Source organism: Rathayibacter sp. PhB1 (genome assembly GCF_004362935.1).
Classification (GTDB): domain Bacteria; phylum Actinomycetota; class Actinomycetes; order Actinomycetales; family Microbacteriaceae; genus Rathayibacter; species Rathayibacter festucae.
The window spans coordinates 114,311-336,994 of record NZ_SNYD01000003.1 but is presented as its reverse complement, the minus strand read 5'-3'; the positions used below and the strand labels follow the sequence as shown (position 1 = coordinate 336,994).

The following is a 222,684-nucleotide window of genomic DNA, read 5'->3' as shown; positions in this document are numbered from 1 at the left end:
CTTCATGCTGGTCGAGTAGCCCCGCAGGGGCGTATCGAGACCCGCCGTCATCAGCAGTGCGTGTCTGCAGACTCGCCGTCCGACGGTGGTGGATCTCGATACGCCCGCTGCGCGGGCTACTCGATCAGCATGCATCGCCACGCGCAGCAGGCCGTGGGCCCTTTTCATGCTGGTCGAGTAGCCCCGCAGGGGCGTATCGAGACCCGCCGTCATCAGCAGTGCGTGTCTGCAGACTCGCCGTCCGACGGTGGTGGATCTCGATACGCCCGCTGCGCGGGCTACTCGATCAGCATGGATTGCGTCCGCGTGTGTGCCCGCAGGCCCTGCTCATGCTGGTCGAGTAGCCCCGCAGGGGCGTATCGAGACCCCGCGCCCCGCTCACCGCAGCGGCCGCAGGAACTCCCGCACGTCCGCGACCAGCCGCTCCGGCTCCTCGAGCGCCGCGAAGTGCCCGCCGCGCTCGGGCACGTCCGTCCAGCGCACGATCGTGTGCGCGTCCTCGACGAAGCGCCGGATGCCGATGTCGTGCGCGAAGCAGAGCACCGCGGTCGGCACGCCCGAGTTCGCCGGCGGCGCACCCCAGTCGCCGCCCTGCGCGTAGCCGACGGACGCGGCCGAGCCCGCCGTCGCTGTGAACCAGTAGAGCGAGGCGTTCCCGAGCAGCAGATCGAGGCCCACGATCTCCTCGGCCGGGGTCTCCGCCGGATGCGTCCAGGCCTGGAACTTGTCCAGCATCCAGGCCAGCTGCGCGACGGGGGAGTCGCCGAGCAGCTCGCCGACGAGTCCCGGCCGGGTCGACTGGAGGGCGATGTAGCCGTACTCCTCCGTCATGAACTCGCGGGTCCGCCGCAGCCGGTCCTGCTCCAGCTCCGTGAGCGTCGCGGCCGTCTCGTCGTCGACGTCCGTCGCGAAGCCGAGCGTGCCGTTCACGTGCACGCCGATCACCCGCTCCGGCGCCACCCGCGCGACCTCGGGGGAGATGCTCGCGCCGAGGTCGCCGCCCTGCACGGCGAAGCGGTCGTACCCGAGCCGGTCCATCAGCGTCAGCCACGCCTCGGCGATCCGCCGCGTCGTCCAGTCGTCCGAGGCCAGCGGCGAGGAGAAGCCGAAGCCGGGGATCGACGGGATCACGACGTCGAAGGCGTCCGCCGCCTCGCCGCCGTGCGCGACCGGATCGGTCAGCGGACCGATCAGTCCGAGGAACTCGAGGAAGGACCCCGGCCAGCCGTGCGTCAGCAGCAGTGGGACGGCACCCGGCACGGCGGACCGCACGTGCGCGAAGTGGATCGCCTGCCCGTCGATCACCGTGCGGAACTGCGGCACCTCGTTCAGCCGCTCCTGGTACCGCGCCCAGTCGAACTCCGCCCAGGCCGACGCGAGCCGGCGGAGGACGCCGGTCGGCACGCCGGTGTCCCAGCCGTCGCCGGGCAGCGGCGCAGGGAACCGCGCGGCCCGGAGCCGGCGGCGGAGGTCGTCGACGTCGCTCTCGGCGATGTCGATGCGGAAGGGGGACACGCTCTCTGCTTCGCTCATGCACCCAGCCTGCCGACGAAGGCGGACAGCAGCCGTCCTGAATGGCGAAGCACCTCGGCCTTCATGCTGGTCGAGCAGCCCCGCAGGGGCGTATCGAGACCCACCCCTCTGCGCAGTGCGTGCCTGCAGACCGGTCTTCTGACGGTGGTGGATCTCGATACGCCCGCTGCGCGGGCTACTCGATCAGCATGCATACCGTCCGCAGGGGGGGCTTCATGCTGGTCGAGTAGCCCCGCAGGGGCGTATCGAGACCCACGATCTTCAGCAGTGGTGCTGCATGCGGGTGGATCTCGATACGCCCGCTGCGCGGGCTACTCGATCAGCATGAATTGCCGCCCGCCGCTCCCCAGGTCGCCCCCCGCCGCACCCGCCCGCCCGCACCGGTGCCCCCGCAGGGCATCCCTCGCCGTGCTCCCGCGCCGTAGCGTGACAGGCATGACGAACGACCCCGAGGCGCGCGACTTCCTGACCTCCCGCCGGGCCCGGCTGACCCCCGAGCAGGTCGAGCTGCCCGCCGGCGGCAACCGCCGGGTGCCGGGCCTGCGCCGCAGCGAGGTGGCCCAGCTGGCCGGCGTGAGCATCGAGTACTACTCGCGGCTCGAGCGCGGCGACCTGCGCGGCGCGTCCGAGTCGGTGCTGACCGCGCTCGCCGACGCCCTGCGCCTCGACCGCGCCGAGCGCGAGCACCTCTTCGACCTCGCCCGCACCGCCGAGCGCTCGCCGCTGCGCTCCCGCCGGCGCGCGCCCGCCGCCGTCCGCCCGAGCATGCGGCTCGCGGTCGAGTCGATCACCTCGGCCCCCGCCTTCGTCCGCAACGGCCGGCTCGACGTCCTGGTCGAGAACGACCTGTTCCGCGCGCTCTACGCCGACCTCTACGCGCTCCCGGAGCGCCCGGTCAACCTCGCCCGCTTCGCCTTCCTGCAGCGCGAGCTCGCGGAGGCGTTCTACCCGGTCTGGAGCACCGCCGCCGACATCACCGTCGGCATCCTCCGCACCGAGGCCGGCCGCGCCCCGCACGACGCCGAGCTCCAGGCCCTCGTCGGCGAGCTGTCCACCCGGAGCGACGAGTTCCGCACCCGCTGGGGCGCCCACGAGGTGCGCCACCACGCCAGCGGCAGCAAGTTCTTCCACCACCCGATCGTCGGCGACCTGCACCTCAGCTACGAGGCCTTCGAGCCGCTCGGCGACCCCGGTCTCGACTTCCTCATCTACAGCGCCGAGCCGGGCTCGCCGAGCGACGACGCCCTGAAGCTGCTCGCGAGCTGGTCGGCGACGCAGAGCGCCGACGCCCCCGCCGCGCACCCCGCCTCCGCCAACAGGACCGCCGAGTGAACCGCCGCACCACCCTCCTCTTCGCGATCGCGGGCGGCGTCGCCGTCGGCAACCTCTACTGGGCCCAGCCGCTGCTCGACTTCCTCGCCACCGACCTCGGCACGAGCACCGGATCCGCGGGCTGGCTCGTCACCGCGACGCAGCTCGGCTACGCCCTCGGCGTGCTCCTCTTCGTCCCGCTCGGCGACGTGCTCGACCGCCGCGTCCTCGTCCCCGCCGCGATGCTCTGCGCCTCCCTCGCCCTCCTCGCCTGCGCGCTCGCGCCGACCTTCGCCGTGCTCGTCGCCACCCTCGCCCTCGTCGGCCTGACCACCGTCGCCGGCCAGATCCTCGCCCCTCTCGCGGGCGACCTCGCCGACGACGCCACCCGCGGCAGGGTCGTCGGCACCGTCGTCTCGGGGATCCTGACCGGCATCCTCGTCTCGCGGACGATCAGCGGCCTCATCGCCCAGGCCGCCGGCTGGCGCACCGTCTACGTCGTCGCGGCGGTCGCGGGCGTCGTGCTCGCGGTCCTGCTCGCCCGAGCGATCCCGTCGCTCCCGCCGCGGACCCGCCTGCGCTACCCGGCCCTGATCGCCTCCGTCTTCGCGATCGTCCGGCGCGAGCGCTCGGTGCGCTGGAGCCTCGCCCTCGGCGGCACGTCCTTCGCCGTCTTCACGATGTTCTGGACGTCGCTGACCTTCCTGCTCAGCGCCCCGCCGTTCTCCTTCGACGTCGGCACGATCGGCCTCTTCGGCCTGATCGGCCTCGCCGGCGCGATCGCAGCCCAGCGCGCCGGGCACCTGCACGACCGCGGTCTGGCGCTCCCGGCGATCGGCGTCGCCTGGGCAGCTGTGCTGCTGTCCTTCGTGATCGCGGGCGTCGGAGGCGGCTCGATCGTCGCGGTTATCGTCGCGATCCTGGTGCTCGACGTCGCGATCCAGGGCCACAACATCCTGGTCCAGTCGCGGATGTTCCAGGTCGACCCGTCCGCGCGCAGCCGCCTCAACACCGCGTTCGTCACGACCAACTTCGTCTGCGGCGCGCTCGGCTCGGCCCTCGCATCCTTCCTCTGGACCCACGGCGGCTGGGGCGCGGTCTGCATCGCCGGCGCCGTGCTGAGCGGCTTCGCGCTCACGGTCTGGCTGCTCGGCCGCCGCTCGGCCCTGGTGCTCCCCGCGGCGCAGCCGGTGGTCTGAGCGCGGCGACCGCTGGGCGCTCAGGTGTCGGACCTCTCAGCTCAGCCGGGACGCTCCAGCCAGCCGGAAGGGCTCGCCAGGAGCGAGCACGTGCACCCGCTCCGGATGCGACACCGCGCGCAGCACGTCGGCCGGGTCGCCGTTGAACGGCGCGAAGTCCGGCGAGTCCACCGAGCCCCAGTGGTGCAGCACCAGCTGCGACGTCGGGTGCGCGTCCGCCATCTCGATCGCGCCCTCGAAGGTGAAGTGCCACTCGCTGTCCGAGAAGTCGAAGAGCATCACGTCGGGGCTCGGCCCGGTCAGGTGGTGCTCGCGGATCAGCCGCGAGTCGCCGGGCGCCCAGACCGTGCCGTCCGGCGTCTCGAGCCAGAAGCCGCAGGCGTCCTCCTCCTCGAAGAAGCGCTGCCCCGGCTCGGGGAACGCGTTCTGCCAGGCGTGGTCGGCCGGGGTCAGCCGGACGCCGACGCCGCCGACCTCGAACGCGTCGTCGATCCCGTGCCCGTGGGCCGGCAGCCCCTCGGCCGTCATCTCCGAGGCGACGTAGCGCGTCGAGTGGAACGCGGTGGTCACCGGCGCGAGCTGCCGGCAGGTCGGCCGGCTGAAGTGGTCGTTGTCGCTGTGGGTCACCAGCACCGCGTCCAGGCGCGGCACGGCGGCGGCGGCGATCGGGAAGTCGATCAGCACCGGCATGTCGAAGCCGCCGAGCAGCGGATCGATCATCAGCGACGTGCCGCGCGAGGTGAGCAGGAACCCGGCCATGCCGAGCCAGCGCAGCGTCGTGCCGCCGTCGTCCTCGAACGCCTCGTCGCCGAAGAAGCGGGTCGGCCCCGCCACCGCCTGGCGGCGCTCGTCGTCCTGCGCGTTCGTCATCGTCGTCTCCGCTCGTCGAGGTCGTTCCGGAACCACCCTACGAGCGGCTCCGAGACGGAGCGGCGCGTGCTGCGGCGCGTGCTCATTCCGCGAAGACGCGCTTCGCGACGTCGATCGCCGAGAGCGCCTTGGGCCAGCCGGCGTAGAAGGCGAGGTGGGTGAACGCCTCGACGATCTCGGCCTCGGTCAGCCCGTTGTCGCGGCCGATGCGGATGTGCGCGTCGAGCTGCACCGTGCTCCCGCCGGTGAGCAGCGAGGAGAGCGTGAGCAGGCTGCGGTCGCGCTTGGCGAGCTCGGGGCGCTCCCAGACGTCGCCGAAGAGCACGTCCTCGGTGAGCTGGACGATCTTCGGAGCGAGGTCGCCGATGGAGGCGCGGAGCGGGCTGGGGGTGGTCTCGGGCACGGGGTCTCCTCGGGGTTGGGGGAAGGGGGATCCCGACCACTCCACACCGCTGTCCCCGCGCGAGCGAGGCCCTGCCGGAACGTGTACCGCCAGGGCCTGTCCCGCGCTCCGACCCCGGCCTAGCGTGGCGACGGAGGCGGACGCCCGGCCCGCCGCCACCGCGGAAGAAGGACTCTGATGAACATCGAACCGACGACCCCCACCGCCAAGAACCCGCCCGAGCAGTTCGCCGGCGACGTCTGGCTCGACACCATCGTCGTGCCGCACGACGCCGACCAGCGCACCACGATGGCCCGGGTGCGCTTCGCCCCCGGCGCCCGCACCGCCTGGCACTCGCACGCCCGCGGCCAGTACCTGCACGTGACCTCGGGCGTCGCCCGCTTCGGCGGCCGCGACGGCACGGTCCTCGAGGTGCACGCCGGCCAGACCCTCTACACCCCGCCCGGCGAGGAGCACTGGCACGCCTCCGCGCCCGGCGTCTTCATGGAGCACCTCGCCGTGCTCGAGGCTGCCGACGACCCGTCGACGACCACGGCCTGGGCCGAGCACATCACTGACGCGGACTACGAGGGCAGCGGAGCCGAGGGCCGCTGACGGACGCAGAACATCAGCTGAGACGCCTGGTCATCGCCCATCGGCGATGAGCCGCACGTTCAGCTGACGTTCTGCAGCGGCAGGACCCGGGGGTGCTACTCGTACCGCAGCGACTGCACCGGATCCGCCCGTGCCGCCCGCGCGGCCGGCAGCGTCCCCGCCACGAACGCGATCACCATCACCACGAGCACCACCGTCAGGATCGACACCGGGTCGAACGCGATCAGGGTCAGCCCCGGCAGGTCCGAGAGCAGCGAGCCCGAGAGCACCCCGCTCAGCCCGGTCCCCGCCGCCACCGCCAGCAGCGCGCCGATCGCGCTGCCGAGGAAGCCGATGAACGCCGCCTCGATGCTGAAGAGCGCGAACACGCGTCCGCTGCCCATGCCCATCGCCTTCATCAGGCCGATCTCGCGGGTCCGCTCCTGCACGCTCATCAGCAGCGTGTTGACGATGCCGAAGCTCGCCGCCAGCAGCGCGATCACCGCGAAGGCGTTGAGCACCAGCACGATCCCGTCGACGACGGACTTGATCGTGCCCAGCTGGTCCGCGACCGTGGTGCCGGTGTAGCCGGCGTCCGCGAGGCGGTCCTTGAGCGCGGTGACCTGCTCGTCGTCCGCCGCCGCGTCGAAGCGCACGCTCGCCTGGGCGAAGCGGTCGACCTGGTCCGCCGGCACGCCGGTGCTCTGCGTCGTGAACAGCGCGTCGGTGAGCGCGTCGTTCGTGACGAGGCCCCCGCCCGCTCCCGCGATGCTCTCCTCCGCGACGCCGACGATCGTCGCCTCGACCACGTGCGGCGTCCGCTGCGCATCGGTGATGCCGATCGACACGGTCGTCCCGACGGCCGCCGCGTCGTCCGCGAAGCCGAGCGGCTCGACGTAGGACACCGGCAGCACCGCCTGGAGCTGCGTCGACGCGTCGTCGAGGCCGGCCCCCGCGGCGAGCTGGACGGTCTGCCCCTCCACGAGGCTGCCGATCCCGATCACGTACTTCGGTCCGTCGCCGGCCGCCACGTAGTCGGCCGAGATCGACTTCACCGCCTGCACGTCGAGCACGCCCTCGACTCCGGCGAGCGTCTCGAGGTCGGCCGGGGTCAGCGCGACGACGGTCTGCCCGGGAGGCCCCGCCGCCCCGCTCGCGACCGCGTCGGGGTCGTACTCGACCGGCCCGGAGCCCAGGCCCGTCGCCGACTCCGAGGTCTTCGACACGGTCATCACGTCCGAGGCGCCGACCCCGTCGACCGTGTCGTCGATGTAGGCGTTGATGCCGGTGCCGAGCCCGTTGGTGAGGGTCAGGGTGAACGCGCCGACGAAGATCGCGAGGATCGTCAGGAGCGTGCGCGTCCGGGAGCGGAAGGTGTTGGCGATCGCGGTCCCGATCAGGTCGACGGCCTTCATGCGGCCACCGCCGCGGAGTCCTCGACCAGCAGGCCGTCGCGGATCATCAGGCGCCGGTCGCAGCGCGCGGCCAGCTCCTCGTCGTGGGTGACCACGATCAGGGTGATGCCGTTCTCGCGGTTGAGCGCGAAGAGGATGTCCTCGACCACTCCGCCGGTCGTCGTGTCCAGGTTGCCGGTCGGCTCGTCCGCGAACAGGATGCGCGGGTTGTTGACGAGCGCGCGGGCGATGACCGTCCGCTGCTTCTGCCCGCCGGAGAGGTCGACGGCCCTGCTGCCGGCCTTGTCGTCGAGCTCGAGCTGGGCCAGCGCGGCGAGGCCGCGCCGCTTGCGCTCCGCCCGGCCGATCCCGGCGATCTTCATCGGCAGCACCACGTTGTCGAGCACTGAGGCGTTCGGCGTGAGGAAGAACTGCTGGAACACGAAGCCGAAGGTGCGGTTGCGGGTGACGTCGAGCCGGCGCCCCTTGAGCGTGCTGGTGTCCACTCCCTCGAGCTCGACCACGCCGGTGCTGGGGGCGTCGAGCAGCGCGAGCAGGTGCATCAGGGTCGACTTGCCCGAGCCGCTCTTGCCGACGATGGCGACGCTCTCGCCCTCCTGGATGTCGAAGCTCACGCCCTTCAGCGCCTCGAAGCGGTTCTGGCCTCGGCCGTACGACCTGCGGACGTCTCTCACCGAGATGATGGGCGTGCTCATGGGACTCCCTCCGCCGCCCGGCGGGTTCCGGGGCGGCCACTCCAGCCTGGGCGGCGCCGCCCGATCGCGCGTCCCTCGCAGGGTGTCCCCGCCGTACCGCGGTCGCGGTAGGCGGAGCACCACGGCGGGGTGACGCCGCGGCGCGCGCACTCCGCCAGGATGTGGGGATGACGCCGCGGATGCAGGCCCACCCGCGGCTGCGGTCGTGGCTCGGCGACGCCCTCGCGGCCGCGATCATCGTCGCCGCGGCGTTCGCGCCGTTCCAGGGGTCCGCTCAGCGGCCGTCGGGCCTGCTCGAGTTCGCGATCGTGCTCGCGCCGGCGGTCCTGCTGCCGCTGCGGCGGCGCCGGCCGATCCCGGTGCTCGCGGCGATCGTCGCGCTGTCCGCCGCCGCGGCGGTCCTCGGCCTGCTCGCGCCGGGGGTCGTCCTCGCGACGGCGATCGCGATGTTCGCGGTGACGAACCGCAGCTCCCGCCGGGTCGGTCTCGTCGTGACCGGGGTCACGGTGGTCGCGGTGGTGCTCCTGAGCGTCGTCGGCGCGGCGGTGAGCCCCCTCGACGCCCGGGCGGTGCAGTACGCCGTCACGGTGCTCTTCGCGGCGGCCGCCGGCGACGCCACGCGCTCGCGCCGCGAGTACATCGTCGCGGTGACCGAGCGGGCGGAGCGGGCCGAGCAGACCCGGGAGTCGGAGGCGCGGCGCCGCGTCAGCGAGGAGCGGCTGCGCATCGCCCGCGACCTGCACGACGCCGTCGCGCACCAGATCTCGGTGATCAGCCTCAACGCCGGGGTGGCGAGCTCCGCCCTCGACTCCCGGCCCGAGAAGGCGCGCGAGGCGCTGAGCACGATCCGCAGCGCGGCCCGCTCGGTCCTGGGCGAGATCGGCGACCTCCTCGAGGTCCTCCGCACCGACGAGGCGGCCGGCACGGCGCCGCAGCCCGGCCTCGACCGGCTCGACGAGCTCGTCCGCCGCTTCGGCGAGGACGGCCTGCAGGTCACCGTCCGCACCGAGGGTGCGCTCGACCGCGTCCAGGGGGCGGTCGATCTCGTCGCCTACCGCGTGGTCCAGGAGGCGCTCACCAACGCCCACAAGCACGGCGCCGAGCATCGCGCGCACGTCCTCGTCGCGGTGGCGGACGACCGCGTCGAGATCGTCGTGGCGAACCCGGTCGCGGCCGTCGCGGGTCCGGACCCCGAGCGCGGCAGCGGGCACGGGCTGCTCGGCCTCCGGGAGCGCGTGGCCTCCGTCCGCGGCACGGTGGTGACGGGAGCGACACCGGGCGGCTACCGGGTGGCGGCGTCGCTGCCGCTGCCGCAGGCGGCGGTCGGGCCGTCGGCGTCGCTCCCGCAGACACCTTCGACCCCGCCGACGCCGACCCCGACCCCAGAGGAGGACCCGCGATGACCACCGTCCTCGTCGTCGACGACCAGCCCCTGATCCGCCAGGCCGTCACCGACATCCTGAGCGGCGAGAGCGGCATCGAGGTCGTCGGCGAGGCGCGCACCGGCCGCGAGGCGGTCGAGCTGGCGACCCGCCTGCACCCCGACGTCGTCCTGATGGACATCCGCATGCCCGAGCTCGACGGCATCGGCGCCACCGCCCTGATCTGCGCCGACCCGGAGCTGGCGGCGACGAAGGTCCTCATCCTCACGACCTTCGAGGAGGACGAGTACCTGATCGCCGCCCTGCGCGCGGGCGCCGGGGGCTTCCTCGGCAAGGGCGCCGAGCCGGAGGAGATCGCCGCCGCCGTCCGCGCCGTGCACGCGGGCGACAGCCTGCTCTCGCCCGCCGCGACCCGCAGCCTGATCACCCGCTACGTCCTCGCGCCCCAGGCCTCGCCGCCGCTCGTCGAGCCGCCGGAGTTCGCCCAGCTCACCGACCGCGAGCGCGAGGTCCTCCTGCTCGTCGCGCGCGGCCGCTCCAACCAGGAGATCGCGGACGACCTCGTCATCTCCCCGCACACCGCCAAGACCCACGTCAACCGCATCATGTCCAAGCTCTCGGCCCACGACCGCGCCCAGCTCGTGATCGCCGCCTACGAGAGCGGCCTGCTGACCCCCGGCGCGTGATCCCCTTCGCGCCGGAGGCGTCGATTTCGCGGACCGTTCTGAGAGCGTGACGGAGCTCGTCACTACGCTGGCGGCCGTGACCGACCGATCGACTCCCGCCCGCCACGAGCGCCGCATCGCGCGCATGGTGATGCGCATCGGAGAGAGGACGGAGCGGTATGCGACGTATCTCGCGGGCGGACTGGCCGGAGCGAGCACTCTCCTCGGAATGCTGGTCGGCTTCGACGCTCGTCTGCTCCTCCCGACCGGCGTGCTCCTGGTCGCAGCCGGCGTCCTCGTCGTGGCTCACGATCGATGGTTGACGTCCCGAGCGCTGCAGCGCGAGCTCGACATCGCGGCGGACAGGGTGGCGGTCGAGGCATCCTCCACTGCGGAGCTCGAAGCCCTCGCAGAGCGGCACTCGGTCGTGGCCGATGCGTTCGCGGAGATCGCCTCTGCCGCTGCAGACATGGCCGACATGAGCAAGCGAGAACGGGCGCGGGCGTTCGAGCGCCTGGTGAAGCAGTCGGTCGACGCGATCGCCTATCTCCTGCACGGCGACATCCCGGGCGTGCGCGCCGTCGTCTACCAGGTGGACAGCGCGGGGACGCTCCTGGAACCGGTCGACAAGGCGTCCAACGGGTACCGGCAGCCTCCCTCGCCTTTCGTCGCCGGCACTGTCCGCGGCGATACGGCGTTCGAGATCCTCCGGTCCGGCAGATCCCTGTTCGTCGACGACATCACCACCGCACCGGGCGACTGGGCGGAGTCGGGGAACGGCTACAACACGTTCATCACCACCCCGATCGTCACGCCGACCGGTGCGTTCGGCCTCGTCACCGTCGACGCGCCCCTCACAGACACCCTCACCGAGGAGGACGAGAACGATCTGCGCCTCATCGCCGGGATCCTCGCCGTCGTGTTCGCCGAGCACCGCCGACGCACCCCCGGCCGAAGCGCCGTGGATCCTTCTCGATCAGTGGATCCGACCGTAAACTCGACGTCATGACGATCACGGACCCTGGAAAAGTGGAGCTGTCGGAGCCCCGCCGCGACGGGCTGCGCGATCTGACCGACGTCGCCGTCCGCCAGCAGATCCTCGACGAGGCGCGTCGTGACGCCCAGCGCTCCGTCGCCCGCACGCGCCGCGGCCGTCGGGCGGCAGCCCAGAGCGGCCGCTGACGCGCTCGCGTCCGTCAGGGACCAGGCCGTCTTCGATCCGCTGGCGGAAGCCCTGCTGAGGTGGTCCTCCCTCGCCGGCTGCAGAGGAGGAGCACGATCAGCCGACGTCGTGCGGTGACGACGGCGCGCGCTACTGCACCGGGCCGGCGATGCGGGGGAGGAGGCGCTGGATGGCCGTCGCGGCGGCGCCGCGGGCCCACTCGATCAGGCCGCCGTCGTCGACCAGCAGCGTGGGCGCGTCGGCGTCCGGATCGCGGACGGCCGCGATCGCCGCGTCCACCAGCGCCGACTGCTCCGAGTAGAGCGCCACGCCCTCGCCGGCCAGGATCACCGTGTCGGCCATCGCCAGGTTCGCGATCGCCGAGATCATCGTGCCGAGCGCCCGGGCCGAGTCCTCGAGGATCCGCGCGGCGGCCTGGTCGCCCTCGCGCGCCAGCGCGAAGCCCTCGGCCAGCGTCAGCTCGCGCCCGGTCGCCACGTAGAGCTGCCGCGTCAGCGACGGCAGCGTCAGCATCGCCGTCGAGCAGCCGCGGTGCCCCGCCTCGCAGACCGGCCCGCCCGGGTCGAGCGGGAAGTGGCCGCCGAGCCCGAGGCCCGCGGCCGGCGGCGCGACGACGCGGTCGTGCACCACGAGTCCGTAGCCGACGCCCGCGCCCATCGTCAGGACCGCGAAGTGCGAGAGCCCGCGCCCGCGCCCGAACCAGTGCTCGGCCGCGGTGAGCGCGACGACGTCGTTCTCCAGCGCCACCGGCAGCCCGAGCTCCGCCGACAGCGGCCCGGCGAGGTCGACGTCGCGCCAGCGGAGGAACGGCGCGCGCCGTACCCGCCCCGCCGCGTCCACGCTTCCGCCGATCGTCACGCCCAGCCCGGCGAAGGCGGAGGCCCCGCCCAGCTCCTCGACCACGGCGACGACCGCGGCGATCACCTCCCGCGGCGAGGTCCCCGGCAGCGTCCGGACCAGCCCGCGCTCGGTCTGCGCCCGCAGATCGGTGCGGACGGCGAGCACCTCGGTGCCGGTGATCTTGACGCCCGCGAAGCGCAGCGCCTCCGGGCGGATGTCGAGCGGGCGGGCCGGCCGGCCGACCCCCGCGCTCTGCTCGGCGCCCTCCACGAAGAGGCCGCTCTCGAGGAAGGGGCGGGTGAGCCGGGTGAGGCTGGCGGGGGAGAGGCCGAGCCGCCGGCCGAGGTCCGCGCGCGAGATCGGCCCGTGGATGAGCACTTCGCGGGCCAGGAGCTCCGCCGAGGTGCCGGCGCCGTCCTCCGCCGCGACGGTGTCCGTCATCGCCATGCTGCCGCCCTTCTTTCCGTTCCGACACGAAGCTACTCGACCGCCACCCCGCGAACGGGTCTCATCGACCACATCCGCCCTCTTGACAGCCCTATTACTTCTGCCGTAGAACTAACGCATGCAGCGCAGCACCGCACCGACGAGCACCCCCGAGTCCCTCGGATCCGCCGCCGACCGCGTCCTCCACCTCCGCAGCGGAGGAACGAGCGTGGTCGTCGACGCCCGCACCGCCGCCTTCCCGGCGATCGTGCACTGGGGCGCCGACCTCGGCCATCTTTCCGCCGCTGAACTATCGGCGCTCGCCGCGGCCGCCGTGCCGCAGCGCGTCTCCGGCGGCCTCGACGCCCCGGCCCCGTTCGGCCTCGTCGCCGTCGAGGCGGACGGCTGGCAGCACGCGCCGACCCTCGAGGGCACGCACGAGCGCGAGACCGCGAGCGAGCGCTTCGTCGTCGAGAGCCTCGAGAGCCTCGGCGCCGCCCTCCGCGTCGTCGCCGTCGGCGCCCGCCTGCGCGTCACGATCGACGTCGAGGTCGACGGCTCCGGACTGCTCACCCAGCGCGCCCGCGTCGAGAACCTCGACGAGCGCCCCTTCCGCCTCGAGCGCCTCGACCTCGGCTTCCCCCTCCCCGCGACCGCCCGCGAGATCCTGGACACCACCGGCCACCACCTCCGCGAGCGCCACCCCCAGCGCCGCCCGCTCACCATCGGCGAGCACACCCGCAGCACGCGCCGCGGGCGTCCCGGCGCCGACGCGACGCTCCTCCTCGCCGTCGGCACTCCGGGCTTCGGCTGGGAGCGCGGGCTCGTGCACGGCGTGCACCTCGGCTGGAGCGGCAACGCCGCGATCCGCGCCGAGCGCACCGTCGAGGGCGTCTCGCTGGTCGCGACCGGCGAGCTGCTCCGCCCCGCCGAGATCGAGCTCGCGCAGGGCGAGAGCTACGAGACGCCGGTCGCCTACGGCTCCTGGGGCGACGGGCTGAACGCCCTGCAGGCCCGGTTCCACGCGTCGCTCCGGACCCGCGCGCAGCACCCCGTCACTCCGCGGCCCGTCACCCTCAACACCTGGGAGGCCGTCTACTTCGACCACGACCTCGCCGGCCTCACCGCGCTCGCCGAGAGCGCCGCGCGGATCGGAGTGGAGCGGTTCGTGCTCGACGACGGCTGGTTCCTCGGCCGGCGCGACGACACGACCAGCCTCGGCGACTGGACCGTCGACCCGGACGTCTGGCCGCGCGGCCTCTCGCCGATCATCGAGGCGGTCACCGGCCTGGGGATGCAGTTCGGCCTCTGGGTCGAGCCCGAGATGATCAGCCCCGACTCCGAGCTCGCCCGCGCGCATCCGGAGTGGATCCTCGGCCCGGCCGGCCACCTCCCGCACTCGGCGCGCCAGCAGCAGGTCCTCGACCTCTCCCAGCGCGGCGCGTACGAGCACGTGCTCGCCGCCCTCGACGCGCTGGTGACGGAGTACCCGATCGCGTACCTCAAGTGGGACCACAACCGCGACCTGATCGAGGCGGTCTCGCCCGCCACCGGCCGCGCGGCCGTGCACGAGAACGTCCTCGCGCTCTACCGGCTGCTCGACGAGCTCCGCGCCCGGCACCCCGGCCTCGAGATCGAGTCCTGCGCGTCCGGCGGCTCCCGCGTCGACCTCGGCATCCTCGCCCGCACCGACCGCATCTGGACCAGCGACTGCAACGACCCGCTCGAGCGGCAGACCATCCAGCCGTACACGCAGCTGGTCGTCCCGCCCGAGCTGATGGGGCAGCACATCGGCCCGCCGCAGGCGCACTCCACCCAGCGCACGCACTCGCTCGCGTTCCGCGCCGGCACCGCGCTGACCGGCCACCTCGGCATCGAGTGGGACGTCTCGGCCCTCGAGCCCGCCGTGGAGGAGGAGCTGACCCGCTGGGTCGCCTTCCACCGCGAGCACCGCGACCTGCTGCACAGCGGCACCGTCGTCCGCGCCGACCTCGCCGACGACGCGGCCTCGCTCTCCGGAGTCGTCGCCGCCGACCGCGCGTCCGCCCTCTTCGTCCTCGCCCAGCTCCGCACGGGGGAGAGCTACCCGCCCGGGCGGCTCACTCTCCCGGGACTCGATCCCGACACCGCCTACGCCGTCCGACTCGCCCCGGTGTCCGCACCGCTCGGCGGGCCCGGCCAGTCGCCCCTCGACTGGACCCTGCACGACACCGTCCTCACCGGCCGCGTCCTCGCGACGGTCGGCCTGCAGACCCCCGTCCTGAACCCGGAGTCCCTCGTCGTCCTGACCGCCACCGCCGTCGAGTAGCCCACGCCGCTCGAGCGGCCCGTTCCGCTCCTTGCTGATCGAGCAGCCCGCTCCGCGGGCCGCCTTCGCCGACCGAGCAGCCCGCGCAGCGGGCGTATCGAGATCCACCGTCCTGCAGGCGCGTGATCTCGATACGCCGCTCCGCGGCTACTCGACCAGCAAGGTTCCCGCCCCGCGTTCCCCCTCTTGCTGATCGAGTAGCCCGCTCTGCGGGCGTATCGAGATCCACCGTCCTGCAGACGCGCGGTCTCGATACGCCACTTCGTCTCGAGATCCACCGTCCTGCAGTCCCTCACCCCCCCCCCGCGCAAGGAGGCGCCCCACCCATGACCCCTCGCCACGTCCCCCCGCCCGGCGCCCTGTCCCGGCGCCTCTTCCTCTCGGCCGCCGCGTCCGCCGCCTCGATCGCCGCCCTCGCCTCCTGCGCCTCGCCCGGCGCGGAGAGCGGCGTCACCACGCTCGACTTCTTCCAGTTCAAGGCCGAGGCCGTCGAGGACTTCGCCCGGATCATCGCGCAGTTCGAGGCCGCCAACCCCGACATCCGCGTGATCGCCAACAACGTCCCCGACCCGGACACCGCCCTGCGCACGCTGCTCGTGAAGGACAAGATCCCCGACGTCCTCACCCTCAACGGCTCCGGCTACTACGCCGATCTCGCCAAGGCCGGCGTCTTCCACGACTTCACCGGCGACGAGCTCGTCGAGCGGGTGAATCCGGCGGCGCTCGAGATCATCGACGCCCTCGGCAGCTTCAACGGCGAGGAGATCAACGCCCTCGCCTTCGCCAACAACGCCGACGGCATCCTCTACAACCGCACGATCTTCGCCGACAACGGCATCGAGGTCCCGACCACCTGGGACGAGCTGATCGCCGTCTGCGACACCCTCGTCGCCGCGGGCGTCACCCCGTTCTACGGCGCGCTGCTCGACAACTGGACCGGCGCCCCGGCCTTCAACGCCCTGGCCGGCCAGCTGCAGCCGGAGGGCTTCTTCGACGCGATGCGCGCCGAGGGAGCCGACCTCGGCCCCGACTCGCCCGTCTCGTTCTCCAAGGATTACGCGCTGGCGATGGAGCGCCTCGGGCAGCTCTTCTCCTACACCCAGGAGGGCTCCTTCGGCCGCGGCTACGACGACGGCAACCAGGCCTTCGCAGCCGGCGAGGCCGCGATGTACCCGCAGGGCATCTGGGCGATCAACCCGGTCCGCACCAACAACCCCGACATCGACCTCGGCGTCTTCCCCTACCCCGTGCTCGACGACCCCGCCGACACGCAGGTCACCTCCGGAGTCGACGTCGCCGTAGCGATCGGCCGCGGCACCCCGAAGCTGGAGGCCGCCCGCCGCTTCGTCGCCTTCCTGCTCGACCCCGCCGTGGTCGAGCCCTACGTGCAGAGCCAGGCCGCCTTCTCGCCGCTCGTCGGCGCCGCCCCCAACAGCGACCCGACCCTCGCCGAGCTGCAGCCCTACTTCGAGCAGGGCCGCCTGATCGGCTTCGTCGACCACCAGATCCCCGCGAGCATCCCGCTCAACCCCACCCTCCAGGCGTTCCTCGCCAGTGGAGACGCGGACGCCGCGCTCCGCACCCTCGACAGTGAGTGGCGCAAGGTCGCGGCACGCACGACCCGGAAGTGAGCAGGACATGACCACGACCACGACGGCGGCGCCCCAGACGCCGGCCACCACGCCTCCGGTCGCCCCGCGCAAGCGGACCCTCGGCCGCACCTCGAAGACGTTCTACTGGATGACGGTCCCCGCCGTCCTGCTCTTCTTCGTCCTGCACACCGTGCCGGTCCTCACCGGCATCTTCTTCAGCTTCACGAACTACGCCGGCTACGGCTCGTGGGACCTGATCGGCTTCTCCAACTACCTGGCCCTGCTCCAGGACGACCGGGTGTGGAAGGCCTACGGCTTCACCTTCGGCTTCGCGATCGTGGCGACCGTCCTCGTCAATGTGATCTCGCTCGGGATCGCCATCGCCCTGAACGCGAAGATCAAGTTCCAGACCGCCTTCCGCGGGATCTACTTCATCCCCTACGTGCTCTCGACCCTGGTCATCGGCTACGTCTTCCAGTACCTCTTCGCGAACTCGCTCCCGCAGATCGTCGGAGCGATACCGGTGCTCGGCGAGAACATCCTCGCGAACGCCGACTGGGCCTGGGTCGCGATCGTGATCCTGGCGGTCTGGCAGGCCTCGGCCTTCTCGATCATCATCTACCTCGCCGGCCTGCAGACCATTCCGGGGGAGCTCTACGAGGCGACCTCGCTCGACGGGGCGACGCCCTGGCGGCAGTTCACCTCGATCACCTTCCCGCTGATCGCCTCCTTCTTCACGATCAACATGGTCCTGTCGATGAAGAACTTCCTCCAGGTCTTCGACCACATCGTCGCCCTCACCAACGGCGGGCCGGGCACCTCCACCGAGTCGATCACGCTGCTGATCTACCGCGGCGGCTTCCAGGGCGGCGAGTACGCCTATCAGACGGCCAACGCCGTCCTCTACTTCCTCATCATCATCGTGGTCTCGCTGATCCAGTTCCGAGTCCTCAGCCGCAGAGAGGCGTCCTTCTGATGACCGCGACCATCACCCCCACCACCGCCATCGCCCTCGGCGAGCCGCAGGACGGCAAGCGCCCGCGCCGCCCCTCCCGCGACTCCTACAGGATCAACTGGTGGGCCACCGCGCTCATCGCCGTCTGCTCGCTGACGATCCTGCTGCCGCTCTACTTCGCCGTCGTCACGGCGCTGAAGACCCCGGACCAGCTCGGCGGCACCGGCTTCGAGCTGCCGACCTCGATCTCCTGGGAGAACTTCGCCACCGCCTGGGAGGCGACCCGCTTCCCGCAGGCGTTCGTCAACACCGCGCTGATCACAGTGGGCGCGGTCGCGCTGACGCTCTTCTCGAACTCGATGGTCGCCTACGCCGTCGCCCGCAATCTCGACAAGCCGTTCTTCAAGGGCGTCTACTTCTACCTGCTCGCCGCGGTCTTCGTGCCGTTCCCGATCATCATGCTGCCGGTGGTGAAGGAGACGGCACTGCTGGGCCTGGACAACCAGGTCGGGCTGATCCTGCTCTACGCCGTCTTCGGCCTCTCGATCAACACCTTCATCTACACGGCCTTCATCCGCTCGATCCCGATCGAGCTCGAGGAGGCGGCCCGCACCGACGGCGCCTCGACCTGGCGCACCTACTGGCAGATCATCTTCCCGCTGCTCGGACCGATGAACGCGACCGTCGGCATCCTCACCTGCGTCTGGGCCTGGAACGACTTCATCCTGCCGCTGGTGGTGCTCTCCGACCCGTCGGCCCGCACGCTGCCGCTCGCGGAGTACGTCTTCCAGGGGCAGTTCAACACCAACTACACCGTCGCCTTCGCCTCGTACCTCATGGCGATGGCCCCGCTGCTGATCGTCTACCTCTTCGCCCAGCGCTGGGTCGTCAGCGGCGTGATGCGCGGCTCGATCAAGTAGCGCACCCAGCGCCCGACCTTCGAGAAATCTCACTTCCATGCTGGTCGAGTAGCCCCGAAGGGGCGTATCGAGACCCGCCGTCGTCCGGTGGGTGGATCTCGATACGCCCGCTCCGCGGGCTACTCGATCACCATGAAGGGCCGCTGCGCGGGCTCTTCCATCGCTAGGAAGGGCCGCTTCGCGGGCTGTTCCTACAGCGGGCACCGCGGCCTCCATGCTGGTCGAGTAGCCCCGGAGGGGCGTATCGAGACCCGCCGTCGTCCGGTGGGTGGATCTCGATACGCCCGCTCCGCGGGCTACTCGATCACCATGAAGGGCCGCTGCGCGGGCTCTTCCATCGCCAGGAAGGGCCGCTTCGCGGGCTGTTCATATGGCGGGCACCGCGGCCTCCATGCTGGTCGAGTAGCCCCGGAAGGGCGTATCGAGACCCGCCGTCATTCGGTGCCCGGATCTCGATACGCCCTCTGCGAGGGCTACTCGATCAGCATTAATCGGACTCGGGGCAACCATGCTGGTCGAGTAGCCCCGGAGGGGCGTATCGAGACCCGCCGTCGTCCGGTGCGTGGATCTCGATACGCCCTCTGCGAGGGCTACTCGATCAGCATGCAAGACCGGGACCGGACCCGGGCCGCATGATCGCCCCGATCCGTCGCCACCGCCAGCACCCCGGCGAATCCCGCGCACCCCCACCGCATGTCGGACCCGCGGCGTAGCGTTGCAGAGGTGATGCGCCCCCAGATCAGCACCCTCGGCCAGCTGCGCGCCTCCGGGCATGCGCAGAAGACCCTCCGCACCGAGATCCGCGACAACCTCCTCGACGCCCTCCGCGAGGGCCGCGACCCCTGGCCCGGCCTGCACGGCTTCCAGGACACCGTCATCCCCCAGGTCGAGCGGGCGGTGATCGCCGGGCACGACATCGTGCTGCTCGGCGAGCGCGGCCAGGGCAAGACCCGCCTCCTCCGCACGCTCAACGGCCTGCTCGACGAGTGGACGCCCGTCATCGAGGGCTCCGAGCTCGGCGAGCACCCCTACGAGCCGATCACCTCGATCAGCAGGCGCCGGGCGCAGGAGCTCGGCGACGAGCTGCCCGTCGCCTGGCGCAGCCGCGAGGAGCGCTACGTCGAGAAGCTGGCCACGCCGGACACGAGCGTCGCCGACCTCATCGGTGACGTCGACCCGATGAAGGTGGCCGAGGGCCGCAGCCTCGGCGACCCGGAGACCATCCACTTCGGCCTCATCCCGCGCAGCCACCGCGGCATCGTCGCGATCAACGAGCTGCCCGACCTCGCCGAGCGCATCCAGGTCGCGATGCTCAACGTGATGGAGGAGCGCGACATCCAGATCCGCGGCTACGTGATGCGGCTCCCGCTCGACGTCCTCGTCGTCGCCAGCGCCAACCCCGAGGACTACACGAACCGCGGCCGGATCATCACCCCGCTGAAGGACCGCTTCGGGGCCGAGATCCGCACCCACTACCCGACCGCGCTCGTCGACGAGGTCGCCGTGATCCGCCAGGAGGCCGACCTCGTCGCCACCGTCCCGGACGCGCTGATCGAGATCCTCGCCCGCTTCACCCGGGCCCTGCGCGAGTCGTCCTCCGTCGACCAGCGCAGCGGAGTGAGCGCCCGTTTCGCCATCGCCGGCGCCGAGACCATCGCCGCCGCCGCGCTGCACCGGGCCACCCGCCGCGGTGAGGAGGAGGCGGTCGCCCGCCCGATCGACCTCGAGACCGCGGTCGACGTCCTCGGCGGCAAGATCGAGTTCGAGTCGGGCGAGGAGGGCCGCGAGGACGAGATCCTCGACCACCTCCTCCGCCAGGCCACCGCCGAGACGGTCCGCGCGCACCTCCGGGGACTCGACCTCACCCCGCTCGTCACCGCCGTCGAGAACGGCGCGATGATCACCACCGGCGAGCAGGTGACGGCCGAGGAGTTCCTCGCGGCCCTGCCCGTCCTCGGCGAGTCGACCCTCTACGACGACATCGCCGACCGCCTCGAGGCCGTCGGCGCCGGCCGTCGCGCGGGCGCCGTCGAGCTCGCGCTCGAGGGCCTCTACCTCTCCCGCAAGCTCAGCAAGGAGACGGGCGGGGGCGAGGCCGTCTATGGCTGAGCCGCTGGTCATCGGCCTCCCGCTGCCCGCCGGACTTCCGCTGCCCGGAGGGCCCGCAAGTGCCTAGGGGCAACCGCCGGCTCGGGCGCGACGCCCGCTACTCCCGCTACGACGGCGGTCCCGATCCGCTCGCCCCGCCCGTCGACCTGGCCGAGGCGCTCGACGCCATCGGCGAGGACGTCATGGCCGGCACCTCGCCCGAGCGCGCCATGCGCGAGTTCCTCCGCCGCGGCGGCCGCGACGGCCAGGGCCTCGACGACCTCGCCGCCCGCGTCGCCGAGCGCCGGCGCGAGCTGACGCAGAAGCACGGACTCGACGGCACCCTCCGCGAGGTCCGCGAGCTGCTCGACCGCGCCGTCCTCGCCGAGCGCAAGCAGCTCGCCCGCGACACGCAGATGGACGACGGCGACCGCGCCCTCGCCGAGATCCAGCTCGACAGCCTGCCGCCCTCGCCCGCCGCCGCGGTCTCCGAGCTCTCGGACTACCGCTGGCAGAGCCCGGAGGCGCGCGCCGACTTCGAGAAGATCAAGGAGCTGCTCGGCGCCGAGATGCTCGAGCAGCGCTTCGAGGGCATGAAGCAGGCCCTCGAGAACGCGAGTGACGAGGACCGCGCGGCGATCGACGCGATGCTCCGCGACCTCAACCAGCTCCTCGAGGCGCACGCCCGCGGCGAGGACACCCCCGAGCAGTTCGACGCGTTCATGGCGCAGCACGGCGAGTACTTCCCCGAGCGGCCCGAGACCGTCGACGAGCTGATCGACGCCCTGGCCGCCCGCGCCGCCGCGGCCCAGCGGATGCGCAACTCGATGACCCAGCAGCAGCGCGACGAGCTCGACGCCCTCGCCCAGCAGGCCTTCGGCACCCCCGAGCTGATGCAGTCGCTCGGTCAGCTGGACGAGACCCTGCGGGGCCTGCGCCCCGGCGAGGACTGGGGCGGCTCCGAGCGGATGGACGGCGAGCAGGGCCTCGGCCTCGGCGACGGCACCGGCGTCTTCCAGGAGCTCGCCGACCTCGACGCGCTCGCCGACCAGCTCGCGCAGCCGCACGAGCGCTCGAACCTCGACGACCTCGACCTCGACCTGCTCGCCCGCCGCCTCGGCGACGACGCGGCGGTCGACGCGCAGACCCTCAAGCGCCTCGAGAAGGCGCTGCGCGACTCCGGCACCCTGCGCCGCGGCTCGGACGGCGCGCTCACCCTCACTCCGAAGGCCATGCGCCAGCTCGGCAAGGCGCTGCTGCGCGACATCGCGGACACGCTCTCCGGCCGGCAGGGCGCGCGCGACGTGCGCCGGGCGGGCGCGGCGGGCGAGCGCTCCGGCGCGACCCGGCAGTGGGAGTTCGGCGACACCGAGGCCTGGGACGTCACCCGCACCCTCACCAACGCGCTGACCAGGACCGCGGGCGACGGCCGGGAGACCGGCTCGGGCGTCCGGATCGAGATCGGCGACGTCGAGGTGCAGGAGACGGAGGCGCGGACCCAGGCCTGCGTCGCCCTCCTCGTCGACACGTCGTTCTCGATGGCGATGGACGGCCGCTGGGTGCCGATGAAGCGCACCGCGCTCGCCCTGCACACCCTGATCTCGAGCCGGTTCCGCGGCGACGAGCTGCAGCTGATCGCGTTCGGCCGTCAGGCCGAGGTGATGGACGTCGAGCAGCTCGTCGGCCTCGACGCGGAGTGGGAGAAGGGCACGAACCTGCACCACGCCCTGCTGCTCGCCAACCGGCACTTCCGCAAGCACCCGAGTGCGCAGCCGGTCCTGCTGATCGTCACCGACGGCGAGCCGACCGCGCACCTCGAGCCGGACGGGCAGATCTACTTCGACTACCCGCCGGACCCGGTGACCGTCGCCGTCTCCGTCCGCGAGCTCGACGCCTCCACCCGCCTCGGCGCGCACACCACGTTCTTCCGGCTGGGCGACGACCCGGGGCTCGCCCGCTTCATCGACTCGCTGGCCCGCCGCGTCGGCGGCTCGGTCGTGAACCCGGAGGCGGACGACCTCGGCGCGGCCGTCGTGTCGTCGTACCTCGGTGCGCGCGGGGCGGCTCCCGGCGGACGCCCGCCCGGTGACGAGCTGTTCGGCCGCGGCTGGGGCTTCTAGCGCGTCGGGTGTCCGGTCGCCCGGTGCTCCCGGGCGCCCGGATCGCCGTCCGCGGCTAGAACAGCGGCCACGGCACGGCGGGCATGCTGCCGCGCGGTGCCGGGAAGCGGCCGGAGGAGCGGAGCCGGTCGCAGCGCTTGGCGAACGTCGCGATCTCCTCGTCCAGCAGCAGCTCGGACAGCGCCGCGCCGAGCGGCCCGTCGATCGCCGAGCGCAGCCGCTGCAGCGCCGCGAGCTCGTCGCCGGTCAGCGGTTCGCCGACCCAGCCCCAGAGCACCGTCCGCAGCTTGTGCTCCACGTGGAAGGTCAGCCCGTGGTCGACGCCGTAGCGGTGGCCGCCCGGCATCTCGAGCACGTGGCCGCCCTTGCGGTCCGCGTTGTTGACCACGACGTCGAAGACGGCCATCCGCCGCAGCGCCGCCGAGTCCTCGTGCACGAGCGAGATGTCGCGGTCCTCGGCGTCGCTGCCGTCGAGGACGTGCCGCCAGCCCTCGGGCACCGCGTCCGCGGGCACCAGGTCGACGGCGTCCTGCTCCGGATCGATGTCCTGCCAGAGCTGCACCATGCCGACGCCCAGCGGACCCTCGCGGAGCCAGGTGCGCGGCACGACGTTCCAGCCCAGCGCCTCGGAGGCGAGGTACGCCGAGACCTCGCGGCCCGCGAGCTGCCCGTCCGGGAAGTCCCAGAGCGGCTTCTCCCCGGCGACCGGCTTGTAGACGACGGAGGTGCCGCCGATGCTGCCGAGGAACGTCGCGTTCGAGGCGACCGTGATCCGGCCGGTCAGCTCCAGCTCGCCGCTCTGCAGCTCGGAGTCGGCGGGCAGCTCGATGGCCGGCTGCTCGGCGCTCTGCTGCTCGTGCTCGGCGGACGGCTCGGACGCGTCGGTCATGTCAGCGGGCAGTCGTGCCCGTCGGGGTCCATCGGCTCACCGCAACGCGGGCAGAGCGGACGGCCGGCACCGACGATCTCGAGCGTGCGCCTGGCGAAGGCACGGGCGGTGCCGACCGGGATGCGCACCTGCAGCATCTCGTCGGGCAGCGTGGGGGAGTCGTCGATGCTGAGGTCGTCCTCGTCGTCGCCCTCGACCACGGGGTAGGCCTCGATGACGACCTGCGCCGTCGACGGGTCCCAGCCGAGGCTGAGGCTGCCGACGCGGAACTCGGCCGCGACCGGCTGGTCGAGCGGCTCGTTGTCGACGAGCTCGGGAGGCGTGCCGGGCGGCACGCTCGCCGGGTTGCCCTCGGCGGACATCAGCTGGTCGAGGATCTCGTCGATCTTCTCCGCGAGCAGCGCCGACTGCTGCTTCTCCAGCCCGACGCTGACGACGCGCGGCCCGGTCCGGGCCTGCAGGTAGAAGGAGCGGGAGCCGGGGGAGCCGATCGTCCCCACGACCACGCGGTCCGGCCAGTCGAATCCGTGCACGATGGGCATGCCCCCAGTCTACGAGCGCCCGCCTGACCCGCCCCTGCACGCGAAGGAGACGCCCTTGCGGGCGCCGCCCCTTCGCACTGATCGAGCAGCGAAGCCGTTCCGCGTCTCGGTGGTGAGGGAGAGGACGCGCGGCGCCCCTTCCATGCTGGTCGAGTAGCCCCGCAGGGGCGTATTTCATGCTGGTCGAGTAGCCCCGCAGGGGCGTATCTCATGCTGGTCGAGTAGCCCCGCAGGGGCGTATCGAGACCCTCCACCGTCAGCAGGGCGGTTCTGCAGACCCGCGTCCTGACAGTGGTGGATCTGCTGGGAAGAGACGCCCGCGGAACATGCTGGTCGAGCAGCCCCGCAGGGGCGTATTTCATGCTGGTCAAGTAGCCCCGCAGGGGCCTATCTTCATGCTGGTCGAGTAGCCCCGCAGGGGCGTATCGAGACCCACCACCGTCAGCAGGGCGGTTCTGCAGACTCGCGTTCTGACGGTGGTGGATCTCGATACGCCCGCTCCGCGGGCTACTCGATCAGCATGGGTTTCTTCACATATCAGGTGATCTCTCCTGGGAGATCCACCCCCGCACACCATCAGCTGAGAGTGGTGTCCCTCCCCCACAGCCGAGGCCCACCCCTCTCAGCTGATGTTCCGCCCCGCTACTCGTGCCCCGCCCCGCCGCCGACCGGCGCCTCGGCCTCGGCCGGCGCCGGCGCCCGCAGCCAGCCCAGGTCGCCGGCCTCCGTGTTCATCGCGATCACGTCCGGCCGCCCCGCGCCGTAGCGGATGATCGACACCGACGCCGGCCCGACCGACAGCCGCTGGAAGAGATCGAGGTGCATGCCGAGCGCGTCGGCGAGCACCGCCTTGATGATGTCGCCGTGGCTGACCGCCGCCCACACCGCGTTCGCCCCGTGCTCCGCCGCGACCGCCGCGTCGTGCCGCCGGATCGCGGCGACCGAGCGCGCCTGCATCCCCGCGAGCCCCTCACCCCCGGGGAACACCGCCGCCGACGGCTGATTCTGCACGACCGACCACATCGGCTCCTTCGCGAGGTCCCGGAGCGAGCGCCCCTGCCACTCGCCGTAGTCGCACTCGGTGATCCCCTTCTCGATCGGCGTCGCCGGCGAGCCGTCCTGCCGCTCGAGCAGGTACCGCGCCGTCTGCCGGCAGCGCTCGAGCGGACTCGACACGACCGCGGCGAGCGGGACCGCGGCCAGCCGCTCCCCGGTGCGCGCGGCCTGCGTGCGCCCGACGTCGTCGAGCCGGACCCCGGCGGTGTGTCCGGCGAGGATCCCGGCGGTGTTGGCCGTGGTGCGCCCGTGACGGACGAGGAGGAGCGTGGGCATGCGGCTCAGCCTAGACACGCCCCCTCCGCCCCTCCTCCGCGCGGCCCGCCCCACCTCCGGCTCGCCATCCCACCTCCGGCTCGCCGAATCCGCCGATCCCCGCGAGCCGGAGTCGATTCGACGTGCCGGAGGTGCCGAGCCCTGACCTCCGGCTCGCGATCTCACCTCCGGCTCGCGATTCCACCTCCGGCTCGCGGAATCCACTGGTTCGAGCGAGCCGAGCGCGTTCCGACGAGCCGGAGGTCCTCACGAGCCACCTCCGGCTCGCAAGTCGATCCCGGGCACGCAGAACTCGTCGTCTCCCGCGAGCCGAAGCCGAATCGACGAGCCGAGCGCATCGATCCCACCTCCGGCTCGTGGTCCTACCTCCGGCTCGCGATTCCACCTCCGGCTCGCGGAATCCGCCGATTCCCGCGAGCCGAGCGCGTTCCGACGAGCCGAAGGCCCCCGCGAACCCACCTCCGGCTCGTGATCCCATCTCCGGCTCGCGGATTCGACGAATTCCCGCGAGCCGGAGTCGAATCGACGAGCCGGAGGTGCCGAGCCCTGACCTCCGGCTCGCGGTTCCACTTCCGACTCGCGGAATACGCCCGCTCGAGCGAGCCGAGCGTGCTTCGACGAGCCCGAGGTCCTCCGCCCGGCGGCCCCGCCCGCTCCTCCCCGCGACTGATGCCGCGCGGCCCGCCCCTCGCTACCGTGGAGGAGCGGCCGCCCACCGCGGCCCCGAGGACACATGCACCGAAGGGACTCCCATGGACGGGACGAACGGCACGACGCCGACCGGCACCCCGCAGCACGCGACCGACTCCCCGCAGGACGGCGTCGATCGGCACGACCCGACCGCGGCCGTCGCGAGCCCGAGCACCGCGACTCCGGCCCCCGCCTGGGCCGCCCCCGACGCCACCGGCCGCCAGGACGAGATCGCCCTCCGCATCCGCGGCCTCCGCAAGCGCTTCGGCGACAAGGAGGCCGTCGCCGGCATCGACCTCGACGTGCCGGCCGGCTCCTTCTTCGGCCTCGTCGGCCCCAACGGCGCCGGCAAGACGACCACCCTCTCGATGGCGACCGCCCTGCTCCGCCCCGACGCGGGCACCGTCACCATCCACGACGTCGACGTCTGGCAGGACACCCTCGAGGCCAAGCGGCTGATCGGCGTGCTCGCCGACGGCGTCAAGCTCTTCGACCGCCTCACCGGCCTGCAGCTGATCACCTACTACGGCCTGCTCTGCGGCATCGACCGCCCGACCGTCCTCGAGCGCGCCGACGACCTGCTCGCCCTGCTCGGCCTCGACCCCGCCGACCGCACCCTCGTCGTCGACTACTCCGCCGGCATGACCAAGAAGATCGCGCTCGCCTGCGCCCTGGTCCGCGCCCCGCGGCTGCTGGTGCTCGACGAGCCCTTCGAGTCCGTCGACCCGGTCTCGGCCGCGAACATCCGCGACATCCTCACCGGCTACGTCGCCTCCGGCGGCACCGTCATCGTCTCCAGCCACTCCATGGACCTCGTCGAGCGGATGTGCGACCGCGTCGCGGTCATCGCCGACGGCCGGGTCCTCGCCGCCGGGACGCTCGAGGAGGTCCGCGCCGGATCCAGCCTCGAGGAGCGCTTCGTCGACCTCGTCGGCGGCCGCACCCACCAGGAGGGCCCGGCATGGTTGCGCATCTCCTGAGGCTGCGCCTGCTGCTGCTGCGCAACACGCTCACCCGCAACGTCTGGCAGCTGATCGGCGTGATCTTCGGCGGGCTCTACGCGGTCGGCGTGCTCGGCCTGGTGGTCGTCGGGCTGATCGCGCTCGGCGCCTCCGACCCGGCGTTCGCGAACGTCGCCCTGATCCTCGGCGGCTCCGCGCTGCTGCTGGGCTGGGTGCTCGGCCCGATCTTCGTCTCCGGCTCGGACCAGAGCCTGGACCTGCCGACCCTGGCGACCTTCCCGATCCCGCTCCGGACGCTGATGCTCGGCCTCGCCGCCGCGGGCCTCGCGGGCTTCCCCGGGATCGTCACCTCGCTGGGCGCACTCGTCTCCGCGGCGGCCTGGTGGAGCAACCCCGTCGGCATCCTGCCCGGCCTCGTCTCGGCGGTCATCGGCGTCGCGACCTGCGTGGTCGCCTCGCGCCTCATCGGCGCCCTCACCACGGGCCTCGGCTCGAGCCGCCGCTACCGCGAGGTGATCGGCGGCGTCGTCCTGGTCGTCGTGATCCTGCTCGGACCGCTGTTCATCGGACTCACCACCGTGATCAGCGACGGCCTCGACACGCTCCCCGTCGTCGCCTCCGCCCTCGGCTGGTCACCGCTCGGCGCGATCTGGGGCGTCCCCGGCGCGATCGTCGCGGGGGAGTGGGCGGTCGCCCTCGGCCGCTTCGCGATCGGCGTCGCCACACTCGCCGCCGTCGTCTGGCTCTGGGCCCGGGCGCTGCGGCACGCGCTGGCCGAGCCCGCCGCGTCCTCCTCGCAGGCCGCCTCGGGCGCGCAGGGCATCGGTCTCCTCGGCCGCTTCCCCGGCACCCCGACCGGCGCGATCGCCGCGCGCGCCCTCGGCTACTGGTGGCGCGACCCGCGCTACAGCCGCGGACTGCTGGTGATCCCCGCGGTGGTCGTGCTGGCCGTCTTCTACAGCGCGCTGCAGGGCGGCGGCTCGATGCTGGTCGTCCTCTCCTCCCTCTTCATCGCGCTGATCTTCGGCGTGACCCTCTGCGCCGACGTCTCCTACGACGGCACCGCCTGGGCCGCGCACGTCAGCTCCGGAGTCGCCGGCTCGGCCGACCGCGCCGGCCGCGTCATCGCCGCCGGCCTCATCGGCGTGCCGGCCGTGCTGATCGTCACCGTCGGCACCTGCCTCTACGCGGGTCGGCCGGAGTCGATCCCCGCCGTCCTCGGCATGGCGCTCGCTCTGGTGCTCAGCGGCTTCGGCGTCTCGAGCGTCGCGTCCGCGCTCGTCGTCTACCCCGTGCCCGCCCCCGGCGACAGCCCGCTGAAGACGCCGCCCGGCTCCGGGATGATCTCGAGCGTCGTGATGCTCGGCAGCATGGGTGCGACTGTGGTGCTGTCGCTGCCCTCGCTGATCCTCGGCACGATCTCGCTGGTCGGCGGCAGCCTCGGCTTCGGTCTCGGCGCGCTCGCCGCCGCTGTGGTACTCGGCGCCGTGCTCGCCCTCGTCGGCGTCCGCGTCGGCGGCCGCATCCTCGATCGCCGCGCCCCGGAGCTGCTGTCCGCCCTGGTGACCATCGGCTGACGCGCGCGCCCCGTCGCCGCCCACCCCGTCCCCACTCCCCGTCCCTTCCACCCCTCTCCCCACTCTCCAAAAGTTGCGGTAGTCGCGCCCGACTACCGCAACTTCTGGAGAGTCGCGCGGCCCTCCGCGCTCCGGCGCGGGCGGGGACGTGTCGACTACGCGAAGGTTGCGGTAGCCGCCGTCGACTACCGCAACTTCTGGAGGGTCGCGCGGCCGCGCGGGTACGGACCACCCCTCTCACCTCTTCCGCCCTCCGGAAGTCGTCGTACTCGTGCGCCCAGTACGACGACTTCCGATCACCCGCCGACCTTCCGCGGCCCGCGCGCCGTGATTCGGTCGAGTGCGCGAAAGCTGCGGTACTCGGCGTCGACTACCGCAACTTGTGGAGAGTCGCGCGTCCGCGGGCACGGACGGACGGCCGCGGCCTTCCCGCCCTCCAGAAGCTGTCGTACTCGCGCGCCCAGTACGACGACTTCTGCGCACCCGCCGACCTCCCGAGGCCTGCGCGCTGCGAGTCGGTCGAGTACGCGAAAGTTGCGGTACTCGCCGCCGACTATCGCAACTTCTGGAGGGTCGCGAAGCCCGGCGGGAGCCCGGGACCGCGGGGACGCGTCGAGTACGCGGTAGTTGCGGTACTCGGCGTCGACTACCGCAACTTCTAGAGGGTCGCGCGGACGCGCGGGCGCGGACCGGGCGAGGGGCCGAGCGAGGCCCGGTCGGCGCGGCAGGATGGGGGCATGCGCAGCCTCGAAGTCCTCCTCGACCCGGAGTCGGAGGCCCGGATCCGCGGCCAGTGGGAGGCGCTCGAGGCGGCCGGCATCCCGAGCCTCGCGCTGCACACCTCCGCCAGCAACCGCCCGCACCTCACCCTCCTCGCCGGCCCCGAGCTGACCCCGCCGCCGCCCGGCGCGCTCGGCGAGCTCCCGGTGACCGTCGAGCTCGGCGCCGTGCTGCTGTTCCCGCACGCCGGCCGCTTCGTGCTGGCCTGGGGAGCCGTCCGCTCGCCCGCCTTCGACGCCCTGCACGCCCGCGCGACCGAGCTGATGCCCGGCGCCGTGCCCACCTCGCTGCCCGAGTCCTGGACCCCGCACATCAGCGTCTCCCGCCGCCTCCGCGCCGAGCAGCTCGCCCAGGCCGTCCCCCTCCTCGGCGAGCCCTTCCCCGTCGGCCTCGCGAGCATCCGCTTCTGGGACGGCGACACCAAGACCATCACCGACCTCTGACCCCGCCGCCTTCACGTCGGCCCGCCTCTCCTCCACCCGCCTCCGGCTCGTGATTCCGCTTCCGGCTCGCGGAATCGACCGGTTTCTGCGTGCCCGAGGTGTTCCCGCGCGCCGGAGGTCCGTCGGCTGCATCTCCGGCTCGTGATCCCGGCTCCGGCTCGTGGATCCGGCTGGATCCCGCGTGCCAGGGATGTCTCCGCGAGCCGAGGAACCTGCCGTTGATGTCTGGCTCGTGGTTCCGGCTCCGGCTCGTGGATTCGGTCGGTTTCTGCGTGCCCGAGGTGATTCCGCGAGCCGGAGGGGCTTTCCCGCACGGCCGGCTCGCGATTCCACCTTCGGCTCGTGAGATCGGCGGATTCCGGCGAGCCGGGGATCGTCCCGCGAGCCGGAGGCACTCCGGCCGCGGCCACTCCGCCGCGCCCGCCCCTCCTCCCCAGCCCCGCACCTGCCGCGACCCTCCCCAGAACGCCGCTCGCCCGGGGCCGCGTCGGAGGCGGCGGGTAGAGTTCCACGGGTGACCGAGCCGACCGCGACCGCCCTCTCGACCGCCGAGCGCCCCACCGCGGACGCCCCGGCCGGCTCCTCCGCCGAGGCCCAGGAGATCCTCGAGCGGGTCTTCGGCTACGGCTCGTTCCGCGGCGAGCAGCAGGCCATCGTCGAGCAGGTCATCGGCGGCGGCGACGCGGTCGTGCTGATGCCCACGGGCGGCGGCAAGTCGCTCTGCTACCAGATCCCCTCGATCGTCCGGCCCGGCACCGGCGTCGTCGTCTCGCCGCTGATCGCCCTGATGCAGGACCAGGTCGACGCCCTGCGCGCGAACGGCGTCCGCGCCGAGTTCCTCAACTCCACCCAGGACATGGGCGAGCGCCAGCGCGTCGAGCGCGCCTACCTCGACGGCGAGCTCGACCTCCTCTACGTCGCCCCCGAGCGCCTCGGCAACGAGGGCACCAAGCAGTTCCTCGCCCGCGGTCGCATCGCCCTGTTCGCCATCGACGAGGCGCACTGCGTGAGCCAGTGGGGCCACGACTTCCGCCCCGACTACCTCGCCCTCGGCGAGCTGGCCGAGCGCTGGCCCGACGTCCCGCGCATCGCCCTCACCGCGACCGCCACCGAGGCGACCCACCGCGAGATCACCACCCGCCTGCACCTCGGTGCGGCCCGCCACTTCATCTCCAGCTTCGACCGCCCCAACATCCAGTACCGGATCGTCAACAAGGTCGAGCCGCGCAAGCAGCTGATCGACTTCCTCAAGCGCGAGCACGCCGACGACGCGGGCATCGTCTACGCGCTCTCCCGCAAGAGCGTGGAGGCGACGGCCGAGGCCCTGCGCGCCGCCGGCTTCGACGCGGTCGCGTACCACGCGGGTCTCGACGCCCGGGTCCGGGCCGCCGCGCAGTCGCGCTTCCTCCGCGAGGAGGGCGTCATCGTCTGCGCCACCATCGCCTTCGGCATGGGCATCGACAAGCCGGACGTCCGCTTCGTGGCGCACATCGACCTGCCGAAGTCGGTCGAGGGCTACTACCAGGAGACGGGTCGCGCCGGTCGCGACGGCCTGCCCTCCACCGCCTGGCTCGCCTACGGCCTGCAGGACGTCGTCCAGCAGCGCCGGATGATCGACGAGTCCCCGGGCGACCTCGCGCACCGGCGGCGGATGTCCGCGCACCTCGACGCGATGCTGGCCCTCTCCGAGACGGTGCAGTGCCGCCGGATGAACCTCCTCGCCTACTTCGGCCAGGAGAGCACCCCCTGCGGCAACTGCGACACCTGCCTCGAGCCGCCCGCCTCGTGGGACGGCACGGTCGCCGCGCAGAAGTTCCTCTCGACGGTGGTCCGGCTCAAGCGCGAGCGCAACCAGCAGTTCGGCGCCGGCCACATCATCGACATCCTCCGCGGCAAGACCACCCCGCGGACGACCCAGCACAAGCACGACTCGATCGCGACCTGGGGGATCGGCGCCGACCTCAGCGACACCCAGTGGCGCGGAGTCGCCCGCCAGCTCCTCGCGCAGAGCCTGCTCGGCGTGAACGACGACGGCTTCGGGACGCTCGTGCTGACCCCCGAGTCGGCCTCGGTGCTGAGCGGCGAGCGCAAGGTCGAGCTGCGGCAGGAGCCCGAGCGCCCCCCACGCTCGAGCGGCTCGTCGCGCTCCGGCCGCTCCACCGTGTCCGACCTCTCGGCCGAGGCGCAGCCCCTGTTCGAGCGGCTCCGGGAGTGGCGCGTCGCCCAGGCCCGCGCGCAGTCGGTCCCGGCCTACGTCGTCTTCAACGACGCGACGCTCCGCGAGATCGCCACGGTCGAGCCGACCACGATCGACGCCCTCAGCGTCATCGGCGGCGTCGGCCAGAAGAAGCTGATCACCTACGGCGCGGCGGTGCTCGCCGTCGTCGCCGGCGAGACTCCCGTGATCGCCGAGCCCGACGAGAACCAGGAGGCGGCCCCCGCGAGGCGTCAGCCCGCGGCGCGGTCGACGGCCGGCCGGTCGTCCGGCGCCCGCCCGTCCTTCGGCGGCGAGCGGTCGGGCCCGCCGGTCTCCTCCGCCCCGCCGGAGGACGACTGGGTCCCGCCGGAGGAGCCCGACGAGGACCCCGGCTGGGACACCTACTGAGCCCGCGGCGGCGCTGAGCCCGAGGCGACGCTGATCTCGTGAGCGGCTGACCTCGCGGCGCCGACCCCGCGTCGTCGCCGGCTCCGCGATGCCCTCCCGCGGCGACGCTCCATCGGCTGCCGGGCCGAGCCTCGCCGCTCAGCTCCCGGCGCCGGTCGACACCATCCAGCCGCCGAGCACGGTGCAGCCGAAGGACAGGGCGAGTCCCGCGATCGGCACCCAGAACGCGATCCGCCGCACCACCAGCAGCACGATCGAGACGGCGATCGCCGCGAGGAACGGGACCCACACTCCGCCCGCGGCGACGAGCACGCCCCAGCCGATCAGGCCGGTGTCGCAGTCGTTCCCGCCCATGCAGGAGTCGCTCGCCATCGCGAAGAACAGGCCGAAGTAGGACAGCAGCAGCGTCGCCCCGAGCGCGCACAGGATCAGCACCATCGTCAGCACGAGGTCCCATACCCGCACCGGGCGCCGCGACCGGTCGAGGGACGGGGCGGCACCCGCCCGCGCCGACTCCAGCGCCTGCACCGACTCCATCGAGGTGGGCGGCCGCCAGTCCGGCCGGCTCTCGCGGCGGGGCGGCGGGGGCGGAGGCAGCTGCGGCTCGCTCATGCCCCGAGCCTAGCCACGCCCCTCCCGCCACCCCAGGGCCCCCGCATGCTGGTCGAGTAGCCGCCGCAGGCGGCGTATCGAGACCACCCGCCTCCATGCTGGTCGAGTAGCCGCCGCAGGCGGCGTATCGAGACCCACCGCCGTCAGCAGACCGGGTCTGCAGACCAGCCGCTCGACGACAGTGGATCTCGATACGCCCGCTCCGCGGGCTACTCGATCAGCATGATTCGGCGCACATGTCTGCTTCCATGCTGGTCGAGCAGCCCCGCAGGGGCGTATCGAGACCCACCCGCTTCCATGCTGGTCGAGCAGCCCCGCAGTGGCGTCCCCGCATGCTGGTCGAGTAGCCCCGCAGGGGCGTATCGAGACCCACCCCCGTCAGCAGGCCACGTCCGCAGACCCGAGCCCCACCACCAGTGGATCCGCGTCCCGCCCCGCTGGCCGGTTCCGACAACCCGCCCCCGCTCGCTCCCGCCGCCCTTTGTGGCCGCGCGACGGAACGTTTCCGCGATCCGCCGACCCGACCTACCGTGCAGGAGCACCGCCTCCCGACGCACTGCAGCGACGGGATCGACCGCTCGATCCTCCGCTCCGGCCGATCGCGAGCGGTCCGAGCCGAAGACGGTCGAAGGGATCCTCCTCATGAGCACCACAGCGCCCCGCCCCCACTCCGCCGCCGACGCCGCCGACCGCGCCGGATCGCGCTCCCGGGTCCGCCGCTCCCGCTCCGGCCCGATCACCCCGCCGCCGCCCGTGGACGTCCTCGGCAGCGAGGTCGACGCCCGGCTCGACGAGGACGGCGCCCCCGGCGTCGACGTGGCAGCCCTCGGCGAGCTGCTGCTCGGCGAGTGGCGCGAGCAGCGCCTCGCGACCCGCGCCCTCACCTCCCGCCCCGAGCTGCACCGGACCGACGGCCTGCCGATGGCCGAGCACCGCGCCCGGGTCACCCAGCAGATGAGCATCCTCGCGGCGGAGGGCGGCGTGCACCGCGCCTTCCCGGTCGCGCTCGGCGGCGACGCCGACCACGGCGGCAACATCGCCGGTTTCGAGGAGCTGGTCACCGCCGACCCGTCGCTGCAGATCAAGTCGGGCGTGCAGTGGGGGCTCTTCGGCGCCGCCGTCCTGCACCTCGGCACGCAGCCGCACCACGAGAAGTGGCTGCCCGGCATCATGAGCCTCGAGATCCCCGGCGCGTTCGCGATGACCGAGACCGGGCACGGCTCCGACGTCGCCTCGATCGCGACCTCGGCGACCTTCGACGAGGAGGCCGGCGACTTCGTCCTGACCACCCCGTTCCGCGCCGCCTGGAAGGACTACCTCGGCAACGCCGCCGTCGACGGCCGGGCCGCCGTCGTCTTCGCGCAGCTCGTCACCCGCGGCGTGAACCACGGTGTGCACGCGTTCTACGTGCCGATCCGCGACGAGGAGGGCGCGTTCCTCCCCGGCGTCGGCGGCGAGGACGACGGCCTCAAGGGCGGGCTGAACGGCATCGACAACGGCCGCCTGCACTTCGACCACGTCCGCGTGCCGCGCGAGAACCTGCTCAACCGCTACGGCGACGTCGCGGCCGACGGCAGCTACTCCTCGCCGATCGCGAGCCCGGGCCGCCGCTTCTTCACCATGCTCGGCACGCTTGTGCAGGGCCGCGTCTCCCTCGACGGCGCCTCCGTCGCCGCGTCGAAGATCGCGCTGACGATCGCGATCACCTACGGCGACCAGCGCCGGCAGTTCACCGGCGGCGGCGACCGTGAGGAGGTGCTGCTCGACTATCAGCGGCACCAGCGCCGACTGCTGCCGCGCCTGGCGACGACCTACGCGGCGGGCTTCGCGCACGACAGGCTGCTGCGCGCCTTCGACGACGTCTTCTCCGGCAGGAACGACACCGACGAGTCGCGGCAGGACCTCGAGACGCTCGCCGCGGGTCTCAAGGCGCTGTCCACCTGGCACGCCCTCGACACCCTGCAGGAGGCGCGCGAGGCCTGCGGCGGCGCCGGCTTCCTCGCCGAGAACCGGCTGACCCAGCTCCGCGCCGACCTCGACGTCTACGCGACGTTCGAGGGCGACAACACCGTGCTGCTGCAGCTCGTCGCCAAGCGACTGCTGACCGACGTCGGCCGCCGCTTCAAGAACGCGCAGCCGGGGGAGCTGGCGCGCTACGCGGTCGGCCAGGTCGCCGGAGCGACGGTCAACAACTCCGGACTGCGGCGGCTCGCGCAGGTCGTCGCCGACCGCGGCTCGACCGCCCGCTCCGTCGGCCAGCTCCGCGACGAGCAGCGCGAGCTGCTGACGGACCGCGTCGAGAGCATGGTCTCGGGAGTCGCGTCCCGCCTGCGCTCGGCGTCGAAGCTGCCCGCCGACGAGGCCGCCCGCCTCTTCAACGCGCACCAGAGCGAGCTGATCGAGGCGGCGCGCGCGCACGCCGAGCTGCTGCAGTGGGAGGCGTTCACCGAGGCGCTCGCCACCATCGAGGACGACGGGACGCGGACGGTGCTGACCTGGCTCCGCGACCTGTTCGGCCTCGAGCTGATCGAGAAGCACCTCGCCTGGTACCTGCTGCACGGCCGGCTCTCGTCGCAGCGGGCGCTCGCGGTGACCTCCTACATCGACCGCCTGCTCGCCCGGCTGCGCCCGCACGCCGGCGACCTGGTCGCCGCGTTCGGCTACCGCCCCGAGCACATCCGCGCGTCGATCGCGAGCGGCGCCGAGGCGACCCGCCAGGAGGAGGCGCACGCCTGGTACGAGACCGCCCGCGCGGACGGCACCCTCCCCACCCCCGAGAAGTCGCCCAAGCGCTGACCCCCTCCGCGAGATGCCACTTGTGCACGCGACACGCCGTGAGAAGCGTGCACAAGTGGCATCTCGCGGCCTGCGTCAGCGCCCCAGGAAGGCCAGGGCGGCGTCGCGCTCGGCGCGCAGCTCGAGGACGGACTCGTCGATCTTGGCGCGCGAGTGGGCGTCGATCTCCAGGCCCGGGATGATGCGCCACTCGCCGTCGACGGAGCGGACGGGGAACGAGGAGATCAGGCCCTCCTCCACACCGTAGGATCCGTCCGACTCGACCGCCGCGGAGGTCCACTCGGTGCCGGTGACCCAGTCGTGCACGTGGTCGATCGCGGCGGACGCGGCCGAGGCGGCGGACGAGGCTCCGCGCACCTCGATGATCTCGGCGCCGCGCTTGGCGACCCGCGGCTCGAACTCCTCGTGCAGCCAGGCGGTGTCGACCAGGTCGGCGACGGGCCGGCCGTCGACGACCGCGTGGCTGACGTCCGGGTACTGCGAGGCGGAGTGGTTGCCCCAGATCGTGACGCCCGAGATCGCGTCGACCGGAGCATCGAGCTTCGCGGCGAGCTGCGCGACGGCGCGGTTGTGGTCGAGCCGGGTCATCGCGGTGAAGCGCCCGGCCGGGATGTCCGGGGCGCTCGCGCGGGCGATCCAGGCGTTGGTGTTGGCCGGGTTGCCGACCACGAGCACGCGGATGTCGTCGGCCGCGTGCTCGTTCAGCGCGGCGCCCTGCGGACCGAAGATGCCGGCGTTCGCCGCGAGGAGGTCCGCGCGCTCCATGCCTGCCGAGCGCGGGCGGGCGCCGACGAGCAGGGCGACGCTCGCGCCGTCGAACGCGGCGGCCGGGTCGTCGGTGACCTCGATGCCGCGCAGCAGCGGGAACGCGCCGTCCTGCAGCTCGAGCGCGGTGCCGGCCGCGGAGCGCAGGCCGGCGGGGATCTCTAGGAGGCTCAGCCGGACCGGGACGTCGGGCCCGAGGAGCTGCCCGGAGGCGATGCGGAACAGGAGCGCGTAGCCGATCGCGCCCCCCGCTCCGGTGACGGCGACGGTGACGGGGCTGCGCTGCATGCTCATGCGGCCGACGGTAGTCCGGCCGCCTGCGCGCCGCATCGGAAGCGGAGTCTCGACACCCTCTGCGCGCTGCTCGACCCGCGCGAGGAGCGGCTGTCGCCGCGCTCTCCTCTCGTGCCCGTGCCTGCTCGTCGAGGAGCCGCGCAGCGGTCCATCGCGCGGCGAAGCCGCTTCGCGTCTGGTGGTGAGGGAGAGGATGCCGCCTCGCCCCGTTCCATGCTGGTCGAGTAGCCCCGCAGGGGCGTATCGAGACCCACCGCCGTCGGCAGGTCGGCTCTGCAGACTCCCGTTCCGACGCTGGTGGATCTCGATACGCCCGCTGCGCGGGCTACTCGATCAGCAAAGTGGAGACCCCACCCCTTCGAGCCTTGACCGTTAGACCTCTAACAATTAGTGTTCTGAGCATGCAGGAACCCCGCGACCGCCCCACCTCCGGACTCGAGCTCGTCCGCTGGCTGGCGTGGGCGCAGCGCAAGGCCGGCGAGGACTGGATCCGCGCCCGCGAGCTCAGCCACGAGCAGGCCTTCGTCCTCGGCTACCTCGCGCAGACGCCCGGCGTCATCCAGCGCGAGATCGCCGAGGTCAGCCGGACGAGCCCCGCGAGTGTCACGAGCCTCCTGCAGGGGCTCGAGCGCCGCGGCCTCGTCGAGCGGCGCACCGAGGGAGGCGACGACCGCCGCAAGCGCGTCTACGCGACTCCCGCGGGCGCCGAGCTCATCGCCGGGTTCGAGGAGGCCATGCTCGCCGCCGACGAGACCCTCCTGGCACCCCTCGACCCCGAGGAGCGCGCCACCCTCCAGGCGCTCCTGACCAAGATCACCGCGGTCCTCCCGCCCCCCACCCGCTAGGCGCTCGGGCGCTCCGCCCCCGCCTCCCGTTCCGCCCTGCTCGCGCGCCACTCCCTCGCGCGCCTCCTCACCGCGCCCTCCGCGGTGCCCCGACCGCGCCCTCCTCGGCGCGCCTCCCTCCTCGCGCCGTGCCGACGACCCTCGGCGCGCGCTCGACCCTGCCCGGAAGAAGCCCGCCCATGTCCAGCACCGACACCCCCACCGACACCACCCCCACCGACACCCCCACCTCGCGCCCCGCCGCCCCCGCCACCGACCGCTGGTACCTCTCCTCCGCCCCGATCGTCCGCGCCCTCGTGCACCTCTGCGTGCCGATGGCCGCCGCGATGATCGTCTCCGCCGTCTACAGCGTCATCAACGCCGGCGTCGTCGGCTCGCTGCACGACGCGACCCTGCTCGCCGCGATCACCCTCGGCTCCCCGCTGCTCGGGCTGGTGATGGCCGTCGGCGGAGTCTTCGGCGTCGGCGGCAGCGCCCTCATCTCGCGCCTGCTCGGCGCCTCCGAGCGCGACCCCGAGAAGGCGGGCGAGATCAAGCACGTCGCCTCCTTCGCGCTCTGGGGCTCGATCCTCACCGGCGCCGTCCTCGGCGGCCTCGGCCTGCTCCTCCTCGGTCCGCTGGTCGCCCTCCTCGGCGCCGACTCCACCACGGCCGCCGCGACCGGCGCCTTCACAGCGGTCACCCTCGCCTTCGTGCCGGTGCTCGCCGCCTCCTTCTGCCTCGAGCAGCTGGTGCGGGCGGAGGGCGCGGCCCGCCAGGTCATGATCGGCCTGCTCCTCTCGACCGTCGCGAACCTCCTCCTCGACGTCCTCTTCATCCTGGTGCTGCACCTCGGCGTCGCCGGGGCGGCGCTCGCCGTGGGCCTCGCCAACCTGCTCGTCGTCGGCTACTTCGCCCTCTGGCTCCAGCGCCGGAGCGAGCACATCGACCTCTCGCCGCGCTGGTTCACACTGCGCGCGAGCCTGCTGAAGCCCGTCTTCGGCGTCGGCGCCGGCGAGCTGCTGCAGTCGGGCTTCCTGATCGTGACCGCGCTCGTGCTCAACAACCTCGCCGCGGCCTACGGCGACGGACCGCTCGCGGCCATGGGCGTCGCGGTCCGCATCGCCCAGGTCCCCGAGTTCCTGGTGATGGGCATCACCCTCGGCGTCCTGCCGCTGCTCGCCTACTCCTACGGCAAGGGCGACCGCGAGCGCCTGCGCTCCGCCCTCCGCGGCGCCGGTGTCGCGGTCGGGACGATCACCGTGCTCGCGGCCGCCGCCCTCTGGCTGCTGCACGAGCCGGTGCTCGCGATCTTCGCCGACGACCCCGCGGTGCTGACCCTCGGCGCGATCGTGCTCGCGGCGCAGCTGGTGGCGATGATCGCCAACGGTTTCGCGGGCCTGCTGACCTCGCTGTTCCAGGCCACCGGCCGCGCTCTCGCGGCGACCACCATGTCGCTCACCCAGGGCGTCCTCTTCGTCCCGGTCGTGCTGCTCGGGAACCTCTGGTTCGGACTCGGCGGCATCATCTGGGCGCTGACCGCCACCGAGGTGCTCGTCCTCGTCGCCGGGGCCGCGCTCTGGCTCGCCTCCCGCCGCGCCATCGATCGCGGCCTGGCCGAGGGCGACGCCGAGCGCGCCGAGGCGGTGCTCGAGCAGGCCTGACGCCGACCCGGATGCGCAACCCCCGCGCGCATCCGGGGCCGGGCCGCATGAAATCGCTTCCCCCGACCCTGATCGTCAGTAGTGTGCGGCCCATGCGCACTCTGTACCCCGAGATCGAGCCCTTCCACACCGGGATGCTCGACGTCGGCGACGGCCACGAGATCTACTGGGAGGCCTCGGGCAACCCCGAGGGCAAGCCCGTCGTCTTCCTGCACGGCGGACCGGGCGCCGGCGCCTCGGCCACCCACCGCCGCCTCTTCGACCCGGAGAAGTACCGGATCGTGCTCCTCGACCAGCGGATGTGCGGCCGCTCCACCCCGCACGCGAGCGAGCCGGACGCCGATCTCTCGACCAACACCACCTGGTACCTGGTCTCCGATCTCGAGAAGCTCCGCGAGCACCTCGACATCGAGCGCTGGCAGGTCTTCGGCGGCTCCTGGGGCTCCACGCTGGCCCTCGCGTACGCCGAGTCGCACCCCGAGCGGGTCACCGAGATCGTCCTCCGCGGGATCTTCACCCTGCGCCGGGCCGAGCTCGAGTGGTTCTACGAGGGCGGCGCCGCCGCGGTCTACCCGGACCTCTGGGAGGGCTACACCTCGGTGATCCCGGCGGGCACGAGCGGCAGTCTGATCGAGGCCTACTACCGGCTGCTGCACGACGCCGATCCGGCCGTGCACGGCCCCGCCGGCGTCGCCTGGACCACCTGGGAGTCCTCGACCATCACGCTCCTGCAGAAGCCGGAGATGATCGAGGCCTGGTCCGACCCCGCCTTCGCCCTGGCCTTCGCGCGGATCGAGAACCACTACTTCGTCCACAAGGGCTGGCTGGAGGAGGGGCAGCTGATCCGCGACGTCGGCGTGCTGCGCGGCATCCCGGCCGTCATCGTCCAGGGCCGCTACGACATGTGCACGCCCGCGTTCACCGCGTGGGATCTGTACCGGGCCTGGCCCGAGGCGGACTTCCACCTGATCCCGGACGCCGGGCACGCGTTCGACGAGCCGGGCATCCTCGACGCCCTGATCGAGGCGACCGACCGCTTCGCCTCCTGAGCCGATCGGCGGCCCCGTCCCGCCCGGCCGGCGGGGCGGACTAGCCTGGGCGGATGCGCGCGGACGACGACAAGGGGATGGACGGCTGGCCCACGGGCCGCCTCCTCGCCACCGCGTCCCGGATGGTCGAGCACGCCTGGCACGGCGCGCTCGCCGAGATCGGCCTCACCCACGCGGGCCTGGTCGTGCTGCACCTGCTGCAGGCCGGGCCGGCCGCGCAGAAGGAGCTCGCCGCCTCCGCCCACGTCGAGGTGCAGACCATGTCGCGCACGATCGAGCGGCTGGAGCGCGAGGGGCACGTCTCCCGCGTGAGCGACTCCGCCGACCGCCGCCGGCAGCTGGTGTCGCTGACCGACAAGGGCCGCGAGGCCTGGCAGCGTGCGCACGGGCTCGAGGTCGACATGCTGCCCGGGACCCTCGATCACGGTCCGCTGCGCGAGGCGCTGCTCGACATCATCCGCGACGCCAGCGAGTCGCGCTGGGGCTGATCCGCCTGATCCGCCCGAGCCGTCCGGGCCGTCCGCAACCCCGGGCAGCGTGTCCTCGGTCGGCGCTAGTTTGACCGCATGACCTTCAACGACGACTCCCAGCTCAGCGGTGGCAAGGTCCGCCGGCGCGGCCGCACCACCGGCATCGCGGTCGGCGGCGGCGCGGTGGGCGTCGTCGTCCTCGCCCTGCTCTCGCAGCTGCTCGGGGTGAACCTGTCCGGATTGGGCGAGCTCGTCGGCGGAGGGGGATCGTCACCCGAGCAGGTGACCAGCACGGCCGTCGCCTGCGACAGCGGCGCCGATGCCAACGCCGAGGTCGACTGCCGGCTCGAGGGAGCGGCGGAGTCGCTCGACCGCTACTGGGCCGCTGAGGCGGGATCCGTGGGAGCGACCTACACGACGACCGGCGGCGTGATCGTCTTCGAGGACCAGACCAGCACCGGCTGCGGCAACGCCACCGCCGCGGTGGGCCCGTTCTACTGCCCGCCGGACCAGACGATCTACCTCGACACCGACTTCTTCGACGAGCTGCGCACCCGCTTCGACACCTCGGGCGGCTCGCTCGCGCAGATGTACATCCTGGCTCACGAGTGGGGCCACCACATCCAGAGCCTGACCGGCGCGATGGAGTCGGCCGACCGCAGCGGCACCGGCCCCGACTCCGACTCCGTGCGCCTCGAGCTGCAGGCCGACTGCTACGCCGGCGCCTGGGTCGGCGACGCCTCGACGGTGCCCGACGAGACCGGGACCCCCTACCTGAAGCCCGTGACGCAGGAGCAGTACCGCGACGCCCTGAGCGCCGCCGCGGCCGTCGGCGACGACCGCATCCAGGAGCAGGCGACCGGCACCGTCGACCCCGAGGGCTGGACCCACGGCTCCGCCGAGCAGCGCCAGCGCTGGTTCCAGGCCGGCTTCGACGCCGACGCCACCGCCTGCGACACCTTCGCCGTCGCGGGCTCCGCCCTCTGACCCCACCCCGGAGCGGCCCCGCGTTCATGCTGGTCGAGCAGCCGCGCAGCGGCCCCTGCATGCTGGTCGAGTAGCCGCGCAGCGGCGTATCGAGACCCACCGTCTCAGACACGGTGGATCTCGATACGGCCGCTCCGCGCCCTACTCGATCAGCATGAATCGGCGTAGAGCCGAATCCATGCTGGCCGACCGCGCAGCGGTCCCTTGCATGCTGGTCGAGCAGCCGAGCAGCGGCGTATCGAGACCCGGCGTGCAGGACACGGTGGCTCTCGATACGGTCGCTCCGCGCCCTACTCGATCAGCATGGACTGCCTGCTGGTCGGGCAGTCGCGCAGCGGCCCCTGCATGCTGGTCGAGTAGCCGCGCAGCGGCGTATCGAGACCCGCCCCCTCAGCTCACCGAGTCGCTCGGCTCCTCCATGTACCACTCCGTGAAGGAGCACGCCCGCCCGTCCTCCGCGAAGCGGATGACCCACAGATTCAGGTACGTGCGGTCCGACGGGTAGATGGTCCGCGCCTCCACCACCGCCGTGGTCTCCGTCAGCGCGACGAGCCCCCACGCGAACGTCGGGTCGTCCGGCTCGCTCTCCGCGACCCACCACTCCACGATCGCCTCCCGCGGAGTGATCGCCTCCGCGTACGGCGCCGTGAAGTACTCCGCGCCCTCGGTGAAGAGCGCCGCCACATCCGCGGGGTCGTCCGTCGCCCAGGCCTTCTCGTAGCCGGCGATCCAGCTCTCGATCTCGATCATGCGCCCATCCTCGTCCCGCCCGCGGCAGCCCGGTAGAGCGATCGGGAAGGTTTCCGAGCATCGGTCGGTTCGGCTCAGAGGCCCGGCGATGCAAAGCTGAGCAATACGACCCGCCCTGCAGGACGCCGGACCTCCGGCGCCCCGCTCCTGCACGCCGCCGACACGAAGGACCGCAGTGCCCGACTCCGACAGACGCTCGCTCACCCGCTCGCCCAGCCCCCGCCTGATCACCGCCGTCCTCGCCTTCGCGGGGATGAGCGCCTCGTTCATGCAGACGCTGGTCGTCCCGATCCAGTCGGAGCTGCCCACCCTGCTCGGCGCCGACCGGAGCGAGACCGCCTGGGTGATCACCGCGACCCTGCTCAGCGCCTGCATCCTCACCCCGGTCTCCGGCCGTCTCGGCGACCTCTACGGCAAGCGCCGGATGGCCCTCGCCGCGCTCGTCGTCCTCGTGCTCGGCTCGATCGTCTGCGCCTTCGCGGACGACGTCTGGACGCTCGTGGTCGGCCGCGCCCTCCAGGGTGCGGTGATGGGCGTCATCCCGCTCGGCATCTCGATCCTCCGCGACACCCTGCACCGCGACCGCCTGCCTGGCGCGATCGCCCTCGTCAGCGCCACGCTCGGCATCGGCGGCGCGCTCGGCCTGCCGCTCAGCGCCCTGGTCGCCGAGAACCTCGACTGGCACGTGCTGTTCTGGATGTCCGCCGGGCTCGGCGTGCTCGACATCGTCCTCGTGCTCCTCGTCATCCCGGTCTCGACCCTGCGCTCGCCCGGCCGCTTCGACGTCGTCGGCACGATCGGCCTCGCGATCGGCCTCAGCGGCATCCTGATCGCCGTCTCCCGCGGCAACGACGCGGGCTGGACGAGCCCCGGCATCCTCGGCTCGGGCCTCGGCGGCGTCGCGGTCCTGCTGATCTGGGGCTGGTACGAGCTGCGCCAGGAGAGCCCGCTCGTCGACCTCCGGGTCGCCGCCCGCCCGGCGGTGCTGTTCACCAACCTCGCCTCGGTGGCCGTCGGCTTCGCCTTCTTCGGCGCCCAGATCACCCTGCCGCAGCGCCTCGAGCTGCCGGCCGCGTCCGGCGTCGGCTTCGGCCTCAGCCTCATCGTGGCGAGCCTGGTCCTGGCGCCCTCGGGCCTCGCGATGATGGCGACCTCGCCGCTCGCCGCTCGGCTCTCGGCGCAGTCCGGACCGCGTCTGGTGCTGGTCTCGGGAGCGGCGCTGATCGCTGTCTCCTACCTGCTGATCCTCCCGTTCGGCGCGGAGGTCTGGCAGATCCTCGTGATCAACGCGCTGATCGGCGTCGGCCTCGGCCTCGCCTACGCCGCGATGCCGACCCTGATCATGCACGCGGTGCCGGCCTCCGAGACCGCGGCGGCGAACGGCCTGAACTCGCTGATGCGCACCCTCGGCACGACGCTGTCGTCCGCGGTCACCGCGGCGGTCCTGGCGCAGCTGACCGTCTCGGTGGGCGCCGTCGACCTGCCGAGCTCGGAGGCGTTCGAGACGACGTTCGTCATCGGCGCGATCGGCGCGGTGGTCGCCGTGGTGCTCGGGCTGCTGATCCCGAAGGTGTCCCGCCCGGAGGTGCGTCCGGCGCTGCCCTGACCGGTGCTCCCGGCCGGCGCCGCGCAGCCCGCCGCGCTCACTCCTCGTCGAGGAGCAGCCGCTCGATCTGCAGCTCGCGCAGGCGCACGGTCGCCAGCTGGTTCTCGCGCGCGGCGATCGCGAGCCGGCAGAGCAGCACGGCGAGCACGAGCACGATCACGACGACCGCGATGGCCGCGACGATGTAGAGGATGCCGAAGACGTTCAGAGCGGAGAACATCCTCCGACGCTAGCCAGCGGGGCTCGCGCGGATCGTCCCCCGCAGGACGGAGCCGGGACTCCTCGGAACCCCGATGGCGCTTCACATCCGGGCCCGAGGTGCCCGCGCGTAGGGTGACTCCCCGTGGAACCCCGATCTCCCGACCGCGCGGCGCCCGCCGTCCCCCCGCTGAGCGACGAGGTCGCGCAGGCGCTCGACGCCGGCACGGTCGCCGAGATCCGCGCCCTCCGCGACGACTTCGCGCGGTTCATGCTGCAGTACAAGTTCGGCATGGACGAGATCGTCACGAAGGTGACGATCCTGCAGGAGGAGTTCCGCGAGATGCGGGAGTACAACCCGATCGAGCACGTGTCGAGCCGGCTGAAGTCGGCCGACAGCCTGATCGAGAAGATCGAGCGCAAGGGCTGCGACACCTCCTTCGAGGGCATCGCCGCCGCCGTCACCGACATCGCGGGCGTCCGGATCACCTGCAGCTTCGTCTCCGACGTCTACCGCGTCTTCGACATGCTCACCTCGCAGGCCGACGTCCGCGTCCTCGAGGTGAAGGACTACATCGCCACTCCGAAGGAGAACGGCTACAAGAGCCTGCACGCGATCGTCGAGGTGCCGGTGTTCCTCTCGGGAGGCTCGGTCGACGTCTGCGTCGAGGTCCAGTTCCGCACCATCGCGATGGACTTCTGGGCCAGCCTCGAGCACAAGATCTACTACAAGTACGACCGCCAGGTCCCGCAGCAGCTGCTCGACGGCCTGTCCGACGCCGCGCGCACCGCCGCCGCCCTCGACGCCGACATGGAGCGCCTGCACCGTCAGGTCCGCGGCGAGCTCCCCCTCGACCCGATCCTCCGCATCCTCGACGTCTGACCCGCAAGACCCTTCATGCTGATCGAGTAGCCCGCGCAGCGGGCGTATCGAGATCCGCCGTCCCCAGCACGCCGGGTCTCGATACGCCGCTCCGCGGCTACTCGACCACCATGGAACTCATGCTGATCGAGCCGCTCGCCTGGCGGGGCGCCCTGCATGCCGAGCGATCAGCTCGCCTGGCGGGGCGCCCTGCATGCCGAGCGATCAGCTCGCCTGGCGGGGCGCCCTGCATGCTGATCGAGTAGCCCGCGCAGCGGGCGTATCGAGATCCACCGTCCCCAGCACGCCGTATCGAGATCCGCCGTCGCCGGGGCTACCCCAGCGCCGTCACCAGCACCAGCAGCAGCACCGCGGACCCGTTCAGCGTCGCGTGCGACACGATCGCCGCGCCGAGCCGCCCGGTCACCGTGGAGATCCAGCCGTGCGCCAGCCCGGCGATCACCGTCGTCGTCCCCAGCGTGACCACCGTCGCCGGGTTCACCATCTGGTGCCCGTGCAGCAGCGCGAAGACCAGCGTCGACGCGATCACGCTGAACACCGCCGCCCAGACGCGCCGTCCGCGGGTCGGCGGTGCCGCATCGCCCTTCGTCCGCAGCATCCGGTTGCGGACCGCCCGCATGACGACCCCGCGGCAGAGGATCTCCTCGACGATCGGAGCGACCAGCACCGGGATCATCACGGAGCTCAGCACGAACCACAGCGGGTCGGGATCGAGCTCGAGGTTGCTCTCCGCGTCGCCCAGCAGCGGCGAGAACACGATCAGCACCGCGACGATCGCGATCCGCACGCCGATGCCCAGCCCGATGCCGATCGGCACGTCGATCCAGCGGAACCGCAGCCCGTAGTCCGCGGCGAGCGACCCCAGCCCGCGGAGCTTCGACGCGGCGAACGGGATGACGAGCGCGACCAGATAGCTGGCGAACGACCCCGCGAACACGAGCCCGGGGGAGTAGGGCAGCACCCCGAAGCCGAACAGCACGATCAGCAGCGCGAGCGGCAGCACGATCCCGGCGATCGTCAGCGCCGCCGTCGGCAGTCCCCAGCGCACCCGCGGATCCGGCAGATAGAGGAGAGAGGAGTACGGAGCGTCGACCGACGGCTGCGGCTCGGGCGGCGGCGCCCAGGCGAAGGCGGGCCCACCGTGCGGCGGCGCGGCGGCGACGGCAGGCTGCTCAGGGGCGACGGTCGACGGATCGGGCGGCGGAAAGGCGGCGGGATTCATGGCCCGCCCAGGCTACGCAGCCCAGCTGAGCGCCCGGAGCGCACCTCGGGCTCGCAGAACCACGTCCGGCTCGCAGGATCGAGCCGTTCTCGCGAGCCGAGGCCGATTCGACGAGCCCAGCAGCCGCTCTCGAACTCTGCTGCGCGAGATCCGTCGTACTCCTGCATCGAGGACGACGACGTCTGCGGAGTGAGGCGCGGCCCGACCGGTGGGGCTCGGGAACGACCCGTCAACGGAAGAAACCCCCGCCATGTAGAAGCTAGGCGAGGGTTTCCGTGGCTCCGACGGGCGTCGATCCCGTGACCTCACGATTTTCAGTCGTGCGCTCTACCAACTGAGCTACAGAGCCGTTGCAGCCGAGGATGTCCGAGGACATCGATGCCGCGAGGAGACGAACGAGTCGTCTCCTGGAAAAGGCCCTTCCTCTCGGAAGGGCCTCTCTGCGACCCTGACGGGACTTGAACCCGCGACCTCCGCCGTGACAGGGCGGCACGCTAACCAGCTGCGCTACAGGGCCTCGTTGCGAAGACAAGCATACTGCCTTCGAGGCTGTTCGATTTTCACATCCCGTCCGTCTCCGGCCGTTCTGCGGTGGTGCACTTCTCTTGCGGTGGTAACCCTCATCCGTGACCCCAACGGGATTCGAACCCGTGCTGCCGCCGTGAAAGGGCGGTGTCCTAGGCCACTAAACGATGGGGCCGGAAGCTCGCCGGGGCGACCCTGCGGCCGACCCACCATGACTACCGACACGCAAGCATAGGGACAGCCGGCCGGATATGCAAAACCGGCCCTCGAGGGGCGCCAGTCGCGGGTCGGCCGCCGGACGTCGATGCGCGCCTGTGCCCCGGACGGGCGACGCCGATTCCTAGGCGTACGGGGAGGGCTTGACTAGTGTGGGTCGGAATCGCCACTTCCTCGCGACGGAGCCGCACCGCCGCCGGGGGAGTAGTCCGTCTCCAGCACCGAGGTCCCATGATCCACTCTTCGCGCCGAAACCGCCCCGCACGCCGCTCGGGCGCGCCGCGGATCGGCCGTCTCCGCGGAACCGCCCTCGTCTCGGCCGCGGTGGCCCTGGTCGCGGGTCTGCTGGTCGCCACTCCCGCGCAGGCGGTCGAGTACCCCAGCTGGGCCGACGTCGAGGCGGCGAAGGGCAACACCCAGGCGGCGGCCGCGCAGGTGGACAGCATCCTCTCGCTGATCGACGGCCTGCAGAGCGAGGTCGCGGCGGCGCAGCAGGTCGCCGAGCAGCGCGGCGAGGAGTACTTCGCGGCTCAGCAGGACTTCGACGACGCCTCGGATCGGGCGACCGAGCTCGAGGCCAAGGCCACCGCCAGTGCCGACCAGGCCGACGCCGCGACGCAGCAGGCGGGCCTCCTGGCCGCTCAGCTCTACCGCACCACCGGCACCGACCTCTCGGTCAACATCTTCCTCGACGGCGAGGGCGGCAAGGCCGACGACCTCCTCGGCCGCATCGGCAACATGACGAAGCTCGTCGAGCGCTCCAACGCCATCTACGAGCAGGCCAGCACCACCAAGAACACCGCCGAGTCGCTCGGCGACCAGGCGAAGGTCGCGCAGGCCGAGCGGGAGAAGCTCCGCGTCGCCGCCGAGGCGAAGCTCGCCGAGGCCACGGCCGCGCAGGCCGCCTCGGAGGCCGCGCTCACCGAGCAGCAGAACCAGAGCATCGTGCTCGAGCAGCAGCTGGCCGCGCTCCGCGACACCGAGTCGACGACCGTCGCCGAGTACGAGGCCGGGGTCGCGGCGCGCGAGGCCGAGCGCCAGCGCATCCTCGCCGAGCAGGAGGCCGCCCGTCAGGCGCAGGCCGAGCTCGCCCGCCAGCAGGCGGCGGCCGCCCGAGAGGCCGCGGCTGCCGCGGCGGCAGCGGCTCCCTCCCGCGGATCCGGCGGCGGCGGTGGCTACAGCGCCCCGGTCGCCCCGTCCCCGGGCGGCGGCTCGACCGTGGTCAGCGACTCCGGCTGGGTGCGTCCCGCCGCAGGCCGCATCACCGGCACCTTCGGGCCGCGCGGCAGCCTCTCCACCGGCGGCGGCTCGACCAGCTCCTACCACCGCGGCACCGACATCGCCGGCGGCTGCGGCATTCCGATCCTCGCGGCGCACAGCGGCACGGTGACCTACGCCGGCTGGTTCGGCACCTATGGCAACTGGATCGAAATCAGCAACGGCGACGGCATCAGCACCGGCTACGCGCACATCATGCCCGGCGGCATCTACGTCAGCGTCGGCCAGCGGGTCGAGGCGGGCCAGCAGATCGCCGCCGTCGGCACCACCGGCGCCTCCACCGGCTGCCACCTGCACTACGAGACCCGCGTCAACGGCACCGCCGTGGACGCTCAGCCCTTCATGGCCGCACGAGGAGTCACACTTGGTTGACGCGCAGAAGACCGCCCGCAGCTTCACCCCCGCCCCGCGTGAGCGGGCCTGGAAGGGCCGTCTTCCGCTGGCGGTCTCGGCCGCCTTCGCGGTGACCGCCGTCACGGCGTCGCTCGGCATCGTGCCGGCCCAGGCGGACGACCCGTCGTACCCCTCGTGGGACGACGTGCAGAACGCGAAGACCGACGAGGCCAGCAAGCAGGCCGAGATCGACTCGATCACCGCGCTGATCGGCGGGCTGCAGACCTCGGTCGACGACGCGTCGCTCGTCGCGATGAAGAAGGCGGAGGCCTGGCGTCAGGCCCAGGAGGCGCTCGACGCCGCGGCCGCCGCCGTCACCGAGCTCGAGGACCGCGCGAACGCGGCGGCGTCGACGGCGCACACGTCGCAGATGCGTGCCGGCCTCCTCGCCGCGCACCTCTCCCGCTCCGCCGGCGGCGACCTCTCGATGAGCCTCGTCGCGAAGGGCCAGGACGCGGGTGACCTGCTGTACCAGCTCGGCGCCATGTCGCAGCTCTCCGAGCAGTCGCAGCGCGTCTACGCCGACGCCCTCGCCGACAAGCAGACCGCGGAGTCGCTCGCCGAGCAGGCCGACGTGGCCGTCGTCGAGCACCAGAAGCTGTCCGACGCCGCGGACGAGGCTCGCACGGGCGCAGACGCCGCCGCCGCCTCCGCCCGGAGCGCTCTCGCGGCCCAGGAGGCGAAGTCCGAGGAGCTCATCGCGCAGCTTGCGCTGCTCAAGGACTCCACCGTCGAGATCGAGACCGCGTTCCTCGCCGGCGAGCAGGAGCGCAAGGCCGCTGCGGCCGCTGCCGCCGCCGCCGCGAAGGCCGAGGCCGACGCTGCCGCCGCCCAGCCGGCCGCGCAGCCGTCGTCCGGATCCTCGTCGGGAGGGTCCTCGTCGTCGGGAGGGTCCTCGTCGACGGCGCCCCGCCCCGCGGCGCCGGCCGCGAGCCAGCCCGCGGCGCCGGTCCCGAACCAGCCGGTCGTCGAGCAGCCCGCCGCCCAGCCCGCCCCGCAGCAGCCGGTCGCTCCGGCTGCCCCTGCGCAGCAGCCCGCGCCGCTCCCGGCGCCCGCCGCCCCGCAGCCCGCACCGGCGCCGGTGCAGAACCCCGCGCCGCAGCAGAACCAGGTCGAGACCGCGATCTCCTACGCGATGGCGCAGCTCGGCGAGCGCTACGTGCTCGGCGGCATGGGTCCGGACGTCTGGGACTGCTCGGGTCTGACCAAGCAGTCGTACGCGAGCGCCGGCGAGTACATCGGCACCCACTCCGCGACGAACCAGTACAACACCATGGCGAACGAGGGCAAGCTCGTCCCCTACAGCCAGCGTCAGCGCGGCGACCTGCTCTTCTGGTCCGACTCGCCAGGCGACTACTACCACGTGGCGATCTATCTCGGCGACGGCCAGATGATCGAGGCGCCGAACCCCAACTCGCCGGTGCGCGTGCACTCCATCTGGGGCACCCCGACCGGCATGGTCGGCCGCCCGACCGCGTAGCCACCGCTCAGGCGGCGCCGCCCGAAGACACGAGAACCCGCCCCCTCGAGGCGCCGGCAGCAGCCGGTCGACTCGAGTGGGCGGGTTCCGTCGTCCGGAGACCCGTGAGGGTCAGTGGCCCTCTTCGGCCAGCTTCTTGATGCCGTCCTGGACGATCTGCTCCGCCTCGGCGGCGTCGCCCCAGGCCTCGACCTTGACCCACTTGTTGGGCTCGAGGTCCTTGTAGCGCTCGAAGAAGTGCTTGATCTCGTTCTTGGTCTGCTCCGGGACGTCCGAGATGTCCTGGATGTGCTGCCAGCGCGGGTCCTTCGCGGGGACCACGATCACCTTGGCGTCGGAGCCGGCCTCGTCGCTCATGTTGAGCACGCCGACCGGGCGGACGGAGACGCCCACGCCCGGGAAGACGGGGTACTCGAGCAGCACCAGCGCGTCGACGGGGTCGCCGTCGAGGCCGAGGGTGTTCTCGAAGTAGCCGTAGTCCGTCGGGTAGACGAAGGAGGTGAAGAGCACGCGGTCGAGGTAGACGCGACCGGTCTCGTGGTCGACCTCGTACTTGTTGCGGCTGCCCTTGGGGATCTCTACGACGACGTCGTATGCGGCCATGTTCGCTCCTTGAGTCGGTGGCGCCGCGGGCGGCGCATCGGCGGGTCGGACCGGCCGGGGGAGTGCGCGCGGACGCGCGCGCTCGCAGGCCGGATCGCTGGCCTAACGTTACTTGATGTGCCCGATCGCCCCCGCCTGACTCCCGCCGTCGCCGACATCCGGCGCGCGGTGCGCGCGAGCCTCGACGAGCTCGACCCGGGGGCCCTGGTGCTCGTCGCGCTGAGCGGCGGAGCCGACTCGCTGGCCCTCGCGGCGGCGGTCGCCTTCGAGGCCGAGCGCGGCGGTCGGCGGGCCGGCGCCGTGATCGTCGACCACGGTCTCCAGGACGGCTCGGCGGAGGTCGCGCGACGCGCGGCGCAGCATGCGCACACCCTCGGTCTCGCCCCCGTGCTGCGCGAGGTCGTGTCGGTGCTGCCGGGCGGAGACGGTCCGGAGGCGGCGGCGCGCACGGCGAGGTACCGCGCCTTCGACGACGCGGTCGAGGCGACGGGTGCCGCGGCGGTCCTCCTCGCGCACACCCTCGACGACCAGGCCGAGACGGTGCTCCTCGGGCTGGCCCGGGGCGCGGGCGCCGCGAGTCTGCACGGCATGGCGGCGGTGAGCGGGGTGCTGCGGCGCCCTCTGCTCGGGATCCGCCGCGCGAGCACCGTGGCGGCCTGCGCCGACGCCGGCCTCGAGCCGTGGAGCGATCCGCACAACGACGACCCGCGCTACACCCGCGTCCGCGTCCGCCGCTCGGTGCTGCCGGTGCTCGAGGACGAGCTCGGCCCCGGAGTCGCCGAGGCGCTCGCCCGCACGGCCGACCAGCTCCGCGAGGACGGCGACGCTCTCGACGCGATGGCGCTGGACTGGGCGCTCGAGCTCGTCGGCCAGAACGACGAGGGCCACGTCACGGTCGATGCGCGCGGCCTGGCCGCCGACCCGCCGGCGCTCCGCCAGCGCATCATCCGCCTCGTCGTGCAGAACGAGTTCGGCGTCGCCCTCTCCCGCGCCCAGACCCTCGCCGTCGCCGCCCTCGTCACCGATTGGCACGGCCAGAAGGGCGTCGACCTGCCGGGCGTCCGCGCCACCCGGGTGTCCGCAACTCTCGTCTTCGCCCCCGTGTGATCTCCCCTCCGCGAGATGCCACTTGTGCACGCGACACGCCGTGGAAGGCGTGCACAAGTGGCATCTCGCGGAGGGGGGCAGGGCGCCGCCGCCCGTAGAGTGGCCGGGTGGAAGCAGCCGACATCGCCGACGACATCACCGAGGTCCTCTTCACCGAGGCCGAGATCCACGAGCGGATCCGCGACCTGGCCCGCGCCATCGAGCGCGACTACGCCGGCGAGAACCTGCTCATCGTGGGGGTGCTCCGCGGCGCCGTCATGGTGATGGCGGACCTCGCCCGCGAGCTCAAGCTCGACATCGTGATGGACTGGATGGCCGTCTCCTCCTACGGCAGCAGCACGAAGTCCTCCGGCGTGGTGCGGATCCTCAAGGACCTCGACACCGACATCACCGACCGCAAGGTGCTGATCGTCGAGGACATCATCGACTCCGGCCTCACGCTCTCCTGGCTGCAGGGCAATCTGCGCAGCCGCGGCGCGGAGTCCGTCGAGATCTGCGCGCTCTTCCGCAAGCCCCGCGCCGCCAAGGTCGAGGTCGACGTCGCCTACGTGGGCTTCGACATCCCGAACGACTTCGTCATCGGCTACGGCCTCGACTACGCCGAGCGCTACCGCAACCTCCGCGATGTCGCGATCCTCGCTCCCCACGTCTACGCCTGACCGGCCCGGGGCCGACGCCCGCGCGGACGCGGCGCAGTCGAGCCTCGAGCGGCTCTTCGCGGTGCCGGTGCTCGGCTACCACACGAGCTATCCGACGTCGCTGCGCGCGGATCTCGAGTTCGACTACTGGTGGCTCGCGCACGCGATCGACGCCGCCGTCGACGCGTTCGAGCGCACCGGAGACACCGAGCACCTCGAGCGCGCTTCGCGGATCCACCGCGCCGTCCGGCTCCGCAACGGCGGCCGGCTGGTCAACGGCTACTTCGACGACATGATGTGGCTCGGCGGCGCGCTGGCCCGCCTCGGCGAGGCGACGGGGGAGGGGCGCTGGCTCGACCGCGCGGACCGGCTCTGGCGCTTCGCGGTCGCGCGCGGCTGGAACCTCCGGCACGGCGCGAGCCTCGCCTGGCGCCGCCGCCAGCTCGACTACAAGAACGCGCCCGCGAACGGGCCGTTCGCGATCCTCGGTGCGCGGCTGGAGCGGCTCCGCCCCGACGGCCGCGAGGAGCTGGCCCGCGCCGCCTTCGACTGGCTGCACGTGCGCCTGCGCGACGACGACACCGGCTTCGTCGCCGACGGCATCGGCCGCGAGGGCGGCTCGGCCCGCGACGACTGGGCGTTCAGCTACAACCACGGCGTCTACATCGGCGCGGCGCTCGCACTGCACCGGCTGCGCCCGGATGCACGGCTGCTCGCGCACGCCTCCCGGACCGCCGACGACCTGCTCACACGCCTCGCAACCGACGGCGTCTTCGTCGACCAGGGTGCGGGCGACGGCGCGCTCTTCGGCGGCATCGCCTACCGGCACCTGGTCGACCTCGCGACGGCGGACGGGGTCGACGCCGCGTCCGCCGCGCGGATCCGCCGCTTCGTCACCGGCAGCGTCGACGCCCTCTGGCGCTCGAGCGAGCGCGGCGGGATCCTGCTCGCCGGTCCGCGCTGGGACGCCCCGCCGACCCTGCCCGCGACGCTCTCGGCCGAGCTCGGCGCGGTCCTCGCGACGGAGGCGGCGGCGACCCTCGAGCGGCGCACGGTGCGGGAGCCGGCGCCCGGCACAGCAGACTGAGAGCGTGAGAGCCCCTTCCGCGAGATCCACGGCCGCGCGACCCGTGGTCGCCGTCGTCATCAATCCGAGCAAGTTCGACGACGTCGGCGCCGCGCAGGACGTGGTCGCTACGGTCGCCCGCCGCGCCGGCTGGCGCGAGCCGCTCTGGTTCGAGACCAGCGTCGACGACTCCGGAGCCGGAGCCGCGGGGGGCGCGCTGGAGTCGGGCGCCGACCTCGTCTGCGCGATGGGCGGCGACGGCACCGTGCGCGCGGTCGCCTCGGTGCTGCGCGGCACGTCCGTTCCCTACGGACTGCTGCCCAGCGGCACCGGCAACCTGCTCGCCCGCAACCTCGGGATCCCGCTCGGCGCGCTCGCCGACGCGGTCGAGATCGCGCTGCTCGGGCAGGACCGGGCGATCGACGTCGGCACGGCGACCTTCGACGACGGCGAGGAGCGCGTCTTCATGGTGATGGGCGGCGTGGGCCTGGACGCCGAGATCATGGACAAGACCGACGACGAGCTGAAGAAGCGCGTCGGCTGGGGCGCCTACGTCGCAGCGGGCGCCGAGGTGATGTTCAAGGCCGGCTTCGAGGTGACGCTGACGATCGACGGGAAGCCGGAGCCGCCGACCCGCACGCTGATGGTGCTGGCCTGCAACTGCAGCTCGGTCGTGGCGAACATCGAGCTCGCCGCCGGCGCGGTCCTCGACGACGGCGACCTCGAGCTGGTGCTGCTGCGCCGCCGCTTCGGCCTCGCCCTCGACGTCGCGACCGGCAACCGCAACGGCCTCGCATCGCTGCACCAGTGGCCGGGGCGCGAGTTCTCCTTCTCGCTCGACCAGCCCGTGCTCGCCGAGCTCGACGGCGACCCGATCGGCCGCACCACGAGCGGCCGCTTCAGCGTCGACCCCGGCGCACTCCTCGTCCGCCTGCCCGTGCCGACCCCGAAGAGCCCGGGCCTCACCCCGCACGACACCCTTGTGATCGACACCACCGAGATCGCGACGATCCTCGCCGACGACCCCGACGGAGCCTGAGACCCGCCCGCCGGCCGCGGTCGATCCACTCGGGAGAGACGCCCGCCGACATGCTGGTCGAGTAGCCCCTTAGGGGCGTATCGAGACCCGGCGTCGTCAGCAGGGAGGTCTGCAGACTTCCCTCCTGGCCACGGTGGATCTCGATACGCCCGCTGCGCGGGCTACTCGATCAGCATGCAGTAGGAGTGCTGCTGTCTCCCTCTCATGCTGGTCGAGTAGCCCCGGAGCGGCGTATCGAGACCCGGCGTCGTCAGCAGAGAGGTCTGCAGACTCGACGTCCTGTGCCGGTGGATCTCGATGCGCCCGCTGCGCGGGCTACTCGCTGCGCATGCAGGCGACGCGGGCCGCCGGATCAGCATGTCCGGGCCGAGGTCCGCGCCGTCCCATACTGGTCGAGTAGCCCCGGAGGGGCGTATCGAGACCCGGCGTCGTCAGCAGGGATGTCTGCAGACTCGTCTTCTGACGCTGGTGGATCTCGATACGCCCGCTGCGCGGGCTACTCGATCAGCATGAAGGGGTGCTCCTCGATCGGCATGCAGGCGGCGCGCACTGCTCGCTCGACCGGAGGACTACCTCCGACTCCTTTACGGATGTAATGTATGTTACGAACGTAAAGGAGACACCATGGCCGACCCCCGCCTCGCCCGCTCGCGCGAGCAGTTGATCGCCGCGATCACGGTCGCGCTCGATCACCCCGGCGACGACCAGCCGTCGATCACCGACCTGTGCTCCGCCGCCCGCGTCAGCCGGCCGACGTTCTACCAGCACTTCGGCGACGTGCCCTCGCTGGTCGAGGCCGCCGCGCTCGAGCGGATGCACGCGCTGTTCGCCGCCGTCGTGCCGCCCTCGCCGCAGGACGACTGGGAGACCGCGGTGCCCCGCGTCGTCCGCGGCCTGCTCTCGGGGCTGCTCGAGCACGCCGACTTCTACCGCCGCGCGCTGAGCGGTGGCACCGCCCGCTCCGTCCAGGAGTCGGTCGTCGCCTTCCTCGCCCAGCGGCTGCTCGCCTTCTCGCCGCTGGCCGCGCAGGAGGCGGGCGATCGCGCCCGGGTCGAGCGCTTCGCCGTCTTCCTCGCCGCCGGGACCGTCTGGCTCGTCGTCGGCTGGCTGCTCGACGGCGACGACCGCCGCCCGGTCGCCTCCGCCTCGGCCGAGATCGCCGAGCTCCTCGTCACCGGAGTCGCATCGCCGCGGCTCACCGCCCCCGCCACCGACTCCTCGAAGTAGAAGGACCATGCCCGCCTCCGCCGCCCGCCGCTCACCCCGGCTCCTCCACCGTCTGCGCTCCGTCTCCCCGCGCCTCGTCGTCGTCTTCTCCGCGATCGCGCTCATCCCGCTGATCTACGCGGGCCTGCTGACCTCGGCGAACCTCGACCCGACCCACCACCTCGACTCGGTCCCCGCGGCGGTCGTGAACGAGGACACCGGCGCGACCGCCGCCGACGGCTCGGCCCTGGCGCTCGGCGACGCGCTGACCGACGAGCTGACGACGAGCACCTCCGCGTCGAACTTCGACTGGACGCGGACCGACGCCGACGAGGCCGCGAGCGAGCTCGCCTCCGGAGCCGTCTACGCAGTGCTGACCGTGCCGGCCGGCTTCTCGGCCGACGTCGCCTCCGTCGGCGGGGACGACCCCTCGGCGGCGACCGCGGCCCGGCTGTCGATCGCGACGAACGACGGCGCCAACCTGATCGTCGGCAACATCGCCGCGACGATCGGCAGCACGGTCACGCAGACCCTCGAGAAGCAGGTCGGCGAGGAGTACCTGAAAAACGTCTACGTCGGCTTCACGGACCTGCACGACAGCCTCGAGCAGGCCGCCGACGGCGCGACGCAGCTCGCCGACGGCGCGGCCACCGCGTCGAGCGGCTCGGACGAGCTCGTCGTCGGCCTCGAGCAGCTGCAGGACGGCACCGCGCAGCTCGCCACCGGGGCGGATTCGCTCCGCGCCGGGGCCGACTCCGCTGCGGACGGAGCGGCGACCCTCTCCTCCGGGCTTCAGCAGCTCGCCGACGGGACGGCCGCACTGCCGTCGTCCGCCGCCGCGCTGAACACCGGAGCGCAGTCGGTCGCCACGGGTGCGCAGTCGCTCGACGGTGGAGCCGCGGACCTGGCGACCGGAGCGGCGACCCTCGCCGACGGCACCGCCGCTCTGTCCTCCGGAGCGGCGACAGCCGCGACCGGCGCGCAGTCCCTCGCCGAGGGCGCCTCCTCCGTCTCCGACGGCGCGACGGCGGCGCTCGCCGGTGCCGGGACGCTGCGCGACGGCTCGGCGGCCCTTGCCGCGAGCACTCCCGCCCTGGCCACCGGAGCGGCGACGGTCGACACCGGCCTCCGGTCGCTGATCGCGGGCTACGGCACCCTCACCGACACCGAGCGCCTCGCCCTCCTCACGCAGCTCGAGTCGGGAGCCGCCGGAGTCTCGGCCGGAGCGACCGCCGCGGACCAGGGCGCGCAGACCCTCGCCGCCGGGTCCTCGGCGCTCGTCGGCGACTCCTCGGGCGGGCTGACCGCACTCGCCGCGGGCGCCGCCTCCGCGTCCTCCGGAGCCGCCGACCTCACGACCGGTGTGCAGTCGCTCGCCTCCGGAGCCGCGTCTGCCGACTCCGGCGCGCAATCGCTCAGCACCGGGGCGCAGTCCCTCGCGACCGGCGCCGCCTCCCTCGACTCCGGAGCGGCGCAGGTCGCCGCCGGCACCGGCACCCTCGCCGGCAGCGTCGGCCCGCTGACGACCGGCCTCGACTCCGCCGCGAGCGGGGCCGGCGCGCTCGCCTCGGGCACAGCCTCGCTCGCCTCCGGCTCCGACGCCCTCGCCACCGGTGCCGACTCCGCCGCGCAGGGCAGCGCGGACGCCGCGACCGGCGCGGGCAGCCTCGCCTCGGGGGTCGACTCCCTCGCCTCCGGTTCCGAGACGCTGTCCGGGAAGCTGGCCGACGGGGCCGCCGACGTCCCGTCCTACACGGCGGACCAGGCGGACGCGCTCAGCGCCGTCGCCGCGGCCCCCGTCGCGCTCGACACAGAGCGCCTGAACCGCGTGCCCGAGTACGGCTCCGGACTCGCTCCGTACTTCATGGCTCTCGCGCTCTGGGTCGGCGCCCTCGCCTTCTACCTGATGAGCGCGCCGCTGAGCGAGCGCCTGCTCGCCGCCCGCCGGCCCGCCTGGGTGATCGCGTTGCGCAGCTACCTCCCCGGCGCGCTGATGGCGGTGGCGCAGGGCGTGCTCGCCGCGCTGGTGATCCGCTTCGGCGTCGGCGTCGAGATGGCGCAGCTCCCGGCGCTGATGGGGATCGCGGTCCTCACCAGCCTGACCTTCGTCGCGATCAACCAGGCGCTGATCGCCCTGCTCGACGCGCCCGGCCGCTTCCTCGCGCTGCTGCTGATCGTGCTCCAGCTCTCCTCGGCCGGCGGCACCTACCCGATCGAGACGGCGCCCGCCTTCTTCCAGGCCGTGCACGGGGTGCTGCCGCTGACCTACACGGTCGAGGCGTTCCGCTCCCTGATCGCGGGCGGCAGCATCGGCGTCGCGAACGCCGTGCTGGTGCTCTCGCTCTGGCTGCTCGGCGCCCTCGCCGTCACCGTGCTGGCCGCCGCCCGCCGCCGCCGCGGCCTGACCCCGGCGCTGCGCGACCCGGAGCCCCTCCTCGAGACGGCGTGACCGGAGGGGCCCAGCATGGGTGCCCGCGCACGCCTCATGCTGGTCGAGTAGCCCCGGAGGGGCGTATCGAGACCCGCCGTCACCAGCAGGGCGGGTCTGCAGACTCGACTTCTGACGCTGGTGGATCTCGATACGCCCGCTCCGCGGGCTACTCGATCAGCAAGGAGCGGACCCGCTGCGCGGGCTGCTCGATCAGCAGGCGGGCAGCGTCCGGAGCCCGTCCCGCGCGCCGGGCACCCGCCGCCCCGCGCCCAGCCCGCGCTTCCTCCGCCCAGGGCGAACGCGTGGCGCGCGCTCAGAGAGCGGGAGGTAGCCTGACACTCACATTTCCTCGTCAGAAAGGTGCCGGGCCTGCGCCCGCAACATTCATGAACGTCAAGCGCATCTTCCGGGGTCCCATTCTCTACGTCGTCCTCGCGATCGTGGCGGTCTGGATCGGCTCCTCGCTGATCACGATGTCGGGCTTCCGGCAGATCAGCACGCAGGAGGGGCTCCAGCTCCTCTCCGACGGCAAGGTCGACTCCGCGAAGATCGTCGACGGCGAGCAGCGCGTCGACCTGACCCTCGCGCAGGACGACGGCGACAACGGCAAGCAGGTGCAGTTCTACTACGTGGCACCGCGCGGCGCCGAGGTCGTGGACGCGGTCACCACCGCCGCCCCGTCCGACGGCTACGACGACGAGGTCCCGCAGACCAACTGGTTCCTCTCCGCTCTCGGCTTCCTCCTCCCGATCCTCCTGATCGGCGCGTTCTTCTGGCTGATGCTCTCGGGCATGCAGGGCGGCGGCAACCGCGTCATGCAGTTCGGCAAGTCGAAGGCGAAGCTCGTCTCGAAGGAGTCGCCCAAGGTCACGTTCGGCGACGTCGCCGGCGCCGACGAGGCGATCGAGGAGCTGCACGAGATCAAGGAGTTCCTCAAGGAGCCCGCCAAGTTCCAGGCCGTCGGCGCGCGGATCCCGAAGGGCGTCCTGCTCTACGGCCCTCCCGGCACCGGCAAGACCCTGCTGGCCCGCGCCGTCGCGGGTGAGGCGGGCGTCCCCTTCTACTCGATCTCCGGCTCCGACTTCGTCGAGATGTTCGTCGGCGTCGGCGCGAGCCGCGTCCGCGACCTGTTCCAGCAGGCCAAGGAGAACTCGCCGGCCATCATCTTCGTCGACGAGATCGACGCCGTCGGCCGCCACCGCGGCGCCGGCATGGGCGGCGGCCACGACGAGCGCGAGCAGACCCTCAACCAGCTCCTGGTCGAGATGGACGGCTTCGACGTCAAGACCAACGTCATCCTGATCGCGGCGACCAACCGCCCCGACATCCTCGACCCCGCGCTGCTGCGCCCGGGCCGCTTCGACCGCCAGATCGGCGTCGACGCCCCGGACATGCTCGGCCGCAAGAAGATCCTCGAGGTGCACGGCCGCGGCAAGCCGCTGGCCGGCGGAGTCGACCTCGAGGTCGTCGCCCGCAAGACCCCGGGCTTCACCGGCGCCGACCTCGCGAACGTCCTCAACGAGGCCGCGCTGCTCACCGCCCGCTCCAACGCGCAGCTGATCGACAACCGCGCGCTCGACGAGGCGATCGACCGCGTCATCGCCGGGCCGCAGCGCCGCACGCGCGTCATGCGCGACAAGGAGAAGCTGATCACGGCGTACCACGAGGGCGGCCACGCCCTCGCCGCCGCGGCGATGCGCCACACCGACCCCGTCACCAAGGTCACGATCCTCCCGCGCGGCCGAGCCCTCGGCTACACGATGGTCCTGCCGCTCGAGGACAAGTACTCGACCACCCGCAACGAGCTGCTCGACCAGCTCGCCTACGCCATGGGCGGCCGTGTCGCAGAGGAGATCGTCTTCCACGACCCGACCACCGGCGCCTCGAACGACATCGAGAAGGCGACCTCGATCGCCCGCAAGATGGTCACCGAGTTCGGCATGTCCTCGAACGTGGGCGCCGTGAAGCTCGGCTCCTCCTCGGGCGAGATGTTCCTCGGCCGCGACATGGGCCACCAGCGCGACTACTCCGAGCAGGTCGCCGAGCGCGTCGACCTCGAGACCCGGCAGCTGATCGAGCAGGCGCACGACGAGGCCTGGCAGGTCATCAACGCCAACCGCGACATCCTCGACCGCCTCGCCGCCGACCTCCTCGAGAAGGAGACGCTCGACCACGACCAGCTGGCCGAGATCTTCAAGGACGTCCGCAAGATCGACGAGCGCCCGCAGTGGCTCTCGAGCGACAAGCGCCCGCTCTCCGACCTCCCGCCGATCGCCATGCCGCCGGCCAAGGCGCCGATCGACGCCGGCGCCACCGACGGCACGGTCGTCTCGGAGAGCTCCGAGCCTGCCGCCCCGCAGCGGCCGCCGCTGATCAACCCGCGCCCGACGACGGCGTAGCAGCACCGTGCCGGTCGACAGGGCGCGCATCGAGGCCGCCGTCGCCGAGCTCCTCGCGGCCATCGGGGAGGACCCGGGCCGCGAGGGGCTCTCGACGACCCCGCAGCGCTTCGCCGACTCCTACGAGGAGTTCTTCGGCGAGTTCGACCTCGACCCGGCCTCGCACCTCGCCGAGACCTTCGCGGTCGTCGAGGAGGGGGAGCAGCCGCCCGCCACGCAGACCGTGGTCGTCCGCGATCTCGCGTTCCGCTCCGTCTGCGAGCACCACCTGCTGCCCTTCGCCGGCGTCGCGCACATCGCATACCGCGCGGGCGAGCGCGTCGTCGGCCTCGGCAAGCTCCCGCGGGTCGTCGAGACCGTCGCGTCCCGGCCGCAGCTGCAGGAGCGGCTCACCGAGCAGATCGCGGACGTGCTCGACGCCGGCCTCTCGCCCGAGGGCGTCCTGGTCGTCGTCGACGCCGAGCACGGCTGCGTGCGGCTGCGCGGCGCGCGCCAGAGGGCCAGCTCGACCGTCACCGTCGCCGCCCGCGGCACCCTCGCCGACCCCGCCGCGCGCGCCGAGATCATCGCGCTGATCGGCGCCGCCCGGGAGGCCTGACGTGGGCCTCGCCGTCACCGATCTCGCACCCGGCCACCGTGCCGCGCTCCTCGGGATCCTCAATGTCACCCCCGACTCCTTCAGCGACGGCGGTCGCTGGCTGTCCGTCGACGACGCGGTCGAGCACGGACTCGGGATGACCCGCTCGTCCGGCGACGGCCCCGCAGCCTTCGGTGCCGACCTCGTCGACGTCGGCGGGGAGTCGACCCGCCCCGGTGCCGCGCGCGTCGACGCCGCGGCCGAGCAGGGGCGGGTGCTGCCCGTCGTCCGCGCGCTCGCGGCCGAGGGCGTCCGGGTCAGCATCGACACCATGAGCGCCGCGACCGCGGAGGCCGCACTCGACGCGGGCGCGGTCGTCGTCAACGACGTCTCCGGCGGGCTCGCCGACCCGGCGATGCTCCCGCTGGTCGCGGAGCGCGGAGCGGTCTACATCGCGATGCACTGGCGCGGTCACAGCGCCGGCATGACGGAGCTCGCCTCCTACGCCGACGTGGTCGCCGAGGTGCGCTCCGAGCTGGAGCGCCGCGTGGACGCCGCCCGCGCGGCGGGGATCCGGGACGAGCACCTGATCCTCGACCCCGGACTCGGCTTCGCGAAGGACGGCGGCCACGACTGGGCGCTGCTCGCGCACCTCGACGCGATCGTGTCGCTCGGCCTGCCGGTGCTGGTCGGCCACTCGCGCAAGCGCTTCCTCGCCCCGTTCGCACCGGCCGGCTCGACCGCGGCCGACCGCGACGACGTGACGGCGCTGCTGAGCCTCGCCGCCGTCGACCGCGGCGCCTGGGGCGTCCGGGTGCACGACGTCCGCTCGAGCGCCCGCGCCCTCGCGCTCGGCGCCCGCCTCCAGGAGGAGCTCCCGTGACCGACCCCGCCGCCCGCTCCGCCGCCACTCCGCCGACGCTCGACGCCGCCGCGCTCGCGCTGCGCGACTCGATCACCCTCACGGGCCTGCGGGTGCGCGCGCACCACGGGGTCTTCGACTTCGAGCGCGAGAACGGCCAGGACTTCGTCATCGACGCCACGGTCTGGCTCGACCTCGCTCCCGCGGCGAGCGGCGACGCGCTGGCCGAGACGGTGCACTACGGCGAGCTGGCGATCGCTCTCGCCGACGCCGTCACCCGCGACCCGGTCGACCTGATCGAGACCGTCGCCGAGCGCCTGGCCGCGGTCGCGCTGAGCTTCGCCGCTGCCGAGGTGGTGCGGATCACCGTGCACAAGCCCGACGCGCCCATCCCGCTGCCGTTCGACGACGTCGCGGTGCAGATCACCCGGGTCCGCCCGTGAGGCCGCGGCAGCAGCGGCTGCTGCCCGAGCGCCGCGTCGTCCTCGCCCTCGGCAGCAACCTGGGCGACCGGCTCGCGCAGCTGGAGGCCGCCGTCTGCGCGCTCGCGACGACCCCCGGGCTGCGCCTCGACGCGGTCTCGAAGGTGGTTGAGTCGCCGGCCTGGAAGCTCGACGGCGCCGACGAGGACGCGCCCGCCTACTTCAACGCGGTGGTGATCGGATCGACGACGCTCGAGCCCGACGACCTGCTCGCCGCCACCGCCGCGATCGAGAGCGCCGGCGGCCGGATCCGCGGCGACGGCGAGGAGCGCTGGGGCGACCGCACGCTCGACATCGACCTGATCGCGGTCGGCGGGGTCGTCCGCGACGACGCGCACCTCACGCTCCCGCACCCCCGCGCCGGTGAGCGCGCCTTCGTGCTCGAGCCGTGGCTCGACGTCGAGCCGCACGCCGTCCTGCAGGGGCGCGGCCCGATCGCCGAGCTGCGCGCCCGCGCGACGGACCGGGTGACCGACCGGCCCGAGGCGATAGCGTGGCGGCGCCCGCGAACCTCCGAGACCGCCCCCGCCCCCGGCCGCACCGACCCCGAGAGCAGCACTCCGTGAAGCGCACCCGCATCAGCTCCCTGCTCGGCCTGGCCCTCGTCGGCGCCGTCGCCGGCTTCCTGATCGACCTGGCCATCGCCTCCGCGGGGCGCCCGGTGCTGATCCCGCCGCTCACCGTCCCCCTCACGCTCGTGGTGGTCGCGGCGCTCGTGATCGGCTTCGCGATCCCGATCCACCGGGCGACCAAGGGGACGCTCCGCCGCCCCATCGACCCGTTCCGCGCGATGCGCGTCGTCGTGCTGGCGAAGGCGTCGAGTCTCGTCGGTGCCCTGCTGCTCGGGGCCTCCGGCGGGGTGCTCGTCTACCTGCTGAGCCGGCCCGTGGTGCCTTCGCTAGGCTCCGTGTGGCAGGACGTGGCCGCCATCGTCGGCGCGATCGTCCTGCTGGTGGCCGGTCTGGTCGCCGAGCACCTGTGCACCATCCCGCCGACCGACGACGACGACCCCGCTGTCGGCGAGGTGAACCACGCCTGACGCCGACGCCCGCTCGGACGCAGGCAGGGAGGACGTCATCATGGCCGACGACCAGGAGGCGACCCCCGCGGCCGCTCCGGAGCCGCTGAGCCCGGAGCCGCTGAACCCGGAGCCGCTGAGCCGGCGTGAGGCGCGGAGCCGCGAGGCGGCGCTCGAGCAGGAGCGCGAGTCGGTCCGGCCCGTGCGAGACGCGGTTCAGCCGGAGCCGGACGCGGTTCAGTCCGAGCGTGACGCGGTCCGGCCGGAGGGCGTCCGGCTCGACTCCGCCGGAACCGAGCGCGCGACCGGTGGGCGCCTCGACCTGGCCGGTCCGTGGCGGCGCGTGTCGCCGAAGTACGTGGCCGTCGAGGTCGTCTCGGCCGTCGTCTCCAGTGTGGTGCTCCTCGCCGTGCCGACCTTCCTGCTGCTGATCGGCGTCGACTGGGCCTGGATCCTCGTCGTCGCGGCGGCGATCCTCGCCGTCACGCTGCTGATCGTCGCCCCCCGCCGCGCTCGCGCGTACGGCTACCGGCTGCGCGAGGACGACCTGCTCTTCCGCCGCGGCATCATGTTCCAGCGCTTCGTCTCGGTGCCCTACGGCCGCATGCAGCTGATCGACGTCAACCGCGGCCCGCTCGCCCGCGCGCTCGGCCTGGCCGACCTGCGCTTCGTGACCGCCGCCGCGGCGACCGGAGTCAGCATCCCCGGGCTCGTCGACGGCGACGCCGAGGAACTGCGCGATCGGCTCGTCGAGCTGGCGGAGTCGCGCCGGGCCGGCCTGTGAGCGAGGCTCCTGCTGCCGTCCGCGGCATCGAGACCGACCTCGCCGACGGCGAGTGGCACCGCCTGCACCCGGCGACGCCCGTGCTCAAGGGCGGGATCGGCCTGCTGGTGGTCCTCGGCATCCTGATCACCAACCTCCGCGAGCGCCTGCTCGAGCTCTTCCTCCCCGGCCCGGGCGACTACGAGAGCGGCGACCCGGTCGACGCCCTGATCGATCGCGGGCTGATCGGCTGGGCGCTGCTCGCCGTGGCGGCCGGTCTCGCCGTCGCCGTGTTCGCCTTCTGGCTGTCCTGGCGGATGCACACCTTCCGCATCACCGACGAGATCGTCGAGGTGCGCTCGGGAGTGCTGTTCCGCACCAACCGGCGCGCGCGGCTCGACCGCATCCAGGGCATCGCCGTGCAGCGCCCGCTCTTCGCCCGGCTGTTCGGCGCGGCCAAGCTCGAGGTCAGCGTCGCCGGGCAGGACGCGAACGTGCAGCTCTCCTACCTCGGCTCGCGGCTGGTCGACGCGCTGCGGCGCGACATCCTGCGGCTGGCGTCGGGGGTGCGCGAGCGGGAGGCCGTCGCGGGGGAGGCGCCGGCCGGCGGCTTCCTCGCCCGCCGGCTGGAGGAGTTCGCCGAGCCGGAGGAGCAGGCGCCGCCCGAGTCGGTCGTCTCCATCCCGCCCGGGCGGCTGCTCGGCTCCCTGGTGTTCAGCGGCTTCACCGTCTTCCTGGTGGTGGCGATCGTGGCCGTCGTGCTCACCTCGGTCTACGGCTCGCCCTACGTGCTGATCGCGATCCTGCCCGGCCTGATCGGCTCCGGCAGCTACTACATCCGCCAGTTCGTCCGCTCGCTGCGCTACTCGATCGCCGCGACGCCGGACGGCGTGCGCGTCGGCTACGGCGTGCTCTCGACCAGCAGCGACACCCTGCCGCCCGGCCGGATCCACGCGGTGGAGATCACCCAGCCGCTGCTCTGGCGGCCGTTCGGCTGGTGGCAGGTGAAGATCGACCGGGCCGGCCACGCGGCCTCGCGCGGTGCGAACGGCGAGCCGAACACCACGATCCTCCCGGTCGGCGACCTCGCCGCCGTCGAGCGCGTGCTCGCGCTGCTGCTGCCCGGCGACGACGAGGGCGCCGAGGCGACCCCGGTCGGCGACGCGCTGCGCCGCCGGGACGCCCCCGGCTTCACCAGCGCGCCCCGCTCGGCGATGCTCCTCCGGCCCTTCTCCTGGCGGCGCACCGGCTTCCGGCTGGCGGAGGACGTCGTGGTCCTGCGCAGCGGAGCCGTCTGGCGCCGCGTCACGGTCGTCCCGCTCGCGCGGATGCAGAGCGTCGGTGTGCAGCAGGGGCCACTGCAGCGGATGCTTGGGCTGGCCTCGGCGCGCGTGCACACGGTCGCCGGCCCGGTCACGCCGCTGGTGCCGGTGATGAGCGTCGCCGACGGGCTCGCCTTCTTCGAGCGCGTGGGCCGGGCGGGCACCGCCGCGGCCGAGCGCGACGCCAGCCACCACTGGGGGCGGCGCCCGGCCGCCGCTCCGACGCCCCGCGACGCGTGGGCCGCACCCGAGGGGGACCCGTATGCCTGACACCCGCCGCGACGGACGCCTCGGCGTCGGGATCATCGGGGCCGGCCCGGTCGGCCCGGTGCTCGGTGCCGCGCTCGCCAACGCCGGGCACGCCGTGGTCGGCGTCGCCACGACGAGCGACGCCGGTCGCGAGCGCGTCGACGCCCTGCTGCCCGGCGCTCCGGTGCTCGCGATCCCCGATCTCGTCGAGCGGAGCGAGCTGGTGATCATCGCCGTCCCCGGCGCCGAGATCGCGGCCCTCGTGGCGGGACTCGCCGCGACCGGCGCCTGGCAGCCCGGGCAGCTCGTGCTGCACACCGCGGCGGAGCACGGCTTCGGCGTGCTCGCGCCCGCCCTGGCGTCGGGCGTCATCCCGCTCGCGGTGCACCCGGCGATGACGTTCACCGGCACCAGCCTCGACCTGGCGCGCCTCGCCGAGACCTACTTCGCCGTGACCGCGCCCGGCCCGGTGCTGCCGATCGCACAGGCCCTCGTCGTCGAGATGGGCGGCGAGCCGGTGACCGTCGCGGAGGCGGACCGCCCCGCCTACGCCGAGGCCGTCTCCACTGCCACCACCTTCTCGACCGCCATCGTCGAGCAGGCCGCCGGCCTCCTCGCCGGCATCGGCGTCGACAAGCCCGGCTTCTTCCTCTCCAGCCTCGTCCGCTCCTCCGTCGACGACGCCCTCCGCCGCGCGGCCGGCTGACGCCGCCCTCCCATGCCGGTGGATCTCGATACGCCCGCTGCGCGGGCTACTCGATCAGCATGAAAGGCGCCCGCTGCGCGGGGTACTCGAGCAGCGCTGCAAGCGCCCCCTCATGCTGGTCGAGTAGCGCTGCAGGTGCGTATCGAGACCCGGCGTCATCAGCAGTGCGGGTCTGCAGACTCCTGCTCTGACGCTGGTGGATCTCGATACGCCCGCTGCGCGGGCTACTCGATCAGCATGGAGGGTGCCCGCTGCGCGGGCTACTCGATCAGCATGGAGGGTGCCCGCTGCGCGGGCTGCTCGATCAGCAAGAACGGCGCCGGAGGCGCGCCTCATGCTGGTCGAGTAGCGCCGCAGGTGCGTATCGAGACCCGCCGTCATCAGCAGGGCGGGTCTGCAGACTCGTGCTCTGACGCTGGTGGATCTCGATACGCCCGCTGCGCGGGCTACTCGATCAGCATGATGGGTGCCCGCTGCGCGGGCTACTCGATCAGCATGGAGGGTGCCCGCTGCGCGGGCTGCTCGATCAGCAAGAACGGCGCCGGAGGCGCGCCCCATGCTGGTCGAGTAGCGCCGGAGGCGCGTATCGAGACCCGCCGTCATCAGCAGTGCGGGTCTGCAGACTCCTGCTCTGACGCTGGCGGATCTCGATACGCCCGCTGCGCGGGCTACTCGATCAGCATGGGGTGCCCGCTGCGCGGGCTACTCGATCAGCATGGGGGGCGGCCGCTGCGCGGGCTCCTCGATCACCGGACTCCGCCTCGCCGGTAGGGTTCTCGGGTGATCAGCACCATCGAACGCATCGGCGAGCTCCGGGAGACCCTGCGGGAGGCGCGGCGTGGCGGGGCGCGGATCGCCCTCGTGCCGACCATGGGCGCGCTGCACGACGGGCACCTCGCGCTGGTCGACCGGGCGCGGGAGATCGCGGATGTCGTCGTCGTCTCGATCTTCGTGAATCCGCTGCAGTTCGGCCCGAACGAGGACCTCGACCGCTACCCGCGCGACCTCGCGGCCGACGTCGCCCTGCTCGAGGAGCGCGGCGTCGCGCACGTCTTCGCGCCGAGCGTCGCCGAGATGTACCCTGACGGCCCCTCCTCCACCCGCGTCGTCGCCGGGAAGGTCGGCTCGCTCTACGAGGGCCGCTCGCGCCCCGGCCACTTCGACGGCATGCTGACCGTCGTCTCGAAGCTCCTGCACATCGTGCAGCCGGACGTCGCGATGTTCGGGCAGAAGGACGCGCAGCAGCTCTTCCTCGTCCGCCGGATGGTCCGCGACCTCGATCTGCCCGTCGCGATCGAGGGCGTGGACACCGTCCGCGAGGACGACGGCCTCGCGCTCTCCAGCCGCAACCGCTACCTCGACGCCCGCGAGCGCCGCGCCGCCCGGACGATCCCGCTCCTGCTCGAGGCCGCCGCCTCCGCCGCCGACCGCGGGATCGACGCCGTGATCGCCGCCGCGCAGTCCGCCTCGATGGGCGAGCCGCTGGTTAAGCTGGACTACCTCGTCGTCGCGAACCCGGCGACGCTCCTGCCGGTCGACGACGACCACCGCGGCCCGGCCCTCGTGCTCGTCGCCGCGGTCGTCGGCTCCACCCGGCTCCTCGACAACGGCCCGATCCTGCTCGCCTGATCGCGCCCGCCGCCTCCAACCGAAAGCACCCGCGTTCTGACATGGTCGACACCCCCGGCGCCCCCGTGCCCCCGTCCGAGCCCACGCCCGAGGAGGCCTCCGAGCAGAAGGCCGTGCGCCTGGCCAAGCGCGAGCGCCTGATCGAGCTGGCCGGAGACGACCTCGGCGGCGGCGCCTACCCGGTCTCCGTCGCCGTCACCGACACCATCGCCGCGGTGCGCGCGCGCCACGAGGGCATCGAGCCGGACGTCAAGACCGGCGAGCGGGTCGGCCTGGCCGGCCGCGTCGTCTTCCAGCGCAACACCGGCAAGCTCTGCTTCGCGACGCTGCAGGCCGGCGACGGCTCGCGGATCCAGGCGATGGTCTCGCTCGGCGACGTCGGCGAGGAGTCGCTGGCGAGCTGGAAGGAGCTCGTCGACCTGGGCGACCACCTCTTCGTCGCCGGCGAGGTGCTCTCCAGCAAGCGCGGCGAGCTCTCGGTCTGGGTGTCGGAGTGGAGCGTCGCGGCCAAGGCGATCCTCCCGCTGCCGAACCTGCACAACGAGCTCGGCGACGAGACCCGGATGCGCCAGCGCTACCTCGACCTGATCGTGCGCCCGCAGGCCCGCGAGACCGTCATCGCCCGATCGACCGTGAACGCGTCCCTCCGGAGGACGTTCGTCGACCACGGCTTCCTCGAGGTCGAGACCCCGATGCTCCAGGTGATGCACGGCGGCGCCTCGGCCCGCCCCTTCGCCACGCACTCGAACGCCTTCGACACCGAGCTCTACCTCCGCATCGCGCCCGAGCTCTACCTCAAGCGCGCCGTCGTCGGCGGCATCGACCGCGTCTTCGAGATCAACCGCAACTTCCGCAACGAGGGCGCCGATTCGACGCACTCGCCCGAGTTCGCGATGCTCGAGGCGTACCAGGCCTACGGCGACTACTCGAGCATCGCCGACCTCACCCAGGAGCTGATCCAGAACGCGGCGCTCGCCGTGGCCGGCTCCCACGTGGTCACCTGGGCCGACGGCACCGAGTACGACCTCGGCGGCGAGTGGGACCGCATCTCGATGTACGAGAGCCTCTCGCTGGCCGCCGGCATCGCGATCACCCCGCAGACCCCGCTGGTCGAGCTCGAGACGCTCGCCGCGCGCGAGGGCGTCGAGGTGCACGTGCCCACCCACGGCAAGTACGTCGAGGAGCTCTGGGAGCACTTCGTCAAGGGCGGCCTCGTCCGGCCCACCTTCGTCATGGACTTCCCGGTCGACACCTCGCCGCTGGTGCGCGCGCACCGCAGCATCCCGGGCGTCGTCGAGAAGTGGGACCTCTACGTCCGCGGCTTCGAGCTGGCCACCGGCTACTCCGAGCTGATCGACCCGGTCGTCCAGCGCGAGCGCTTCGTCGAGCAGGCGCTCCAGGCCGCGGCCGGCGACGACGAGGCGATGCGCCTCGACGAGGACTTCCTCCGCGCGCTCGAGCACGGCATGCCGCCGACCGGCGGCATGGGCATGGGCATCGACCGGCTGCTGATGGCCGTCACCGGTCTCGGGATCCGCGAGACCATCCTCTTCCCGCTGGTCAAGTAGGTTCGAGGCGTGGTCAGGGCATCCAGCATCGTCGCGACGGTCGTCGCCGGCGTCCTCACCCTCGCGCAGTTCGGCGTGGGCGCGGCGGTCGCCGGCTCGGTGCTCGTCGACTCCGCCGATGTCGGCCGTGCGCTGGCGGATCAGCGGGCCGCCGAGTCGTTCACCCCCGACGGCACGATCACCGGTTTCGCGGACCGCACCGCGATGTCCACCCGCGGCCGCGCCCTCTACTTCGCCTCGAACCCCTCGGTCGAGCCGACGGCCGGCTTCAACGCGCTCTGCGGCTACGGCGCCTCCGACGAGATCGTGCTCGGCTGCTACACCGGCAGCGACATCTACATCTCCGACGTCGAGAACCCCGACCTCGACGGGATCCGCGACGTGACCGCCGCGCACGAGATGCTGCACGCCGCGTGGGTCCGGATGGACGCCGCCGAGCAGGCCGAGGTCGGCGCGCAGCTCGAGGCGGCCTACGCCGCCCTGCCGCAGGACGGCCCGATCGCCGAGCGCCTGGAGCTCTACCGCACCGGAGGCCTGGGCGAGCGCGTCAACGAGCTGCACTCGATCCTCGGTACCGAGGTCGCCGACCTGCCGCCCGCGCTGGAGGCGCACTACGCCGAGTACTTCGCCGACCGCTCGATCGTGGTCGGCCTGAACGCCCAGTACGAGGCGGTCTTCACCGACCTCGAGGACCGCATCACCGAGCTGGTCGGCCGCATCGACGCGATGTACGCAGACCTCACCGCGCGCATCGACGCCAACAACGCCGAGTACGACGCGCTGAACGCCGAGATCGACTCCTTCAACGCCCGGGCGGACAGCGGCGACTTCGCCTCGGACGCCGCCTTCGACGCCGAGCGGGCCGACCTGCTCGCGCGGGGCGAGGCGATCGACGCCACCCGTGCCGCGATCGACGCGGACATCGCGGTCTACGACGGCCTTCGAACCGAGCTCGAGGGGCTGAACGCCGACGCGTCGGCCCTCAACCAGTCGATCGAGAGCAGCTGAGCCGCTCCGGGCGGCCGAAGGACCGGTCCGTCCGGCCCCGTTCGCTGAGCGGCCGCTCCGGGCCCGCTCCCGGCCGGGCCGGGTAGGATCGCCCCATGGACTGGGAGCTGTGGAATCAAGGACTGTGGGCACTCGTGCCGACCGTCACCATCGGGCTCCTCTTCTGGTTCATCATGCGCGCGCTCATCCGCTCGGACCGCAACGAGCGCCGCGCCTACGACCGCATCGAGGCGCAGGAGCGGGCCCGCCGAGGTCTGCCCCCGCGCGACGCGGCGTAGAGCCCGGCGTGAACACTCCCGACTGGTCGCTGGTCCTCGCGGTCGGCGCGATCGTCGTGGAGCTCGTCGTCCGCGTGATCGCGGTCATCGTCGTCCCGCGCAACCGCCGCCCGACCACCGGCCTCGCCTGGCTGATGGCGATCTTCCTGATCCCCTACGTCGGCATCCTGCTCTTCCTCTTCATCGGCAGCTACCGGCTCCCGCGCAAGCGCCGGCGCAAGCAGGAGGAGATCAACCGCTTCATCCTGGAGTCGACCGAGGGCATCGACCGGGTCGCCCGCAACCACCCCTGGCCGCTCTGGCTCGAGTCCGTCGTCACCCTCAACCGCAACCTCGGCGCGATGCCCCTCGTCGGCGGCAACGACGCCCGCCTGCAGGGCGGCTACGAGCAGACCATCCGCGCGATGGCCGACGAGATCGACCGCGCCCGCCGCTACGTGCACTGCGAGTTCTACATCCTCGCCGCCGACGCGACGACCGCCCCGTTCTTCGACGCGCTCGACCGCGCCGTCGCCCGCGGCGTGACGGTGCGGATCCTGCTGGACCACATCGCCTCCATCCGCGTGCCCGGCTACTACACCGGGACGCACCGCCGCCTACGGGCGCTGGAGCGGGCCGGTGCGCGCTGGTCGTACATGCTGCCCGTGCGCCCGTGGCTCGGCCAGTACCAGCGCCCGGACCTCCGCAACCACCGCAAGCTGCTGATCGTGGACGGCAACGCGGCGTTCATGGGCTCGCAGAACGTCGTCGACTCGAGCTACAACAAGCGCGGCAACATCCGCCGCGGCCTGCACTGGCACGACCTGATGGTGCGCCTCGAGGGCCCGGTGGTGCAGGGCATCAACGCCATCTTCATCACCGACTGGTACAGCGAGACGGACGAGCTGCTCCTGCGCGAGTCCGAGCCGATGGAGGCGCTGCAGCAGCGCGACACCATCGACTGCCAGGTGGTGCCGAGCGGTCCGGGCTTCGACGGCGAGAACAACCTCCGGCTCTTCCTCGCGCTGCTCTACTCGGCGCAGAAGTCGATCATCATCACGAGCCCGTACTTCGTCCCGGACGAGGCGATGCTCTACGCGATCACGACCGCGACCCGCCGCGGCGTGCACGTCGAGCTCTTCGTCTCCGAGATCGGCGACCAGGCCGTCGTCTACCACGCGCAGCGCTCCTACTACGAGACCCTGCTCACCGCCGGCGTGCGGATCTGGATGTACCGGAAGCCCACCATCCTGCACGCGAAGCACTTCACCATCGACGACGACGTCGCCGTGATCGGCTCGAGCAACATGGACATGCGCTCCTTCACCCTCAACCTGGAGGTGTCGCTGATGGTGCGCGGCGCCGATTTCGTCGAGGACCTGCGCGAGGTGCAGCAGGACTACCGGGAGCACTCCCGCGAGCTGACGCTGCGCGAGTGGCGCCAGCAGCCGCTGCGCTCGACGATCCTCGACAATCTGGCGCGGCTCACCTCGGCCCTCCAATAGGGGTGGATCGAGGTTCGCTCAGGAATGGCGAGACTCTCTCACTTCTTGTTACGCTCCGAAGGCGAACGTTCCTCGACGTCCGCTCCTCTTCGATCGGAGTCGCCACCGTGATCCCTCGTCCCTCACATCTGAACCCGCTCTGCGTCCCGCTGAGCGCCGGCGCGCGCGCCGTGCGGCTCCGGGGCTCAGCGGGCGCCTCGGCGCTGCGCCGCACGGTCGACGTCTCCGTCCCGACGTCGGCCGGCTTCCGGATGGACCTCGCCATCGCCGCGACCGAGCGCGTCCGCGTGATCCACGTCGTCTCGACGGCGTTCGCCGTCCGCTGGCCCGGAACGAGCGCGGTCGACGGGTCCTCCGTCTTCCTCCTGCCGATGGACGGCGTCCTCGCCGTCGACACGACGTCCGGCCTGCTCGAGGTCGAGGAGGGCGGGCTCGCCCTCTCCACGGAGGATCCGGTCGTCATCCGCACCTCCCGCCCGGCCCGCTTCCTCGTGCTCTGCGCCGACAACGGCGTCTCGGAGCGCCGCCGCACCGACCCGGTCCGGCTCGTCCCCGCCACCTCGACGACGGCCACCGCGCGGACGATGCTGCGGGCTTTCCTGGCCGAGCTCGACCCGGAGAACCCGGTGCAGGCCGAGTACCTCGAGGGCACCGTCCTGCGCCTCGCCCGGCTGCTCGGCTCGGAGCGGGAGGAGGGCTCGCGCGAGCGCCTGGGCCTGCACGACATGGTCGAGGCCGCCCTGCAGGTGATCCAGGCCGACTACAGCGACCCGACGCTCGACCCGAGCACGGTGGCGCGGCGCTGCCGGGTCAGCCTGCGGACGCTGCAGCGCGCGGTGGCCGACGAGCGCGGCTCGACCCTGCGCCGGCTCATCTCCGACGTCCGCACCGAGAACGCGCTGCGCCTGGTCGGCACGCCGGAGTCGAGCATCCTCCCGCTCAGCGACATCGCCCGGCGCTCCGGCTTCTCGTCGCCCGAGCGGCTGCGGCGCGCGATCGCGACCGAGACGGGGCTGTCCCCGAGCGAGTACCGGCGCCGTCTGAACGGCGAGGACCTCGCCGCGGGCTGAGCCGGCCCTCGCCCGCTGCGCCGCCGATCCTCGCCCGCCCTCGTCGCTTGCGGGTGACGACGACTCGCGCAAGGCCCTGTGCTGTCCGAGGCGCCCGGCGTAGCGTCGGAGCGTCCTCAGCACGGTGGGCCGTCGGTCCTTCCGGGGCCGGCACTTCAGAAGGGAACGTCATGGCGGCGAGCAGAACGACGCGCATCCTCATCCTCGGCGGCGGCTACGTCGGCCTCTACACGGCCTGGGGCCTCGAGAAGCTCCGGGGAGCGACGCCGATCGACGTCACGGTCGTCGAGCCGAACCCCTACATGACCTACCAGCCGCTCCTCCCCGAGGTGGCCGGCGGGCACGTCCAGCCGCGCCACGTCACGGTACCGCTGGTGCAGGCGCTGAAGCGCACCCGCATCGTCCGCGGCGCGATCACCGGCGTCAGCCTGGCCGAGCGCTCGGCGACGGTCGCGGCGATGGACGGCACCAGCCGCACGCTGCCCTTCGACCACGTCGTCTTCGCACTCGGCGCGGTGACCCGCACCTTCCCGACACCCGGTCTCGCCGAGCACGCCATCGGCTTCAAGACGGTCGAGGAGGCGGCGCACCTGCGCGACCGCGTCATCGAGAACATCGCGAAGGCCGCGCTGACCACCGATCCGACCGAGCGCCGGCGCCTGCTCACCTTCGTCTTCGTCGGCGGCGGCTACACCGGGGTCGAGGCGCTCAGCGAGCTGCTCGACCTCAGCCGCCGCACCCTCGCCGCGCAGCCCTCGCTGTCGATGGGCGACGTCACCTGGCACCTCGTCGAGGCGCTCGACCGGGTCGCGCCCGAGGTCGGCCCGGAGCTCTCGGTCTGGACGCTCGACCACCTCCGCGAGCGCGGCGTGCACGTGCACCTGAAGACGACGATGCCCTCCTGCGAGGACGGCGTGGTCGAGCTCTCCAGCGGCGAGCGGATCCCTGCCGCGACGATCGTGTGGACCGCGGGCGTGAAGCCCAACCCGATCCTCGACGCGACCGATGCGCCCCGCGGGCCGAAGGGCCACGTGATGGCCGACGCGCGCCTCCGGGTGATCACCGAGGACGGCGAGCCCGTCGGCTCGGCCTGGGCGGCCGGCGACGGCGCGCAGGTGCCCGACCTCACCGCCGCGAAGCAGCCCGCGTACTACCCGCCGAACGCCCAGAACGCCGTCCGCCAGGCCAAGCTGCTGGCGCGCAACATCATCGCCGACATCACCGGCGGCCCGGTCGAGGAGTACCGGCACGTGTCCGTCGGCACGGTCGCCGAGTACGGGATCGGCAAGGGCGCGGGGGTCATCAAGGGCGTGAAGCTCCGCGGAGTGCCCGCCTGGCTCGCGCACCGGGCGTACCACGGGGCGGCCATGCCGACGTTCGACCGCAAGTGGCGCATCATCGCCGGCTGGGTCGTCGACGCGGTCTCGCGCCGTGACCTGTCGCCGATGAGTGCGCTGCAGGATCCGCGCCGCGCGTTCCGCGAGACCGCCGAGGCGACCGACCGCGAGGCGGCGGAGAAGCGAGCGGCGAAGGAGAAGGAGAAGGCGGCCGAGGCCGCCTGAGCCTAGCCTCCTGATCCGGGCCGGCGCCGGCGCGCTCAGGCGCGTCGGCGCGGCTTCAGCCGGACGGTCGGCAGGGTCGGCGCCGGCAGTGCCCGCCCCGGGTAGTCCGCGACCGTGCCGAACGGCCCGTCGGCGTCGCCGCCCGCGATGACGTCGCTCTGCCAGCGCTCGCGCGCGGCGGCGACATCGTCGTGGCTGCGGCCGACGAAGTTCCACCACATCACCAGCTGGTCGGGGAACGGCTCGCCGCCGATCAGGACGACCCGGGCGCCCTCGTCCCCGGCCGTCAGCACCAGCACGTCGCGGCCCGGAGCGAGGTAGCCGAGGTCGGAGCGGGGGACGTCGACGCCGTCCACCTCGAGCGGGCCGGCGTCGACCAGCACGCCGTGCTCCCACGCCGCCTCGAGCGGGATCTCGACGCGGGCGCCCGGCTCGAGGTCGAGCTGAGCGGCGACGAGCGGGGTGAACACGCTCGCGGGCACGGAGGCGCCGAGCAGCTCGCCGACGAAGACCTGCGCCGTCGCACCGGGCAGCTCCACCCGGACGCCGCGGTGGTGCTCGAAGAACGGCTCGCCCAGGCGCGCCTCCTCGGGCAGCGCGACCCAGAGCTGCACACCGTGCAGGACGGGCTCGGCGCCGGTGGAGACCTCGGAGTGCGAGATGCCCCGCCCGGCGGTCATCAGGTTGAGCTCGCCCGGCCGCACCAGCTGGTGGCTCCCGACGCTGTCGCGGTGGTCGATCTCGCCCTCGAAGAGCCAGCTGACCGTCTGCAGCCCGGTGTGCGGGTGCGGCGGGACGTCCATTCCCGCCTCCTCGCCGAGGTGCACCGGACCATAGTGGTCGGCGAAGCACCAGGCGCCGATCGTGGAGCGCGAGCGCTGGGGGAGGGTGCGCCGCACCTCGATCGCGCGGGGGCCGCCGAGCGGCACCAGGCGCGCCTCGAGGATCTCGACCGCAGGGGCCTCGACGGCGGGAGCCTCGACGGCGGTGCTGCGGGCGGAGGGCACCGGGTGCTCCTCCGGGTGCTTCTCGAGGTCGCTCATCCCCGAAGTGTATGCCTCTGCATGGAGTTTCGGCGGCTGCTCACGGAACGCTGCAGGCGGGCTCCGCCGCGTCCGGATCGACCGGGGCGGCGGCGGCGGCGGGCGCCTCGAGGGGAGCGTCCGCCGGCGGCACCTCGATCGTCGCGGCGTCCTCCTCGCCGGTCCCGGCGATCGCCTCGGCGACGGTCCGGTGGACCAGATCGATGTCGGGCTGCTCGGGCAGGGTCAGCGGCAGGCCGAGCTCGACGCGCAGGAGGGGGTGCTCGCGGGCCGAGACGGCGAGCCGGGCGAGGGCCGGCAGCGACTCGGCCGGGAGACTCGTCGAGACGTTCTCGCCGCCGGCTCGGGCGATCGCCTGGAAGCGCGTCAGAACCGTCAGCGGGTCGGCCTGGCGGAACAGCGCGGCCTGCAGGCAGCCCTGCCGCTCGGACCGGTCGGCGTCGGAGGTGTTCACCCGCGACCGGGCGAACCAGAGCGCCTCGCTGCCGTCGAGGTGCTGGAGTCCCGCCTCGATCGGCGGACCGTACTCGACGGGTCGCCCGCTGCCGTCGTCGGGCACGCCCGCCTGGAGGACCGGGCGGCCGACCACGACCGAGACGCCGCCCAGCGCGTCGATGAGCTCGACGAAGCCGGTCATCCGGATCGACACCGTCGCCTGCACGGGCAGCCCCGTGTAGCCGCTGACCGCCTCCCGCACGGCGTCCGCGCCCGGGTCCGCGCTGCCGGGGTAGAGCTCCGGGTGCTCGAGCCCGTACTGGTAGGTGTGGTTGACGCCGCAGCCGGCGAGGCAGCGGGTCCCCTCGGGCAGGGCCGCCGCCAGCGCCGAGCCGGGCGGGTAGAGGAAGTTGGCGGCGGTGCGCGGGACGCCGAGCAGCACGCTGCGCCCCGTCACGGCGTCGACGCTGACGACGGTGAGGGAGTCGGGCAGGAGGACCTGGTCGCGCAGGGGGTCGTCGTCGAGGCCCATCAGCAGGATCGTGTAGCGGCCGTCGACGGGCTCCAGGCCGCGTCCGGAGGCCGAGACCGCCGTCAGCAGGCGGTGCTGCGCGGCGACGGTCGAGACCCACCAGGTCGTCGCCCCGAGGGGCGCGAGCACGGCCAGCGCGGTGACGAGCGCGAGGGCCGCCCGCGGCACCGCGGTGCGCCGGGCGAGCAGGGCGGCGGCGATCGGGCCGGAGATCCAGAGCAGGCCGATCAGCGCGCCGAACGCGCCGAGCAGCAGCAGGACGCGGGTGTCGGTCGCGGCCCCGACGAGTGCTGCCGGGTCGGAGACCGCGGTCCAGGCGCCGAGGGCGATGCCCAGCACGACGAGCACGGCGAGGCCGGCGCGGACGGCGGCCGCACGCGGTCGGCCGAGCATCCGGTGCCCGAGTCCGGGCAGCACGGAGGAGGCGAGCACCGCCAGCAGCGCTCGCCTCGTCGTGCCGGGAGCGGGCGGGCGGCTCGGCCCGCCGTCCGCTCCCGCATGGCGCGTCAGGCTCTCGCGCGCCGACGGCGCGCCACGACGAGTCCGGCTCCGCCCGCCAGGAGGAGGGCCGAGCCCAGCAGTGCGGTGGCCCCGCCCTCGAGGCCGGTCTCGGCCAGGCGGGGTCCGCCCGGCTTCGATCCGGTGCTCGAGGCAGGTGCCGCGGCGACGGGGGTGGCGGACGGGGTGGTCGGCTCGGTGGTGCCCACGGGCTCGGAGCCCGCGGCGGCGCCGCCGTCGAGGGTGGCGCTCGCGAGCACGCGACCGTAGTCGTCCATCAGGGCGAGGGTGTGCGGCTCGGTCGTGTACTCGGCGCCGATGGTGGTGGTCACGGCGCCGCCGGTGATCGCGGAGGTGCCGATCGTGGTCGGCTCGGAGTAGATCACGGTGCTGGTGGCCAGGCCGTCGAGATCGCCCTCGGTCGCCCAGTACAGGTCCGAGAAGGTCAGGTCGAAGCTCTCGCCCACCAGGTAGCTCGAGGGCGCGACCGACGCGTCGGTGAAGTCGGCGAGGTAGATCTCGAAGTTCTCGAGGGCCGGCGGCGTGACGGAGGGGACGTCGCCGTCGACGACCGCGGTCCCCGCCGCCGGGTCGACGTCGTACGCGATCTCCTCATTGCGGTAGATCGCCGCGGTCGCGGCGGGCTCCGGGAGCTCGAGCCCGACCTCGGGCGAGCTCGGGCTGAAGAAGTACAGGTTGACCGGGCCGGCGAAGTTGTGGACGAGGGCGTCACCCTCCGAATCGAGCGACGCCTTCTTGAGGACCCACTCGCCGCGGCTCCCTCGGGCGCCGACCGGCAGCTGCGCCTGGACGAAGACGTCGTAGCCGGCGTACTCGGGGCCGGCGTCGATCGAGATGCCGCCGCCGTTGAAGAGGATCGCGTCCTGCCAGTCCAGCGGGTCGTAGGGCGTGTCGGCCGAGGCCGGCGCGGCGACGGTCAGGGCGAGGCCCACGGCGGCCGTCGCGGCGAGAGCGCAGCCGAGAAGCGGGCGGAGCGGGCGGAGCGGGCGGGTCGAGCGGTTCATGCGGTGTGTCCCCCGGTGGTGGCGACCGTCGTCGTCGAGGTCGTCGGCTCACTCTCGGGGGGCGGAGCGCCCGCGCGCAAGCCCTTCGAGACGGCCGTCGCCGAATCGGGACATCGTGTTCGAGCGGGCCGGACCCGCTCCAGGACGCGAGGCGCCCGACGGTGCGAGCAGAGAGCGACGAACGGGCGGGCGGCCCGCCGTGCCGAGGCACGACGGGCCGCCCGCCCGATCGATCGTCAGGCGCTCGCGCGGCGGCGTCGTGCCAGGACGAGTCCGCCGAGTCCCGCGGCGAGCAGGCCGCTCGCCAGCAGGGCGATCGAGCCGGCCTCGACGCCGGTCTCCGCCAGGTGCGCGCCGGGCTTCGCGCCCGGCTTCGATCCGCTGTTCGAGACCGGGGCCACGGCCACCGGCGTCGCAGTCGCGGTCGGGGTCGCCGTCGGCTCGGCCTCGGGAGCGGCGGCGCCGCCGTCGAGCGTCGCGGCCGACAGCACGCGGCCGTAGCCGTCCAGCAGCGCGACCGTGTGCGGGTCGGTGGTGTACTCGGCGCCGATCGTGGTGGTCACCGACCCGCCGGCGATCGTCGAGGTGCCGATGGTGGTCGGCTCCGAGTAGACGACCGTGCTGGTCGACTGGCCGTCCAGGTCGCCGGGCGCCGCCCAGTAGAGCTCGGAGAAGGTGAGATCGAACGCCTCGTCGACCGTGTAGCTCGACGGCTGGACGGTCGCGAGCGTGAGCGGGGTGCCGTACGTCTGCAGGTCGGCCAGCGCGGGCGCCACGACCGTCGGGACGGCCCCGTCGACGACGGCGGTGCCGGCCTCGGGGTCGACGTCGTACTCGATCTCGCCGCCGCGGTAGATGGCCGCCGTCGCGTCGGGCTCGGGCAGCTCGAGTCCGGGTTGCACGGCACTCGGGCTGAAGAAGTAGAGGTTCGTCGGTCCGGCGAAGTTGACGACGCGGGCGGTGCCCTCGGCGTCGAGCGACGCCTTGCGGATGTTCCAGACCCCTCCGCCCTCGTAGCCCTCGACGGTGCGCGGGATCTGCGACTGCACGAACACGTCGTAGCCGGCGTACTCGGGACCTGCGTCGACGGTGATCCCGCCTCCGTTGTACTCGAAGATCTCCTCGCCCTCGACCTCGGCGGCCGAGGCGGGCGTCGCCGCCAGCAGCGCGAGGCCGAGTGCGGCGGCGGTGGCGGCGACGGTGCCGCGGGCGAAGGGTGGTGCGAGTCGTGTCATGTGGTGCTGGTCCCCCAGGTGATCGAGGCTCTCGGTGGTGAGTGCGCTGAGTCACGATCCCGCACGGGAGACCCCGTCGCATCCGCCGGGAGGCGGACGTGTCGCGGGGCGTCGGCGCCGCCGCACGGCCGCTCTCGGGCACCCGTCTCACGCCCAGGGCGAACAGGGGGTCCGACCGGGGGGAGCGCTGGTTACAGTCGAGCTATCGGAGCCCACCCCTGCGGGTTCTGTAGGGAGTGACAGCATGTTCGAGAGATTCACCGATCGCGCACGGCGCGTCGTCGTCCTGGCCCAAGAAGAGGCCAAGATGCTCAATCACAACTACATCGGGACCGAGCACATCCTGCTCGGCCTGATCCACGAGGGCGAGGGAGTGGCCGCCAAGGCGCTCGAGTCCCTCGGCATCTCGCTCGACGCGGTGCGCGAGCAGGTCCAGGACATCATCGGCCAGGGGCAGCAGCAGCCCACCGGCCACATCCCCTTCACGCCGCGTGCGAAGAAGGTCCTCGAGCTGTCCCTGCGCGAAGCGCTGCAGCTCGGCCACAACTACATCGGGACCGAGCACATCCTGCTCGGCCTCATCCGCGAGGGCGAGGGCGTCGCCGCACAGGTGCTCGTCAAGCTGGGCGCCGACCTCAACCGGGTGCGCCAGCAGGTCATCCAGCTCCTCTCGGGCTACCAGGGCAAGGAGCAGGTCGCCGTGGGCGGTGAGCAGCAGCAGCCTCAGGGCGGCTCGCAGATCCTCGACCAGTTCGGACGCAACCTCACGCAGGCGGCGCGCGACAACAAGCTCGACCCGGTCATCGGGCGCGAGAAGGAGATCGAGCGGGTCATGCAGATCCTCTCCCGCCGCTCCAAGAACAACCCCGTCCTGATCGGCGAGCCCGGCGTCGGCAAGACCGCCGTCGTCGAGGGCCTCGCCCAGGCGATCGTGCGCGGCGACGTGCCCGAGACGCTCAAGGACAAGCAGCTCTACACGCTCGACCTCGGCTCGCTCATCGCCGGCTCCCGCTACCGCGGTGACTTCGAGGAGCGCCTCAAGAAGGTGACGAAGGAGATCCGCACCCGCGGCGACATCATCACCTTCATCGACGAGATCCACACCCTCGTCGGCGCAGGGGCCGCGGAGGGCGCGATCGACGCCGCCTCGATCCTCAAGCCGCTGCTCGCCCGCGGCGAGCTGCAGACCATCGGCGCGACCACGCTCGACGAGTACCGCAAGCACTTCGAGAAGGACGCCGCGCTCGAGCGCCGCTTCCAGCCGATCCAGGTCGCGGAGCCGTCGCTGCCCCACACCATCAACATCCTCAAGGGCCTGCGCGACCGCTACGAGGCGCACCACAAGGTGTCCATCACCGACGGTGCCATCGTCTCGGCCGCCAACCTCGCGGACCGCTACATCAGCGACCGCTTCCTCCCCGACAAGGCCATCGACCTGATCGACGAGGCCGGCGCCCGCCTGCGCCTCTCGATCCTCTCGGCCCCGCCGGAGTTGCGCGAGTTCGACGACAAGATCGCCGTCGTCCGCACCGCGAAGGAGGCCGCGATCGAGGACCAGGACTTCGAGAAGGCCGCGTCGCTCCGCGACGAGGAGAAGCAGCTGCTCGGTGAGCGCCTGCGCCTGGAGAAGAAGTGGAAGTCGGGCGACGTCAAGGCGACCGGTGTCGTCGACGAGGGCCTGATCGCCGAGGTCCTCGCCCAGGCGACCGGCATCCCGGTCTTCAAGCTGACCGAGGAGGAGTCCTCGCGGCTCGTCTTCATGGAGAAGGCGCTGCACCAGCGCGTCATCGGCCAGGAGGAGGCCATCGCGGCCCTCTCGCGGACCATCCGCCGCACCCGCGCCGGCCTCAAGGACCCCAAGCGCCCCTCGGGATCGTTCATCTTCGCCGGCCCCACCGGTGTCGGAAAGACCGAGCTCGCCAAGGCGCTCGCCGAGTTCCTCTTCGACGACGAGAACGCGATGATCTCGCTCGACATGTCGGAGTACGGCGAGAAGCACACCGTCTCGCGGCTGTTCGGCGCCCCTCCCGGGTTCGTCGGCTTCGAGGAGGGCGGCCAGCTCACCGAGAAGGTCCGCCGGAAGCCCTTCAGCGTGGTCCTCTTCGACGAGATCGAGAAGGCCCACCCCGACATCTTCAACTCGCTCCTCCAGATCCTCGAGGAGGGTCGTCTGACCGACGGCCAGGGGCGCGTCGTCGACTTCAAGAACACCGTCATCATCATGACCACCAACCTCGGTGCGCGTGACATCGCCGGTGGTCCCGTCGGGTTCCAGATCGAGGGCGAGAACGCCACCGGCTACGACCGCATGCGCGGCAAGGTCAACGAGGAGCTGAAGAAGCACTTCAAGCCCGAGTTCCTCAACCGCGTGGACGACGTCATCGTCTTCCCGCAGCTGTCGAAGCCCGAGCTGCTCCAGATCGTCGACCTGTTCATCGGCCGCCTCGGCGACCGCCTGCTGGACCGCGACATGACGGTGGAGCTGACGCAGTCGGCCAAGGAGCGGCTGATCGAGGTCGGGTTCGACCCGGCCCTCGGCGCCCGCCCGCTGCGCCGCGCGATCCAGCGCGAGATCGAGGACCAGCTGTCCGAGCAGATCCTGCACGGCCAGCTCGGTGCCGGAGACCACGTGCACGTGGACTTCGCGGAGGGCAAGTTCGTCTTCACGACGACGCCGCGCCTGATCTCGATCAGCGCCGGTGCGACGGCGGGAGCGGCGACCGCCGGCCCGGCGACGCCCGATCTGATGGCGTAGCACCCGCACAGCACGACAGCGAGCCCGTTCCTCCTCGCGGAGGGACGGGCTCGTCGTCGTTCGGCCGTACGCTTGTCGGATGGCCGATTGGAAGTACCCGGTGCGCCGCGCGCGCACGAGCGACGTCCCCTTCATCCAGGAGCTCAGCGAGCCGCTCGTCAACGAGCGCATCCTCCTCGGCAAGGACCGCGTGGTGCTCTACGGCGCCGTGCAGGAGTTCCGGATCGCGGAGTCGGGCGACGGCACCGCCATCGGCTGCGGCGCGCTGCACGTGATGTGGGACGACATCGCGGAGGTGCGCACCCTCGCCGTCGCGAAGGACTGGCTCGGCCGGGGCGTGGGCCACCACATCCTGGAGCGCCTGGAGAACGACGCGCGCGAGCTCGGGCTGAAGCGCCTGTTCTGCCTGACCTTCGAGGTCGGCTTCTTCGAGCGCCACGGCTACGCGCCGATCGGCGAGAAGGTCGTCGACCCCGAGGTGTACGCCGAGCTGCTGCGCTCTCCTGATGAGGGCGTGGCCGAGTTCCTCGACCTCGCCCGGGTGAAGCCGAACACGCTCGGCAACACCCGCATGCTCAAGACGCTCTGAGCGCTCGCGCGTCGTAGCCTGTGTCGGTGACTCCGCCTCCCCGCCGCCTGCCCTCCCGGGTCTACCGGCGGCGCAGGGCCGGCCTGATCCTCGCGCTCCTGGTGATCATCGCCGGGATCGCCGCGCTGGTCTCGCTGCAGCCGTGGGCGGGCGCACGCGGGATGGCCGAGAGCGCGAGCCCGACGGCCTCGGCGCTGCCGACGCTCTACCCCTCCACCGCGCCGGAGGGCTCGCCGCCCGCCGACGCCGCCGCCTGCACCTCCGACACCGTCGCGGTCACGGCCGTCACCGATGCGACGAGCTACGGGCCCGATGAGGCGCCGCAGCTCTCGCTGTCGCTCGCGAACATCTCGAGCACCGACTGCGTGATCGACGCCGGGACGAGCGGGCAGGTCTTCACGATCACCAGCGGGTCCGACCCGGTCTGGACCTCGACCGACTGCCAGACGAACGGGTCCTCCCTGGAGATCCTGCTCCAGGCCGGCACCTCGGTCACGGGCAGCGCGATCACCTGGGACCGCACCCGCTCCTCGCCGGACACCTGCTCCGGTGGGCGCGAGGCGGTCGAGGGGGGCGGCGCGGCGTACAACCTCTCGGTCTCGGTCGCGGGGATCCCGTCGGGGTCGACGACGCAGTTCCTGCTGCAGTAGTCCGTCCCGCCTGTCGCCCTTCAGGGGGAGGTGGCGCGGAACACGCGCGCGTACGCTCACGGACATGATGAGGACGCTCCGCCGGCTCCTGTCCGCGATCACGCCGAGGGGGCGGGGCTCCGGAGCGCGCGGATCCGGGCTGTCCGCGGGAGCGGCGGGGATGCTGCTCGCGGCCGCGCTGGCGGGGGCGCCCACGGCGGCGGCCGTGCCACTGCCGGCGGTCCACGCGGGCGAGCCGGTCGCCGCCGCTGCCGTCGCCGCAGCCGCCGCCGGCGGAACAGCACGCGGCGTCGACGACTTCCGCTTCTCCCGCTACGCCGTCGACTACGACCTCGGCCGCGACGCCGAGGGGCGCTCGACGCTGACGACGGTCGAGACCTTCGTCGCCGAGTTCCCCGAGGACCAGAACCGCGGGATGCAGCGGGCGATCCCGCTCCAGTACCAGGGCTACCCGACCGGCGTGGACCTGGTGTCGGTGACGGACGAGACGGGGCGGGCCCGGCCCGTCGACACCGAGACCGAGGACGGGATCCTCCTCGTGACGAGCGCCGCGGACGGCTTCGTCAGCGGCAGCCAGACCTACGTCTTCACCTACACCCAGCACGACGTGACGCTGCCCGGCTCCGGCACGAGGAGCGGCGAGGACGAGTTCTACTGGGACGCGAACGGCACGCAGTGGCGGCAGCCCTTCGACCGCTACGACGTCCGGATCCGGCTCACCGGCGGCCTGGCCGAGGCGGCGACCGGGACCGCGTCCTGCTACCGCGGCGCGGCCGGCTCCACCGACGGCTGCTCGATCGGCCGCGACGGCGCCGTGGTGACCGCGAGCGGGACCGACCTGGCGGCGTACGAGAACGTGACGGTCGCGGTCGGATTCGCGCCGGGGACCTTCACGCCGCGCGACGACGGCTACTTCGCCTCGGGCTGGGCCTGGGTGCAGCTGGCGTCGATGCTCGTGCTGCTCGGCGTGCTCGTCGCGGCGATCCGACGGCGTGCCACGGTGCTGCGCGATGCTCCGGGGCGCCCGACGGTGATCGCCGAGTACGAGCCGCCCGCGCAGGGGCTCTTCCTCTCCGCGGCGCTGCGCGGGCGGTCCTCGCGTGCTCCGGCCGCGGCGCTGCTCGACGCGGCGGTCCGCGGGCTGGTCCGGGTCGAGGAGAAGGACTCGGGGAGGAAGCCCGGCTTCCTCCTCCGCGTGCTCGATCCGGCGACGGCCGCGCCGCGACGGGCCGGGCGACCGCGCGTCGTCCCTCCCGTCGACCGGGAGTTCTTCGACATCGCGTTCGGGCCCTCGCCCGCGCCGGGGGCCGTCCGCGACCTGAGCGGGAAGGACAAGGAGTTCGGGAAGGCGGTGTCGTCCTTCCAGACGGTGATGTCCGCGCGGGTCGTGGAGGAGGGACTGCGGCGCTCCGGGACGGTGCGCGGCTCCGTGCTCCTGGTCGTTCTCGCGGTGGTCGCCGTCGTCGGCGTCGTGCTGGCCGGGGCGCTCCTGCTCGGGGCGGCGCTCGGCGGGGCGCTGCCGATCGTGCTGCTCCTCTCCGCGCTCGTCGTGGGGGCGCTGGTCTGCGTCCTGCTCGCGAAGGTGCCGCTGACCGCGACCGGCGCGGAGCTGCGCGACCACCTGAAGGGTCTCGAGCTGTACCTGCGGCTGGCGGAGGCGGACCGGTTCGCGATGCTGCAGTCGCCCCGCGGCGCCGACCGGCGCAGCGTCGGTCCGGTCGAGGTCGTCGAGGTGACCGAGCGGCTGCTGCCGTGGGCGGTGCTCCTCGGGCTGGAGAAGGAATGGTCGGCAGCACTCGCGACCGCCTACGAGCAGACGGGCGAGAGCCCGGTCTGGTACTCGGGGACGACAGGGTTCCACGCCGCGGCGTTCGCGGGGAGCATCTCCTCGTTCTCCTCGTCCGCGTCGAGCTTCGTCGGCTCCTCGTCGAGCTCGTCGAGCGGCGGCGCGGGCGGTGGCGGCAGCTCCGGCGGTGGCGGGGGCGGCGGCGGAGGCGGCGGGGTCTAGCCCGTCCGGCTGCGCGCGGCCCGTCTCGACCTGCTCTCGGCGCGGCGGTCGGCGCGGAGCCGGCTCTTCGCGGCCGCGTAGTCGCGGGAGCTGCGGCTCGAGAGGGCGAGCAGCACGAGGATGTCGAAGGCGACGCTGCCGAGGTTGGTCTGCAGGCTGATCGCCGCGCCGCCCTGGAGCACCGCGGCGAAGGCGGTGATCGTGCTGAGCAGGCTGGAGGAGAGGGCGAGCAGGCGGGCCGTCCCGGAGCCGCGGAGCACGAGCGCGCCGAGGAGCAGCCAGAGGAGCGTCGCCGCCCCGAGGAGCGCCGCCGCGATCGGCCGGGTCGAGGCCTCGTCGAGCGTGGACCCGCCCGCGGTGGCGGTGCCGCCGTCGAGCCAGGTCAGGTCGTCGAGCGAGGCGGCGCCGGCGAGCAGCAGCACGGCCTGGAGCGCGTACGCGAGACCGCGGGCGACGAGCATCAGGGCGCCGACGTGCGTGGTGACGGGCCGGCGGAGGACCGTCGCGGACGAGGTGCCGAGCGCACCGGCCAGCTCGGTGGCGGCGACGGGGGCGATCGCGTCGCGCTCGGCGGCCCCGGACGGCAGGGGGATGGCGCGGAGGTCGACGACCGGCAGATCGCCGTCGGTGACGATGGAGTCGCCGCCGCCGTTCCGGGAGTGGTAGCCGGTGGAGAAGTCCTGGATGACGTCGACCGTCACCTCGGGGTGGTGCTCGCGGAGGCTCGCCACGATGTGGTCGCGCTCCTGGTCGGTGTCGGGGGAGATCTTGTGCGTGACCTGGAGGGTGAAGAGCGAGAGTCCGACGCTGCGGTCGAAGGTGCCGGCGGCGACCCACTCGACGGGGAATCCGCCGGGCAGGAACCAGTTCTCGGGGCAGCGCCAGAAGCGCACGTGGTGGCGCTTGCCCGGGTTGCCGGCGACCTCCTGCTGGAACGCGACGTCCTGCTGCCGCCCGAACACGAAGAGCGGCGAGACGGGGGCGCGGTGGTAGCTGCGGCGGGTGAGCGTGGCGGTGATGATCCGCCGGCTGCTGCGCACCGTGACCTCGTCGGCGCGGGTCCAGCCGGAGGAGGTCATCGCGTGGACGAGCTGCGCGTCGCTGCCCTGGAAGGCGAGGTTGACCGGGTCGCCGAGCAGGCCGTCGCTGGTGCGCGCGCGCCCGATGAAGTAGTCGGGCACGTAGAGACGGGTGAGGATCCGGTGCAGCCGCGGCAGCACGAGGTAGGCGACCAGGACCCAGACGGCGACGTAGAAGCCGATCTGGGCCCAGCCGGAGCGGACGCCGTCGGTGACGAGGACGACGGCGAGGAGGGTCGCGGCGACGCCGCCGAGGACGAAGAAGGCCTGGTCGAGCAGCGCGGGGATCGGGAAGCGGCGGCGGCGGACCGCCGGTGCGGAGGCGGGGGCGGAGCCTCCGTCCGTGGCGGGCCGGTCCTGGTCGGTGCCGGTCCGCTCGGTGTCGCTGCTCACGGCGTCAGCCTAGGGCGGCGGTCCGGCGCGGGGGCCGTCAGCCGACGGGGATGCGGGTCGGCACGGGCACGAGGGCGTGGGTGATCGCGCTCGAGAGGGTGAAGGCGCTCGAGTCCAGGTGGGAGGGGTGGCCGAGCCGGGTGGCCTCGTTGGCGCGCTGCTTCGCGCCGGACGCCGGACGGATGTCTCCGGAGAGACTGATCTCGCCGAAGGCCGCGATGCCGGGGCGCAGCGGCGTGTAGGCGTGGGCCGAGGCGATTGCGACGGCGATGGCGAGGTCGGCGGCCGGCTCCATCAGCTTCACGCCGCCGACCGTCGAGACGTAGACGTCGCAGCGGCGGAGCGGGATGCCGGCCTGGCGCTCGAGCACCGCGAGGATCATCGCGACGCGGGAGGCGTCCACGCCGTTGGTCACCCGGCGCGGGTGGTCGCCGTCGTTCGCGATGACGAGGGCCTGGATCTCGACGGGCAGGGCGCGTCGCCCCTCCATCGCGACGGTGACGCAGATGCCCGGGGTGGGGAAGCGGGTGCGGCTGAGGAAGAGGCCGCTGGGGTCGGGGATCTCGGCGATGCCCTCCGCGGTCATCTCGAAGCAGCCGACCTCGTCGGTGGGGCCGAAGCGGTTCTTGAGCGAGCGGACGAAGCGCAGCGCCGTCTGGCGGTCGCCCTCGAAGTGGCAGACGACGTCGACGAGGTGCTCGAGCAGGCGCGGGCCGGCGATCGAGCCGTCCTTGGTGACGTGGCCGACGAGGACGAGGGGGAGCGCGCGCTCCTTGCAGACGCGGATCAGCGTCGAGGCGACCTCGCGGACCTGGCTCGGACCGCCGGGCAGGCCGTCCACCGTGTCGCTCGCGACGGTCTGCACCGAGTCGACGATCAGGAGGTCCGGGCGGACCTCGTCGATCTGGCCGAGGACGGTGGCGAGGTCGGTCTCGGCGGCGAGGAAGAGGCTGTCGTGCATGGCGCCGGTGCGCTCGGCGCGCATGCGGACCTGGGCGGCGGACTCCTCCGCGCTGACGTAGAGGACGCGCTGGCCCTCGGCGGCGGCGCGCGAGGCGACCTCGAGCAGCAGCGTCGACTTGCCGACGCCGGGCTCACCGGAGAGGAGGACGACCGCCCCGTTGACGATGCCGCCGCCGAGCACGCGGTCGAGCTCGCCGACACCGGTGGGCCGGTGGGCGGCGGAGGTGGTCTCGATCTGCGTGATCGGCTTGGCCAGCCGCGCCGCGGTGGGGGCGACAGCGGCGACCGCGCGGACCAGGCCGGTGCGCTCGGTGCTCTCGATCACGGAGCCCCACTGCTGGCACTCGCCGCAGCGGCCGACCCACTTCGCGGTCGTCCAGCCGCACTCGGAGCAGCGGTAGGCGGCGGTGCGCGTCTTCGAGGAGGCCATGGGGTCCTTCCGGGCCGGGGGGAGTGCGGGGCAGTGGTGGAGCGAGGGAGCGCCGGCGACGCTACGGCCGGCCTCCGACATCGGAGCGCTCCTTCGAACGTGTCTTCGACGATAGCGGGCACCGCCGACACCGGGACGCGCCGCGCCCGGACTGTGGACACCCGGCCGGACGTCCCGGTGGGGAGGAGTCCTGGCAGCACCAGAGCGGCGCACGGGCGGTGTCGGTCGTCTGCGGGAGACTGGGCCCATGACCTCGACGGTGCACACGCTCAAGTCCGGCCGCGCGCTCGGAGTCGCCTGGTCCGGCCCGGAGGGCGCCGAGCACGTCGTCGTGCTCGTGCACCCCGCACCCGGCGCCGCCGGACTCGACCCCGACCCCGCGGCCACCGCCCGCCACGGCGTGCGGCTGCTCTCGTTCGACCGCCCCGGCTACGGCGCCTCGGAGCTGCTGACCGACGTCGATCCCGCCGGCGCCGGTGCCGGGGCGAGCCCGGAGCAGGCCGCCGCCGACATCGCCGAGTACCTCGCCACCGCGGGCATCGCCTCCGTCACCGCGGCCGGCTGGTCGGCGGGCGGCCGCGTCGCCCTCGCCCTCTCGGCCAACTACCCGGGCCTGGTCGGGCGCGTCGCCGTCCTCGGCACTCCCGCGCCGGACGACGCCGTGCCGTGGGTCGGCGAGCAGAACCGGGCGATGCTCGAGCAGCTGCGCGAGCTGCCGGTGGACGAGGCGGTCCGCTCCCTCGCCGCCGCGCTCGACACGGCGTTCGGCCCGTCACCTGCCCCCGAGTCGCTGCTCGGCGTGCTCGGAGGGGACGCCGCCGACGAGGACGTGCTCGAGGCGCCCGGGGTCCGCGAGCGGCTCCTGGCGATGCTCGAGCGCGCCGTCGCCCAGGGCAACCTCGGCCAGGCCGCGGACATCGTCGGCTACACCCTCCAGGAGTGGGGCTTCGCGGTCGAGACGGTCGACGCCCCGGCGCTGCTCCTCTACGGCGGCGAGGACGCGACGGTCGGCCGCCAGCACGGCGAGTGGTACGCCGCCCGCCTGCCCGACTCGCGCCTCGAGGTCGTGCCCGGCCGAGGTCACCTGCTCGCCGTCTCCGAGTGGGAGCGCGTGCTCGCCTTCCTCCTGCCCGAGCCCGCCTGACGCCTCGGCGACGGCCGCACGCCCGCGCTCGGCCGCGGTTCCCGCGCCGATTGGCGGGATTCCGGAGCCTCGCGTACACTCGTCCTCGGTACCGTGTCCGAGCGGCCGAAGGAGCATGTCTCGAAAACATGTGTGGGCTTGCGTCCACCGTGGGTTCAAATCCCACCGGTACCGCCAGTCAGAACCCCCGAGTCAGCGAGAGCCGACCGGGGGTTCTGTCGTTCTTGGCCCGCGCGTCACCGTCGGCGGAGGCGGATGGTGACAGCTGTCAAGCTCTCGAGGACGGGGCCGGTCACGTGGAGCGACAGAGGAAACGCGCCTCTCGTACCCCCGGTGCCTGAGCTGCCTAGGCTCTCGGTCGATGACACAGCGAGAGCTCCTTCTCGCCCGGCGGAGGACGTAGGTTTGCCAGATGACACCGACAGCTCGAGCAGCGATGAGGGGCCTGACCCATGGCGCATTCGTGGGAATGACGGGCGACAGACGGCGCCTGGGCGAGATGAAGAAGGCGCTTGGTCACCCGACGCCGACCGAGGTCTCATCGATCGAACGATCGACGCCGAGATCGAAGAAGAATCTGAACGCTCCGGCACGGTAGAGGCGATCGCTCGGAGCCGATCGTTTCGAGGTCCTCTCCCTCCGGTTGCGATGATCGAAGGATACGAGCGCGTCGTTCCGGGCAGCGCCGAGAAGATCGTCGATGCGCATGTCGCCAATGAACATGCTCGCGCGGGAGCGCTGACTCGGCTCACCAGGGCGGAATCCGTCGGTGTGGTCGTCGGAGCGATCGGTTCGCAGCTCCTCGCCATCGGAGGCCTCGCGGCCGGTGTCGTGCTCATCGTGCAGGGCTTCCCAGCGGAGTCATTGCTCGGCTTCGTCCCTGCGGTGATCAGCTCTGGTGCGCTCGTCGTCTCAGCGGTGAGGGGTAGCAAGGTCGACTAGGCCGGCGACCTGAGTCGGCATCCACCGCGGCGGGCCCGATCAATACCGCCAGTCAGACCCCCGAGTCAGCGCGAGCCGACCGGGGGTCCTTCGTTCCCGCGAGCGTCGCTCAGAGGGCACCCGGGGACGACGATCCGTCTGCGGACGTGGGTGACCCCCGTCCGAGGCTCCTGATCGGAGTGGCGTGGATCGGACTGGAGATGGTTGCGCTGCCATGCTACGTTCGGCGGAGTGATGTTGACGTGGACATCCGTGCAGGGGACACGCCGATCGAGCGCCGCGGCACGAGCACCACAGGTACGAGGAGGTACCCATGACGATGGACAGGAGAGGGCTTCTCGCCCTCGCGGGCACGGCGGCGCTCACGGGCGCGGTCACGGCGGTCGCCGGGTCGGGCGCCGCACCCGCGCACGCCGCCACCGGCACGGCGGTCGTCGACCCGGCGCAGCGCGGACCGGTGTGGGAGGGCTTCGGCACAGCGCTCTGCTGGTTCGCGCACCGCATCGGCGGCACGCAGACGGTGCGCGACACCTACGCCGATCTGCTCTTCGACCGTGACAAGGGTCTCGGGCTGAACATCGTCCGCTACAACATCGGCGGCGGCGAGAACCCGGCCTACCCCGGGCACATGGATCTGCGCGCCCGCATCCCCGGCTACCTCGCGTCCGCCTCGGCGGCCTACGACTGGTCGGCCGACCCGAATCAGCGCTGGTTCCTCCAGGCCGCCAAGTCGCGGATCCCGGCCAGCGACTTCCTCGCCGAGTCCTTCGCCAACTCGCCGCCCTGGTGGATGACGATCTCGGGCAGCGTCACCGGGGGCAGGAACGCCGCCGAGAACCTGCGCCCCGACAGCTACGAGGCCTTCGCCCGCTACCTCGTGACGGTCAACGAGCGCTTCCGCACGACCTGGGGTGTGCCCTTCCGCACCCTCTCGCCGGTCAACGAGCCGAGCGCCGCCTACTGGACCTTCGGCAACCGCCAGGAGGGCAACCGGATGCTCCCGGCGAACCAGGCGACCATGCTCAGGGCCCTGGCGGACGAGCTCGCGCGGCAGGGCTCGCCGACGCGGATCGCGGCGTCGGAGGAGACGAGCATCGACGTCGGCCGCGACACGGTGAACAGCTGGTCCGCGCAGACCCGCGCCCTCGTCGGGCAGTACAACGTGCACAGCTACGAGGGCTCCGACCGGACCGGCTTCAAGACCGCCGCTCGCGGCACGCGGATCTGGGACTCCGAGCACGGCAACGGCGACGCCAGCGGATCGACGCTCTCGCAGAACATCCTCTGGGACGTGAAGTGGCTCGGCGCGAGTGCGTTCGCCTACTGGCAGGCCGTCGACTCCGGTGGCTGGGGGATGCTCGACACCGACCTCAACAACGCCTCCGCGGACCTGTCGAGCTACACCCGGAACAAGAAGTTCTGGGCGATGGCGCAGTGGAGCCGCTACGTCCGCCGCGGCTATCGGGTGATCGGCGTGAGCGACAACGACACCGTCGCCTTCCACGACGAGGCCGGCCGGCGCGTCGTCCTCGTCACGGTGAACACCACCTCGACGCCGGCGACGGTCACCTACGATCTCAGCCGCTTCGCTCCCGCCACCGCGACCGCCTCGGGGGTGCGCACCGGCGCGTCCGAGGACCTCGCGGCGCTGCCCCCGGCCGCGCTCGCCGGCAACCGATTCACGGCATCCGCTCCGGCGATGTCGACCACCACGTGGGTCGTCCCCTCGATGACCCTCAACTAGAAGGAGAGTTTCAATGACGAAACGACGAGGACGGATCCGGCTGGCGCTCATGGCGCTCGCCACGGCGGCGCTGGTCGCGGTCACGGGCCTGGCGCCCGCGACGGCGGCGCCGCAGACCGTCACGAACGGCACGCAGTTCCTCACCACCCAGGGCCAGCCGATCCACGGGCACGGCGCCGGGCTGCTCAAGGTGGGGCAGTACTACTACTGGGTCGGTCAGAGCACCGACGCGGACAACCGGTTCATCTCGGTCCCGCTCTACCGCTCCACCGACTTCAAGAACTGGGAGTTCCGCGGCGACATCCTGACCAGGAACTCCTCGCCGGACCTGAACGTCTCGACGATCGAGCGGCCGAAGCTGGTCTACAACGCGGCGACGCAGAAGTACGTGCTCTGGATGCACTGGGAGAACGGACGGGACTACACGCAGGGCCGGGTCGCGGTCGCGACCTCGAGCACGATCGACGGCTCCTACGCCTACCAGGGCAGCTTCCGGCCGCAGGGCTACGAGTCGCGCGACATGACGGTGTACCAGGACGACGACGGCTCGGCGTACCTCTTCTCGTCGACGGCCATCCCCACGACGAACGCGTCGACGGCGATCTTCAAGCTCAACGCGTCGTACACGAACGTCGAGTCGTTCCAGGGCCTGCACTGGGAGAACCAGTCCCGCGAGGCGCCGACGATCTTCAAGCGCAACGGCGTCTACTTCGCGCTCTCGTCCGGGACCACCGGCTGGAGCCCGAACCAGAACAAGTACTCCACGGCCACGAAGATCACCGGGCCGTGGTCGACGCCGACCGACTTCGGCGGGCCGACCGGCAACCGCTCGCAGCCGACCTACGTCGCGACCATCAGCGGCAGCGCCGGCACGTCCTATCTCTACATGGGCGACCGCTGGGCGGGCGCCAACAACGGAGCGGTCAACGACTCCAGCTACGTCTGGCAGCCGCTGCAGTTCCCGTCGAACACCTCGGTCGCCATGCCGGAGGTGGACGGGGTCGTCATCGACACCGCGGCGGGAACGGTGAACGCCGCCCCGGCGCTGCCCCGGTCGACGATCAAGTCGGCCTCGAGCGGACTCTGCGTGAACGTCGCGGACGACTCGACCGCGACCGGCTCGAAGGTGGTCCAGTGGACCTGCGGCAACGGGTCGAACGCCGTGTTCGCCCGGGCGTCGGCCGGTGGCTACGTGCAGTTCCAGACGCAGCACAGCGGGCTCTGCCTCGCGCAGTCGGGGAGCTCGGGTTCCGGTGGCGCGCTGGTGCAGGCGCCCTGCACGTCCGGACAGACGGCGCAGTGGCAGGTGAGCGGTCAGACGATCGTCAACCGCGCGAGCGGCGCCTGCCTCGACGTGCCCGACGAGAGCACGACCGCGGGTCGTCAGCTCGGGACCTGGTCCTGCAACGGAGGCAACCACCAGAAGTGGAGCTTCGTCGCCTAGCTGAGGCGTGAGGGTCGCGCGGTGGGGGGAAACCGCCGCGCGACTCCGCGCCTCGTGCGGGGGCGGGCGAGCCCATCGGGTCCGGCGCCCGCCGACCCCCGCCGTGGAACCCCCGGTCAGCGCGAGCCGACCGGGGGTTCCGTCGTGCCCGGGTGAGGGAGAGTGCAGTGGTCCCGGAGGGGCCCGTCATGCTGGTCGAGTAGCCCTGGTGGGTCCCTCCATGCTGGTCGAGTAGCCCCGGAGGGTCTCTCCATGCTGGTCGAGTAGCCCCGGAGGGGCGTATCGAGACCCACCGTCCTCAGCAGCACGGGTCTGCGGACTCGACTCTCGGCGGGGGTGGATCTCGATACGCCCGCTGCGCGGGCTACTCGATCAGCATGGATGCGACCCTGCCCTGCGCGGCCGCTCAGCATGGCTGCCGCCTTGTCCGCGCGGGCTACTCGATCAGCATGTACGCCGTCTGCTGTCTGCTGTCTGCTGTCTGCTGTCTGCTGTCTGCTGTCCGGCGTTCAGCCTCCGGGTGTCGGGCGGGTGGTGCGGGAGGCGATCGCGTGGGACAGGAGGGTGGCGGCCACGCCGACGGCGACGCCGATCGCGGTCTCGAGGGCGCGGTCGCGCAGGAGGACGAACTCGTCGGTGTGGTGGGCGAGCTCGACCATCAGGATCGCGAGCGGAGTGATCAGGGCGAGGGTCAAGCCGTAGTTGCGGCCGACGACGAGCTCGGCGAGCATCTGCAGCAGCACGACGACGCCGATCGTGGCGAGCGGGGACAGCGGCAGGGCGAGCAGCGCGGCGGCGATCGCGACGCCGACGACGGTGCCGAGCATCCGGTGGCCGGCGCGGACGAGGCGGGCGGTCGCGTCGGCGCCCGAGACGGCGGCGACGGCCGACACCATCGCCCAGTAGGGGTGGCCGAGGCCGGTCGCGGTGGGGATCGCGCCGGCGATCAGCACGACGGCGCCGAAGCGGAGCATCCCGGCGCGGGTCGTGGAGCGGACGGCGGCGGCGCGGAAGGAGGGGCGCCACGGCGTCGCGGGCAGCAGCCGGGCGCGCGGGGCGGCGATCCCGCTCACTCCGATGAGCAGCGAGAAGGCGGCGGAGGCGGCGGCGAGGGCGAACGCCTCCGGGATCCGTGTCGCCTCGACGGGCACCGAGGCGCAGGCGGTGACGGCGAACACCGGGAAGAGCGGGCCGGGCGGGTGCCAGTGCAGGGCGTCGCTGAGGTAGGCGGCGCCGACGGCGGCGAGGGTGACCACCGGGATGATCAGCCAGTCGCGCTGCGGCGACAGGGCGACGGCGGTGCCGATCGTCACCATCGCCACGAGGTAGGCGGCGGCCGAGGCCTGCATCAGCAGGCGCGGGCGGTGGGTGTGCCGGCGTCCGTAGAGCGCGGTGAAGGCGCCGAAGGTGGCGTAGAGGGCGAGGTCGGTGCGGCCGAGGACCCAGAGGAGGAGGAGCGGTACCGCCATCGAGATCCCGGCGCGCAGGGCGACGCGGTGCGCGCCGTCGTGCGGGCCGAAGGCGACGAGCTCGCGGGGGTGCGGCAGGGCGCTGCGGAGGGAGGGGGTGGCGGGCATCGGAGTCCTCGGGTCGGCGGGCGGATCCGAGCGGCAGCGGCCGGAGAGGTCGTTCACGGGTGAACCAGATATACTTTACTCGTGAATCATCTCCTGTCGAGCGACGCGTCGCATCCGGACCCCGGCGCGGCTCCGGACGCCGTCGACGAGATCCGTGCGGGCTGGCGCCGGCTGCGGCCCGAGCTGGACACCTCGGCGGTGGACGTCGCGGGTCGCCTGATCCGCGCCTCCGCCCTGCTGGTGCGCGCCACCGAGGAGCGGCTCGCCGCCTTCGAGCTGACCCGCGGCGAGTTCGACGTGCTGACGACGCTGCGCCGGCTCGCCGCGCCGCAGTCGCCGACGACGCTGCGGACGATCGGCCTCGCCTCCGCCCCGGCCGTGACGAAGCGGCTGCACGCGCTCGAGCGCCGCGGGCTGGTGCTGCGGACCGCGAACCCGGCGGACGGGCGCGGCGCGCTCATCGCGCTGACCACCGAGGGGACCGCGCTGGTCGACGCCGCCTTCCCGGAGGTGCTCGAGGTGGAGCGGGAGCTGCTGGCGGCGGTGCCCGACGCGCTCCGCGACGACGCCGCCCGGGGGCTGCGGGCGGTGCTCGCGAGCATCGAGGCGGCGCCGAGGCAGTGACCCCGCCCGCCCGCCGCGGCTACCGTGGAGCCATGCGCCTCACGTCCAGCTTCACCGTGGACACGCGGCCGCCGGTGCTGCAGCTGGTCAAGACGGCGGCGGCGACCGTCGTCACCTGGATCGTCGCCGCGCTGATCTTCCCCGGGACGCTGCCCGTCTTCGGCGCCATCGCGGCGCTGCTGGTGGTCGCGCCCAGCGTGAACCAGTCGTTCTCGAAGGCGCTCGAGCGCAGCGTCGGCGTGATCATCGGCGTCGTCGTCGGCTCGCTGATCGGCACGCTCTTCGGCGACGACAGCGCGATCGTCCTCGGCGCGATCGTCGCCGCGATAGCCGTGGGCTGGGCGGTCCGGCTGACGCCCGCCTCCGCGGTGCAGATCCCGATCAGCGCGATGCTCGTGCTCTCGGTCGGCTCGGTGACGCCGAACTACGCCGTGGACCGCATCCTGGAGACGCTGATCGGCGCGGCCGTCGGGATCGTCGTCAACGCGCTGATCGTCCCGCCGATCACCCTCGCGCCGGCGGAGCGGGCCGTCGGCGACCTCACCGCGCAGCTCGCCGCGGCGCTCGACGACCTGGCCGACGTGCTCGAGACCAAGGTCGGCCGGGAGCGCCTCAGCGAGCTGCTGATCAACGCGCGGCTGCTGCAGACCATGCAGACCAAGGCGGAGGAGGCGATCGCGACCGGTGAGGAGTCGCTGCGGCTCAACCCGCGCCGCTCCGCGCACCGCGACCGGCTGCTGGCGCTGGACTCCGTCACTCCGCGGCTCGCCCGCATCGTGACGCGCGTGCGCGGGATGACCCGCACGGTGCACGACCTCTACGACCAGGAGCTGGTGGGCGAGCCGACGATCGGGGACATCGCGGTGCAGCTGCACCGGGCGGCGCACGACCTGCGGCTGCTCGTGCAGTCCTCGGTCGCGGTGCCGGAGCCGGAGCCGATCACCGACGAGCTGCCGGCGCTGACCGCCCCGCTCGTCATCGTGACCCCGCACCCGGAGCACTGGATCCTGCTGGGCGCGCTCGCCGAGGACCTGCGGCGCATCCGCGAGGAGATCGTGGGCGAGGAGTCCTGAGCGGGCTCCGCGCTCAGCGAGCGGCGGGCGCGTCGAAGAGGCCGGGCCCGGAGTCGCCGTCTCCGGCATCGGTGTCGGACTCCTGCAGGGCGGCCGGGTCGGTCGCCTCCGCGTGCTGGGTCTTGCCCTCGGCGATCAGCGAGTCGTCGTCGACGAGGATGCCGGCGAGCTCGGTCACCCGGCCGCGGATCGCGCCCAGCGGATCGTCGATCGGGGCGTCCTCCTGCGAGCGGTCGACCTCGTCGTCCGGGAAGCGGCGCAGCTCGGCTTCGTCGCGGTCGGGCCGCGGCGCGCGGGCGTGCTCGACGCAGAGCCGGGCGACCTCCTCCGCGTGGGCGTGCATCACCGAGTGCGAGGCGTCCGGGATCTCCCAGGCGCGCGCGTGCGGGATCGCCTCGGCGACCTCCTCGGCCCACTCCCGCGGGACGAGGCGGTCGAACTCACCGCGGATGACCAGCGTGGAGGCGCGGATCCGGGGCAGGACGTCCTCGATCCGGTACTGCATCATCTCGGGCAGCACCCGCGAGAACCAGCGCGGGCCGCAGAGCAGGTACGCCGCGGCGGCGAGGACGGCGACCTGCACCGGCTCGCGGATGCTCGACTGGGCGAAGCGCCAGGCGGCGACGGGGATGCGGCGCTCGTGCGGGTTCATCACCGGGCCGAGCAGGACGATCGTGGTGAGCTCGGGGCGGCGCGCGGCGAGCTCCGCGACGACCTGCGTGCCCATCGAGTGGCCGAGGACGACCGGGTCGTCGAGGCCGAGGTCGTCGATGACGGCGCCGACCAGCTCGGCGTAGTCGCCGATGGTCATGTGCCGGGCGTTCGGCGGATGCGGGACGCCGCCGAAGCCGGGCAGGTCGAGCGCGTGCACGGGGCCGAACTCGTTGAGCGCCGGGGCGAGCCGCTCGAAGTAGGTGGCGGCGACGCCGATGCCCGGGACGAGGACGAAGGTGCGCTCGCCGGTGTGGCCGACGGTGTTGACGCGGGCGTAGACGTCGCGGCGGTGGACGCGGAGGACGGAGACGTCGGTGTTCTTGTAGCGGCGGCGCGGGTCGCGCCGCCGGGAGCGCGTGGTGGAGAAGACGTCGCGCAGGCCGTGGCGGACGCTCGAGGCGAGGGCGCGCAGGGGGCGGCCGGGGTAGGGCACGGGCGCCTCCTCGGGTGGTCGGGCGTCGGGTCGTCGGGCGGAACGGTCGGGGAGAGCCTAGGCGCTGGCCGATCCGCTCAGATCAGCATGTCCTCGGAGCGGTGGAGGATCAGCCGGGCCGGCCCGATGTGGAGGAGGCCGTTGGTGAGCGGGGCGCAGCGCACGCCGCCGCGGCGCCGCATCGCCTTGAAGGCGCCGGGCGCGAGCGAGACGTCCATCCAGGCGCAGGGGTTGGCCGGGCGGCCGCCCTGGAACTCGATCCGCTCGCCGCCCTGCTCCACCGCGAAGGTGCGGCCGGCGAGGGCGTCGATGTCGGCGCCGCGCACGATGATGTTGCGGCGGGTGTCGGCGGGGTCGAACGCGGCACGGCCGAGCTCCGCCGCGACGTGCTCGAGCGACTCGATCGCGAAGAGGGTGACCGCGGCCGTCCGGTGCGCGCGCTGGGCGAAGTAGCGGTCACCGACGATGCCGAGTCCCGCCCGGATCTCGATCCGCTCGGGCTGCTCGTTGCCCTCGGAGGGGATCGGGCCGTCCGCCGGCCGCCCCTCGAACCGGTGCAGCGGCGAGACGACGAAGCGCACGAGCTCGATCGCGGCGGCCTCCATGACTGCCACGGTACGCGGGCCCGGGCGGGCGCCCGCTCGATTCGCGGAGGGGCTCCCCGATGTGTATAGTCGTACCTCGTTGCGTGCGCCCCCCAAGGCCACGCGATGGACTGCGCCCGTAGCTCAACGGATAGAGCATCTGACTACGGATCAGAAGGTTGGGGGTTCGAATCCCTCCGGGCGCACTCTGGTTGAGACAGAACAGGACGGCCCGCTTCGGCGGGCCGTTCTTGGTTTAACGACTCGGCGAGCCGCTCGCGGCCGCGGCGCAGCGCCAGTGCAGGACGCCGAAGCGGCGTCAGCCGGTGTCTCGCGCGAGCGGTCGACAGCTGCGGCAGTGCCGCCGAGGTCCGCGGTCGCGCTGAATCCGACGTCGGGGTCTGCTCGCGGGACGTCGCGCGCCAGCTCGGCTGCGGGGCGGCGGGGGCGCGAGGGGGAGGGCTAGCGTCGTCGGGGCAGGATCTTGCGCAACTCGGGGGCCGGTCTCGGGTGGCCGACGGTTGCGGCGAGATGAGCAGCCCTGCATACTCAAAACCACACGACGCAAGGTTTTGGGCGCGACCGCTCGATTCTGCACACTCGATGACGAGAGGGAACGATCATGACGACGTCCAGCGGATCCGCGGCGGGGATGCCCTCCGGCATGACCACCGCGACGGCCACGGTGCGGGGGCACCACGCGTTCTCCGAGCCGACCGAGCCGGCGACGAAGGGCTACGTCTTCTGGCTGCTCGCGGCGCAGCTGATCTTCTTCATCGCGCTGCTCGGGCCGGCGGTCGTCGGCATCGGCCTGAAGATCCAGTCGCTCGTCGAGTCGGGCGAGATCGCGCAGGACGGCGCGACCGGCGCGGCGGCGGTGCTCGGCGGCTTCGGCGCCCTCTTCGCCACGATCGCGAACGTCGTCGTCGGCCGGCTCTCCGACCGCACGACGAGCCGCTTCGGCCGCCGCCGGATCTGGATCGTGACCGGCACGGTGCTGATGACGGTCGCCTTCGCGATCATGGCGCTCGCCCCCACCCTGCTCGTCGCCACCGTCGGCTGGTCGCTCGCCCAGCTCGGCGCGAACATGACGCTCGCGCCCTTCACCGCGACGCTCGCGGACCAGGTGCCGAAGTTCCAGCGCGGGAAGATCACCGCGGCGCTCGGCATCGCGCAGAACGTCGGCATCCTCGGCGGCACCTACGTCGCCCAGGCGTTCGCCGGCCAGCTGGTCGTGATGTTCGTCGCCCCGTCGATCCTCGCGATCGTCGCCATGGTCGTCTTCGCGGTCGTGCTGCCCGACAAGCGCCTGCCCCAGGCACCGCCGCGCGCGACGCTGCGCGACTGGGCCGAGACCTTCTGGGTCAGCCCGGTCAAGAACCCCGACTACGCGCTCGCCTGGTGGTCGCGCTTCCTGATCATCTTCGCGAGCTTCGGCTTCACCACGTTCCGCTTCTTCTACCTCCTCAACCACATCGGCGTGGAGGAGGGGAGCATCCCGGCCGTGATCACCACCAGCGTGCTGATCTACACGGTGACCCTCGTCGGCGCGAGCTACTTCGCCGGCTGGCTCTCCGACCGGATCGGGCGCCGCAAGGTGTTCGTCTGGAGCTCGACCGCGCTCTTCGCGGTCGGCACCTTCGCGCTGATCTTCGTGCAGGACATCGGCGCCTTCTACGTCCTCGAGGCGGTCCTCGGACTCGCCTACGGCATCTACGTCGGCGTCGACCTCGCGCTCGTCGTCGACGTGCTGCCGAACCCCGACGACTCGGGCAAGGATCTCGGCGTCTTCAACATCGCCAACGCGCTGCCGCAGACGCTCGCGCCGCTGGTCGGCGGCATCCTCGTCTACGTCAGCGACCCGACCGGCAACAACTACGGGCTGTGGTTCACGGTCTGCGCACTGGCCGCGGTGGTCGGCGCGCTCGTCATCCTCCCCATCAAGAAAGTCCGATAGGCCTTTCTCAGACGTCCATAGGACAGGCTGGTCGGAGACGACAGTCCTGCCCGCACCACCATCACCAGTGAAAGCGACATCGATCATGACTCTGCCCCTGGCCTCCATCCAGCTCTACACGCTGGCCAAGGAGTTCTCCGAGGACCCGAACGGCTCGCTCGAGAAGCTCGCGGCGATCGGACTGAAGAACGTCGAGGCGTTCGACTTCGTCCGCCGTCCCGCCGAGATCCGCGCCGCGCTCGACGCGAGCGGTCTCGCCTCGCCGACCGGCCACGCTCCGCTGCTCTCCGACGAGCTGTGGACGCCGGACGGCTCCATCCCCACGCCCGCCCCCGAGGTCGTCTTCGAGGCGGCCGCGCAGATCGGCATCCAGACGGTCATCGACCCGTTCGTCTCGGCCGAGCGCTGGCTGACCGAGGACGGCGTGGCGGACATCGCCGACCGCCTGAACAAGGCCGCCGAGGTCGCCGCGACCTTCGGCCTGAAGGTCGGCTACCACAACCACGCGCAGGAGTTCATCGCCTCCTTCGACGGCCGGACCGCCTACGAGCGCTTCGTGGCGACGACCGACGAGCGCGTCGAGATCGAGCTGGACCTGTTCTGGGCGCTGACCGGCGGCCAGGACGGCCCCGCGCTGGTGTCGAAGCTGGGCTCGCGCCTGGTCGCGGTGCACGTCAAGGACGGCATCGCGCCGGCCGAGAACCCGTTCGCTCCGGGTGCAGCGGCCTTCGGCTCGGACACTCTCGACCAGCGCCGCCCGGGCGAGGGCGACGTGCCGCTCGTCGAGGCGCTCAAGGCCGGCGAGGGCGCCATCAAGTACGCCGTCATCGAGTACGACAACGCCCCCGGCGACGTCTTCGCGGACATCCAGGCCAGCTACGACTTCCTCGTGAAGGGCGGGTACGCGGCATGAGCGGGCCCATCGGGATCGGCGTCATCGGCGTCGGCGTCATCAGCGACACCTACCTCGAGAACCTCGCGTCCTTCCCGGACGTCGAGGTGCTCATCGTCGGCGATCTGCTGCTCGACCGGGCGAAGAGCCAGGCCGAGAAGCACGGCGTCCCCGCCTGGGGCTCGGCGGAGGACGTCCTCGCGCACGCCGGCGTGCAGGTCGTCGTCAATCTGACCATCCCCGCCGCGCACGTCGAGGTCTCGGCCGCGGCGATCGCCGCGGGCAAGCACGTCTGGAGCGAGAAGCCGCTGGGCCTGGACCGCGCCGGCACCGCGCAGCTGCTGCAGGACGCCGCCGCCAAGGGGCTGCGCGTCGGCTCGGCGCCGGACACCCTGCTCGGCCCGGGCTTCCAGACCGCGAAGCGCGCGATCGCGGACGGCGTGATCGGCGAGCCGATGTTCGCGTCCACCGTCTTCCAGACGGTCGGACCGGACCTCTGGCACCCGAGCCCGGCGTTCCTCTTCGCGGAGGGCGCGGGCCCGTTGCTGGACATGGGACCGTACTACTTCACCGGACTCGTCAGCCTCTTCGGACCGGTCCAGCGGGTCGCGGCCCTCGGGCGGAAGAAGCTCGAGGAGCGGGTCATCCGCTCCGGCCCCGATGCGGGGACGACGTTCCCGGTCGAGGTGCCCACCTCGCTGCAGGTGCTGACCTCGTTCGCGGCCGGGCCGCAGGCGTCGAGCCTGCTCAGCTTCGACTCCGCGCTCGAGCGCCACGGCGTCTTCGAGATCCACGGCACGGAGGGGTCGATCGTGATCCCCGACCCGAACCAGTTCGAGGGGCGCACCGCCTACGTGAAGGCACGCACCTCGATCGCCGACGGCCAGTGGGGCGAGCAGGAGTGGACCGAGATCGAGCAGAAGGGCACGGTCGTCGGCCGCGGCCTCGGACTGCTCGACATGGTCCGCGCGATCGCCGAGGACCGCCCGCACGTGGCCACCGGTGAGCTCGGCTTCCACGTGCTCGACGTGATGCTGTCGGCGCAGGAGTCGGCCGAGAACGGCGAGTTCGTCGCGATCGACAGCACGCTGTCCGCGCCGGTGCCCGCGGTGCCGGTGGACTTCGACCCGTTCGCGCAGACGCTCTGACGCGCTGACGGCGTCGCCGTGGCCCCCGCTCTCCACTCTCGGAGGGCGGGGGCTTCGGCGTGGGTGGGTCTCGCTGCGGTGCTGCGCACAACATCAGCTGAGAGCAACCGGCCTCCTCTGTCAGCCGAGGGACCCCCTTCTCAGCTGATGTTGTGCGCGGCCGCGGCGGCAGAACATCGGCTGGAAGCGCTTGTCATCGCTGCTGGGCGATGAGACGGACTCCTGGCTGATGTTCTGCGTCCGCGTCGGACGATGACGACGTCGGAGGGGACGCTGCAGAGCCGCCGTGCTGAGGATGTGGGTCTCGATACGCCGCTGCGTGGCTGCTCGACCAGCATGGCGGGGTGCTGCGCGGCTGCTCGACCAGCGTGGAGGGGGCGCTGTGCGGCTGCTCGACCCGCATGCAGTGCGCGTCAGGGGGGTGGGAGCGTCAGCTCGCGGCGGAGGCGGGCGAGGGTGTCGCGGAGGCGGGTCTTGACGGTGCCGATCGGCAGGTCGAGCTCGGTGGCGATCTCGGCGTGGGTCAGGCCGCGGACGTAGGCGAGGAAGAGCAGGTCGCGGTGCTTCGGCGCGAGACGGCGGATCTCGGCGGCGGCGCGGCTGAACTCGCCGACGATCTCGCCGTGCGACTCCGCCTCGTCGATCTCGCGGAGGTAGCTGTGGATCGCGTACCGGTGGTCGCGCTCGCGGGAGGACTGAGAGGCGCGGACCCGGTCGATCGCGCGGCGGCGGGCGATCACGGCGACGAGGTGCTGCTGCTCCTCCAGGACCGCGTGCCGGCCGACGGAGCGCCAGAGCTCGAAGTAGGTCTCCTGCGCGACCTCCTCGGCCTGCGCGTGATCCTGCAGGATGCCGACCGTGATCGAGCGCACACGGCGCACGGTCCGCTCGTAGAGCCGCCGGAACGCGGCGTGGTCGCCGTCGGCGAGGCCCGGGACGAGGCCCTCCGGAGCGGACAGGGCGTCGGCGGTCACGGAGCGCTCAGCACCCGGCGGACCCCAGGCTGCCTTCGGAGTGCGGACGGAGCTCCTCCGCCAGGCGCTCGAACGCGGCGACGGCCTCGTCGTTGCTGACCCGGCCGGCGTCGACGCCGTCCGCGATGCGGAGGATCTCGAGCTTGCGGTCGGCGCGGGCGGCCGTGTCCAGACCCGCGGTGCCGACGGCGGCGGTGGCCTGGACGCGGGCCACGATGGTGCGCACCTGCCAGCGGCGACTGTTGAACGACATCCTTGCGACCTCCTCGATCGACCCCGTGCATCATTCGGAGCCGCGGCTCTGTCCGATGGGTGTCGGGGAGGAGGAGGGAGTCAGGGCAGCTGGTCCTCGAGATGGAAGACCTCGGTCAGCTGCAGGAAGCCGGTGTCGGGGGCTCCGTCGAGCTCGACGAAGAACTCGGCCATCTCGGCCTGCCAGCGGGCGTTGACCTCGGTGGCGGCCATCCCGGCGCGGGCGGCGTCGAGGGACGGGGTCTCGAAGTAGCCGATCAGCAGGCCGTCGGGGCGGAGGAAGAGGGAGTAGTTGTTCCAGCCGGTGGCCTTCAGGGCGGCGGCCATGTCGGGCCAGATGGCCGCGTGGCGGCGGGTGTACTCGGGGATGCGCTCCGGTCGCACCTGGAGCTGGAAGCAGACGCGCTGCATGGGGTGGGGCCTTTCGGTGAGGGATCTCGATACGCGCCCTGCGGGCGCTGCTCGATCAGCATGGAACATGCTGGTCCAGCAGGAGACATGCTGGTCGAGTAGCCGCGGAGCGGCGTATCGAGACCCACCGTTTCCGGGACGGTGGATCTCGATACGCGCCCTGCGGGCGCTACTCGATCAGCATGGCTCGATCAGCATGGCTGCGGAACGGGTCAGAAGTCGAAGTCGGCGATGTTGTCGGCGGTGAAGGTGAAGGGGTCGCCGAGCAGGACGGTGTTGTCGGCGTCGACGGTGAAGGAGCCGAGGTCGCCGGCCTCGAAGGTGTCACCCTCGGCACCGGTGATGTCCCCGTCGATCAGGGCCTTGGAGGCGTAGGCGGCGAGGTAGCCGAGGTCTCCCGGGTTCCACAGCGCGAACGCGGTGACGGTGCCGTCCTCGACGAACTCGCGCATCTGGTTCGGCGTGCCGAGACCGGTCAGCGCGACCTTGCCCTTGAAGTCCGAGGTGGAGAGGTAGCGGGCGGCGGCGGCGATGCCGACCGTCGTGGGCGAGATGATGCCCTTGAGGTCGGGGTGGGTCTGCAGCAGGGCCGCGGTCTTGTCGAACGAGGTCTGGTCGTCGTCGTCGCCGTAGACGGTGTCGACGAGCGTCACGTCCGGGTGGTTCGCGGTGAGCTCCTCCTCCATCAGCTCGATCCAGGCGTTCTGGTTCGTGGCGTTCGCGGAGGCGGAGAGGATCGCGACCTCGCCGCTGTCGCCGATCTGCTCGGTGATCAGGTCGACCTGCGCCTTGGCGATGCCCTCGGCGGTGGCCTGGTTGATGTAGAGGTCGCGGCAGTCGGCGTTGGTGTCGGAGTCGAAGGTGACGACCTTGGTGCCGTTGTCGCGCGCCTCGTTCAGCGCGTCGCAGATGGCCTTCGGGTCGTTCGCCGAGACGACGATCGCTCCGGCGCCCTGCTGGGTGAGCGTGTTGATGTAGGAGACCTGCGCGTCGGGCGAGGCCTCGGCGGGGCCGACCTCGGCGTAGGTGCCGCCGAACTCCTCGATGGCCTTCTCGCCGCCGGCGTCGGAGGTGTCGAAGTACGCGTTGCCGAGGTTCTTCGGCAGGAAGGTGATCGAGTAGTCGCCGGAGCCGGAGTCGCCGCCGGCGTCCGAGCCGGAGTCGCCGTCGGAGGCGGAGCAGCCGGTCGCGACGAGCGCGACCGAGACGGCCAGTGCGGTGAGGGTGCCGAGGCGGCGCCCACGGGAGGAGAACATCATCGTCTGCCTTTCGTCGAGGTGCTGTGGGGGTGGTGCGAGGTGGTGCGGGTGCTGTGCCGGTGATGCGGGATCAGGGGCGTCTCCTGCCCGAGCGCCGCAGTCGCGACAGCCAGGCCAGGAAGCTGGTGGACACCACCGAGAGCACGAGCAGCACTCCGGTGATGATGTTGATGACGTCGGAGGTGACGTTCGCGAGGCGCAGGGCCGAGGCGATCACTCCGATCAGGATCACGCCGGCGATCACGCCGTGCAGGGCGCCGCGGCCGCCGAAGATCGAGACGCCGCCCAGCAGGACGGCGGCGATCACCTGCAGCTCGAGCCCGGTCGCGTTGTCGCCGCGGGCGGAGCCGTAGCGCAGCGTGTAGTAGATGCCGGCCAGCGCGGAGACGGCTCCGGAGACCACGAACAGGATGAACTTGGTGCGGTTCACGTTCACGCCGGAGAAGATCGCCGCCTCGTCGTTCAGGCCGATGGCGAAGACGCCGCGGCCGAAGCGGGTGGAGTGCAGCACCACCGCGAAGACGATCGCCAGGATCGCGAACGGCAGCACCACCAGCGGCACCGGGCCGACGAGCTTCGCCTTCGCGAGGTCGGTCCAGAACTCGGGGAAGTCGGTGACCGCGGTGGTGCCGAGCAGTCCGACCGCGAGCCCGCGGTAGAGCGCGAGCGTGCCGATCGTGACGGCGAGCGAGGGCAGCCCCACGACGGTGACGAGGAAGCCGTTCAGCGCTCCGCCGACCGCGCCGGCCACGATCGCGACCAGCGCGGCGACCTCGAACGGCACTCCGGCCTGGTGCAGCGTGCCGGTGAGCACGCTTGCCAGCCCGACGGTGGAGGCGACCGACAGGTCGATCTCGCCGGTGATGATGATCAGCGTCATCGGCAGCGCGATCAGCAGCGTCGGCGCGATGTCGAGGAAGAGGTAGGTGATGGTGATCGGCTTGTCGAAGCTCTTCACCGAGGCGGAGGCGACGACGATCACGAGGATCAGCAGCAGGACGATCGCCGTCTCGCGGCTGAACAGGACGCGCTGCCAGGCCGGCCGGGCGTAGTCGCGGTACTCGCGCGCGGTGCGCACGGCGGTGGTGTCGGTGACGAGGCTCATCAGGAGTCGTCCCTCTCTTCGAGGAGCTTGCGGGACTGTCGGAGGGAGAGCACGCGGTCGAGCACGATGGCGCCGATGATCAGCACGCCGACCACCGCCCGCTGCCAGAAGTCGGGCACGCCCAGGATCGGCAGGGCCCGGTTGATGGTGAGCAGCAGCACGGCGCCGATCGCCGCGCCCCAGACCGTGCCGGAGCCGCCGAAGATCGCGACGCCGCCGATCACCGCGGCGCCGACCGCGTCGAGCTCGTAGCCGGAGCCGGCCTGCGAGTTGACGGTGCCGTAGCGCGCGGCGTAGAGGACGCCGGCCAGGCCGGTCAGCGCGCCGGAGACGACGAAGGCGACCAGGATGCGCCGGGTGACGGGCAGGCCGTAGAGCCGCGCCGCGTCCGGGTCGGAGCCGATCGCGTAGAACTCGCGGCCGGCGCGCTGGTTGCGCAGGTACCAGCCGGCGGCGATCAGCACGACGAGCGCGATGATCGTGAGGTACGGGATGGTGAGGAACTGCCCGGTGCCCAGGGCGAGGAAGTCCTTGGGCATGTCGGACGCGTTGATCCGGTCGCTGCCCGTCCAGGCGACGTTGATGCCGCGGTAGGCGTAGAGCGTGCCGAGGGTGATCACCAGCGCCGGGACCTTCGCGAACGCGACGAGCGCGCCGTTGATCAGCCCGAGCAGTCCGCCGAAGACGATGCCGGCGGCGAAGACCGCGAGGATCGGGATCCCCGGCACGTCGAGGAACAGCCGGCCGGTGAGGTAGGCGGTCAGCCCCAGGATCGAGCCGACCGAGAGGTCGACCGAGCGGGTGATGACGACGATGGCCTGGCCGACCGCGATCAGGATCAGGATCGACGGGGTCAGCAGCAGGTCGCGCCAGCCGTCGGGGGAGAAGAGGAAGGTCGGGTTCTTCGCGGTCGTCGCGATGACGACGAGGACCAGCGCGAGCAGGATGCCCGTCTCGCGGGCCCGGACGAAGGAGCCGAACCCGGAGGCGAAGGCGTTGGGCTTGGCGGCGGGCACGCGCTTCTGCGTCGGTGCCTGGGCGGTGCTCATGCGGCTGCTCCTCGGGTGGCGGCGAGCATCACGGTCTCGCTGGTGGCCTCGGCCCGGTCGAGCTCGGCGGTGATCCGCCCCTCGCGCATCACCAGGACGCGGTCGGCCATGCCGAGCACCTCGGGCAGCTCGGACGAGATCATCAGGATCCCCATCCCTTCTCCGGCGAGCTGCGAGAGCAGCCGGTGCACCTCGGACTTGGTGCCGACGTCGATGCCGCGGGTCGGCTCGTCGATGATCAGGACCCTCGGGTTCGTGGCGAGCCACTTGCCCAGCACGACCTTCTGCTGGTTGCCGCCCGAGAGTGTGCCGGCGACGGTGTCGAGCGCGTCGGTCTTGACCTCGAGGCGCGCGGCCCAGTCGCGCGCGGCGGTGTTCTCGCGGCGGCCGGTGATCAGGCCGCCCCTGGAGAGCGACTCCTGGATCGCCATCGTGATGTTGCGCGAGACGGAGGAGTCGAGCACGAGGCCCTGCTTGCGGCGGTCCTCGGGGACGAGCGCCAGCCCGGCGCGCATCGCGGCCGAGGGGCTGCCCGCCGGGATCCGGCCGCCGACGAGGGTGACCGAGCCGGAGTCGTAGGGGTCGACGCCGAAGACGGCGCGGGCCACCTCGCTGCGGCCGGCACCGACGAGGCCGGCCAGGCCGACGATCTCGCCGGCGCGGACGGTGAAGGAGATGTCGTGGAAGACGCCGGCCGAGGTGAGGCCGGTGACCTCGAGCAGGACGTCGGTGATCTCGGTCGCCTGCTTGGGGAAGAGCTCGGTGATGTCGCGGCCGACCATCTCGCGGACGATGCCGTCGACGGTGGCGTCCTCGGTGGCGGTGGTGGAGATGTAGGCGCCGTCGCGCATCACGGTGATGGTGTCGCAGAGGGAGAAGACCTCGTCGAAGCGGTGCGAGATGAAGATCAGCGCGCGGCCCTCGTCGCGGAGCGAGCGGGCGACGGTGAAGAGGCGCTCGACCTCGACGCCGGAGAGCGCGGCGGTCGGCTCGTCCATCACGAGGACCTTCGCGTCGAGCGAGATGGCCTTGGCGATCTCGATGATCTGCTGGTCGGCGATGGAGAGGCCCTCGGCGGGGCGGTCGGGGTCGATCCGGACGCCGAGGCGCTCGAAGAGGCCGACGACCTCGGTGCGCATCGCCTTGCGGTCGATGCGGCCGAGGCGACCGCGGGGCTGGCGGCCCATGAAGATGTTCTCGGTGACGCTGAGATCGGGGAAGAGCGTCGGCTCCTGGTAGATCACGGCGATGCCCGCGGCCTTCGACTGCGCGGTCGAGGAGAAGTCGACCGGCTCGCCGTCGAGGAGGAACTCGCCCGCGTCGCGCTGGTGCACTCCGGCGATGATCTTGACGAGCGTCGACTTGCCGGCGCCGTTCTCGCCGACCAGCGCGTGGATCGACCCGCGGTGCACGGCGATGGTGCCCGAGCGCAGCGCGACGACGGCGCCGAACGCCTTGACCACGCGGGCGAGCTCGAGTGCGGGTGGCGGATCTGATGCCACGGGTGGTACCTCCTCATCGAGGGGAATCGCGGTCAGGTCCCGGCTTCGGTGAAGAGGACCTGAATCGATTCATCCAGCTTCATCGCTACTATAGGGACGCTGAGCCGGAGCGGTCAACGCGAGATGCGGCTCGGCGTTCCAGGGGAGGCGATGTGGCGCGAGTGAGCATCCGCGACGTCGCCCTGCGCGCCGGCGTCTCGGTCGGCACGGTCTCCAACGTGCTCAACCGGCCGGACGAGGTCTCCGACGACTCGCTCGCCCGGGTGAACGCCGCCGTCGAGTCGCTCGGCTACGTGCGGAACGACGCGGCGCGGAAGCTGCGCAACGGCGTGAGCTCGACCGTCGGCTTCGTGGTGCTCGACGGGCAGAACCCGTTCTTCAACGACGTCGTCCGCGGCGCGGAGGACGAGGCGTCGCGCCACCAGATCGCCGTGCTCTACGGCAACACCGACGAGGACCCGTCGCGCGAGCGGCAGTACCTCGACCTGTTCGAGGAGCAGCAGGTGCGCGGCGTGCTGATCGCGCCGTACGGCGACATCTCGCAGCGGCTGGAGAAGCTGCGCGGGCGCGGGGTGCCGGTCGTGCTGGTCGACCGCTTCAGCGGCGACGGGCGCTACAGCTCGGTCTCGGTCGACAGCGTGGCCGGCGGGCGGATGGCGGCCGAGCACCTGATCGCGACCGGGCGGCGCCGGCTCGCCTTCGTGGGCGGGCCGTTCGAGATCCGCCAGGTCACCGACCGGCTGGCGGGCGCTCGGGTCGCGGTGGAGAACAGCGATGCGTCGGTCGATCTCGAGGTGGTGGCGACCACGGCGCTGACCGTCGCGCAGGGGGTCGCCGCCGGGATGCGGATCCTGGCCCGGCCGCGGCGCGACCGCCCCGACGCGCTCTTCGCGGCCAACGACCTGGTCGCGCTCGGGCTGCTGCAGGCGCTCGCCGTGGACGGGCGGATGCTGGTGCCGGACGAGATCGCGCTGATCGGCTTCGACGACATCTCCTTCGCCGCGGCCGCCGCCGTGCCGCTGTCCTCGATGCGGCAGCCGAGCTCGGTGATCGGGCGGACCGCGCTGCGCGTGCTGCTCGAGGAGGCGGCGGACCCGGAGCTGATCCCGCGGCAGACGGTGTTCCTGCCGGAGCTGGTCGCGCGGGCGTCGACGCGGGCGCGGCGCTGAGGCGGCGGGTGCGGATCGGCCTCCCGCTAGCGTGGACGGGATCGTCGACCGGATCCGAAGGAGCATCTCGATGACCGCAGCACGCCAGGACACCGTCAGCGCCGCCACCGTGCGGCACCTCCCGTGGGCCGCGCCCGCGCGGGAGCCAGCGATGAGCAACGCGGTCGACCGCCACGACCGCTGGCGGCTGACCAGCCGCTCCGTGCTGCGCGACGGCCGGCCCTTCGTCCCGGTCTCCGGCGAGCTGCACTACAGCCGCGTGCCGCGCGCGCGGTGGGAGGAGCGGCTGCGGCTGATGCGCGCGAGCGGCGTGACGGTCGTGGCGTTCTACGTGATCTGGATCCACCACGAGGAGGTGCGCGGGGAGCGCCGCTTCGACGGGGACCTCGACGTCGGCGCGTTCGTCGACCTGTGCGCGGAGATCGGCCTTGACGTCGTGCTGCGGGTGGGGCCGTGGTGCCACGGCGAGGTCCGCAACGGCGGGTTCCCGGACTGGGTGCAGGCCGCCGAGGTGGAGCACCGGACGGACGACCCGGGGTACCTCGCGCTCGTCCGGGACTGGTTCGACGCGCTCGGCGGCGAGCTCGCGTCGCGGTGCGGGCCGGGCAGCAACGTGGTGGCGATCCAGATCGAGAACGAGATCTACGACCAGCCCGAGCACATCAGGACCCTCAAGGGCCTGGCCCGGGAGGCGGGGCTGACGGCTCCGATCTGGACGTCGACGGGCTGGGGCGGCGCCGATCTGCCGCTGGACGAGGTGCTGCCGCTGTTCGGCGGCTACGCGGACGGCTTCTGGGTCGAGTCCGACTCGCCGTGGGACTCGACGTTCCGCGACCACTTCTTCTTCAGCCACCAGTGGGACGACCCGGGCATCGGCGCCGACGTCCGCGGCGCGACGACGGACGCGGTGACGCCCCGCGCCCCCTCGCTCGACTACCCGCCGGCGACCTGCGAGCTCGGCGGGGGCATGGCCACCGCCTACCACCGGCGCCCGGCGGTGCAGCCGCTCGACATCGCGGCGGTCGCGCACACCAAGATCGGCAACGGCTCGGCCTGGCAGGGCTACTACATGTACGCCGGCGGGACGAACCCGCGGAGCGTCGCGGCCGAGGGGCTGCAGGAGTCGCAGGCGACCGGCTACCCGAACGACCTGCCGCGGTTCGACTACGACTTCCGCGCGCCCATCGGAGCGAGCGGCCGGCCGTCGCCGACCCTCGCGCTGCTGCGGCGCCAGCACGCCTTCCTCGAGGCGTTCGGCGAGGGGCTCGCCGACATGCCGTCGACGCTGCCGGACGAGCTGCCGTCGAGCCAGCAGGACACGGACACGCTGCGCTGGGCGCTGCGGAGCGACGGGGCGAGCGGCTTCGTCTTCGTCACCTGGCACCAGCCGCACGAGCCGCTGCCGGAGCACCCGGGCGTGGTGCTCGAGGTGGGTCTCGACGACGAGGTCGTGCGGTTCCCCTCGGTGAGCACGCCCGTGCCGGCCGGGACGCTGGCGGTCTGGCCGGTGCGCCTGACGGTCGGCGGGGTCCGGCTGGACTGGGCGACCGCGACGCCGCTGACGCTCCTCGACGGGGCGGAGCCGACGCTGGTCCTGGTGGCGGCCGCGGGCGTCGTCGCCGAGCTGGCCTTCGCCGAGGGCACGCGGCTGGAGGTGGACGGGGAGCGGCGGGACGGCGCGCTCCTCCGCCTCGATGTCGAGGAGCCGGTGCTGGTGCGGGCGCAGGGCGACGGCGGAGCGTGCTCGGTGCTGATCCTGTCCGCGGAGGCGGGCGAGGAGGCGTCGGTGCTCGTCGACGCCGGCTCGGGGGAGCGCCGTCTCGTCCTCTCGGAGGACCCCGTGTGGCTCGACGGAGCGGGGCGGATCGCGGGGGACGTCCGGGCGGGGAGCCGCCTGCCGCGCGTCTTCGACCCGGAGGGGCAGCGCTTGGTCCCGGTCGCCGGATCGTCGGCGTCGATGCGGCCGGAGACGGAGGCGGTCGAGGCGCCCCTGCTCCGCGCGAGCGACGCCGTGCCGGTGTCCTACGGCGAGTCCGCGGGGCGCGCCTCCGCACCCCGGGACGCCGACTTCGCCGCCGCGGCCGCGCACCGGCTCGAGCTGCCGGAGACCGATCCGGCGGCGCAGCGGCGCGAGCTCGAGATCCACTGGGCCGGCGACGTCGCCCGGATCCTCGTCGGCGGCGAGGTCGTCGCCGATCAGTTCTGGGACGGCGGGCAATGGGTGCTCGATCTGGACGAGCTGGGCGCGGACTCCGGGGACGTCGTCCTGGAGATCCTGCCGATGTCGCCCGACGCGCGGATCGGCCTGACCGGGAGCGCCGAGGAGCGCCGGCGCCGGGACGCTTCTCCTCTTCTCGAGCTCGGCCCGGTCGTCCTGGCGCACTGGTACCGCTGGACCGAGGACTGACGAGCGTCCAGGTGGCGTGCACGCCCGGAATCTAGGGTGGGCGGATGACCTCCTGGAGCGCCGCAGACATCCCCGACCAGACCGGCAGGACGTTCGTCGTCACCGGCGCGAACAGCGGACTGGGCGAGGCGACCGCGCGGGCGCTCGCCGAGCACGGCGCCCGCGTGGTGCTCGCCTGCCGCACCGTCGAGAAGGGCGAGCGGGCCGCCGAGCGGATGGGCGGCGACGTCGTGGTCCGGCGGCTCGACCTCGCCGACCTCGCCTCGGTGCGCGAGTTCGCGGAGGCGACCGGGCCGATCGACGTGCTGGTCAACAACGCCGGCATCATGGCGGTCCCGGAGGGGCGCACCGCGGACGGCTTCGAGCTGCAGTTCGGCACGAACTTCCTCGGGCCGTTCGCGCTGACCGGCCTGCTGCTGCCGCGGATCGCCGACCGCGTGGTGTCGCTCTCGAGCCTCGCCCACCGCTTCGGCACCCTCGACTTCGACGACCTCAACTGGGAGCGCCGCCGCTACAGCCCGTGGCCGGCCTACGGGCAGTCCAAGCTGGCCGACCTGGTCTTCGCGTTCGAGCTGCACCGGCGCCTGCGCCGGGCCGGGTCGAGCGTCGGCTCGATGGCCGCGCACCCCGGCATGTCGGTCACCGAGCTGCACACGCACGCCGGCGCCGGTCAGGGCGCGGTCATGGGCGCGATGATGCGGACGCTCGGGCAGAGCGGCGAGGACGGCGCGCTGCCGACGCTGCTCGCGGCGACCTCGCCCGACGCCCGCTCCGGCGCCTACTACGGACCGGGCGGCCTCGGCGAGGTCCGCGGGGCGCCGCGCCAGGTGAACCCGAACCGCGCCGCCCGCGACCGGGACACGGCGCGCCGGCTCTGGGACCGCGCCGTCGAGCTGACCGGGGTGTCGCCGCTCGACGCGAGCTGAGCGCGACCGCTCGTCGAGGACACCCGCTCCCGCCCGATCCCGGCTCCTCCGTACACTGGCGAGCGCGCGGGAAGCCGCCGCCGGACCCCGAGGAGCACCGTGGCAGCACGACGAACGACCGCCGCCGCGACGCTGCACGACGTCGCCCGGGCGGCGGGGGTGTCCCTGGCCACCGCCTCGCGCGTGCTCAACGGCAGCGCTCGCAAGGTGCAGGGCGAGTACCGCGAGCGGGTCGAGGCGGCCGCGGCCGAGCTGGGCTACTCCGCGAACCCGGCGGCGCAGGCCGTCGCGCGCGGGACCACCTCGACGATCGCGCTGCTCGTCAGCGACATCACCGACCCCTACTTCTCGGGCATCGCCTCCGGAGTGATCGCCGCGGCCGACGCGTCGCGGCTGGACGTGCGGATCGCCGTCACGGACCGCGACCCGGACAAGGAGCTCGGCCTGGTGCGCTCGCTGCGGGGCGGCCGGCCGCGGGCGATCGTCCTGGCCGGCAGCCGCTTCGCCGCCGACCGGCACCGCGAGGCCCTGATCGCCGAGCTGCAGGCCTACGAGGCGTCCGGCGGGCGGGTCGCGATGATCAGCCAGGGCGGGCTGCCGTTCCCCTCGGTGCAGGTGGACAACCGCGCCGGAGCACGTGCGCTCGCGGCGGCGCTCGCCGAGGCCGGCTACCGGCGCTGCGCGATCGTGCGCGGTCCGGAGGCGGTACTGACGTCGTCCGACCGGGTCGCGGGGTTCCTCGAGGGGCTGTCCGCGGCGGGGGTGAGCGTCGATCCGGATCTGATCGTCGAGGCGCCGCTCACCCGGGACGGTGCGTTCGACGCGGCGGCCGCGCTGCTGGCCGGGCGCTCCGCCGACATCGATCTCGTCTTCGCGGTGACAGACCTGATGGCGGTCGGCGTCGCCTCCGCGATGCGCGCGGCGGGAGTCGAGCCCGGCGCCGGCATGGGCGTCGCGGGCTTCGACGACGCGCCCATCGCGGAGGACGTGCACCCGGGGCTGACCACGGTCGCCGTGCCGCTGGCCGCGCTCGGCGAGCGCGCCGTCGCCGCGGCCCTCGGCGACGAGGCCGACGGCGCCTCCGTCGAGCTGCCCACCCGCGTCGTCCTGCGCGCGAGCACCCCGCCGCGCTCCGCGCCGCCCGCGTAGCGCGCGTCATGCTGGTCGAGTAGCCCTGCAGGGGCGGATCGAGACCCGCCGTCCCCCGAAGGGCAGGTCTGCAGACGCCTGTTCTGACGGGGGTGGATCTCGATACGCCCGCTGCGCGGGCTACTCGATCAGCATGAAGTGCGCGCGAGCCGCATCGCGGTAGGAGCGGCGCGGCCGTCCCATGCTGGTCGAGTAGCGCGCAGCGCGTATCGAGACCCGGCGTGTCCAGGCGCGACTCCGCCGAGGTTCTGACGGTGGTGGATCTCGATACGCCCGCTGCGCGGGCTACTCGATCAGCATGAAGTGCGCGGGGAACGCGTCGACGTGGGCCGTCCCTTGCTGGTCGAGTAGCGCGCAGCGCGTATCGAGACCCGGTCGCCACCGTTGCTCCGCTGGACGGGAAAGCGCTTGCCCGCAGGACCGGTCCGCGGCTAGCATCAGGAAAACGCTTCCCACTCCTCGAAAGGCGCACCGTGTCAGAGTCGACCACCCCCACCCTCGGGATCATCCTGAACGGCGCGTCCGGCCGGATGGGCTACCGCCAGCACCTCGTCCGCTCGATCCTGGCGATCCGCGAGCAGGGCGGCGTGCTGCTCTCCGACGGCACCCGCGTGCAGGTCGAGCCGCTGCTGGTCGGCCGCTCCGAGGCGAAGCTCGCCGAGCTCGCCGGCAAGCACGGCCTGACGAACTGGACCACCGACCTCGACGCCGCGCTCGCCGACCCGAAGTGGCAGGTCTACGCCGACTTCCTCGTGACGAAGGCGCGCGTCCCCGCGATCAAGAAGGCGATCGCCGCCGGCAAGCACATCTACACCGAGAAGCCCACCGCGGAGTCCTACGCCGAGGCGCTCGAGATCGCCGAGCTGGCCAAGGAGGCCGGCATCAAGAACGGCGTCGTGCACGACAAGCTCTACCTGCCGGGCCTCCAGAAGCTCAAGCGCCTGATCGACTCCGGCTTCTTCGGCCGCATCCTCAGCGTCCGCGGCGAGTTCGGCTACTGGGTCTTCGAGGGCGACTGGCAGGCCGCCCAGCGTCCGAGCTGGAACTACCGCAGCGAGGACGGCGGCGGCATCATCGTCGACATGTTCCCGCACTGGAACTACGTGCTCGAGAACCTCTTCGGACCGATCGAGGGCGTCTACGCCAAGGCGACCACCCACATCGAGACCCGGGTCGACGAGAACGGCGCGCCCTACACCGCGACGGCCGACGACGCGGCCTACGCGATCTTCGATCTCGCCGGCGGCATCACCGCGCAGCTCAACTCCTCCTGGGCCGTGCGGGTCGACCGCAAGGAGCTCGTCGAGTTCCAGGTCGACGGCACGCTCGGCTCGGCCGTGGTCGGTCTCTTCGGCGCCAAGATCCAGCCGCGGGTCGCGACCCCCAAGCCCACCTGGAACCCCGACCTGCCCGAGACGCACGACTACGCCGAGGACTGGCAGGAGCTGCCCGTCAACGACGTGTTCGAGAACGGCTTCAAGACCCAGTGGGAGCAGTTCATCCGCCACGTGGTCGAGGACGCCCCGCACGAGTACGACTTCTTCGCCGGCGCCCGCGGGGTTCGCCTGGCCGAGCTGGGCCTGGAGTCCTCCCGCGAGGGGCGCCGGATCGACGTCGCCGCGCTCGACGCCGCCGCCGACGCCGAAGTGCTCGTGCAGGCGGGCGCCGTCCAGTGAGCGGGCTGACCCTCCTCGGCGCCGACGGCGCGACCCGCTCGATCGAGCTGCTGCCCGCTCCCGCGCACACGCGGCCCACCGCTCCGCTGCGCTCGCGCACCGCCTACGCCGCCGCGCACGTCGTGCCGCTCGTGCACGGCGAGAACCGGCCCGGCCACCCGGCCCAGATCGACTGGGACGCGACGCTCGGCTTCCGCCACCACGTCTGGTCCTGGGGCCTGGGCGTCGCCGACGCGATGGACACCGCGCAGCGCAACATGGGCCTGGACTGGAGCGCGACGCAGGAGCTGATCCGCCGCAGCGCCGCCGAGGCCGCCTCGGTCGGCGGGGCGCTCGTGGTCGGGATCAACACGGACCAGCTCACCGACGACGTGGTCCCGCTGGACACCGTCATCGACGCCTACGTCGAGCAGCTCGCCTTCGCCGAGGACGCGGGGGCGGAGGTCGTGCTGATGGCCAGCCGTCACCTCGCCCGCGCCGCGGAGACCGCCGCCGACTACGAGCGCGTCTACGCCGCCGTGCTCGCCCGTGCCACGAAGCCGGTCGTCCTGCACTGGCTCGGCACCGCCTTCGACGGCGTGCTCGAGGGCTACTTCGGCGCGGCCGACCCGGTCGACGCCTTCCCGGTCGTGCAGCGGATCATCGAGGACAACCTCGACTCGGTGCGCGGCATCAAGATGTCGCTCCTGGACGCGGACGCCGAGATCGCGCTGCGCTCGCGGCTGCCCGAGGGCGCGACGCTCTTCACCGGCGACGACTTCAACTACGTCGGCCTGATCGAGGGCGCCCCCGACGCCGACGGCACGCCGCGCTGGTCGGACGCGCTGCTCGGCGCCTTCGCCGCGCTGGCGCCGAGCGCCTCCGCCGCGATCCAGGCGCTGGACGCGGGCGACACCGCCGAGTACCGCCGCGTGCTCGGCCCGACCGAGGCGCTCTCGCGCCAGGTCTTCGCCGCGCCGACGCAGTACTACAAGACCGGCGTCGCGTTCCTCTCCTGGCTGAACGGCCACCAGCCGGCCTTCTCGATGGTGGGCGGGCTGCACTCCGCGCGCTCACTGCCGCACCTGTCCGAGATCGTCCGGCTCGCGAACGCGTCCGGCGCGCTGGAGCGGCCGGAGCTTGCGGCCGACCGCTGGACCGGGCTGCTCGCGCTGAACGGCGTCGACGTGACCCGCGCCGTCGAGGGTCTGCACCTGGTCGAGGCGGTCACCGCGTGAGCGCCGACCCGCGACTCTCGCTCAACCAGGCCACGATCAAGCACGCCTCGCTCGCCGAGGCGCTCGACACCACGGTCGCCGCGGGCATGTCCGCGATCGGCCTCTGGCGCGAGCCGGTCGCCGAGGTCGGGCTGGCGGAGGCCGTGCGCCTCGTCGCCGACTCCGGCCTGCGCGTCTCCTCCCTCTGCCGCGGCGGCTTCTTCACCGCGCCCGAGGGTGCGGAGCGGCGGGCGGCGATCGACGAGAACCGCCGCGCGATCGAGGAGACGGCGGCGCTCGGCGCCCCCGCACTCGTGCTCGTCGCCGGCGGGCTGCCGGCCGGCTCGCGCGATGTGATCGGCGCCCGGGCCCGCGTGCAGGAGGCTTTGGCCGAGCTGGCCGACGACGCCGCGGCGGCGGGCGTGCAGCTCGCGATCGAGCCGCTGCACCCGATGTACGCCTCGGACCGCGCCGTCGTCTCGACGCTCGGCCAGGCCCTCGACCTCGCCGCGCCCTTCGACGCGGCCGCGGTCGGCGTCGTCGTCGACACCTTCCACGTCTGGTGGGACCCGCAGGTCCTCGCGCAGATCGTCCGCGCCGGAGCGGAGGGCCGGATCGCGAGCTACCAGGTCTGCGACTGGGCGACCCCGCTGCCGGCCGACGTGCTGCTCGCCCGCCGCTACCCGGGCGAGGGCGTCATCGACTTCGCATCGCTCACCCGCGCGGTCGTCGAGGCGGGCTACGCCGGCGACGTCGAGGTCGAGATCTTCCACCAGGAGGTCTGGGACACGGCGTACCCCGACGTGGCCGAGCGCGTCGTCACGGCCTTCGCCGAGACGGTGTCGCCGCACCTCTGAGAGGCGCACCCCTGAACTCCCGGTCCGCCGTCGCTGGAGGGTGAGCGGCGGACCGGGCTCCTTCTTTCCAGAGGAGTAGCGGGCTCAGCTCCAGGAGAGATCCAGCGCGTCGAACGTCGTCTCGCGGCGCAGCGCCTCCTGCAGGGCGTGCTCGACTCCGTCGACCACGCGGTGGCGCCCCTCGACGTCCTGCACCTCGCGCCAGGCGTCCGCGGGCAGCGCGCGCGGCGCCGGAGCGGCCATCACCGCCTCGAGCAGGCGGAGGAAGCCGCCGGTGCGCTCGATCCCGGCGTGCAGCGGCGTGCCCAGTTCGCGGGCGGCGAGCAGTCCCTCGAACGGCGTGATCCGGTCGAACTGCAGCGTGCGCGGCGGCAGGTCCTCGCGCACGAGCTGCACGACGTCGAGCGTGTAGTAGAAGCGGAGCGTCCCGCGGGTGCCGACGATCTCGACGGAGGGCTCCTCCGGCCGCTCGGCGCAGAGGGTGACCGCGGTCGTGACCCGGAGGCCGTCGGCCAGGGTCAGGACGGCGACCGAGGTGTCGTCGGCCTCGATGTCGTTCGCGCGCCGCAGGTCCAGCCGCACGTCGACGACGTCCTCGAGCCGGTCGGCGCCGGCGATCGCGAGGGCGGTGGCGGTCGCGTGCGAGAAGGGGTTGGTCAGGACGCCGTCGGCGACGACCGCGCCGTCGAGCGTGCGGCGGCCGGCCCAGGGGGAGCGCGACCAGTAGCGGTCGTCGCGGACCCAGACTCCGGAGGCGCCGTAGCGCAGGACGTCGCCGATCTCGCCGTCGGCCACGGCCGCGCGGATCGCCGGGATCGCGGAGGAGCCGAGGCTCTGGAAGCCGACCTGCACGAGCGAGCCGGTCGCCGCGGCGCGCTCCGTGATGGCGGTGAACTCGGCGAGCGAGGCGGCCGGCGGCTTCTCCAGCAGGACGTCGTTGCCGTGGTCCATCGCCGCGAGGGCGATCGCGGCGTGGGTGTGGATCGGGGTGCTGATGATGACGACGTCGGTGCCGCCGGCGGCGAAGAGGCCGGTCGCGTCGGGGTGGTGCGCGACGCCGTCGGGGAGCAGCCCCTCGACCGGCGGCCGGGGGTCGGCGACGCCGACGAGCCGGACGCGGCCGTCGAGGTGCGCCGCGAGGACGGCGCCGAGGTGCGAGGCGCCGTAGCCGCCGATGCCGACGAGCCCGATCCGCGGGATCACGGTCGGACTCCGGAGAGCGGGCGGCTGCGGTCGTCTCGTCTGCGCTGCATGATCCGGCCAGCGTATCGGAAAGCGGTTACCGACGACCAGTGGGGTCGATGATCGTCATGCCCGCCGGGCTCGCGCGGTCGAAGACGGGGAGCAGCTCGGCCGCCTCCTCGAGTCCGATCGTGCGCTCGATCAGGCGCTGCGGGGCGAGGACGCCCTGCTCGATCAGCCGGAGCATCCCCGGGTAGTCCCGCGCCGCCATCCCGTGGCTGCCGAGGACGTCGAGCTCCCAGGCGATGACGCGCGCCATCGGCACCCGCGGCAGACCCTCGACCGGCGGCAGCAGGCCGACCTGCACGTGCCGGCCGCGGCGGCGCAGGCTGAGCAGCGCGTCGGCGCAGGTCTGCTCGCTGCCGACGGCGTCGACCGCGACGTGACTCCCGCCGCCGGTGAGCGCGCGCACGGCAGTCGGCAGATCGCGGCCGTCGGCGAGGAGGACGTGCTCGGCTCCGACGCTCGCCGCGACCTCGAGGGCCGCCGCGTTCCGGTCCACGGCGATGACGCGGGCGCCGAGCGCGTGCGCGACCATCACGGCGCTGAGGCCGACGCCGCCCGCTCCGATCACGGTCACCCACTCGCCGGGCTGCACCCGGGCCCGCCCGACCAGCGCGCGGTAGGCGGTGGCGAAGCGGCAGCCGAGGCTCGCGGCGGTGGCGAAGTCGACGCCCTCCGGGATCGCGACGAGATTGGTGTCGGCCGCGTGCAGCGCGACGGACTCGGCGAACGAGCCCCAGTGCGTGAAGCCGGGCTGCTCCTGGTCCGGGCAGACCTGGGCGTCGCCCTGCAGGCACCACTCGCAGCGGCCGCAGCCGCAGACGAACGGCACGGTCACCCGGTCGCCGACCGCCCAGTTCCGGACCTCGGGCCCGACCTCGGCGATCACGCCGGCGAGCTCGTGCCCCGGAACGTGCGGGAAGGCGAGGTCGTCGTGCCCGGCCCAGGCGTGCCAGTCGCTCCGGCACAGCCCGGTGGCCAGCACCCGCACGACGACGCCGTCGGCCGGGGCGACCGGCGTCGGGACGTCGCGGACCTCCGGCTCGCCGCGGACGGAGTCGAGGACGAGAGCGCGCATGCCCTCATCCTGGCAGCGCGGCGGGGAGACGCCGAAAGCCCACGCTCTCGCGTGGGCCTCGGAAGTGGAGCGTCGCAGGCGACGCGTCCGGGACGACTTCAGCAGTCGTCGGCGCCGAACCGGAGGTCGGTGAGCGAGACGAAGTGCCAGCCCTGACGGCCGTCGTGCTGGGTGTAGGTCAGGGTGCTGCCCGAGGGGAAGACGCCGAAGTGGAAGGTGTCGGACCGGGTGACGCCCGCCGTCGTGTACTCGTTCCCGGTCGCGCGGCGGAAGGGGTCGGCGAGGGTGCCGGCGCCGGCGCCGGGGAGGGAGCCCGAGGTCGCGATCGAGGTCGGCTCGGTGCTGAAGCCGACGGCGTCCCAGTAGGTCGGAACCCACGAGTTCGCGTCGGTGTTCGAGGTGATGTCGAAGACCGTCAGCTGGAAGTCGACCGGATCGAAGAGTGCGCCGTCGGCGTCGCGGAACTCGAAGGTCAGGGTCTGCGCGTCGGATCCCGGGGTGGGCAGGACGGCGAGGTCGCCCTCGCGGCGCTGATTGAGCACGAGCGCGCCCGCCGGGCCGAAGCCGGCGAAGGAGTACTCGGAGGGGACGCCGCCGGGGGCGTTGCCGGCCCAGCCCGAGCCGTTCTGGCTCATGTTGTAGCGCGTGCCGCCGGAGAGGTCGGTCGTGCCCGCGGCGAGGGTCGAGGTGATGCGGATCGTCGAGGTGCGGCCGGAGGCGGAGGTCGCGCCGAGGACGGCGGGGTTGCCGCTCGCGTTCGTCGCGGCGAACTGCGTGACGCTCGTGCAGGGCGCGGTCGACGCGGCGGCGAGGGGTGCGCCAGTGGCGATCGCGACGACGGGGACGGTCCAGAGGGCGGTGGTGGTGAGCGAGCGGCGGGAGAGTCCGGGCGCGGGGGTGCTGGTCATGGCGGGGTCCGTTCGGGTGCGGAGGGGAGCGGGCGAGGCGGAGCAGGGCGGAGCGGTGCGGGTGCAGGGCAGGGCAGGGCGGTGCGGGTCGGGGAGGAGCGGCGGCTCAGCGACCGGCGTTGTAGTGGTTCTGGATCTGGGTCGCGGTGAGCACGGTCGAGTAGACGGCGGCGTAGCGCAGGCTGCCGGAGAAGGAGGCGGGGCCGACGTTCGTCCAGGAGCCGCCGAGGGTGTCGTAGCCGATCTTCCAGTAGCCGTTGCTGTTCTCGGGGGTGCGGAAGGCGGTGTTGCCGGCGACCTTCACGCCGTCGAGCCAGAGGCTCATCCCGGCGGTCGGCGAGATCGTCGAGACGACGTGGTGCCAGGCTCCGTCGTTCACGGGGTTCGGGCTGGTGATCGACTGGACGCCGTTGTTGTAGATGCCGAAGACGAGACGGCCGTCCGCGCCGACGTAGGTGTGCCGGTCGTACTGGCTGCCCGCGGACGTCTGGCTGGTGTTGAAGCTGAAGAGCTTGCCGCCCGCGACGGTGGTCTTGAACCAGATCTCCGTGCTGAAGGTGGTCGGGTTGTTCAGCAGCAGCGGCGTGCTGAGGAAGCCGTTCGTGCCGTTCAGCAGCCAGGAGCCGCCGGCGTCGCGCGGGCAGGCCTTCGGGGTGGTCGCGGAGCTGGTCATCGCCGGACGGTAGGTGCCGGGGTAGGCGCCGGAGTCGGTGTCGACGGCGGTCGTCGCTCCGGTGGCCTGCGCGAGCGTGTAGGAGAAGAGCGCGTCGCCCTTGTCGGCGGCGAGCGCCGAGTCGCAGGTGAAGAACGCGGCGGCGCTGCCGACGGTGTTGTTCGAGTTGCGGATCGAGGCGACGTAGGCGCCCGAGGTGGCGGGGGCGAGGAACAGCACGGCCGAGAGGGCGGCGACGAGCAGGGCCGCGAGGGTGGTGCGCGGGGTGCGCGGTGCTGCGGAGCGGAGGTGGGCCAGGAGGCCGGAGCGGGTGCGGCGGTGGCGGCTCATCGGGCGGCCGACTCGGTCTCGGCGGTCTCGGCGGGTGCGGTCTCGGTCTCGGCGGCGCGGGCCCGGCGGCCGTGCTCGCCGCGCGGCTCGGCCTCGGCGGGGAGTCCGACCAGCATCGTCCAGAGCACGGGGGTGGCGCAGAGGGCCCCGAAGAGGATCCAGCCCCAGAGCGGCAGGTGCAGCGCCGAGGACACGTTGTAGAAGTCCTCGCCGTTGGCCGGGACCTGGATGCTGCCGACCTGGCCGGAGACGAGGTCGGCATGGGTGCCGCCGACGGCCGTGACGCGGATCGGCAGCATGCCGACCGAGACGAGCGAGGCGTCCGTCTGCCCGTCCTCCACGGTCGCCTCGAGGACGACGATGCCGACGAACGGGCGGAGCACGAAGACCGTGAAGGAGGCGACGAGCGAGATCCCCAGCACCCGCATCGCGGCGCGGTGGGTGGGGGAGGAGAGCAGGCGGGTGAGCAGCAGGACGAGGACGGTGCCGGCGAGGAGCATCGGCAGGCCCTTCGCGAGCCAGCCGGCACCGGGGAGCGCGACGACGACCTCGCCGATCAGCTGCTCGGCGCCGGTCGCCCACGGGTCGGTCGCGCCGTTGATGTCGCCGCGGGTGACCAGGGTGCCGTCGTCGGCGAGGTCGACCACGCGGTGCGTGTAGGTCTCGTCGGGGGTGGTGGTGGGGTGGAAGCTGACGACGTCGCCGACCCGGATGTCCTCGAGGGGCGTCGGGGCGGTGAGGACCAGGGTGCCGACGGGAGCGGCGGTGCCCATCGACGGCGTCTGGACGATGAACCAGCGTCCGCCGGAGGCGTGGAAGAGGAAGGCGGCGACGACCAGGGCGGCGACGAGGGCGGTGACGGTCCAGGTCGCGACGGTGCGCAGGCGGGAGCGGGGGGAGCGGGGCTCGGGGGTGGAGACGGGGGCGGTGGTGGTGGTGGGGGTGAGGGGGGAGGCGGTGCCGGTGGGGACGGCGGTGGATCCGGGGAGCGCGGGGGCGGGGCGGGTCTGCAGCGTGGTCACGGGTCCACCTCCTCGGCGGGGTGGGGGCCGCCTGGGCGGCGGCCCCCGGGGTGCGGGTGTCGGGTGTTGCGGGGGCGTTTCTCGGGGTGTTTCTGGGTGGGGCGGGTGCTTCGGGGGAAGCGGTCTTCGGTGGGGGATCTCGATACGCCCGCTGCGCGGGCTACTCGATCAGCATGAACCGGGCGTGCACCTCGGTCGGCGTGAGCCGGACGCGTGTCTCGCTCGGCATGGACCGGGCGCGTGCCGCGCTCGGCGTGAGCCGGGCCGGCTCGATCAGCTGGCGAAGGTCCAGGTGAGGGGGAGCGAGGCGGACAGGCCCTGGTAGGTGTTGCCGGCGGAGGAGTCGAGCGTGACGGCGATGGTGAAGGGGGTGCTGGTGCCGGCGGTGACGGGGGCGGCGGAGAGCGACTTGGCGGCGGTGCCGGCGAGCGCGGCGGCGGTGCCGCTGTAGACGGTGGTGCTGCCGGAGGTGATGACGACGTTGAGCTTGGAGCAGAAGTCGGTCGCGGTGCCCGAGGAGCCGGCGGCGGTGTTGACCGACTGGGCGCAGGTGGCGCCCGGGGTCAGCGTGAAGGTGTTGGCCGAGACGGTGCCGGCGTTCTTGATGGTGATCGACGTGCTGACGGTCTGGCCGGGGACCATGGTGGTCGAGCCGCCGAACTTGTTGATGGTCGAGCAGGTCGCGGTGTTGGTGCTGACCGAGCCGCCGTCGGTGCTGAGGCAGGTGACGGGCGTGGTGCCGGTCGACTTCTCCTCCATGACGAGCGAGCCGGAGGCGGCGGTGTTGTTGGTGTTGGTGATGCTGGCGACGAAGCCGGAGAGGGTTCCGGACATCGAGACCGACAGCAGCGCGGCGGCGGCGACGCTGGTGGCGAGGACGAGGGGGGCGAAACGGACGCGCTTGCGCTTTGCGGTGTGGTTCGACATGACAGGACTCCTGATCGGGTAGAAGGTGAACTGCCGTGCAGTTCGCTGTGGGGTGTTTTCTGGCTTGTCGAGTAAGTTACTTGATGGCAAAGATACTTTGCAATCGTTCTAATACCCCCTGTTGTGGGGACAGCCCTTTCGACGGCGACGTCGCCGCTCCGACACCCGCTCCCACCTCCGCTCCGACACCCGAGAAGGCCGCATGGATCCCGAGAACACACCCCCCGCCGACGGTGGCGAGCAGCCCGCCGGCGCGGCCCTCCGGCAGGCGCTGCGGCAGCTCGAGACGGCGCAGCGCCACCTGCGCACTGCAGTCGCCCTCGACGCCGGGATCGGGATCTCGGAGCTGAGCGCGCTGGAGGCGCTCGCCGAGTCGCCCGGGCTGACGCCCAAGTGGCTGGGGCTCGAGCTGTCGCTGACGACCGGAGCGGTGACCGCGCTGCTCGACCGCCTGGCCAAGGCCGGCCACCTCGACCGCGTCTCGAACCCGCAGGACCGGCGCAGCGTCCTGCTCCGGCTGACCGACTCCGGCACCGCGCTGCTCGCGGCGGTCGACGAGCGCTACGGCGCGGTCAGCGTCGAGGTGCTGCGGGCGTCCCCGCGTCTGGGCGAGGAGGAGGTCGTCGAGGACCTCGCGCGCGCCGCGGCGGTCATCACGGCGCACACGATCGGCTGAGGCCGAGCGACCCCGCGCGTCAGGCCTGCAGGGCGCGGTCCTTGCGGATCGACCAGAGGTTGCGGCTCGCGGTGCGCTCGTAGTCGAAGTCGGTCACCAGCGCCTGGATGAGGGCGATCCCGCGACCCGACTCGGCGAACGCTTCCGGCATCTCCCGCGGGCCGGTGTCGACGCCGGGCGGGTCGGCGGTGTCGACCAGCTCGGCCCGGAGCGCCTCGTCGTCGACGGTGACGACGAGGCGGCAGAGGACCGCGGTGGTCGAGACGGCGTGCTGGATCACGTTGGAGACGAGCTCGACGAGCGCCGTCTCGAACTCCATCCGGTCCCGGGCGCCGACATCCGCGCGCTCGCCGAAGAGCGAGTCGAGCAGGTCGTGCACGAGCTCGATGTCGTCGGGCGGCGTCCGGAAGGCGAGGGTGCGCTCAGTCACGGTACGCGTCGCCGGCCGAGGCGTAGCCGACGAGCACGCGGTCGAGGTTGGAGAGCTCGAGCACCATGGTGACCTGCTCGCTCGGGGCGGCGATCCGGAGGTCGCCCCCGGCCTGGCGAGCGCTCTTGAGGCAGGCGACGAGCGCGCCGAGCCCGGACGAGTCCATGAAGGTGACCTCGCTCAGCTCGACGACGATGCGGCTGCTGCCCTCGTCGAGAGCGCTGCGCACCTCCGTCCGCAGATCCCGTGCCGCGGCGAGATTGAGCCGGCCCGCCGCCGTGATCACGGCGACGCCGGGAGCGATCGTCTCGGTGCTGAAGGTCATGCCTGCTCCTGGTCGGTGTCCGCGGCGGGGCGCGGGGTGTCGTGGGTCCGCGTCACGAGGAGCGCGGTGATGTCGTCGAGCGCGCGGCCGGAGCCGGCGAGCGCGGTCAGGGCGGTGAGGAAGCCGATGGCGCCCTCGGAGGTGCGGACGAGGTCGGCCGCGAGGACGAGCGACTGCAGGGTCCCGTCGAAGAGGTCGAGCACCCCGTCGGTGAAGGAGACCAGGGAGTCGCCGACGGCGAGATCGACGGTCTGGGTGACCCAGCCGCCGTCCTCCGCGATGCCGAGGGGGAGGCCGAGCGCGGCGAGGCGGTGGAAGGTCCCGTCGGCGCGGAGCAGGACGGTGAGCCCGTGGCCCGCGTCCACGAAGTCGACCCGGCCGGTCGCGGTGTCGAGCCGGCCGTGGAAGAGCGTCGCGAAGGTCTCGGTGGCGGAGAAGTCCGGCTGCAGCTGCTCGCTGACCGCGGCGACCACCGCGTCCGGAGCGCCGCCGGCCCGGGCGCGGAACGCCGCGCGGATGCCGGCGGCGAGGATCGCGGCGCCGGTGCCCTTGCCCATCACGTCGACGAGGGTCAGGTCGACGACCGCCTCGGTCGCGGTCCAGGTGTAGAAGTCGCCGCAGATCTGCCACTTGGGCAGCGAGGCGCCGGCCAGGTCGTAGCCGGCCGGGTGGCGGAACGCGGTGGGGGAGAGGCGGGCCTGCACGTCGGCGGCGCGGTCCCACTCCGCGGTGTCGCGCAGCTCGCGCTCGACCCACTGGCCGAACTCCTCGAAGAGCAGCTCCTCCTCCGGGCTGAGCGCGCGGGGGACGAAGTCGAGCAGGCAGAGCGTCCCGAGCTGCAGGCCGTCGTCCACCGTGAGCGGCCGGCCGGCGTAGAACTGCACGTGCGGCGGTCCGGAGACGTGCACGTGCTGCGCCCAGGCTCCGTCGGCGCCCAGGTCGGGGACGACGAGCGTGCTCCGCTGGGCGAGCGTCGCGTCGCAGAACGTCCCCGCGCGCGGGTAGGACACCGGCCCCTCGGGCTGCGGGGACTTCGTGAAGAGCGTCGTCTCGTCGAGGATGTGGATCTCCGCCACCGGCACCTGGAAGAGCTCCTGCGCCATCCGGGTGATCCGGTCGAAGCGCTCCTCGGGGCCGGAGCCCATCAGGCCCATCGCCTCGATCACTGCGGCGCGGCGGTCCCGGGCGTCGGGCGCCCCGAGCGGTGCGTCGGCGCCGATCGCCGGGTCCTGGCTGGTCTGCTGCGACATCGTCCCCCCGAGTCTGCGTGCGGAGGCGGTGTCTCGCCTCCGCGATGACGGTATCGAACGGTGCGCCCCCGGTCGCCGCTGAGGGCCGTTAGTCACCCGGACGGGGGTCACAGCTGCGCGACACCCGTAGCATTGCACCCTGAGCCCGATGGTGCAATGATGCACAGTATGCAAGCAGATGCGACCGCGACCCGGCGCGACCAGCGCGCGGCCGAGCGGCGCGGCGAGCTGGCCCGCACCGCCCGCGAGCTGACCATCCGCCACGGCTTCTCGGGCTTCACCGTCGAGGAGCTCTGCGAGGAGGTCGGCATCTCGCGCCGCACCTTCTTCAACTACTTCCCGAGCAAGGAGTACGCGATCGTCGGCCGGCCCGAGGAGGGCCTCGACGACGACAGCGTCGCGGAGTTCCTGACGCGCCGCCCGGGCGTCTCGCTGCTCGAGGCCCTCGTCGCCCTCGGTGCGGTGCACTTCGCCGCGATCGGCCTGAACGCCGACAGCGTCCGTGAGTTCGTCGCCGTCGCCGACCGCGAGCCGAAGCTCCTGCAGGCCCTGCTCGACGTCGGCACCCAGCGCGACCTGCTCGTCGCCGACCTCGTCGCGCGGCGGGAACGGCTCGACCCCGCCGACCCGGCCGTGCTGCTCGCCGTGCAGACCGCCGGCACCGTGATCCGCAGCGCCGTCGGCGCCTACCTCGACTCCGACGGCTCCGTGCCGCTCGAGCGCCTCGCGCAGGACCGCATCGCGGCCGTGACGCGCCTGCTCCTGGGCTGACCCGGCTCCCGCCGCGCCGACCGGCCCCGCTCCCTCTCGCCCCACCCGACCCCGAGGACACCATGACCGCCCCCGCCACCGCCTCACCGCTCCTGCTCACGCAGCGCCGGATCTGGATCATCTTCTCCGCGCTGATCGCCGGCATGCTCCTCTCCAGCCTCGACCAGACGATCGTCTCGACCGCGATGCCGACCATCGTCGGCCAGCTCGGCGGCGTCGAGCACCAGGCCTGGATCACCACCGCCTACCTGCTCGCGACCACGATCGTGATGCCGATCTACGGCAAGTTCGGCGACGTCCTCGGCCGCCGCACGCTCTTCCTGATCGCCATCGCGCTGTTCACCCTCGCGTCCGTCGGCTGCGCGCTGGCCGGCGACTTCTGGTCGTTCGTCGTCTTCCGCGCGCTGCAGGGCCTCGGCGGCGGCGGGCTGATGATCCTGTCGCAGGCGATCATCGCCGACATCGTCCCCGCCAACGAGCGCGGCAAGTACATGGGCCCGCTCGGCGCCGTCTTCGGCCTCTCCGCCGTCGCCGGCCCGCTGCTGGGCGGCCTCTTCGTCGACCACCTCACCTGGCAGTGGGCGTTCTACATCAACATCCCGGTCGGCATCGCGGCCTTCGCCATCGCCTGGTTCGCGCTGACGCTGCCGAGCAAGCGCGCGACCAAGCGGATCGACATCCCGGGCGTGCTGCTGCTCTCGATCGCCACCACCTGCCTGATCTTCTTCACCGACTTCGGCGGCGACGCCGCGCACGGCTGGGGCGCCCTCGAGACCTGGGCGTTCGGCGCCGGGCTGATCGCCGCGGTCGCCGGCTTCATCTGGGTGGAGTCGCGCGCCGAGGACCCGATCATCCCGCTCAGCCTCTTCCGCAACCCGATCTTCGTGAACGCGACGGCGATCGGCCTGACGCTCGGCCTCGGCATGTTCTCCGCCATCGCCTTCGTGCCGACCTTCCTGCAGATGGCGTCCGGAACCTCCGCCGCCGCCTCGGGCCTGCTGATGCTGCCGATGATGGCGGGCCTGATGGGCACGTCGATCTACTCGGGCATCGCGATCTCGCGCACCGGCCGCTACAAGGCCTTCCCGATCGTCGGCGCGCTGCTCACCGGCCTCGCGATGGCGGCGATGACCACGCTGACCGCCGAGACGCCGATCCCGCTGATCTGCGTCTACCTCTTCTTCTTCGGCGCGGGGCTCGGCCTGATCATGCAGGTCATCGTCCTCGTCGTGCAGAACGCCGTCGCCCCCGAGATGATCGGCACGGCGACCAGCACGAACAACTACTTCCGCGAGGTGGGCGCCTCGCTCGGCGTGGCCGTGTTCGGCACGATCTTCACCAACTCCCTCGCCGAGAAGCTCACCGGCGTCTTCACCGACGCGGGCGTCGCCGACGTCGGAGCGGCCACCGCGACCCTCGACCCGCAGGCGCTGAACGCCCTGCCGGACGAGGTCCGCGACGGCGTCGTCCGCGCCTACGCCGAGTCGCTGGCGCCGGTGTTCTGGTACCTGCTGCCCTTCATCGCGATCGCCCTCGTCCTCGCGTTGCTGCTCAAGCAGATCCCGCTGTCGGACCAGTCCGGCATGGTCGCCCGCGGCGAGGCCGTCGGCGGCGAGGAGGCGGAGCGCCTGCACCGCGAGAGCCTGGCGACCCCGGCCGCCGAGGTGCGGTCGGAGGCTCCGGAGGACGCGCGCGCCGACCGCTGACACGGAGGCCGGCCGCCGTCGCTCTTGTCGCGGCGGCGGTCGGCCGCGACATTGGGGGCGTCCCTCGTCGCGCGGTCCTCTCCGGACCGGCGACCGGCGGTGAAGGCCGGCGACGCCGTCCACGAGGAGGCGCGCAACGACATGAAGAACCGCTGGCGCCACCCCGTCCAGTCGATGGGCTGGTACAACGGCGACAAGCGCACGTTCGCCGAGCTGCCGGAGGGCTGACCCTGCCGGCGCCGGGGTCGACCCGGCGTCAGGCGGGCAGCAGGCCGATGATCACGGCCATCACGAGGATCGTGACGAGCTCGTGCGTGCTGTTAAGGATCGTCAGCTTGGCCGGCCGGCCCTCGAAGGCGTCGTGGGTGATCATCCGCGCGGCGGTGAAGCCGACGAAGAGGAACAGCCCGGTGATCACCGAATTCGCGAACCAGCTGCCGCCGTAGAAGGCGTGCGCGATGTCGACGCAGCCGGCCAGGACGAGCGCGGTGACCAGGCTGACCACGATCGTGACCAGGATCGGGACGACCGCGCTGCGGCTGCTCATCTGCTCCCGGCTGATGCCGGCCAGCCGCATCCAGAGCGTGCCGAAGACCTTCGGGGTGTACCAGATCGAGCCGACGAGCATCGTCGACAGGGTGGCCAGTCCGACCGCCCACGGGTTGATGTCGGGGACCACGGCGGCCGCCTCTCGGTATCCCGGTCGCGCGGGGATCGCGGCGGCGGCGGGTGCGCTCACCCTAGCGGCGGGCCGGTTCCCGGGGCGGCGGCTCCGCGACCGGACGCGGATCGGGCCCTGGCCTCCACGCGAGGCCTGTTTCCCGGCGCGCGACCGGACGCGGATCGGGCTCCGCTCCGGGCGCAGCGCCCGGTTCGGGTCTGTTCGCAGTCGGAGCCGCGTACGAATGGACGGAAATCGGGCTCCCCTCCAGGCACAGGGCCCGGTTCGGGTCCGTTCGCGTGAGGGTCTCCTGCTCCGCGGCGGCTCACGGAGTCAGCTTCGGCTTCTGCGATCTACTCCGGCTCGCGGAGTCGGCTCCGGCTCGTGGAGTCACCTCCGGCTCGTGGAATCGACTCGATCCGGCGTGCCGAGCCTCGTTCCGCGTGCCGGAGGTCCACTCGCACCGACCTCGGCTCGCAGGAACAGCCTCGGCTCGTGAGAACCGGCCGATCGCACGAGCCGGACCCGGATCCACGTGCCGAACGTCGCGGGCGCCACCGCCGACGCCCAGCTCCGGCTCGCGGAATCACCTCCGGCTCGTGGAATCACCTCCGGCTCGTGGGATCCGCCCGATTCAGCGAGCCGAACCGCGTTCCGCGAGCCGGAGGTCCGTCGCCGACTCGCGCCGCATCGTCACCGCGCGGGCGCGCGGACCGAGGCGTCAGGAGCCCTGTCCCGATGCTCCACTCGCGGTCCGCGGGTGCCGTCGGGCGAGAAGCCAGCCCGCGCAGAACGCCAGCACGAGCAGCCCGAGCACGATCAGCGCGGCGGCGGTCGCCAGGCCGGGAGGGACCACCATCGTCCCGACGGGCGAGAACATCGTCTCCGAGAGCGGGGCGTACGCGAACCAGCCGAACGACACCTCGCGCGGAGTGGTCGCCGCGACGACGATCCCGATCACGACGAGCAGCACGCCCGCCGCCGGTAGGAGCCACCGCCTCGTCCTCATGCTCCCTACGGTAGAGGGCGGGCGCGGACCCCGGCGGCACCGGCTACGGCGAGACCATCCCGCCGTTGACGTTCAGCGTCTCGCCGACCACGTAGCTCGACTCCGCCGACGCGAGGAAGACGTAGGCCGGCGCCTGCTCGGCCGGCTGCGCCGCGCGGCCCATCGGCGCCTCGCTCGAGCCGAACTCGGGAAGGCTCTCGGGGTCGACGCCCGCGGTCACCTGCAGCACCGACCAGGTCGGCCCCGGCGCGACGACGTTCACCCGGATGCCCTTCGCCGCGAGCTGCTGGGCGAGCCCCTTGGAGAGGTTGTTGATCGCGCCCTTGGTCATCGCGTAGTCGAGGCGGTCGGGCGCGGGCTTGTGCGCCTCGGCCGAGGCCGTGTTGATGATGGTGGAGCCCGCGGGGAGGTGCGGGAGCGCTGCCTTGATGATGCGGAACGGCGCGAAGACGTTGATCGCGAACGTCGTCTCGAACTGCTCGTCGCTGAGCTCGAGGACGTCGTCCTGCCAGACCTGCTTGCCTGCGACGTTGACGACCGTGTCGAGGCCGCCGAGCCCCTCGACGGCCTTCGCGACCAGGTCCCGGCAGTACTGCGCGTCGGTCAGGTCGCCCGGGATCGTCACGGCGGTGCGGCCGGCCGCGCGGATCAGCTCGACGACGTGCTGGGCGTCCTCCTCCTCGTCGGGGAGGTAGGCGAGCGCGATGTCCGCGCCCTCGCGCGCGAAGGCGATCGCGACCGCCGCACCGATGCCGGAGTCGGCCCCGGTGATCAGCGCGCGGCGCCCGGTCAGGCGGCCGGTGCCGCGGTAGCTGTCCTCGCCGAGGTCCGGGACAGGGGTCATCCGCGACTGGAGGCCGGGCTCGGGCTGCTGCTGCACCGGCGGCGTGACGTTCGGGTACTGCGTGGCGGGGTTGGTGAAGGTGTACTGGTCGGGCATGGGGTCCTCCGGGGTCGTCGAGCGGGCGGGGCGCCGTCGTTCCGCGGCACCGGCCCTCCTCGACGCTAGCCGCGGCCCGCGTGCCGACGGGGGAGCTTGACGGGCGCCCCGTCCGTCCTGCGGCGCCTGCCGTCCACCCCCGGGCGATACGGTCGTAGTCATGCCGTCCCGCCCCGTCTCCGCCGCGAAGCGCCGCCTGGCCATCTCGGCCTTCATGCTCGTCTTCGGCATCGGGATGGCCTCCTGGGTCGTGCGGACCCCGGCGGTCCGCGACCTGCTCGCCGCGTCGACCGCCGAGATGGGCCTCGTCCTGCTGGGCCTCTCGGTCGGCTCGATGAGCGGAGTCCTGTCCTCCGCCGCCGTCGTGCGTCGGCAGGGGGTGCGCTTCACCGTCGTGATCGGCGGCGCCTCCTTCGTCACCGGCATCGCGCTGACCGGCGTCTTCGCCGAGCTCTCCACCCCGTTCGGCGTCGCCGCCGGCCTCGCCCTCGTCGGCTTCGGGATCGGCATCTCCGAGATCGCGCTCAACGTCGAGGGCGCCGCGCTGGAGACGCTCACGGGCCGCTCGGTCCTCCCCGCGCTGCACGGCTTCTACAGCCTCGGCACCGTCACCGGCGCGGTCGCGGGCATCGGCCTCACGGCGATCGACTTCCCCGTGGTTTGGCAGCTCGTCGGAGTCGCGGTCGTCGCGCTCGCGCTCCTGGTCACCGTCATCCGGTCCATCCCCGTCGAGACCGGGCGAGTGGAGCGCGCCGTCGAGGGCGCTCCCCGCGAGAAGGTCCGCTCGACGCCGGTCTGGCAGCAGCCGCGCGTGCTGATGCTCGGCCTGATCGTGCTCGCCCTGGCGCTGGCCGAGGGGTCGGCGACCGACTGGCTGCCGCTGCTCATGGTCGACGGCCACGGCGTCTCCGCCACCGTCGGCACCGTGGTGTTCACCGCCTTCGCCGCGGCGATGACCGTCGGCCGCTTCCTCGGCACCCCGCTGCTGGCCCGCTTCGGCAAGGCGACCGTGCTGCTGGCGAGCACCCTCGTCTCGGCGGTCGGGATCGGCATCGTCGTCTTCGCCGACAACGCCGTCGTGGCCGGCGCAGCCGTCGTCCTCTGGGGTCTCGGCGCGGCCCTCGGCTTCCCGGTCACGCTCTCCGCCGCGGGCGAGAGCGAGGACCCGACCTCCGCCGTCGCCGCCGTCGCGACCGCCGGCTACATCGCCTTCCTCGTCGGCCCGCCCCTGCTCGGCTTCCTCGGCGAGCACTTCGGCCTCCGCGGCGCGATGGCCGTCGTCCTGGTGCTGGTCGCCCTCGCCTCGCTCCTCACCTCGGCAGCGAAGCCCCGCGTCCCGCGCGAGCGCGTCCCGGCCTGACCGGCCCCCTCGGCCGCCGATCGCTCCGCGAACTCTGCGCGGAGCGGCCCGCCAGATGGTGATCGAGTAGCCCGCGCAGCGGGCGTGCCCATAGTGATCGAATAGCCCGCGCAGCGGGCGTATCGAGATCGACCCTTCTGAGGAGACGAGCCTCGACGCCCGCCCTTCGACGAATGGTGGGTCTCGATACGCCCCTTCGGGGCTACTCGACCAGCATGAACCGGCGAGTACCGGCTCATGGAGGAGCACGCGCAACAGGCCCCTCTCATGCTGATCGAGTAGCCCGCGCAGCGGGCGATCGAGATCCACCACCGTCAGCACCTGAGTCTGCAGACCCGCCCTGCTGGTGACGGCGGGTCTCGATACACCCCTGCGGGGCTACTCGACCAGCAAAGGCTGCGGGCAGCTCTTCCAAGCGGACCCGCCCGCGGGAACGTGCCTCAGGCCGTCGCGTCCGCGACCACCCAGGGGAAAGCCTCGGCCTTCGAGCGGGCGCCCTGGCGGGCCTTCGAGCGGTTCGGCTCCTCGACGTCGGCGAGCAGCCGCTCGGACTGGCGGACGAGCTCGGCGAAGCGCTCGGTGTCGAGCCAGCCGGGGCGCATCGCGAAGACGAGGTCCTCGGTGGCGGTGTTGCCGCTCGCGCCGGGTGCGAACGGGCAGCCGCCCAGCCCGCCGAGCGCGCCGTCGACGACGGTCGCGCCGGCGCGGACGGCGGTCAGCGCGTTGACCACGCCGGCGCCCCAGGTGTCGTGCCCGTGGAAGACGATCTCGCGCGGCGGCGTCTCGGCGGCGACCCGGGAGACGAGCGAGAACACCTGCTCGGGATGGGCCTGGCCGAGGGTGTCGCAGATGACGACGTCCTCGGCGCCGGCTGCGCGGAGATCGTTCGCGATCGCGAGCACCCGCTCCTCGGGAACCGGGCCCTCGAAGGGGCAGGTGAAGGACGTGGCGATGCAGAGCTGGATGCGCCCGCCCACCGCGTGCGCGAGGGCGACGGCGTCGGGCATCGCCTCGAGGCTGGCCTCGGTGCTGCGACCGATGTTCGCGCGGTTGTGGGAGTCGGAGGCCGAGAGGCAGTACTGGAAGTTGCGTGCGCCGGCCGCCGCCGCACGCTCGATGTGGCGCGGGGTCGCCACCCAGACCCAGCAGTGCTCGAGCTCCTCGGTGGTCAGCGCCGCGACGACCTCGAGGGTGTTGGCCATCGGCGGCACGAGATCGCCCCGGGCGAGCGAGCCGATCTCCAGCTCGGGGACGCCCGCCGCGAGGAGCGCCCGGACCAGCTCGACCTTGCGCTCGGTCGAGAGGAGCTTGCCGGTCAGCTGCAGTCCGTCGCGGAGGGTGACGTCGCGCAGCCGGACGGTGCGGTCGGCGGCGGTCATCGGGTCTCCTCCTCCGCCGTCGTATCGTCGATCGGCTGGCGTCCGAGCATCGCCAGGACCTCCTCGGTGTCGTGGCCCAGCGCGGGCGCGAGCGTGCGGATGGGGAGCGAGCGGTCACCGAGCACCGGGACGATGCCGGGGAAGCCGACGCCCTCGATGATCCCGGCGCCCGTGTCGACGTCGAACTTCTGGATCATGCCGCGGGCCGCGTACTGCTCGTTCGTGCTGATGTCCGCGGCGGTGAGGATCGGACCGGAGGGCACGCCGCGCTCGTCGAGGATCGCGAGCGCCGCGTCCGAGGTCGTCGTGGCGGTCCAGGCGCCGATCGCGGCGTCGAGCTCGTCGCGGCGGCGCCAGCGGCCGTCGTTGGTGAGCAGGTCCGGGTCCTCGGCCAGGTCGGCGCGGCCGATGATCGCCATCAGCCGCTGGAAGATCGCGTCACCGTTGGCCGCGACCACGATGCTGGAGCCGTCGCCGCAGACGTAGGCGTTCGTCGGCGCGATGCCCTCCATCCGGCCGCCGACGCGCTCCCGGACGATGCCGTGCGCCTGGTAGTCGGGGATGAGCGACTCCATCATCGAGAACATCGCCTCGTTCAGCGCGACGTCGATCACCCGCTCGACCAGTGGTGCCGGACCGAGCCCGGCGGCGCGGCGGGTCTCGCGCTGGAAGAGCGCCATCATCACCCCGTAGCCGGCGTAGAGGCCGGCGATGGAATCGCCGATCGAGACGCCGACGCGGACGGGCGGGCGGTCCGGGTCGCCGACCAGCTCGCGGAAGCCGCCCATCGCCTCGGCGACCGCGGCGAAGCCCGGCCGGCTGGAGAGCGGCCCGGTCTGGCCGAACGCGGAGATGCGGCCGATGACCAGCTCGGGGTTCGCCTCGTTCAGCACGTCCGGTCCGATGCCCCAGCGCTCGAGGGTCCCCGGGCGGAAGTTCTCCAGGACGACGTCGCACTCGGCGGCGAGCGCGCGGACCGCGTCACGGCCCTCCTCCGTGCGCAGATCGAGCGCGACCGAGCGCTTGCTGCGGTTGAGGGTGTGGAAGAGCATCGACGTCGTGGATCCGGGGTGCAGCCGCCACTTGCGCAGCTCGTCGCCCGTGCCGGGTCGCTCGACCTTGATGACGTCGGCGCCGAAGTCGGCGAGCAGGCGGCCCGCGGTGGGGGCGGCGATGAAGTTGCCCAGCTCGAGCACGCGGACGCCGGCGAGCGGAGCGGGAGAGGGGGTCGGAGCGGGGGGAGGTGCGGTGGTCATCACGGCCTTTCGGTCTCCACGAGCGTGCCACGGATCCCGCGCGCCGTCGCGGTCCGGCGCAGGAGACGCCACTCCTCCCCAACGGTGCGGATCGCGGAGCTCTCCACAGTTCGCTCCCGTGGCCCTCTGCCGTGCGGAGGGCCAGCAGTACTTTCCTCCCGATGGGTCTGGACCACCGCCCCGGCACAGGCCCCACGCCACGTCCCCCGGCGCTGATCCGGCTCGGCACCCCCCCTCCCTCGGAAAGGCACGAACGATGACCCACCCCCACGACGAGCTGCCCTTGCGCATCACCGAGCGCTTCGACCTGCCCGACGGCCGGGTCGCGGTCAGCGCCTGGTCGGCTGGCGATCCCGAGCAGATGGAGCAGGAGCTCCGCACCCGGGCCGGCCGCGCCGATCCGGAGCGCGAACCGGGCCGGCGTCTGCACCTCGTGCGCCCGCCGCTCGTGCGCATCGAGGAGCGGATCGACGGCGTCCTGCAGCCGATCGACCCGCTGCAGCGCGCGGTGGTCGACGTCCGCTGGCGCACGGCCCTGACCCGCTCGCGCCGACCGGCCCGGCTGCGCCGACTCGTCGGCCCGCGGGACCTCCCCACGACCGAGCCCCCGGCGGACATCGCCCGCTGGACTGAGCGGCGCCCGCCGGGGGAGGGCCCGACGGACGGAGAGGAGGCCCCGCTCAGCCCGTGACCGCCCCGGAGTTCGCACCGCCTCCACTCCGTCGACCGCGTGGAGTCGACAGGCGGAGCGGCCCGACGCGAAGAGCGGGCAGAGCGGCCGTGAGGATCGGCTCGCTCTGCCCGCTCTTGTGGGACGTGGGTGGAATGTCTCACTCGAACGGCGGCCTACTCGAGCAAGGGGGTGACAGTGTCTTCAGCGTCCCCGCCGCCTGAAGTCACCGAAAGCGCCGATGCCGGTCCCGAGGAGGCCGATCGCGGCAAGGGCGATCCACCACGTCGGCTTGCACGCGGCGGCCGTGGAGAACACGAAGACCGTCCCCATGGCGAACATGACCAGCGAGGACGACAATCCGCTGTGGTCCTCAGGAGTCACAGCAGGCCTGCTCGAGAGCGATGGCTCCGGTCACTTCCGACGGAGAAGAGCCGACGACTACCACGAAATTCTTCTGCTTTCTCTCCGGGCTGGAGCATCGGTGGTTCTACTTCCCCCGTCGGCGGAAGTCGACGAAAGTGCTGTATCCGGTCAGGAGCAACATGATCGCGGTGAGGATGATCCACCACACGGGGCGGTTCTCGGTGGCGGCGATCCAGACGAACAGGCTGCCGGTCGTGAAGCCGACGAGCGGAGTCGAAACGCCCGAATGATCTTTACGAGCCAAAGCACGCCTTCTTGATTTCGATCACCCCGGACAGCTCGGGAACCAGATCGTCGGCGGCATCAATGATCGCCTGCCGCCTCTTGTTCTCATCGGACGTGGTCTTACTTGCGCGATAGATCACCTCGACACCTTTCTGAATGTTTCCCAACCCGGACGCCGGCTGCGCATCTGACGAGCGAGGTCTAAACGGCCGCACCGCCGCTGTCCCGCGCCTATTCGGGGCCGATCCGCCCCCTCGTTCTGATCGAGGGGGCGGACGGAGGAGGCGCTGCAGGGCCTCGGCGGGTCGCCGCGTTTCTATCGCCCTCGCCAGCGGAAATCTAGGAAAGTGCTGCATCCAGTCGCGAGCAAGGCTATCGCGGCAAGGATGTTCCACCAAGGCGGTTGGTTCGCGGCAGCGGCGAAGAAGACGAACGAACTGGCGGTCGCGAACATGATGAGTGAAGTCGGCAACTCTTTCGGGTTCTTGCTAGTCAAAGCAGGCCGCCTTGATCGCGGTCACCCCGAGTACTTCCGCTGCCAGGCCTCCGACTGCATCGAGGACCGCCTTCCGCCTCTTCTCCTCATTGGAGGTGGTCTTCCACGCGCGATACATCACTTCGATGGCTTTTTGAATGTTGCCGAACCTGGATACCAGCTTCGCGACCTTGCCTGCCAGATTGATGTTTCCAGCGATTTCGAGGGTTACCACGGCCACACACGCGGCCCACCCCCAAGCGTCGCTCGGGTCGGCGATCACGGGGAAGGCAGTCGCCTCGTCGAACTCCACCGTCTGGACGAGGGTGTTCCCGTCCAGGGTGAAGCTCGTGCCGACAGGACTGCCCAGGGCGTCGTAGGCCCAGGGGATCTCGTAGCCACCGAGCAGATCACCCGCGGCCGATATGACGGCGACCGACCCGTCGGGCTCGACGGTCGCGCTGGCGCCGGCGGGAAGCGAGAGGGGGAAGCGGTACTCGTGGGCCGCATCGGCGGAGTCCACCCGGATCAGCGTCTGCGTGCCCTTCTTTGTCGCATAGCTGCTGATCGCGGCGTCACCGAGGGTCGTCGTCAGCACCGGCTCGCCTGCTCCGTCGAAGAGACCGTCCGGAAGAGTGCCCGGATCGACCAACGCGGAGGACGACACCGCGCCGGGGAGGGTGATGCCCGCCGATACCGCTCCGGCGCTGGTCACCACAGTGGTGGTCTCGGGAACGACCTCGGTCGAGAAGCCGGCCGCCGGAGACGGTTCGGTGCTCTCGACTCTCGGGATCGCCTGCGCTGGACTCGCCGCGGCGAGGATGACCGCCGCCGCGACCACACTCGACATGACGACGGTGAAGACTGTTCTGTGATTCTTCTGCCTGACCACTAGCTGCACTCCTTCGTGACTGAATGACCGAGGTCTTCGAGCGTGCGAAGACACTTCGGTCCCGCTCTTGCGGTTGATCAGGAAGAATACGAGGATGTTTCGACTTGTGCGGTGCGTGATCATGCTTCGCCGGTTCTTCGTGCGTCTGCGAGGCGACCGAGGCCTCTCGCGCAGTGGTCGATCTCTACGCCACGCAGTCGTCGTCGTCGACGCAGTGCCGGCGGAATCCGCAGGACCGCGGGCATCGGCGGGTCTCAAGCGTGGCGAAGCCCCCTCGCGTGAAGGCGGTGCTGCGGCGCGTCGAGAGGGGCCCGATACTTCGCGCCACGGAAGGTGGCGGCGCAGGATGCGGCAGGGAGGACATCGGGAGGGAGGTCGACGGCGGTCGTCACTGCCCAGCCGACTCGGAGGCGGCGAGTGTCGCTGGAGCAGGGCGTTTACTCGTCGTGGCGCGGAACGAGCGCGGAACCGCCGCCGGACGCCTCCTCGGGGTTCCGAAGGGAGTCCGGCGGCGGCGGGACGGAGGTGAGGGCCGACGGCCTCGCTCAGCCCTTGACCGCTCCGGACGTCATGCCGGCCACGATCTGGCGGTTGAAGAAGATGTACATCACGAGCGGCGGGATGGTGATGAGCAGCACGTCCATGAAGAGCAGGTTCCAGGACGACACCGACTGCGAGGAGAAGTTGTAGAGCGTCAGCTGCACGGTCGCGTTGTCGTCGCCGGGCAGGAAGTACAGCGCGTAGGTGAAGTCGTTGAAGACCGTCACGGCCTGCACGACGATCACCGTCACGATCACCGGCTTCAGCAGCGGCAGCACCACCGTGAAGAACAGGCGGAAGGGACCTGCGCCGTCGATGGTCGCCGCCTCGTCCAGCTCGCGGGGGATGGTCGAGACGAAGGCGCGGAACAGGAGGATGCAGAAGGAGAGGCCGAAGGCGACGTGCACCGCGATCAGGCCGGGCAGGGTCTTGAAGAGCTCGAGGCCCTGCAGCACCCAGATCGTCGGGACGACGGCGGGCGGGATGATGAGGCCGGCCAGGACGAAGCCGTTGACGAGCGGGTTCCACTTCGAGCGGCGGCGCTGGAGGACGTAGCCGACCATCGCGGCCAGGACCACCATCACCGTGACGGAGACGATCGTCAGGATCGCGCTGTTCGCGAAGGCCCGCAGCAGCACGAAGTTCCGCGCCGAGACCACTTCCTGCAGGTTCTCGAGGAACACCCACTGGGTCGGCAGGGTGAAGCCGAGCAGCGACGACTCCTGCTGCGTCTTCGCGGCGGTGAGCACGATGAAGAGGAAGGGGACGATGAAGACGAGGACGGCGAGGACGATCGCGAGGATCCCGCCGCCGTAGCGCCAGGTCCGGGAGCCGCGGCCGACGCCGCGCTGGCGCACCTTGGCGCGCAGCGGGTCGTCCTGGAGCGGGGTCGGCGAGAGCGGGGCGGGCGTGAGCGGCGTGGTGGTCACAGCTCCTTGTCCTTCCGGTTGAGCCAGGCCGACAGCGGGAAGATCAGCGCTGCGACGACGAGGAAGAGGATGACGTTGCCGGCGGTCGAGAGGCCGTAGAAGCCGGCCTGGTACTGCTTGTAGATGACCGAGGCGACCACGTCGCTGGTGAAGCCGGGCCCGCCCTTGGTCATCGCCCAGATCAGATCGAACGAGCGCAGCCCGCCGATCAGCGAGAGCAGGATCACCGTCACGGTGGCGGGGCGCAGCAGCGGCAGCGTGATGTGCCGGAAGTTGTGCCAGGCGCCGGCGCCGTCGACGCGGGCGGCCTCGAAGTAGTCCTGCGGGATCGCGACGATGCCGGCGATGTAGATGAGCGTCGCGAGTCCGACGCCCTTCCAGACGTCGACGAGCGCGACCGAGAAGAGCGCCCACTGCGGGTCGGTGAGCCAGCCCGGACCGGCGAGGCCGATCGTCGCGAGGCCCTGGTTGATCAGGCCGTCGAAGGGGTCGAGCAGCACCTTGAAGGTGATGCCGATGCCGATCGTCGACACCAGCACCGGGAAGAACACCACGCTGCGGAGGAAGCCGCGGCCGATGATCTGCGAGCTCAGCAGTACGCCGAGCGCCATGCCGAGCACGATCTTCAGGCCCGAGGTGATCGCCGCGTAGATGAAGGTGTTGACGAAGCCGGTCGTCAGCGCCGGGTCCTGGAAGAACTCGACGAAGTTCTCGAAGCCGATGAAGGTCGAGTCGAAGAGCGTCCAGCGCGTGAGGGAGAAGTAGAGGGAGGCGACCGTCGGGACGAGGAACAGGACCACGTAGAAGACGCCGGCCGGGAGGTAGAACCACGTCGGGTACGGGCTCTTCATGGCCTTGCGCCGTTTCGGCGACTCGGGGGAGCGGGAGGGTTCGGAGCGCCGGGCCGGGCGCTTCTCCATCGTTGCGGTCATCAGATCTCCGTCGATCGGCCGGGGGAGGGGTGGGAGGGCGGTGCGCCCGGGGGAAGGGGCCGGGAGCGGAGGGGCTGCCTCCGCTCCCGGCCCCCGAGGCTCACCAGCCGTCGAGGCCGAGCTGCTTGGCCTGCTTCGTGACGTCGTCGTCGTACTGCTGAGCACCCTCCGCGGCGGGCGTGATGCCCGAGCCGACGGCGACGGTGATCTGCTCGAGCGCCGGTCCCTTGATCGGCGAGAGGAACTCGAGCGCGAGGCCCGTGTCACCGCTGTCGAAGTAGGGCTGCATGTCCGACACGAGGGCGGGCACGTCGTCCGGCAGCGTGCAGCCGTCGATCACGAACGGACCCTGGGGCGCCGCGATCTCGCTCTGGATGTCGCAGCTCTCGGGGGTGACCAGGAAGGCCATCAGCTTCTTGGCGCTCTCGAGCTTCGCGCCCTCGGTCGACTTGGGCACGTAGACCGCGTTGGGCTGCCAGACGGTCAGCGGGTTGGAGTCGGCGGACTCGCCGGGCAGCGGGAAGAGGCCCACCTTGTCGAGCGAGTCGGGGTAGTTCTGGATCAGCGGGCCGGCCGCGAAGGTCAGCATCGGGTACTGCGCGCCCTCGCCGGTCGCGACCATGCGGACGCCGTCGTCGTAGGTGGCGGAGGCGTAGTCCTCGTTCACCAGGCCGGACTCGGCGACCTGCTGCAGGTGCTCGAAGCCGGCCAGCGCCGGCTCGTCGACGTACTTGGCCTCGTTGGCCGTGTACTGCTCGGCCCACTCCGGGTCCTGCTCCAGCACGTTGGCGAAGTCGCCGAGCACGAAGAGCTGCGAGGTCCAGGTGTCGCCGTAGGTCTGGATGATCGGCGCGACGTCGCCGGCGGCCTTGATCTTCTCGCTGTTCGCGATGAACTCGTCCCAGGTCTTCGGCACGGTCAGGCCGAGCGAGCTGTAGACGTCCTTGTTGTAGAGGACCGCGCCGCCCATCGCCTGGCCGAGCGGGATGCCGTAGAGGTCCGAGTCGGTCGAGACCACGGTGCGGAAGCCCTCGTCGAGCGAGTCGACCCACGCCTCGTCCGAGAGCGGCGCGAGGTTCTGGTCGGGGTTCAGCGCCTGGAAGAGCGAGCCCGAGTTGTAGGCGAAGACGTCGTTCATCTCGCCGGTCGCGAGGCGCGTCTTGACGAGGTTGTCGCCCTCGCTGCCCTGCGGCCGGGTCTCGATGTCGAGGGTGATGCCGTCGTTCTCCTCCTCGAACTTCGTCTTCAGCGCGTCCCAGAGCTCGACGGTCGCCGTCTGGTTGTCGATGAGCACGCTCAGCGTGGAGCCGTCGGCGGAATCGCCTCCTCCTCCTCCGGTGCTGCAGCCGGTGAGCGCGAGAGCGAGAGCCGCTCCTCCTGCGCCGAGGGCGAGCACTGCTCGCCGGTTCTGTCGGGTCGACATCACTACCTCCATGTAGGGACAACTTCTTCGTTGCGGGGGTGCCCGGGGGCTGTCGTCCTGCTCGCCGGACCGTTCGGAAGGCCGGGCCGCGGGGCGACGCAGGGAGAACCTACGTCCGTGTCGTGAAACGTGTCAACGAAATCGGGCAAATTCGTGGATCGATCTACACGATCGAGAATGAACCGTTACAGTGGCGTTCGCGGAGGCCCCGATCGGGGCGCCGTCGGAGCACGGCAGCAACGCAGCACGGCAGCACGGCAGCAGCGACAGCGCGAGGAGGCGATGATGAGCTCGATCGAGACCGGCCACACCGGCCCCGCGACCATCCAGGACGTCGCGCTGCACGCCGGCGTCTCGCGGGCAGCGGTCTCGAAGGTCATCCGCAACGCCTACGGCGTCAGCGCCTCGATGCGCGAGCGGGTCACCGCGGCGATCGAGGAGCTCGACTACCGGCCCAGCGTCGCGGCGCGCGCCATGCGCGGCTCCAGCTACACCCTCGGCGTCGAGGTCCCCTCGCTCGACAACGCCTTCTTCAACCGCATCGTCACCGGCGCGAGCACCGCCCTGGAGGGGACCCGCTACCAGCTGGTGGTGGCGCCGGTGCAGAGCGACTTCGGCGACGACGGACTGCGCGCCATCGAGGCCCTGGTCGACCGCCAGGTCGACGGGCTCATCGCCGTCTCGCCCGTGGTCAGCCACGCCTGGCTCGAGCGGCAGTCGACGCGGATCCCGATCGTCATGCTCGGTCGGCACGACGCGTCCGTCGGCTACGACACCGTCACCAACGACGACGTCGCCGGGACGGATCTCCTGATGGACCACCTCTTCGCCCTCGGGCACCGCCGCATCGTGCACCTCACCGAGAGCAGCCAGGTCACCCACCGGCTCGCGGAGGCGCCGCACTTCGTCCGGCGCGTCCGGTACGAGGAGCGGATGCGCGAGGCCGGCCTCGAGAGCGAGACGCGGATCGTGCACGTCGACGCGGCCCGCAGCGACGCCCGGGTCCGCTCACTGGAGCTGTTCCGCTCGCCGGACCGGCCCACCGCCCTCTTCGCGGGCAACGACTCGCTCGCGCTCGGCGCGCTCTGGGCCCGGAGCGACGCCGGACTCGACGCCTCCGAGCTCTCGATCGTCGGCTACGACGACATCGAGATCGCGGCCCACCCTGGTGTCTCGCTCACGACGATCGACCAGCACGGCGAGACGCTCGGCGCCCGCTCGGTCGAGCTGCTGCTCGAGCGGATCGCCGGCCGGACCGAGGCCGTGCACTTCGAGGTCGACCCGGTGCTCCGGGCCCGCGGGTCCTCCGCCCCGCTCCGGACCGCTGCGCTCGCCGCCGACGGCCCCGATCACTCCTGGAACCCACCCACTTCCGACCACCCCGACCACTCCTGACAGAAGGACGATGATGACCGACTGGACCGCCCGCTTCACGGCGCCCGCCGCCGCCCTGGACGCCGCCCCGCTGCTCCGCCGCGAGACCGCCCTCGAGACCGGGCACGGCGACGTCGTCTCCGCGACCCTCCGCCTCTCGGCGCTGGGCATCGTCGAGGCCTGGATCGACGGCGAGCCCGTCTCGGACGAGCTCTTCACCCCCGGCTGGACCAGCTACGAGTGGCGCCTGCGCTACTCCGAGCACGACGTCACGAGCCTGATCTCCGGCGACTCCGTGGTGCTCGCGCTCGCGCTCGGCGACGGCTGGTACCGCGGCCGCCTGACCTGGGGCGAGGGCGCCGAGCCCTACGGCACCGAGATCGCCGGCTTCGCCGAGCTGCGGATCACCTTCGCGGACGGCGCCGAGCAGATCGTCGCGACCGACGACTCCTGGCGCGCCGCGACCGGATCGACGACCGCCGACAGCATCTACGACGGCCAGGACATCGACGCCCGCCTCGAGCCGCAGGGCTGGAGGAGCGCCGGCTTCGACGACTCCGCCTGGACCCCGACCCGAGAGGTCGACGTCGACCTGGCGAAGCTCGAGCCCTACATCGCGCCGCCGGTGCGCCGCCTGCGCGAGGTCGCGCCGCAGAAGATCTGGACGAGCCCGTCCGGCCGCACCCTCGTCGACTTCGGCGAGAACCTCGTCGGCTGGCTGCGCGTCGAGGTCACCGGGCCGGAGGGGAGCGTCGTCACGCTGCGCCACGCCGAGGTCCTCGAGGACGACGAGCTGGGCGTCCGCCCGCTGCGCGAGGCGAAGGCCACCGACCGCTTCACCCTCTCGGGCGGCGCGGACGTCTTCGAGCCGACCCTCACCTTCCACGGCTTCCGCTACGCCGAGGTCGAGGGCTGGCCCGGGGACATCGCCGACGGCGCGCTCACCGCGGTCGTCGTCTCCAGCGACCTGCGCCGGATCGGCACCTTCCGCAGCTCCGACGACCTCGTCAACCAGCTGCACGACAACGTCTACCGCGGCATGGTCGGCAACTTCCTCGACGTGCCCACCGACTGCCCGCAGCGCGACGAGCGCCTCGGCTGGACCGGCGACATCGCCGCCTTCGCCTCGACCGCCGTCTACCTCGCCGACGCCGAGGACTTCCTCCGCGACTGGCTCCGCGACCTCGCCCTCGAGCAGGCGCACCACGACGGCGCCGTCCCGTTCGTCGTGCCGGACGTGCTGAAGCGCCGCGCGGCCGAGACCAGCTTCCCGCCCATGGACTCCACCGCGCTGTGGAGCGACGCCGCGGCCTGGGTGCCGTGGGCGGTCTGGGAGGCCTACGGCGACTCGGTCGTGCTCGAGGAGTCGTTCGCGTCGATGGCCTCGCACGCCCGCCGGGTGCGCTCGAAGCTCTCCGACTCGGGGGTCTGGGACACCGGCTTCCAGTTCGGCGACTGGCTCGACCCCGACGCCGCCCCCGACAAGCCCGCCGACGCGAAGGCCGACACCGGCGTCGTCGCCACGGCCTGCGCCTACCGCACCGCGCGGATCGTCGCCGAGAGCGCCGCCGTGCTCGGCCGCACCGAGGACGCGCGCGAGTTCACCGAGATGGCGGCGGAGCTGCGCGCGGCGTTCCGTGCGAAGTACGTCGCCGATCAGCGCGTCTTCAGCGACTGCACGACCGTCTACTCCCTCGCGATCGTCTTCGGCCTGCTCGACGACGACGAGCTCGGCTGGGCCGGCGACCGCCTCGCCGAGCTGGTCGCCGAGAGCGGCTACACGATCTCGACCGGCTTCGCGGGCACGCCGTTCATCACCGACGCGCTCTCCTCGACCGGGCACATCGACGCCGCGTACCGCCTGCTGCTGCAGCGCGAGTGCCCGTCGTGGCTGTACCCGGTGACGATGGGCGCGACGACGGTGTGGGAGCGCTGGGATTCGATGCTGCCCGACGGCACCATCAACCCGGGCGAGATGACGAGCTTCAACCACTACGCGCTCGGCGCCGTCGCCGACTGGCTGCACCGCGTCGTCGGCGGCCTCGCGCCGCTGGAGCCCGGCTACTCCCGCCTGCTGGTCGCCCCGCAGCCCGGCACCGACCTCGACTGGGCGGAGTCGACGCTGGAGACCCCGCACGGCCTCGCCTCCGTCCGCTGGGACCGCCGCGGCGACGCGATCGAGCTGGCCGTCACCGTGCCGGAGGGCGCGACCGCCGTCGTCCGCACGGCCGGCACCGAGGACCGCGAGCTCGCCTCGGGCGCGCACACGCTGACGCTCTGAGCGCGGAGGGGGCCCGACGCTTCCGAGCGTCGGGCCCTTCTCTCTCAGGTCTCCGCGATGTGGTCGCGGACGAGGGTGCCGAATCGCCCTCTCGGAACGGGAGAACCGCGGAGCATCAATTTGAGCCCGGGTGATCCGGCGATGCGCCGGAGTGCCACTGCCGCATCGCGCCGCGCCCCGGACTGCGCATCCTCGCCGATCCTCCACCCGCCGATGTCCTCCGCTCGGTGCGCATCTCTGATCTCCATCAGGTTGTAGATGTCGACGAGATCCTTCTGGGCGCGGCGCGACTCGTAGGCGAGTGCTTTGATGATCAGCGCTCGCTCGACGCCGGGGACCCGAGTCGAGAACGCGAGGTGCGTCTCGTCGAGCAGGACTGCCGTCACGCCGAGTTCGAGCGTTCCGTGCAGTGCCAGATCCAGACCGGGCGCGCTGTCGAATCCCCGGCCGCCGTGCTCGGTGCTCTCGAACCTTCCCGTCAGGGACGGCACCAGGACATCGATCACCTGCGCACCCGAGGTGTAGTGGTTGCCTGCACCCGGCGTGTACCCGAGCCCGATCAGCACGTCGTGCAGCGTCCCCTGGGCGGCGATGAGCGGGGACACGGCGGCATCCGCGTCAGCGGTCCGGCGCACGATCGATCCCGGACTCGGGTACGCACCGCAGAGCAGTGCCACCATCTGCCCGCCGACGATGCAGGCGTCTTCCATGTCGGCGATCGCGAGCGACGCGTCCTTCAGGGCGTGAAGCGCGGCGTCATCGGCTCCGGACGTCGAGGGAAGGACGACGGACCTCATCTGAACCATGCCAGCTCCTTGTCGAGGAGGCGATCAACGGCCTCGTCCACGTCGGAACCGCCGGTCCGCTTCAGATCCCAGGCGGCGATGAGCGGGTCGACCGTCCTCCCGGTCGGATACCACGCGGTCGCCGTCGCCCAGAGAGTCCGGTCCGCCGGAACGACGACCCGCAGCGTGGCCTCAGGGGAATCCGTCTCCGCGAAGCCCGACGACGCCAGCGGGAGGCTGCTCTCCGCGTACAGGACGGCGGACGTCGGGATCCTCCAGGGGGCGATCGCATCGGCGGCGCTGTCGCCGGAGAGCAGTGCCCTCGGGCCCGACTTCCAAGCGCGTTCAGCCTGTTCGATCACCGGTCGGCTCGAGTACCAGAGCTGCGAGAGGCCGCCTGCGCCTGGGTAGTCCGTGAGAAACCGGTCGAGGAGTGAGCGGGGGTCGCGCGCGATCCATCCACGGGTGGTCTTCTCCGCCAGGCCCGAGTCGGCTGCGAGCAGATTCGAGACGGTCACCTGCGAGACACCGCACTCGCGCGCCAGGTCTGTCTGGAACCGAGGTTCGGGCGTCCTGGTCAGGACTCGCTGGAGCGCGAAGAGCGCGTAGGACACGCGCCGGTGCCCGCTGTTCGGCTGCCGATCGTCCGCTGCCGGGGTGAGTTCTTCTCCGCGAAGGATGACGACTCCATCGGTGGTGCCGAAGAGCGCCACTCGAGGATCTGCGAGCGCGACACGTCGGCTGATGCTGTTGATCCGGGGGGTCACGAATCCGATTGTCGTTCCTGCAGCCGCCGCCGCCACCTGCTGGCGCATTTCGCGCGCGGTGGGGGGACGGGACAGGAAGACGAGGCGCACATCGATCCGCGCTCCGGAGGGAGGGGTGATCTGCACGTCGCGCGGGCCGAGGATGCGCGCAGCTGCTCCCGCGTCCGAGAGCAACTCCTGGAGCGGTACCGCAGCGTCGACTCGGGCCATGAAGGCAGGATATAACTGTTTGAACGATTTCGTTCAGAAGGTTATATCTGACGGTTCGCTGGAGGGTCCTCGACGCGTCGCGCGAGTCACGCCGCAACGGCGTCCTCCAGCGGGTCGGTGGGCTCGTCCGGCTCGAAGGAGTCCGGCTCGGCGAGGACAGCGACCGGCGCGAGAGGGGTCTGTGCCGCGGGGCCCACGTCGTCCTGCACCGGTGCCGCGACCTCCGCCAGGCGTGCCCGCTCGACGGCCGCGATCAGCACCGCGAAGGCGACCTCGAGGGTGTCGGTGTCGCGCAGCAGGACGCGCTCGCCGGTCGCGGCGTCCAGGCGCAGCGTGCGGAAGACGGGCTGCGGCAGGTCGTCGGCGAAGGTGATCAGGCCGTGGACGATGCCGGTGCGGCGGGCGCGGGCGATCCAGCGGTTGGAGTGGGTGCGGAGAAGGATCATGACCGGGACCGTCCTGGCTGCTGGTGGTGCGCGGTGAGGGGGGAAGTGGATCCTCTCCGAGCATCCTGCACAGGAGCCCCGTGTGCCTGTGCTTGACAGAAGAGTCCTCGCGCGTCAACGCAACCGGGCGCGCGCTCCGGCCGCCGCGCGCAGGGCCTCGACGAACTCCGGCACCACCGGGTTCCCGGTGTCGCGCACCAGCACGCCGATCTCGCGGACGGCCCGCGGATCGTCGATCGGGATCTCGCGCACGCCGTCCTCGATCGAGGAGGGGCTCGGCGGCAGGATGGTCAGCCCGAGTCCCGCCGCGGCCAGCCCGCGCGCCGCGCGGTAGTCGCCGACCTCGAAGGCCGGCTCGGGATCGCGCCCCTCGAAGGACAGCAGTCGCCGGGCCGACTCGTGCAGGCCGTAGCCGGGCGAGAGCATGATCAGGTCGAGGCCGCGCAGCTCCGCCACCGTCACTGAGCGGCGGGAGGCGAGCGGGTGCCGGTCGTCGACGACGGCGAGTAGCGGCTCCGTGTAGAGCGTGGTCGTGGTGGTGCCGGGCAGCTCGGGCGGGTCGGCGACGATCGCCAGCTCCGACTCGCCGTCGGCGACCGCCCCGAGGCACAGCGCCCGCGAGCCGTGGCGGAGGCCGAAGCCGACGCGGGGCCAGCGGCGGCGGAAGCGCCGGATCACGTCGGGGACGAAGGTCTCGCCGAGGAGGGTCTGGAAGGCGATCGCGATGCGGCCGTCCTCGAGGTCGCGGGCCTGCTGCACCTCGGTCAGTCCCGCGCGGATCAGCGCCAGGCCGTCCTGCGCGACCTCCGCGAGCCGCCGCCCCGCCTCCGTCAGCACGACGCCGCGGCCCTCGCGACGCAGCAGCGGGGCGCCGACGAGCTCCGACAGGCGCGCGAGCGAGCGGCTCGCGGTGGGCTGCGGCACGCCGAGCTCGGCCGCCGCGGCGGTGACGCTCCCGGTCTGCGCGACGGCGACGAGCGTCGGCAGCAGTCGGAGGATCGCGGGCTCATCCATGCCTGCAGCGTATAGGTCGGCATGCGACAGGCATTGGTCATGCGTTCGCCGCGGTTCTAGCCTCGGAGGATGAGCACCAGCGTCCGCCCCGCCGTCGACGCTCCTCCCGTCTCCCAGCGCCGGCTGACGATCGCCCTCCTCGCCGCGGGGCTCGCGACCTTCGCCGAGCTCTACGCCGTGCAGGGCGTGCTCCCGCAGTTCTCCCGCGAATGGGGGATCTCCGCCTCGGACGCCGCGCTGACCGTCTCGGCGGCGACCGTCGGGCTCGCGCTGATGGTGCTGCCCTGGGCGTCGATCGCCGAGCGGATCGGTCGGCTGGAGTCGATGCGGATCGCGGTGCTCTCCTCCGTGGTGCTCGCCCTGCTCGCCTGCGTCGCACCGTCCTTCGAGGTGCTGCTCGTGCTGCGCTTCCTCAGCGGAGCGGCGCTCGGCGCGGTGCCGGCGCTCGCCGTGGCGGCCATCCACGACCGGGTCGGCGGGGCGGGTGCGACCGCCGCCGCCGCGGCCTACGTCTCCGGGACGACGCTGGGCGGGGCCGCCGGACGGCTGCTCGCCGGTCCGCTCTCCGCCGTGGTCGGCTGGCGGGGCGCGCTGCTCGCCGTGACGATCGTCTGCGCGCTCGCGGCCGTCGCGTTCGTCCTGCTCGCTCCCCGGGGCGGCGTCGTGCGGGCGCCGCGGGGCGAGGGCGGCTGGCGCGGGAAGTTCGCGCAGGTGCTCCGCGACCCGGTCCTGCTCGCGGTCGCCGCGCAGACGTTCTTCGTCGTCGGCGTGTTCGTCGCGGTGTACAACTACCTGGCGTTCCGGCTCGAGGCCGCGCCGTTCGCGCTGCCGCCGGCGCTCGTCTCGCTGCTGTTCCTCACCTATCTCGCCGGGACCGCGACCTCCCGGCTCGCCGGTGTCTGGGCGCCGCGCCTCGGCCCGCGGGTGCTGATGCGGATCGGCGTCGCCGCGATGATCGTCGGCCTGCTCGTGATGCTCTCCGAGCTGATCGTGGTCGTCGTCATCGGGCTCGTCCTCTTCTCCGCCGGCTTCTTCGCCGTGCACGCCACCGGCGCGGCCTGGACCGGCGCGCGAGCGGCCCCCGCCCTTCGAGGCCACGCCGGCGCCGTCTACACGATCGCCTTCTACGTGGGCTCGGGCGTCGGTGGCTGGCTGCTCGGCTTCGTCGTCGAGGCGGGCGGCTGGGGCGCGCTGACCGCGGTGATGATCGCCCTGCTGCTCGTCGGCGCCGGCTGCGTGAGCCTGCCGAGCCGCGCGAGCGTCGCCTCCGCGCGCTGAGCGCCTGGCCGGTCGCCGCGCTTCTGCGACAGGATGGGGGCTCGCGCACGGAGTGGGGGACTTCATGACCGACAGCACCCGGACGGATCCGCGGTTCCATCCCGCCTATCAGCGGGGGTATCAGGGGCAGGGGGCCTCGGGGCTCCCGGCCGATCGGGCATCGTCGTCGGAGGAGCGGTTCCGACGCCCTCGTGGAGGCGACTCGGTCGGCGGTCGGCGCCGGGCGGCGGCTCCGGAGGAGGTCGTGCCGGTCCGGGTGCGGAGACCGAGTCCGGCGCCGCTGTCGAGCTCCTCGCTGCCGCCGATCGCCGCGCCACTTCCGATCGCCGCGCCACTGCCGAGTGGCGTCGCTGTCGTCGAGCCGGACGGGGAGCAGGTGACGATCGAGGACGTCGAGACGGAGTCCGCGCCGACCGAGCCGAGGCGGCCGTCCGCCCTGGATCGGCGCGTCCCGATCGCGCTCGCCGTGCTCGGACTGCTCTTCCTGGGGGCCGGGCTGAGCTTGGTCTGGTCCGCCTCCTCGATGGTCTACTACGAGACCGAGAGCGGATTCGAGCAGTTCACCCGGGCGGTCATGAACTACTTCCCCGGCCCCGCGATCACCATCGGGCTGCTCTCGATCGGCGCCGCGATCACCGTGCGGGCGGCCCGCTCGTGACCGGCCGCCGTCCGTGGTGGCCACTGCTGCTCGGCTACACCGGCCTGCTCTGGGCACTCGTCCTCGGGGTCTGCGCCCTGGTCGCCGTCCTGCCCGACGGCTTCAGCTACACCGATGTCGTCCCGCTGGAGGCGATCGTGCTGAACTCGCTCTGGACCGTCGGTCCGGCGCTCGCGACCGCGGCCCTCGCGATGACGGCGGCGACCCTCGCGATCGGACTCGTCCGCGCCGGTCGCGGGTCCGCCGCCGTCGACGGTGACCAGGAGGACGACGACGTCGAGCTCGGCGAGGGCGTCCTCGTCGAGCTGCTGCCCGCAGGAGGCGATCGCCGCCGCTCCTGACGGTGCGGTCTCCCTCCGCGGGCGGCCGTGCGACAGGATGAGAGTCCGAGTGCACGAGGCGGGGGCGGTCATGGCCGACAGCAGCAGAACGGATCCGCGGTTCCACGCCGCCTATCAGCGCGGGTACCAGGGGCCGGCGCCGGAGGTGCGCCGCCGCGAGGAGGACGCGTACCGGCGTCCGCGGCGTGCGGGCGGGCGGGTACCGCGAGCGGATCCGAGTCCGCGCGTGGAGTCGGCCGAGCCGGAGTCGCCGCTCGCCGGGCTCTCGTTCGTGCCGGATCCCGCCGATGTCGAGGCCGCAGAGGAGAGGGACGTCGCAGAGAAGCCGCAGGCCGAGGCGCCCGCGGCCGTGCGTCCGCTGGGCCGCCGGGTCCCACTGACGCTCGCGATCGCCGGCGTCGTGCTCATCCCGCTCGGGCTCGCCACGCTGTGGTGGTCGACGCTCGAGATCTACACGACGACCACGGTCTACGAGCGGCTCGAGTACGAGCAGTACGTCCGGCTGCTGCTGCAGTTCAGCGCGACGCCGCTGCTGACAGTGGGCCTCGCCTCCCTCGCCGCGGCCCTCGTGGTGCAGGCCGTCCGTCGGTCCCGGGCATGACGCCGGGTCGGCTGTGGTGGATCGGGGCGGTCGTCCTCGATGTCGTGCTGTGGGGCGCGCTGCTCGCGATCCCGGCGATCATCCTCGTGCTGCCCAACCAGTGGCAGGGCGACTCGCTGACCGCCCCGATCGAGATCCTCTGGCGGTACGCACTGCAGCAGGCGGCGGGACCGCTCGCGACCGCGGCTCTCGGGCTGCTGGTGGTGCTCGTCGTCGCGGCGACCCAGCACCGCCGGACGCGGCCTGCGGCGCCCGATGCCCAGGACGCCCCCGACGGCTGGTCCGAGGCCGAACTCGTCGACCGCTGACGGCGCGGGGTCTCGATACGCCGCTGCGCGGCTGCTCGACCAGCATGCAGGGGTCGCTCCGCTCCTACTTCGCGAGGGCTCCGAAGCGGAAGAGGTAGGTCGCGTCGAGGGTGTCCTCGATGCCGGTGACACCCGAGGCGGCGACGACGGTCTCGCGGCCCTGGAGCAGCGGGACGATCGGCGCGTCCGCGGCGGTCTGCGCCTGGATCTGCTCGATCGCGGTGGCGCGCGCGGCGGGGTCGGTCGCGGTCGCCTCGGTGTCGATCAGCGCGTCGACGGCCGGGTTCGAGTAGCCGTTCGCGACGGAGGCGCCGGTGGTCGAGTAGGCCGAGCGGAGGAAGTTGTCGGGGTCCGGGTAGTCCGGGAAGAAGCCGAGCTGGTAGGCCGGGTAGCCGGAGTCCGGCGAGAGCTGCTTCACATAGCTGGTCCACTCGGTCGACTGCAGGTCGACGGCGAACAGGCCCGACGACTCCAGCTGCGACTTGATCAGCGCGTACTCCTGGTCGGAGTCGGGGCCGTAGTGGTCGGAGGTGTACTGCAGCGGCAGGGTCACCGGGGTCGAGACGCCGGCGGCGCTGAGGATCGCGGCGGCGGCGTCCGCGTCGGGGGTCGTGCCGTACGCGTCGGCGAAGGCCTGCGTCGCGCCGGTCTGCCCGTCGAGCACGACGGAGTAGGCGGGCGTGTAGGTGCCGCGGTAGACCTGCTCCGACAGCTCGTCGCGGTCGACCAGCGAGGCGACGGCCTGGCGTATCGCGAGCTTCTGCTCGGGAGTGCCACCGGGCTGCGTGTTCACGTTGAAGGTGAGGAAGCGCACCGAGCCGCCGGGGCCGTCGACGACCTGCAGGTCCGCGTTGCCGCGGAGGTCCTCGACGTCGGTCGCGGTGAGCGAGCGGTAGGCCACGTCCACGGCGCCGTTCTCCACGTCGAGCCGCAGGTTGGTCGACGAGGTGTACGGCCGCAGCACGACGTCGGCGGTCTTCGGCGCGGGGCTCGAGGTCGACTCGTTCGCCGCGAGCTGCAGCAGTCCGCCGGCCTCGTAGTTCTGCACGGAGTACGGCCCGGAGCCGATCACGTCGGCGTCGTCGAGCAGCGCGTCGGCGGGGAAGACCTCCTCGTCCACGATCGGCCCGGCCATGCTCGAGAGCACGTACGGCCAGGTCTGGTCGTTCGGCACCGCGAGGGTGAAGACGACGTCGTCGCCGTCCTGCGCGACCGACTCCATGTTCGCGAGCAGCGGCGACGGGCCGTTGTCCGCGGCGATGTCGACGACGCGCTGGAACGAGAAGACGACGTCCGACGCGGTCAGCTCGTCGCCGTTGGAGAAGGTCAGGCCGGGCGCGATCGAGCAGCGGTAGGTCGTCGCGTCGTCGAAGCCGCACTCCTCGGCGGCCTCGGGGACGGGCGTGGTCGAGCCGTCCGCGTAGCTCAGGAGGTGCTGGTAGATCTGGTTCTGCGGCGTGAAGCTGCCGCGGTCCCAGGCGCCGGCCGGGTCGAGGGAGACGATCGAGTCGGTCGTCCCGATGACGAGGCGCTCGCCGGCGGCGGAGTCGCTCGAGCTGCCGGGGGCCGTGCAGCCGGCGAGGGCGACGGCGGTGCCGAGGGCGGCGAGGGCGCCGAGGGCGCGGAGTGTCTGCATGCTGCTGCTTTCGTCCGTGGTGCGGGGGAGTGGTGGAGATCTAGAGGGTCGCGAGCCGGAAGCGGTCGAGCGCGTCGGCGCCGTCGACGAGGTCGGCCAGCAGCTCGCCGAGCACGGGCCCGAACTTGAAGCCGTGGCCGGAGAAGCCGGTCGCGAGGGTGACGCGGCCGACGCGGTCGAGCACGAAGTCCTCCGTCGGCGTGATGTCGTAGAGGCAGGAGATCGGGTCGGCGCTCGCCGCGTCGACACCCGGCAGCCAGTCGGCGACGTACTCGACGAGCCGGGCGAGCCGCTCGGGCTCGGCGCGGAAGTCGCGGTGGTCCGGATCGACGACGCGGCCGGTGCCGTGCTCGCCGACCTTCACGCCGACGCCCGGGGTCGCCAGGCCGTAGATCGTCGGCTCGTCGCCGCGGTGGTGCACGAAGCTCGGCCAGGCGTCGAGCGGCAGGTCGGTCGTGAAGTGCGCGGGCTGCTCCTGCGTGATCCGCAGCGGCGGGAGGGAGCGGCCGGCCGCGGCGACCAGGCCGCTCACGAGTCCCGGCGTCCACGAGCCGCCGGCGACGACGACCGCGTCGGCGAGCAGGGGGCCCTCGTCGGTGACGACGCGGACGCCGCCGTCGCGCTCCTCGATCGCCCGGACGCCGGTGCTCGCCCGGACGACGGCGCCGTGCGACTCCGCGAAGCCGAGCAGCGCCTCGATCGCGGCGGCCGCGTCGAGCCGTCCGCCCTCCGGATGCAGCAGCACGTCGGTCTCGAAGCGCAGGCCGGGCCAGCGCGCGGAGGCCTCGGCCGCGTCGAGGCGCTCGCAGGGGATGCCGTCGCGGGCGAAGGCCTGCTCGATCGCGAGCAGGGCGGAGGCGTCGCCGTGGTCGATCGCGCCGGTCGCGGTGAAGAGGCTCCGGCCCGACTCCCGCTCGAGCCGCGCCCACTCGGCGGCCGCCCGTCCGGTCAGCGCGCGGTAGTCGTCCTCCGCGTAGCCGCGGCGGAAGATGCGGGTCTCGCCGTGCGAGGAGCCGCGGTCGTGGCCGCGCTCGAAGCGCTCGAACAGCAGGACGCGGTCGCCGCGCTCGGCGAGGGAGCGCGCGGCGGCGGCGCCGACGAGGCCCGCGCCGACGACGACGACGTCGCGGCCTGTCATCGGGCGGTCACCGCGTCGACCAGGCGCCGGGCCGGCATGGCCGCGCGCACGGCGGCCTCGTCGGAGAACTGCCGAGCGGCGAAGCGGGCCGGGGCGTAGAGCTCGGCGTCGCCGAGGGTCGTGGTGCCGTGGAGGACCAGCTCGGCGACGAGACGGCCGAGACCGGGTCCGTGCGTCACTCCGGACTCGTTGTCGCCCGCGGCGACGAACAGCCCGGGCAGCTCGGGGACGGGGCCGGCCAGGAAGCGGCGGTCGGCGGTGTAGGAGACGACGCCCTGCGTCCACTCGCTCTCGCGCAGCGCGTCGGCGGAGGCGGGGATCAGGCGGGCGACCAGCGGGGCGAGGTGCGCGTCCATCGCCTCGACGAGGTCGGTGCGCTGCGGGCGGCGGTCGGCGGCGGACTCGCCGAGCGGCTCGTAGCCGACGCCGTTGCCGTAGGTGAGGCCGCCGAGGTGCTCGCGGACCCAGAGGCCGCCGAGCTCGGGCAGCATCAGCGTCGGCAGGTGCGGGAGGCCGAAGGGCGCGGTGGTGAGGCGGCTCGCGACGACGCGGGCCAGCGGGAGGCGGCGGCCGAGCGGGGCGAGCAGCTCGTTCGTCCAGGACCCCGCCGCCAGCACGACGCTGTCGCCGGAGAAGATGCGGCCGTCGGCGGTGCGGACGCCGCTCGCGCGGCCGTCGGTCGCGAGGACCTCGGTGACGGGCGCGTGCTCGACGATCTCGACTCCGGCCGCGCGGGCCGCGGCGACCAGGGCGAGCGCGGCGTCGGGGGCGCTGATCTGGATGCCGTCGGGCTGGAGGAAGCCGCCGGTGACCGCGTCCGCGTCGAGGCCGGGGACGAGCTCGGCGGCCTCCTGCGGCGAGAGCTCGCGGGAGCCCTGCGGTCGCAGCGGGTGCTCGGCGAGCGGGCCGAGGTGGTCGCGGACGCCCTCCTCGGTGACGGCGAGCCAGGCGCTGCCGGTCTCGCGGAGGAGGATGTCGACGCCGCCGCGGTCCGGGTCGACGGCGAGGGCGCGGTAGAAGTCGAGGCCGTACTGCTCGAGGTCGCGCTCGGACTCGTTCCAGTACCAGGCGTAGCCCGCGGCCCACAGCCCGACGAAGCCCGCGCCGGCCGCCGTGGTGCCGCGCGCCGCGTCCCACGACTCGACCAGCGTGACCCGGGCGCCCCCGCGTGCGAGGTGCAGCGCGGTGGCGGCCCCGAAGAGACCGGCCCCGACGACGACGACATGCCTACTCATACTCGGTATCCAACCAGCGGCGCTCCTGCCGGTCGAATCGATATGACGCCCCGAGTCCTCCCTCCCCCTCCGCGAGATGCCACTTGTGCACGCTTCTGTCGGCGTGTCGCGTGCACAAGTGGCATCTCGCGGCGCGCGACGGGGCGCGCACCGGGTGAGGGGGCGGGGAGGAAACAGTTTCGGTAGGGTCGGGGCACCGTTGAGAGGAGGGCCTGTGGCCCGCACGCCGGACACGCGCGTCACGCTGGACGTCGTCGCGGCGCATGCGGGCGTCTCGAAGGCGACCGCGTCGAAGGTGCTCAACGGGCGGCCCGGCGCGTCGGCGGCGACGCGCGCGCGGGTCGAGCAGTCCCTCCGTGAGCTCGGCTACAGCCCGAGCACCCGGGCGCCCCGGGTCGGCGGCGGCGTCACCGTCGTCTTCGACACCCTGCTCAGCGTCTACTCGCTGCGCGTCCTCGAGGGCGTCGTCGGAGGCGCGCAGAGCGAGCGCGTCGATGTGACGACCGGCGTCCTCGCGCCGAGCGGCTCCGCCGACGAGACGCTGCGCTTCGACGCCGCGTTCGTCCGCTCGGTCGCGGCGAAGGGGCACCTCGGGATCCTCGCCGTCACCACCGCGATCGACGCGAAGATCGTCGCGGCCGCCGCCGAGGCAGGGCTGCCGCTCGTCGCGGTCGATGCACCGAACCCGCTCGACCCGTCCGTGGTCAGCGTCGGCTCGAACCACTGGGTGGGCGGGCAGCAGTCCACCGAGCACCTCGTCTCGCTCGGCCACCGGAGGATCGCCTTCGTCGGCGGCGACGCCCGCAACCCGGGGCTGCGCGCCCGCTACGGCGGCTACCGCGAGGCGCTCGCCGCGGCGGGCCTGCCGGAGGACCCGGCCCTCGTCTCCGAGCAGGGCATGGGGTCGGCCGAGCACGTGGTTCCGGCACTCCTGGCGCTGGACGATCCGCCGACCGCCGTCGTCGCGACCAACGACATCGACGCCCTGCAGACGATCCGCGCCGCGATCGCAGCCGGCCTCCGCGTCCCCGAGGACCTGAGCGTGATGGGCTACGACGACACCTTCGCCGCGCTACCGACCGCCGTGCTCCTCTCGACCGTGCACACCCCCATGCACGACCTCGGCCGCCTCGGCCTGGAGACCCTGGTTCGGATGCACGACGGCATCCCGCCCCTCTCGCACCGCATCGAGCTGGCCACCAGCCTCGTCGTCCGCGAGTCGACGGCCCCGCCGCGCGCCTAGGCCCCTGCTCGGTGCGGGCGGGGTTCAGGCCGTCGCGCCCCGCGAGGCGCGTCGCACGCCGAGCAGCACGACCAGGCGGAGGAAGCCGACGAGGCCCGTGCCCAGCAGCGCGGCGAGGAGCAGCAGCACGGCGACTCCCGCGACCCAGGTGGTGTCGCCGCTGACGTCCTCGACCAGGAACTCGAGGCAGAACAGTGCGAGGCCGGCGTAGGCGAGGACGAGCACGACGATCGTGCCGGGGCGGCGCAGGCGCTGCCGCGGGGTGCGCCAGAGGGCCGGCGGCTCGAGCCAGCGGCGGAGCAGACGGATGACGAGGGTGCCGACGAGGCCGGTCAGGCCGGCGCCGATCAGCACGACGCCGGCGGAGCCGAGGGGCGTCGAGTTCAGGCCGGCCAGCGACAGAGCGATGCCGACGCCGATGAAGACGGCGCCGAGCCCTCCCGCCGCCATCGCCGACCACATGCCGAAGCCGCCGCGGAGCACGCTCTCGCGCTCGGGGCGCGGCTCGAGGGGGGCGTCGACGAGGCGCTGCGGAGCGGGCGGGGCGGAGGAAGAGGCAGTGGCGGAGGCGGTCGCGGGCTCGCCCCAGGCGGGCGCCGCCCCCGTCGTCTCGACCACGTTCTCGCGGACCGGGATGTAGCGCAGCGGCGCGTCGATGCGGACCTCCGGGCGACCGCGGACGACGGCCGTCGCGCTCACGGGGACGCCGCGGGGGAGGAGGACGGGCGCGAGCAGCAGGGAGCCGGACGGGTCGATCGACCACTCCGGGGTCTGCGGCGGGGCGCCGTACCACTCGGTCGAGGAGGAGCCGGCGAGGGTGAAGGAGATCGGGCGGTCGGCGACGAAGGTCGTCGGGGGGAGGTCGGTGCGGCCGAGGTTGCGGACCGTCGCGGTGACCCGCCACCAGTCGTCGCCCGCGTGCGACAGGCGCACGTCGATGTCGACCAGCGAGGCCGGCTTCGCGCGGCGCTGGCCGATGACGACGGCGACCACGGCGGCGGCCGCGACGATGAGGCCGCCGAGCAGGCCGACGACTCCGAGAACGATCTCCATGGGGCCAGTCAACCATCCGGGCGGCGGCGGGCGGCCGGGGGTGCGGGCGGGGTGGATCTCGATACGCGCGCGGGGCGCGCTACTCGATCAGCAGGGAAGGGGCGCGGTGCGCGCTGCTCGATCGGCATGCCTTCGAGCGGCGGAGCGCTTTCATGGTGGTCGAGAAGCCGCGGAGCGGCGTATCGAGACCCGGCGTGCTTGCGGTGGGTGGATCTCGATACGCGCGCTTCGCGCGCTACTCGATCAGCATGGACGGAGCGCCTCGCGCGCTGCTCGATGAGCGGCCAAGCCATGGTGGTCGAGTAGCCGCGGAGCGGCGTATCGAGACCCGGCGTGCAGGGGGTGGTGGATCTCGATACGCGCGCTCCGCGCGCTACTCGATCAGCATGCTCGAGACCCGGGCGCCCCGTTGCGGGGTTTGGCGGCTCGTGGCGGGGTCCGCATACTGGAGGACCGCCCCCAACAGGGAGCGTTCAGCTGCGACAGCGGAGGGTGGAGCGGTGTCGACCGTGCGTGACCGAGCCCCCGCGGCCCGACGAACCGCCAGCATCCTGCCTCTCGCAGTGGGTGCCGCGGGGCTCGTGGTGAGCCTCGTGCTGGCCGTCGTGGCCGCCTCCGTCGCCTCGGCGCCCGTCCGCGTGCTCGGTCTGCCGCTCCCGCTGGTGCGCGGCAGCGCCGTCTGGCTGAGCGTCGCCGGCTACGTGCTGACGCCGCTGCTCGTCTTCCTCGCGACCGGCTGGGACCTCTCCTCCCAGCGCGCGCACTCCCTCCGCGACGCGCGCCGCTTCGTGCCCGACGCGCGCTTCACCCGCGCCCTCTACTGGCTCTCGGCCGCGGCGCTCGTGCTCGGCGCCTGGCACGTCCTCAACATCAGCGTCCCGATCTCCGAGTGGCTGGGCACGTGATCCGCCGCGCCCTCGCGATCGGGGTCACCGCGCTCCTGCTCGTCCTCGGACTCGGGGCGGCGGCGCAGCCGGCGAGCGCGGCGACCACGGGCACCGCCGCCAGCACCGCCTCGCTCACCGACATCGGCCGCGGCGCGATCGAGGACCTGCGCACCTGCCTCTCCTCCTCCGACGAGCTGAACGTCTACTACCTCGTCGACAGCTCCGGCTCGCTGAACACCGGCGGCGACGACGGCCGCGGCTCCGACCCGGACGTCGCGCGGGCCGGAATCCTCGCGGGCAGCCTGCAGGAGCTCGGCGGCCTCCGCGACTCGCTCACCGTCAACTGGGGCGCCGCCTTCTTCAGCCGCGCCTTCGAGCCGGCGGTCGACTGGCGTCCGTGGTCGCAGGAGAGCCCGGAGGCGCTCGCCGGCGTCATCCGCGACAAGACCCCCGGCGGTGGCACCAACTGGCTCGCCGGACTGCAGGGCGTGCAGACCGCGCTGCAGAGCCAGCCGAGCGCCGGCTCCGCCTGCCAGCTGGTGATCTGGCTGACCGACGGCGAGATCGATCTCGGCTCCGCGCAGGCCACCGCCGACGCGACCAATGCGCTCTGCGGCGTCCGGATCGACCCCGACGGCGACGAGCCCGAGGGCAACGGCCTGCTCGCGGCGCTCCGCCAGGCCGGCGTCGTCGTGCTCGGCACGCTCCTGGCCGACGGCGAGCAGCGCGAGGAGGCCCGCGTGATGTGGCCGCTCGTCGAGGGCAGCGGCGCCTACGGCGGCGGCACCGCGACCTGCGGACCGGCCGTCGCGCCCGAGGGCTCCGTCCGCGGTGCCGTCGTCGACGCCTCCGACCCGGACGCGCTCGCCTCCGTCTTCCTCCAGCTCGGCGCGCGCATCGCCGGCGGCGCGTCCGAGGCGCTCGACGCGAACGGCTCCTTCTGGATCGACCCGGGCGTCGCGCGGATCCAGGCCGTCGTGAAGGACGGCTGGACGCTGCAGGCGCCCGCCTCCTCCGGACTCGGCACCCTCTCCGCCTCCGCGACCGCCCCCGAGGTGACGGTCACGCAGTCCTCCGGCGTCTCGCGCCTCGAGATCACCGTCGACCGGCCGGAGTTGCAGGGGCAGTGGACGCTGACCTCGCCCGGCACCACCGAGGTCTTCGCGTTCAGCGACCTGCGGATCGTCTTCGACGACGCCAACCAGGTGCAGCGCGGCGAGGACGGCACGCTCTCCGCGACCCTCACCGCCCGCGTCCAGGACCCGGACGGTCAGCCGGTGGACCTCTCCGTCTTCGGGCAGGCGGACTTCGCCGCGACCAGCACCGCCGACGGCGCCACCGCCGACCTGCCGGGCGCCGCGATCGACGCCGCCTCCGGCGTCATCACGATCCCGCTGCCCTCCGACGTCACCGCCTCCGAGCTGCTCGTCACCGCCTCGCTCGACCCGCTGACCACCGCGGAGCACGCGATCGAGCTCGCCCCGGTCACCACGCAGCAGCGGATCACGACCGTGCTGCCGGCCGCCTTCCCGAGCGTCGCCTCGCCGCTCGTGCTCAGCGAGCTGACCGGCGCCGACGGCCGCGCGGAGGGCACTCTCGCGATCCAGGGGCCGACCGCGGGAGGCGCCAGCCAGGTCTGCCTCTCCGCCGCGCCGACCGTCACCAGCGACAACGCCGACCGCGCCGACGCCTGGCAGTGGAGCTTCACCGACGAGTCGGGCGCCGCCCTCGCGCCGGGCGCCTGCCTCGACGTCGCGCAGGGCGCCTCGCGCACCGTGACCGTCTCCGCCGAGAACTCGGTCGCCGCCGACTCCTCGGTCGCCGCGACCCTCCCGCTCGACGTCCGCACCGCGGGCGGCAGCAGCGCCCCGCAGACCGTCGCGCTGTCCTTCCCGTCGACCTTCCCGGTCAACGCCGCGGCGATCGGACTGGTCGCGCTCGTCCTCCTGCTGCTCGGCGTGCTCCTGCCGCTGCTCGGCCTGTACCTCTTCAACCGGGCGAAGGCGAAGATCGCGATGAACGGCTCGTTCCAGCGCGGCACGATCCCCGTCGAGATCACGCCTGAGGGCGTCCGCTCGGCGCTGACCCACGGCCGCCTCGACGAGCGCTTCCGCTACCTCCGCAGCGAGACGGGCGTGCGCGAGCTGCCCGACCCCGAGCTCGGCCGGCTCCGCGCGCACGTGCCGTGGTGGCCGCTCAAGGCGCCGAGCTACCGCGTCGGCCCGCCCGCCGGCGGCGAGATCGTCGCCTCCCGCACCGGCACCCGCGGCACCTCCGCCGGGCGACCGCTCGGCAACGGCGGCGTCGAGTTCTCCGCCCTCCCGCTCGACGTCTTCTGGGCGATCGTGGTCTCGGAGCAGGAGCTCGAGCGCCCCCGCGGCGACGAGCCCGTCCGCGCCACGGCCGTGCTCTACCACCGCGTCGACCGCGACGACGAGGGCCAGTACGAGCGACGCCTCGAGGACCTGCTCCGCGACTCCGGCGAGCCCGCCTGGAAGACGGTCGACGTGCTCCGCCGCGAGCGAGCGGCGAAGCGCCCCGAGCGCCGGGAGCCGCAGCAGCCCGTGCCCGCCGCCCAGCCCGCGGCCGCCGAGGCCCGCTCCTCCGTCCCGCCGCGGAGCGCCCAGAGCGGCACCCCGACCGCGACCCCGCCCCGCCCCCCCTCGCCCCCGCGCCCCGGCGGCCCGCCGCCCCGGACGCAGGGAGCGCCCGGCCGCCCCGGCGGACCGCCGCCCCCGCGGCCCGGCGGCTCCACCCCGGCCCCGCCGCCGCCCGGCCGGGCCGGCCCCCGCACCCCTCCGCCCCGCAGTCGCTGACGGCGCTCCGCCTCCCGGCACCGCCCGCACGACGACACACGACACACCGCGCTACCGCAGGAACACCGCGCGACCAGACGAAAGCAGGACCTCATGCTCAGACCCTTCCTCCTGATCGGAGTCGGCGGCTCCGGCGGCAAGACCCTCCGCGGCATCAAGTACCAGCTCGAGCTCAAGCTCCAGCAGCTCGGCTGGGAGGGCGGCATCCCCGCCGCCTGGCGCTTCCTGCACTTCGACACCCCCACCGTCCAGGACGGCATGGAGTACCAGGCGCCGTTCCTGCCCCGGCAGGACTACCGCGGCCTGGTCAGCACCGCGGCGACCTTCGACATCGTGCACGGCTCGATCACGAGCGCGCACGCGACCAACAACGCGATGCGCCACGACATCGAGCGGCAGCTGCCCGACCCGCGCCTGGTCAAGGTCGACGTGACCAAGGGCGCCGGCCAGTACCGCGCCGTCGGCCGCGCCGTCGCGCTCGCCGCCACCAAGGAGATCGCCCAGGCCGCGCGCCTCGCCATCGGGAAGATGAACGACGCGGAGTCCCTCGCGGAGCTGCAGACCCTCGGCCAGCGCCTGCGCGCCCGCGACGACGGCGGAGACGGCAGCCCCATCGTCATCGTGATCTCGTCGGTCGCCGGCGGCTCGGGAGCCGGCCAGTTCCTCGACATCATCGAGATCATCAAGTCGACCGCGAAGCAGTACCCGTGGTCGAACCAGTTCTTCAGCATGCTCTACGCGCCCGATGTCTTCGATCAGCTCTCGGTCACCGCCGGCATGCCCGGCAACGCGCTCGCCGCGATCTCCGAGACGATGAACGGCTTCTGGACCGACACCCCCTCGGCCGCGACCCTCGAGCTGCTGCGCACCAAGGGCGTCGCGCCCTCCTACGGCGCCGCGATGGACCGCGTCGGCGCCGCGTACCCGTTCATCGTCGGCCGCAGCAACAGCAAGGTCACCTTCGAGGACCAGAACGCCGTCTACGACGCCGTCGCCACCAGCCTCACCGCGTGGATGATCGACGAGCGCGTGCAGGACGACATGATCGCCTACTCGTCCGGCAACTGGCAGGCCCGCTCGGCCGCCAACGTGCTGCCCGACAACTCCGGCCTGATGAGCCCGGCGCACCACTCGCCGCCGTTCTCCTCGATCGGCTTCGGCCGGGTCACCCTCGGCCGCGAGCGCTTCCTGGAGTACTCCGCCGAGCGCTTCGCCCGCTCCGCGATCGACCGGATGCTCTTCGCGCACGCCGAGGAGGACCCGCAGTTCGAGCGGATGACCGAGCGCGAGTACATCGAGAAGTCCGCGGACAGCGAGTACCAGCGCTTCCTCCGCGAGCTGCGCCTGAACGAGGAGACCGCCGAGCACAACGACGTCACCGACGCGCTGCGCGACCAGAGCACCCTCGACCTGATCAAGGCCGAGCTGCAGCGCGGAGCCGACGACGAGCTGGCCCGCCCCGAGTCGCTCGACCGCCAGGGCGGCACCGACATCACCACCTGGACAGACCGGCTCGTCAACGAGTTCACTCGGCACAGCCCGCGCCTGCTCCAGCGCGACCGCGAGGCCCGCCAGCGCCGCCTGGACGAGTGGACGCGCACCATGCCCGGCCACATCCTCGAGACCGTCTCGCGCTACGTCGCGCAGGACGGCCTGCCGGTCGTCACCGCGATGCTCCGCCGCCTCGAGCGCGGCCTCAAGGGCACCGTCGACGCGCTGCGCGTCGAGGCCCGCCAGCACGAGGAGTGGGTGGGCACGCTCAGCTCGCTCGTCTCGGACGAGCTGCGCACCTCGGCCAATCAGCAGTCGATCCGCCCGGACCAGGAGGCGGTGCAGTTCGCGATCCAGCGCCTCGGCCAGGCGCTCGAGTGGTCCTCCGAGGCGGCGCTGCGCGACTCCGCCTGGGCGCTGCTCGCCGAGCTGCGCGAGACCTTCCTCGGCCCGCTCGCCGACTACCTCGACGGCTCCCGCACCGCGCTGCTGCAGCGCGTGCACTCGCGGAAGACCAGCGACGACCGCGAGAACGCCTACGAGTTCTGGCCCCGCCGCGTCGACGAGACCGTGCCGCGCAAGTACTCGCCCGCGCCCAACGAGCGGATGCTCGTCGAGCCGGAGAAGTACCCGGCCGAGTTCCAGAAGCTGGTGCGCGCCTCCGTCGACGGCGACGCCAAGTACCAGGACGCCGTCCTGCGCGTGCTCGCCGACCAGCTCGTCGGCGTCAGCCCGGACAGCGAGTCGGACGCGGGCGCCTGGTCGCTCGTCGGCAACCCGCGCACCTGGAAGCCGACCGTCACCGCGGACCCGGCCGTCGCCAACCCGGCCCAGCGCGCCTCCTTCGAGCTCGCGACCGACCCCGAGGTCTACGTCGGCCGCGCCCGCGCCTGGATGAAGCGCGACGGCACCCCGTTCGCCGCCTACATCGGCGAGGACCTGCTCGGCTTCTTCGACTCCGAGGTGCTGCCGCCCGACGTCTTCGCTGCGCGCCGCGACCGCTACCGCGAGCAGCTCCAGGCCGCCCTCGGCGCCAGCGAGCCGCTGGTCAAGCTCAACCCGGCGCTGCTGCGCGCCGTGCACGGCAAGGCGATCAACGAGGACACCTCGCTGGTCTTCAGCTCGATCCCGTTCCGCGCCGGCACCGAGATGTACGAGGTGACCAAGGGCGTGCTCGGCCAGATGGGCGTCTGGGACGACGCGACCAGCGAGTCGTGGTTCCAGGACCAGAAGGTCGACGGCATCGAGGTCTTCGCGATGTCCGGCTTCCCCTACGAGCCCATCGTGATGGACTCCGTGATGGAGCCGATCGCCCGCGGCTGGCTCGCGCAGTCGAACACCCAGGACAGCCGCGAGGCGTTCTGGAAGTTCAAGCGCGCGCGCCTGCTCGGCGAGAGCATCCCCGCGGACCCGCGCGCGATCGAGTCGATGATCCGCGGCTGGTACGTCGCCAAGGCGCTCGGCCGCCTCGCCGTCGACGCCTCGCAGGGCGAGAAGGGCCCCAAGCTCTCCGTCTGGGACCCGTCGACCCGCGCGCTGGCCGACTTCCCGCACCCGCTGCTGAGCGAGCGCAACGCCCGGCCCGCCGACTTCCCGGGCGTCGTGCTGCAGTCGCTCGCCATCGCGATGGCGCTCTGCAACGTCGACGGCACCCTCGCGCCGCTCGCCGCCTACCGCGTGCTGATCTCGCTCGGCGGCAGCCGCGGCGAGGAGACCGAGCTGGCCGAGTGGCTGCAGACCGGCGCGCTGCCGACCGGCGCTCCCGTGCCGGAGTCGTCCCGCGCCGGCAGTGCGGACGGCGACCTCGCGTCGCGCCGCTCCGCCGTTCAGGCCTACCTGACCGCCGAGCTCGCCCGCTTCGACAGCGACATCGTGCAGCAGGACGACATGGTCTCGGTCTACGACTACCCCGTCACCTGGGAGATGCGCGAGCAGTTCCGCGAGGCGCTGCTGGGGCTGGTGTCGTCGGTCGTCTCGACCGGTCCGCGCGACTCCGGAGTCTGAGCGTGCCCCCGGAGATCCGCCCGGACGGCTACGGGCCCGCCGGCTTCTGGCCCGACGGCAAGGCGGCGATCGTCCTGCTGCCCAGCGGCGCGCAGGGCGAGACCCTGCTCGAGCTGGCGGCGCAGTGGACGAAGACCGGCCTGCTCGGCCAGGCCCTCTGGGTGCTGCCCGAGCACGTCAAGACCTCGCCCTACGCACCGCCGCAGATCGAGGCCGTGGTGCTCGGCGTGGGCGCCGACCTCGAGTCGGTCGCCATCGCGGTCGACCTGTTCGAGGCGCTCGCGGAGGAGCCGCTCGCTCTCGTCCGCCTGGTCACCCTCCGCTCGGCCCTGCCCGAGCGCGAGACCGACGAGGCCCAGGACGCGGTCGCCGACCTCGTCAGCCGCTGGGTGCGCACCTCGATGCCGCTGCCGAATCCCTCCGCGACCCTCGCCGATCAGACCACGGAGCTGCGCCGGGTGACGCTGATCTGCGCGCCGACCGCGTTCCAGCTGCGCGAGCGGGTGGAGGCGCACGAGCACGGCTTCGTCGTCATCGCCTCGCCCGAGGACCGCTCGAGCCCGTGGTCCGGCGACGCCTTCGTCCGCGACGACGAGCGCTTCACCGGCTTCACGCTCACCCACCTGGCCAGCGTCGCCGGGCTGTGGAACGGCGTCACCGACGGCAGCGTCGAGCTGATGAGCCGCGAGTCCGACGGCGGCGACTCCGTCTGGATCTCGCGGGTGTTCCTCAACGCGGTGCTGACCGAGTCGCTCGGCCGCCGCGTCGCGGCCGGAGTGCTCGAGAACGCCGCCCGCCCGGACTCGCTGCTGATCGACCCCAGCGTCAGCCCGCCGCCGCCCGGCACCGCCTACATCGACGACGGCCAGATCGCCGGCTACGTCGAGAGCATGGTCGCCGGCGCGCTGCGCCTGGACGGCGGCGCGCTCACCTACGACTCCGCCGGCTCGCTCGACGTGCCGGAGCCCGAGCGGATCGGCTTCTGGGCGCAGATCGGCCGCTTCTTCGCCTTCTCGGCCGGCAAGCTCGTGCAGATCCCGCGCTGGGCCGTGCTCTGGATCACCTCGAGCGCGAACCGCTCGGTGACCCGCGCCCTGCACACCTCGCAGGGCTCGGCCGTCGTCGGGGCCGACTACGACGAGGTGCTGGACGTCCGCGACCGGCTCCTGGTCGCCGACCTCGAGCACCTCCGCGACGACGAGGGCCGCGCCCGCGCCGAGGCCGACGCGCCCGCCGCGATGGCGCACGTCCGCACCACGCCGCAGCTGTGGGCGGGCCTGCGCGAGCTGGTCTTCGGCGCGCTCGACGGCAGCGCGGACCTCCGCGACGCGGGCTTCGCGCCCGTCGAGGGAGCTGTGCCGGTGTTCGGGCGGGTGGGCGACGTGCTCGCGCTGCCGGACGACCCATGGGTGTCGTCGGGGTACGACGTGCCGCCGGGGTTCCCGGAGCGGGTCGACTGGTACGCGCTGGCGATCGCGGATCCGCGGGAGCGGCTGCAGAACTGGGTGTCGGCGTCGGAGGCGGCGGCTGCGGCGGCTGCCGCGCAGGTGCCGGTCGAGGCCGGCGCCGCCGCTCCCGAGGCTGCTGAGGAGCCCGCCGCGCAGGAGTCCGAGGCCGGGCCCTCCGACTCGGCCGCGTTCGCGCCGCCCGCGCAGGAGACGCTCGTCGAGGGCGAGGCCGCCGAGCAGCGGACCGTCGTGCAGATCGAGGTCCCCGCCGAGGAGGCTCCCGAGCCCGTCGAGCCGCCCGTGTCCGCCTCCGACGCCGAGGCGCGCCGCTCCCGCCGCCTGCAGGCGCTCGGCGAGTACGACCTGTGGGCCGGGCGGCAGAGCTCCTCGTTCGTCTGGCGCTTCCTCGACCGGATCGGCGCCGAGCGCCGCCGTGCCGAGGACGAGGTCGCGTACCTCAAGGGCGAGATCGACGCGATCCGCCCGCAGCGCCCCGGCGAGCTGCTGGGCCTGCGCCGCGAGTTCCACCGCACGCTGCTCGTCGGCTGGGTGACCGTGCTGTCGCTCGCGATCGTGGTCGGCGTCGGCATCTGGTTCGTCAACGACTACGCCTCGCGGCAGCCCGCCGGCTCCTTCGATCCCGGGCTGATCACCTCTGTGCTCTTGTGGGTGCTGGTCGGCCTGGCCGGTGCCGGGGTGCTGATCACGCTGATCTCGCTCGTCCGGTACCACGCGGGCTGGTCGCGCTTCGAGCGGCGGATACAGATCGAGCGCACCCGCCTCGCGCACTACGGCCGCAGTGCCCGCCGCGCCCGCGAGGAGGCCGCGCGCCTGCGCTCGGTGCACCGTCAGGCCGTCGAGTGGCTGGTGCTGCTGTCCAAGGCCGTGCACCGTCCATGGCACGTGCCGCCCGTCTGGCTGCAGCACGAGACCTTCGACGTGGAGCGCGGCGCCATGCCGTTCGCCGTGCGCCTCGCGACCGTCAGCGGCGAGGAGACAGCGGCCGTGGCCCGCATGCGCGCCGCGATGACCTCCAAGCTCGTCCGCCGCGGCTGGCGGCACGAGGCCTTCGAGTCGCTCGTGCAGGAGATGGCCGCCGACTACGGAGCCGGCCAGGGCTTCGGCCTGTCGACGCTGGACGAGGACCTCCCGCACTCGTCGAACCACACGCGGCGGATGCTGCTGCGCGCCCTCGACGACGAGTCGCTGCTCACCCGGATCGCCGCCCCGCGCCTGGCCGACATCGTCGCCTCCGTGCAGCGCGACGAGGAGGCGATCGCCCGCCCGCGGGTCCGCCCGATGGGCACGAATCCGCTGAACGCGCTGCGCCGCCCCGAGGACTTCGAGGGCGTCGAGCTCGACGTGCCGTGGGACGACTTCCTGCTCGACTCGCTGACCCGCGCCGACCCGATGACCCCGGTGAGCGCCACGGTGCTGACCGAGCTGCAGGTGGGCGAGCGCTACCACGAGCGCGTGACGAGCTTCCTCGTCGCGCCGTCGCGGCTGCAGGAGCGGCTGCGGTTCGACCCGTCGGCGCCGATCCACGTGGTGCCGTTCGAGGCGTCGACGGGGTCGCCGGTGGATCTGGTGTGGCGCGTGGATGTGGTCGGGCCGGTGCCGCGCGCGGCGATCCGGCTGTGGGACGGGGCGGTGCGGGCCTCGGCGCCCGTCGTCCCGGCTGACGGCGACACGGGGGTGTAGTCGGTGGTCGGGTGGCCGCCGCCGCCGCGGCCCGGTGGGGTGCGGCGGGTGGGGGCTCCGGGGCTCTCGCGGGGTGCTGGGCTGCCGGGGGCTCCGGCCCGGTATCGGCGGGCGCGGCGGGCGCCGTGGTGGGTGTGGATCGTCGCGGCGGTCGGTGTGGCTGCGGTCGCGTTCGCGGTGGTGGGCGTGGGGGAGACGGTTGGGGTTCTCGGTACGGGGTCTGCGTCCGGAGTCGCTGCTGGTCCTGCGTCGACCGCTCCTGCTTCGACCCCTGCCGCGACGGTCACTCCGTCCGCCGTTACCGCGACAGCTGCGCCGACCGCGTCCGCGTCCGTGCCATCGTCACCGCCGGCGGACTCCGCCGACCCCGCCGCGCTCGCGCTGGCGACCCTCGCCGCGCTCCCCGTCGACGACGGCCGCGCCGACGTCCCCTACGACCGCGACCTCTTCGGCGAGTCCTGGAAGGACGTCGACCGCAACGGCTGCGACACCCGCAACGACATCCTCGGCCGCGACCTGCTCGACCCGGTCTTCAAGCCGGGCACCCGCGACTGCAAGGTCCTCTCCGGGACCCTGGTCGACCCGTACGACGGCACCGCGGTGTCCTTCGTCTCCGGGAGCGACACGTCCCGCCTCGTGCAGATCGACCACGTCGTCGCCCTCGACTGGGCCTGGCACCACGGCGCCTGGGCGTGGACGGACGAGCAGCGCCTGCTGTTCGCGAACGACCCGGCGAACCTCGTCGCCGCCACGGACGACACGAACCAGTCCAAGAGCGACGCCGGCCCGGGGGAGTGGCTGCCGCCGGCCCCGGAGCTGCGCTGCGGGTACGTGGAGCAGTTCGTGGGGGTGCTGGGGGCGTACGGGCTGGGGATCGGGGTGCAGGACCGGGAAGCGGCGGAGGCCGTGCTGGTCGGGTGCTGATGCGCGCCGGGGCTGTGCCGCCCGCGGAGCCTGCGCGCCCTGCTCGGCTAGCCTGAGCGGCACTATGGCCTTCGACTCGGACGCGGACTGGGATGACCCGGACCCGTTCGATCGGCCACCGCGTCGGCGCCGTAGGCGCCGCCTGTCGGCCGGCGAGGACCGCGTCACCGCGATCCTCCTGCTCGTCTTCCTGCTCGTGCTCGGCGCGCTCCTTTTCGTCTTCGTCCTCATCGAGAACCTGACCTTCGACGCGAACCGGGTGAACAACCGCCTGGACGGCGTCTCGGTCCTCGGCGAGACGATGTGGATCGTCCCTGGAGCAGTGGGCCTCTCCGCCCTTGCGACGCTGGTCGCACTCCTTCGCCCCGACAGGTCCCGCCGTATCTGGTGGATCCCGGTCGCTGGAGCGGCGGTCACCGTCGTGGCTTTTCTGATCGCCTCAGGGATCGTGATCGTCGCCGGACGATGACTGCAATGATCAACAGCTGTGCTCGCGGTCCGCGAGGCACCACCATTAGGCATGCTCGGGGCTCGGCGGAGCGGATTGACCTGGCATTTCACAAATGGTCGGGCTGTGCAGGCGCTCGCGGTATCGGAACGGTGCCTGCAACTGCCGAGGGTGCAGGACGAATCAAAGCCGGCGGTCGGGCGGCGGACGGGCCCGCGTAGAAGTCGCTTTCGAGTCGAACGAACGATCGGTCGAAGCTTTGGTCGATGACACGAGCGATGTTCACCGACGGTTCGCTATGCCTCTTCATAGTGTCTGATGCATGCCCGCCTTCACTCCGCTCGAACTCTCACTCGAACTCGACGTACCGGAGAAGCGGATCCGTGATCTTCTGCGGCAGTCCTTCGGACTGGTCGATGTCGAAGATGACCGGTGGGAGCTCAGCGATGAGCAGGCCGATGCCGTCCGTCACCACTTCGAAGGCTTCGATCTCGTTCCGGGCGACAAACTGCTCCGACGGGAACTTCACGCGCGCTTCGGTGGGGACTGGCAGAGGGGGATCTCCACTCCGGCGAATCGCCAGAACATCTTCGTCTTCTCCGATCCGGTTCAGGGGCCCAAGTACGGCTATGACGCCTATGAAGGGCCGACTCCCGAGGGCGGCTTTCTGTACACAGGCGAAGGACCGAAGGGACACCAGGACCTCAATCACGCCAATCGCGCGCTTCGTGACGCCGAGAAGAACGGCATTCCCGTACGACTCTTCACAGTCGACGGCACTACCGTCACGTTCGTCGGCACCTTCGTGCCTGATTCGCCTCCCTTCACTTCACTCGAGGTCCCGGACGCGACAGGGGCCCGAAGGCAAGCGCTCATCTTCTCCTTGTTGCCTGTCGACGCGGACCTCGGACTGGCTGCACCGAGGAACGAGACCCTCCCGGGTTTGGAGATGTTCGAATGGCGTGAACCCGACTTCAGCGAATTGTCGTTGCCAGGTCCGGCGTCCGATGAGCTGCGAACGGCATCGCGACTCGAGTTCGAGTTGCAGTACGCGTTCGGCCAGTGGCTCGTTGCGCAGGGAACCCCACCTCAGGGGCTGAAGTTGCGAGTCGGTCCCATTCAGATACAGCCAGACCTCTTCGTACCTTCGCGCCGATGGATCGTCGAGGCGAAGAAGTCGACTGCTCGGTCGCACGTCAGGATGGCGATCGGTCAGGTACTCGACTACGTGATGGTCGCGGCGGAGCACGACCTCGACGCGATTCCGGTCGTCCTGCTGCCCGGCCGGCTCTCCGACGACCTCCAGAGACTCGTCAGAAGTCTCTCGATCGTCGTCGTGTCCCGGACGGCGTTCGGTTTCGAGATCGTCGACTAGAACCGATCGCTCCGGTCCGAGCTCGCCGAGAACGAAGCGAAGAGGCGGTTGAAGGACATCTACTGTCAGCGGGCTCCGGCGATGGCTGCGGCCTGAGCTGCGGTGACGAGTGGCTCGAAGAACCCGTTCTTACCCACGAGAGAGTTCCGGTCGAGAAGAAGGTTCATCGACTCGCATGATGTCTCCGGCGCCATGAGGCAGGAGTGGCATGCGGCAAGATTCAAACCGTCGATGCTCTGTGGCGAGGACTCGGCACACACCGGATCGTTGGCACACCAGCTCATGGACGTCAGGGCGTTGACGATCGACTCCGGGAGTCGATCGCGCTCGCCTTCTCGGGCGAGACCCCCGAGCGTGCCGGCAGTACCTCCGGTGGTCGTGTAAACGAGGACGCCGTAGTCGCCTTGTGCGGCGTAGACCCGCTCCCGGAGGGCAGGGGCGGTGTATCCGGCAGTGTGGGCGAGTCGAGCCATCAGGACGTGAGCGAACGAGTGCAACATCAAGAACTGCGGTGTGGCGGCGGCGAGCCGTGACCGGAGATTCGAATCGTCGCGGTTCCGCTGGAGCATCCCGTAGCGATCGGCGCTCGATCGGCGGCCCGCCCACTCGTCGATGGGCGCGGACTCGAAACGGATGAAGACGCCTTCTCCGTAGTTCTCGACCGCCGGCAGCCAGCTCTTGAAGATCTCCGACCGGGGCACGGAGGGTACGAGGGCCGCATCGGGCTTGTAGCGCCGGAACCCGATCGACGCGCGGACCTCGCGGAGACGATCGACGATGACAACACCGTCGAACGTTCTCGTCAAGACCTCGCCGACCTCGCCTGCCCCTGTTATCTCATCGATGCGTGTCACGAAGTCCGACGTCGAAGCCGATCCTTGGCGTGCCGCGTTGAACGCCTCGAATTCTTCGTCGAGGATGCTGCGGCTGATTCGTGCATGGTCGAACGCAGTGGTGCCCGTCCGAGCCGCGAGGACCGTCTCGACGGAGACGTCGAGGTCGTCTGCGATGAACTGAGCGATCTGGTTGATCTTGAGCGGTGCCTGAGCCGCGAGGAGTGCATCGTGCATGAGGTGCGATTGGATCGAGTCGGACGCGGTCTCCGCTCTGGACGCGACCCACGGTATGTCGATCGCTGAAACGACGTCCCCGAATCTGACGTTCGTCGCGCCGCGCTGCTGAGCATCGAGCGGTTCCGCGCAGCGTGTCTCGACCCGGCCGCGCTCCCACGGCTGTCGCCCGCTGCAGTTGAAGCCGTCCCTCGCGAGCGTGTTCTTGTTCAACTCCCCGAGTGAACGACTGCGGCCGCAGTCGCATACGACCTGGAGCGCGGAGAGCCCGGCGCCCCTGCCGCTCGTGACGAATCTCAGCTTCGGGCTAGCGCAGACCTCCGCCGGCCGGTGAGACCAACGGTCCCAAGGCACGTCTTCGGCATGACCTCGGGTCGTGCAGAGCAGGACGAAGCGCATCGGTACCAGCCGACCGTCGCAGTCCGGACACGACGGTGCTGAACCGGCCTTGGTGTTGTCGGTGACCTTCCATCTGTGCATCAGGCTGCAGCGATCACAGAACATCCACGCGGGGAACCGGGTGAACTCGAGAGCTCTCCGACCGTCCTTCTCCTGATCGTCGTAGCTCGGGGCGGAACGCAGTTCCTCGACCTTTCGACCGTCGATCCCGAGCTTCTCGACGAGGCGGGGGCAGTCGACCGCCGGGAGCTGGTGCGGGGGCGGCCAGGCTTCGCCTGTCGGCGCCATGAAAGATTCTCCGAGGATGTCCACGATGGCGCCGGGCCCGAAGGGCGCGATGGTTTCGGTGAGACGCAGAGTGCGCGCCTCGATCACACTTTTCGGCGACCACTTCTTCCCACTCTTGATCGCCATCACTTCTCTCCCCATGCTCTGACGCGGACGACCGCATCGACGGTTCGCATCGAATTCATCGCAGCCCAGCCGATCCCTGATTCGTCGAAGTTCTTCAGCAGGCGCTCGTCCGGCTCGTCCGACTCGTAGAGAAGGTCTGCGTTCTTCTCGCGCGCAGTCGCCGCACGACGACCCCACTCGACGCCGGCGGCGGCGAGCTCCCGGCCGGCTTCTTCGAGTTCTCGCGGATCGGCCACGGCTATGTGGTCGAGGATCAGGGCGGACGCCTGCTGTGCCACCGCGGAGTCGACCTCGTACTCGCGCGCCGCTTCGTTCTGCCGCAGCGAGAGCTGTCTCACCAGCATCGCGTAAGCGGCTCGTAGCGACCGGTGCCGCGCCTGCAACGACCAGGGTGTCACCGACGCGGGTTCGACGAAGCGGTAGTACGAGTCGTGGTACGGACCGAAACCTTCGTAGACGGATCGATCACGGGGTTTGTGGCTGCGGAACATGGTGATGACGATGCCCGGCACGGTTCCGCGCCCGACGCGGCTGGTCGCCTGAATGTACTCCGAGGTCGACTTGGGATGTCCGTTGACCAGCATCAGCCCGAGCCGATCGACGTCGATACCGACGGACAGAATGTTCGTAGCGGCAAGTGCGTCGATCACGCCGTCTGAGTCGGGTCCCTCGCCGAGCCTGTTCAAGAGCTCGATCAGCTCCGAATCGCGCACGTTGCTGTTCAACTCCTCGACGGCATAGCTTCGAACCGCCGACGACTCCAGATCAGCACGACGGTCGAGATCGCTCTTCACGTCGTCGCGGAGGATGGTGACGGTGCGCCCCAGCTCCCGAAGACTGTTGTGGTACAGGACGAGCGTCCAATACGCGCTTCTCTGCGCGCCGGTGAGGCCTAGCGCATCGGGAGCCAGGCCTGCCTCGATGGCGAGACGGCCGAGCGCCCAAGCCGGGCTGTGGGCCTGCGGCATGATGCCGACGTAGGTACGGCCGGGGCGCTCCAGGTCGGGCTCGGCGAAGAAGCTGTCATCGGCGTTCAAGCCGCTCGGAGGGAAGACGGCCGTTCGCGGACGAGCGAAGATCCCGCGCACCTGCTCAGCTGCAGCGCGAACAGTCGCAGACGACGCGACGATCTTCGGTGGCCGTCCACCGGACGAGAGCATGGCGGAGATCGCAGCCTCGTAAGTACCGACGACCGTTCCGAGCGGTCCGGAGAGGAGATGCAGCTCGTCCTGGATCACGAGGCTGGGTGGACGGTTCTGCGTCCCGAGGCCCAAGAGTGTCCCGGCGGTCGAAAGACGTGAGAGACGAGCGAACTTGTCGACCGTCCCGACGACCATCGTCGGTGGGAAGGCGTACATGGCTTCATCGACGACCTGTACAGGCAGGCGCTCGACGAAAGGGCACTCGGCCCGAGTGCAGTGGATCCGAAAGGACGAGTTCGTGGCATCGAAACCGTAAGCGCTCGGATCGAAGCTGCGTTCCTGCGGGACGAGTGGCGTGTCGCACCACGGACAATCGCGGATCTGGAAGTTGTTCTGAGGTCTCTGCTGGCCGACCAGCTGTGCCAACCGCTCCTTCGCCTGCGCAAAAGTGTTCGGGGTGGCGTTCTTTCCCACCCAGAGGCCGACAGAGAAGGCCGCACTGCCTCGGAGCTGAGGCTCGTCGAGTCTCATCAGCTCGAGAGCGCAGATCAGCCGAGCCGCGCGTTGGAACTGTTGCGCTGTCAGAAGTCGCATCGTGTAGCGAGTCAGCACGGCCGTACCGCCTCCGTGGAGGGGCTCGACGAGTCGTCGGCGGATCATCTCGAGCGCGGCGAGCCCGAGGTAGGCCTCGGTCTTGCCGCCGCCCGTCGGGAACCAGATCAGGTCGACGAGATCCCGGTCCGAATGCCCGGGGCTCGTCGTCGAGGACACGCTCAGAAGGATGAACGCCAGCTGGAAGGGGCGCCAGGCGGGCTCTCTGTCCGGCTCGGGGGGTAGGCCGCGAAGCATCTGATCTCGCATCGCACGGTTCGCGAGCTGGAACGCGTCGAAGATCGTTTCGTCAGAGGCGAGGAGAGCGACGCCCTCGGACATGCGCTCGTGAGCGGAAGTCATCTTGTTCAGTAGCGACGCGGCCGCACGCCGATCGTTCAGCGTGTCGGCCTCTTGCCTGCGCTCCTCCACCCATGCGGAGTACTCGTCGACGAATCGGCGGAGGCCTTCGACGATCGTCGAACGCGCATTTTCCCTGTCTGCGAGGACACCCAGTCGGAGAAAGGTGTCGGACGATTCTCGTGCCTTGATGGCAGGTACCGTCTTCACCGGAACAGTGACCGAACGGAGACCAGTGGGGCTGCTCCCTGACTCGTCCCATTCGACGGAGACACCGTGTCCGACGCCGTAGGTTCGCCGGCCGCGGTAGCGCAGACGCAGCTCGTCCTCCTCAGGATCGCGAGTGAAGGAGACGGCTTCAGGGTACGGATGGAGATCGCCTCCTGCGATCTCGCAGCTGAAAGCCGCCTGGAACAGGCAGTCAGCGCTCGCAGACTTCGCCTCGCCCTCCTCCACCTCTCGAGCGTTCGCGAGGGAGACGGTCGTGAGGGTCAAGCCCGCGAATCGGCGATTGCGCCAATCGACGCGAGCCCGACCGTTGAAGACGTCTGCGGAGCCGGCGGGATCGTTCGAAGGTACGGACACGACTGCCGGCGACAACGGGGAGCGGCGCCAACCGTCGCCCTCGACCGAATACAGCGCCGCTTCGACCCGGACGGCGATCGATCCGCCGTCGTGAAGGAAGGACATACCCATGGTGCTGGGAGCCCACCCGAAGGCACTGGTGAGATCGAGACCGTCGTCGGCTTCCTCGTCGTCCATGCCGGAGTCACCCCCCGTCTCCTCGTCCGGGAGGAGGTCCGATCGGACGACGGCATCCTCATCGGTGGAGACCGCAAGGCCGGTGCGGCCGGTGCGCTTCTCCGTGGGATAAAGCGTTCCGACGAGGTAGGCGTAGACGGGATCCTGGTCGAGCAGCTCGACGGCTCCACCCGCCGGGCCCAGCCATGCCGCCCGAAGCCGATCCACCACGGCGTTGCGGCTCTGCTCCATCGTCGGCTGCGTCTGCGCTGCAGTCATGACCGGTCCTCCCACAGGTAATCGAATTCCGTATAAGCAAGGTCGATGCCGAACTGATCGAAGGTGTCAGCGACGTTCACGATCGTGCAGATGTCCGTTCCGCCGTTCTTGTGGCCACGAAGGCCACGGCCGACCATCTGGATGTACCGGTTGGGGCTGAAGGTCGGGCGCGCGATGTAGAGCGCTCGCACTGTCGGAGCGTCGAAGCCCTGGGTGAGCAGGTCGCAGTTGATGAGGAACTGAGCCTCACCGGACTTGAACCGTTCGACGGCCGCACGTCGCGCAGGTCGTCGCATCCCCCCGTCCACCGATTCCGCCGAGCGACCTTCGAGGCGAAGTAGTGCAGCCATCGTGTGTGCGGACGCCACTGAAGGCGTGAACACGAGTATCGGCCAATCCGTGGGCTGAGCGAGAAGGTCGTCGAGCAGCAGCTGCGTCCGCTCGAGGTCGGCGCCGATCCGTTCCAGGAGGGAGCGGTTGACCTCCTTCAGCTTCTTGAGATCGGCGAGCTCCTGATCCGTCGCCTCGTAGTCGCCCCCGGCGAGCACCCGATGATCGATGTCGGAGAGGACGCCACGGGAGCGCAGTTCGCTGACGGCGGTTTCGGCGGGGAACGCTTCGAGACGACGTTCGCCGAAGCGCTGAGCCAAGGTCCTGTTGTTCTCTACACCCCGGCCCTTGAACGCCGTCGCTGTGAGACCGAGGAGCGTGCGCGAGGTCTGCGACGCGGTGAGTCCGAGCCAGGAGAGGATCTCCGTATATGTTTTGGAGGTAGCCGTATGGGCCTCGTCGATGACGACGAGAGAGGGATCCGAGAGCCACTGCAGTCGAGACGCCGACCTACTGATCTGACTACTCACCTTGTCGTCGATCGCCACGACCAGTTGGAAGTCCGCATCGGCCTCCTCGACCGCGTAATCACCCCAGAAGCGGCTGATCTCGAGGACGCGAGCATCGCCGAGAGCTCTCCAGACGTCGGTCCAGGTCTGAATCGCCTGCTCGCACAGCTCTTCGGACTGCGCGATCCATAAGATCGGGCCGCTGAGCTCGCCGGCCAAGATCATCCGGATGACCGCTTCGACGCTCACTCGGGTCTTGCCTGCGCCTGTCGGCAGCGTCAGGAGGGCCCGCTGCGGTACTCCTGGCGCCATGACGAGCTCGCGGATCTGAGCAGCCAGGTCTTCCTGGAAGTCGTGCAGTCCGGAGAGCTCGATCTTTCCCTGGATCTGGACCGACCTCGGCTTCGAAACCTGCTGCGAGCCTGCGAAGGCGATCGGAAAGCCGAGATTCTCGACGAATCCGCGAGCCGCGTCGGTGCCGGCCCAGGTCTTGGGGACGCCGTCCAGATCGTCGAGTCGCTTGCGGAGAACCCAGAGTGCATCGTCTCCGTGTATCTCGAGGAAGATCTCGGCGACGCGGACATCCGGCTGTTCGCCTTGACGTTCTTCGACGACCTCCAGGAGCCCCTTCGGAAGCTCTTCGCGCAGGGCCTTCACTCCGGCCAGGAGAAGAAGGCGCTGGGAGTCCGTCTCAGCCGCACGACACAGGTTCACCAGCTCCGTCTTCCGCAGGCTCTCGTCCTCGTGGAGAACCCGCGCGGCGTCGTTCGCGCTCAGACCGAGCCCTACACCCTTGAATATCTCGAGAAGAGTGTCGATACTGTCCAGCTCCGAATCGATGAAGATGGTGAGTCGATCGTCTGATAAGGCACGTCGCAGCCTTTGCTCTGTGCTCCCGTGAGGCCCGGAGAGGCGCCGCACGATCCTCGGGCTTCGTGCGACCTTGACGTTCTCGAGCTTCGCGTAGCGGAAGCGGAGTGAAGGGTGCATGTCCTCGACGAGCTCCGGAGGGGTCCCCGGCTCGATGTCGATCGATTTCGCCAAGGCGACTTGCGCCTCCTGCAGGCGCCATCTGTCGGCGAGCGATTCGACGCCGGGGACGTTCGCGGGCAACCAGGCGATCTCGAGCTCGTCCAGGTCGGCGATGTCCTCGCTCTGAGCGACGAAGACGGATCCGGTCGGGACCCAGGTCACCGAGCCTCGGCTGAAAGCGGGGATCCGTGCGGGGCGGGACTTCAAGCGGCCGGCGACTGCGACGACAAATTCGACCAACTGACGCTGATCGAGCTTGGAGCCCGGCTCGATGACATCGGGCGAGAACGACCGGAGGAGCAGCGCATCAGCGACGTCGACCAATTGCTCCGGAGCTTCGAAGAACTCCGACATCTTCGCGTCCGCCACCGGCAGGAACGCACCGAATCTCATGAGGCCTGCGCCGACGAAATCACCGGGGCGACGGATCCCGTTCGAAGTCTTCACCCGCCCGTGGGTGCTGAGCACCCAACGTTCGAAGGAGAAGTGGGCGGCGGACGCCTTTTTGCCTCCGACAGCGACCGCGGTGTAGCGGTGCCTCGCCTCCGCACCTCGCCCTACCAGCTCGTGCGTCCATGTCGCGGCGTCTCGCGGGGCGTCCACCAGTCCGGGCAGGATGTCCAGCGGACCGAGCGTGGTGAGCTGTTCCAGCTCCACCCTGTCCAGGCGCAGGCTCTCGGTACGGAAGGCTTGGACGAACTCGGACACGAGCCATGTGCGGTACCCCGCGAAGAGTCCGTCGTTCTCGGCGGCGGCGCGACGCGGAGTCGCCTGGAGACAACCCGCCGCGACGAGTGTGTTCATCGGAACTCCGCCTGCTGCGGCTCGCCGCTCCGGTGGTACACCCGAGAAGGGCGAGGACGCGAAGAGATCCGAAGCGCGTCGGAGCTCTCCGGTCTCCGAGGCGACCTTGATCGAGGCCCGAAGCCGAAGTGTGTCTATGACCTTCGTGGACTCGTCACGGTCAGCATGTTCGATGAGAGACCAGAACATGTTCCAGTCCTTGTCGGGCGACCGATCGCTCAGTCGAGTGACGAGGGCCTTCAGGGCGGTCGTGGCCGAAGCGCTCCTCATTCCCAGCTCGACGAGCCGTGCTCGAACAGAGTCCTCGCGCGCGAATCGGGGATCGACGAACGGGATCCCCTCCGGCGACTCGAACCCGTCGACAGGAAGCAGAGCCGTTGCGACCGCCTGTTCGATGGAGAGTCGGCCCGCGCTGGTGGGAACGATCGAGGCGTGCCGCACTGCATCGTCGCCACGAGTGCGTTTGAGCGCCGCGACGATCTCGAGACAGGCGACGAGCGCTGCCGGTGTTCCGACCGCGGCGAGCTCCTCCAGCCATCTGTCGAGACGGACTTCACCGCCCGTACGTTCGCCCGTCTCTCTCGTCAATGTCCGGAGCCGCGAGGAGCGGGTACGTGTCCGATAGCACCCCGCGTGCGGCGTATCGATCCGAGCCACCTGCTCCTGCCAGAGCGCGACGATCTGCTCCGTCGCAGGTGCGGCACGTCCGTCGTCCTCGTCGGCGGCTTCGGGATAGTTCGAGAACTCACCCGGTGTCCTCAGGACCCCGGACGCGTCCGGAATGATCTCGCGGGACCTCGCGAGTCGAGGGATCGCTTCGGAGAGCCGGTGATCGCCGGGACCGCGGATCTCCCGTCCACGTCCGGGGAAAAGGTCGAGGTGAGCGGCCGGATCCTTCGAGTCCGACGACCGGATCGCCACGTCGAGGAAGAGCTCGGCGCAGACGTCGAGCATCTCCCCGTTCAGCCGGCTCCCGGCGAGCATCGTCGTTCGATCGTCATTGACCTGCCAGGGCGCATTGAAGATGCCGCTGGCTGTCGTGCGATCGCTGAGAGGGAACCACGCCCAGAACTGTCCTAGGGCGGCGCGTGTGCCGGGTGGCACGGCGTAAGAGACCGTCATGGCGTTTCTTCTGGCTGTGTCGGGCAGCGTCGCGAGTGTCTCCGACGAGGGTTCGAACCGCCTCTCGGCCAGAAGCCAGCGGACCTTCTTGCCGTCGGGCCCCATCAGACGGACCTCGCCTCGATCCGCGGCGTCGTCTCGCGTGTGCTTCATCGTGTTCAACGAGCCGTCCGCATTCTGCAGGGATACGACGAGTTCGCGGATCGAACGCATGAAGAGGAGTAATTCGGTGTTCAAGCCGCGCAGCTCGTCCCTGATCCTGGTGCCGCCGGAGACCAGCGGCACTTTGATCACGGTCGAGGCCCAGCCGAGCAGCTCGGCCAGATGCGGATCGTCGGCCTGAGCCGCATCGGTGTCGACCGGCGTCGGGACGCGCATCACGGGCAGACGACCGGATTGCGACTCCATCCCTTCGAAGAGCACGGCGACGTCGTCTCCGTTGAACTGGAACGACGCGTCACGGCTGTGGATCTGCGGGTTGTTCGTGATCCCGAGGAGCGACTTGAATCCCAGACCGAATCGGCCGATCTGTTCGCCGCGCTTTTCGCTGAGAAAGGCCATCGAAACCGCGCGTACGCCGTCACGATTGAACGGAGCCCCCTCGTTGGCACAGTAGAGCGCCCTGTCGGCGACTCGGAACTCGACCCGCCCCGCATCAGTGCCCATGGCATCGGCAGCGTTCTGGAGGAGCTCGCTCACTTGGCGCGTGCCGTACCCACCGAAGCGATAGCTGTCCTCCTGCCGGACGTGTTCCTCCAGCAGATCCCGGTTGCGACGGTACGTGTCGATCGCCGTCGCCTGTAGCTCCAGCACGTATCCGCGCAAGTCCGTCACGTCTTCGTGGTGCACGATCGTTCCCCTCAGCGAAGCAGCACTGCTCATCCGACTCGATGATGACTGAGTGAACCATCAGCCACCGACATAAGACAATTCAAGACATCGATGGAGGCGTTCGAGCCTCCCGCACGGAACCGGGAGGGGAGTGGCCTCCCGCTCGTAGAGCGCGGCATCACTTTCTTCAAATACCGGCGTTCGCGAGTTGTAGCAGGACCATTCGATCGAGCACGTCGATGTCGTGAAGTCCGTAGAAGGCGAGGAGATGCTCCATCCGGCTCGTCTGAGTGTCTTCCGGTGCGAGGCGGGCGGCTGCCAGCGCCTCGCGCAGGGGTACCTCCAGCAGACGTCGCACACCGAGCGGACGCACTCGGAGGTCTGGAGTCCCGACCACTCGTAGTGCTCGCTGGGAGCCCAACCCGGGGAGTTCGAAGTCGTCGGCCTCGATTCGACGTGCTTCGAGCAACGCCTCGATGGCGGAGCCCATCGCCGCGTCTGCGGAACTGAGGATCGATTCGTCCTCGACCGCTCCTGCGATCAGTCGGCGCAGCCTCGACAGCAGAACAGGGCCTTCGATTGCGACGGCGCTCTCGATCATGTCTTCGAGTGCGGAGGTCTCGAGGAGCTGGGTGGCCGAAAGCGCTGCCGGGCGGCTGTAGGCGAGGTAGGACGGTTCGACGAGACCGAGTGCCCGATCGGGAACGTCTGCGTCGGGGACGACCACTGCCGAACCCGCGCCGCTCGCGGCCTGCTGATCCTTCGTGACCGCTGCCGTTCCGGTGACCGCTGCCGTCGAGAGTTGCACCACCTCCTCAACGAGAGTCCTGATCTCATCCGGCTCGAGGGCCGAGGACTGCACGAAGGCGAGGAGTCGCCGAATCCTCTTCGTCGTGTCCCGAACGACAGCTCGGCGCTCGTCGGAGACGTCCGCGAAGGACCGAGCCAGAGCCCGAACCAGGGGGCCGTCACCTCCGATCGATCGCCGTTCGAAGAGCTGATTCAGATCGCTCTCAGAGAGTTGACGGAGAAGCTCCGGTTCTGGGCGGAAGGCCTCACCCTGCCACCAGAGTCGAGCCCACGTGTGACGGGTCAAATCGCTGCCGATCCAACGTTCCTTGTTCTTACGGCCGAAGCGCCACTCCGTCAATTCGGGTAGGACGGCGAACGCGACGAAGGACCAGACGTCGCCGGCGGCCGCCTCCGCGAAAGGGACGTCCACGAGTTCTCTGACGACGAAGGCTGCTTCGCGGTCGAAGCGCCCGAGCGCATCCGACGACGTCGACTCGGGGTAACCGTGGCTCTGCGCGAGCTCCGTCATCCGCTCGCGGAGCCGCGCGAACTCCTGTTCGTCCGCGCGATTACCGATCGCTCGCCACTGCACGTCACGGATGAGGGAGGAGCCGGTCGCCGCCTTAGCGCTCTTCACCCGTTCCCATTCACCGGATGCGGCTGCTCTGCTCAGTCGAGGCCAGATGATCATGCGATCTGCCGCCCTACCCCGAGACCGCGGACCTTGGACATGATCGAAGAACGCCACATGGCCAGTTCCGCCGGAACGGTCGGCACGGATCCGAGATCATCCGCGCGGGTGAGGAGGGAATGCAGGACGTGGCCGACAGTGTCCTCCTCCCACGACGATTCCGAGGTCAGCTCGTGCTGGAGCATCGATGCGGATTCGAGAAGAAGCCCGAGCACGCCCTCTTCGAGGGCGTCGAGCAGCATCCGTTCGCGATCACTCGGGTTGCGAGAGCCGATCGCCTTCGTCAGTTCGGAATCACGCTCATTGATCTGCAGGCGGAATCCCGCCAAGAAGGTCTGGTCCAGCTCCTGAGACGTCTCGAGGTGCCAGCTCGCCTTGTTCGGCAACCGGGTCTTGACGAAGTCGACGATCTCCACCGGGAACATTCCGACGGTGCCCTCGAGCGCGACGGTGAAACGGCGGTCGGTGAGGACGGAGCCCCGTCGACGTGCCGTTCCGGCACCGACATCCGCACGGGGCAACGCCACGACCGCGGTGGTGACCTCGACGTTCCCGTCCAGGCGATCGCCCGGCAGTGTCACGGTGAAGTGAGTGACTCCGCTTCGGGTCAGGGCCTGTCGAGGAGCGGCGGCTCGGAATCGACTGGAGGAGCAGGACCAGGAGACGACGAGCGCCATCTCGTCCAGGCCGAGGCCCGTCTCGGTCTCGACGGCTTGAGGATCCATCTCCACGGAACCGCGGATGATCAGATCCATGGACGGGTCCCACCCCTCGATCTCTTCACCGAGCGGGATCCAGGCGTCCCCGTCGAGGAGATCGGGCAGTGACCACTTGATCGTCCCTGGTCGGGGGGTCCTGTAAGGCGCGACAGAGTCGACCACGTCAGTTGTTCCAATCCACGGACAGGCGTACTGCCGCGTCGTCGATGACAGTGGCGGTCAGCCACCATCTCTCACCGGCGTCGGGAGCCGGAGGAAGTATCGGTCCCACGATGAGGAGATCGTCCTGCTCGCTTCGCCATTCGAATTCTGGTCCGGCCGTCCCCTCCGGTGGGTCCTCCTCCGTTCCACCGCTCTCGAGCACGATCTGAGCGGTGGCGATCACGCTCTGTCCCTCGTCGCTACTCGGCACCTCGACGAGCGCCCGAAGAAAGGCAGTGTCGTTCTCCACGACGATGTCAGGGCCTTCGACGAACCGGGGCTTCGCGGCACGTCTCTTCCGGGACCCGCCACCCCCACCACCGCCTTCTCCTTCGCTACCGCCGCCGGTGGTGCTCGAGCCGTCCGCGCCGGCGCCGGTACCGGAGAAACTCCTGGTCACCGAACCCAGGCGAGCTGCGAGGCGGCCTAGACCGGCTGTCTCGGAGGTCGCCTTCGACGCTCGCCGCGGGTTCACCTCGTTCTGGATGCGCGCGCGGAGGAACGGACCGAGATCACGGACGACGCCGAGATCTGTACCCCGAAGACCGGCGAGGACCCACGCATCGTGTGTCGGCGGCTCCGCTCGCCCGAAGACCTCGTCCGCTTCTTCGGACCCGATGAACACACCGGCGTAGCCGAATCGCGGATCAGGATGTTCCTCGCCGACGAAGTAGTCGACCACGAGCTCGACCCGCCTCATGCGGGCGACATGACGCCTCGGACCTTCGAGAGGGCAGGCAGCGCCGAACTCCTCAGAGTCGGAGGGCTGCGCCTCCGAGATCTGGAGAGCCAACACGCCTACGTCGAACGGCTCGCGCTTCCGCTCGTACTTCTGGCCTTCCTGTCGGCGGGCCTTCTCGAGAGCGATGACGAACGCCTGCATCGAGGGGATCCGATCGGCGGACGGGACCTGCTCGACCAGTCCATCGACACTCGTCGAGAGGAGAACGACGCCCTCCTGAGCTTCGACCGTCTTCGGCCACAGGTGCCACACCATCGATGAGCGCAGGTATGCGATCGCCTCTTCGACCGTGCGGTCTCTGTCCGAGTCGAACATTCCGAGGCTCGGATCGATGATGATCACGTCCGTGCCGTGCTCTCCCTCGGCGAAACCGGGAAGACCGAGTTCGGAGGACAGAGCTGCAGCCTCTTCACCGGTGACCGGGTCGGGAACGCCGCCCACGATGTCACCCCACCAGTGACGCCCGGTGTAGACCTCGTCGCCGTCTTCCCACTTGTGCGTCATTGCCGCACCCATGACGCGCCGCCCCGCCTTGCGGTCGACCGCGTGAGTATCGACGAGGATCGCGCTCGCCTTGCTCACCGAATAATAGATGCCCTTCCCGAAACCGTAGGTGCCCCCACCCAGGGACTGATTGCGGGGTTCTCCGACGTTGCGGAGGAACTGGACGAAGTCAGGGCGTTCGTCCTGCTCTACACGGAGATCGGCGCGGGCGGGACCACCGAGTCCGACCGTCCCTCTATCGCTCACGGTCATCACCAGAGTGTCGGCGTTCCACTCGGTCGAACCGAAGAGACCGCTCGCGCTCGGAAGATTCGACTGGAAGCGATCCCGCCACACGTCCGCGCGGTCCCCGAGGCGTGAGATGTCGATGTTGAATCGCACTTCTCGGCCGGCCCGAGCATCCCAGCTGTTCTGCGCGGCTTCGCGAGCCAGGACGGTCAGCGGGTCGAGCCGGGGCTGACCGAGTTGCTTCTTGATGCCGTCGGCGGCCGCCGATCCTTCGGGCGCGAAACGCTGCGACCACCACTCAGGCATGGAGAACCTCTTTCAGGAGTGTGTCGAGATCTTGTCCCGAGCTGTAGGGCAGGAGAGCCGCCGTCCGAAGGGAATAGCTCACTCCGGAGAAGTCCTCCGAGGACGCACCTTCGGACACAGTCAAGCGTGGTGTGTCACCGGTGACCCGAATCACGATCACGAAGCCGGTGACGAATCGCGCGAGAGTGCTGTCGTCCTGCTCCAGGTCGAGGCGAGCCGCGGACAGGGGGCCACGGAGATCGACGCCGTACCGATCGCGTAGGCGTCGCGCCGTCTCGACGACTGTCGCCCCGTCATCTGCTTCGGAGACTTCGACCAGAGCGAGATGAAGGCTCTTCGCCTCGTGTTCCGACAGCTGCTCGAGCCCGTGTATCTCGACGGTCGCGGCACCGGCCAGAGCTTTGACCTCTATGCAGTCGCGAGCGAATTCGAAGTCATGCGGTTCTCGGAACGGGCCGCGCCAGGACGGGATCGAAGTCGCGTCGATGCTCAGGGCGTGCTCCAGCAACATCAGCTCGGCTGCGAGACCCATCTGCTCGATGAACGAAAGCCCTTTCGTGCGCTGAAGAGCCAGAAGGCGCCGCCAACGATCGACGGCGTCCAGCGCTGCCGCGCCGGCCGTTTCGAGCGTCTCGATCGAGTCGGTCACCTCATCGATCAACAGGTCGAATTCACCGTGCACAGAGACGTCGGTGCAGGCGATGTCGAGGACGAGGCCTGTCTCGTCGCCGAAGGCCAGGGGCAACACGTCGAAGACCACCACCTCGCCGTTCTGCGGAAGCTGCTTCGGTCTCACCTTGAGCGGAACGAGGAGATGGCGGTGACCTTCGTCGTCGAGGGCGGCACGCACGTGCCTAGCGCCGACCTTTCTGAGTAAGTAGGACTCGAAACGGCTCTCGGAGGGGCGGCTGAGCACGGCCCAAGCGCCGGCCGTCGAGGATCGGGGACTCACGCGGGCGATTCCGTCTCCGTGTCTTCATCGATACCTTCCGCAAAGTCGTCCGGTGTCTCGATCTCCATCGCGGACAGATCGACGGACACCTTCGAAGCAGCGACTCGGAGTTCTGGTGAGGACTGCGTGGGGAAGACGACTCCCATGCCGACGGGCACTTCGACCGCGTTCATCGACAGGCGTTGCCGCTGCTGGCCGCCTTCTGCGCCCCCATCGGGATCGATGAAATAAAGCACGAGAAGACCTCGGTGCTTCAGGACATCATCCTCATTACGACGCACATCCAGTTTCTTCTCGGCCAGCTCACGTGCGTTCGCCCTGGTGATGTCCAGGTCGAGTACACGATCCTCCTTGCTCATCAGTGTCTTGATATCCGCGCGTCCCGGGTGCGGGTAGTCCTTATCGTCCACCACACCTCGTGTCACCATGCGGACGCTCAAATCGCCGACGGTCGTCTCCTTCCCGTTCGGAGACTCCACGATCGCAACGGACCACCTGTGGAGCGAGCCCTCGGATGCGGCGTTGCTACGGGCGATGTATTCGCTCATCAACGCCGTATCGACATCTTTGGAGTCTCCATGGACGGAGTAGGCGTCGAGAAAACGCTGGACGAGGTGCACGGGGACGTCACGATAGAGCCGAGCTCCGATCCTGCTCGTCTCCATGGTGAGGTCCTCCTCCGCGCAGCTCCTCAACAGATCGACGGCAGCAGTCAGATTCTGCGAGAGCCACTGCTTGTCGCGGTTGCGGAAGTACCTGGTCTGGAAGCGACGACCTTCGAACGAGACGAACAGGGGGGACGCTGCTCCCATCTTCGCAGTGATTCGTAGCGCCGGATGGGTGCTGATGCGCACCGCCGCCTGTTCCGGGGTGATGTCCTCCCGCTGGAAGCGGTCGATGTCGTCCCGCATCTCGTACTCGACGCGGGACAGATGGCGGAAGTTCTCGCGCAGCTCGCCCGTCATCCAGATGCGAGGGAGCTCCTCGTACCCGGTCCGGTAACCGAACCACCGCCCCATCTGCATCAGAGTGTCGTAGGTACCGGCAGCTCGGACGAAGAAGCTCACAACGAGGCCCTCGAGTGTCAGGCCGCGCGAGAGGGTGTTTCCGCCGACGGCGATGACGACCTGTGATGCTTCTGCGTTGTAATCGAGTCGGTCAGTGCTGCGGAAGTTGTCGAGTACGACTCTGGAGTCGTCGACAGCGCGTCGGAGGAACGGCAGGATCTCCACGAACGTGAATACTGCGCGATCGGCGGAAGTGGGCGGCACCCGGTGGCTCTCGCGTTCCCAGACCTCCTCCAAACGTCTCGCGGTTGCCGAGTCCTCTTTCGCGAGCCCGTCCGCGGTTCCAGCGCGATACTCCTCGATCATCGGCTTGAAGGCTTCGTGAACCGATGTTTTGACCGAGGTGTGCACCAGCATCGAGCTGTGGCCGAGGTCGCCACGAGCGCGACGCACCGCGGTCGCCAGCCAGAACCAATCGAGCGCGTCGGCGAACCCCGCTGTCAGCTCCGGTTCGAATGAGGCCGCGTCCTTCGTCCCGGGTCGAAGCTTGGCGACGTCGTCGTCGGGCACGATGCGCACCATGTCATAGCCGTCCTCCGGCTCGTCCGAAGGGCCAAGGTCGGAAGTGACGACATCTCGGCCGAAGATCTTTTCCGGTCCGAAGTATCCATCGGGACGCGGCAGGCTGAGAATGAAATCGCGTGGATAGAGGTCGCTGGTGTCATACGGATCGATGAAGACGTTCGCGAACGGGGTGGCGGTGTAGCCGATGTAAGTCGACTTCGATGCGAGCTTGAGAAGGTCGGTGATCAGGGGGTTGATTGTGTTCGTCTGAATGGACGCCTGATCGGCCTCGTCGTCGATGATCAGCATCGGACGCTCCTTGAGTGCCGTGCGGGCCCCGTCGGTTTCGAGCCACTTCTTGAGCTTCCTCAGCACGGACGCGTTCTTCTTCACCACTGCTACACCGGTCTGATGTCCGGAGAGGAGGGCAGCTGCGTCGAACGAGGGGAGCCGGAAGTCGCGATTCAGCTCGGTGAGTCGGAACCAGTCCTTCGCGGGCACACGAGCCAGAGCTTCTTCCAGACGCATCTGCGTCTGCTTCCTAAGGGCGTTGTGAATACCCGAGAGCACGATGATGAGCCCGTACTCGAGGTCGGCCATCTTGGCGGCCGTGGCGAGGAAGTTAGTGGTCTTGCCGCTCTGCACGTACCCGACCACGAGCCCGCGCGTACTCCAACTCGATTTGTCCGGCCGTTCCGTGTGGGCGACGACCTTGTCCGAGGACTTGTTGACGCTCAGGAGCCTCTCGTCGCTCCACTTCTCCGACTCGAACTGGTGGTAGAGCGCATTCCAGAACTTGTCCTTCGGCGTGGGGCCCGGATACCAGTCGGGACGTCCTGCCGAGATGATGACCGGGCCGCCCCTCTGCACCTTCTTGCGATCCGAGTCGAATCGCTCGCGAAGAGCCGTCAGCGTCTCGACCGGCAGGACGCCGGCCATGGATTCCTCCGCTTCTTCGACACCGTGCTGACGGGCATAGAGGGCGAACATTCCGTAGAACATGTCGGTGCTGATGAGACCACTGATCCTTCGTTGGACGCTGATCTTCGAAGCCTATATCGACGACGGGTGTCGTTCAGAACGGACGAATGCTCGGAAAAGCACTCGGGTCAGAAGAGAGGAACGCGCTCCTCGGGCAGCACCGACGACCGCCCGATCGGGCCAACCACTGCCGGGTCCATCGCCGCCGGCGTCATTCCGTTCAGCACCTCGATGAGCTGGGTCGCGATCGCCGCTCCGAGCGGGATCGGTACCGCGTTGCCGATCTGCTTCGCGATCGCCGTCCTCGACCCGACGAACTTGTAGTCCGTGGGGAATCCCTGCAGGATCGCCGCCTCGTACAAGGAGATCGACCGCATGGCCTCCGGGTGCAGGTACCGCCCCTTCTCGGGCTTGAAGAACTCCGTCCGGATCGTGACCGCGGGCTTGTCCCAGTGCAGCCTGCCCATCACGTCCGCGGAGCCGGTGCGGTGCTTCCGCCAGCAGTCGGCCTGGAGCTCGTACGGCAGATCGAAGCGGTTCCCGCCGGCGGGGATGACTTCGAAGCGCTGAAGCGAAAGAGGTGAGTACTTCCTACTGGTGTGGAGCTCGAGACCGGAGTACGGCCCCTTGAAGATCTTCCCCGCGAACTCGATCGACCGTTCGGTGAGGCTGTTCTCGTCGATGGTCTCGAAGGAGACTCGGTGCTCCATCATCAGCACGTCCCGCACTGTGCGGTGGTTCCCGAGATGGGTGGGGACGGGGAAGCCCGGCGCAGGGAGGTCGCGCCGGTGTCCGATCAGCACCGCTCGCTTGCGCGCCTGAGGCGCTCCGTAGTCCGCTGCGTTCAGGATCCGGCACTCGAAGGCGTAGTCCTCGAGGATCTCGCCTGGCTGGACGGCCGCCTCGAACTCGCGGAACTGTGGCGACTTGGTGAAGGCGGCGACGTTCTCGACGACGAAGTACTTGGGACGGACCCGATGGATCGTCTCCGCGTAGGTCCGCCAGAGGTCGTTCCGCTCGTCCTCGACGTCCTGCTTCCCGAGTGTCGAGAAGCCCTGGCAGGGCGGACCACCGATGACGATGTCGATGTCCGTCGGCATCTCCGATTCGGCCAACCAGCTCTGGATGCTGCCGGCCCAGGCCTTTCCGCGGCCGAAGTTCGCTTCGAACGACGCCGCCGCCGCGATCTCCCACTCGACGGCTGCGACGGTCTCGATCCGGGGTGAGGCGGCGTGGAAACCGGCGGTCAGGCCTCCCGCGCCGGCAAAAAGATCGAGGGTGCGGATGGGGCCGGAAGTCATGTGACAAAGCTACCGGCGCGGATCGGCTGATGGAGTCCCACCTCGACATACCATCGACCGATGTCCTGGGCCTCGAGCGACGGTGTCCGGCGGTCGATGCTCTCGAACCGCGGGCGTGACACGAAGGTGGAACTGCGAGTCCGATCAGCGCTCCACGCCGCCGGTCTCCGCTATCGCCTTCAGCTGAAGGTGCCCGGTTCTTCGAGGCGGACGATCGACGTCGCGTTCCCGAAGCAGCGGATCGCGGTGTTCCTCGACGGTTGCTTCTGGCACGGCTGCCCCGTGCACCACACGGTGTCGAAGACCAACGCCGGCTTCTGGGCGGAGAAGGTCACCAGGAATCGTGAACGCGACCGCGACACCGATCGACTGTTGCAGGAGGCGGGCTGGACCTCCCTCCGTTTCTGGGAGCACGAGGACGTCGACGAGATCGTCCGGATCGTCGAGGAGGCCGTCCTCCGAGAGCGTGGAGCGGCCGAAGGACGCCGGAACGGAGCCGGTCCCGCCGCCCCGCCCTGTCTTTGACGCCCCCGCCACCCCCGTGTTACGTTCGCTCTCGGACATGTGACTGGTCGTGCAGGCAGGATCCGACGAAACGCGTACGAAGCGTCGTCGGGTCCTTTTTTTGTGCCCGGACGCCTCCTGACGCCCCGATGACGGGGCGGGGACAGCGACGGAAGCAGCGAAGACACCGGGCAGCACAGCGCAGGGAAGCGCGCGTCCCCCACATACCCGAAGGAGTACCGATGAGTACCCAGGACAGCGCGAAGGCGATCCTCGAGCATGTCGGCGGCGCCGGCAACGTCTCGAAGCTGCAGCACTGCTCGACCCGACTGCGCTTCGCGCTCGCGGACGACCAGAAGGCCGATGTCGACGCCCTCAAGGCGGTGCCCGGCGTGATCGGCGTCGTCATGGGGCCGCAGACGCAGGTCATCGTCGGCAACGGCGTCGCCGAGATGTACGCGGCGGTCGAGAAGCTGCGCGGCGGCACCGAGGCGACGGCCCCCAAGACCAAGCAGCCCCGGTCGCTCAAGCGGCTCGGCGCGACGGTCATGGACTTCGTCGTCAGCGTCTTCACGCCGATCATCCCGGCCATCGCCGGCGCGGGCATCTTCAAGTCGTTCCTCGTCCTCGCCTCCGCGGTGGGCTGGCTCGACCCCGCCAGCGACAACTTCAAGCTGCTGTCCGCCATCCCGGACGCGGTGTTCGGCTTCCTGCCGCTCCTCGTCGCCTACACGAGCGCCAAGAAGCTCGACGTGAACCGGCCGCTCGCCCTCGGACTCGTCGGGGTGCTCGTCTTCCCGGCCTTCACCGCGCTGCTCAACCAGGAGGGCGGCGTCGCCCTCTTCGGCATCCCCGTCCCGGTGATCGCCTACAACGCGCAGGTGTTCCCGGCGATCCTCGCGGTCCTCCTGCTCTCGGTCGTCGAGCGCTTCTTCACGAAGCACTCGTGGGGTCCGATCCGCACGTTCTACGTGCCGCTGATGTGCCTCGTCATCGTCGCGCCGGCCACGATCTTCCTGCTCGGCCCGCTCGGCTACTGGCTCGGCTCGATGCTGACCGGCGCCCTGATCGGCCTCTACGGCGCGCTCGGCTGGGTGGCCGTCGCGCTCCTCGCCGGCGTCCTGCCGCTGATCATCTCGGTCGGCATGCACAAGGCCTTCATCCCGCCGACCATCGCGACGATGGCCAGCGCGGGCAAGGACACCTTCTACCTCGCCTCCTCCCTCGCGCACAACGCCGCGGAAGCCGGCTCCAGCCTCGCGATCGCCCTGCGCACCAAGAGCGCGGCGCTGCGCGCGACCGCCTTCTCCGGCGGACTCTCCGCCCTCTTCGGCATCACCGAGCCCGCCCTCTACGGCGTCACCCTGCAGAACAAGCGCGCGCTGATCTCGGTCATCTCGGGCAGCGTCGTCGGCGGCGCCTACATCGGCGCCACCCAGGTCGCCGCGTTCGCGCTGGTCAGCCCGGGCGTCGCGAGCATCTCGATGTTCATCGACGGCCTCAACCCCTGGAACCTGCTCAACGCCGTCATCGGCCTGCTGATCTCCGTCGCCGTCTCGTTCGTCGTCTCCTTCATCATCTGGCGCGACGACGCCTCCGCCAGCGTCCAGGCCCTCGGCGACGTGGTCGCGAAGGACGCCGACGACGCGACCGCCCTGACCGCTCCGCTCAGCGGCGACGTCATCCCGCTCAGCGAGGTGAACGACCCCGTGTTCTCCGCCGGCGTCCTCGGCGAGGGCATCGCCATCCGCCCCACCGACGGTGTCGTCCGCTCGCCGTTCGCAGGCACGGTCATCGCCGTCCTCAGCTCCAAGCACGCGATCGGCCTGCGCCGCGACGACGGGGTCGAGGCCCTCATCCACGTCGGTCTCGACACCGTCCAGCTCGACGGCGCGCCCTTCGACGTGCACGTCGCCGTCGACGAGCGCGTCGAGGCCGGGCAGCTGCTGCTCACCGCCGACCTCGCGGCCATCACCGCCGCCGGCTACGACACCACCACCCCGGTGCTGATCACCAACTCGGCCGAGTACACCGTGCTCATCGAGGCCGCCGACCGCGTGTCGGCGGGCGATGCGATCATCACCGTCACCCAGAAAGAGAAGGAGCTCGCCGATGGCGCTGCCTGAGGGATTCCGTTGGGGCGGCGCACTCGCCGCCAACCAGGTCGAGGGCGCGTGGCGCGAGGGCGGGCGCGGGCCGGCCGTCAGTGACGTCGCCTCCTACAAGCCGAAGGCCGACCCCAAGGAGTACGCGATCCACCATCAGAACACGGTGGCGAGCATCACCGCGGCGATGGCGGACGACGACACCGAGTACTACCCCAAGCGCCGCGGGATCGACTTCTACCACCGCTACCCCGGCGACCTGGCGCTCTTCGCGGAGATGGGCTTCACCACCCTCCGCGTCTCGATCGCCTGGACCCGGCTCTACCCGACGGGGGAGGAGGCGGAGCCGCTCGAGGAGGGCGTCGCCTACTACCTCGCGCTCTTCACCGAGATGCGGCGCCTGGGCATCGAGCCGCTGGTCACCCTCTCGCACTACGACCCGCCGCTCGCCCTCGCCCTGAAGCACAACGCCTGGGTCGAGCGCCGCACCATCGAGCTGTTCGAGCGCTTCGCCCGCACCTGCTTCGAGCGCTTCGGCCACCTGGTCGACATGTGGCTGTCGTTCAACGAGATCGACGGGATCATCCGCCACCCGTTCACCTCGGGCGGCATCATCGAGGAGACCGTCGAGGGCAGCGTCGAGCAGGCCTGCTACACGGCGCTGCACCACCAGTTCGTCGCGTCGGCGTCGGTCACCCGCATCCTGCACGAGCTCTGGCCCGAGGCGCGGATGGGCTGCATGCTCACGATGCTGACGACCTACCCGAACACCTGCCACCCCGACGACGTCGCGGCCACCCAGGCCAAGGAGCGGATGCTCTACCTCTGCACCGACGTCCAGGCCGGCGGCGCCTACCCGCGCCTCGCCCTGCGCGCACTCGCGGCGCGCGGCGTCGAGATCCCGTTCGCGGAGGGGGACGCCGAGCTGCTGCGCGAGCATCCGGTCGACTTCATCTCCTTCAGCTACTACATGTCGATGACGGAGTCGGTGCGACCGGACGCTGAGCGCACCCCCGGCAACACGGTGCTCGGCGTGAAGAACCCGTTCCTGGAGTCGAGCGAGTGGGGCTGGCAGATCGACCCGGTCGGCCTGCGGATCTCGCTGATCGACCTCTACGACCGCTACGGCAAGCCGCTGTTCATCGTGGAGAACGGGCTCGGGATGCGGGACGAGCTCGTCGCATCGGACAATGAGGGGGAGGATCCCCGCATCCACGACCCCTACCGGATCGACTACTTCCGCGCGCACTTCGAGCAGATGATCCAGGCGGTGGACGAGGGTGTGGAGCTCCTCGGCTACGTGAGCTGGGCGCCGATCGACCTGATCAGCGCCTCCAGCTCGCAGATCTCGAAGCGCTACGGGTTCGTCTACGTCGACATGGACGACCTCGGCCACGGCAGCACGAACCGGTACCGGAAGGACTCCTTCTTCTGGTACCAGCGGGTCATCGCGTCCAACGGCGCCGACCTGGGATGACCCTCCTCGCTCCAGTTGCCCGCCGGGCCGCGCAGACGCCGTCGACGGAGACACGCATGCAGACCATCAAGAAGGTGCTCAACTCGAGCGTCGTGCTCGTCGTCGACGAGCGCGGCGCCGAGCGGGTGCTGCTCGGCAAGGGGATCGGCTTCGGCGCCAAGGCGGGCGAGGTGATCGAGGCGTCCGCGGTGGATCAGGTGTTCGTCGCGCTCGACGACGCCGACCAGCGGAACCTCGTCGAGCTGCTGGCGCAGATCCCGCCGGAGTTCGTCGAGCTGACCCGCGCGGTCGTCGCCGACGCGGAGGAGCAGGGGCTGAAGCTCGACCCGCACGTGTACCTCGCGCTGACCGACCACCTGCACTTCGCGGTGGAGCGGCAGCGGCGCGGGCTCGCGGTCGCGAACCGGCTGGCCTGGGAGATGCGCTCGGTGTATCCGGTGCAGTACGCGGTGGGGGAGCGGGCGGTTGCGGCGATGCGCGCGCGGCTCGGAGTGGACGTGCCGGACGACGAGGCGGCGAACGTGGCCTTCCACCTCGCCAACGCGGAGCTGGGCAAGGTCGGCATCGACTCGCTGCGGATCGTGCAGCTGATCCGCTCGGTGACCGCGATCATCCAGCACACGAGCGGGGCCGCGCTGGACCGCGAGGACCTGCGCTCGGCGCGCTTCGTGGCGCACCTGCAGTACTTCGCCGAGCGCTTCTTCTCGGGCGGGCTGCTCGTCAGCTCGGACGACTTCCTCTTCACGAGCCTCAGCACGCGGTATCCGCGGGCGGTGGCGACGGCGGAGCGGGTCCGCGCGTTCGTGCGGGCGGAGTACGGTGCGGAGCTGCCGAACGAGGAGGTGGCGTTCCTGGCGCTGCACATCGCGCGGGCGGCGCCGGAGTAGGCAGCGTTCGCGTCCCATCCATCCCTACGGAGAGAGCACCATGACCCGCGGCACCGTCCACTTCGTCCGGCACGCCCAGACGCTGTTCAACGTCAACGGCCAGCTGCAGGGCTGGTGCGACTCGCCGCTGACCGCGCGGGGCGAGCGGCAGATCGCGGCCCTCGGCGAGCGGATGCGCGGGGTGCCGCTGGTCGCGGCGTTCCTGAGCGACCTGACGCGCACGCGGACCACGGCCGCGGCGGCGCTCGCCGGGCACCCGTCGATCGAGCCGGTGCCGACGACGACGCTGCGGGAGTGGCACTTCGGCGGCTTCGAGGGTCAGCCGAACGCGTCGCTCTGGGAGCCGGTCTTCGCGGACCACGGCTACACCTACGTGCCCGCCTCGGCGGACTGGCCGCGGATGACCGACGCGGGCCTGGACAGCGTGATCGACGCGATCCACCGGCACGACCCCTCCGGCCGCGCGGACACGGCCGCGTCGGTGCGGGAGCGGGTGGAGGCGGCGCTCGCGCTGATCCTGCCGGCGGCGGAGCACGGCGACGTGCTGGTCGTCACCCACGGCACGGTGCTCGGCAGCCTCCTGCGCGCCATCGACCCCGCGCACCGTCCGCGCGCGGGCTTCCCGAACTGCGGCATCGTCCCGGTGACCGACGGCGTGATCGGCCCGATCGACGCGAGCTGCGCGGTCGACTGACGGCGGGGCTGCGGGGCTGCCGCCTGCGGCGGCGGTGCTGACGGGGTGGGTCTCGATACGCCGCGTCCCGCGGCTACTCGACCAGCATGATCGGCGGACGCCTGCGGCGGCGGTGCCTGCGGCGGCTGCGCCGACGAGGGCGGGTCTCGATACGCCACCTCCGGCGGCTACTCGACCAGCATGCAGAGGGTGACCAGCATGCTGAGGGCCGCGCGTTCCTCGGCTGCCGCCCTTGCATGCTGATCGAGTAGCGCGCGCAGCGCGCGTATCGAGATCCGCCCACCGCAGGCACGCCGGCCACCGAGGCGTCCCGCTCCCGTCGAGGCGTCCCGCTGTACGGGGACGTCTCGACCGTTCGGGGACGCCTCGGCAGCGAGGGCCGGCTCACCCCTTCAGCGGGTCGTTGCCCCAGTTCATCAGCGAGTAGCGCCACTTCGTCTCGGTGACGTCGCCGGAGGGCCGCTGCTTGGAGTGCCGGGCGACGTACGCGGTGACCTTCTTCATGTGCGCGTAGTCGTCCTCGCTGAGGTCGGCCTGCTTGGTGCCGAGGATGTCGATGATCCGGCGCCCGCTGTGGTGGCCGACGGACTCGCCGCCGCTGGCCGGCTTCTGGCCGACCTCCTTCGACTCGTCCTTCTCGAGCCAGGACTCGATCTCCTTGGCCGTCATGTTCACGGCGTCGTGGAAGTCGTCGCGGATGCCGCGCTTCTCGTCGTCGGTCGTGTCGTCGCTCATCGTGCTCGCTCCTCGGGTCGGTACCGCTCCACTCGAGCGCGCCGCGGGCGAGAGGTCAAGCCCCGTGTCATTCGCAGGCACGCGCGTACCGTCAGGAGCCAGCCACCCTCAGACGACCCGCACAGGAAGAGGCCTCCATGCCCTCACGCAATACGCTCGTCCGCAGCCTCCACGACCTCGGCGCCGCCGCCTGGTTCGGCGGTTCCCTGATGGGCGCCGTCGGCCTGAACGGCGCCGCGTCCACCTCCTCCGACCCGTCGGAGCGCCTGCGCCTCGCCGCGAACGGCTGGGCCCGCTGGACCCCCGTGCAGCTCGCCGCGATCGCCGCCCACGGCGTCGGCGGCATCGGCCTGATCCTCGCCAACAAGACCCGCCTCGCGAACCAGCAGGAGAGCCGCACCAACACGGTCGTGAAGACGATCGTCACCGGTCTCGCGGGCGCCGCCTCCGTCACCGCCGCGATCGCCGGCGCGACCCAGGCCAAGCACGCCGACGAGGGCGCGAAGGGCGTCACCGAGGCGTCCTCGAGCAACTCCGACGAGCTGACCACCGCACTCCGCGTCCAGAAGGTCACCCAGTGGGCGATCCCGGTGCTGACCGCCGTCATCATCATCCTCGGCGCCCAGCAGGGCGAGCAGCAGCGCCCGGTCGCCGGCCTCTTCGAGACGACCGCTCGGATGTTCCGCAAGTAGCCGTCGGAGGCGGACCCGTCGCTCTCAGCGAATCCGCCTCAGCCGTGCGCGGCGCCGTCACGCTCCGCAATGATCGGCCACACGGCGTCACGCGCCTTCCGCCCCGCCTCCGCCCGGACCACCCTGGTCGGAGGCGGATCGCGCTCTCCGAGCTCACTCTCCGCCGCCATCGCGGCGTGCCCGAGAGGCCAGGGAGCGGTCTGCAACACCGCTGACGCGGGTTCGAATCCCGCCGTCGCGTCGATGGCGCGCCAGGTGAGGTCTAGACCCTCGGGCGCGCTGCCTCGAACGCCGCGATCACGTCTTTCGGAAGCCGCCCGCGAACGCCGACCTCGTGGCCGTTCGCCAGCGCCCAGCTGCGGATCTCGGACGGGGACGCCGTCGATCGCGCCTGAGACGGCACGGCGACGATCACTTCGGAGGGCTGGGAGCGCCGCGCGGCAGGCGTCGTGCGCTTCTCCGGCTCGGCGGACGAGCGTGCCGGCTGGAGGTGCTCGAGGAGGATCTCGAAGGTGTCCGGGTGGACGATCCGGGTTCCGTACTCGAGGGCGCGCTCGTGCTTGCCACCCGAGAAGGATCCGTCCGCCACGAGGACGGTCGTCAGGCGGGAGACGTTCCCCAGCACTCGGACGCCGAGCTGCTCGGCGCGTCGTTCCAGCTTCTCGCGCTGACGCTCGTCGCAGCCGGTGAAGGCGACGCGGTCGCCGACATGGAGGGGAGCGCCGTGCGCCCAGATCCGGGGGAGCGGCCCGAGCCCGGCACTCAGCCGGGTGATCCGCGCGGTGTCCGCGCGCTCGATGAGGGTCTTGACCGAGTTCGCCGGGACGGACAGCAGGGTGGCGAGGGCCAGGAGCTGCTGCCGTTCCGACTGCGACACCCGGCCGTCGTCGAGGGCACGGTGCGCGAGCGCCTGCAGGAACGCCGTGTGGGCGGAGGCGACATCCGCCGCGGAGAGACCGAACGTCCGGGTCAGCTCGTCGAGAGCGGACGCCTCCGACACCGAGAGGTCGCCGTCGGTGAGGCAGTCGAGCAGCAGCTCGAGGTAGGCGATCGTTCCGACCGGTGCGCCCTCGTCGAGGAGCTCGAGAAGTCCGACGTTCGTCAGCTGCTGGACGAGGGGCTGCTGGTCCGGCCGCTTCGGCGTCATGCGGACGGGAGCGCTCGTCCGTGCTCCGGCGCTGCGGCGCCGCGAGACGGCGGCTCGGGACGGCACGCTCGGCCAGAGCGGTGTGCGCGGAAGAGCGGCCAGCGTCGGATGCGGGCGACGACGATCGGCGGTGAGGTAGCTGCGGAGCAGTGCTGCCGTGGCGCGTGCGTCACCGAGCGCGGAGTGGGCGTCGACCAGCTCGACGCCGGCACCCCAGCAGCAGTCGGCGAGACGTCGGCGCTGAAGGTCCGGGAGGTAGTGGTGGCTTCCGTCCATGGTGCAGAAGGTCGACAGCCTGGGGACCGCCCATCCCGCCGCCCGGAACTCCTCGTGGAGGAAGGCCGTGTCGAACTTCGCGTTGTGCGCGACGATCGTGACTCCGCCGAGTGCGGCGGCGATGGTCGGGGCGAGGTCGCGGAAGAGCGGCGCGCCGGCGACGTCCGACGCGCGGATGCCGTGGATGTGGGTGGCGCCGACCGGTCCTTCGGGATCGAAGCGGGAGACCCATTCGTCGACGACGACTCCGTTCGCATCGGTGCGGACGATCGCCAGTTCGAGGATGCGGTCCTGCCGTGGGGAGAGGCCTGTCGTCTCGACGTCGATAACGGCGAAGGCGGGAACCCCTGCGCCGGTCGCGTCCGCCGGCTTCTCGGGCGTCGGCCCTGAGTCCAGCAGGCTCAGAAGCCACTTCACGATCCCCACAGATGTCCCCCTCGTCGAGTGCAGGTCTTCATGCTGGCAGACGGCGGCGCGGTGTCCTGGCTGCGGGGGAGCACTTCTGCTCTCAGTCATCGTGCCGTTGCGCCGTTACGGCTACTACATCTTCTTTGCGGGGGTGACCCATTCGCGCACGACTGGGCGAATAATGCCTACCCCGCCTCGTCTAGCGGGACCTGGAGAACATTGTGGCTTCAGTCGAGTGCGGCTTGGCGGTCGGCGTATTCCGCCGCCAGTCGCTCGAGCCCCGTCTCATGGCCGACGCAACTGGCGACCGTGTCCGCGTCGATCCCCAGGGTGTACCGGATCTGCTGTCCAGCCGCTTTCTGCTCGGGCGAGGCCTCTGAGAAAGTCGTGTAGAAGGCATCGCGGAAGGTCGCCGCATTCGCCATCGTATCTAGCGTCGGGAGTTCAGAGAGGTAGCTGCTGCGGACATGCTTTAGCTGATCACCCACGGCATCGGGCCAGAAGACACTCGGATCGTCGAGAAGAGTGAGTGTCTGGCGGTTGAGTTCGAGCCGCCTTGCCGCCACGGCTCGCACAGCGGTCGCATCAGGATCGCCACCATTCAGCATCTCGTCTTCGCCTGCGGCGAATGCGTCCGCCAGCTCGCGGATGGCGATGTTGTTCGGGCAGACGAGGTCGAGATAACGGTCGGCGGCTGTCACGTCGTCGAGTTGCACGACCGCTGGTGAAGGTCTGGCGGTTGCTGAGGCCGCGGGGGCGCTCGGCTCGGAAGAAGAGGTAGTGACCGAGACTTCAGGAGTGCAACCGGCGAGGAGGACGACTACGCCGCTGAGAGCGGTGAGCCAGGTGATCGACTTCTTCATGATTTCCTCGAGTTAGGCATGGATCGTGGAGGGAATACGAAGAGGGCGAGGACGCCGAAGCATCCCCGCCCTCCTTCGGCTCGTCGTTACGGAGTCGCCGTGCAGAGCGCCGACGCGAAGGCGCCGGTGCTGGTCTGCTCGGCGAGGACCTCGCCGTCGAGCGTGATCTTGCAGGTGATGTCTCCGGTGTCGTCCGCGCCGTTCGACCCCGTGAGGGTGAAGCTCTGGAAGGTGAAGTCGCCGCCGGTCTGGACCGTCAGCTCCTTGGTGAACGGGAGCGTCTGACCGGTCGCCTGCTCGGTGCCCGCGGTGCTGCCGTCGAAGGTCGAGTAGACGACGGACGCGTCGGTCGAGGCGCCGGACACCTCGTAGACGAGGGTGCGCTCCACCGCCGCCTCGGCCGAGCTCTCGGCCTGGGCGGTCTCGATCGCGTTCGAGACGCCGGTCGCGAAGCCGGCGGTGTAGACGATCGCCAGGATGATCGAGAGGATCAAGGCGATCACGTTCAGGACGGTTCCGGCGATGGCCGTGCCGCGCTTGCGTCCCTTGAGGAAGAGCGCGATGACGCCGAGGACCAGGCCGACGAAGGCGAGGAAGCCGGAGACGTAGTTGACGAAGGGGATCACGGAGCCGACGAGGGCGAGGATTCCGATGATGAGAGAGGCGAGGCCGAGACCGTTGCCGGTCTTGGGGGAGGCGGGCCCGGAAACGGGCGCGCCGAAAGCGGCGGGATTCTGCTGTGTCATCTGCGGAGTATGACAGAACCTGGCAAGCACCTGAGAAAGCGACAAGTGATTCTCGACACGGTTCGACTTCTGGGGAGGCTGGCCCGCGGTTGACCGTCCTATCTCTACATAGGTAGCTTCGGCGCATGACTCCGCTCAGCCGCATGACCGCCGCGACCGCGGACGTGCTCCGCGCGCTCCTCGACGCCTCCGGGCCGACCTGGGGGATGCTCGTCATCAAGGGCACGGGGCGTCCGGCGGGCAGTGTGTACCCGATCCTGGAGCGGCTCGAGGGGGCCGGGTGGGTGTCGTCGGCGTGGGAGGCGGACACCGAGCGCAGCGGTCCGCGGCGCCGGCTCTACGAGCTGACGAGCGAGGGGGCGCAGGCGGCGGCGACCGCCGTCGCGCGGTTCGAGGCCGCCGCGGCACGGCCGGTCCGGCTCTCCGGGGCGGAGGCCCGCGCGTGATCGACCTGCTGCTGCGACTCCTGGCCCTTCTGCTCCCGCCGCTCGCCCGTCAGCGCTACCTCGAGGAGTGGCGGGCCGACGTCGCGGGCGCGGACGAGGCGGGGCTGCGGCGCCGCGACGTCGTGCTCGGCGCGCTCGTGCTCAGTGCGACCCTCGACCGCGGGCTGCCGGTGCACTCGGGGGAGCCGCGGTTCCTCCGGCCGCGACGGCTGGCGCGGCGCGGGCTCGGGCTGCTGACGGCTGCTGCGGTGATCCTGATCGGCGGGTACCTGACCGGCGGGGGAGTGGTGCCGGAGGGGGTCTCCGCGGGGGTGCTCACGGTGATGCAGGCGACGGGCCGGGTGCTGATCGGGCTGGCGCTCGTCGTCGGGCTGGTTGGCGCCGCGCACATGGCGGGGGCCGCGCGGGCCGCCGAGACCCGGACGGCGCGGGTGTCGCTGCTCGCGGCGATCGCGGGGCCGGCGATGGTGGCGGGCGGCGTGCTGGTGCCGGGGGCGCCGTGGTGGCTGCCGCTCCTGGGCTTCCTGGTGTCGAGCGCGGGGCTGGCGACCGGTGTCGCGGTGATCGGCGGGACGCGGCCGATCGCGTGGGAGCACCGGACCGCGTCGCGGGCGCGGCGGGTGCCGGTCGCGCTGGGCGGGGCGGCGCTGGTGGTCGCCGTGGTCGTCGTCGGCGGGGTCGACCTGCTGGTCTGGAACCCGCTCACCAAGGTGCCGGGCACCGACCTCGCCACGATCTACCGGCTTCTGGCCGAGCGCGACGGGTTCTCGATCACGGGCACGCTCGTCGCGACCGCGATCTGGGCGGCCTTCTGGACGGTGCCCGCGCTGTTCGTGGCGGCGCTCGCGGTGCACCGCGCGGGCGACGCCCTCACGCCGCGTCGGCTCGTGATCGTGATGCTCTCGCTGGTCGGCGCGGCGATCTTCTTCCGCTTCTTCACGGGCTTCGGCATCGGGATGTCGATCGCCGACTCCTTCGCGACCAGCGGGGGCGACGCGTCGATCGTGTCCGCGGTGCTGCCGTGGGTGGGGCAGCTCTCGTTCGCGGTCGCGGCGATCGCCGTCGGCTGGGCGCCGCGGGCGCGGATCCAGCCGGTCGCGGTGGCCGCCTGAGGGTGCGGGGTCTGCTGACTCGACTTCCGGCGATGGTGGATCTCGATACGCCCGCTGCGCGGGCTACTCGATCAGCATGGGCGGCGCCGGCCGCTTGCATGCTGGTCGAGTAGCCCCGGAGGGGCGTATCGAGACCCGGCGTTGTCAGCAGGGAGGGTCTGCGGCCTCGTCTTCCGGCGGTGGTGGATCTCGATACGCCCGCTGCGCGGGCTACTCGATCAGCATGGAGCGCCGCCCGAGCCGCGGAAGCTCTTGCGCGGCCGAGACGCGGAAGCGGGGCCGGCGGAACCCGCCGACCCCGCCTGCCGTGTGGTGGTTACTTCTGGGCGGTGCGCCTGCGCGTCGCGGTGAGCGCGAGTGCTCCTGCGCCGCCGGCGATCAGGGCGAAGGCCAGCGCGGCGAGCCCCGTCGTGCCCTCGGCGCCGGTGTGCGCGAGAGCGGCACCGGGCTTCGCCGTGGGCTTGGGCGTCGCGGTCGGCGCCGGAGCGACGGGACCGGCGGTCGCGGTCGGCGCGACGGTGGGCGCCACGGTCGGCTCGGCGGTCGGTGCCACGGTGGGCTCCGCGGTCGGCTCGACCGGCGGCGCGGTGGGCGAGGCCGTCGGCTCCGGGGTCGGCGCGGCGGCCAGCTCCGGGGTCGAGGCTGGTGCGACGCGGTTCAGCGTCGCCTGCTCGTAGTCGTACGACATCGCGAGCAGTGCCGCGTCCTGGCTGCGCGGGGCGGCCAGCTCGAGGCCGGCGGCGGTCCCGGTCGAGGTGAAGCCCGCGGGCAGCGAGACCGTCGGGACTCCGGTGTTCGCGCCGACGTCGCAGAACGTCGTGCCCGCCCAGTCGGGGGTCGCCGCCGTCGCGCTGGTCGGCATGGCCAGGGCATCGAGGTCGTTGTCGAGGAAGAACTGGTCCATCGCCAGCTTGCCCGCGTCCTGGGCCGCGATAGCCGCGTCGTACGCGGGATTCGGGATGTCCGCGTTGCTGTTGAAGAACGCGACGTCGTCGGGCAGCAGCGAGGTCTTCCCGTCCGCCATGACGTCCGAGAAGGTCAGCGCGTCGGCCGGCTCCGTGAGACCGGCGAGGCCCTCGGGCCAGGTCGCCTCGGTGTCCGCGAAGAACGCGTCGATGCCGGGGCGCAGGTCGAGGTAGCCGCCGCTCACCAGCGTGTTCGCCACGAATTCGCGGGTGAAGGTCGGCACCGGCACGATCTCGGCGCCCTGGGCGGCCAGGTCGCGGACGGCCTGGTCGACGAGCCCGGTGGTCTCGGCGAGGCCCGGACGGGCCGGGTCCTCCTCGTAGTCCCAGCGCACGTAGCCGATGCGCTTGCCCTCGAGCGCGGTGTCGCTGAGTCCCTCGACGTAGTCGGAGCTGTCCTGCTGGTCCGCGATGACGGTCAGCGGGTCGGTCGGGTCGTAGCCGGCCAGCACCTCCATCAGCAGCGCCGCGTCGGTGACGGTCGTCGTCATCGGGCCCGAGACGTCCTGACGCGGCGACAGCGGGACGATGCCCGTGACGCTGGTCAGGCCCATGGTCGGCCGGTAGCCGACGAGGCTCTGGTGCGCGCTCGGTCCGACGATCGAGCCGCAGGTGTCGGTACCGAGGCCCGCGGGGGCGTAGCCGGCGGCGACGGCCGCGCCGGTGCCTCCGCTCGAGCCGCTGGCGCTGTTCGCCTGGTTGTAGGGGTTGTTGGTCCGGCCGCGCTCGGAGCTGAGCGTGTAGGTGCCGTGCCAGGCGAATTCCGCCATGTTGGTCTTCGCGAGGATGATCGCGCCGGCGTCGCGCAGGCGCTGCACGGCCGTCGAGTCGAGCTTCGTCTGGTACGTGTGCAGGGAGGCGCTGCCCGCGGTGGTGGGCATGTCGAACGTGGCGTAGTTGTCCTTCACCAGGATCGGGATGCCGTGCAGCGGTCCGCGGATCGTGCCGGCCGCGCGCTCGGCGTCGAGCTCGGCCGCGGTGGCGAGCGCGTCCGGGTTGGCCAGGATGACCGCGGCGAGTCCGGGCTGGTCGCCGTAGGGGTCGTCGTAGGCCGCGATGCGGTCGAGGTAGCGCTGGGTCAGGGCGACGGACGTCGTCGCGCCGGACTGCAGGAGCGCCAGGGCATCGGTGATGCTCAGGTCGACGACCGCGGGGGCGGCCGCGTCGACGGGGGGAGTGGTCGCGCCGAGCGCCGCGGGGGCGGCGAGGGCGGTGCCGAGTGCGAGTCCGGTGCACAGGGCGGTGGCGGCGGAGAGTCGGACGACCCTCCGGAACGAGGGGGTGGTGGACAAGCGACAACCTTCGGATCGAGTGGGAGGGGGCTTGGAGCCTCCCCAGTCTCGGAGCCGGATGTTGCGCGACTGTTTCAGTGCGGAGACGATCGAGCGCGCCCGATGTCCCCCTTCGAGGGGTGCGGAGGGAGCGCTCTCAGCGGGAGCAGTCGAGCAGGCCGTCGCCCTGCAGCGAGACCGGGTCGGCGGGGGTCAGTCCTACGCGCAGCCGCGCGGTCTCCCCGCTCCACCGCAGCTCGTAGCTGCCCGCACGGAAGGGCTGATAGCCGTCCGACGCCGAGTAGTCCTCGACCCACTCCGCGACGACCGAGCCCGGCCGCACCAGGCCGAGGGAGCCGCCCGCCGCGCGGAGGAACCCGAACTCGCGCACCACGACGCGGCAGCCGTCGTCGCTCGCGGACGGGAGGACGGAGTAGGTGCTGGTGCTGAACAGCAGCGAGAAGAAGACGGCGCACGGCACGCAGACGATCAGGAGGACGGCACTGAGGACGCCGAGGACGGTCCTGGCCCTCGACGGCTCCCGCGGGATCCCGGGGAGTATGCAGCCGGCCAGGAGGCAGATCGGACCGCCGGCGAGCATCACCAGCTCGATGCCGAGCAGCGACGGCACGACGTCGCCGACCACGATCGTTCCCCAGGCCAGCGCCTCCTGCCCGCTCGTGCCGGCGACGCGGTAGAGGGGGGCGATCGGCCCCAGCATGCCGAGGACGACGACCGCCACGAGCTGCCAGGCCCCCGCTGCGAAGATCCGGCGGTCGAGGTGCGCCGGTCGCTCAGCGGGCGGCGCCGCCGACGAGCTCGGCATCGCTCCCCTCCTCATCCGGGACGCGGCTGAGGATGTCGCCGGGCTGGCAGTCGAGGACCGCGCAGATCGCGTCGAGGGTGGAGAAGCGGACGGCCTTGGCGCGGCCGTTCTTGAGGATCGAGATGTTCGCGGTGGTGATGCCGACCGCGGCGGCCAGGTCGGTCACCGACATCTTGCGCTTGGCGAGCTCGACGTCGAGGTGCAGGACGATCGCCATCAGACGACCTCGGCGAGCTCGCTGCGCTGCGCCACGGCGAGGTGCAGGAGGCGCCGCATCACCACGACGATCAGCGCGGTGGTAGCGCTCGCCACGGCGACGAGGCCGAACGCGAGGGCGGTGACGGGCGCGGGCACCGCGGTGAGCGAGGCGACCGCGCCGACGACGGCCAGCACCGCGCCGGCGACGAAGGCGCCGATGGCGAGGTCGACCCAGAGGTCGGAGCGGTGGTCGCCGGCGAAGAGCGTGTCGTCGCGGACCAGGCTGAGCAGCCGCCAGACCGCGATCAGCACGGCCTCGACGCAGAGCAGCCCGGCGACCACGACGGCGACGAGCACCGCGTCGACCGGCCCACCGTCGAGCGCCTCCCGGGCGACCGGGCCGACGGCGAGCTGCACGACCACGCAGCCGAGCAGCAGCACCAGCAGGAGCGTGCGGAGCGCGAGGAGGACGGGTCGGGGCATGCGGGGCTCCTGGGTCGGAAGGTCGGTCGGCAGCGCGGCCGGACGTATCGAAAGTCGTGCGTTTCGTATCGAATGTCGATACTGTCACCTCGACCGCACGGCAGCAAGTGGAGACGGGGGTATCGGCGTGGGACGACGGGGACGGACGCTCGCGGGCGCCGGGGTGCTGATCGCGGTCGCGGTCGTCGCGACCGGCACGGGTCCGGCGGAGGGGCTCGAGCGGGCGCTGTCGGCGGACGACTGCGTCGAGAGCGCGAGGGCGGACTGGCGGCCGGCGCCGCTCCTCGTGCGCGGTGAGCAGGCGGTCTTCGACGTCGAGGTCACCGCCCGGGAGGACTGCCCGGCGGAGCGCCTCGTCGCCGTCGCCGCCGCGGCGTCCGAGGCGATCGACGCGGCGCTCGCCGCGGCTCCGGCGGGGCGGCGCTCGAGCGAGCTGGTGCTGCGGGCCGGCGACGACTCCCTGGCGATTGCGGACCTGCGGGACCGGACCGCACCCGTCGAGGCCTGGGGCGCCCTGCGTCGCGGCATCGACGGGAGCCTCTCGGTGCGCACGGTCGAGTCCTACCGCGTTGTCGCGATCGTCCTCACCCCGACCAGTGCGGCGACCGCTCTCGACACCGTCGACCTCCTCCTCGAGCAGCGTTCCGCGATCACCGGGGGCGACCTCGACTGGACGATCGAGCAGCCCGCGACCGACTCGCGCGGCGGCGCGGTGATCCGGGTCCAGGAGGAGCGCCCGGCCGACGAGATCCTCCGCCTTGCCCGCGAGATCGACGGCTCCTTCTCGGGGGTGCGGGAGTCGACGGTCCACCTGAACGGCGCGGTGCTGAACGTCGCGCTGGCGGGCGCACCCGGAACAGCCGCCCCGCGCTCGCTGCGCGACTCCGTCGTCTGGCCGCGCGTGCTCGGCACGATGACGGCGCTGACCGACCGGGGGAGCGGCTACGCGATCGGCGCCGAGATCGCGGCGGAGGCGGCCGACGGCTCCGGCCCGGTCGTCGACTCGTTCGCCTCGTCGTCGCTGCAGTGCGCGGCCACGCCCGGAGCGGGCGGGACGACGCAGGCCGCCTTCGAGCACCTGCGCACGTCGATCCGCCCCGCCCATCCCGGCGAGAGGTTCGCTTTCAACGGCCTGACGGCGCCGGCCTGCCGGTGAGCGCTGCACACCATCAGCTGAGAAGGGGGTCCCTCCCCCCACAGAGGAGGCCCACCCTTCTCAGCTGATGGTGTGCGCGGCCCCGGTCAGTCGAGGTGCCGGAGGTACCGCTGCGGGTCGCCGAGGAAGCCGCGCCAGGTCCGCACGAGGTCCAGGTCGTCGTACTCCGCGCGGCGCAGGCCCCACTCGCCGAGCTCGTAGAGGTCCGCGCCCGGCAGCGCCGCGAGCACCGGCGAGTGCGTCGAGAGGATCACCTGCGAGCCGCCCGCGACCAGCGACCGCAGCTGCCCGATCAGCGCCAGGCAGCCCGAGACCGAGAGCGCCGACTCCGGCTCGTCGAGCAGCCACAGCCCGCGGATCCGCGAGCGGTTCACGACGATGTCGAGGAACGACTCGCCGTGGGAGCGCTCGTGGTAGTCCGCGTCGCCGAGGCCGATGTCCTCCAGGTAGGTGAAGAAGCCGTGCATCGTCTCCGCGCGGAGGAAGAAGCCGCGCTTCGAGGCGCCGGCCCCGCGCACGAGCTGCAGCTGCTGGGAGAGGTCCGACTCCGAGACCCGGGTCGAGTGCATCGCGCCGGTCGAGCCGCCCTCGGCGTTCAGCCCGTAGGCGAGCGCGATCGCCTCGAGCAGCGTCGACTTGCCGGAGCCGTTCTCACCGGTGATCACCGAGACGGGGCCGAGGTCCCAGCCCTCGTCGAGCACCTGGCGCACCGGCGGCAGGGTCGCGGGCCAGACGACGGACTCGAGCGCGGACGGGTGCTTCTGCACCCGGCGCACGGGGAGGGAGGAGAACACCTGCACCCCCTCCGGTCGCGACGACCCGGCCAGTCAAGCACGGGCCCGCGGGCGGCGGCGGCTCAGACCGCCCAGCCCGCCTCCGCGAGGGCGAGCGCCGCATCGGCGCGCGGCGAGTACGGCAGGTCCTGGTCCAGCACCACGCGGTAGTCGGTGTCGCCCGGGCCGACCCAGAGGATCGAGTCGTCCGCCCCGGCCCGTCCGACGGCGGCGCGCACGGCCTGCGCGGGCTCGGCGATCTCCTGCACCTCGCAGCGGCCGTCGCGGGCGCCGTCGAGCAGCGCCCGGCGGATCCTCGCCGGGTCCTCGAAGCGCGGGTGGTGGTCGGTGACGATCAGCAGGTCCGCGCGCTCGGCGGCGGCGCGGCCCATCGGCGCGCGCTTGCTCGGGTCGCGGTCGCCGTCCGCGCCGAGGATCACCAGCACCCGGCCCGGCGTGACCTCGCGGAGGGCGTCGACCGTGCGGGCGACGGAGTCGGGGGTGTGCGAGAAGTCGACGTAGAGCCGCGGCCCGGCCTCGCCGGAGACGAGCAGGGTGCGGCCGGGCACGGCGACGTCGATGCCGTCGGCGACGGCGCGGGCGAGCGCGTCGCGGTCGTGGCTCGCCTGGATCAGCATCACCAGCGCCAGTGCTGCGTTCGAGGCCATGTGCCGGCCGATCAGCGGGACGGAGGTGGTGAGGGTCCAGCCGTCGGGCGCGGTCAGGCGGAACCGGGTCGCCGCGGCGCTCAGCGCGAGGACGTCCACGCGCCAGTCGGCCTCCGCGGTGGCGCCGACCGTGACGACCGGCACCTCCGCCTCCGCGGCGACCGTCCGCCCCTCAGGAGTGTCGACGACGACGACGCCGCGACGGCTGCGGTCGGGGCGGAAGAGCCGCTGCTTCGCCCGGAGGTAGCTGCCGAGGTCGCCGAAGTCGTCCAGGTGGTCGTGGCTGAGGTTGGTGAAGCCGGCGACGTCGAAGACGAGGCCGTCGACCCGCGAGCGGATGAGGGCCTGCGCGCTGACCTCGATCGCGGCGAACTCGACGCCGTCCTCGCGCATCCGGGCGAGGAGCGCGTGCAGCTCGGGCGCCTCGGGCGAGGTCAGGCGGCTGGCGACGACGGTGTCGCGGCTGCGGCGGTCCGCGGTCGAGCTGAGGCCGGAGGGCACGCCGAGCCGGCGCAGCACCGCGTCGAGGAGGTGCACGGTGCTGGTCTTGCCGTTGGTGCCGGTGACGCCGAGCAGCTCGGGCCGGTCGCGGTCGGTGCCGTAGACGCGGGCGGCGATCCCGCCGAGGGCGGCCCGGGGATCCGGGGACACCAGCATCGGCAGGCCGCTCACCCGCGCGGCCGCGAGCCCGGCCTCGTCCGTGAGCACGGCGACCGCTCCGGCCGCGGCGGCCTCGTCGGCGAAGTCCGCCCCGTGGCGGCGCCGGCCGGGCAGCGCGGCGAAGAGCGCGCCGGGGGAGATCTCGCGGTGCGCGAGGGTGACGCTGCGGATCAGGACGTCGCCGTCGCCGATCAGCGCGAGTCCGTCGCCGAGCTCGCGCAGCGGGACGCCCGCGACGCGGTGGGGTTCGAGGAACCGGAAGGTCGGCATGGGCCTGTCTCCTGGGAACGGACCGGTCCCGCGCGGAAGCGACCGCGCGGGACCGGAGGGGTCGTGCTACTTCGCGGTGGGGCCGTAGAACGAGGTGATCTCGTCCAGCTCCATCTCGGCGGTGGTCTGGATGAGCTTCAGCAGCTCGGGGTCCAGCCCGGGCGAGAACTCCTCGAAGCGCTCCGGCGCGATCGTCGACGGCGCGCCCTCGGGGGCCTGCTCGTTCGCCGAGAGGTCGGTGCCGTCGTTCGAGGGGGAGGCGCCGCGGAAGATCTTGCCCGCCTCGGACGCGCCCTCGAGGTCGAAGGTGAACTGCTTGCTCTGCAGGCCGAGGTCGATCAGCTTCTTCACCTCGGGGAACTTCTCGGCGTTGGTCTTCGGGATCGGCAGGGTCTTCTTCCAGTCGATGCCGAGGGTCTCCAGCGCCTTCGCGTAGCCGTTCTCGTGCGCCTGGTCGCGGACGATCAGGTAGGCGATCGTCGAGCGCGCGGTCTTGTTCTGCGTCATCTCGTAGATGCGGCACTTCTGCAGCCGTCCGGTGGACTCGAGCATGAGGTTGTAGAGCAGGTCGAGCACGAGGTTGCCCGAGTTGTAGACGTAGCTGCCGCTCCACGGGTTGCCGACCGAGTCGACGGGCAGGGCGCCCTGCGCTCCGACCAGGTAGTGGTGGATGTTGCCGGTGTCGAGCGCGATGTTCAGCGGGGTCGCGCCGCCGGCACCGGGGGTGTCCAGCGGGTCGGTCGGCTTGCCCTGGTAGCGCGGCGAGCCGTCGAGCAGGCGCGAGATGGTCGTGCCGATCAGCTCGACGTGGCCGATCTCCTCGGTGCCGATGCCCTGGATCAGGTCGCGGTACGGCTTCGCGTCCGCGCCGCGGAAGTTCATCGCCTGGAAGAGGTACTGCATCATCGTGCGCATCTCGCCGAACTGCCCGCCGAGGCCCTCCTGCAGCGCGTTCGCGGCGGCCGGATCCGGCTCGTCCTGCTCGATGTCGTTGATGAGTCGTTGAACGTGGAAGTACACCATTGCCTCCAGAAGGATCGTCGGTGTTCCCACCCTCCGCCGCGCTCCTGGCGTTTGCAGAGCCCCTTGCCACCGAGGGGGTGCGCGTGCGACCGGGCGGGTGGCTCGCCCCGGTCCGCCGCTCTGTGCGAGGCTCGGAGCATGACCGAGCAGGCCCGCACGACTCCGCGCCCCGTCGACTCCCGGGCGCTCGCGAGCGCGGGCGTCGCGGTGCTCGGCGCGCTGCTGGTCGGCGTCCCGCTGCTCGCCTCGGCGCTCGCCGTCGTGGCGATCGTGCTGGCGCTCGGCGCCCGGAACCGGCTGCGCGCGGACGAGACGCTCCGCGGCGCCCGCGTGAGCCTCGTCGGCTTCGTGCTCGGGCTCGGGGTGCTCGCCGTGGCGTTCGGCCCGCTCGTGCTTGGGTGGGTGCTCGGCCTGTTCGCCTGAGGCCGGCGCGTACCGCCTGAGGCCGGCGACTACCGCTGCGCGAACGCCTCCCGGTACAGGCTCGTCAGCTCGGGGGAGTCGGCCGCGCTCAGCCCGCAGGTGAGGATCGTGTCGCCGTCGGCGGCGATCAGGTAGTCGATGCCGCGCTCGAAGACGATCGGGGCGCCGTCGACGGCCGACTCCGCCGCCTGGGTCACCGTCACCGCGTCGCCGACATCGCCGGCGAAGCGGTCGATCACGCGCAGGGTGACGGTGCCGTCGTCGATCGAGGCGACCTCCGCGCGGAAGGCGAGCTGCGACGGCGCGAGCGCCTCGGCGGTGACCGGGGCGCACATGTCCATCGGCCCGCCGGTCGCGGGCAGCCGCAGCGCGGAGGCGGAGCCGCCGGTGGTGACGCCGAGGGCGAAGGGGAGCAGGAGCGACGCGGCGGCGCCGACCGCGAGCGCGCCGACCCCGACGATCAGCCAGGGGGAGCGGCGGCGGCGGACGGCGGCGGGGTCGGAGTCGTGGGGGTCGGTGCCCTGCCCGCCCACAGCCGGCCCGCCCGTCGCCTGCCCGCCCATCGCCCGCTCCCGGTGCTCGGCGAGCTGCGCGCGGGTGAGCGGGGCGAGCCCCTCCGCCGGGTCGGTCGAGCGCACCAGCCGGCGCAGCTCCGAGTCCTCGATCGCGGTCATCGTGCTCCTCCTTCTGAGGTCGTCGGGTCCTGGGCGGCGCGGCTCTCGTAGAGCTCCGCGAAGCGCTGGCGGGCACGGTGCAGCCGGATCGACGCGGCGTTCGGCGTGATCCCGAGGACCTCGCCGATCCCGCGGGCGTCGAGCTCCTCCCACGACCACAGCCGCAGCAGCTCGGCGTCGGACTCGCGCAGCCGCGAGAGCACGAAGCGCACGGCGTCGTCCGTGGCGGACGGCCCGTCCGGGTCGCGCACCTCCTGCGGCGGGTCGACGACGGCGATGCGGTGGGTGAGCAGGACCTGCCGCCGCTGCATCCGGCGCGCGTTCTGCAGCTGCAGCCGGGCGACCCCGATCGACCAGGCGATCGGATCGTCCTCCGGCACGTCGGCGACGCGGCGCCAGAGCACGGCGAGGGTGGCGGCGAGCACGTCGTCGGCCGTGGCCTCGTCGGTGCGGCGCCAGAGGTAGCGGCGGACGGGGTCGGCGACCACGCCGGCGAGCGCGGCGAAGCGGTCGGGACCCGCGAGGGGAGCTGGCATGTGCCTCATGCTCCCTCCTGTCCGGCACGCCCGCCGTTCTTTCACCGGCGCGCCGACCCGGCTCCCGGCTGCGTCACGGCGAGCGCGGGCGCGCGTCTGCTCGGCGCACCTCCGGCTCGCGGTTCCGGCTCCGGCACGTCGTTCTGCCGCATCCTGGCGTGCCGGAGCGGTTTCCGCGTGCCGGAGGTGCGCCACCGTCCGCGCCGAGTACCTCCGGCTCGCGATTCAGGCTCCCGCTCGCGGTTCTGCGGGCTTCCCGAGTGCCGGAGCCGATTCCGTGTGCCGGAGGTGTGCCACCGGTCGCCCCGCCCACCTTCGGCACGTGATTCGAGCCCGGGCTCGTGGTTCCCGCGGGTCTCCGCGTGCCGGAGCCGTTTCCACGTGCCGGAGGTGCGCCTCCGTCCGCCCCGAGTACCTTCGGCTCGCGATTCCGGTTCCGGCTCGCGGTTCTGCGGGGTTCCTCCGTGCCGGAGCCGATTCCGCGTGCCGGAGATGTGTCACCGGTCGCCCCGCCCACCTTCGGCACGCGATTCGAGTCCGGGCTCGTGGTTCCCGCGGGTCTCCGCGTGCCGGAGCTGTTTCCGCGTGCCGGAGGTGCGCCGCCGCCCGCGCCGGGTACCTTCGGCTCGCGATTCCGGTTCCGGCTCGTAGTTCTGCGGGGTTCCTCCGTGCCGGAGCCGATTCCGCGTGCCGGAGGTGTGCCACCGGTCGCCCCGCCCACCTTCGGCACGTGATTCGAGTCCGGGCTCGTGGTTCCCGCGGGTCTCCGCGTGCCGGCGCCGTTCCCGCGTGCCGGAGCTGCGCCTCCGTCCGCCCCGAGTACCTTCGGCTCGCGATTCCGGCTTCGGCACGCGGTTCTGAGGGCTTCCCGTGTGCCGGAGCACATTCCGCGTGCCGGAGTTGCGCCACCGTCCGCCCCGCGCACTCCTGGCTCGTGATTCGAGCTCCGGCTCGTGGTTCCGGCGGATCCCCGCGTGCCGGAGCCGATTCCGCGAGCCGGAGGTCCTCCGGACCGTCGCCGCCGCCCGCCCACCCGCCTCGCTACTCTGAAGCGCCCCCATCCCCTTCCCGCCGAGGAGCCCCATGCCCATCTGGTCCCTGCACGGCGACGGCCGCACCGTCGCGCCCGGAGCCGTCGTCGGCCCCGCCGAGCGGCTCAACTGGCCCGCGACCGTCGCGATCGGCATCCAGCACGTCGTCGCGATGTTCGGCGCGACCTTCCTCGTGCCCGTGCTCACCGGCTTCCCCGTCGCCACGACCCTGCTCTTCTCGGGCGTCGGCACGCTGCTGTTCCTCCTGATCACCCGCAACAAGCTGCCCAGCTACCTCGGCTCGAGCTTCGCCTTCATCGCCCCGGTCACCGCGGCGACGGCGGTCGGCGGGACGGGATCGGCGCTCGCCGGAGTCGTCGCAGTGGGCGTGTTGCTCGCGCTCGTCGGCTTCGTCGTGCAGTTCGCCGGCCTCGGCTGGATCGACCGCCTGATGCCCCCGGTCGTCTCCGGTGCGATCGTGGCGCTGATCGGCTTCAACCTCGCCCCCACCGCGTGGTCGAGCTTCCAGCAGGCGCCGGTCACCGCGACGGTCACGCTCGCCGCGATCATCCTCGGCAGCGTCTTCTTCCGCGGCTTCCTCGGCCGCGTCTCGATCTTCGTCGGCGTCGTGATCGGCTACGTCGTCGCGCTGATCCGCCAGGAGATCGACTACTCCGCCGTCGCCGACGCCGCCTGGGTCGGCCTGCCGCCGTTCAGCTTCCCCGACTTCGCGTCCGGATCCACGTGGTCCGGCATCGCGATGTTCCTGCCCGTCGTGCTCGTGCTCATCGCCGAGAACGTCGGCCACGTGCGCGGCGTCGCGACGATGACCGACTCCTCGGTCAACCAGCACACCGGCCGCGCCCTGATCGCGGACGGCATCGCGACCACCGTCTCCGGCGCGTTCGGCGGCTCGGGCACCACCACCTACGGCGAGAACATCGGCGTGATGGCCGCGACCCGCGTCTACTCCACCGCCGCCTACTGGGTGGCCGGCGTCACCGCCGTGCTGCTCAGCCTCTCGCCCAAGGTCGGCGCCGTCTTCAACTCGATCCCCGCCGGCGTCCTGGGCGGAGCGACCACCGCGCTCTACGGCCTCATCGGCGTCATCGGCATCAAGATCTGGATCGACAACCGCGTCGACTTCTCCCGCCCGGTCAACCAATACACCGCCGCCGTCTCCCTCGTGATCGCGATCGCCGGCTTCTCCTTCAGCTCCGGCGGCTTCGAGCTCGGCGGCATCGTCCTCGGCGCGGCCGCGGCCCTCGTGATCTACCACCTCGGCAACGCCGTCGCCCGCTGGCGCCGCACCGGCGCCGACGACGGCGGCCCCCTGCCCCCCATCGGCCAGCTCGGCGGCGACCCGCAGCACTGACGCGCCGCCCATCCGTCGCAAACGGTCGTCCGCCGCGCATGCGGACGACCGTTCGCGCCGGATCGCGGGCGCCGGTCGTCCCGATTCGACACTTTCTGCTGGTTCCTGAGGCTCAGAACCGCAGAAAGTGGCGAACCGCGAGCCGGATCCAGGGGCTCGGCCCGAGCGAGGGACGCCTTGGGCGATTGGACGCTTCTCGGGCTCTGGCTGCAGCTCCGGCCCCGTCGAACGTCCAGTCGATGACGTCGCTGGCGTCGAACGGACGCGGAACGGGCCCACCGACGACCGCAGAGCCCGAGAAGTGTCAGTTCGGCGATCCGCTGCAGGAAGACCGGCGGCTAGGGTCCCGCTATGACAGACGGACTCCTCGCCCCGCTCTCCTTCACGCGCTACGACATGAGTGAGGCGGGGTCGGCGGCGACGCTCTTCACCGACCGGACTCTCCTCTGCGGCATCTACGTGCTCGAGTTCGAGAACGGGCAGCGCTACGTCGGCCAGACGAGGAACATCGTCAGCAGGTACGCCACCCACCGTCGGCACCACGGCGATGTCATCGCGCTGACCTTCGCCTCCTGTCGGCAGACGGATCTCGATCACTACGAGGTGCTCGAGATCCGCCGTCAGGAGGCGAGTCACCGCCTGCGGAACCTCGCGCTGACCGGCTGGCCCGGCGGTGAGGACGTCCTCGGCGTCACCGTCGAGGAAGGGAAGAGCATCCTCCTGCCCTGGGAGCGGGAGAAGCGGGGCAGGGTCGGCGAGGAGGGCGCGTCGACCCTCCCCGCGCGCTTCTGGGAGCTCGCGCGCCGCTCGGACTACGACGAGATGTCGGCCGTGCTGGCGAGGTACGTGTGCGAGACCATCGCGGATCCGTTCGGCACGCAGTTCGCGCTCTGGACGATCTCCGCGCTCCCCTCGACCAAGCGCACGAAGACCCGTCGACGCCTGCTCACGCTGAGCTGCGGGATCCTCGAGACGGTCTTCGCCCAGGTCGAGCGAGAGGTGCTCCTGATCGTCGTCAACGTCGATGCGGAGACGTTCGATCGTGCGTCGCGACCGCTTACCTCTCAAAGGCCGATAGCCCTGCGGAGCCGGAGCACGGCAGCCTACAAAAGCGCGAGGGTCGCCCAATACGTCTTCAAGTCGTGGCACGACTTCGCGACCGCGCTCGACTACGTACCTTTCGTCGAGGCCGCCTACAAGCTCAACACGACGATGATGCGTCGCGGAGGTTCGCCCCTCCGGCGCCACCACAACACCTTCTTCGCGAACGACCTGCTCCGGATCGCCGCTGGTGGGCAACGGGACGAGGGCTGAGGGCGGATCGGTGCCGTCCATTGGACACTTTCTGCTGCTACCGCAGGTCCATGACCGCAGAAAGTGCCGAACGGCACGCCGGATCAGCTGGAGACGTGCGACCGGTGGGCTGGCGAGCGTGGGTCTCGATACGCCGCTGCGCGGCTACTCGACCAGCATGAGGGCGGCGCTGCGCGGCTCTTCCACGGGCGCGGGGTGCCGCTGCGCGGCACTTCGATCAGCGTGCTCGCGTCGCCCTTCGGCCTGCGCGGCGGCGATTCTTGCTGATCGAGTAGCCCTCGGAGAGGGCGTATCGAGATCCGGCGTGGCGAGGGCGGGGGCGTGAGGCCGGCGCTCTGGCGGGCGTGGGTCTCGATACGCCGCTGCGCGGCTACTCGACCAGCATGGGGGTGCCGCTGCGCGGCACTTCGATCAGCATGCTCTCGTCGCCCTGCGACCTGCGCGGCGGCGATTCATGCTGATCGAGTAGCCCTCGGAGAGGGCGTATCGAGATCCGGCGTCGCAAAGGCTGGGCGTGAGGCCGGCGTCTCGGTGAGTGTGGGTCTCGACACGCCGCTGCGCGGCTACTCGACCAACAGGGGGCGCCGCTGCGCGGGCGGCGGCGCGGCCGCGGTCAGGCGTCCTGGGCGCGGAGGGCGAGCTTCGCGTAGAGGTCCTCGAGGAGGAGGCGGGTGTCGAGGTGGGTGTAGACGCGGACGTCGGGGCCGTCGCCGGCGCGGGGGCCGTACTGGCCGTCGGGGGTGATCGAGGGGCGGGGGACGCGCGTCGTGCGGCTGGAGGAGGCGTCGGGCTCGAAGGCGGAGAGCAGGGCTGTCGCGAGGACGAGCGGGCTGTCGCCGAGGGCGTAGGTCTCGCCGAAGCTGAGGCCGTGCGCGGCGCCCATGCGGAAGACGCCGTCGAGGGCGTCGAAGAGGTGCCGGCCGAGCTCGCCGGCGGTGCGCATCCGCACGCGGAGCTCGGCGACGGAGGCGAGTGGCTGCCGGTACGCGTCGCGCGGGAACTGCTCGATCGGCAGGGCCGACGCGAACACCTCGGCGGCGGCGGGCACATCGATCAGCAGGTTGTACTCGATCGGCATCGCACCGGGCGGAGGGACGGCCAGGCCCGGGTGCTCCGGCCCGCCGATCCAGACCAGCGTCATCCTGGCGGCGATCGACGGCTCGAGGCGCAGGGCCGCCGCGACCTCGGTCAGCCCGGCGCCGGCGCAGAGGTACAGCGGCCGCGGGTCGTCCCGCAGCGCCTCCGCGACGATCGCGCGCGCCGCCTCCGACACACCAGCATCCGGAGTGTTCGACCCCGCCACCACCGGCACGTCCGGGCGCCCGCAGAGCGCGAGCACCTCGCGCGCCGCGGCCGCCGCATTGTCGGCGGTCCGGTCGGAGGGATCGAACGGGTCGCCCGGCCGCAACCGCGAGCCGACGACCAGCGCCAGCTCGACCGACTCCGACAGCGCGTGCTGCGCGAGCTGCACCAGTCCGTCCGGGTCGCCGGAGTAGTCGTTGTCCGAGATCACCCGCACCCGCGGCGGCACGCCGCTCGCGTCCCCGCCCGCGCCCCCGCCCGCGCCAACACCCACACCCACGCCCCCGCTCACGACACCACCCGCGTCAGCCGCACGGCCATGAACTGCCGCGCCGGCAGCTCCACCCGGAACGACCCTGAGAACACCCCGGGCACCCGCGAGACGGTCATCCCCCAGGTGTCGATCACGTCGACGATCCAGGAGTCGGCGGGATCGCGGACGATCTGCCGGAACCGCGGCCGGTTGAAGCCGAAGTAGACCAGCTGCACGCCGCCGCCCCCGCCCCAGGGCGCGTCCCAGTCCGAGGGCAGCGGGTCGATCCGCCCGTCCGGCATCTCGGCGGTGATCCGCCGCAGGAAGGCGATTCGCGCCGGGCTGTCGCCGACGAGCTCGCCGCCCTTCGACCACCACAGCTCCTCGCGGTCGTTGAGGTAGGTCTCGCCGTGGCCGACGTAGCCGCCCCGGATCGCCCCCTCCCAGAAGCGCCGGACCATCTCCTCGCCGGTGATGTTGCCCCAGCCCTGGTCGATGTCGCCCTCGTAGGCGCACTCGTCGATCACGACCGGCTTGCCCCACTGCTCGCGCCAGGCGTCGGTGTTCTCGGCGGTGCGGTACACGTCGATCCGCTGCACGGACGCGTGCGTGATCCACGGCCGCGAGTAGTCGTAGAAGCCGAAGCAGTTGTGGATGGAGAGCAGGTGGCCCACCGGGTCCTCGGCGACGACGAGCGCGGCGAGGCGCTCCCAGTCGTCGACGCTCTTCGACCAGAGCAGGTCGTACTCGTTGGCGAGCGACCACCAGACGTTCGGCGAGGCGGCCAGGCGCCGGACCACGTATCGGGTGACGAGGTCGTCGGCCGCGCGGCCCATGTCCGAGAAGCCCCAGCGGTCGTAGGCGTGGAAGAGGATCACGTCGGCCTGGATGCCGAGCGCGTCGAGATCGGCGACCCGCTCCTCCAGCCGGCGGAAGAACGCGGGCACGGGCCGGTCGAAGTCCCAGCCGTCGCCGTCGCGCTCGAACGGGTAGAGCTCCGGCTCGTTCGTGTTGTACAGGTACGCCTTCGGGAAGACGCAGTGCCGCACCTTGGTGAACGGCGCGTCCGCGAGCGTCGCGAGGGTCGCCTCCTGCAGCGCCTCGGTCTGGTGCGTCCAGGCGTACGCGGTCGTGCCGAGCGGCAGGTGCCGGGTGCCGTCCTCGTGCGCGAAGTGGAAGGTGTCGGCGACCCGCACCGGCCCGTGCGCGCCGGGCAGGGCGGCCTCCACGGTGACGGAGGCGGTGAGCCCGTCGAGCGAGCGCGCGGTGGAGGCGGTGGTCACGCTCCAGACGCCGGCGGTCGGAGGCAGGAACCGCACCCGGTACACCCCGTCGCCGTCGTAGAAGCCGCCCGCCCGCACCGTCTCGTCGCCGAGCGAGAACTCCGCCGAGAACTCGACATCGACGAACGGGTTGCCGTGCGACGGCCCGTCGACGACGACCTCGGCCGGCGCCCAGACGCTGCCGGAAGCGACCGGTCGCACCACGGCGGACGCGACAGCCACGTCCTCGCCCTCGTAGTCCGCGCGCGGCAGCACGGCCACCCGCTCCTGCCGTGGCGCGGCGACCCCGGAGTCGTCGACCGCGTCGAGCGCCGCCCAGAACGAGGCCTCGCGCTCGGGGTCCGCCTTCAGCAGCGGATCCATCCCCACGACGAGTCCGACGGGGGCGGAGCGCAGCTGCACCAGCAGCGGCGAGTTGACGACGCCCGGGACGAAGCGGCGCACGACGTCGCCCGCCTCCCCGTGGTCGAGGACGGCGGCCAGGGTCGATTCGCGGGAGAAGCCCACGGTCACACCTCCACGGTGGTCAGGGTCTGCACGGTGCGCCGGAACTCGGCCTGCATGTCGAGGGAGTCGCGCTGCAGCAGCCACTGCACCTGCAGCCCGTCCATGGTCGCGATGACGCGGATCGCGGCGCTGCGCGGATCCACGCCCGGCACCAGCTGCCCGCGGGTGAGCATGTCGCCGAACGCGCCGGTGAACAGGTCGACGACGAACCGGTAGCGGTTCGCGAAGTACGCGTGCGCCGGGTGGTCCGCGTGGGTCGCCTCCGCCGAGAGCACGCACTGCAGCTCGACGAGGCCGGGGATCTCGGCGTTGTACGCGACGAGGTCGATCAGTGCGCGGACCGTGTCGATCCCGGGCACGGCGTCGCCGCTGGGCACCCGGACGATCGAGTGGTCGTCGCGGAGGGTGAGCACCGCCGAGAGCAGCTCCCACTTGTTGGCGAAGTGGTGCAGCACGCCGGCCTGGCTGAGCCCGACCTTCTCGGCGATCTCGCGCAGCGACGCGGCGTGGTAGCCGCTCGCGGAGAAGACCTCCAGGCCCGCGGCCACGATCTCGGCGCGCCGGGCGGCGGTCTTGGCGTACTGCCCGCGCGGTCGCCGCGGGGGAGAGGTGGGGAGTGCCATGAAGTGCCTCCAGGCGCATCGTTGCGAGGGGGCACGGAGCCTCCGGTGCGAGAAACCTAGCCGCTAGAGGTTTCCGAGTCAAAAACCTGGTGCCGAGTCGGCTTTCGGAAAGCTCCCCGTCAGCGCACAGTTCCGAGCGCCCCGCGGGATGTGAACGGTCACGAGAATCACGAAAACCTAACGGGCCGAAGTTTTTCTTCCCAAAACCTAGGGGTCGTCTGTTTTTCGTGTTAGCTTCCTCGGCACCGGTTCATGGGAGAACCGGGAGAACCTGGAGACCGAAGATGTTCCGATGGAAGAGGCTGGCGGCCGCTGCGATCGCCGTCACCACGATGGTCGGCCTGACCAGCTGCGCGGCCGACTCCGGCGGCGGCGCCTCCGGCGGCTCGAGCGAGACGCTCACGCTGGGTGCGATCCAGACCCTGTCGACGTTCGCCGCGGCGGACTCGTACTGGGCCAACGAGTCGCCCTACATGCAGGCCGTCTACGACAGCGTGCTCCGGGCCGAGCCCGACGGCACCATCACCGAGGGCCTCGCGTCCGAGTGGACGTACAACGAGGACAACACCGTCCTCACCCTGAAGATCCGCGACGGCGTGACCTTCTCCGACGGATCGACGCTCGACGCCGACGCCGTCGCGCAGAACCTGATCCGCTTCCGCGACGGCAACTCGCCCGACACGAACAAGATGGCCGACCTCGCCGACGCGGTCGCGACCGACGCCTCGACCGTCACGGTGACCCTCAAGCAGGCCAACCCGACGTTCCTCTTCTACCTGACCCAGAACGCCGGACTCGTCGAGGCGCCCTCCGCCTTCGAGTCCGCCGACATCCAGACCGTCCCGGTCGGCTCCGGCCCCTACGAGCTCGACGCGTCCAAGACCGTCATCGGCACCTCCTACGCCTTCACCAAGCGCGACGGCTACTGGGACGAGGACTCGGTCCACTACGACAACCTGAACATCAACGTCTACAGCGACTCCACCGCTCTGGTGAACGCGATCAAGGGCGGTCAGGTCAACGCGGCCAACACGGTCGACAACAACGACCTCAAGGAGATCGAGGCGTCGGGCTTCACCGTCAACCCCTTCGAGCTCAACTGGACCGGTCTGCTGCTGCTCGACCGCGACGGCACCATCGCGCCGGCCCTGAAGGACGTCCGCGTCCGCCAGGCCATCAACTACGCGTTCGACAAGGAGTCGCTGCTGAAGGCCATCGGCCAGGGC

Annotated in this window: 188 protein-coding genes and 6 tRNA genes (1 of these 194 running past the window's edge); 106 read left to right on the top strand and 88 right to left on the bottom strand. The window is 71.8% G+C overall.

Going from position 1 to position 222,684, the window contains the following annotated elements; translation table 11 throughout:
• Positions 1-378: 378 nt before the first annotated feature.
• Positions 379-1,533, bottom strand: a complete 1,155-nt coding sequence (locus EDF17_RS09355) for an epoxide hydrolase family protein (protein WP_123446846.1) — start codon at positions 1,531-1,533, stop codon at positions 379-381.
• Positions 1,534-1,968: 435 nt separating this feature from the next.
• Between EDF17_RS09355 and EDF17_RS09350 the strand changes: the two genes are divergently transcribed.
• Positions 1,969-2,865 (top strand): helix-turn-helix transcriptional regulator, encoded by an 897-nt coding sequence (locus tag EDF17_RS09350; RefSeq protein ID WP_123446845.1) that lies wholly within the window; start codon positions 1,969-1,971, stop codon positions 2,863-2,865.
• Positions 2,862-4,043 (top strand): MFS transporter, encoded by a 1,182-nt coding sequence (locus EDF17_RS09345; RefSeq protein ID WP_123446844.1) that lies wholly within the window; start codon positions 2,862-2,864, stop codon positions 4,041-4,043. The genes EDF17_RS09350 and EDF17_RS09345 overlap by 4 nt, the downstream gene beginning before the upstream one ends.
• A 36-nt stretch (positions 4,044-4,079) precedes the next feature.
• Here EDF17_RS09345 and EDF17_RS09340 read toward each other — a convergent pair whose 3' ends face one another.
• Both EDF17_RS09340 and EDF17_RS09335 read right to left on the bottom strand, forming a co-directional pair.
• Positions 4,080-4,913 carry an MBL fold metallo-hydrolase gene (locus EDF17_RS09340; protein ID WP_123446843.1) on the bottom strand — a complete coding sequence of 278 codons (834 nt, stop codon included), beginning with the start codon at positions 4,911-4,913 and terminating at the stop codon, positions 4,080-4,082.
• Between the two features lie 82 nt (positions 4,914-4,995).
• Positions 4,996-5,316 (bottom strand): carboxymuconolactone decarboxylase family protein, encoded by a 321-nt coding sequence (locus tag EDF17_RS09335; protein WP_123446842.1) that lies wholly within the window; start codon positions 5,314-5,316, stop codon positions 4,996-4,998.
• Between the two features lie 177 nt (positions 5,317-5,493).
• Between EDF17_RS09335 and EDF17_RS09330 the strand changes: the two genes are divergently transcribed.
• Positions 5,494-5,910: a cupin domain-containing protein gene (locus tag EDF17_RS09330; RefSeq protein ID WP_123446841.1), complete on the top strand. Its 417-nt coding sequence runs from the start codon at positions 5,494-5,496 to the stop codon at positions 5,908-5,910.
• 95 nt (positions 5,911-6,005) lie between these two features.
• Here EDF17_RS09330 and EDF17_RS09325 read toward each other — a convergent pair whose 3' ends face one another.
• Together EDF17_RS09325 and EDF17_RS09320 are read right to left on the bottom strand one after the other, a co-directional pair.
• Positions 6,006-7,304: an ABC transporter permease gene (locus EDF17_RS09325; protein ID WP_123446840.1), complete on the bottom strand. Its 1,299-nt coding sequence runs from the start codon at positions 7,302-7,304 to the stop codon at positions 6,006-6,008.
• Complete coding sequence (locus EDF17_RS09320; RefSeq protein WP_123446839.1) at positions 7,301-7,999, bottom strand: ABC transporter ATP-binding protein; 699 nt, start codon at positions 7,997-7,999, stop codon at positions 7,301-7,303. The genes EDF17_RS09325 and EDF17_RS09320 overlap by 4 nt, the downstream gene beginning before the upstream one ends.
• Positions 8,000-8,166: 167 nt before the next feature.
• On the opposite strand from EDF17_RS09320, the gene EDF17_RS09315 reads away from it, so the two are divergent.
• The 4 genes from EDF17_RS09315 (at position 8,167) to EDF17_RS19805 (ending at position 11,228) form a co-directional block, all read left to right on the top strand.
• Positions 8,167-9,402, top strand: a complete 1,236-nt coding sequence (locus EDF17_RS09315; RefSeq protein WP_123446838.1) for a histidine kinase — start codon at positions 8,167-8,169, stop codon at positions 9,400-9,402.
• Positions 9,399-10,067 carry a response regulator transcription factor gene (locus tag EDF17_RS09310; protein ID WP_123446837.1) on the top strand — a complete coding sequence of 223 codons (669 nt, stop codon included), beginning with the start codon at positions 9,399-9,401 and terminating at the stop codon, positions 10,065-10,067. Before EDF17_RS09315 ends, EDF17_RS09310 begins: the two co-directional genes overlap by 4 nt.
• Before the next feature lie 76 nt (positions 10,068-10,143).
• The gene (locus tag EDF17_RS09305; protein WP_133671968.1) at positions 10,144-11,055 is read left to right on the top strand and encodes a GAF domain-containing protein; all 912 of its coding nucleotides are present in this window, start codon (positions 10,144-10,146) and stop codon (positions 11,053-11,055) included.
• Positions 11,052-11,228, top strand: coding sequence for a hypothetical protein (locus EDF17_RS19805; protein ID WP_166649635.1), 177 nt, complete (start codon positions 11,052-11,054; stop codon positions 11,226-11,228). Before EDF17_RS09305 ends, EDF17_RS19805 begins: the two co-directional genes overlap by 4 nt.
• A 130-nt stretch (positions 11,229-11,358) precedes the next feature.
• Here EDF17_RS19805 and EDF17_RS09300 read toward each other — a convergent pair whose 3' ends face one another.
• Positions 11,359-12,516 (bottom strand): ROK family transcriptional regulator, encoded by a 1,158-nt coding sequence (locus EDF17_RS09300; protein WP_243732843.1) that lies wholly within the window; start codon positions 12,514-12,516, stop codon positions 11,359-11,361.
• A 118-nt stretch (positions 12,517-12,634) separates the two neighbouring features.
• On the opposite strand from EDF17_RS09300, the gene EDF17_RS09295 reads away from it, so the two are divergent.
• The 6 genes from EDF17_RS09295 (at position 12,635) to EDF17_RS09270 (ending at position 22,478) form a co-directional block, all read left to right on the top strand.
• Positions 12,635-14,803 carry an alpha-galactosidase gene (locus tag EDF17_RS09295; RefSeq protein ID WP_123446835.1) on the top strand — a complete coding sequence of 723 codons (2,169 nt, stop codon included), beginning with the start codon at positions 12,635-12,637 and terminating at the stop codon, positions 14,801-14,803.
• A gap of 326 nt (positions 14,804-15,129) precedes the next feature.
• On the top strand, positions 15,130-16,434 hold the full coding sequence (locus EDF17_RS09290) for an extracellular solute-binding protein (RefSeq protein ID WP_123446834.1): 1,305 nt from the start codon (positions 15,130-15,132) through the stop codon (positions 16,432-16,434).
• Positions 16,435-16,441: 7 nt separating this feature from the next.
• The gene (locus tag EDF17_RS09285) at positions 16,442-17,371 is read left to right on the top strand and encodes a sugar ABC transporter permease (protein ID WP_123446833.1); all 930 of its coding nucleotides are present in this window, start codon (positions 16,442-16,444) and stop codon (positions 17,369-17,371) included.
• A complete protein-coding gene (locus EDF17_RS09280) occupies positions 17,371-18,270 on the top strand; it encodes a carbohydrate ABC transporter permease (RefSeq protein ID WP_123446832.1) in 900 nt (299 codons plus the stop codon). The genes EDF17_RS09285 and EDF17_RS09280 overlap by 1 nt, the downstream gene beginning before the upstream one ends.
• 726 nt (positions 18,271-18,996) lie before the next feature.
• A complete protein-coding gene (locus EDF17_RS09275; protein WP_123446831.1) occupies positions 18,997-20,379 on the top strand; it encodes a sigma 54-interacting transcriptional regulator in 1,383 nt (460 codons plus the stop codon).
• A gap of 59 nt (positions 20,380-20,438) precedes the next feature.
• Complete coding sequence (locus EDF17_RS09270; RefSeq protein ID WP_123446830.1) at positions 20,439-22,478, top strand: VWA domain-containing protein; 2,040 nt, start codon at positions 20,439-20,441, stop codon at positions 22,476-22,478.
• A 55-nt stretch (positions 22,479-22,533) separates the two neighbouring features.
• On the opposite strand, the gene EDF17_RS09265 is transcribed toward EDF17_RS09270, so the two are convergent.
• From EDF17_RS09265 to EDF17_RS09255, 3 genes are all read right to left on the bottom strand, one after another.
• Entirely contained in the window at positions 22,534-23,301 is a 768-nt protein-coding gene (locus tag EDF17_RS09265) for an SCO1664 family protein (protein WP_208110603.1), read from the bottom strand.
• A 62-nt stretch (positions 23,302-23,363) separates the two neighbouring features.
• Positions 23,364-23,909 (bottom strand): DUF3090 domain-containing protein, encoded by a 546-nt coding sequence (locus EDF17_RS09260; protein WP_123446828.1) that lies wholly within the window; start codon positions 23,907-23,909, stop codon positions 23,364-23,366.
• Positions 23,910-24,551: 642 nt separating this feature from the next.
• Positions 24,552-25,241 (bottom strand): histidine phosphatase family protein, encoded by a 690-nt coding sequence (locus EDF17_RS09255; RefSeq protein ID WP_123446827.1) that lies wholly within the window; start codon positions 25,239-25,241, stop codon positions 24,552-24,554.
• 752 nt (positions 25,242-25,993) lie between these two features.
• Here EDF17_RS09255 and EDF17_RS09250 point away from each other — a divergent pair.
• The 4 genes from EDF17_RS09250 (at position 25,994) to recQ (ending at position 32,298) form a co-directional block, all read left to right on the top strand.
• Positions 25,994-26,911 carry an ATP-binding cassette domain-containing protein gene (locus tag EDF17_RS09250; RefSeq protein WP_123446826.1) on the top strand — a complete coding sequence of 306 codons (918 nt, stop codon included), beginning with the start codon at positions 25,994-25,996 and terminating at the stop codon, positions 26,909-26,911.
• Positions 26,893-28,470, top strand: a complete 1,578-nt coding sequence (locus EDF17_RS09245; protein WP_123446825.1) for a transporter — start codon at positions 26,893-26,895, stop codon at positions 28,468-28,470. Before EDF17_RS09250 ends, EDF17_RS09245 begins: the two co-directional genes overlap by 19 nt.
• 737 nt (positions 28,471-29,207) lie before the next feature.
• The gene (locus EDF17_RS09240) at positions 29,208-29,693 is read left to right on the top strand and encodes a 2'-5' RNA ligase family protein (RefSeq protein WP_123446824.1); all 486 of its coding nucleotides are present in this window, start codon (positions 29,208-29,210) and stop codon (positions 29,691-29,693) included.
• A 601-nt stretch (positions 29,694-30,294) separates the two neighbouring features.
• Positions 30,295-32,298 (top strand): DNA helicase RecQ, encoded by a 2,004-nt coding sequence (gene recQ, locus EDF17_RS09235; RefSeq protein ID WP_243732856.1) that lies wholly within the window; start codon positions 30,295-30,297, stop codon positions 32,296-32,298.
• Positions 32,299-32,436: 138 nt separating this feature from the next.
• Here recQ and EDF17_RS09230 read toward each other — a convergent pair whose 3' ends face one another.
• Entirely contained in the window at positions 32,437-32,910 is a 474-nt protein-coding gene (locus tag EDF17_RS09230) for a DUF6264 family protein (protein WP_123446822.1), read from the bottom strand.
• Between the two features lie 642 nt (positions 32,911-33,552).
• Between EDF17_RS09230 and EDF17_RS09225 the strand changes: the two genes are divergently transcribed.
• Positions 33,553-35,706: an acyl-CoA dehydrogenase gene (locus EDF17_RS09225; RefSeq protein ID WP_123446821.1), complete on the top strand. Its 2,154-nt coding sequence runs from the start codon at positions 33,553-33,555 to the stop codon at positions 35,704-35,706.
• Positions 35,707-35,781: 75 nt separating this feature from the next.
• On the opposite strand, the gene EDF17_RS09220 is transcribed toward EDF17_RS09225, so the two are convergent.
• The gene (locus tag EDF17_RS09220) at positions 35,782-36,759 is read right to left on the bottom strand and encodes a malate dehydrogenase (RefSeq protein ID WP_123447056.1); all 978 of its coding nucleotides are present in this window, start codon (positions 36,757-36,759) and stop codon (positions 35,782-35,784) included.
• A gap of 407 nt (positions 36,760-37,166) precedes the next feature.
• Between EDF17_RS09220 and EDF17_RS09215 the strand changes: the two genes are divergently transcribed.
• The 5 genes from EDF17_RS09215 to EDF17_RS09195 all read left to right on the top strand — a co-directional run bounded on the left by EDF17_RS09215 (position 37,167) and on the right by EDF17_RS09195 (position 41,759).
• Entirely contained in the window at positions 37,167-37,610 is a 444-nt protein-coding gene (locus EDF17_RS09215; protein WP_123446820.1) for a MarR family transcriptional regulator, read from the top strand.
• 179 nt (positions 37,611-37,789) lie between these two features.
• Entirely contained in the window at positions 37,790-39,253 is a 1,464-nt protein-coding gene (locus EDF17_RS09210; RefSeq protein ID WP_123446819.1) for an MATE family efflux transporter, read from the top strand.
• Positions 39,254-39,345: 92 nt separating this feature from the next.
• Positions 39,346-40,302, top strand: coding sequence for a prolyl aminopeptidase (gene pip, locus EDF17_RS09205; protein WP_123446818.1), 957 nt, complete (start codon positions 39,346-39,348; stop codon positions 40,300-40,302).
• A 53-nt stretch (positions 40,303-40,355) separates the two neighbouring features.
• Positions 40,356-40,790, top strand: coding sequence for a MarR family transcriptional regulator (locus EDF17_RS09200; RefSeq protein WP_123446817.1), 435 nt, complete (start codon positions 40,356-40,358; stop codon positions 40,788-40,790).
• Positions 40,791-40,868: 78 nt separating this feature from the next.
• Positions 40,869-41,759, top strand: a complete 891-nt coding sequence (locus EDF17_RS09195) for a neutral zinc metallopeptidase (protein ID WP_123446816.1) — start codon at positions 40,869-40,871, stop codon at positions 41,757-41,759.
• Positions 41,760-42,149: 390 nt separating this feature from the next.
• Here EDF17_RS09195 and EDF17_RS09190 read toward each other — a convergent pair whose 3' ends face one another.
• Complete coding sequence (locus EDF17_RS09190) at positions 42,150-42,509, bottom strand: nuclear transport factor 2 family protein (RefSeq protein ID WP_123446815.1); 360 nt, start codon at positions 42,507-42,509, stop codon at positions 42,150-42,152.
• 175 nt (positions 42,510-42,684) lie between these two features.
• Here EDF17_RS09190 and EDF17_RS09185 point away from each other — a divergent pair, with 175 nt between their 5' ends.
• Positions 42,685-44,115 carry an MFS transporter gene (locus EDF17_RS09185; protein WP_243581140.1) on the top strand — a complete coding sequence of 477 codons (1,431 nt, stop codon included), beginning with the start codon at positions 42,685-42,687 and terminating at the stop codon, positions 44,113-44,115.
• A 37-nt stretch (positions 44,116-44,152) separates the two neighbouring features.
• Here EDF17_RS09185 and EDF17_RS09180 read toward each other — a convergent pair whose 3' ends face one another.
• Positions 44,153-44,335 carry a hypothetical protein gene (locus tag EDF17_RS09180; protein ID WP_123446814.1) on the bottom strand — a complete coding sequence of 61 codons (183 nt, stop codon included), beginning with the start codon at positions 44,333-44,335 and terminating at the stop codon, positions 44,153-44,155.
• A 249-nt stretch (positions 44,336-44,584) separates the two neighbouring features.
• Here EDF17_RS09180 and EDF17_RS09175 point away from each other — a divergent pair, with 249 nt between their 5' ends.
• Complete coding sequence (locus tag EDF17_RS09175) at positions 44,585-45,196, top strand: GTP pyrophosphokinase family protein (RefSeq protein WP_123447054.1); 612 nt, start codon at positions 44,585-44,587, stop codon at positions 45,194-45,196.
• A gap of 313 nt (positions 45,197-45,509) precedes the next feature.
• On the opposite strand, the gene EDF17_RS09170 is transcribed toward EDF17_RS09175, so the two are convergent.
• The 4 genes from EDF17_RS09170 to EDF17_RS09155 all read right to left on the bottom strand — a co-directional run bounded on the left by EDF17_RS09170 (position 45,510) and on the right by EDF17_RS09155 (position 47,118).
• The gene (locus tag EDF17_RS09170) at positions 45,510-46,418 is read right to left on the bottom strand and encodes a type II CAAX endopeptidase family protein (RefSeq protein WP_123446813.1); all 909 of its coding nucleotides are present in this window, start codon (positions 46,416-46,418) and stop codon (positions 45,510-45,512) included.
• 276 nt (positions 46,419-46,694) lie between these two features.
• Positions 46,695-46,767 (bottom strand) — tRNA-Phe (locus tag EDF17_RS09165).
• 94 nt (positions 46,768-46,861) lie between these two features.
• Positions 46,862-46,935, bottom strand: a tRNA-Asp gene (locus EDF17_RS09160).
• 110 nt (positions 46,936-47,045) lie between these two features.
• Positions 47,046-47,118, bottom strand: a tRNA-Glu gene (locus tag EDF17_RS09155).
• A gap of 272 nt (positions 47,119-47,390) precedes the next feature.
• On the opposite strand from EDF17_RS09155, the gene EDF17_RS09150 reads away from it, so the two are divergent.
• Together EDF17_RS09150 and EDF17_RS09145 are read left to right on the top strand one after the other, a co-directional pair.
• Positions 47,391-48,809, top strand: coding sequence for a M23 family metallopeptidase (locus EDF17_RS09150; protein ID WP_243732842.1), 1,419 nt, complete (start codon positions 47,391-47,393; stop codon positions 48,807-48,809).
• Positions 48,802-50,310 (top strand): C40 family peptidase, encoded by a 1,509-nt coding sequence (locus EDF17_RS09145; protein ID WP_123446812.1) that lies wholly within the window; start codon positions 48,802-48,804, stop codon positions 50,308-50,310. Before EDF17_RS09150 ends, EDF17_RS09145 begins: the two co-directional genes overlap by 8 nt.
• A 111-nt stretch (positions 50,311-50,421) precedes the next feature.
• On the opposite strand, the gene ppa is transcribed toward EDF17_RS09145, so the two are convergent.
• A complete protein-coding gene (ppa, locus tag EDF17_RS09140) occupies positions 50,422-50,913 on the bottom strand; it encodes an inorganic diphosphatase (protein WP_123446811.1) in 492 nt (163 codons plus the stop codon).
• A 117-nt stretch (positions 50,914-51,030) separates the two neighbouring features.
• Here ppa and tilS point away from each other — a divergent pair, with 117 nt between their 5' ends.
• The 22 genes from tilS (at position 51,031) to EDF17_RS09030 (ending at position 75,377) form a co-directional block, all read left to right on the top strand.
• Positions 51,031-52,020 carry a tRNA lysidine(34) synthetase TilS gene (gene tilS, locus EDF17_RS09135; RefSeq protein ID WP_123446810.1) on the top strand — a complete coding sequence of 330 codons (990 nt, stop codon included), beginning with the start codon at positions 51,031-51,033 and terminating at the stop codon, positions 52,018-52,020.
• Between the two features lie 107 nt (positions 52,021-52,127).
• On the top strand, positions 52,128-52,679 hold the full coding sequence (hpt, locus tag EDF17_RS09130) for a hypoxanthine phosphoribosyltransferase (RefSeq protein ID WP_123446809.1): 552 nt from the start codon (positions 52,128-52,130) through the stop codon (positions 52,677-52,679).
• Positions 52,645-53,745 (top strand): glycoside hydrolase family 76 protein, encoded by a 1,101-nt coding sequence (locus tag EDF17_RS09125; protein WP_123446808.1) that lies wholly within the window; start codon positions 52,645-52,647, stop codon positions 53,743-53,745. The genes hpt and EDF17_RS09125 overlap by 35 nt, the downstream gene beginning before the upstream one ends.
• A 4-nt stretch (positions 53,746-53,749) precedes the next feature.
• Positions 53,750-54,763, top strand: coding sequence for a diacylglycerol kinase family protein (locus tag EDF17_RS09120; RefSeq protein WP_123446807.1), 1,014 nt, complete (start codon positions 53,750-53,752; stop codon positions 54,761-54,763).
• Between the two features lie 624 nt (positions 54,764-55,387).
• Entirely contained in the window at positions 55,388-55,990 is a 603-nt protein-coding gene (locus tag EDF17_RS09115; RefSeq protein ID WP_123446805.1) for a TetR/AcrR family transcriptional regulator, read from the top strand.
• 7 nt (positions 55,991-55,997) lie between these two features.
• Positions 55,998-58,418, top strand: coding sequence for a YhgE/Pip domain-containing protein (locus EDF17_RS09110; RefSeq protein WP_123446804.1), 2,421 nt, complete (start codon positions 55,998-56,000; stop codon positions 58,416-58,418).
• A gap of 368 nt (positions 58,419-58,786) precedes the next feature.
• Entirely contained in the window at positions 58,787-60,799 is a 2,013-nt protein-coding gene (gene ftsH / locus EDF17_RS09105) for an ATP-dependent zinc metalloprotease FtsH (protein ID WP_123446803.1), read from the top strand.
• Positions 60,800-60,806: 7 nt separating this feature from the next.
• Entirely contained in the window at positions 60,807-61,397 is a 591-nt protein-coding gene (gene folE / locus EDF17_RS09100) for a GTP cyclohydrolase I (RefSeq protein WP_123446802.1), read from the top strand.
• Position 61,398: 1 nt separating this feature from the next.
• Positions 61,399-62,259: a dihydropteroate synthase gene (gene folP / locus EDF17_RS09095; protein WP_123446801.1), complete on the top strand. Its 861-nt coding sequence runs from the start codon at positions 61,399-61,401 to the stop codon at positions 62,257-62,259.
• Positions 62,256-62,681: a dihydroneopterin aldolase gene (gene folB / locus EDF17_RS09090; protein ID WP_243732841.1), complete on the top strand. Its 426-nt coding sequence runs from the start codon at positions 62,256-62,258 to the stop codon at positions 62,679-62,681. The genes folP and folB overlap by 4 nt, the downstream gene beginning before the upstream one ends.
• Positions 62,678-63,286, top strand: a complete 609-nt coding sequence (gene folK / locus EDF17_RS09085) for a 2-amino-4-hydroxy-6-hydroxymethyldihydropteridine diphosphokinase (RefSeq protein ID WP_123446800.1) — start codon at positions 62,678-62,680, stop codon at positions 63,284-63,286. Before folB ends, folK begins: the two co-directional genes overlap by 4 nt.
• Positions 63,283-63,759: a DUF3180 domain-containing protein gene (locus EDF17_RS09080; RefSeq protein WP_123446799.1), complete on the top strand. Its 477-nt coding sequence runs from the start codon at positions 63,283-63,285 to the stop codon at positions 63,757-63,759. Before folK ends, EDF17_RS09080 begins: the two co-directional genes overlap by 4 nt.
• A gap of 40 nt (positions 63,760-63,799) precedes the next feature.
• Entirely contained in the window at positions 63,800-64,522 is a 723-nt protein-coding gene (locus EDF17_RS09075; protein WP_123446798.1) for a PH domain-containing protein, read from the top strand.
• Positions 64,519-66,093 carry a PH domain-containing protein gene (locus EDF17_RS09070; protein ID WP_123446797.1) on the top strand — a complete coding sequence of 525 codons (1,575 nt, stop codon included), beginning with the start codon at positions 64,519-64,521 and terminating at the stop codon, positions 66,091-66,093. Before EDF17_RS09075 ends, EDF17_RS09070 begins: the two co-directional genes overlap by 4 nt.
• A complete protein-coding gene (locus EDF17_RS09065; RefSeq protein WP_123446796.1) occupies positions 66,086-66,778 on the top strand; it encodes a DUF2520 domain-containing protein in 693 nt (230 codons plus the stop codon). The genes EDF17_RS09070 and EDF17_RS09065 overlap by 8 nt, the downstream gene beginning before the upstream one ends.
• Positions 66,779-67,570: 792 nt before the next feature.
• Positions 67,571-68,407, top strand: coding sequence for a pantoate--beta-alanine ligase (gene panC / locus EDF17_RS09060; RefSeq protein WP_243732855.1), 837 nt, complete (start codon positions 67,571-67,573; stop codon positions 68,405-68,407).
• Between the two features lie 41 nt (positions 68,408-68,448).
• Positions 68,449-69,975, top strand: coding sequence for a lysine--tRNA ligase (lysS, locus tag EDF17_RS09055; RefSeq protein ID WP_123446794.1), 1,527 nt, complete (start codon positions 68,449-68,451; stop codon positions 69,973-69,975).
• A gap of 9 nt (positions 69,976-69,984) precedes the next feature.
• A complete protein-coding gene (locus EDF17_RS19800; RefSeq protein WP_166649634.1) occupies positions 69,985-70,983 on the top strand; it encodes a hypothetical protein in 999 nt (332 codons plus the stop codon).
• Between the two features lie 95 nt (positions 70,984-71,078).
• The gene (locus tag EDF17_RS09045) at positions 71,079-71,261 is read left to right on the top strand and encodes a hypothetical protein (RefSeq protein ID WP_123446793.1); all 183 of its coding nucleotides are present in this window, start codon (positions 71,079-71,081) and stop codon (positions 71,259-71,261) included.
• Positions 71,262-71,269: 8 nt separating this feature from the next.
• On the top strand, positions 71,270-72,745 hold the full coding sequence (gene cls, locus EDF17_RS09040) for a cardiolipin synthase (RefSeq protein WP_123446792.1): 1,476 nt from the start codon (positions 71,270-71,272) through the stop codon (positions 72,743-72,745).
• 107 nt (positions 72,746-72,852) lie between these two features.
• On the top strand, positions 72,853-73,815 hold the full coding sequence (locus tag EDF17_RS09035) for an AraC family transcriptional regulator (RefSeq protein WP_123446791.1): 963 nt from the start codon (positions 72,853-72,855) through the stop codon (positions 73,813-73,815).
• 170 nt (positions 73,816-73,985) lie between these two features.
• Positions 73,986-75,377: an FAD-dependent oxidoreductase gene (locus EDF17_RS09030; protein ID WP_123446790.1), complete on the top strand. Its 1,392-nt coding sequence runs from the start codon at positions 73,986-73,988 to the stop codon at positions 75,375-75,377.
• A 35-nt stretch (positions 75,378-75,412) separates the two neighbouring features.
• Here the strand turns inward: EDF17_RS09030 and EDF17_RS09025 are convergent, their stop codons facing one another.
• The 4 genes from EDF17_RS09025 to EDF17_RS20135 all read right to left on the bottom strand — a co-directional run bounded on the left by EDF17_RS09025 (position 75,413) and on the right by EDF17_RS20135 (position 80,145).
• Positions 75,413-76,420, bottom strand: a complete 1,008-nt coding sequence (locus EDF17_RS09025) for a pirin family protein (protein ID WP_123446789.1) — start codon at positions 76,418-76,420, stop codon at positions 75,413-75,415.
• Between the two features lie 40 nt (positions 76,421-76,460).
• The gene (locus EDF17_RS09020; protein WP_123446788.1) at positions 76,461-77,819 is read right to left on the bottom strand and encodes an LCP family protein; all 1,359 of its coding nucleotides are present in this window, start codon (positions 77,817-77,819) and stop codon (positions 76,461-76,463) included.
• A gap of 74 nt (positions 77,820-77,893) precedes the next feature.
• Positions 77,894-78,910: an LPXTG cell wall anchor domain-containing protein gene (locus tag EDF17_RS19795; protein WP_166649633.1), complete on the bottom strand. Its 1,017-nt coding sequence runs from the start codon at positions 78,908-78,910 to the stop codon at positions 77,894-77,896.
• 236 nt (positions 78,911-79,146) lie between these two features.
• Complete coding sequence (locus EDF17_RS20135; protein WP_208110591.1) at positions 79,147-80,145, bottom strand: LPXTG cell wall anchor domain-containing protein; 999 nt, start codon at positions 80,143-80,145, stop codon at positions 79,147-79,149.
• 244 nt (positions 80,146-80,389) lie between these two features.
• Between EDF17_RS20135 and EDF17_RS09005 the strand changes: the two genes are divergently transcribed.
• From EDF17_RS09005 to EDF17_RS08990, 4 genes are all read left to right on the top strand, one after another.
• Positions 80,390-82,900, top strand: coding sequence for an ATP-dependent Clp protease ATP-binding subunit (locus EDF17_RS09005; RefSeq protein ID WP_123446787.1), 2,511 nt, complete (start codon positions 80,390-80,392; stop codon positions 82,898-82,900).
• 79 nt (positions 82,901-82,979) lie between these two features.
• On the top strand, positions 82,980-83,489 hold the full coding sequence (locus EDF17_RS09000) for an amino-acid N-acetyltransferase (RefSeq protein ID WP_123446786.1): 510 nt from the start codon (positions 82,980-82,982) through the stop codon (positions 83,487-83,489).
• A 26-nt stretch (positions 83,490-83,515) separates the two neighbouring features.
• Positions 83,516-84,139 carry a hypothetical protein gene (locus EDF17_RS08995; RefSeq protein ID WP_133671966.1) on the top strand — a complete coding sequence of 208 codons (624 nt, stop codon included), beginning with the start codon at positions 83,516-83,518 and terminating at the stop codon, positions 84,137-84,139.
• Positions 84,140-84,203: 64 nt separating this feature from the next.
• Positions 84,204-86,147, top strand: a complete 1,944-nt coding sequence (locus EDF17_RS08990; RefSeq protein WP_123446784.1) for a DUF2207 domain-containing protein — start codon at positions 84,204-84,206, stop codon at positions 86,145-86,147.
• Here the strand turns inward: EDF17_RS08990 and EDF17_RS08985 are convergent.
• Positions 86,144-87,619: an LssY C-terminal domain-containing protein gene (locus EDF17_RS08985; RefSeq protein ID WP_123446783.1), complete on the bottom strand. Its 1,476-nt coding sequence runs from the start codon at positions 87,617-87,619 to the stop codon at positions 86,144-86,146. The genes EDF17_RS08990 and EDF17_RS08985 overlap by 4 nt on opposite strands.
• Before the next feature lie 37 nt (positions 87,620-87,656).
• Positions 87,657-89,012: a DNA repair protein RadA gene (radA, locus tag EDF17_RS08980; RefSeq protein ID WP_123446782.1), complete on the bottom strand. Its 1,356-nt coding sequence runs from the start codon at positions 89,010-89,012 to the stop codon at positions 87,657-87,659.
• 247 nt (positions 89,013-89,259) lie between these two features.
• Between radA and EDF17_RS08975 the strand changes: the two genes are divergently transcribed.
• The 5 genes from EDF17_RS08975 to EDF17_RS08955 all read left to right on the top strand — a co-directional run bounded on the left by EDF17_RS08975 (position 89,260) and on the right by EDF17_RS08955 (position 94,286).
• Complete coding sequence (locus EDF17_RS08975) at positions 89,260-90,156, top strand: alpha/beta hydrolase (RefSeq protein ID WP_123446781.1); 897 nt, start codon at positions 89,260-89,262, stop codon at positions 90,154-90,156.
• 87 nt (positions 90,157-90,243) lie between these two features.
• A tRNA-Ser gene (locus EDF17_RS08970) sits at positions 90,244-90,333 on the top strand.
• 228 nt (positions 90,334-90,561) lie between these two features.
• A complete protein-coding gene (locus EDF17_RS08965; protein ID WP_133671964.1) occupies positions 90,562-91,098 on the top strand; it encodes a hypothetical protein in 537 nt (178 codons plus the stop codon).
• Between the two features lie 313 nt (positions 91,099-91,411).
• On the top strand, positions 91,412-92,842 hold the full coding sequence (locus EDF17_RS08960) for a glycoside hydrolase (RefSeq protein WP_123446779.1): 1,431 nt from the start codon (positions 91,412-91,414) through the stop codon (positions 92,840-92,842).
• Between the two features lie 13 nt (positions 92,843-92,855).
• Positions 92,856-94,286 carry an RICIN domain-containing protein gene (locus EDF17_RS08955; protein WP_208110590.1) on the top strand — a complete coding sequence of 477 codons (1,431 nt, stop codon included), beginning with the start codon at positions 92,856-92,858 and terminating at the stop codon, positions 94,284-94,286.
• Between the two features lie 509 nt (positions 94,287-94,795).
• Here the strand turns inward: EDF17_RS08955 and EDF17_RS08950 are convergent.
• Positions 94,796-95,863 carry an FUSC family protein gene (locus EDF17_RS08950; protein ID WP_123447049.1) on the bottom strand — a complete coding sequence of 356 codons (1,068 nt, stop codon included), beginning with the start codon at positions 95,861-95,863 and terminating at the stop codon, positions 94,796-94,798.
• Positions 95,864-95,944: 81 nt separating this feature from the next.
• On the opposite strand from EDF17_RS08950, the gene EDF17_RS08945 reads away from it, so the two are divergent.
• Together EDF17_RS08945 and EDF17_RS08940 are read left to right on the top strand one after the other, a co-directional pair.
• On the top strand, positions 95,945-96,487 hold the full coding sequence (locus EDF17_RS08945; protein ID WP_123446777.1) for a MarR family transcriptional regulator: 543 nt from the start codon (positions 95,945-95,947) through the stop codon (positions 96,485-96,487).
• Positions 96,488-96,519: 32 nt separating this feature from the next.
• A complete protein-coding gene (locus EDF17_RS08940; RefSeq protein WP_123446776.1) occupies positions 96,520-97,560 on the top strand; it encodes an FUSC family protein in 1,041 nt (346 codons plus the stop codon).
• 13 nt (positions 97,561-97,573) lie between these two features.
• On the opposite strand, the gene EDF17_RS08935 is transcribed toward EDF17_RS08940, so the two are convergent.
• Positions 97,574-98,707 carry an alpha/beta hydrolase gene (locus tag EDF17_RS08935; RefSeq protein WP_123446775.1) on the bottom strand — a complete coding sequence of 378 codons (1,134 nt, stop codon included), beginning with the start codon at positions 98,705-98,707 and terminating at the stop codon, positions 97,574-97,576.
• Between the two features lie 77 nt (positions 98,708-98,784).
• Entirely contained in the window at positions 98,785-99,312 is a 528-nt protein-coding gene (locus EDF17_RS08930) for an MOSC domain-containing protein (RefSeq protein WP_123446774.1), read from the bottom strand.
• 112 nt (positions 99,313-99,424) lie between these two features.
• Between EDF17_RS08930 and EDF17_RS08925 the strand changes: the two genes are divergently transcribed.
• The 4 genes from EDF17_RS08925 to EDF17_RS08910 all read left to right on the top strand — a co-directional run bounded on the left by EDF17_RS08925 (position 99,425) and on the right by EDF17_RS08910 (position 103,288).
• Positions 99,425-99,497 (top strand) — tRNA-Arg (locus EDF17_RS08925).
• Between the two features lie 416 nt (positions 99,498-99,913).
• A complete protein-coding gene (locus tag EDF17_RS08920) occupies positions 99,914-101,248 on the top strand; it encodes an MFS transporter (RefSeq protein ID WP_208110589.1) in 1,335 nt (444 codons plus the stop codon).
• An 85-nt stretch (positions 101,249-101,333) separates the two neighbouring features.
• Entirely contained in the window at positions 101,334-102,161 is an 828-nt protein-coding gene (locus tag EDF17_RS08915) for a sugar phosphate isomerase/epimerase (RefSeq protein WP_123446773.1), read from the top strand.
• Positions 102,158-103,288, top strand: a complete 1,131-nt coding sequence (locus EDF17_RS08910) for a Gfo/Idh/MocA family oxidoreductase (protein WP_123446772.1) — start codon at positions 102,158-102,160, stop codon at positions 103,286-103,288. Before EDF17_RS08915 ends, EDF17_RS08910 begins: the two co-directional genes overlap by 4 nt.
• A gap of 413 nt (positions 103,289-103,701) precedes the next feature.
• Here the strand turns inward: EDF17_RS08910 and EDF17_RS08905 are convergent, their stop codons facing one another.
• The 7 genes from EDF17_RS08905 to EDF17_RS08875 form a co-directional block, all read right to left on the bottom strand.
• Positions 103,702-104,262: a sigma-70 family RNA polymerase sigma factor gene (locus EDF17_RS08905; RefSeq protein ID WP_123446771.1), complete on the bottom strand. Its 561-nt coding sequence runs from the start codon at positions 104,260-104,262 to the stop codon at positions 103,702-103,704.
• A gap of 7 nt (positions 104,263-104,269) precedes the next feature.
• Positions 104,270-104,515: a hypothetical protein gene (locus EDF17_RS08900; RefSeq protein WP_123446770.1), complete on the bottom strand. Its 246-nt coding sequence runs from the start codon at positions 104,513-104,515 to the stop codon at positions 104,270-104,272.
• A gap of 80 nt (positions 104,516-104,595) precedes the next feature.
• Complete coding sequence (locus EDF17_RS08895; protein ID WP_123446769.1) at positions 104,596-104,925, bottom strand: L-rhamnose mutarotase; 330 nt, start codon at positions 104,923-104,925, stop codon at positions 104,596-104,598.
• A gap of 212 nt (positions 104,926-105,137) precedes the next feature.
• Positions 105,138-106,184 carry a rhamnose ABC transporter substrate-binding protein gene (gene rhaS / locus EDF17_RS08890; protein ID WP_123446768.1) on the bottom strand — a complete coding sequence of 349 codons (1,047 nt, stop codon included), beginning with the start codon at positions 106,182-106,184 and terminating at the stop codon, positions 105,138-105,140.
• A 70-nt stretch (positions 106,185-106,254) separates the two neighbouring features.
• Complete coding sequence (locus EDF17_RS08885; protein ID WP_123446767.1) at positions 106,255-107,289, bottom strand: ABC transporter permease; 1,035 nt, start codon at positions 107,287-107,289, stop codon at positions 106,255-106,257.
• Positions 107,289-108,338, bottom strand: a complete 1,050-nt coding sequence (locus tag EDF17_RS08880) for an ABC transporter permease (protein WP_123446766.1) — start codon at positions 108,336-108,338, stop codon at positions 107,289-107,291. The genes EDF17_RS08885 and EDF17_RS08880 overlap by 1 nt, the downstream gene beginning before the upstream one ends.
• Positions 108,335-109,840, bottom strand: a complete 1,506-nt coding sequence (locus EDF17_RS08875) for a sugar ABC transporter ATP-binding protein (RefSeq protein WP_123446765.1) — start codon at positions 109,838-109,840, stop codon at positions 108,335-108,337. The genes EDF17_RS08880 and EDF17_RS08875 overlap by 4 nt, the downstream gene beginning before the upstream one ends.
• A 152-nt stretch (positions 109,841-109,992) precedes the next feature.
• Between EDF17_RS08875 and EDF17_RS08870 the strand changes: the two genes are divergently transcribed.
• The 7 genes from EDF17_RS08870 (at position 109,993) to EDF17_RS08840 (ending at position 119,220) form a co-directional block, all read left to right on the top strand.
• Entirely contained in the window at positions 109,993-111,009 is a 1,017-nt protein-coding gene (locus tag EDF17_RS08870; protein ID WP_123705492.1) for a LacI family DNA-binding transcriptional regulator, read from the top strand.
• Positions 111,010-111,079: 70 nt separating this feature from the next.
• Complete coding sequence (locus tag EDF17_RS08865; RefSeq protein ID WP_123447047.1) at positions 111,080-113,416, top strand: beta-galactosidase; 2,337 nt, start codon at positions 111,080-111,082, stop codon at positions 113,414-113,416.
• Between the two features lie 44 nt (positions 113,417-113,460).
• Positions 113,461-114,342, top strand: a complete 882-nt coding sequence (locus EDF17_RS08860) for an oxidoreductase (RefSeq protein WP_123446763.1) — start codon at positions 113,461-113,463, stop codon at positions 114,340-114,342.
• 99 nt (positions 114,343-114,441) lie between these two features.
• Positions 114,442-115,491: a LacI family DNA-binding transcriptional regulator gene (locus tag EDF17_RS08855; protein WP_123446762.1), complete on the top strand. Its 1,050-nt coding sequence runs from the start codon at positions 114,442-114,444 to the stop codon at positions 115,489-115,491.
• A gap of 530 nt (positions 115,492-116,021) precedes the next feature.
• Entirely contained in the window at positions 116,022-117,167 is a 1,146-nt protein-coding gene (locus EDF17_RS08850; RefSeq protein ID WP_123447046.1) for a Gfo/Idh/MocA family oxidoreductase, read from the top strand.
• A complete protein-coding gene (locus EDF17_RS08845; protein ID WP_123446761.1) occupies positions 117,164-118,384 on the top strand; it encodes a DUF993 family protein in 1,221 nt (406 codons plus the stop codon). Before EDF17_RS08850 ends, EDF17_RS08845 begins: the two co-directional genes overlap by 4 nt.
• Positions 118,381-119,220 (top strand): sugar phosphate isomerase/epimerase family protein, encoded by an 840-nt coding sequence (locus EDF17_RS08840; RefSeq protein WP_123446760.1) that lies wholly within the window; start codon positions 118,381-118,383, stop codon positions 119,218-119,220. The genes EDF17_RS08845 and EDF17_RS08840 overlap by 4 nt, the downstream gene beginning before the upstream one ends.
• Positions 119,221-119,304: 84 nt before the next feature.
• Here EDF17_RS08840 and EDF17_RS08835 read toward each other — a convergent pair whose 3' ends face one another.
• From EDF17_RS08835 to EDF17_RS08805, 6 genes are all read right to left on the bottom strand, one after another.
• Positions 119,305-120,423 carry a Gfo/Idh/MocA family oxidoreductase gene (locus EDF17_RS08835; RefSeq protein WP_123446759.1) on the bottom strand — a complete coding sequence of 373 codons (1,119 nt, stop codon included), beginning with the start codon at positions 120,421-120,423 and terminating at the stop codon, positions 119,305-119,307.
• A gap of 76 nt (positions 120,424-120,499) precedes the next feature.
• Entirely contained in the window at positions 120,500-121,543 is a 1,044-nt protein-coding gene (locus EDF17_RS08830; protein WP_123446758.1) for a zinc-dependent alcohol dehydrogenase family protein, read from the bottom strand.
• Positions 121,544-121,641: 98 nt separating this feature from the next.
• A complete protein-coding gene (locus EDF17_RS08825) occupies positions 121,642-122,451 on the bottom strand; it encodes a hypothetical protein (RefSeq protein ID WP_123446757.1) in 810 nt (269 codons plus the stop codon).
• A gap of 106 nt (positions 122,452-122,557) precedes the next feature.
• On the bottom strand, positions 122,558-123,454 hold the full coding sequence (locus EDF17_RS08820) for a LamG domain-containing protein (RefSeq protein WP_123446756.1): 897 nt from the start codon (positions 123,452-123,454) through the stop codon (positions 122,558-122,560).
• Complete coding sequence (locus EDF17_RS20260) at positions 123,451-124,476, bottom strand: S26 family signal peptidase (protein WP_166649632.1); 1,026 nt, start codon at positions 124,474-124,476, stop codon at positions 123,451-123,453. The genes EDF17_RS08820 and EDF17_RS20260 overlap by 4 nt, the downstream gene beginning before the upstream one ends.
• 273 nt (positions 124,477-124,749) lie before the next feature.
• Entirely contained in the window at positions 124,750-125,403 is a 654-nt protein-coding gene (locus EDF17_RS08805) for a hypothetical protein (RefSeq protein WP_123446753.1), read from the bottom strand.
• A gap of 202 nt (positions 125,404-125,605) precedes the next feature.
• Between EDF17_RS08805 and EDF17_RS08800 the strand changes: the two genes are divergently transcribed.
• On the top strand, positions 125,606-126,079 hold the full coding sequence (locus EDF17_RS08800; RefSeq protein ID WP_123446752.1) for a MarR family transcriptional regulator: 474 nt from the start codon (positions 125,606-125,608) through the stop codon (positions 126,077-126,079).
• 19 nt (positions 126,080-126,098) lie between these two features.
• On the opposite strand, the gene EDF17_RS08795 is transcribed toward EDF17_RS08800, so the two are convergent.
• Genes EDF17_RS08795 through EDF17_RS08785 form a run of 3 tightly spaced genes read right to left on the bottom strand, consistent with a single transcriptional unit; the run spans position 126,099 to position 128,084 of the window.
• Complete coding sequence (locus EDF17_RS08795; protein WP_123446751.1) at positions 126,099-126,509, bottom strand: ATP-binding protein; 411 nt, start codon at positions 126,507-126,509, stop codon at positions 126,099-126,101.
• The gene (locus EDF17_RS08790; RefSeq protein ID WP_123446750.1) at positions 126,502-126,834 is read right to left on the bottom strand and encodes an STAS domain-containing protein; all 333 of its coding nucleotides are present in this window, start codon (positions 126,832-126,834) and stop codon (positions 126,502-126,504) included. The genes EDF17_RS08795 and EDF17_RS08790 overlap by 8 nt, the downstream gene beginning before the upstream one ends.
• Positions 126,831-128,084, bottom strand: a complete 1,254-nt coding sequence (locus EDF17_RS08785; RefSeq protein ID WP_123446749.1) for a GAF domain-containing SpoIIE family protein phosphatase — start codon at positions 128,082-128,084, stop codon at positions 126,831-126,833. Before EDF17_RS08785 ends, EDF17_RS08790 begins: the two co-directional genes overlap by 4 nt.
• A 168-nt stretch (positions 128,085-128,252) precedes the next feature.
• Between EDF17_RS08785 and EDF17_RS08780 the strand changes: the two genes are divergently transcribed.
• The 3 genes from EDF17_RS08780 to EDF17_RS20465 all read left to right on the top strand — a co-directional run bounded on the left by EDF17_RS08780 (position 128,253) and on the right by EDF17_RS20465 (position 130,789).
• Positions 128,253-128,855, top strand: coding sequence for a TetR family transcriptional regulator (locus EDF17_RS08780; RefSeq protein ID WP_185019978.1), 603 nt, complete (start codon positions 128,253-128,255; stop codon positions 128,853-128,855).
• A 62-nt stretch (positions 128,856-128,917) separates the two neighbouring features.
• A complete protein-coding gene (locus tag EDF17_RS08775) occupies positions 128,918-130,561 on the top strand; it encodes an MDR family MFS transporter (protein ID WP_123446747.1) in 1,644 nt (547 codons plus the stop codon).
• 99 nt (positions 130,562-130,660) lie between these two features.
• The gene (locus EDF17_RS20465; protein WP_260321594.1) at positions 130,661-130,789 is read left to right on the top strand and encodes a hypothetical protein; all 129 of its coding nucleotides are present in this window, start codon (positions 130,661-130,663) and stop codon (positions 130,787-130,789) included.
• Between the two features lie 28 nt (positions 130,790-130,817).
• On the opposite strand, the gene EDF17_RS08770 is transcribed toward EDF17_RS20465, so the two are convergent.
• The 3 genes from EDF17_RS08770 to EDF17_RS08760 all read right to left on the bottom strand — a co-directional run bounded on the left by EDF17_RS08770 (position 130,818) and on the right by EDF17_RS08760 (position 133,171).
• On the bottom strand, positions 130,818-131,240 hold the full coding sequence (locus EDF17_RS08770) for a DUF1761 domain-containing protein (RefSeq protein ID WP_123446746.1): 423 nt from the start codon (positions 131,238-131,240) through the stop codon (positions 130,818-130,820).
• A gap of 703 nt (positions 131,241-131,943) precedes the next feature.
• Positions 131,944-132,231, bottom strand: a complete 288-nt coding sequence (locus EDF17_RS08765; RefSeq protein ID WP_133671962.1) for a hypothetical protein — start codon at positions 132,229-132,231, stop codon at positions 131,944-131,946.
• A 43-nt stretch (positions 132,232-132,274) separates the two neighbouring features.
• Positions 132,275-133,171: an SDR family oxidoreductase gene (locus EDF17_RS08760; protein WP_123446744.1), complete on the bottom strand. Its 897-nt coding sequence runs from the start codon at positions 133,169-133,171 to the stop codon at positions 132,275-132,277.
• 160 nt (positions 133,172-133,331) lie between these two features.
• Between EDF17_RS08760 and EDF17_RS08755 the strand changes: the two genes are divergently transcribed.
• Positions 133,332-134,531 (top strand): MFS transporter, encoded by a 1,200-nt coding sequence (locus EDF17_RS08755; protein ID WP_123446743.1) that lies wholly within the window; start codon positions 133,332-133,334, stop codon positions 134,529-134,531.
• Positions 134,532-134,971: 440 nt separating this feature from the next.
• Here EDF17_RS08755 and EDF17_RS08750 read toward each other — a convergent pair whose 3' ends face one another.
• Both EDF17_RS08750 and EDF17_RS08745 read right to left on the bottom strand, forming a co-directional pair.
• A complete protein-coding gene (locus tag EDF17_RS08750) occupies positions 134,972-135,910 on the bottom strand; it encodes a hydroxymethylglutaryl-CoA lyase (protein WP_123446742.1) in 939 nt (312 codons plus the stop codon).
• A complete protein-coding gene (locus EDF17_RS08745) occupies positions 135,907-137,166 on the bottom strand; it encodes a CoA transferase (protein ID WP_123446741.1) in 1,260 nt (419 codons plus the stop codon). The genes EDF17_RS08750 and EDF17_RS08745 overlap by 4 nt, the downstream gene beginning before the upstream one ends.
• Before the next feature lie 256 nt (positions 137,167-137,422).
• Between EDF17_RS08745 and EDF17_RS08740 the strand changes: the two genes are divergently transcribed.
• Positions 137,423-137,857: a hypothetical protein gene (locus EDF17_RS08740; RefSeq protein ID WP_123446740.1), complete on the top strand. Its 435-nt coding sequence runs from the start codon at positions 137,423-137,425 to the stop codon at positions 137,855-137,857.
• A gap of 183 nt (positions 137,858-138,040) precedes the next feature.
• Here the strand turns inward: EDF17_RS08740 and EDF17_RS08735 are convergent, their stop codons facing one another.
• The 7 genes from EDF17_RS08735 to EDF17_RS08710 all read right to left on the bottom strand — a co-directional run bounded on the left by EDF17_RS08735 (position 138,041) and on the right by EDF17_RS08710 (position 143,678).
• A complete protein-coding gene (locus tag EDF17_RS08735; protein ID WP_123446739.1) occupies positions 138,041-138,220 on the bottom strand; it encodes a hypothetical protein in 180 nt (59 codons plus the stop codon).
• Positions 138,221-138,326: 106 nt separating this feature from the next.
• Positions 138,327-138,506: a hypothetical protein gene (locus EDF17_RS08730; protein WP_133671960.1), complete on the bottom strand. Its 180-nt coding sequence runs from the start codon at positions 138,504-138,506 to the stop codon at positions 138,327-138,329.
• Positions 138,496-138,627, bottom strand: coding sequence for a hypothetical protein (locus EDF17_RS20460; protein WP_260321590.1), 132 nt, complete (start codon positions 138,625-138,627; stop codon positions 138,496-138,498). The genes EDF17_RS08730 and EDF17_RS20460 overlap by 11 nt, the downstream gene beginning before the upstream one ends.
• A gap of 348 nt (positions 138,628-138,975) precedes the next feature.
• Positions 138,976-139,854 (bottom strand): hypothetical protein, encoded by an 879-nt coding sequence (locus tag EDF17_RS08725; RefSeq protein WP_133671959.1) that lies wholly within the window; start codon positions 139,852-139,854, stop codon positions 138,976-138,978.
• Between the two features lie 545 nt (positions 139,855-140,399).
• Complete coding sequence (locus EDF17_RS08720) at positions 140,400-141,251, bottom strand: carbohydrate ABC transporter permease (protein WP_123447045.1); 852 nt, start codon at positions 141,249-141,251, stop codon at positions 140,400-140,402.
• A gap of 68 nt (positions 141,252-141,319) precedes the next feature.
• The gene (locus EDF17_RS08715; RefSeq protein WP_123446736.1) at positions 141,320-142,255 is read right to left on the bottom strand and encodes a sugar ABC transporter permease; all 936 of its coding nucleotides are present in this window, start codon (positions 142,253-142,255) and stop codon (positions 141,320-141,322) included.
• 100 nt (positions 142,256-142,355) lie between these two features.
• Positions 142,356-143,678, bottom strand: coding sequence for an extracellular solute-binding protein (locus tag EDF17_RS08710; RefSeq protein WP_243587740.1), 1,323 nt, complete (start codon positions 143,676-143,678; stop codon positions 142,356-142,358).
• 285 nt (positions 143,679-143,963) lie between these two features.
• Here EDF17_RS08710 and EDF17_RS08705 point away from each other — a divergent pair, with 285 nt between their 5' ends.
• Both EDF17_RS08705 and EDF17_RS08700 read left to right on the top strand, forming a co-directional pair.
• The gene (locus EDF17_RS08705; RefSeq protein WP_123446734.1) at positions 143,964-145,073 is read left to right on the top strand and encodes a LacI family DNA-binding transcriptional regulator; all 1,110 of its coding nucleotides are present in this window, start codon (positions 143,964-143,966) and stop codon (positions 145,071-145,073) included.
• Between the two features lie 13 nt (positions 145,074-145,086).
• Positions 145,087-147,333 carry an alpha-L-rhamnosidase gene (locus EDF17_RS08700; RefSeq protein WP_208110588.1) on the top strand — a complete coding sequence of 749 codons (2,247 nt, stop codon included), beginning with the start codon at positions 145,087-145,089 and terminating at the stop codon, positions 147,331-147,333.
• A 44-nt stretch (positions 147,334-147,377) separates the two neighbouring features.
• Here EDF17_RS08700 and EDF17_RS08695 read toward each other — a convergent pair whose 3' ends face one another.
• The 4 genes from EDF17_RS08695 to EDF17_RS08680 all read right to left on the bottom strand — a co-directional run bounded on the left by EDF17_RS08695 (position 147,378) and on the right by EDF17_RS08680 (position 150,555).
• On the bottom strand, positions 147,378-148,130 hold the full coding sequence (locus EDF17_RS08695; RefSeq protein WP_133671957.1) for a hypothetical protein: 753 nt from the start codon (positions 148,128-148,130) through the stop codon (positions 147,378-147,380).
• Positions 148,127-149,095, bottom strand: coding sequence for a hypothetical protein (locus EDF17_RS08690; RefSeq protein ID WP_123446731.1), 969 nt, complete (start codon positions 149,093-149,095; stop codon positions 148,127-148,129). Before EDF17_RS08690 ends, EDF17_RS08695 begins: the two co-directional genes overlap by 4 nt.
• Before the next feature lie 86 nt (positions 149,096-149,181).
• The gene (locus EDF17_RS08685) at positions 149,182-149,541 is read right to left on the bottom strand and encodes a hypothetical protein (RefSeq protein ID WP_123446730.1); all 360 of its coding nucleotides are present in this window, start codon (positions 149,539-149,541) and stop codon (positions 149,182-149,184) included.
• A 114-nt stretch (positions 149,542-149,655) separates the two neighbouring features.
• Positions 149,656-150,555: a LysR family transcriptional regulator gene (locus tag EDF17_RS08680; protein WP_123446729.1), complete on the bottom strand. Its 900-nt coding sequence runs from the start codon at positions 150,553-150,555 to the stop codon at positions 149,656-149,658.
• Positions 150,556-150,624: 69 nt separating this feature from the next.
• Between EDF17_RS08680 and EDF17_RS08675 the strand changes: the two genes are divergently transcribed.
• From EDF17_RS08675 to EDF17_RS08655, 5 genes are all read left to right on the top strand, one after another.
• The gene (locus tag EDF17_RS08675; protein WP_123446728.1) at positions 150,625-151,833 is read left to right on the top strand and encodes an MFS transporter; all 1,209 of its coding nucleotides are present in this window, start codon (positions 150,625-150,627) and stop codon (positions 151,831-151,833) included.
• 376 nt (positions 151,834-152,209) lie between these two features.
• Positions 152,210-152,491 carry a hypothetical protein gene (locus tag EDF17_RS08670; protein WP_127887510.1) on the top strand — a complete coding sequence of 94 codons (282 nt, stop codon included), beginning with the start codon at positions 152,210-152,212 and terminating at the stop codon, positions 152,489-152,491.
• Entirely contained in the window at positions 152,488-152,832 is a 345-nt protein-coding gene (locus EDF17_RS08665) for a hypothetical protein (protein ID WP_123446726.1), read from the top strand. The genes EDF17_RS08670 and EDF17_RS08665 overlap by 4 nt, the downstream gene beginning before the upstream one ends.
• A 70-nt stretch (positions 152,833-152,902) precedes the next feature.
• Positions 152,903-153,433, top strand: coding sequence for a hypothetical protein (locus tag EDF17_RS08660; protein ID WP_133671956.1), 531 nt, complete (start codon positions 152,903-152,905; stop codon positions 153,431-153,433).
• Positions 153,430-153,741, top strand: a complete 312-nt coding sequence (locus tag EDF17_RS08655; RefSeq protein ID WP_123446724.1) for a hypothetical protein — start codon at positions 153,430-153,432, stop codon at positions 153,739-153,741. Before EDF17_RS08660 ends, EDF17_RS08655 begins: the two co-directional genes overlap by 4 nt.
• 64 nt (positions 153,742-153,805) lie before the next feature.
• Here the strand turns inward: EDF17_RS08655 and EDF17_RS08650 are convergent, their stop codons facing one another.
• The 3 genes from EDF17_RS08650 to EDF17_RS08640 are packed head-to-tail and all read right to left on the bottom strand — an operon-like array spanning position 153,806 to position 157,750.
• Entirely contained in the window at positions 153,806-155,377 is a 1,572-nt protein-coding gene (locus EDF17_RS08650; RefSeq protein WP_123446723.1) for an ABC transporter substrate-binding protein, read from the bottom strand.
• Positions 155,378-155,417: 40 nt separating this feature from the next.
• Positions 155,418-156,515 carry an FAD-dependent oxidoreductase gene (locus EDF17_RS08645; protein WP_123446722.1) on the bottom strand — a complete coding sequence of 366 codons (1,098 nt, stop codon included), beginning with the start codon at positions 156,513-156,515 and terminating at the stop codon, positions 155,418-155,420.
• Positions 156,512-157,750 carry an FAD-binding oxidoreductase gene (locus tag EDF17_RS08640; protein WP_123446721.1) on the bottom strand — a complete coding sequence of 413 codons (1,239 nt, stop codon included), beginning with the start codon at positions 157,748-157,750 and terminating at the stop codon, positions 156,512-156,514. The genes EDF17_RS08645 and EDF17_RS08640 overlap by 4 nt, the downstream gene beginning before the upstream one ends.
• Positions 157,751-157,964: 214 nt before the next feature.
• Here EDF17_RS08640 and EDF17_RS08635 point away from each other — a divergent pair, with 214 nt between their 5' ends.
• Positions 157,965-158,993: a LacI family DNA-binding transcriptional regulator gene (locus tag EDF17_RS08635; protein WP_166649631.1), complete on the top strand. Its 1,029-nt coding sequence runs from the start codon at positions 157,965-157,967 to the stop codon at positions 158,991-158,993.
• A 24-nt stretch (positions 158,994-159,017) separates the two neighbouring features.
• Here the strand turns inward: EDF17_RS08635 and EDF17_RS08630 are convergent, their stop codons facing one another.
• Positions 159,018-160,046 carry a hypothetical protein gene (locus tag EDF17_RS08630; protein WP_123446719.1) on the bottom strand — a complete coding sequence of 343 codons (1,029 nt, stop codon included), beginning with the start codon at positions 160,044-160,046 and terminating at the stop codon, positions 159,018-159,020.
• A 563-nt stretch (positions 160,047-160,609) separates the two neighbouring features.
• Here EDF17_RS08630 and EDF17_RS08625 point away from each other — a divergent pair.
• The 7 genes from EDF17_RS08625 (at position 160,610) to EDF17_RS08595 (ending at position 173,140) form a co-directional block, all read left to right on the top strand.
• Entirely contained in the window at positions 160,610-160,951 is a 342-nt protein-coding gene (locus EDF17_RS08625) for a hypothetical protein (RefSeq protein WP_123446718.1), read from the top strand.
• On the top strand, positions 160,948-163,749 hold the full coding sequence (locus EDF17_RS08620; protein ID WP_123446717.1) for a hypothetical protein: 2,802 nt from the start codon (positions 160,948-160,950) through the stop codon (positions 163,747-163,749). The genes EDF17_RS08625 and EDF17_RS08620 overlap by 4 nt, the downstream gene beginning before the upstream one ends.
• A 93-nt stretch (positions 163,750-163,842) precedes the next feature.
• Positions 163,843-167,244 (top strand): tubulin-like doman-containing protein, encoded by a 3,402-nt coding sequence (locus EDF17_RS08615; protein WP_123446716.1) that lies wholly within the window; start codon positions 163,843-163,845, stop codon positions 167,242-167,244.
• A 2-nt stretch (positions 167,245-167,246) separates the two neighbouring features.
• Entirely contained in the window at positions 167,247-170,393 is a 3,147-nt protein-coding gene (locus EDF17_RS08610; RefSeq protein ID WP_123446715.1) for a hypothetical protein, read from the top strand.
• A gap of 333 nt (positions 170,394-170,726) precedes the next feature.
• Entirely contained in the window at positions 170,727-171,317 is a 591-nt protein-coding gene (locus EDF17_RS08605; RefSeq protein WP_243732840.1) for an HNH endonuclease family protein, read from the top strand.
• Positions 171,318-171,381: 64 nt separating this feature from the next.
• The gene (locus tag EDF17_RS08600; protein ID WP_123446713.1) at positions 171,382-171,786 is read left to right on the top strand and encodes a hypothetical protein; all 405 of its coding nucleotides are present in this window, start codon (positions 171,382-171,384) and stop codon (positions 171,784-171,786) included.
• Between the two features lie 301 nt (positions 171,787-172,087).
• A complete protein-coding gene (locus EDF17_RS08595) occupies positions 172,088-173,140 on the top strand; it encodes a hypothetical protein (RefSeq protein WP_133671955.1) in 1,053 nt (350 codons plus the stop codon).
• Between the two features lie 65 nt (positions 173,141-173,205).
• Here the strand turns inward: EDF17_RS08595 and drmB are convergent, their stop codons facing one another.
• From drmB to EDF17_RS08550, 9 genes are all read right to left on the bottom strand, one after another.
• On the bottom strand, positions 173,206-175,023 hold the full coding sequence (gene drmB / locus EDF17_RS08590; RefSeq protein ID WP_123446711.1) for a DrmB family protein: 1,818 nt from the start codon (positions 175,021-175,023) through the stop codon (positions 173,206-173,208).
• Positions 175,023-178,136 carry a helicase-related protein gene (locus tag EDF17_RS08585; RefSeq protein ID WP_123446710.1) on the bottom strand — a complete coding sequence of 1,038 codons (3,114 nt, stop codon included), beginning with the start codon at positions 178,134-178,136 and terminating at the stop codon, positions 175,023-175,025. Before EDF17_RS08585 ends, drmB begins: the two co-directional genes overlap by 1 nt.
• Positions 178,133-182,815 carry a DEAD/DEAH box helicase family protein gene (locus EDF17_RS08580; RefSeq protein ID WP_123446709.1) on the bottom strand — a complete coding sequence of 1,561 codons (4,683 nt, stop codon included), beginning with the start codon at positions 182,813-182,815 and terminating at the stop codon, positions 178,133-178,135. Before EDF17_RS08580 ends, EDF17_RS08585 begins: the two co-directional genes overlap by 4 nt.
• Positions 182,816-182,951: 136 nt before the next feature.
• The gene (locus EDF17_RS08575; RefSeq protein ID WP_123446708.1) at positions 182,952-184,193 is read right to left on the bottom strand and encodes a DUF6339 family protein; all 1,242 of its coding nucleotides are present in this window, start codon (positions 184,191-184,193) and stop codon (positions 182,952-182,954) included.
• Between the two features lie 50 nt (positions 184,194-184,243).
• Entirely contained in the window at positions 184,244-185,002 is a 759-nt protein-coding gene (locus EDF17_RS08570; RefSeq protein ID WP_133671954.1) for a hypothetical protein, read from the bottom strand.
• A 127-nt stretch (positions 185,003-185,129) separates the two neighbouring features.
• On the bottom strand, positions 185,130-186,947 hold the full coding sequence (locus EDF17_RS08565; protein WP_123446706.1) for a hypothetical protein: 1,818 nt from the start codon (positions 186,945-186,947) through the stop codon (positions 185,130-185,132).
• Positions 186,940-187,863 carry a PD-(D/E)XK motif protein gene (locus tag EDF17_RS08560; protein WP_166649630.1) on the bottom strand — a complete coding sequence of 308 codons (924 nt, stop codon included), beginning with the start codon at positions 187,861-187,863 and terminating at the stop codon, positions 186,940-186,942. The genes EDF17_RS08565 and EDF17_RS08560 overlap by 8 nt, the downstream gene beginning before the upstream one ends.
• Before the next feature lie 32 nt (positions 187,864-187,895).
• Complete coding sequence (locus EDF17_RS08555; protein ID WP_123446704.1) at positions 187,896-190,472, bottom strand: Z1 domain-containing protein; 2,577 nt, start codon at positions 190,470-190,472, stop codon at positions 187,896-187,898.
• A 107-nt stretch (positions 190,473-190,579) separates the two neighbouring features.
• On the bottom strand, positions 190,580-191,752 hold the full coding sequence (locus EDF17_RS08550; RefSeq protein ID WP_123446703.1) for a DNA cytosine methyltransferase: 1,173 nt from the start codon (positions 191,750-191,752) through the stop codon (positions 190,580-190,582).
• A gap of 60 nt (positions 191,753-191,812) precedes the next feature.
• Between EDF17_RS08550 and EDF17_RS08545 the strand changes: the two genes are divergently transcribed.
• The 5 genes from EDF17_RS08545 (at position 191,813) to EDF17_RS08525 (ending at position 197,419) form a co-directional block, all read left to right on the top strand.
• Positions 191,813-192,277, top strand: a complete 465-nt coding sequence (locus EDF17_RS08545) for a very short patch repair endonuclease (protein WP_123446702.1) — start codon at positions 191,813-191,815, stop codon at positions 192,275-192,277.
• A 221-nt stretch (positions 192,278-192,498) separates the two neighbouring features.
• Positions 192,499-194,382, top strand: coding sequence for a beta-glucoside-specific PTS transporter subunit IIABC (locus EDF17_RS08540; RefSeq protein ID WP_123446701.1), 1,884 nt, complete (start codon positions 192,499-192,501; stop codon positions 194,380-194,382).
• The gene (locus EDF17_RS08535; protein ID WP_123446700.1) at positions 194,369-195,838 is read left to right on the top strand and encodes a family 1 glycosylhydrolase; all 1,470 of its coding nucleotides are present in this window, start codon (positions 194,369-194,371) and stop codon (positions 195,836-195,838) included. The genes EDF17_RS08540 and EDF17_RS08535 overlap by 14 nt, the downstream gene beginning before the upstream one ends.
• Positions 195,839-195,894: 56 nt before the next feature.
• Positions 195,895-196,725 carry a PRD domain-containing protein gene (locus EDF17_RS08530; protein ID WP_123446699.1) on the top strand — a complete coding sequence of 277 codons (831 nt, stop codon included), beginning with the start codon at positions 195,895-195,897 and terminating at the stop codon, positions 196,723-196,725.
• 40 nt (positions 196,726-196,765) lie between these two features.
• A complete protein-coding gene (locus EDF17_RS08525) occupies positions 196,766-197,419 on the top strand; it encodes a histidine phosphatase family protein (protein ID WP_123446698.1) in 654 nt (217 codons plus the stop codon).
• 384 nt (positions 197,420-197,803) lie between these two features.
• Here the strand turns inward: EDF17_RS08525 and EDF17_RS08520 are convergent, their stop codons facing one another.
• On the bottom strand, positions 197,804-198,154 hold the full coding sequence (locus EDF17_RS08520; RefSeq protein ID WP_123446697.1) for a DUF3140 domain-containing protein: 351 nt from the start codon (positions 198,152-198,154) through the stop codon (positions 197,804-197,806).
• A gap of 137 nt (positions 198,155-198,291) precedes the next feature.
• Between EDF17_RS08520 and EDF17_RS08515 the strand changes: the two genes are divergently transcribed.
• Positions 198,292-198,846, top strand: a complete 555-nt coding sequence (locus EDF17_RS08515) for a hypothetical protein (protein WP_123446696.1) — start codon at positions 198,292-198,294, stop codon at positions 198,844-198,846.
• Between the two features lie 170 nt (positions 198,847-199,016).
• A tRNA-Cys gene (locus EDF17_RS08510) sits at positions 199,017-199,087 on the top strand.
• A gap of 21 nt (positions 199,088-199,108) precedes the next feature.
• Here EDF17_RS08510 and EDF17_RS08505 read toward each other — a convergent pair.
• The 3 genes from EDF17_RS08505 to EDF17_RS08495 form a co-directional block, all read right to left on the bottom strand.
• Positions 199,109-200,695 carry a histone-like nucleoid-structuring protein Lsr2 gene (locus tag EDF17_RS08505; protein WP_166649629.1) on the bottom strand — a complete coding sequence of 529 codons (1,587 nt, stop codon included), beginning with the start codon at positions 200,693-200,695 and terminating at the stop codon, positions 199,109-199,111.
• A 209-nt stretch (positions 200,696-200,904) separates the two neighbouring features.
• Positions 200,905-201,540 (bottom strand): hypothetical protein, encoded by a 636-nt coding sequence (locus EDF17_RS08500; protein WP_133671953.1) that lies wholly within the window; start codon positions 201,538-201,540, stop codon positions 200,905-200,907.
• Between the two features lie 86 nt (positions 201,541-201,626).
• Positions 201,627-202,286: a DUF4190 domain-containing protein gene (locus EDF17_RS08495; RefSeq protein ID WP_123446693.1), complete on the bottom strand. Its 660-nt coding sequence runs from the start codon at positions 202,284-202,286 to the stop codon at positions 201,627-201,629.
• A gap of 125 nt (positions 202,287-202,411) precedes the next feature.
• On the opposite strand from EDF17_RS08495, the gene EDF17_RS08490 reads away from it, so the two are divergent.
• Together EDF17_RS08490 and EDF17_RS08485 are read left to right on the top strand one after the other, a co-directional pair.
• Positions 202,412-202,732 carry a helix-turn-helix transcriptional regulator gene (locus EDF17_RS08490; protein WP_123446692.1) on the top strand — a complete coding sequence of 107 codons (321 nt, stop codon included), beginning with the start codon at positions 202,412-202,414 and terminating at the stop codon, positions 202,730-202,732.
• Positions 202,729-203,844, top strand: a complete 1,116-nt coding sequence (locus EDF17_RS08485; protein WP_123446691.1) for a hypothetical protein — start codon at positions 202,729-202,731, stop codon at positions 203,842-203,844. Before EDF17_RS08490 ends, EDF17_RS08485 begins: the two co-directional genes overlap by 4 nt.
• Positions 203,845-204,160: 316 nt before the next feature.
• Here EDF17_RS08485 and EDF17_RS08480 read toward each other — a convergent pair whose 3' ends face one another.
• The 4 genes from EDF17_RS08480 to EDF17_RS08465 all read right to left on the bottom strand — a co-directional run bounded on the left by EDF17_RS08480 (position 204,161) and on the right by EDF17_RS08465 (position 207,587).
• On the bottom strand, positions 204,161-206,101 hold the full coding sequence (locus tag EDF17_RS08480) for an amidase family protein (RefSeq protein ID WP_123446690.1): 1,941 nt from the start codon (positions 206,099-206,101) through the stop codon (positions 204,161-204,163).
• A 136-nt stretch (positions 206,102-206,237) separates the two neighbouring features.
• Positions 206,238-206,906, bottom strand: coding sequence for a hypothetical protein (locus EDF17_RS08475; protein ID WP_123446689.1), 669 nt, complete (start codon positions 206,904-206,906; stop codon positions 206,238-206,240).
• Entirely contained in the window at positions 206,875-207,123 is a 249-nt protein-coding gene (locus tag EDF17_RS08470; protein WP_123446688.1) for a helix-turn-helix transcriptional regulator, read from the bottom strand. Before EDF17_RS08470 ends, EDF17_RS08475 begins: the two co-directional genes overlap by 32 nt.
• Positions 207,123-207,587 carry a DUF2975 domain-containing protein gene (locus EDF17_RS08465; RefSeq protein ID WP_123446687.1) on the bottom strand — a complete coding sequence of 155 codons (465 nt, stop codon included), beginning with the start codon at positions 207,585-207,587 and terminating at the stop codon, positions 207,123-207,125. Before EDF17_RS08465 ends, EDF17_RS08470 begins: the two co-directional genes overlap by 1 nt.
• A gap of 127 nt (positions 207,588-207,714) precedes the next feature.
• Here EDF17_RS08465 and EDF17_RS08460 point away from each other — a divergent pair, with 127 nt between their 5' ends.
• On the top strand, positions 207,715-208,743 hold the full coding sequence (locus EDF17_RS08460) for a hypothetical protein (protein ID WP_133671952.1): 1,029 nt from the start codon (positions 207,715-207,717) through the stop codon (positions 208,741-208,743).
• Between the two features lie 86 nt (positions 208,744-208,829).
• Here the strand turns inward: EDF17_RS08460 and EDF17_RS08455 are convergent, their stop codons facing one another.
• The 3 genes from EDF17_RS08455 to EDF17_RS08445 form a co-directional block, all read right to left on the bottom strand.
• On the bottom strand, positions 208,830-209,543 hold the full coding sequence (locus EDF17_RS08455; RefSeq protein ID WP_243732839.1) for an AAA family ATPase: 714 nt from the start codon (positions 209,541-209,543) through the stop codon (positions 208,830-208,832).
• Between the two features lie 56 nt (positions 209,544-209,599).
• A complete protein-coding gene (locus tag EDF17_RS08450; RefSeq protein WP_123446685.1) occupies positions 209,600-211,114 on the bottom strand; it encodes a UDP-N-acetylmuramoyl-L-alanyl-D-glutamate--2,6-diaminopimelate ligase in 1,515 nt (504 codons plus the stop codon).
• 66 nt (positions 211,115-211,180) lie between these two features.
• A complete protein-coding gene (locus tag EDF17_RS08445; protein ID WP_123447043.1) occupies positions 211,181-212,134 on the bottom strand; it encodes a manganese catalase family protein in 954 nt (317 codons plus the stop codon).
• Between the two features lie 141 nt (positions 212,135-212,275).
• Between EDF17_RS08445 and EDF17_RS08440 the strand changes: the two genes are divergently transcribed.
• Positions 212,276-212,560 (top strand): hypothetical protein, encoded by a 285-nt coding sequence (locus tag EDF17_RS08440; RefSeq protein ID WP_123446684.1) that lies wholly within the window; start codon positions 212,276-212,278, stop codon positions 212,558-212,560.
• Between the two features lie 29 nt (positions 212,561-212,589).
• Here the strand turns inward: EDF17_RS08440 and EDF17_RS08435 are convergent, their stop codons facing one another.
• Both EDF17_RS08435 and EDF17_RS08430 read right to left on the bottom strand, forming a co-directional pair.
• Positions 212,590-213,234: a hypothetical protein gene (locus EDF17_RS08435; RefSeq protein ID WP_123446683.1), complete on the bottom strand. Its 645-nt coding sequence runs from the start codon at positions 213,232-213,234 to the stop codon at positions 212,590-212,592.
• On the bottom strand, positions 213,231-213,770 hold the full coding sequence (locus EDF17_RS08430; protein ID WP_123446682.1) for a sigma-70 family RNA polymerase sigma factor: 540 nt from the start codon (positions 213,768-213,770) through the stop codon (positions 213,231-213,233). Before EDF17_RS08430 ends, EDF17_RS08435 begins: the two co-directional genes overlap by 4 nt.
• A gap of 1,083 nt (positions 213,771-214,853) precedes the next feature.
• On the opposite strand from EDF17_RS08430, the gene EDF17_RS08425 reads away from it, so the two are divergent.
• Both EDF17_RS08425 and EDF17_RS08420 read left to right on the top strand, forming a co-directional pair.
• Positions 214,854-216,176, top strand: coding sequence for a solute carrier family 23 protein (locus tag EDF17_RS08425; RefSeq protein ID WP_123446681.1), 1,323 nt, complete (start codon positions 214,854-214,856; stop codon positions 216,174-216,176).
• A 351-nt stretch (positions 216,177-216,527) separates the two neighbouring features.
• Complete coding sequence (locus tag EDF17_RS08420; RefSeq protein ID WP_123446680.1) at positions 216,528-217,490, top strand: GIY-YIG nuclease family protein; 963 nt, start codon at positions 216,528-216,530, stop codon at positions 217,488-217,490.
• Positions 217,491-218,103: 613 nt separating this feature from the next.
• Here EDF17_RS08420 and EDF17_RS08415 read toward each other — a convergent pair.
• From EDF17_RS08415 to EDF17_RS08405, 3 genes are read right to left on the bottom strand one after another with little or no spacing between them, the layout of a single operon-like run.
• The gene (locus tag EDF17_RS08415; protein WP_208110587.1) at positions 218,104-219,072 is read right to left on the bottom strand and encodes a nucleoside hydrolase; all 969 of its coding nucleotides are present in this window, start codon (positions 219,070-219,072) and stop codon (positions 218,104-218,106) included.
• Positions 219,073-219,080: 8 nt separating this feature from the next.
• Entirely contained in the window at positions 219,081-220,841 is a 1,761-nt protein-coding gene (locus EDF17_RS08410) for a DUF5605 domain-containing protein (RefSeq protein ID WP_243732838.1), read from the bottom strand.
• Positions 220,838-221,458, bottom strand: a complete 621-nt coding sequence (locus EDF17_RS08405) for a TetR/AcrR family transcriptional regulator (RefSeq protein WP_123446678.1) — start codon at positions 221,456-221,458, stop codon at positions 220,838-220,840. Before EDF17_RS08405 ends, EDF17_RS08410 begins: the two co-directional genes overlap by 4 nt.
• 284 nt (positions 221,459-221,742) lie before the next feature.
• Between EDF17_RS08405 and EDF17_RS08400 the strand changes: the two genes are divergently transcribed.
• Positions 221,743-222,684: the 5' portion of an ABC transporter substrate-binding protein gene (locus tag EDF17_RS08400; protein ID WP_123446677.1), read on the top strand. Its footprint extends 585 nt past the window's final position; the window shows 942 of its 1,527 coding nt (coding positions 1-942); its start codon is at positions 221,743-221,745; its stop codon lies beyond the right edge, outside the window.

Coding starts and splice junctions, on each gene's coding strand:
- EDF17_RS09355 (WP_123446846.1), bottom strand. CDS start 1,533: ATGAGCGAAGCAGAGAGCGTGTCCCCCTTCCGCATCGACATCGCCGAG.
- EDF17_RS09350 (WP_123446845.1), top strand. CDS start 1,969: ATGACGAACGACCCCGAGGCGCGCGACTTCCTGACCTCCCGCCGGGCC.
- EDF17_RS09340 (WP_123446843.1), bottom strand. CDS start 4,913: ATGACGAACGCGCAGGACGACGAGCGCCGCCAGGCGGTGGCGGGGCCG.
- EDF17_RS09330 (WP_123446841.1), top strand. CDS start 5,494: ATGAACATCGAACCGACGACCCCCACCGCCAAGAACCCGCCCGAGCAG.
- EDF17_RS09325 (WP_123446840.1), bottom strand. CDS start 7,304: ATGAAGGCCGTCGACCTGATCGGGACCGCGATCGCCAACACCTTCCGC.
- EDF17_RS09320 (WP_123446839.1), bottom strand. CDS start 7,999: ATGAGCACGCCCATCATCTCGGTGAGAGACGTCCGCAGGTCGTACGGC.
- EDF17_RS09315 (WP_123446838.1), top strand. CDS start 8,167: ATGACGCCGCGGATGCAGGCCCACCCGCGGCTGCGGTCGTGGCTCGGC.
- EDF17_RS09310 (WP_123446837.1), top strand. CDS start 9,399: ATGACCACCGTCCTCGTCGTCGACGACCAGCCCCTGATCCGCCAGGCC.
- EDF17_RS19805 (WP_166649635.1), top strand. CDS start 11,052: ATGACGATCACGGACCCTGGAAAAGTGGAGCTGTCGGAGCCCCGCCGC.
- EDF17_RS09300 (WP_243732843.1), bottom strand. CDS start 12,516: ATGGCGATGACGGACACCGTCGCGGCGGAGGACGGCGCCGGCACCTCG.
- EDF17_RS09295 (WP_123446835.1), top strand. CDS start 12,635: ATGCAGCGCAGCACCGCACCGACGAGCACCCCCGAGTCCCTCGGATCC.
- EDF17_RS09290 (WP_123446834.1), top strand. CDS start 15,130: ATGACCCCTCGCCACGTCCCCCCGCCCGGCGCCCTGTCCCGGCGCCTC.
- EDF17_RS09285 (WP_123446833.1), top strand. CDS start 16,442: ATGACCACGACCACGACGGCGGCGCCCCAGACGCCGGCCACCACGCCT.
- EDF17_RS09280 (WP_123446832.1), top strand. CDS start 17,371: ATGACCGCGACCATCACCCCCACCACCGCCATCGCCCTCGGCGAGCCG.
- EDF17_RS09275 (WP_123446831.1), top strand. CDS start 18,997: ATGCGCCCCCAGATCAGCACCCTCGGCCAGCTGCGCGCCTCCGGGCAT.
- EDF17_RS09260 (WP_123446828.1), bottom strand. CDS start 23,909: ATGCCCATCGTGCACGGATTCGACTGGCCGGACCGCGTGGTCGTGGGG.
- EDF17_RS09255 (WP_123446827.1), bottom strand. CDS start 25,241: ATGCCCACGCTCCTCCTCGTCCGTCACGGGCGCACCACGGCCAACACC.
- EDF17_RS09250 (WP_123446826.1), top strand. CDS start 25,994: ATGGACGGGACGAACGGCACGACGCCGACCGGCACCCCGCAGCACGCG.
- EDF17_RS09245 (WP_123446825.1), top strand. CDS start 26,893: ATGGTTGCGCATCTCCTGAGGCTGCGCCTGCTGCTGCTGCGCAACACG.
- EDF17_RS09240 (WP_123446824.1), top strand. CDS start 29,208: ATGCGCAGCCTCGAAGTCCTCCTCGACCCGGAGTCGGAGGCCCGGATC.
- EDF17_RS09230 (WP_123446822.1), bottom strand. CDS start 32,910: ATGAGCGAGCCGCAGCTGCCTCCGCCCCCGCCGCCCCGCCGCGAGAGC.
- EDF17_RS09225 (WP_123446821.1), top strand. CDS start 33,553: ATGAGCACCACAGCGCCCCGCCCCCACTCCGCCGCCGACGCCGCCGAC.
- EDF17_RS09220 (WP_123447056.1), bottom strand. CDS start 36,759: ATGCAGCGCAGCCCCGTCACCGTCGCCGTCACCGGAGCGGGGGGCGCG.
- EDF17_RS09215 (WP_123446820.1), top strand. CDS start 37,167: ATGCAGGAACCCCGCGACCGCCCCACCTCCGGACTCGAGCTCGTCCGC.
- EDF17_RS09210 (WP_123446819.1), top strand. CDS start 37,790: ATGTCCAGCACCGACACCCCCACCGACACCACCCCCACCGACACCCCC.
- pip (WP_123446818.1), top strand. CDS start 39,346: ATGCGCACTCTGTACCCCGAGATCGAGCCCTTCCACACCGGGATGCTC.
- EDF17_RS09200 (WP_123446817.1), top strand. CDS start 40,356: ATGCGCGCGGACGACGACAAGGGGATGGACGGCTGGCCCACGGGCCGC.
- EDF17_RS09195 (WP_123446816.1), top strand. CDS start 40,869: ATGACCTTCAACGACGACTCCCAGCTCAGCGGTGGCAAGGTCCGCCGG.
- EDF17_RS09190 (WP_123446815.1), bottom strand. CDS start 42,509: ATGATCGAGATCGAGAGCTGGATCGCCGGCTACGAGAAGGCCTGGGCG.
- EDF17_RS09180 (WP_123446814.1), bottom strand. CDS start 44,335: ATGTTCTCCGCTCTGAACGTCTTCGGCATCCTCTACATCGTCGCGGCC.
- EDF17_RS09175 (WP_123447054.1), top strand. CDS start 44,585: ATGCTGCAGTACAAGTTCGGCATGGACGAGATCGTCACGAAGGTGACG.
- EDF17_RS09170 (WP_123446813.1), bottom strand. CDS start 46,418: ATGAATCCCGCCGCCTTTCCGCCGCCCGATCCGTCGACCGTCGCCCCT.
- EDF17_RS09150 (WP_243732842.1), top strand. CDS start 47,391: ATGATCCACTCTTCGCGCCGAAACCGCCCCGCACGCCGCTCGGGCGCG.
- ppa (WP_123446811.1), bottom strand. CDS start 50,913: ATGGCCGCATACGACGTCGTCGTAGAGATCCCCAAGGGCAGCCGCAAC.
- EDF17_RS09125 (WP_123446808.1), top strand. CDS start 52,645: ATGTCGCGATCCTCGCTCCCCACGTCTACGCCTGACCGGCCCGGGGCC.
- EDF17_RS09115 (WP_123446805.1), top strand. CDS start 55,388: ATGGCCGACCCCCGCCTCGCCCGCTCGCGCGAGCAGTTGATCGCCGCG.
- EDF17_RS09110 (WP_123446804.1), top strand. CDS start 55,998: ATGCCCGCCTCCGCCGCCCGCCGCTCACCCCGGCTCCTCCACCGTCTG.
- ftsH (WP_123446803.1), top strand. CDS start 58,787: ATGAACGTCAAGCGCATCTTCCGGGGTCCCATTCTCTACGTCGTCCTC.
- EDF17_RS09075 (WP_123446798.1), top strand. CDS start 63,800: ATGGCCGACGACCAGGAGGCGACCCCCGCGGCCGCTCCGGAGCCGCTG.
- EDF17_RS09065 (WP_123446796.1), top strand. CDS start 66,086: ATGCCTGACACCCGCCGCGACGGACGCCTCGGCGTCGGGATCATCGGG.
- lysS (WP_123446794.1), top strand. CDS start 68,449: ATGGTCGACACCCCCGGCGCCCCCGTGCCCCCGTCCGAGCCCACGCCC.
- EDF17_RS09045 (WP_123446793.1), top strand. CDS start 71,079: ATGGACTGGGAGCTGTGGAATCAAGGACTGTGGGCACTCGTGCCGACC.
- EDF17_RS09030 (WP_123446790.1), top strand. CDS start 73,986: ATGGCGGCGAGCAGAACGACGCGCATCCTCATCCTCGGCGGCGGCTAC.
- EDF17_RS09025 (WP_123446789.1), bottom strand. CDS start 76,420: ATGAGCGACCTCGAGAAGCACCCGGAGGAGCACCCGGTGCCCTCCGCC.
- EDF17_RS19795 (WP_166649633.1), bottom strand. CDS start 78,910: ATGAACCGCTCGACCCGCCCGCTCCGCCCGCTCCGCCCGCTTCTCGGC.
- EDF17_RS20135 (WP_208110591.1), bottom strand. CDS start 80,145: ATGACACGACTCGCACCACCCTTCGCCCGCGGCACCGTCGCCGCCACC.
- EDF17_RS09005 (WP_123446787.1), top strand. CDS start 80,390: ATGTTCGAGAGATTCACCGATCGCGCACGGCGCGTCGTCGTCCTGGCC.
- EDF17_RS09000 (WP_123446786.1), top strand. CDS start 82,980: ATGGCCGATTGGAAGTACCCGGTGCGCCGCGCGCGCACGAGCGACGTC.
- EDF17_RS08990 (WP_123446784.1), top strand. CDS start 84,204: ATGATGAGGACGCTCCGCCGGCTCCTGTCCGCGATCACGCCGAGGGGG.
- radA (WP_123446782.1), bottom strand. CDS start 89,012: ATGGCCTCCTCGAAGACGCGCACCGCCGCCTACCGCTGCTCCGAGTGC.
- EDF17_RS08975 (WP_123446781.1), top strand. CDS start 89,260: ATGACCTCGACGGTGCACACGCTCAAGTCCGGCCGCGCGCTCGGAGTC.
- EDF17_RS08960 (WP_123446779.1), top strand. CDS start 91,412: ATGACGATGGACAGGAGAGGGCTTCTCGCCCTCGCGGGCACGGCGGCG.
- EDF17_RS08955 (WP_208110590.1), top strand. CDS start 92,856: ATGACGAAACGACGAGGACGGATCCGGCTGGCGCTCATGGCGCTCGCC.
- EDF17_RS08950 (WP_123447049.1), bottom strand. CDS start 95,863: ATGCCCGCCACCCCCTCCCTCCGCAGCGCCCTGCCGCACCCCCGCGAG.
- EDF17_RS08940 (WP_123446776.1), top strand. CDS start 96,520: ATGCGCCTCACGTCCAGCTTCACCGTGGACACGCGGCCGCCGGTGCTG.
- EDF17_RS08930 (WP_123446774.1), bottom strand. CDS start 99,312: ATGGAGGCCGCCGCGATCGAGCTCGTGCGCTTCGTCGTCTCGCCGCTG.
- EDF17_RS08920 (WP_208110589.1), top strand. CDS start 99,914: ATGACGACGTCCAGCGGATCCGCGGCGGGGATGCCCTCCGGCATGACC.
- EDF17_RS08915 (WP_123446773.1), top strand. CDS start 101,334: ATGACTCTGCCCCTGGCCTCCATCCAGCTCTACACGCTGGCCAAGGAG.
- EDF17_RS08910 (WP_123446772.1), top strand. CDS start 102,158: ATGAGCGGGCCCATCGGGATCGGCGTCATCGGCGTCGGCGTCATCAGC.
- EDF17_RS08900 (WP_123446770.1), bottom strand. CDS start 104,515: ATGTCGTTCAACAGTCGCCGCTGGCAGGTGCGCACCATCGTGGCCCGC.
- EDF17_RS08895 (WP_123446769.1), bottom strand. CDS start 104,925: ATGCAGCGCGTCTGCTTCCAGCTCCAGGTGCGACCGGAGCGCATCCCC.
- rhaS (WP_123446768.1), bottom strand. CDS start 106,184: ATGATGTTCTCCTCCCGTGGGCGCCGCCTCGGCACCCTCACCGCACTG.
- EDF17_RS08885 (WP_123446767.1), bottom strand. CDS start 107,289: ATGAGCCTCGTCACCGACACCACCGCCGTGCGCACCGCGCGCGAGTAC.
- EDF17_RS08880 (WP_123446766.1), bottom strand. CDS start 108,338: ATGAGCACCGCCCAGGCACCGACGCAGAAGCGCGTGCCCGCCGCCAAG.
- EDF17_RS08865 (WP_123447047.1), top strand. CDS start 111,080: ATGACCGCAGCACGCCAGGACACCGTCAGCGCCGCCACCGTGCGGCAC.
- EDF17_RS08860 (WP_123446763.1), top strand. CDS start 113,461: ATGACCTCCTGGAGCGCCGCAGACATCCCCGACCAGACCGGCAGGACG.
- EDF17_RS08850 (WP_123447046.1), top strand. CDS start 116,022: ATGGGCTACCGCCAGCACCTCGTCCGCTCGATCCTGGCGATCCGCGAG.
- EDF17_RS08830 (WP_123446758.1), bottom strand. CDS start 121,543: ATGCGCGCTCTCGTCCTCGACTCCGTCCGCGGCGAGCCGGAGGTCCGC.
- EDF17_RS08825 (WP_123446757.1), bottom strand. CDS start 122,451: ATGACCAGCACCCCCGCGCCCGGACTCTCCCGCCGCTCGCTCACCACC.
- EDF17_RS08820 (WP_123446756.1), bottom strand. CDS start 123,454: ATGAGCCGCCACCGCCGCACCCGCTCCGGCCTCCTGGCCCACCTCCGC.
- EDF17_RS08805 (WP_123446753.1), bottom strand. CDS start 125,403: ATGTCGAACCACACCGCAAAGCGCAAGCGCGTCCGTTTCGCCCCCCTC.
- EDF17_RS08800 (WP_123446752.1), top strand. CDS start 125,606: ATGGATCCCGAGAACACACCCCCCGCCGACGGTGGCGAGCAGCCCGCC.
- EDF17_RS08790 (WP_123446750.1), bottom strand. CDS start 126,834: ATGACCTTCAGCACCGAGACGATCGCTCCCGGCGTCGCCGTGATCACG.
- EDF17_RS08785 (WP_123446749.1), bottom strand. CDS start 128,084: ATGTCGCAGCAGACCAGCCAGGACCCGGCGATCGGCGCCGACGCACCG.
- EDF17_RS08780 (WP_185019978.1), top strand. CDS start 128,253: ATGCAAGCAGATGCGACCGCGACCCGGCGCGACCAGCGCGCGGCCGAG.
- EDF17_RS08775 (WP_123446747.1), top strand. CDS start 128,918: ATGACCGCCCCCGCCACCGCCTCACCGCTCCTGCTCACGCAGCGCCGG.
- EDF17_RS08765 (WP_133671962.1), bottom strand. CDS start 132,231: ATGAGGACGAGGCGGTGGCTCCTACCGGCGGCGGGCGTGCTGCTCGTC.
- EDF17_RS08760 (WP_123446744.1), bottom strand. CDS start 133,171: ATGCCCGACCAGTACACCTTCACCAACCCCGCCACGCAGTACCCGAAC.
- EDF17_RS08755 (WP_123446743.1), top strand. CDS start 133,332: ATGCCGTCCCGCCCCGTCTCCGCCGCGAAGCGCCGCCTGGCCATCTCG.
- EDF17_RS08750 (WP_123446742.1), bottom strand. CDS start 135,910: ATGACCGCCGCCGACCGCACCGTCCGGCTGCGCGACGTCACCCTCCGC.
- EDF17_RS08745 (WP_123446741.1), bottom strand. CDS start 137,166: ATGACCACCGCACCTCCCCCCGCTCCGACCCCCTCTCCCGCTCCGCTC.
- EDF17_RS08740 (WP_123446740.1), top strand. CDS start 137,423: ATGACCCACCCCCACGACGAGCTGCCCTTGCGCATCACCGAGCGCTTC.
- EDF17_RS08715 (WP_123446736.1), bottom strand. CDS start 142,255: ATGACCGCAACGATGGAGAAGCGCCCGGCCCGGCGCTCCGAACCCTCC.
- EDF17_RS08710 (WP_243587740.1), bottom strand. CDS start 143,678: ATGTCGACCCGACAGAACCGGCGAGCAGTGCTCGCCCTCGGCGCAGGA.
- EDF17_RS08705 (WP_123446734.1), top strand. CDS start 143,964: ATGAGCTCGATCGAGACCGGCCACACCGGCCCCGCGACCATCCAGGAC.
- EDF17_RS08700 (WP_208110588.1), top strand. CDS start 145,087: ATGACCGACTGGACCGCCCGCTTCACGGCGCCCGCCGCCGCCCTGGAC.
- EDF17_RS08695 (WP_133671957.1), bottom strand. CDS start 148,130: ATGAGGTCCGTCGTCCTTCCCTCGACGTCCGGAGCCGATGACGCCGCG.
- EDF17_RS08690 (WP_123446731.1), bottom strand. CDS start 149,095: ATGGCCCGAGTCGACGCTGCGGTACCGCTCCAGGAGTTGCTCTCGGAC.
- EDF17_RS08685 (WP_123446730.1), bottom strand. CDS start 149,541: ATGATCCTTCTCCGCACCCACTCCAACCGCTGGATCGCCCGCGCCCGC.
- EDF17_RS08680 (WP_123446729.1), bottom strand. CDS start 150,555: ATGGATGAGCCCGCGATCCTCCGACTGCTGCCGACGCTCGTCGCCGTC.
- EDF17_RS08675 (WP_123446728.1), top strand. CDS start 150,625: ATGAGCACCAGCGTCCGCCCCGCCGTCGACGCTCCTCCCGTCTCCCAG.
- EDF17_RS08660 (WP_133671956.1), top strand. CDS start 152,903: ATGGCCGACAGCAGCAGAACGGATCCGCGGTTCCACGCCGCCTATCAG.
- EDF17_RS08655 (WP_123446724.1), top strand. CDS start 153,430: ATGACGCCGGGTCGGCTGTGGTGGATCGGGGCGGTCGTCCTCGATGTC.
- EDF17_RS08650 (WP_123446723.1), bottom strand. CDS start 155,377: ATGCAGACACTCCGCGCCCTCGGCGCCCTCGCCGCCCTCGGCACCGCC.
- EDF17_RS08645 (WP_123446722.1), bottom strand. CDS start 156,515: ATGACAGGCCGCGACGTCGTCGTCGTCGGCGCGGGCCTCGTCGGCGCC.
- EDF17_RS08640 (WP_123446721.1), bottom strand. CDS start 157,750: ATGAGTAGGCATGTCGTCGTCGTCGGGGCCGGTCTCTTCGGGGCCGCC.
- EDF17_RS08630 (WP_123446719.1), bottom strand. CDS start 160,046: ATGGAGATCGTTCTCGGAGTCGTCGGCCTGCTCGGCGGCCTCATCGTC.
- EDF17_RS08615 (WP_123446716.1), top strand. CDS start 163,843: ATGCTCAGACCCTTCCTCCTGATCGGAGTCGGCGGCTCCGGCGGCAAG.
- EDF17_RS08600 (WP_123446713.1), top strand. CDS start 171,382: ATGGCCTTCGACTCGGACGCGGACTGGGATGACCCGGACCCGTTCGAT.
- EDF17_RS08595 (WP_133671955.1), top strand. CDS start 172,088: ATGCCCGCCTTCACTCCGCTCGAACTCTCACTCGAACTCGACGTACCG.
- drmB (WP_123446711.1), bottom strand. CDS start 175,023: ATGGCGATCAAGAGTGGGAAGAAGTGGTCGCCGAAAAGTGTGATCGAG.
- EDF17_RS08585 (WP_123446710.1), bottom strand. CDS start 178,136: ATGACTGCAGCGCAGACGCAGCCGACGATGGAGCAGAGCCGCAACGCC.
- EDF17_RS08580 (WP_123446709.1), bottom strand. CDS start 182,815: ATGAGCAGTGCTGCTTCGCTGAGGGGAACGATCGTGCACCACGAAGAC.
- EDF17_RS08570 (WP_133671954.1), bottom strand. CDS start 185,002: ATGGATCTGATCATCCGCGGTTCCGTGGAGATGGATCCTCAAGCCGTC.
- EDF17_RS08565 (WP_123446706.1), bottom strand. CDS start 186,947: ATGCCTGAGTGGTGGTCGCAGCGTTTCGCGCCCGAAGGATCGGCGGCC.
- EDF17_RS08555 (WP_123446704.1), bottom strand. CDS start 190,472: ATGTTCTACGGAATGTTCGCCCTCTATGCCCGTCAGCACGGTGTCGAA.
- EDF17_RS08550 (WP_123446703.1), bottom strand. CDS start 191,752: ATGACTTCCGGCCCCATCCGCACCCTCGATCTTTTTGCCGGCGCGGGA.
- EDF17_RS08545 (WP_123446702.1), top strand. CDS start 191,813: ATGTCCTGGGCCTCGAGCGACGGTGTCCGGCGGTCGATGCTCTCGAAC.
- EDF17_RS08540 (WP_123446701.1), top strand. CDS start 192,499: ATGAGTACCCAGGACAGCGCGAAGGCGATCCTCGAGCATGTCGGCGGC.
- EDF17_RS08535 (WP_123446700.1), top strand. CDS start 194,369: ATGGCGCTGCCTGAGGGATTCCGTTGGGGCGGCGCACTCGCCGCCAAC.
- EDF17_RS08530 (WP_123446699.1), top strand. CDS start 195,895: ATGCAGACCATCAAGAAGGTGCTCAACTCGAGCGTCGTGCTCGTCGTC.
- EDF17_RS08525 (WP_123446698.1), top strand. CDS start 196,766: ATGACCCGCGGCACCGTCCACTTCGTCCGGCACGCCCAGACGCTGTTC.
- EDF17_RS08520 (WP_123446697.1), bottom strand. CDS start 198,154: ATGAGCGACGACACGACCGACGACGAGAAGCGCGGCATCCGCGACGAC.
- EDF17_RS08515 (WP_123446696.1), top strand. CDS start 198,292: ATGCCCTCACGCAATACGCTCGTCCGCAGCCTCCACGACCTCGGCGCC.
- EDF17_RS08500 (WP_133671953.1), bottom strand. CDS start 201,540: ATGAAGAAGTCGATCACCTGGCTCACCGCTCTCAGCGGCGTAGTCGTC.
- EDF17_RS08495 (WP_123446693.1), bottom strand. CDS start 202,286: ATGACACAGCAGAATCCCGCCGCTTTCGGCGCGCCCGTTTCCGGGCCC.
- EDF17_RS08490 (WP_123446692.1), top strand. CDS start 202,412: ATGACTCCGCTCAGCCGCATGACCGCCGCGACCGCGGACGTGCTCCGC.
- EDF17_RS08475 (WP_123446689.1), bottom strand. CDS start 206,906: ATGCCGAGCTCGTCGGCGGCGCCGCCCGCTGAGCGACCGGCGCACCTC.
- EDF17_RS08470 (WP_123446688.1), bottom strand. CDS start 207,123: ATGGCGATCGTCCTGCACCTCGACGTCGAGCTCGCCAAGCGCAAGATG.
- EDF17_RS08465 (WP_123446687.1), bottom strand. CDS start 207,587: ATGCCCCGACCCGTCCTCCTCGCGCTCCGCACGCTCCTGCTGGTGCTG.
- EDF17_RS08450 (WP_123446685.1), bottom strand. CDS start 211,114: ATGCCGACCTTCCGGTTCCTCGAACCCCACCGCGTCGCGGGCGTCCCG.
- EDF17_RS08440 (WP_123446684.1), top strand. CDS start 212,276: ATGACCGAGCAGGCCCGCACGACTCCGCGCCCCGTCGACTCCCGGGCG.
- EDF17_RS08435 (WP_123446683.1), bottom strand. CDS start 213,234: ATGACCGCGATCGAGGACTCGGAGCTGCGCCGGCTGGTGCGCTCGACC.
- EDF17_RS08430 (WP_123446682.1), bottom strand. CDS start 213,770: ATGCCAGCTCCCCTCGCGGGTCCCGACCGCTTCGCCGCGCTCGCCGGC.
- EDF17_RS08425 (WP_123446681.1), top strand. CDS start 214,854: ATGCCCATCTGGTCCCTGCACGGCGACGGCCGCACCGTCGCGCCCGGA.
- EDF17_RS08420 (WP_123446680.1), top strand. CDS start 216,528: ATGACAGACGGACTCCTCGCCCCGCTCTCCTTCACGCGCTACGACATG.
- EDF17_RS08405 (WP_123446678.1), bottom strand. CDS start 221,458: ATGGCACTCCCCACCTCTCCCCCGCGGCGACCGCGCGGGCAGTACGCC.